The 167,612-nt window shown below is 62.0% G+C and carries 149 protein-coding genes, 1 tRNA gene and 2 pseudogenes (1 of these 152 only partly in view); 74 read left to right on the forward strand and 78 right to left on the reverse strand.

The genetic code is table 11. The annotated features are described in order from the left end of the window. On the forward strand, window positions 1-338 hold the final stretch of the coding sequence (locus A3AI_RS0126925; protein WP_024518569.1) for a thermonuclease family protein. The gene continues 448 nt to the left of window position 1, outside the view; 338 of the gene's 786 nt are visible here — the last part of the coding sequence; its start codon lies beyond the left edge, outside the window; it ends in the stop codon at window positions 336-338. Here the strand turns inward: A3AI_RS0126925 and cyoD are convergent, their stop codons facing one another. The 5 genes from cyoD to A3AI_RS0126950 form a co-directional block, all read right to left on the reverse strand. Then, window positions 339-725 carry a cytochrome o ubiquinol oxidase subunit IV gene (gene cyoD, locus A3AI_RS0126930; protein ID WP_024518570.1) on the reverse strand — a complete coding sequence of 129 codons (387 nt, stop codon included), beginning with the start codon at window positions 723-725 and terminating at the stop codon, window positions 339-341. Beyond that, window positions 722-1,360 carry a cytochrome (ubi)quinol oxidase subunit III gene (locus A3AI_RS0126935; RefSeq protein WP_024518571.1) on the reverse strand — a complete coding sequence of 213 codons (639 nt, stop codon included), beginning with the start codon at window positions 1,358-1,360 and terminating at the stop codon, window positions 722-724. The genes cyoD and A3AI_RS0126935 overlap by 4 nt, the downstream gene beginning before the upstream one ends. Then, window positions 1,357-3,360 carry a cytochrome o ubiquinol oxidase subunit I gene (gene cyoB / locus A3AI_RS0126940; RefSeq protein ID WP_024518572.1) on the reverse strand — a complete coding sequence of 668 codons (2,004 nt, stop codon included), beginning with the start codon at window positions 3,358-3,360 and terminating at the stop codon, window positions 1,357-1,359. Before cyoB ends, A3AI_RS0126935 begins: the two co-directional genes overlap by 4 nt. Further along, entirely contained in the window at window positions 3,350-4,180 is an 831-nt protein-coding gene (locus tag A3AI_RS0126945) for a cytochrome ubiquinol oxidase subunit II (protein WP_024518573.1), read from the reverse strand. The genes cyoB and A3AI_RS0126945 overlap by 11 nt, the downstream gene beginning before the upstream one ends. Before the next feature lie 204 nt (window positions 4,181-4,384). Continuing rightward, the gene (locus tag A3AI_RS0126950; RefSeq protein ID WP_156927959.1) at window positions 4,385-4,744 is read right to left on the reverse strand and encodes a hypothetical protein; all 360 of its coding nucleotides are present in this window, start codon (window positions 4,742-4,744) and stop codon (window positions 4,385-4,387) included. A gap of 145 nt (window positions 4,745-4,889) precedes the next feature. Between A3AI_RS0126950 and A3AI_RS0126955 the strand changes: the two genes are divergently transcribed. From A3AI_RS0126955 to A3AI_RS0126985, 7 genes are all read left to right on the forward strand, one after another. Next, window positions 4,890-5,702, forward strand: coding sequence for an SDR family NAD(P)-dependent oxidoreductase (locus A3AI_RS0126955; protein WP_024518575.1), 813 nt, complete (start codon window positions 4,890-4,892; stop codon window positions 5,700-5,702). Between the two features lie 22 nt (window positions 5,703-5,724). Continuing rightward, window positions 5,725-6,279, forward strand: a complete 555-nt coding sequence (locus A3AI_RS0126960) for a carboxymuconolactone decarboxylase family protein (RefSeq protein WP_024518576.1) — start codon at window positions 5,725-5,727, stop codon at window positions 6,277-6,279. Between the two features lies 1 nt (window position 6,280). Then, window positions 6,281-7,081 (forward strand): SDR family NAD(P)-dependent oxidoreductase, encoded by an 801-nt coding sequence (locus A3AI_RS0126965; protein WP_024518577.1) that lies wholly within the window; start codon window positions 6,281-6,283, stop codon window positions 7,079-7,081. Between the two features lie 251 nt (window positions 7,082-7,332). Then, window positions 7,333-7,779, forward strand: a complete 447-nt coding sequence (locus A3AI_RS0126970) for a DUF305 domain-containing protein (RefSeq protein WP_024518578.1) — start codon at window positions 7,333-7,335, stop codon at window positions 7,777-7,779. 9 nt (window positions 7,780-7,788) lie between these two features. Beyond that, window positions 7,789-9,243 carry a YncE family protein gene (locus A3AI_RS0126975; protein ID WP_024518579.1) on the forward strand — a complete coding sequence of 485 codons (1,455 nt, stop codon included), beginning with the start codon at window positions 7,789-7,791 and terminating at the stop codon, window positions 9,241-9,243. A 39-nt stretch (window positions 9,244-9,282) separates the two neighbouring features. Further along, on the forward strand, window positions 9,283-9,807 hold the full coding sequence (locus tag A3AI_RS0126980) for a sigma-70 family RNA polymerase sigma factor (protein WP_024518580.1): 525 nt from the start codon (window positions 9,283-9,285) through the stop codon (window positions 9,805-9,807). Next, the gene (locus A3AI_RS0126985; protein WP_024518581.1) at window positions 9,804-10,577 is read left to right on the forward strand and encodes an anti-sigma factor family protein; all 774 of its coding nucleotides are present in this window, start codon (window positions 9,804-9,806) and stop codon (window positions 10,575-10,577) included. Before A3AI_RS0126980 ends, A3AI_RS0126985 begins: the two co-directional genes overlap by 4 nt. Window positions 10,578-10,639: 62 nt before the next feature. Here A3AI_RS0126985 and A3AI_RS0126995 read toward each other — a convergent pair whose 3' ends face one another. Continuing rightward, window positions 10,640-12,121 carry an amino acid permease gene (locus tag A3AI_RS0126995; protein ID WP_024518582.1) on the reverse strand — a complete coding sequence of 494 codons (1,482 nt, stop codon included), beginning with the start codon at window positions 12,119-12,121 and terminating at the stop codon, window positions 10,640-10,642. A 70-nt stretch (window positions 12,122-12,191) separates the two neighbouring features. Continuing rightward, window positions 12,192-13,532 (reverse strand): PQQ-dependent sugar dehydrogenase, encoded by a 1,341-nt coding sequence (locus A3AI_RS0127000; RefSeq protein ID WP_024518583.1) that lies wholly within the window; start codon window positions 13,530-13,532, stop codon window positions 12,192-12,194. Window positions 13,533-13,898: 366 nt separating this feature from the next. On the opposite strand from A3AI_RS0127000, the gene A3AI_RS0127005 reads away from it, so the two are divergent. Next, window positions 13,899-15,092, forward strand: coding sequence for a urate hydroxylase PuuD (locus tag A3AI_RS0127005; RefSeq protein WP_024518584.1), 1,194 nt, complete (start codon window positions 13,899-13,901; stop codon window positions 15,090-15,092). Between the two features lie 133 nt (window positions 15,093-15,225). Here A3AI_RS0127005 and A3AI_RS0127010 read toward each other — a convergent pair whose 3' ends face one another. From A3AI_RS0127010 to A3AI_RS0127025, 4 genes are all read right to left on the reverse strand, one after another. After that, window positions 15,226-15,543 (reverse strand): hypothetical protein, encoded by a 318-nt coding sequence (locus A3AI_RS0127010; RefSeq protein WP_156927960.1) that lies wholly within the window; start codon window positions 15,541-15,543, stop codon window positions 15,226-15,228. 111 nt (window positions 15,544-15,654) lie between these two features. Next, a complete protein-coding gene (locus tag A3AI_RS0127015; RefSeq protein ID WP_156927975.1) occupies window positions 15,655-17,424 on the reverse strand; it encodes a chloride channel protein in 1,770 nt (589 codons plus the stop codon). A gap of 273 nt (window positions 17,425-17,697) precedes the next feature. Continuing rightward, complete coding sequence (locus A3AI_RS0127020) at window positions 17,698-18,774, reverse strand: amino acid ABC transporter permease (protein ID WP_502685769.1); 1,077 nt, start codon at window positions 18,772-18,774, stop codon at window positions 17,698-17,700. A gap of 49 nt (window positions 18,775-18,823) precedes the next feature. Next, window positions 18,824-19,945 carry an amino acid ABC transporter permease gene (locus A3AI_RS0127025; RefSeq protein WP_198030215.1) on the reverse strand — a complete coding sequence of 374 codons (1,122 nt, stop codon included), beginning with the start codon at window positions 19,943-19,945 and terminating at the stop codon, window positions 18,824-18,826. Window positions 19,946-20,116: 171 nt separating this feature from the next. On the opposite strand from A3AI_RS0127025, the gene A3AI_RS0127030 reads away from it, so the two are divergent. From A3AI_RS0127030 to A3AI_RS0127045, 4 genes are read left to right on the forward strand one after another with little or no spacing between them, the layout of a single operon-like run. After that, entirely contained in the window at window positions 20,117-21,010 is an 894-nt protein-coding gene (locus A3AI_RS0127030; RefSeq protein WP_024518589.1) for a MurR/RpiR family transcriptional regulator, read from the forward strand. Between the two features lie 4 nt (window positions 21,011-21,014). Beyond that, window positions 21,015-22,364, forward strand: a complete 1,350-nt coding sequence (locus A3AI_RS0127035) for an aspartate aminotransferase family protein (protein ID WP_024518590.1) — start codon at window positions 21,015-21,017, stop codon at window positions 22,362-22,364. A 15-nt stretch (window positions 22,365-22,379) separates the two neighbouring features. After that, complete coding sequence (locus A3AI_RS0127040; protein ID WP_024518591.1) at window positions 22,380-23,405, forward strand: amino acid ABC transporter substrate-binding protein; 1,026 nt, start codon at window positions 22,380-22,382, stop codon at window positions 23,403-23,405. Window positions 23,406-23,458: 53 nt separating this feature from the next. Then, complete coding sequence (locus A3AI_RS0127045; protein WP_024518592.1) at window positions 23,459-24,091, forward strand: aspartate/glutamate racemase family protein; 633 nt, start codon at window positions 23,459-23,461, stop codon at window positions 24,089-24,091. Window positions 24,092-24,169: 78 nt separating this feature from the next. Here A3AI_RS0127045 and A3AI_RS0127050 read toward each other — a convergent pair whose 3' ends face one another. Next, a complete protein-coding gene (locus A3AI_RS0127050) occupies window positions 24,170-24,871 on the reverse strand; it encodes a TetR/AcrR family transcriptional regulator (RefSeq protein WP_024518593.1) in 702 nt (233 codons plus the stop codon). A 154-nt stretch (window positions 24,872-25,025) separates the two neighbouring features. Between A3AI_RS0127050 and A3AI_RS0127055 the strand changes: the two genes are divergently transcribed. Together A3AI_RS0127055 and A3AI_RS0127060 are read left to right on the forward strand one after the other, a co-directional pair. Then, complete coding sequence (locus tag A3AI_RS0127055; protein ID WP_024518594.1) at window positions 25,026-26,243, forward strand: HlyD family secretion protein; 1,218 nt, start codon at window positions 25,026-25,028, stop codon at window positions 26,241-26,243. A gap of 42 nt (window positions 26,244-26,285) precedes the next feature. Further along, window positions 26,286-27,911, forward strand: coding sequence for a DHA2 family efflux MFS transporter permease subunit (locus tag A3AI_RS0127060; RefSeq protein ID WP_024518595.1), 1,626 nt, complete (start codon window positions 26,286-26,288; stop codon window positions 27,909-27,911). A 77-nt stretch (window positions 27,912-27,988) separates the two neighbouring features. Here A3AI_RS0127060 and A3AI_RS48860 read toward each other — a convergent pair whose 3' ends face one another. Both A3AI_RS48860 and A3AI_RS49415 read right to left on the reverse strand, forming a co-directional pair. Continuing rightward, on the reverse strand, window positions 27,989-28,129 hold the full coding sequence (locus tag A3AI_RS48860; RefSeq protein ID WP_198030217.1) for a hypothetical protein: 141 nt from the start codon (window positions 28,127-28,129) through the stop codon (window positions 27,989-27,991). Between the two features lie 5 nt (window positions 28,130-28,134). Further along, window positions 28,135-28,317: a hypothetical protein gene (locus A3AI_RS49415; protein ID WP_024518596.1), complete on the reverse strand. Its 183-nt coding sequence runs from the start codon at window positions 28,315-28,317 to the stop codon at window positions 28,135-28,137. 393 nt (window positions 28,318-28,710) lie between these two features. On the opposite strand from A3AI_RS49415, the gene A3AI_RS0127070 reads away from it, so the two are divergent. From A3AI_RS0127070 to A3AI_RS45450, 3 genes are all read left to right on the forward strand, one after another. Further along, window positions 28,711-28,986, forward strand: a complete 276-nt coding sequence (locus tag A3AI_RS0127070; RefSeq protein ID WP_024518597.1) for a lipase chaperone — start codon at window positions 28,711-28,713, stop codon at window positions 28,984-28,986. Between the two features lie 199 nt (window positions 28,987-29,185). Next, complete coding sequence (locus tag A3AI_RS0127075; protein WP_024518598.1) at window positions 29,186-29,596, forward strand: hypothetical protein; 411 nt, start codon at window positions 29,186-29,188, stop codon at window positions 29,594-29,596. Window positions 29,597-29,864: 268 nt separating this feature from the next. Further along, window positions 29,865-31,553, forward strand: a complete 1,689-nt coding sequence (locus A3AI_RS45450) for a Spy/CpxP family protein refolding chaperone (RefSeq protein WP_024518599.1) — start codon at window positions 29,865-29,867, stop codon at window positions 31,551-31,553. A gap of 83 nt (window positions 31,554-31,636) precedes the next feature. Here A3AI_RS45450 and A3AI_RS0127090 read toward each other — a convergent pair whose 3' ends face one another. Then, window positions 31,637-32,110 carry a cupin domain-containing protein gene (locus A3AI_RS0127090; protein WP_024518600.1) on the reverse strand — a complete coding sequence of 158 codons (474 nt, stop codon included), beginning with the start codon at window positions 32,108-32,110 and terminating at the stop codon, window positions 31,637-31,639. A 261-nt stretch (window positions 32,111-32,371) separates the two neighbouring features. Between A3AI_RS0127090 and A3AI_RS0127100 the strand changes: the two genes are divergently transcribed. Next, entirely contained in the window at window positions 32,372-35,704 is a 3,333-nt protein-coding gene (locus A3AI_RS0127100; RefSeq protein WP_024518601.1) for an adenylate/guanylate cyclase domain-containing protein, read from the forward strand. A 20-nt stretch (window positions 35,705-35,724) separates the two neighbouring features. On the opposite strand, the gene A3AI_RS0127105 is transcribed toward A3AI_RS0127100, so the two are convergent. The 4 genes from A3AI_RS0127105 to A3AI_RS0127120 all read right to left on the reverse strand — a co-directional run bounded on the left by A3AI_RS0127105 (window position 35,725) and on the right by A3AI_RS0127120 (window position 39,649). Continuing rightward, on the reverse strand, window positions 35,725-36,702 hold the full coding sequence (locus tag A3AI_RS0127105) for a HEAT repeat domain-containing protein (protein ID WP_024518602.1): 978 nt from the start codon (window positions 36,700-36,702) through the stop codon (window positions 35,725-35,727). A 2-nt stretch (window positions 36,703-36,704) separates the two neighbouring features. Next, window positions 36,705-36,938, reverse strand: a complete 234-nt coding sequence (locus A3AI_RS0127110; RefSeq protein WP_022724287.1) for a 4Fe-4S dicluster domain-containing protein — start codon at window positions 36,936-36,938, stop codon at window positions 36,705-36,707. 34 nt (window positions 36,939-36,972) lie between these two features. Beyond that, complete coding sequence (locus A3AI_RS0127115; protein WP_024518603.1) at window positions 36,973-38,715, reverse strand: fumarate reductase/succinate dehydrogenase flavoprotein subunit; 1,743 nt, start codon at window positions 38,713-38,715, stop codon at window positions 36,973-36,975. Window positions 38,716-38,875: 160 nt separating this feature from the next. Continuing rightward, entirely contained in the window at window positions 38,876-39,649 is a 774-nt protein-coding gene (locus A3AI_RS0127120) for a ferredoxin--NADP reductase (RefSeq protein ID WP_024518604.1), read from the reverse strand. Window positions 39,650-39,838: 189 nt separating this feature from the next. Here A3AI_RS0127120 and A3AI_RS0127125 point away from each other — a divergent pair, with 189 nt between their 5' ends. From A3AI_RS0127125 to A3AI_RS0127145, 5 genes are all read left to right on the forward strand, one after another. Continuing rightward, window positions 39,839-40,162, forward strand: a complete 324-nt coding sequence (locus tag A3AI_RS0127125) for a DUF971 domain-containing protein (protein ID WP_024518605.1) — start codon at window positions 39,839-39,841, stop codon at window positions 40,160-40,162. A 100-nt stretch (window positions 40,163-40,262) separates the two neighbouring features. Beyond that, entirely contained in the window at window positions 40,263-41,048 is a 786-nt protein-coding gene (locus A3AI_RS0127130; protein WP_024518606.1) for a Crp/Fnr family transcriptional regulator, read from the forward strand. A gap of 164 nt (window positions 41,049-41,212) precedes the next feature. Further along, window positions 41,213-42,628 carry an ABC transporter substrate-binding protein gene (locus A3AI_RS0127135; protein ID WP_024518607.1) on the forward strand — a complete coding sequence of 472 codons (1,416 nt, stop codon included), beginning with the start codon at window positions 41,213-41,215 and terminating at the stop codon, window positions 42,626-42,628. Continuing rightward, a complete protein-coding gene (locus A3AI_RS0127140; RefSeq protein ID WP_024518608.1) occupies window positions 42,625-43,533 on the forward strand; it encodes an ABC transporter permease in 909 nt (302 codons plus the stop codon). The genes A3AI_RS0127135 and A3AI_RS0127140 overlap by 4 nt, the downstream gene beginning before the upstream one ends. Next, window positions 43,530-44,402 carry an ABC transporter ATP-binding protein gene (locus A3AI_RS0127145; protein WP_024518609.1) on the forward strand — a complete coding sequence of 291 codons (873 nt, stop codon included), beginning with the start codon at window positions 43,530-43,532 and terminating at the stop codon, window positions 44,400-44,402. Before A3AI_RS0127140 ends, A3AI_RS0127145 begins: the two co-directional genes overlap by 4 nt. A 32-nt stretch (window positions 44,403-44,434) precedes the next feature. Here A3AI_RS0127145 and A3AI_RS0127150 read toward each other — a convergent pair whose 3' ends face one another. After that, window positions 44,435-45,208 carry a ferredoxin--NADP reductase gene (locus tag A3AI_RS0127150; protein ID WP_024518610.1) on the reverse strand — a complete coding sequence of 258 codons (774 nt, stop codon included), beginning with the start codon at window positions 45,206-45,208 and terminating at the stop codon, window positions 44,435-44,437. Window positions 45,209-45,362: 154 nt separating this feature from the next. Here A3AI_RS0127150 and A3AI_RS0127155 point away from each other — a divergent pair, with 154 nt between their 5' ends. Continuing rightward, window positions 45,363-46,559, forward strand: a complete 1,197-nt coding sequence (locus A3AI_RS0127155) for an amidohydrolase family protein (protein WP_024518611.1) — start codon at window positions 45,363-45,365, stop codon at window positions 46,557-46,559. A gap of 104 nt (window positions 46,560-46,663) precedes the next feature. Here the strand turns inward: A3AI_RS0127155 and A3AI_RS0127160 are convergent, their stop codons facing one another. The 8 genes from A3AI_RS0127160 to A3AI_RS0127195 form a co-directional block, all read right to left on the reverse strand. Next, entirely contained in the window at window positions 46,664-47,119 is a 456-nt protein-coding gene (locus tag A3AI_RS0127160) for a MarR family winged helix-turn-helix transcriptional regulator (protein ID WP_024518612.1), read from the reverse strand. Window positions 47,120-47,144: 25 nt separating this feature from the next. Then, complete coding sequence (locus A3AI_RS0127165) at window positions 47,145-47,849, reverse strand: ABC transporter ATP-binding protein (protein ID WP_024518613.1); 705 nt, start codon at window positions 47,847-47,849, stop codon at window positions 47,145-47,147. Continuing rightward, a complete protein-coding gene (locus tag A3AI_RS0127170; RefSeq protein WP_024518614.1) occupies window positions 47,846-48,637 on the reverse strand; it encodes an ABC transporter ATP-binding protein in 792 nt (263 codons plus the stop codon). Before A3AI_RS0127170 ends, A3AI_RS0127165 begins: the two co-directional genes overlap by 4 nt. Then, window positions 48,634-50,532, reverse strand: a complete 1,899-nt coding sequence (locus A3AI_RS0127175) for an ABC transporter permease (protein WP_024518615.1) — start codon at window positions 50,530-50,532, stop codon at window positions 48,634-48,636. The genes A3AI_RS0127170 and A3AI_RS0127175 overlap by 4 nt, the downstream gene beginning before the upstream one ends. A 142-nt stretch (window positions 50,533-50,674) precedes the next feature. Further along, window positions 50,675-51,880, reverse strand: coding sequence for an ABC transporter substrate-binding protein (locus tag A3AI_RS0127180; protein ID WP_024518616.1), 1,206 nt, complete (start codon window positions 51,878-51,880; stop codon window positions 50,675-50,677). A gap of 26 nt (window positions 51,881-51,906) precedes the next feature. After that, entirely contained in the window at window positions 51,907-52,491 is a 585-nt protein-coding gene (locus A3AI_RS0127185) for an amino acid synthesis family protein (RefSeq protein ID WP_024518617.1), read from the reverse strand. A 34-nt stretch (window positions 52,492-52,525) separates the two neighbouring features. After that, window positions 52,526-53,416 carry a UPF0280 family protein gene (locus A3AI_RS0127190; protein ID WP_024518618.1) on the reverse strand — a complete coding sequence of 297 codons (891 nt, stop codon included), beginning with the start codon at window positions 53,414-53,416 and terminating at the stop codon, window positions 52,526-52,528. Then, on the reverse strand, window positions 53,413-54,855 hold the full coding sequence (locus A3AI_RS0127195; protein WP_024518619.1) for a 6-hydroxynicotinate reductase: 1,443 nt from the start codon (window positions 54,853-54,855) through the stop codon (window positions 53,413-53,415). The genes A3AI_RS0127190 and A3AI_RS0127195 overlap by 4 nt, the downstream gene beginning before the upstream one ends. A 269-nt stretch (window positions 54,856-55,124) precedes the next feature. Here A3AI_RS0127195 and A3AI_RS0127200 point away from each other — a divergent pair, with 269 nt between their 5' ends. From A3AI_RS0127200 to A3AI_RS43475, 5 genes are all read left to right on the forward strand, one after another. Continuing rightward, on the forward strand, window positions 55,125-55,607 hold the full coding sequence (locus tag A3AI_RS0127200) for a (2Fe-2S)-binding protein (protein ID WP_024518620.1): 483 nt from the start codon (window positions 55,125-55,127) through the stop codon (window positions 55,605-55,607). Next, complete coding sequence (locus tag A3AI_RS0127205) at window positions 55,604-59,143, forward strand: molybdopterin cofactor-binding domain-containing protein (protein WP_024518621.1); 3,540 nt, start codon at window positions 55,604-55,606, stop codon at window positions 59,141-59,143. The genes A3AI_RS0127200 and A3AI_RS0127205 overlap by 4 nt, the downstream gene beginning before the upstream one ends. Before the next feature lie 171 nt (window positions 59,144-59,314). Next, entirely contained in the window at window positions 59,315-60,622 is a 1,308-nt protein-coding gene (gene pncB / locus A3AI_RS0127210) for a nicotinate phosphoribosyltransferase (RefSeq protein ID WP_024518622.1), read from the forward strand. Window positions 60,623-60,804: 182 nt separating this feature from the next. Beyond that, window positions 60,805-61,695 (forward strand): TauD/TfdA dioxygenase family protein, encoded by an 891-nt coding sequence (locus tag A3AI_RS0127215; RefSeq protein WP_024518623.1) that lies wholly within the window; start codon window positions 60,805-60,807, stop codon window positions 61,693-61,695. Next, a complete protein-coding gene (locus A3AI_RS43475) occupies window positions 61,695-62,957 on the forward strand; it encodes an MFS transporter (RefSeq protein ID WP_036049689.1) in 1,263 nt (420 codons plus the stop codon). The genes A3AI_RS0127215 and A3AI_RS43475 overlap by 1 nt, the downstream gene beginning before the upstream one ends. 79 nt (window positions 62,958-63,036) lie before the next feature. Here A3AI_RS43475 and A3AI_RS0127225 read toward each other — a convergent pair whose 3' ends face one another. Then, window positions 63,037-63,774, reverse strand: a complete 738-nt coding sequence (locus tag A3AI_RS0127225) for an SDR family oxidoreductase (protein WP_024518624.1) — start codon at window positions 63,772-63,774, stop codon at window positions 63,037-63,039. A gap of 163 nt (window positions 63,775-63,937) precedes the next feature. Further along, window positions 63,938-64,582 carry a 2-hydroxychromene-2-carboxylate isomerase gene (locus A3AI_RS0127230; RefSeq protein ID WP_051382502.1) on the reverse strand — a complete coding sequence of 215 codons (645 nt, stop codon included), beginning with the start codon at window positions 64,580-64,582 and terminating at the stop codon, window positions 63,938-63,940. 299 nt (window positions 64,583-64,881) lie between these two features. On the opposite strand from A3AI_RS0127230, the gene A3AI_RS0127235 reads away from it, so the two are divergent. Next, window positions 64,882-67,758, forward strand: coding sequence for a PAS-domain containing protein (locus tag A3AI_RS0127235; protein ID WP_024518626.1), 2,877 nt, complete (start codon window positions 64,882-64,884; stop codon window positions 67,756-67,758). A 99-nt stretch (window positions 67,759-67,857) separates the two neighbouring features. On the opposite strand, the gene A3AI_RS0127240 is transcribed toward A3AI_RS0127235, so the two are convergent. The 7 genes and pseudogenes from A3AI_RS0127240 to A3AI_RS0127270 all read right to left on the reverse strand — a co-directional run bounded on the left by A3AI_RS0127240 (window position 67,858) and on the right by A3AI_RS0127270 (window position 73,652). Continuing rightward, window positions 67,858-68,778, reverse strand: coding sequence for a DUF1932 domain-containing protein (locus A3AI_RS0127240; RefSeq protein WP_198030230.1), 921 nt, complete (start codon window positions 68,776-68,778; stop codon window positions 67,858-67,860). A gap of 5 nt (window positions 68,779-68,783) precedes the next feature. Beyond that, window positions 68,784-69,653, reverse strand: a complete 870-nt coding sequence (locus tag A3AI_RS0127245) for a substrate-binding domain-containing protein (protein WP_024518628.1) — start codon at window positions 69,651-69,653, stop codon at window positions 68,784-68,786. Window positions 69,654-69,686: 33 nt separating this feature from the next. Beyond that, window positions 69,687-69,836: pseudogene (locus tag A3AI_RS0127250) on the reverse strand (4-carboxy-4-hydroxy-2-oxoadipate aldolase/oxaloacetate decarboxylase); the annotation flags it as partial. A 32-nt stretch (window positions 69,837-69,868) separates the two neighbouring features. Continuing rightward, entirely contained in the window at window positions 69,869-70,582 is a 714-nt protein-coding gene (locus tag A3AI_RS0127255) for a PIG-L deacetylase family protein (RefSeq protein WP_024518630.1), read from the reverse strand. 46 nt (window positions 70,583-70,628) lie between these two features. Continuing rightward, window positions 70,629-71,927, reverse strand: a complete 1,299-nt coding sequence (gene dctA, locus A3AI_RS0127260; RefSeq protein ID WP_024518631.1) for a C4-dicarboxylate transporter DctA — start codon at window positions 71,925-71,927, stop codon at window positions 70,629-70,631. A 26-nt stretch (window positions 71,928-71,953) separates the two neighbouring features. Further along, window positions 71,954-72,826: an amidohydrolase family protein gene (locus tag A3AI_RS0127265; protein ID WP_036049692.1), complete on the reverse strand. Its 873-nt coding sequence runs from the start codon at window positions 72,824-72,826 to the stop codon at window positions 71,954-71,956. Window positions 72,827-72,938: 112 nt separating this feature from the next. Next, a complete protein-coding gene (locus A3AI_RS0127270) occupies window positions 72,939-73,652 on the reverse strand; it encodes a TetR/AcrR family transcriptional regulator (protein WP_024518633.1) in 714 nt (237 codons plus the stop codon). A 190-nt stretch (window positions 73,653-73,842) separates the two neighbouring features. Here A3AI_RS0127270 and A3AI_RS0127275 point away from each other — a divergent pair, with 190 nt between their 5' ends. After that, window positions 73,843-74,763 (forward strand): tripartite tricarboxylate transporter substrate binding protein, encoded by a 921-nt coding sequence (locus tag A3AI_RS0127275; protein WP_051382512.1) that lies wholly within the window; start codon window positions 73,843-73,845, stop codon window positions 74,761-74,763. Continuing rightward, window positions 74,721-75,539, forward strand: a complete 819-nt coding sequence (locus A3AI_RS0127280; RefSeq protein ID WP_036049695.1) for a transporter substrate-binding domain-containing protein — start codon at window positions 74,721-74,723, stop codon at window positions 75,537-75,539. The genes A3AI_RS0127275 and A3AI_RS0127280 overlap by 43 nt, the downstream gene beginning before the upstream one ends. A 12-nt stretch (window positions 75,540-75,551) precedes the next feature. Here the strand turns inward: A3AI_RS0127280 and A3AI_RS0127285 are convergent, their stop codons facing one another. The 6 genes and pseudogenes from A3AI_RS0127285 to A3AI_RS0127310 all read right to left on the reverse strand — a co-directional run bounded on the left by A3AI_RS0127285 (window position 75,552) and on the right by A3AI_RS0127310 (window position 80,659). Then, on the reverse strand, window positions 75,552-76,517 hold the full coding sequence (locus A3AI_RS0127285) for a catechol 2,3-dioxygenase (protein ID WP_024518636.1): 966 nt from the start codon (window positions 76,515-76,517) through the stop codon (window positions 75,552-75,554). Between the two features lie 56 nt (window positions 76,518-76,573). After that, window positions 76,574-76,732 (reverse strand): annotated as a pseudogene (locus tag A3AI_RS0127290) (FAD-binding protein); the annotation flags it as partial. 51 nt (window positions 76,733-76,783) lie between these two features. Then, a complete protein-coding gene (locus tag A3AI_RS0127295; RefSeq protein ID WP_024518638.1) occupies window positions 76,784-77,668 on the reverse strand; it encodes an IclR family transcriptional regulator in 885 nt (294 codons plus the stop codon). A 25-nt stretch (window positions 77,669-77,693) separates the two neighbouring features. Then, entirely contained in the window at window positions 77,694-78,077 is a 384-nt protein-coding gene (locus A3AI_RS0127300) for a cupin domain-containing protein (protein ID WP_024518639.1), read from the reverse strand. 25 nt (window positions 78,078-78,102) lie between these two features. Then, window positions 78,103-78,825 (reverse strand): SDR family oxidoreductase, encoded by a 723-nt coding sequence (locus A3AI_RS0127305; RefSeq protein ID WP_349509702.1) that lies wholly within the window; start codon window positions 78,823-78,825, stop codon window positions 78,103-78,105. Between the two features lie 31 nt (window positions 78,826-78,856). Then, the gene (locus A3AI_RS0127310) at window positions 78,857-80,659 is read right to left on the reverse strand and encodes a thiamine pyrophosphate-binding protein (protein ID WP_024518641.1); all 1,803 of its coding nucleotides are present in this window, start codon (window positions 80,657-80,659) and stop codon (window positions 78,857-78,859) included. Between the two features lie 353 nt (window positions 80,660-81,012). On the opposite strand from A3AI_RS0127310, the gene A3AI_RS0127320 reads away from it, so the two are divergent. The 3 genes from A3AI_RS0127320 to A3AI_RS0127330 all read left to right on the forward strand — a co-directional run bounded on the left by A3AI_RS0127320 (window position 81,013) and on the right by A3AI_RS0127330 (window position 85,756). Further along, a complete protein-coding gene (locus A3AI_RS0127320) occupies window positions 81,013-82,257 on the forward strand; it encodes an ABC transporter substrate-binding protein (RefSeq protein WP_024518643.1) in 1,245 nt (414 codons plus the stop codon). An 89-nt stretch (window positions 82,258-82,346) separates the two neighbouring features. Continuing rightward, on the forward strand, window positions 82,347-83,222 hold the full coding sequence (locus tag A3AI_RS0127325; RefSeq protein WP_024518644.1) for a branched-chain amino acid ABC transporter permease: 876 nt from the start codon (window positions 82,347-82,349) through the stop codon (window positions 83,220-83,222). Window positions 83,223-83,230: 8 nt separating this feature from the next. Beyond that, the gene (locus A3AI_RS0127330; protein ID WP_245286957.1) at window positions 83,231-85,756 is read left to right on the forward strand and encodes a branched-chain amino acid ABC transporter ATP-binding protein/permease; all 2,526 of its coding nucleotides are present in this window, start codon (window positions 83,231-83,233) and stop codon (window positions 85,754-85,756) included. 22 nt (window positions 85,757-85,778) lie between these two features. On the opposite strand, the gene A3AI_RS0127335 is transcribed toward A3AI_RS0127330, so the two are convergent. Then, complete coding sequence (locus A3AI_RS0127335) at window positions 85,779-86,426, reverse strand: TetR/AcrR family transcriptional regulator (protein WP_245286958.1); 648 nt, start codon at window positions 86,424-86,426, stop codon at window positions 85,779-85,781. A gap of 338 nt (window positions 86,427-86,764) precedes the next feature. Here A3AI_RS0127335 and A3AI_RS0127340 point away from each other — a divergent pair, with 338 nt between their 5' ends. Beyond that, the gene (locus tag A3AI_RS0127340; protein ID WP_198030219.1) at window positions 86,765-87,910 is read left to right on the forward strand and encodes an efflux RND transporter periplasmic adaptor subunit; all 1,146 of its coding nucleotides are present in this window, start codon (window positions 86,765-86,767) and stop codon (window positions 87,908-87,910) included. A 45-nt stretch (window positions 87,911-87,955) separates the two neighbouring features. Then, on the forward strand, window positions 87,956-91,135 hold the full coding sequence (locus A3AI_RS0127345; protein ID WP_024518648.1) for an efflux RND transporter permease subunit: 3,180 nt from the start codon (window positions 87,956-87,958) through the stop codon (window positions 91,133-91,135). A gap of 194 nt (window positions 91,136-91,329) precedes the next feature. On the opposite strand, the gene A3AI_RS0127350 is transcribed toward A3AI_RS0127345, so the two are convergent. The 3 genes from A3AI_RS0127350 to A3AI_RS0127360 form a co-directional block, all read right to left on the reverse strand. Beyond that, window positions 91,330-92,607, reverse strand: a complete 1,278-nt coding sequence (locus A3AI_RS0127350) for an adenylate/guanylate cyclase domain-containing protein (protein ID WP_349509703.1) — start codon at window positions 92,605-92,607, stop codon at window positions 91,330-91,332. A gap of 329 nt (window positions 92,608-92,936) precedes the next feature. Then, window positions 92,937-93,695 (reverse strand): sulfite exporter TauE/SafE family protein, encoded by a 759-nt coding sequence (locus tag A3AI_RS0127355; protein WP_024518650.1) that lies wholly within the window; start codon window positions 93,693-93,695, stop codon window positions 92,937-92,939. Beyond that, window positions 93,695-93,940 (reverse strand): DUF1127 domain-containing protein, encoded by a 246-nt coding sequence (locus A3AI_RS0127360; protein WP_024518651.1) that lies wholly within the window; start codon window positions 93,938-93,940, stop codon window positions 93,695-93,697. Before A3AI_RS0127360 ends, A3AI_RS0127355 begins: the two co-directional genes overlap by 1 nt. 176 nt (window positions 93,941-94,116) lie before the next feature. Between A3AI_RS0127360 and A3AI_RS0127365 the strand changes: the two genes are divergently transcribed. Together A3AI_RS0127365 and A3AI_RS50005 are read left to right on the forward strand one after the other, a co-directional pair. Continuing rightward, the gene (locus tag A3AI_RS0127365; protein ID WP_024518652.1) at window positions 94,117-95,460 is read left to right on the forward strand and encodes an aminotransferase-like domain-containing protein; all 1,344 of its coding nucleotides are present in this window, start codon (window positions 94,117-94,119) and stop codon (window positions 95,458-95,460) included. Window positions 95,461-97,107: 1,647 nt separating this feature from the next. Next, window positions 97,108-97,230 (forward strand): hypothetical protein, encoded by a 123-nt coding sequence (locus A3AI_RS50005; protein ID WP_283807274.1) that lies wholly within the window; start codon window positions 97,108-97,110, stop codon window positions 97,228-97,230. Window positions 97,231-97,612: 382 nt separating this feature from the next. Here the strand turns inward: A3AI_RS50005 and A3AI_RS0127390 are convergent, their stop codons facing one another. Further along, complete coding sequence (locus A3AI_RS0127390; RefSeq protein WP_024518653.1) at window positions 97,613-97,885, reverse strand: hypothetical protein; 273 nt, start codon at window positions 97,883-97,885, stop codon at window positions 97,613-97,615. 570 nt (window positions 97,886-98,455) lie between these two features. Continuing rightward, on the reverse strand, window positions 98,456-98,959 hold the full coding sequence (locus tag A3AI_RS0127395) for a winged helix-turn-helix transcriptional regulator (RefSeq protein WP_024518654.1): 504 nt from the start codon (window positions 98,957-98,959) through the stop codon (window positions 98,456-98,458). Window positions 98,960-99,117: 158 nt separating this feature from the next. Between A3AI_RS0127395 and A3AI_RS0127400 the strand changes: the two genes are divergently transcribed. From A3AI_RS0127400 to A3AI_RS0127410, 3 genes are read left to right on the forward strand one after another with little or no spacing between them, the layout of a single operon-like run. Further along, window positions 99,118-99,600, forward strand: coding sequence for a (2Fe-2S)-binding protein (locus A3AI_RS0127400; RefSeq protein WP_024518655.1), 483 nt, complete (start codon window positions 99,118-99,120; stop codon window positions 99,598-99,600). A gap of 5 nt (window positions 99,601-99,605) precedes the next feature. Continuing rightward, window positions 99,606-101,975, forward strand: a complete 2,370-nt coding sequence (locus A3AI_RS0127405) for a xanthine dehydrogenase family protein molybdopterin-binding subunit (protein WP_024518656.1) — start codon at window positions 99,606-99,608, stop codon at window positions 101,973-101,975. Further along, window positions 101,972-102,826 (forward strand): FAD binding domain-containing protein, encoded by an 855-nt coding sequence (locus A3AI_RS0127410; RefSeq protein WP_024518657.1) that lies wholly within the window; start codon window positions 101,972-101,974, stop codon window positions 102,824-102,826. Before A3AI_RS0127405 ends, A3AI_RS0127410 begins: the two co-directional genes overlap by 4 nt. Before the next feature lie 17 nt (window positions 102,827-102,843). Here A3AI_RS0127410 and A3AI_RS0127415 read toward each other — a convergent pair whose 3' ends face one another. Beyond that, complete coding sequence (locus A3AI_RS0127415) at window positions 102,844-103,785, reverse strand: D-2-hydroxyacid dehydrogenase family protein (protein ID WP_024518658.1); 942 nt, start codon at window positions 103,783-103,785, stop codon at window positions 102,844-102,846. A 507-nt stretch (window positions 103,786-104,292) separates the two neighbouring features. Between A3AI_RS0127415 and A3AI_RS0127420 the strand changes: the two genes are divergently transcribed. Continuing rightward, entirely contained in the window at window positions 104,293-104,712 is a 420-nt protein-coding gene (locus A3AI_RS0127420) for a ribbon-helix-helix domain-containing protein (protein WP_024518659.1), read from the forward strand. Window positions 104,713-104,718: 6 nt separating this feature from the next. Next, on the forward strand, window positions 104,719-105,936 hold the full coding sequence (locus A3AI_RS0127425) for an extracellular catalytic domain type 1 short-chain-length polyhydroxyalkanoate depolymerase (RefSeq protein WP_024518660.1): 1,218 nt from the start codon (window positions 104,719-104,721) through the stop codon (window positions 105,934-105,936). 1,133 nt (window positions 105,937-107,069) lie between these two features. Here the strand turns inward: A3AI_RS0127425 and A3AI_RS0127435 are convergent. The 3 genes from A3AI_RS0127435 to A3AI_RS0127450 all read right to left on the reverse strand — a co-directional run bounded on the left by A3AI_RS0127435 (window position 107,070) and on the right by A3AI_RS0127450 (window position 109,723). Then, window positions 107,070-107,450: a hypothetical protein gene (locus tag A3AI_RS0127435; protein ID WP_024518662.1), complete on the reverse strand. Its 381-nt coding sequence runs from the start codon at window positions 107,448-107,450 to the stop codon at window positions 107,070-107,072. Window positions 107,451-108,165: 715 nt separating this feature from the next. After that, window positions 108,166-108,294, reverse strand: coding sequence for a hypothetical protein (locus A3AI_RS49420; protein WP_349509704.1), 129 nt, complete (start codon window positions 108,292-108,294; stop codon window positions 108,166-108,168). Between the two features lie 160 nt (window positions 108,295-108,454). Next, entirely contained in the window at window positions 108,455-109,723 is a 1,269-nt protein-coding gene (locus A3AI_RS0127450; RefSeq protein ID WP_051382505.1) for an MFS transporter, read from the reverse strand. A gap of 97 nt (window positions 109,724-109,820) precedes the next feature. Here A3AI_RS0127450 and A3AI_RS50010 point away from each other — a divergent pair, with 97 nt between their 5' ends. Both A3AI_RS50010 and A3AI_RS0127460 read left to right on the forward strand, forming a co-directional pair. Continuing rightward, window positions 109,821-110,411: a LysR family transcriptional regulator gene (locus A3AI_RS50010; RefSeq protein WP_024518665.1), complete on the forward strand. Its 591-nt coding sequence runs from the start codon at window positions 109,821-109,823 to the stop codon at window positions 110,409-110,411. Window positions 110,412-110,890: 479 nt separating this feature from the next. Then, the gene (locus tag A3AI_RS0127460; RefSeq protein WP_024518666.1) at window positions 110,891-111,652 is read left to right on the forward strand and encodes an alpha/beta fold hydrolase; all 762 of its coding nucleotides are present in this window, start codon (window positions 110,891-110,893) and stop codon (window positions 111,650-111,652) included. Between the two features lie 109 nt (window positions 111,653-111,761). On the opposite strand, the gene A3AI_RS0127465 is transcribed toward A3AI_RS0127460, so the two are convergent. From A3AI_RS0127465 to A3AI_RS0127480, 4 genes are all read right to left on the reverse strand, one after another. Further along, window positions 111,762-112,394, reverse strand: coding sequence for a hypothetical protein (locus A3AI_RS0127465; protein WP_024518667.1), 633 nt, complete (start codon window positions 112,392-112,394; stop codon window positions 111,762-111,764). Between the two features lie 16 nt (window positions 112,395-112,410). Next, complete coding sequence (locus A3AI_RS0127470; protein WP_024518668.1) at window positions 112,411-114,666, reverse strand: xanthine dehydrogenase family protein molybdopterin-binding subunit; 2,256 nt, start codon at window positions 114,664-114,666, stop codon at window positions 112,411-112,413. A 1-nt stretch (window position 114,667) separates the two neighbouring features. Beyond that, window positions 114,668-115,132, reverse strand: a complete 465-nt coding sequence (locus A3AI_RS0127475) for a (2Fe-2S)-binding protein (protein WP_198030220.1) — start codon at window positions 115,130-115,132, stop codon at window positions 114,668-114,670. 947 nt (window positions 115,133-116,079) lie between these two features. Then, the gene (locus A3AI_RS0127480) at window positions 116,080-116,715 is read right to left on the reverse strand and encodes a hypothetical protein (RefSeq protein ID WP_036049703.1); all 636 of its coding nucleotides are present in this window, start codon (window positions 116,713-116,715) and stop codon (window positions 116,080-116,082) included. A gap of 137 nt (window positions 116,716-116,852) precedes the next feature. Here A3AI_RS0127480 and A3AI_RS0127485 point away from each other — a divergent pair, with 137 nt between their 5' ends. Together A3AI_RS0127485 and A3AI_RS45455 are read left to right on the forward strand one after the other, a co-directional pair. Beyond that, complete coding sequence (locus tag A3AI_RS0127485) at window positions 116,853-117,122, forward strand: hypothetical protein (protein ID WP_024518671.1); 270 nt, start codon at window positions 116,853-116,855, stop codon at window positions 117,120-117,122. Window positions 117,123-117,309: 187 nt separating this feature from the next. Next, entirely contained in the window at window positions 117,310-118,128 is an 819-nt protein-coding gene (locus A3AI_RS45455) for a lytic transglycosylase domain-containing protein (protein ID WP_156927962.1), read from the forward strand. Window positions 118,129-118,632: 504 nt separating this feature from the next. Here A3AI_RS45455 and A3AI_RS0127495 read toward each other — a convergent pair. Both A3AI_RS0127495 and A3AI_RS0127500 read right to left on the reverse strand, forming a co-directional pair. Further along, window positions 118,633-118,911: a hypothetical protein gene (locus A3AI_RS0127495; protein ID WP_024518673.1), complete on the reverse strand. Its 279-nt coding sequence runs from the start codon at window positions 118,909-118,911 to the stop codon at window positions 118,633-118,635. A gap of 1,460 nt (window positions 118,912-120,371) precedes the next feature. Then, on the reverse strand, window positions 120,372-120,764 hold the full coding sequence (locus A3AI_RS0127500; protein WP_156927963.1) for a hypothetical protein: 393 nt from the start codon (window positions 120,762-120,764) through the stop codon (window positions 120,372-120,374). 119 nt (window positions 120,765-120,883) lie between these two features. Between A3AI_RS0127500 and A3AI_RS43490 the strand changes: the two genes are divergently transcribed. Next, entirely contained in the window at window positions 120,884-121,555 is a 672-nt protein-coding gene (locus A3AI_RS43490; RefSeq protein ID WP_156927964.1) for a hypothetical protein, read from the forward strand. 903 nt (window positions 121,556-122,458) lie between these two features. Next, complete coding sequence (locus A3AI_RS0127515) at window positions 122,459-123,022, forward strand: tetratricopeptide repeat protein (protein WP_024518675.1); 564 nt, start codon at window positions 122,459-122,461, stop codon at window positions 123,020-123,022. Window positions 123,023-123,573: 551 nt separating this feature from the next. On the opposite strand, the gene A3AI_RS0127525 is transcribed toward A3AI_RS0127515, so the two are convergent. From A3AI_RS0127525 to A3AI_RS0127555, 5 genes are all read right to left on the reverse strand, one after another. Continuing rightward, entirely contained in the window at window positions 123,574-124,278 is a 705-nt protein-coding gene (locus A3AI_RS0127525; protein WP_024518676.1) for a hypothetical protein, read from the reverse strand. 408 nt (window positions 124,279-124,686) lie between these two features. Further along, a complete protein-coding gene (locus A3AI_RS43495; protein WP_036049711.1) occupies window positions 124,687-125,364 on the reverse strand; it encodes a hypothetical protein in 678 nt (225 codons plus the stop codon). Continuing rightward, entirely contained in the window at window positions 125,361-126,770 is a 1,410-nt protein-coding gene (locus tag A3AI_RS0127540; RefSeq protein WP_198030221.1) for a type II and III secretion system protein family protein, read from the reverse strand. The genes A3AI_RS43495 and A3AI_RS0127540 overlap by 4 nt, the downstream gene beginning before the upstream one ends. A 306-nt stretch (window positions 126,771-127,076) precedes the next feature. Further along, window positions 127,077-129,779, reverse strand: a complete 2,703-nt coding sequence (locus A3AI_RS45460; protein ID WP_024518679.1) for a type III effector HrpK domain-containing protein — start codon at window positions 129,777-129,779, stop codon at window positions 127,077-127,079. Between the two features lie 175 nt (window positions 129,780-129,954). After that, window positions 129,955-131,457: a hypothetical protein gene (locus A3AI_RS0127555; RefSeq protein WP_024518680.1), complete on the reverse strand. Its 1,503-nt coding sequence runs from the start codon at window positions 131,455-131,457 to the stop codon at window positions 129,955-129,957. Between the two features lie 186 nt (window positions 131,458-131,643). Here A3AI_RS0127555 and A3AI_RS47965 point away from each other — a divergent pair, with 186 nt between their 5' ends. Beyond that, window positions 131,644-131,865 (forward strand): hypothetical protein, encoded by a 222-nt coding sequence (locus A3AI_RS47965; protein ID WP_156927966.1) that lies wholly within the window; start codon window positions 131,644-131,646, stop codon window positions 131,863-131,865. A 166-nt stretch (window positions 131,866-132,031) separates the two neighbouring features. On the opposite strand, the gene sctV is transcribed toward A3AI_RS47965, so the two are convergent. From sctV to A3AI_RS0127585, 4 genes are all read right to left on the reverse strand, one after another. Continuing rightward, window positions 132,032-134,113, reverse strand: a complete 2,082-nt coding sequence (gene sctV / locus A3AI_RS0127565; protein ID WP_024518682.1) for a type III secretion system export apparatus subunit SctV — start codon at window positions 134,111-134,113, stop codon at window positions 132,032-132,034. Window positions 134,114-134,149: 36 nt separating this feature from the next. Further along, window positions 134,150-134,620, reverse strand: a complete 471-nt coding sequence (locus tag A3AI_RS47970) for a SctD/MshK family protein (protein WP_502685770.1) — start codon at window positions 134,618-134,620, stop codon at window positions 134,150-134,152. 516 nt (window positions 134,621-135,136) lie between these two features. After that, window positions 135,137-135,328 (reverse strand): hypothetical protein, encoded by a 192-nt coding sequence (locus tag A3AI_RS47975; RefSeq protein ID WP_156927968.1) that lies wholly within the window; start codon window positions 135,326-135,328, stop codon window positions 135,137-135,139. Between the two features lie 174 nt (window positions 135,329-135,502). Continuing rightward, complete coding sequence (locus A3AI_RS0127585; RefSeq protein WP_156927969.1) at window positions 135,503-135,976, reverse strand: hypothetical protein; 474 nt, start codon at window positions 135,974-135,976, stop codon at window positions 135,503-135,505. A gap of 555 nt (window positions 135,977-136,531) precedes the next feature. Here A3AI_RS0127585 and A3AI_RS0127590 point away from each other — a divergent pair. From A3AI_RS0127590 to A3AI_RS0127640, 11 genes are all read left to right on the forward strand, one after another. Then, on the forward strand, window positions 136,532-136,990 hold the full coding sequence (locus A3AI_RS0127590) for a hypothetical protein (protein WP_036049720.1): 459 nt from the start codon (window positions 136,532-136,534) through the stop codon (window positions 136,988-136,990). 4 nt (window positions 136,991-136,994) lie between these two features. Next, window positions 136,995-137,786 (forward strand): type III secretion system inner membrane ring lipoprotein SctJ, encoded by a 792-nt coding sequence (gene sctJ / locus A3AI_RS43505; protein ID WP_024518687.1) that lies wholly within the window; start codon window positions 136,995-136,997, stop codon window positions 137,784-137,786. A gap of 83 nt (window positions 137,787-137,869) precedes the next feature. Next, the gene (locus A3AI_RS50300; protein WP_198030223.1) at window positions 137,870-138,349 is read left to right on the forward strand and encodes a SctK family type III secretion system sorting platform protein; all 480 of its coding nucleotides are present in this window, start codon (window positions 137,870-137,872) and stop codon (window positions 138,347-138,349) included. After that, window positions 138,346-138,936, forward strand: coding sequence for a type III secretion system stator protein SctL (sctL, locus tag A3AI_RS0127605; RefSeq protein WP_036049723.1), 591 nt, complete (start codon window positions 138,346-138,348; stop codon window positions 138,934-138,936). Before A3AI_RS50300 ends, sctL begins: the two co-directional genes overlap by 4 nt. Then, the gene (locus A3AI_RS0127610) at window positions 138,933-140,333 is read left to right on the forward strand and encodes a FliI/YscN family ATPase (protein ID WP_024518689.1); all 1,401 of its coding nucleotides are present in this window, start codon (window positions 138,933-138,935) and stop codon (window positions 140,331-140,333) included. The genes sctL and A3AI_RS0127610 overlap by 4 nt, the downstream gene beginning before the upstream one ends. Window positions 140,334-140,384: 51 nt before the next feature. Next, entirely contained in the window at window positions 140,385-140,855 is a 471-nt protein-coding gene (locus A3AI_RS0127615; RefSeq protein ID WP_024518690.1) for a hypothetical protein, read from the forward strand. After that, the gene (locus A3AI_RS0127620) at window positions 140,852-141,994 is read left to right on the forward strand and encodes a FliM/FliN family flagellar motor switch protein (RefSeq protein WP_036049727.1); all 1,143 of its coding nucleotides are present in this window, start codon (window positions 140,852-140,854) and stop codon (window positions 141,992-141,994) included. Before A3AI_RS0127615 ends, A3AI_RS0127620 begins: the two co-directional genes overlap by 4 nt. Beyond that, window positions 141,991-142,647: a type III secretion system export apparatus subunit SctR gene (gene sctR, locus A3AI_RS0127625; protein ID WP_024518692.1), complete on the forward strand. Its 657-nt coding sequence runs from the start codon at window positions 141,991-141,993 to the stop codon at window positions 142,645-142,647. The genes A3AI_RS0127620 and sctR overlap by 4 nt, the downstream gene beginning before the upstream one ends. A 14-nt stretch (window positions 142,648-142,661) precedes the next feature. Further along, entirely contained in the window at window positions 142,662-142,931 is a 270-nt protein-coding gene (locus A3AI_RS0127630) for an EscS/YscS/HrcS family type III secretion system export apparatus protein (protein WP_024518693.1), read from the forward strand. Then, window positions 142,928-143,773, forward strand: coding sequence for a type III secretion system export apparatus subunit SctT (gene sctT, locus A3AI_RS0127635; RefSeq protein WP_024518694.1), 846 nt, complete (start codon window positions 142,928-142,930; stop codon window positions 143,771-143,773). Before A3AI_RS0127630 ends, sctT begins: the two co-directional genes overlap by 4 nt. Window positions 143,774-143,775: 2 nt before the next feature. Further along, on the forward strand, window positions 143,776-144,819 hold the full coding sequence (locus A3AI_RS0127640; RefSeq protein WP_084801034.1) for an EscU/YscU/HrcU family type III secretion system export apparatus switch protein: 1,044 nt from the start codon (window positions 143,776-143,778) through the stop codon (window positions 144,817-144,819). Between the two features lie 539 nt (window positions 144,820-145,358). On the opposite strand, the gene A3AI_RS0127645 is transcribed toward A3AI_RS0127640, so the two are convergent. Then, complete coding sequence (locus tag A3AI_RS0127645; RefSeq protein WP_024518696.1) at window positions 145,359-147,149, reverse strand: adenylate/guanylate cyclase domain-containing protein; 1,791 nt, start codon at window positions 147,147-147,149, stop codon at window positions 145,359-145,361. A 593-nt stretch (window positions 147,150-147,742) separates the two neighbouring features. On the opposite strand from A3AI_RS0127645, the gene A3AI_RS47985 reads away from it, so the two are divergent. Beyond that, window positions 147,743-147,898, forward strand: a complete 156-nt coding sequence (locus A3AI_RS47985; protein ID WP_156927971.1) for a hypothetical protein — start codon at window positions 147,743-147,745, stop codon at window positions 147,896-147,898. 185 nt (window positions 147,899-148,083) lie between these two features. Continuing rightward, entirely contained in the window at window positions 148,084-148,239 is a 156-nt protein-coding gene (locus tag A3AI_RS48865) for a hypothetical protein (protein WP_198030225.1), read from the forward strand. 572 nt (window positions 148,240-148,811) lie between these two features. Here A3AI_RS48865 and A3AI_RS0127660 read toward each other — a convergent pair. The 4 genes from A3AI_RS0127660 to A3AI_RS0127680 all read right to left on the reverse strand — a co-directional run bounded on the left by A3AI_RS0127660 (window position 148,812) and on the right by A3AI_RS0127680 (window position 154,187). Further along, window positions 148,812-151,388 (reverse strand): ATP-binding protein, encoded by a 2,577-nt coding sequence (locus A3AI_RS0127660; protein WP_024518697.1) that lies wholly within the window; start codon window positions 151,386-151,388, stop codon window positions 148,812-148,814. A gap of 411 nt (window positions 151,389-151,799) precedes the next feature. Beyond that, a complete protein-coding gene (locus A3AI_RS0127665) occupies window positions 151,800-152,615 on the reverse strand; it encodes a 2-keto-4-pentenoate hydratase (protein WP_024518698.1) in 816 nt (271 codons plus the stop codon). 738 nt (window positions 152,616-153,353) lie between these two features. Continuing rightward, on the reverse strand, window positions 153,354-153,692 hold the full coding sequence (locus A3AI_RS50305) for a glutathione S-transferase N-terminal domain-containing protein (protein ID WP_198030227.1): 339 nt from the start codon (window positions 153,690-153,692) through the stop codon (window positions 153,354-153,356). 9 nt (window positions 153,693-153,701) lie between these two features. Beyond that, complete coding sequence (locus tag A3AI_RS0127680) at window positions 153,702-154,187, reverse strand: MarR family winged helix-turn-helix transcriptional regulator (RefSeq protein WP_024518700.1); 486 nt, start codon at window positions 154,185-154,187, stop codon at window positions 153,702-153,704. A gap of 113 nt (window positions 154,188-154,300) precedes the next feature. On the opposite strand from A3AI_RS0127680, the gene A3AI_RS0127685 reads away from it, so the two are divergent. Then, window positions 154,301-154,681, forward strand: coding sequence for a tautomerase family protein (locus tag A3AI_RS0127685; protein ID WP_024518701.1), 381 nt, complete (start codon window positions 154,301-154,303; stop codon window positions 154,679-154,681). Between the two features lie 193 nt (window positions 154,682-154,874). Then, complete coding sequence (locus A3AI_RS47995) at window positions 154,875-155,543, forward strand: aldo/keto reductase (protein ID WP_198030228.1); 669 nt, start codon at window positions 154,875-154,877, stop codon at window positions 155,541-155,543. A 172-nt stretch (window positions 155,544-155,715) separates the two neighbouring features. On the opposite strand, the gene A3AI_RS0127695 is transcribed toward A3AI_RS47995, so the two are convergent. Further along, entirely contained in the window at window positions 155,716-156,675 is a 960-nt protein-coding gene (locus A3AI_RS0127695; protein ID WP_024518712.1) for an AraC family transcriptional regulator, read from the reverse strand. 214 nt (window positions 156,676-156,889) lie between these two features. On the opposite strand from A3AI_RS0127695, the gene A3AI_RS0127700 reads away from it, so the two are divergent. The 3 genes from A3AI_RS0127700 to A3AI_RS0127710 all read left to right on the forward strand — a co-directional run bounded on the left by A3AI_RS0127700 (window position 156,890) and on the right by A3AI_RS0127710 (window position 159,274). Next, window positions 156,890-157,660, forward strand: coding sequence for an alpha/beta fold hydrolase (locus A3AI_RS0127700; RefSeq protein ID WP_024518702.1), 771 nt, complete (start codon window positions 156,890-156,892; stop codon window positions 157,658-157,660). Between the two features lie 189 nt (window positions 157,661-157,849). Further along, the gene (locus A3AI_RS0127705) at window positions 157,850-158,725 is read left to right on the forward strand and encodes an alpha/beta fold hydrolase (protein ID WP_024518703.1); all 876 of its coding nucleotides are present in this window, start codon (window positions 157,850-157,852) and stop codon (window positions 158,723-158,725) included. A 54-nt stretch (window positions 158,726-158,779) separates the two neighbouring features. Then, window positions 158,780-159,274 (forward strand): DUF302 domain-containing protein, encoded by a 495-nt coding sequence (locus A3AI_RS0127710; RefSeq protein WP_024518704.1) that lies wholly within the window; start codon window positions 158,780-158,782, stop codon window positions 159,272-159,274. Window positions 159,275-159,550: 276 nt separating this feature from the next. Here A3AI_RS0127710 and A3AI_RS0127715 read toward each other — a convergent pair whose 3' ends face one another. Further along, window positions 159,551-161,365: a B12-binding domain-containing radical SAM protein gene (locus A3AI_RS0127715; protein WP_024518705.1), complete on the reverse strand. Its 1,815-nt coding sequence runs from the start codon at window positions 161,363-161,365 to the stop codon at window positions 159,551-159,553. A gap of 97 nt (window positions 161,366-161,462) precedes the next feature. Here A3AI_RS0127715 and A3AI_RS0127720 point away from each other — a divergent pair, with 97 nt between their 5' ends. Continuing rightward, the gene (locus A3AI_RS0127720) at window positions 161,463-161,642 is read left to right on the forward strand and encodes a hypothetical protein (RefSeq protein ID WP_024518706.1); all 180 of its coding nucleotides are present in this window, start codon (window positions 161,463-161,465) and stop codon (window positions 161,640-161,642) included. Window positions 161,643-162,025: 383 nt separating this feature from the next. On the opposite strand, the gene A3AI_RS0127725 is transcribed toward A3AI_RS0127720, so the two are convergent. Further along, window positions 162,026-162,100 (reverse strand) — tRNA-Gln (locus A3AI_RS0127725). A gap of 337 nt (window positions 162,101-162,437) precedes the next feature. Between A3AI_RS0127725 and A3AI_RS0127730 the strand changes: the two genes are divergently transcribed. The 3 genes from A3AI_RS0127730 (at window position 162,438) to A3AI_RS0127740 (ending at window position 166,596) form a co-directional block, all read left to right on the forward strand. Then, window positions 162,438-164,216: an acyl-CoA dehydrogenase family protein gene (locus A3AI_RS0127730; protein WP_024518707.1), complete on the forward strand. Its 1,779-nt coding sequence runs from the start codon at window positions 162,438-162,440 to the stop codon at window positions 164,214-164,216. 386 nt (window positions 164,217-164,602) lie between these two features. Next, window positions 164,603-165,265 carry a TetR/AcrR family transcriptional regulator gene (locus A3AI_RS0127735; protein WP_024518708.1) on the forward strand — a complete coding sequence of 221 codons (663 nt, stop codon included), beginning with the start codon at window positions 164,603-164,605 and terminating at the stop codon, window positions 165,263-165,265. Between the two features lie 107 nt (window positions 165,266-165,372). Continuing rightward, window positions 165,373-166,596: an NAD(P)/FAD-dependent oxidoreductase gene (locus A3AI_RS0127740; RefSeq protein ID WP_024518709.1), complete on the forward strand. Its 1,224-nt coding sequence runs from the start codon at window positions 165,373-165,375 to the stop codon at window positions 166,594-166,596. 33 nt (window positions 166,597-166,629) lie between these two features. On the opposite strand, the gene A3AI_RS45465 is transcribed toward A3AI_RS0127740, so the two are convergent. Then, window positions 166,630-167,127, reverse strand: coding sequence for a Crp/Fnr family transcriptional regulator (locus tag A3AI_RS45465; protein WP_024518710.1), 498 nt, complete (start codon window positions 167,125-167,127; stop codon window positions 166,630-166,632). A 229-nt stretch (window positions 167,128-167,356) separates the two neighbouring features. Continuing rightward, a partial coding sequence (locus A3AI_RS0127750) for an IS30 family transposase (protein WP_024518711.1) occupies window positions 167,357-167,612 on the reverse strand: 256 nt, incomplete at its 5' end.

A 167,612-nucleotide genomic window follows, 5' to 3' on the forward strand; every position in this document is an offset into this window, starting at 1 on the left:
ATCGCGGCCTGTGGAAAGGCTGCTTTGCCGCGCCGCAGGATTTCCGCACCGGCAGGAAGGACGGCGCGCTGATGGGCGCATCCTGCCGGGCCGACCGCGACGCGGAAATTCGCGCAGCGTTGTTTCCGGCGGATCTTTCGATGCCGCCGAAGTGCAGCATCAAGGGCAAGTTCGCGGTTCGCGCCCGCTTTACCGGCAATACCGGAATCTATTTCCTGCAGGGCTGCAGCAGCTATGCCGGGCTGACGCAGCCGGACCGCTGGTTCTGCTCCGAGGACGACGCCCGCGCAGCCGGCTTCCGCCGCGCGTTCAACTGCCGGGCCGGCAAGAGCAAGTGATCACCGCTGCATTTGCATGATCTGATCCATCGGCAGCATGTTCTGGTTCAGATTGCTCATGATCCATAGCGAGCCGCCGACCACCAGGAATACGATCAGCAAGCCGAAGGCGAGCGCCATCACGTTGTTGGTGTTGTCAGGATCTGTGGTGATATGGACGAAGAACACCAGGTGCACGCCCATTTGCGCGATCGCCAGCACGACCAGCGCCACCGGGATCGAGGGCTGCCAGACGAGGTCGGTGCCGGCGATGAAGAACGAGGTTACGGTCAGGAGGACCGCGAGCCCGAGGCCGACGACATAACCGAGCACGCGCGGGCCGATGCGGACTTCCTCTTCATCGCCCGGCGCGAGGCCGGCCGGACCGTGCAGGTCAGACTCGCTCATGCGGCACTCCCGATCAGATAGACGACGGAGAAGATCGCGACCCAGATGATATCGAGCACATGCCAGAACAGCGCAAAGCACAACAGGCGGCGCATGATGTCGGCACGAAAGCCCTTGGCAAACACCTGCGCCATCATGGTCAGCAGCCAAAGAACGCCCACCGAAACATGCGCGCCATGACATCCAACGAGCGTAAAAAATGCCGAGAGAAAGGCACTGCGGGTAGGGCCTGCATCGCGCCCGACGAGACCGGCGAATTCGCGGTATTCCAGCGCAAGAAAGCCGAGCCCGAGCAGGCCGGTCACCGCCATGCCGATCTGGAACCAGCGCTGATTGCGCACATCGGCGGCAATCATGGCTAGTCCGCAGACGAAGCTCGATATCAGGAGAAGCGCGGTTTCCGCCGCGACGCTTCTGAGATCGAAGATCTCGGAGCCCCTCGGCCCTCCCGCAGTCTGCCCCAGCAGCACCGCGTAGGCCGCGAAGAAGCAGGAGAACAGCACGATGTCGCTGAGCAAGAAGATCCAGAAGCCGTAGCCGGTCACGATCCGCTTCGACGCCGGACCCTCATGCGGCCGCCCGCCATGCAACTGATAGGGATCGCCACGTCCATAAGCGAGCGTCGCGTCGGTCATGACGGGCTCCTCGCATGGCTGATGGCGGCGAGGCGCACCTCGCGGTTGGCACGATCAATGCGTGCAACCTCGGCGGCAGGAATGATGTATTCGTCATGATCGCGCCAGGCGAACACGATGAAGGTGACAAACGCGCCGAAGCCGCCGAGGGCGACCAACCACCAGATATGCCAGATCAGCGCAAAGCCCATGATCGTCGCAAAAAAGGCGCAGACGAAGCCGGTCGGCGAGTTGCGCGGCATTTCAATATCCTTGTACTCGGGCTCGCTCCTCAAGAGGCCCTGCTCCCTGGCACGCGACTTGATCGCCCAATAGGCATCCTCGCCCTCGACATCGGGCAACACCGCGAAATTGAATGCCGGCGGCGGCGAGGCCGTGGCCCATTCCAGCGAGCGTCCGTCCCAGGGATCGCCGGTGACGTCACGCAGCTCCTCGCGATGGCGGATGCTGACGACGAGCTGCCAAATCTGACAAAGCACTCCTATCACGAGCAAAATCATTCCGACCCCCGCTGCCATGATCCAGGGCCGCCATTCCGCGACGTCGTAGTGCTGCAAGCGTCGAGTCATGCCGAGCATGCCCGCCGCATATAGTGGAACGAAGGTGACGTAAAATCCGATGAGAGAGAACCAGAACCCTGCCTTGCCCCACCCCTCGTGCAGGCGGAAGCCGAAGGCTTTCGGAAACCAATAGCTGTAGCCGGCGAAGGCCCCGAACAACACGCCGCCGATGATGACGTTGTGGAAGTGCGCCACCAGAAACAGGCTGTTGTGCAGGAGGAAGTCCGCCGGAGGCACGGCGACGAGGACACCGGTCAGGCCGCCGATGATAAAGGTCACCATGAAGCCAATCGACCACATCATCGGCGTCGCAAAGCGCACGCGGCCGCCATACATGGTGAACAGCCAATTGTAGATCTTCACGCCGGTCGGTACTGCAATGATCATGCTGGCAATGCCAAAGATGGCGTTGACGTTGGGCCCCGCCCCCATAGTGAAGAAGTGATGCAGCCAAACGCAGAAGGAGATGATGCAGATCGCCATGGTCGCCATCACCATGGAGCGGTAACCGAACAGCGGCTTGCCGGAGAATGTTGGAACGATTTCCGAATAGATGCCGAAAGCGGGCAGCACCAGGATGTAGACCTCGGGATGCCCCCAGGCCCAGATCAGATTCATGAACATCATGACATTGCCGCCACCTTCATTGGTGAAGAAGTGGAAGCCAAAATAGCGGTCGAGAATCAGCATGGCCAAGGTGGCGGTCAAAATCGGAAATGCCGCGATGATCAGCAGACTTGAAGCAAGGGTGGTCCAGCAGAAAATCGGCATGCGCAAATAGGTCATGCCCTTGGTGCGCAGCTTCAGCACGGTGGTGACGAGATTGATCCCCGCAACCAGGGTGCCGACCCCGGATATTTGCAGAGCCCACAGAAAATAGTCGACGCCGACGTCGGGCGAATAGGTCAGTTCCGACAGCGGCGGATAGGGTAACCAGCCGGTGCGAGCAAAGTTGCCGACCACGAGCGAGACGTTGACGAGCAGTGCGCCGGTCGCGGTGAGCCAGAAGCCGACGGAGTTGAGCGTCGGGAATGCCACGTCGCGCACCCCGAGTTGCAGCGGCACCACGAGATTCATCAACCCGATCATGAACGCCATCCCGACAAAGAAGATCATGATGGTGCCGTGTGCGGAAAAGATCTGATTGTAGTGCTCCGGCGGCAGGTAACCCTCCGAATGGAAGGCGACCGCCTGCTGCGAACGCATCATGATGGCATCGGTGCCGCCTCGCAGCAGCATCACCATCGCGAGCAGCGAGTACATCACCCCGATCCGCTTGTGGTCGACGCTCGTGATCCACTCGCGCCAGAGATACGGCAGATGGCCGGCGATCACGACCCAGGCCAACACTGCAAGGATCGCGACGATCACAAAAGACCCCGCAACCAGCGGGATCGGCTGGTGGAGGGGGATGGCGTCCAAGGTCAGCTTACCGAACATTGAGTGCTCCGCCCTTCTTCGCCAGGTTGTCGGTCAGTTGGGGCCCGGGCCCCGGCGGAATGCGCAGGGTTACAATGTCATTGAACAGCGTGGGATCGTCCAGCCGATAAGTCGGCCTGCCCGTCTCGATCGATTGCTGCGACAGTTGCTTGTAGCTATCCGCGTTCAGCACATTGTCGCTTTTCGCAGTCGCCTCAACCCATTTGGGAAAGTCGAGCGGCGAAATCACGTGGACGTCGAACATCATCTCGGGAAAGCCGGCTCCGGAAAAATGCGCCGACAAGCCCTGCAGGCTCCCCTCCTGGTCCGCGCGCAGGTTGAGGCGCGTGACCATGCCGTTCATGGTGTAGATCATGCTGCCGAGCTGCGGGATGAAGAACACATTCAGCACGCTCGCCGAGGTCAGGTCGAATTGCAGCGGCGCTCCGACCGGCACGGTCAGCGCATTGACGGTCGCAACCCGTTGGTCCGGATAGATGAAGAGCCATTTCCAGTCGAGCGAGACGACCTGGATTCGGACCGGGCTTCCCGTGCCTGCGACGGGTACACGCGGATCGAGCTCGTGCGAGCCGATCCAGGCGACGCCGCCGAGCAGGATGATGGTGAGCGTCGGGATCGACCACACCACGAGTTCGAGTCGCCCGGAGTGAGCGAAATTGGGAAGATGGAAAGCGCGGGTGTTGGAGGCGCGGAAGTAATAGGCGAAGGCAAAGATCGCGACAATGGTCGGCACCACGATCGCCAGCATGATCGCGACGGAATCGATCAATATGGTCTTGTTGGCGGCCGCGATCGGGCCGTGCGGGTCGAGGATGTTCATCCAGCGCTCCCCATTCGCCGAAACCCGGAACGCGCTGGAGGACGAGCGGTTCCAAACTGACGATCGGTATCGACTATAGCGGAACTGCGTGACGCGAGCATTCCAAATTTGCCCGACGGCGTCAGCCGCCAGACCGGCAACGAGGATTCCATTGCAAGCTGAGTGACTTACGCATCCTGCACGACCGCGCGCGGCAGATCTGCGTTACCGCATCGTCGAAGCACGGCTCAAGCCTTCCCAGGTCGGATCGGGCTGTGCCGAGAAGCGCGGATTGGCGTGCAGGAAGAACACATTGGCGCCAGATGTCTTGAGCGCGATGATCTGCGAGCCGATGGTGGGATCGCCGCGTTCGTAGGACGTCTCCGCAACGATCTGCTGCCTGACGCCGCGCCAAGCCGCGGCCTTGGCGCTTGCCCGCACCTGGCGCGCAACGCCGGCGATCAGCACGTTGACCTGGGATCTGGACCAGCTCGGCCGCGTCGGTGCGCCAGAGCCAAATCCTGCTGGAAACGATCCGCGCGCCAGAACAAGTCCGGGACATCCGCCCGCTCCTGCTGCCGACACGGTTCATCCAGCGACACTTCTGCGCGCCGCCGCCGCGCCGTTCGTAAAGACTGTCCTGCGCTGCGCTCAGGCCGCCACGCCACGACCGGCCTTCTCGCGCTTGAGCGGCGTTGCTATCGTACCGCAAATAAAAAGGACAAGAGCAATGCAGGGACCCGAGGAGGATGCCGGCCTGGCCGGCAAGGTCGCGCTGATCAGTGGCGGTGGCGCGGCCGGCGACGGAATCGGCAATGGCCGGGCCGCGGCCATTCTGCTCGCGCGCGCCGGCACAAAGGTGCTGGTGGCCGATCGCGAGCTGGCGCTGGCACAGCGCACCGTCGAGATGATCGTGGCCGAGGGCGGGACGGCCATCGCCGCAAGCGGCGACGTCACCAATGAGGGCGACTGCAAAGCGCTGGTCGACACCTGCGTCGAGCGCTTCGGCCGGCTGGACTTTCTCGACAACAATGTCGGCATCGGCAGCCGCGGCAGCGTGGTTGCGGAGAAGGCCGAGCAGTATCGCCGCGTCATGCAGGTCAATGTCGAGAGCATGTTCCTGCTCTCAAAATATGTCATTCCAGCCATGATCAAGACCGCCGGCGGCGGTGCAATCGTCAACATCTCCTCGATCTCGGCGCTGCGGCCGCGCGGGCTTACCACCTACAGCACCTCCAAGGCCGCCGTGATCGGGCTGACCCGTGCGATGGCCGTCGATCACGGGCGAGACAATATCCGCGTCAACTGCATCTGCCCGGGACCGATGTACACGCCGATGGTCTACGCCCGCGGCATGAGCGAGGCAGCGCGCAGCCAACGGGCGAAAGCCTCGGTGCTCAAGCGCGAAGGCACCGGCTGGGATGTCGGCCACGCGGTGCGCTTCCTGCTCTCCGACCATGCCCGCTATATCACGGGCCAGGTGCTGGTGGTCGATGGCGGCGTCACGTTGCAGGCGCCGGAGCGGGAATCACAAGAACACTGATCCAACCCAGAGAGGAAACTGCATGGCCCGCCTGCCCTATCTCGAGGCCGACCAGGTCGCGCCCGAATATCGCGACATGCTCAGGCGCAACACCAATCTGCACAAGCTGCTGGTCAACTCGCCCGACATGGCGCGCGCCTTCAACGGCGTTGGCGGCTATATCCGCTTCAAGAGCAAGCTCAACCCGCGCCTGCGCGAGCTTGCGATCCTGCAGGTCGGCTGGCTGGAGCAGTCCGAATACGAATTCACCCATCATGTGAAGATCGGCAGGGAATTCGGCGTCACCGACGAAGACATCGCGGGCTTGATCGCGGAGACCGAGGACAAGACCTCGAATCTCGAGCCGCTGGCAAAGACCATCCTGAAAGGCGCGCGCGAAATGGCGCGCGAGCTTGCGATGTCGGACGCAACCTTTGCCGAGATCAAGAGCCATCTCTCCGACGAGGAGATGGTCGACCTCGTGCTCACCATCGCCTTCTACTGCGCCGTGGTGCGCGTGCTCGCCACCATGAAAATGGACAACGAACCCTATTACAAAGAGGTGCTGGAACAGTACCCGATGCCGGGAGTGAAATGACATGCGCCTGAAGGATCGGACGGCAATCGTGGTCGGCGCCGGACAAAGCCCCGGCGAAGGCATGGGCAACGGCCGCGCCACCGCGCTCACATTTGCGCGCGAGGGCGCCAAGGTTCTCTGCGTCGATCACAACCTCGCCTCCGCCCAGGAAACCGTCGAGATGATCGCGGCGAAGGGCGGCACCGCCGCGCCCTTCAAGGCCGACGTCACCAAGACAGGCGAGCTCAAGGCGATGGCGGCGGATGCGGTCGCGCGCTGGGGCCGCATCGATATCCTGCACAACAATGTCGGCGTCAGCCTGTCCGGCGGCGATGCCGAACTGCTTCAGATCAGCGAAGAGGCATTCGACCGCTGCGTCGCGATCAATCTGCGGAGCTGCATTTTCGCGGCCAAGCATGTGATCCCGATCATGCGACAGCAGAGGAGCGGCGCCATCATCAACATCTCGTCGATGGCCGCGATCACGACCTACCCTTACGTCGCCTACAAGGCGACCAAGACCGCGATGATCGCCTTCACCGAGCAGCTCGCCTACCAGAACGCCGACTACGGCATCCGCGCCAATGTCATCCTCCCCGGCCTGATGGACACGCCAATGGCGGTCGATACCCGCGCCCGCGAATTCGGCAAGAGCCGCGCCGAGGTCGCCGCCGAGCGCGACAGCAAGGTGCCGCTACGGAAGAAAATGGGCACGGCCTGGGACGTCGCCAATGCCGCGCTGTTTCTGGCGTCCGACGAGGCCGATTTCATCACCGGTGTGACACTGCCGGTCGATGGCGGGGCCAGCGTGCGGCGGGGTTAGGACCGGCGCTAACGCTTATGTGATCGGCTCCCTCTGGGGGCCTTTTGCCTTGTTTTTCCTGCACTTTTTGGCGCCAGCCCGTCCATTACCCAAAGAGCGCGTGGCTGCAGCGGAATAGAAGACGCACCTATGCGTCACACCCTCGCAATCGCCCGCAGGAGAAGTTCGACATGAGCCGACAGTGCGTTCGAAACGTCGTGGTCGCGGCGCGGCACAGAATTCGTCTCCTCAAACCTGGCGTCGGTGCGGCCATGATCGGCCTGCGCTTTCTTTTTGCTTTGGCCATACCGCCACTTGCGTTCGCGCAAGAGCCGCACCCGCCTGCGATGACGGCCGAAGAGAGCGCCTTCATGAAGGAGAACGACGCGGCGATGACCAAGATGATGAACGACATGGCGGCCAAGCCGTCCGGTGACGTCGATCGCGATTTCGTGGCCATGATGACCCCGCATCACCAGGGCGCGATCGACATGGCGGTGATCGAGCTGCGCTACGGCAAGAACGAGCAGCTGCGCCGCATCGCGCAGGAGATCATTGTCGACCAGATGCAGGAGATCGCGACGATGAAGCTTGCAATCGGCGAGAAGGCCGACAGCACCACGCCCGCCCCGACCCAACCGGCGCCGGCGGCCCCAGCCGCAAGCGAACATCATCATGAGGGCATGCAGATGAACATGCCGATGGATATGAAGAAGTAGGAGCCACACATGACGATCTGGAAGAACGCCCTGCTTGCGGGCACCATGCTTGCGGCCGGCTTGCCTGCGTGGGCGGGCCAGGCGCCCGGCGCCTTGTCGGCAGCCGATATCCCCGTGAGCCATCACGACCGGGTCTATGCCGCCGAGCAATTCTCCAACACCGTTTCTGTGAGCGATCCCGTCGACAACAAGCTGCTCGGCGTGATCAGGCTTGGCGATCCGACGCCTGCCAATCTCAGCCCGCTCTACAAGGGCCAGGTGCTCGTCCACGGCATGGGCTATTCGCCCGATCATCACACGCTGGCCGTGGTCTCGATCGGGTCGAACTCCGTCACCTTCATCGATACCGCAACCAATGCGGTCAAGCACGTGACCTATGTCGGCCGTTCGCCGCACGAGGCATTCTATACGCAGAACGGCAAGGAGGTCTGGGTCACCGTGCGCGGCGAGAACTATATCGCGGTGCTTGATGCCAAAACATTCGAGGAGAAGACCCGCATCACCACGCCCGCCGGTCCCGGCATGCAGATCTTCTCTCCAGACGGCAAATACGGGTATGTCTGCTCCTCCTTCAATCCGGAGACCGATGTCGTCGAGGTCGACAATCACAAGATCGTCGCCAAGGTGAAGCAGGAAAGCCCGTTCTGTCCGAATATCGCGGCGACGCCGGACGGGAGCCAGGTGTGGTTCACGCTGAAGGACACCGGCAAGACGCAGGTCTTCAATGCCAAGCCGCCGTTCAACGCGATCAAGACGCTGGACACCGGGCCGATCACCAACCACGTCAACTTCGCGCACACGCCGAAAGGCACCTTCGCCTATGTCACCATCGGTGGCCTGAACCAGGTCAAGGTGTTCCGCACCGACGATTTCTCGCAGGTGGCGACCATTGCGGTCGGCGCGCTGCCGCACGGCGTGTGGCCATCGGGCGACGGCACGCGCATCTATGTCGGGCTGGAGAATGCGGATGCGCTGGCCGCCATTGACACCGCGACCAACACGGTGATCGGCAATATCCCGATCGGCCAGGCACCGCAGGCGATCGCCTACGTCCCGAACGCCGCGCCCAATCCGGACGATCGCCAGAATCTGCAGCCGCTCGGCCTCGCCGGCCAGGTCGCCCACCTTTCGCTCGCGGCCAAGGACGGTGCAAAGGACACTCAAGCCCCGACCAGCGTTTCGCTGTTCGACCAGGGCCTGATCCAGGTGCTGGAAGCCTCCGTCACAGGGCTTACGCCCAAGGAAAAATACGTGCTGGCGTTATCAGAGCATGCGGACGGAAGCGGACAGCTGCAGCCGCTGGCCGCCTTCATGGCCAATCCGGCGGGTTCGGCGATCGTGAATGCCGTCGGACAAATCCGGCAGCTTGTCGATTCATCGGCGAAGACGGAGCAGCGTTATCTCGTCATCGCCCCCGGCGACATGACGACGCAAGGCCCACCCGTTCAAGTCGAAACGCAATGAAGTCTGAGCGGGTCGAATGAAAGGCGAGCGGAGCACACCATGAAGGACATGCTGCACCAGGTCGAGCCGCTGATCCCTTCGCTCCGCCGCTATGCCCGTGCGCTGATGCGCGATCGTGCGAGCGCCGACGACCTGGTGCAGGATTGCCTCGAGCGCGCCGTCAGCCGCTGGTATCAGCGGCGCGACGGTGATGTCCGCGCCTGGCTGTTCACCATTCTGCACAACCTTGCGGTCAATCAATTCCGCCGCACGGCATCGCGCGGCCGCCATATCCCAATCGACGAGACCAACAAAGACAGTTTCGGCGAAGCGGCTTCACAAGAGCACAAGCTCATCTATCAGGACGTTCTCACCAGGCTCGCGCGGCTGCCCGAGGATCAGCGGGCCGTGCTGCTGCTTATTGCGGTCGAGGATCTTTCCTACGCGGAGGCTGCAAACGTGCTCGGCATCCCGGTCGGCACGGTGATGTCGCGGCTGTCGCGGGCGCGCGAAAGGTTGCAACAGGAGATCGAAGGCGCTGCGACGGCGCCGGCCAACGTGGTGCCAATGCGGAGCGTGAAATGAACCACCGGCCGATCACGGAAGATGATCTCCACGCCTATGTGGACCAGGCACTCGAGCCGGAGCGGCGCAGAGAGGTCGCCACCTATCTGGACGATCATCCCGACGTAGCGAAACGCATCGGTGCGTTCTCCGGCCAGCGCGATCTGTTGCGCACGGTGCTGGCGCCGATCGCCGAGGAGCCGCTTCCGGCGGCGCTCAACCTGGCACGCATCATCGAAAGCCGCAGGCAACGTCCGTTCCGCCTCGGCTGGGCGGTTGCGGCGATGCTTCTTTTGGGTATTGGCGGCGCGGGCGGCTGGATAATGCGCAGTGAAATTCAGGCGTCGCCGAATGGATTGGTCGCGCTCGCGCAAGAAGCGACCAGTTCCTACTCCGTCTATGCGCCGGACCACGAGCGGCCGGTCGAGATGCGCGCATCCGATACAGCCCAACTGGTGCAATGGGTCTCCAGCCGGCTGCATCACCCGGTCAAGGTGCCGAACCTGTCGCCTTCGGGCTATCGGCTGATGGGCGGGCGGCTGGTGGCGACCGCGCACGGCCCGGCGGCGATGTTCATGTTTGACGACGACCACGGCAGCCGCATTGTCGTGCTGACGCGTCCCATGAACGGCACGGATGAAAATGCCCCGATGACACCGCATGCGAAGGGCGATGTCGCGGGCTTTGCCTGGGCCGACGGCGGCATCGGCTACAGCCTGGTCGGCCAAGCCCCGCCGGACTCGCTGCGGCCGCTTGCGAACGAGGTGCGCAAGCAGGCCCGCACGATCTGAATGCCGAATTTTTCGGGCATGATCTTCTCGGAAAACCGCCGCACACTTTTCCGCATTATGCTCTATGCCGCCAAGGCAACGCGGCTGTGACGTGCGCCGTAGCAGAAATAGATCGCAAGGCCGATCAGGAGCCAGACGGCGAGCCGCACCCAGGTATCGATCGGAAGGCCGAACATCAGGAAGACCGAGGTCAACGCCCCCATCGGGGCCACGAACCAGATCGCCGGCGCCCTGAACGGGCGGTGCAGGCCCGGGTTGACGATGCGCAGCACCAGCGTGCCGATCGAGACCACCGTGAAGGCAAACAACGTCCCGATCGAGACGAGCTCTCCGACTAGCCCGATCGGCAACAACCCCGCCAGCACGGCGACCGCCGCGCCGGACACGATGGTCGAGACATATGGGGTGCGGAAGCGCGGATGGATTTTCGCCGCGACTGGCGGCAACAAGCCGTCATGGGCCATGGCGCGGAAGATGCGGGGCTGCGCCAGCAGCATCACCAGGATGACCGAGGTGAGCCCAAACACGATGCCGAGCTTGATCAGCGGCGACAGCCAGCCGACGCCTGCGGCATCTATGCCGATGGCGATCGGGTCCGGCACGTTCAACCGGTCGAACGGCACAATCCCGGTCAGCACGAAGCCGACCGCGACATAGAGGACGGTGCAGATCACGAGCGAGCCGAGAATGCCGATCGGCATGTCGCGGCTCGGCACCTTGGCCTCCTGGGCCGCGGTCGAGACTGCGTCAAAGCCGATATAGGCGAAGAACACCACCGCGGCGCCGCGGATCACGCCCGACCAGCCATAGACGCCCTCGCCCGCGTTCGGCGGAATGAAATGGCCTTGCGGATTGGCATGGGTGACCCAGTTGGCGCTCGAGACGTGCGGCGCGGCAAACAGGATGAAGAGGAAGATCACCACCAGCTTCACCGCCACGATGATGTTGTTGAAGCGCGCGGACTCCCTGATGCCGATCACCAGCAGCCAGGCGATGACGGCGACGATTGCGATCGCCGGCAGGTTGATGATGGCACCGGTCGAGGACCAGCTATGGCTGGTGGAATCATAGGCAAGCGGAGATGAGGCGAACTCGGGCGGGATGCTGATCCCGAGGTCGCGCACAAAACTGACGACGTAACCCGACCAGCCGATCGCGACCGCAATGGCGCCGACCGCATATTCCAGGATCAGGTCCCAGCCGATGATCCAGGCGACGAGTTCGCCGAGCGTTGCATAGGCGTAGGTATAGGCGCTGCCGCTGATCGGCACGGTCGAAGCCATTTCGGCATAGCAGAGGCCGGCAAAGGCGCAGGCGACTGCGCCGAACAGAAAGGACAGCGTGACCGCAGGGCCGGCATTGGCGGCGGCCGCATGTCCCGTCAGAACGAAAATCCCGGCGCCGACGATGCCGCCGATCCCGAGCGCAACAAGGTGCAGCGCCGACAGGGTCCGCCGCAGGGGCCTGACCTCGCCACCGGCCTCGCCATGCGCGGCCTCCGCCGCCAAGGCATCGGTCGATTTCCGTACCCAAATGTTTGCCAACCGGCATAACCTCCGAAGAGCCACCCCGACCTGCAAAAAGTGCCGGCGCGAGCTCCCTGCCGCAAGGTTACTAGTGGGTTATCCGCCAAATCGTTCCGTTGCCATCCTCGGAAATCAACAGCGCCCCGTCATGCGCCACGGCAACGCCGACCGGACGGCCCCAGACCTCGCTGTCATTGACGACAAAGCCGGTAACAAAATCCTCGTATTCGCCGGTCGGCAAACCATCCTTCATCCTGATACGGATGATCTTGTAGCCGGTGCGCTTCGACCTGTTCCACGAACCATGCTCCGCGGCAAAGGCATCACCGCGATAGTCCGCGGGAAAGTTGCTGCCCTCGTAGAACGCGAGCCCGAGCGAAGCCGAATGCGCCTCGATCAGCACGTCGGGGGGCGTGACCTTGTCCTTCAGGTCGGGCCGCTGCCGGGCATGATGCGGGTCCTCATGGCTACCGATGTAATACCAGGGCCAGCCGTAAGTGGCGCCCTCGCTCACGCGCGTGACGTAATCCGGTACGAGATCGTCGCCCAGCCCGTCGCGCTCGTTGGTAGAGCACCAGGCCACGCCTGTCGCCGGCTGGATGGCCAGCCCAACACAGTTGCGGATTCCAGTGGCGAACAGCTTCTTGTTCTTGCCCTGGGGATCGAACGCCAGCACGGCGGCGCGGTCGGTCTCCTCGCCCCAGATCGCGCCGAGCGGATGGCCGGCGATCCATTTCTCCAGCCCGCCGGGCGGATCGCCCATCCCCTCGGCATCATTGCTGGCCGAGCCGACCGAGACCAGCATGCGCGCATCATCGGGGGTGAAGACGATGTCGCGGGTCGAATGCCCGGTGCCGCGCGGCAGGCTCGGCACCACGATCTCGGATGCACCCGCCGCCTTGAGGTCTCCCGAATGATAGGGAAAGCGCACGACGCTGTCGGCGTTGGCGATATAGATCCAGCGCGGATCAGTGCCGTTGGGATAAAACGCAATGCCGAAGGGCCGGTTGAGACCGCTGGCAAAAACCACGTTTTCGACCGGCTGTGTGGCGCCGTCGGCGGCGCGCAGGACGCGGATGCGGTTCGCATGGGTTTCCGCGACAAAGATGTCGCCGTTCGGCGCGACGCGGATGATGCGCGGCCCGCTCAGGCCCGTCGCGAACGGACTGATAGTGAAGCCCGGCGGGACCTGCGGCGCTGCGCCGGCCGGCTTGGCGACGACGCGCGAAAAATTCGCCACCGAGTGCGTGGCGCCGGGAGCAGGCAGATCCTGCGGCCTGATCAGCCTGATGGTGCCGGGCTTGTCGACCTCCCAGCTGCCGAAGGCATCCTTGCCCGCGAGTCTGGCAGGTTCGGCCCAGGCTGTGGCGAGAACGATCGTCGACGTAAGGGACGCAAGCATCGCGATCACAAGTGAGGGCTTCGCCATGTCAGGGCCTTCTCCATCGGCATTTCAGCTTGGCTCGACCATAATATCAGCGCGGCGCAATAGTTCGGCGTGCGGCGATCAATTTGCCTCTGCTGATGCGTGAACAAGCTCCCGCGTTGTCGCAGCGACCGTCATTCCTGGACAGTGCGAAGAACCCGGCATCTCGAGATTCCGGGTTCAATGCTGACGCCCCCCGGAATGACGGAGGAAGATAGGGCGTCAATTGCCTCAAAGCTGGGCACGGCTTGCTTCTCGGAAATGCTGGAAAATCAAAACGATCGGTGCAACAGATGCAGTTGAATCGAAGGTTGAGCCGCCCGCGTGGGCATTATGGGGTGAGAGCCGCCATCATCGACGGAAGCGATAATGTGGGGATCGATTGTTTCGGAATGGCTGGGGCTGATCTTCCGCTGGCTGCACGTGGTGGCCGCGATCGGCTGGATCGGAAGCTCGTTTTATTTCATTCACCTCGACCTCAGCCTTAAACCTTCGGCCGACCTGCCCGAGGGCGTGCAAGGCGAGGCCTGGCAGGTGCATGGCGGCGGCTTCTACCGCATCGTGAAGTACCTGGTCGCGCCGGCGAAACTGCCGGACGACCTGACCTGGTTCAAATGGGAGGCCTACACCACCTGGCTGTCCGGCTTCGCGCTGATGGTCGTGGTCTACTATCTCGACGCCGAGCTGTTTCTGGTCGACAAGTCGGTTCTCGACCTGACGCCGCTGCAGGCGGGCCTGTTCAGCTTCGTGAGCCTGCTGGTTGCTTGGCTGCTCTATGAGGCCGCCTGCCGTTCCGGACTGGCGCAGCACGAGCTGCCGTTCGCAATCGGCGGCTATCTGTTCCTGGTCCTCTTGACCTATGCCTTCACCCATGTCCTGAGCGGCCGCGGCGCCTTCAACCAGATCGGCGCCTTGATCGGTACGATCATGGTCGCCAATGTGTTTTTGACCATCATCCCGAACCAGAAAAAGATCGTGGCGGCGCTGCTCAGGGGCGAGACGCCCGATCCCAGGCTCGGCAAGGCCGGCAAGGAGCGCAGCGTTCATAACAACTACCTGACGCTGCCGGTGCTGGTCCTGATGATCAGCAACCACTATCCGCTGTTGTTCGCCACCCGCCTCAACTGGCTGATCGTTGCGATCGTGCTGGCGCTTGGGCCCATCATCCGCCACTTCTTCAACGAGCGCCATGCCGGTCGCGCTTCGCCCTGGTGGGTCTGGGGCGTTGCCGCCCTGGGCATGATCGCGATCGGCTTGCTGTCCGCCGCCGGTCCCCGCGGCGGCCAGGCGGGTGCACTCTCGACCGCGCCGACCTATGCCGCTGCCGAGGAGATCATCCTGTCGCGTTGCAGCATGTGCCATGCCGCGGAGCCGGTCTGGGAAGGGATCACCACGGCGCCGAAAGGCATCCGGCTCGACGACGCCGAGCACATCCACCGCAATGCGCGGCTGATCGGCCGCAACGCCGCCTGGGCCAGCGCGATGCCGCCGGGCAATGTCACGGAGATGACCGCAGAGGAGCGCGCGGTGATCGCAGCCTGGGTCGAAACCGAAGTGCGCTAGACCAGAGCGTTTTCGAGCGAAGTGGACACCGGTTCGCGTGAAGAAAACGCGTCAAAACAAGAATCCAGAGCTTCGGTTCTGATTCAATCAGAACCGGAAATGCTCCTGGATGGTTTGAGCCGAAGCCGCCCGGTTACTTCTGGGCTTTTGGCGCCGGCTCGCTTGGTGCCTCTTGGGCGCTTCGTGTATCCCGCGCCATCTCGAGGCAAGTCAGGAACTCGGCATAGCTGGTGGCGCCGCCCATCGCGGCCTCCTGTCCGCATTGGCGCCGGTCGGTGGCATTAAAGGTCGACCATTCCTGCTCGAGCTGTTGTCGCCAGCGGTTTTCCTCCTCGATGCAGCTCTTGACCGCTTCCGCGTTGCTGACCTCGGCCCGGCACTCGTGCGCAACGTCCAGCTGCGGGATGTTTTCGGCTACAGGTGAAGCGTTCAGAGCAACCGCAATCACCATCGGAAGGTATATCGGCATAGTTGAACTCCTTGCAGCGGCGCCGGCGGCCAGGGTGGCCGCACGGCTCAAAGCCACGCCGGGTCGATCGGTTCCCAGCTATATCAGGCAGCTTTACGATAGCGCACCAAGCACACCCCTCGTCGCCTGGTCGATCTCCTCGACATAGCGACGGCGGGCATGGGATTCGGTCAGGAATCCGATCACTTTTCGACTGCTCTCCGATTCCAGCACGGCCAGCACCTCGGCCTCCGCATCGTCGAAGATTTTCATCGCGGTCTTGACGTTCATCTCCGGCAAGAGACTCACATCGGTGTAACGCGCGAGCTCGATCACCTGGATCTCATCGGCGATGGAGTCGAGCTCGCCGGAAAACAGCTCCGGCAGCAGCACCAGCCCCAGGTAATCGTCGGAATTGTTGACGACGATGACTGCCGGGCGCGATCCCAGCACGAATTCGCGCCGGACCGCGGCGATGGTGGTGGTGGCCGGAACCTTGCCGACGTCGGAGCGCATCATGCGCTCGACCGTGAGGTTGCGCAGCCAGCCGACATCGTTGGCACTGCGGATGGTCTCGCCGCGCAGGTGAAGCCGCCAGGTGGAGAAGGAATGGCCGAACATGAAGCGGACGAAGATGCTGGTGACGATGCAGGCGGCGAGCACGACCGCGGTCACATCGACGCTGCGGGTCATTTCCAGCACCAGGAACGACATGGTCAGCGGACCGCCGACGATCGCAACCCCAAGGGTCGCCATGCCTGTCAGCATGCTGGCCAGGGGATCGACCGCCAGACCCAATCCCGAAAGCGCGAGCACGGCCGCAAAGAACTTGCCCAGAAGGCTGCCGACGAACAGCGAGGCGAAGAAGAGACCGCCGCGGAAGCCCGACGCCAGCGAGATCAGGCAGGCGATCACCTTCAAGGCGATCACGAGCGCAATGAAGCTGATCGCCATGTCGCGGTGCAGGTCGAGCACCATGGCGCCGTGCCCGGCCGCCAGCACCTGCGGCGTGACGATCGCAAGCCCGCCGACGCAAAGGCCCCCGATGACGGGCCGGAGCCAGACCGGCACCCGCCGATTGGCAAAGACGCGCTCAAACACCACGGAGCTGCGCATCACCGCGATGCCGATCGCAGCCGCGATCAAAGCGAGCCCGATCAGCGCCAGATATTGCTCGAGCCCGACATTGTTGACATGGGGCACTTCCAGTGAATAGGGCGCGCCGCCGAGATATTGCGCGGTCAGGGCCCCGGCGAGCGAGGCCGCGAGAATGGGCGCGGCGCTGCCGACCGAATAGACCCCGACGATCAGCTCGCAGGCATAGAAAGCTCCCGTGATCGGGGCGCCGAAGGCAGCGGCGATCGCGGCCGCCGAGCCACAGCCAACGACGAGGCGAAGGTCGTTGCGCCTGAGGTTCAGGACCTGCCCGAGCAGCGACGCCGCGCCGGAGCCGATCTGGGTGTAACCGGCCTCCAGCCCCACCGAGGCGCCGGCACCGTTGGAGACCAGCGTCTGCGTGCTCACCACCATGCTGTCGCGCAGCGACAGCCGGCCGCCGCGCAGCGCATTGGCCTCGATCGGGTCGACTGCGCTCGCAATCTTCCAGCGCCGGCGCAGCCATTCCATGACACCGAGCAAGAGCCCGCCGCTGGCCGGCGCGATCAGCGCCGTCAGCGGATTGACAAAGGCGTTGGCGCTCAGGCGCACGTCGATTGGAATGCCATAGATCAGGACATGCGCGATCTGCGCGATCTGACTCATCAAGGTCACGATTGCGCCGGCGACGACGCCGACCACGAGCGCCAGCGGGATCAGATAGAACTCGTTGCTGCGCAGCAGCGCGCGCAGCCGCGTCAGCATCCGGTTCGAGCTCTTCCGATCCATGATCTGGGCGATCTGTGAGAGCACCGAGTGGGGTCCTGTTCTTGCCGATTCTTGCCGATACTTGCCAAGTCTGACTGCGCGTGTGCGCGGTCGCCATAATCCGCCCGGCGCGTGCGGTCGCCTCGCTCGGCAGGGCTGATGTCAGCAGATAATGGTGCAACGCCGCGCGGGTCAAGCCGCATCGGACCTTGAGGAATTCAAATCCTGAAACGTTACAGCGGCGGGCAGATCGGCCGCGGATTTCGCCCGCAAAATTAACGGCTGTTCAGCCTGTCAAGCCTTCGGATTGCCCTCCGCCTCAAGCCTGCGGCTATAGCGCGACATGGCAAAGCAGAAGGCGAAATAGATGACCGCCACGAAGGCATAAACCTCGACGCTGAACGACTGCCAGGCCGGATCGATGATCGCGGTCTTGGCAGTGGTGAGGAGGTCGAAAATGCCGATGATCAGAACCAGGCTCGTATCCTTGAAGAAGGCTATGAAGGTGTTGACCAGGGGCGGGATCACATGCCGGATCGCCTGGGGCAGGATGATGAGCCGCTGCTTTCGCCAATAAGAGAGGCCGAGCGCATCCGCAGCCTCGTGCTGGCCGCGCGGCACCGCCTGCAGGCCGCCGCGGATGACCTCGGCAAGATAGGCCCCAGCATAGAGCACGATCGCGATCTGCGCCCGTAACAGCTTGTCGATGTTGACGCCGTCGGGCATGAACAGCGGAAACATCACGCTGGCCATGAACAGCAGGCTGATCAGCGGAACGCCGCGGATCAGTTCGACATAGAGCACGCAAAGCGAGCGGATGGCAGGCAGCTTCGAACGCCGGCCGAGCGCGACGAGGATGCCGAGCGGAAAGCCGAAAGCCAGGCCAAAGGTCGCAAGTATCAAGGTCACCGGCAGCCCGCCCCAGCGGTCCTGCACGACGAACGGCATTCCGAATACGCCGCCCCACATCAGTACGGCGATCAGGACCAGTGCTATCGCCCACAGATAGACCAGCTTGCGCCCCCAGAGGCTGCGCCGGGTCGAGAGAAAAAACAGCGCGATGAAGATCAGCGTTGCCACCGCCGGCCGCCATTGCTGGTCGAACGGATAGGTGCCGAACAGGATGAAGCGGTATTTTTCGGGGATGACGGCCCAGCAGGCTCCAACCCCGCGCACGGCGCGGCAGGCGCTGGTATCGTTGCCGGGAACGGTGAACACGGCATCCCGGAGGCCCCATTGCGCAAGGCCTGCCAGCATTTTCGCCAGCAATGCGATCAGGAGCAGCGTGATCAGGCAGGAGGAGATCGACGAGAACAAATTGGCGCGTAGCCAGCGCAATGCGCGGCGCGCGGCGCTTGACGCCGGCTGCATTTGGCTCAGCGAATGCGGGTTTTGAACATCGGCGGCCGAGCTCATGATGCTAGCGCTCCACCAGCGCAATGCGCGCATTGTACCAGTTCATGAACAGGCTGATGCCGAGGCTGATGGTGAGGAACACCGCCATGATCAGCGCAATCGCCTCGATCGCCTGCCCGGTCTGGTTCAGCGTCGTGTTCGCGATCGAGACGACGTCCTGGTAGCCGATCGCAACCGCAAGCGAGGAGTTCTTGGTCAGGTTGAGATATTGGCTGGTCATCGGCGGGATGACGACGCGCAGCGCCTGCGGCAGGATGATCTGCTTCAGGACGAAGCTGCGGCGCAGCCCCAGCGCGAGCGCCGCATCCCATTGTCCTTTTGGGACCGCCTGGATGCCGCTGCGGACGATCTCGGCAATGAAGGCGGACGTGTAGGTCACGAGCGCGATCAGGAGCGCGAAATATTCGGGCGCAAGCGCCAGGCCGCCGACAAAGTTGAAGCCGCGCAGCTCGGGCATGGTGACGGTCCAGGATACGCCGAGTACCCACGACAGGGCCGCCGGCAGCGCAACGATGAGCAGCAGACCATAGGGCCAGGCGCGTCGCGGCCTGCCGTCCAGCATCTGCCGCGCGACCAAGTGTCGGCGGATCAGATAGAACACGACCGCCCCAAGCGCGGCCGCAGCGAGCACCCGGAGCTGGCCCTCGCCGAGCGGTATCGCAGGCAAGATCAGGCCGCGATTGGAGAGATAGACGCCTTCGATCGGGCGATAGGCCATGCGCGCAGCCGGAAGCCCCTGCATCAGCACGTACCAGAACAACAGCTGCAGCAGCAGCGGCACGTCGCGCAGCACCTCGACATAGACGGCCGCGAGCCGCGACAACAGCCAGTTGGCCGACAATCGCGCAATGCCGATCATCGTTCCCACTGCCGTCGCGAGCACGATGCCGATCACAGCGACGCGCAGCGTGTTGACGATGCCGACCAGGAAGGCGCGGAGATAGGTGTCCTTGGGGCTGTAAGGCAACCAGGTGTCGGCGATCGGCATGCCCGCCTCGCGGCCGAGGAAGGCAAAGCCCGTCGAGATGCGGCGGACCGAGAGATTATGGACGGCGTTGGACCAGAGCCAGGCAACGATTGCGACCGCGATCGCAACCACCACGATCTGCCAGATGAGGCCGCTCAACGCCGGCCCTTGCAGCGGCGCGCGCCAGCGCTTGCGTGATCGGGAGCTGGGGGATGCGATCGTCACAGCACAGGAGCCCCTCGATAGCGGAAGCGGCGGTTTCCGGGTGACCGCGCCTGCGGGCGCGCTTCATATGTTGCACCAACTTCCAAGATATGCAACAAATGTTTCATGGCCGCCGCCGAACCCGCAAGCTCGCAGACGACGAGAGCTTCGCCCTTGAGCGAGCTCTGCAGCGCACTGCCGTTCCTGCCGACACGGCTTCAGCAAGTTGGCCGCTTCGTCGCCGCCAATGACTATGACGCCACCACCCGCTCGATGCGCGACCTCGCGGCCGAAGCCGGCGCCGATCCCGCCGCCTTCACCCGGCTTGCCAAGGCCCTGGGCTATTCCGGCTGGGAGGAGTTACGCGCGGCGCTGACCGAGGCGCGGCGGCCGTCGCAAGCCTCGCCTTTCTCCGGCCGCGCCAGGGGACGCCGCCACGGCCCCGATTCCGATGTGGCGCTGATTGCCGAGAAGCTCGAGGCCGAGGCCGCGGGGTTCACGCGCATCTCGGCATCATCGATCGCAGGCGCGGCGAAAGCTCTGCACGGCGCGCGGCGCATCTGGATCGCCGGCTTTCGCAGCTGCCGCAGCGTCGCGGAGCTGCTTAACTATGAGTTGCGGCTGTTCCGGCCCGACGAGGTGCAACTGGTCGGCGGCTCCGGCCCTGAAGATCTCGACCTCGGCGCGTTTCGCGCCGGCGAGGCGGTCGTGGTGGTCGGCTTTGCACCCTATTCCCGCGCGAGCGTGCTGTCCGCCCGTGCGGCGCATCGCGCGCGGGCGAAGCTCATTGCGATAGCGGACTCGGCTTCGGCGCCGATGGCGGAAGGCGCGGACCAGGTGCTGCTGTACGAGGCGGCGGCATCGCCCGGCTTCTTTCCGAGCCTGACGGGCGCGATCGCGATTGCGCAATCGCTCGCCGCCGTCACGTTCTCGCTCGGCGGCGCTGCCGCCAGAAGGCGGCTTCAGGACACCGAGGCGCGGCTCGCCGCGGCCTCTCAATACGTTGCGGAGAAAGGTTGAAACCATGACCGCTCGCAAGACCCGCGTGCTGCATCGAAGCCTGCGTGAGACGCCGCCGCTCGCCATCGGCGGCGATGGCGTCTGGCTGATCGCCGAAGACGGCCGCCGCGTGCTCGATGCGTCCGGCGGCGCGGCGGTGTCGTGTCTCGGGCACCAGCATCCGCGCGTGCTGGAGGCGATGAAAAAGCAGGCCTCGGAGCTCGCTTATGCGCACACCGCCTTCTTCTCTTCGGAGCCTGCGGAAGCGCTCGCCGATCGCCTCGTCGGCCACGAGCCGGGCGGACTCGCCTATGCCTATTTCATCAGCGGCGGATCGGAGGCGATCGAGGCCGCCATCAAGCTGGCGCGGCAGTATTTCGTCGAACGCGGCGAGCGGCAGCGCACCCATTTCATCGCGCGCCGGCAGAGCTATCACGGCAACACGCTGGGCGCGCTCGCCGCCGGCGGCAATGCCTGGCGGCGCGAGCCCTATGCACCGCTGCTGTCCTCCGCATTCAGCCATGTGACGCCGGCCTTTGCCTATCACGAGAAGCGCGACCACGAGACCGATGCCGATTTCGTCGCGCGTCTTGCGGACGAGCTCGAGACCGAGTTCCTTAAGCTCGGTCCGCACTCGGTCGCCGCTTTCATCGCCGAGCCCGTGGTCGGCGCCACCGCCGGATGCGTGCCAGCGCCGGAAGGCTATTTCCGCAAGGTGCGCGAGATCTGCGATCGCCATGGCGCGCTGTTGATCCTCGACGAGGTCATGTGCGGCATGGGTCGCACCGGCACGCTCAATGCCTGGGAACAGGAAGGCATCGCACCCGACATCCAGGCCATCGCCAAAGGACTTGGCGGCGGTTACCAGCCGATCGGCGCCATGCTCGCGCGCGGCGAGATCGTCGAGACCATTCGCACCGGCTCCGGCGCGTTCCAGCACGGGCACACCTATCTCGCCCATCCGCTCGCCTGCGCCGCCGCGCTCGAGGTTCAGAACATCATCCGCGACGACAATTTGCTCGACCAAGTCAAGACACGCGGACGCCAGCTTGAGCAGCGCCTCACCGAGCGCTTCGGCAATCACCGCCATGTCGGAGATATCCGCGGCCGCGGCCTGTTTCAGGCCATCGAGCTGGTGGCCGATCGCGCCACCAAGCGTCCGTTCGATCCTTCGCTCAGGCTGAACCAGAAGATCAAGGCAGCGGCCTTTGCCAACGGTCTCGCCTGCTATCCCGCCGGCGGAACGGTCGACGGCCGCAGCGGCGACCACGTGCTGCTGGCGCCGCCCTATATCGCGACGCCCGACAATATCGACATGATCGTGGAAAGACTCGGCGCCGCCGTCGACGGCGCGTTGAAATCAATTAATCACTGAGGGGAGACTCCAGGCATGAAAAGGACGGTGATTACCGCTGCGGGCTTGTTCGCGGCATTGACTTTCACTGGGATTTGCACGGCATCCGCCGCGACGCTGGACTCCGTGAAACAGCGGGGCACGCTGGTCTGCGGCGTCTCGACCGGCTTTGCCGGCTTCTCGGCGCCGGACTCGCAAGGCAACTTCAAGGGCCTCGACGTAGATTATTGTCGCGCGCTCGCCGCCGGCGTGCTTGGCGATCCGAACAAGGTGCGCTATGTCGCGCTCACCGCGCAGAACCGCTTCACCGCGTTGCAGTCGGGCGAGATCGACGTGCTCTACCGCAACTCGACCGAGACCTTTCTACGCGGCACCACGTTGGGCCTGCGGCAAGGGCCGATCAATTTCTACGACGGCCAGGGTTTTGTGGTGCGCAAGGATGCCGGCGTGAAGGACCTGAAAGGCCTCAATGGCGCAACCGTCTGCGTCGCGCAGGGCACGACGCATGAGGTGACGCTCGGCGATTATGGCCGCGCCAACAATATCGACTGGAAGCCGCTGGTGTTCGATCGGGTCGACACCATGTACCAGACTTTCTTCGGCGGCCGCTGCGATGCCATGACCCAGGATGCCTCGGCGCTGGCCGGCGCGGTCGCGACCGCGGCGCCCAATGCGGCCGACTATGTCGTGCTGCCAATCACCATCAGCAAGGAGCCGCTGGGGCCGTTCACGCGCAATGGCGACGAGGTTTGGAGCGATATCATCACCTGGCTGCACTATGGCCTGATCGAGGCCGAAGAGCTCGGCGTAACCCAGGCGAATACAGATGAGATGGCGAAGTCCCCGACTCCCGCGGTACAGCGGCTGCTCGGCGCCTCCGGCGATCTCGGCGCACGGCTCGGCCTCGACAACAAATGGCTGTTGCAGGCGATCAAGGCCGGCGGCAATTACGGCGAGATCTTCGAGCGCAACGTCGGCCAGGCGAGCCCCCTGAAGCTCGAGCGCGGCCTCAACGCGCTCTGGACCAAGGGCGGCCTGATGTACGCGGTACCCTTCAAGTAACAACAGCGGGCGGTGCGCATCCCCGGCCACCGCTTCGCTCCGAGACCGACGACATGCGCATTGCCCTGATCCACGCCCTGAAACATTCGCCGGCACCGATCGCCGCCTCCTTCGCTGCGCTCTGGCCGGAGCCTGCGCTGATGAATCTGCTCGACGACAGCCTCTCCGCCGATCTCGCGCGCGACGGCCGGCTGACCGATGCGATGACCGAGCGCTTCCTCGCCCTCGGCCGCTATGCCGCCGGGACCGGCGCTGACGGCATTCTCTTCACCTGCTCGGCCTTCGGCCCCTGCATTGAGGCGGTGGCGCGCGCGCATGCGCCGATGCCGGTGCTCAAGCCCAATGAAGCCATGATCGAACAGGCGGTGGCGCGCGGCCGCCGCATCGGCCTGCTCTCGACCTTCGGGCCAACGCTTGCCTCGATGCCGCGCGAGTTTCCATCGTCGGTCGAGATCGTGCCAAAACTCGCCGGGGGCGCGCTGTCCGCACTCGACCGCGGCGACCGCACGACACATGACCGGCTGGTCGCGGAAGCGTCAAAGGACCTCTGCGACTGCGACGTCATCGCGCTCGCGCAGTACAGCATGGCGCCGGCGGCAACACTGGTCGCAGAAGCCACGGGAAAGCCGGTGCTGACGACTCCGGACAGCGCGGTGGAAAAGTTGAAGCGACTGCTCGCCGGCTAGAGAGTTTTCGAGCGAAGTGGGAACCGGTTCGCGTGAAGAAAACGACTCAAAACAAGAATCTAGAGCTCCGGTTCTGATTCAATCAGAACCGGAAATGCCCGAGCGCGGCTTGCCGCATCCCTGCAAGAACAACTTCGCGCAGGCCGCGACGCGCTGCTCGAGCTGCTCGCGGGCCGGCGCGGGCGCGTGGCCGAACATCACGGCGCGCTGCGGCTGCATCGCGAGCATGCCGAGCAACATGCCGGCGGCAGCATCGGCATCGTCGACCGCCAGGAGCCCGCGCTTGTGCTGCGTGCGCAGCCATGACGCCAGCGTGTGCTGGGTCGGCGTGATCGCCTTGTAAAAGAAGGTCTCGGCGATATCGGGAAACTTGTCGCTGTCGGACAAGATCATCCGCTGCAAGGCGATCACGTCGGGGGCGAGGATCAGTTCGCCGCAGACCATGAGCGCGTCGCGCAGCGCGGCCTCGATGTCCCTGCCCTCGCAGGCGCGCAGGCGCACCACCGAGGCGAAGCGGTCGATCCGCTCCGTGATCATCGCCTCGAACAGCGCGGCCTTGTTCGGGACCAGGCGATAAAGCGTCTTGGTGGAGATACCGGCGGCGCGCGCCACGCTCTCCATATTCGTCGCAGCATAGCCGCTCGCCGCGAACTCGCGCCGCGCAGTGTCAAAGATGATGGCGCGCGTCTCCTCGTCGGAGCGCGCCTGCGGCCGCCCGCGGCCACGCCGCTCTCCTCCGGCCGCGTCCTCGGGGTGTGCTTTGGTCTTGCTGATCGTCATAACGAGCCATGCTTTTAGATGATGACTGTCATTCTATTGACAGTCCAAATATGCGGTCTATTTTGGAAAACGTCAAGTTTCCTAATTCGATTGCCGCCAGAAAAATCAAAATTCCGCTTTTCCGGCAATGAGTTGAGCCAAAAGAGGACCGCCCATGAGCCGCCATTCAACGTCTTTCGAGGCCGAGCAGAAGGTTCCGGCCGAGATTATCCAGAAGCTGGTGACTGACGCGCCTGCCGCAAGTGAGGCTGCGACGGTTGCGCCGAAGGTTTCAAAAAGGGACCGAATCCGGCGGCTGTTGATGGCAGGAGCCGCCGTCGCCGTGCTTGCCGGAGCATCCTGGTACGGCTGGGAGTACTGGACCGTCGGCCGCTTCCAGGTCTCCACCGATGACGCGTATGTGAAGGCCGACAACACCACCATTGCGCCGAAAGTCTCCGGCTATCTCCATGAAGTGCTGGTCGGCGATAACGAACAGGTGAAGGCCGGCCAGGTACTGGCGCGGATCGACGATCGGGATTACGCGGTCGCGCTCGAGCAGGCTCGGGCCGACGTCGCCGCGGCCGAGGCCGCGGTTACCAGCAAGCGCGCCCAGCTCGACGTGCAACAGTCGGTAATCGACGCCGCCAGGGCGACACTCGACGTCGATACCGCCTCGGCCACCTTCACCAAGCAGGAAAACAAGCGCTACACCGACCTTGCCGCCACCGGCTATGGTAGTGTGCAGAACGCGCAGGCCGCGCAATCGCGCGATGCCGGCGCGCTCGCCGCGATCGCGCGCGACAAGGCGAACATCGCCTCAGCCACCAGTCAAGTCGAACTGCTGAAGGCCGAGATCAACCAGACGATCGCTGCGGTGGCGCGGTCCAAGGCGCTGCAGCAGCAGGCTGAGCTCAACCTCTCCTATACGACCATCGTCGCGCCGATCGACGGCGTGGTCGGCAACCGCACGCTGCGCGCCGGCCAATATGTGCAGGCCGGCACGCAATTGATGTCGCTGGTGCCGGCGAGCGGCGCCTATGTGATCGCGAACTACAAGGAGACGCAGCTCACCGACGTGCAGGCCGGCCAGGCCGTCGACATCGAGGTCGACATGTTCCCTGGCAAGGTCGTGCACGGCCATGTCGATAGCCTCGCTCCCGCAAGCGGCCAGGAATTCGCGCTGCTGCCGCCGGACAACGCCACCGGCAATTTCACCAAGGTGGTGCAGCGCATTCCCGTCAAGATCGCGCTGGATGCGTCCAGTGCGGAGCTTCGTCCGGGCATGTCGGTGATCCCGACCATCCAGACGCAGAAGCAGCAGCCGGCTTCGGCAAGCGCGCCACATCACGTCGCGCAAACCAGCGTCGCGCTGCTCGCTTCCAAGAAGTGACCTGAAAATCAGAACTGAAAAGTATGAGACAAAGGTGATGCCATGTCAGACCTTGCGCTCTCGACCTCTCCCGCGACCTCCCCTCGGCGTCCCGTGGCCGTCGCTGTAGCCCCCACTCCGGACCGCGCAAGTGCCGCAGTCTGGATCGCGGTCATGGCCGCCATGATCGGCGCGTTCATGGCCATCCTGAACATCCAGATCACCAATGCCTCGCTGCTCAATATCGAGGGCGGCATCGGCACCGGCGTCGACAACGGCTCCTGGATCTCGACTTCGTATCTAATCGGCGAGATCGTGGTGATCCCGCTGACCGACTATCTCAGCCGGATGTTCTCTTTCCGCAACGTGATCCTCTCGTTTGCAACGCTGTTTGCCGCCTTCTCCGTCGCCTGTGCCTTCACCCATGACCTGCCCTCGATGATCGCGATGCGCGGTTTCCAGGGCTTTTTCGGCGGCGTCCTGATCCCGATGGCGTTTACGATGGTTTTCACCAAGCTGCCGAAGGCGCAGCAGCCGATCGGCCTGGCGATGTTCGCGCTCGCGGTGACCTTTGCGCCTGCGATCGGCCCGACCATCGGCGGCTATCTCACGGAAAATTACGGTTGGCAGACCATCTTCTTCGTCAATGTCATTCCGACCATCGTGATGGTCACGATTCTTTACCTCACGCTGGACCGCCAGCCGATGCAGCTTGGCCTCCTCGCCGAGGGCGACTGGTTCGGCATCGTAACCATGGCAGTCGGCCTTGCCTCGCTGCAGGCCGTGCTGGAGGAAGGCAACAAGGACGACTGGTTCGGCTCGCCCTTCATCGTCAAGCTCGCGATTGTCGCAGTCGTCAGCCTCACGCTGTTCGTCATCAACGAGCTGCTGGTCGAGAAACCGCTGGTGCGCCTGCGCCTGCTGACCCGCCGCAGCTTCGGGCTCGGCACCGTCTCGGCCGTGTTCCTCGGCTTTGCGCTGTTCGGCTCGGTCTATCTGCTGCCGGCCTATCTCGGCCAGGTGCAGCGCTACAATGCCGAGCAGATCGGCGCCGTGCTGGCCTGGACCGGCCTGCCGCAGCTCATCCTCATCCCGCTGGTGCCGAAGCTCATGCAGCGGTTCGATATCCGCTACATCGCTTTTGCAGGCCTCAGTCTGTTCGCGCTGAGCTCATTCATGAACATCGAGATGTCGCTCGACTATTCCGGCGACCAGCTGTTCCTGCCGAACATCGTGCGCGCCATCGGCCAGGCACTGACGCTCGCACCCCTAAGCGCCATCTCGCTTGGCAGCGTGGCACCGCAGGATGCGGCGGCGGCCTCCGGCATCTCCAACATGATGCGCAATCTCGGCGGCGCCATTGGCACGGCGCTGCTCTCGACCATCGTCACCAAGCGCGAGCAGTTTCACTCCAATATCATCGGGCAATCGGTCCACCTCGGCCGCGAGGAGGTGCGCAGCCGGATCGCCGATTTGACCAATTACTTCACCGCCCATGGCGTGACCGACCCGACGGCCGCGCAGCACCAGGCCATCGTCGCGCTCGGCAACATAGTCAAACGCCAGGCACTGGTGATGGGCTTCAGCGACGCCTTTGCGGTGATCGGTATCGTGCTCATCATCGCAGGCATCGCCATCCTGCTGACGGGCAAGCCCCAGGGGACTGCAGCGGGCGGCGGTGGTCATTGACCTGCTGTCGCCGGTTGCGCCCGGTTAGCGCAACGGCCCTTCCTCCAAAGGGCTGCGGCGCTAACCGGCTGCCTCGACTAGATGCGCGTGATCGGGTGCGCGACCGATGAAGCCGCGATGTGCACTTGCCTGATCGTCGTCACCGCCGCGATGCTTGCAGTAATTCCAAAAGCGACGATGAGAGCGATCAGAACACGTTGGGCTCTTCTGACTCTCATGATATCTATCCCTTTCGGTACAGAGCCAGCGGGGACACCTCCCCGTCCAGCCAATCTTGCTCGTTGGCCAACGCCCTCCATGCGTTTGCCATTCGCATGTAGCGCCTGAACGCCGGCTGGCCTTCGGCTCCCTCGGCGAGCTGCAGACAATTGTCGGCGTTCTCTCGCAATAAGTCTGACTGCTTCATGCCAAAAACGTAGTGACGAAGCGCACAGAGCTCAACCATTCATTAAATGATCTTAAGGTGGCACCGGCGCACCGTTTCACTCGACATTTGTTGGAACCATCGGCTTCGACACGCGTATGCCCCATGCTTCCGGCGCCGATCCCCCCTGTCACGCCGGGAGCACTCCGTGTGGAAGGGCGGTCCTGGCGTCCGATGCCCCCTCGATGCCGGGGCCGCTCCACATGGAGGCCAGCAAAAGAACGCAGATTGACGATGCCGGCGCAGCAAGCAACGTTCCTCCTTCACAAGCCCTCGATTTCGCGATCTCGAACGATCAGACGTTCGTATTGAGTCTGGAACTGCGGCCGGCGACAACAGTTGGCCCCCGTGTGATCCAACGAGGAGTTCCACCTCATGATGAAGAGCAGACTGACGATCGCGGCGCTTGTGATTGCGGGTCTCGCAGGTTCGCCCTTTGCTGCGTCCGCGAAGATGCATAAGCAGACCAAGCATCCAACTTCGTCCTCGACGAATTCGTCGACAACCACCGGCGCCAACATGAAGTCTTCGACCGGCATGAAGTCTTCGACCGGCGCGACGAGCCCGAGCATGCGCGGCAACGCATCGAGCGAAGGCAATGTCGGCCCCGGCACCACCAACAACAACGGGCCGGCCGCCGGCGGACGTTAACACCCGGCACGACGTTTTTGCCGACAAGCAAAAGCCCCGCAACCGCGGGGCTTTTCCTTTTTCGGAAAGTCGCGCTTGCCTCCGGCAGTCCGAGCTCAGCGATCTCGCGCTTTTCAACGCCGTGCGACGGGCCAAATGGAACAAGAATGTTCGTCCGCCGTTGCGGCCATGGTGCCGATCACACAATGAGGAGTAAGTCATGTGCGACTATAGCCTTCATGCCGTGGCCTTCCGGCCGGCAGAAGCATCCGAGGTCCTCGTGTCCAGCAGGTTCCCGGGAACCAATACCCGCGGGTTCGCCTCGCCCACCGATCCCACGGTCGCGGTTTGCCTGCGTCCCGGGACCGAGATTGCCTTCGAGCAGAATGCCGTGACGCAGGGCGTGATTTTCCGTCGGAAGGTCGGCGCGACGCTGGCGCGCTTCCGGCAGATCGACCTCGACAAGCCGGCGCAGCATCACGATGCGCTGGAGTTTTCCAACGGCAAGATCGTCAAGCTGACCGACCTCATCCCGGGCCAGCGCGCGCGTGTCGTGCAGCTCCCGGCCGATCGCGCCCTCAAGCGCACGGCGACCGAGCGGCCGGCCGTGCTCGACATTCCGCTGACCTGAACCTATCGGACTTCCGAGTTTTTTCGCGAAGCTGTGAGCCGCCATCAATTGGCGGCTCATCGCGTTTCGCCGGCGCGAATTCATCTGGCGCACCGCCTCACAATGCGGCGCTCGCGCAATGATTTCATCGACGAAGACCAGCTTCCGCGCATCTGCTGAAGCCGCGTTCACATGGCGCGGTGCGAGATGCGTATTCAGGCGCGCTCTGTCGCAGGAACAATGAAGCCTCGGCCGCGTTCGAAATTCGACGTAATGCGGAGTCTTCACCATGTCGCGCCAGCTCAATCCGATTGCCGTATCAGCGCTCGTGTTCGTCGCAGCCAGCTTGGGTGGCGAGGCCTTTGCGCAGCAAGGGCGCCCCGGTGGGGCACCGCATCCCGCGATGGCAGCCCCGCATTTTGCTGCTCCCGCTCCGCACATCGCCGCACCCGCTCCCCACTTCGCCGCACCCGCTCCGCACTTCGCCGCACCGCATATGGCTGCACCTGCGCCTCATGTCGCGGCGCCCGCGCGGAGCTTCGCCGCCCATGCCGCGCCGCCACAACCGCACCATGCGGCACCAAGCGGTGCGCCGCATGGCAATTTCGCCCGCATCGAGCGTGGACATGGCGTGCCGCAGTCAGGACGGATTGCATCGCAAGCGTTGCGGCACAACGGCGCGGCGCCGGCGGCGCGCGAGGCGCAAAGGCACGCCCCGCTGCCATCACCGCAAGCTTCAAAGCCCGCACTTGCGAATTCGAGGCCTGGTCCAGCCGAAACCAGGATCGGGCGCCAGGCGCCCGGCACCACCGTCGGCCAGACGGTCGGATCGACCGCGCATCGGACCATCGGCCGGAGCGAGACCGCGGCCAACCAGGCGCGTGCCGAGCGGCCGCGCACACCGCCGATCCTCCAAAATCCCGCTTTCGCCAATCAGCGTATCACAGCCGCGTCGCGCATGACGCCGTCGCAACAGACCTTCCGCGGCCAGTTCGCTCAGGCCGGCTGGGCGCGCGACTGGCGGCGCCATCATCATGCCGGAATCGTGCTTGGCTTCGTCGGCCCGGTGTTCTGGCCCTACGCCTATGATGATTTCGTCGATTACACCTTTGCGCCCTACGCCTATGACACGTTCTGGCCCTACGCCTTTGACGATGTCTATGCCGGCATCTATGGCGGCTATGCGCCTGAATATTACGGACCGGAAGACGCGTATGCTTATGCGGGCTCTGCGGCGTCGCAGCGCTCCTACGCCAGAACCGCGGCCACCGACACAACGGCAGGGCCCGCCGCGGCGGGCGGCAGCGACCGCATCTGTTCGAGCCAGGCCGCCGGTGTCACCGACTTTTCGATCCAGAGGATTGCCCAACAGGTCAACCCCGATGAAAAGCAGCAAGCGCTGCTCGATGATTTGAAATCCGCCTCAACGGCGGCGGTGAAGTCACTGCAGGCGGCCTGCCCGACCGAGCTTCCGAGCACGCCGACCGGCCGGCTTGCCGCGATGCGCGTCCGGGTCGAGGCGATGCTGAAGGCGGTACAGACCGTGCGCCCGGCACTCGAGAAATTCTACGCTTCCCTGAGCGACGAGCAGCGCGAGCGCTTCAACGCGCTTGATCAGAGCCAGCAGACGGCGAGCAGCCGGCCTGCCGAGATTGATCACCTGTGCAAGCGGCATGAGGCAACGAACCATGCGCTGCCGATCGACCGCATCGAGCGTAGCCTGCATCTCAACGCTGATCAGGATGCCGCGTTGAAGGAGCTCGACCAGACCACCGCGAAGGCCGCGCAGCTGATGCAGACCAATTGCCAGCCCGCGCAGACGCTAACTCCGACCGGACGCCTCGCCGCGATGGAAAGTCGCTTGAGCGCGATGTCGCAGGCGCTGCAGATGACCGAGACCGCGCTGAACAGGTTCTATGGCGTCCTCAGCGACGAGCAGAAGGCACAGTTCAACCGGATGAGTGTCCGCGCGGCTTAACGAGACGACGATGGCCGGAGGACACGGCTCAGGACGCGACGGTCGTCGGCCTTCGCGTCCTGTCTGGCTTCATGGTGCGCCGACTACTTCGATGCCTGCGACTTGATCCGCGGATCATCCGCCGGGTCGACATAGGTGATCGCAAACGGCCCCTGACCGTGGACTTGCACAATCGTCGGACTGCTCGCCCAAGCAAAGTGGTTCATCTTGGCAGGCGCCTCCGCATAGCCACCGGCGGTGAGCAGCGTGGTCTTCTGTTCATCGAGCTTGTCGCCCATTCCGATGTGGAAATCGCCTGATATCACGGTGACCATTTCTGTGGTCGGGTGGTTGTGCGCCGCGATCTTGTATCCGGCAGGCAACTTCAGCCGGACCACGTACAGGCCATCCTTGGACGGATCGCCGGACAGCACGGCGATCTGGGCACCTTCAGGCACGAAATTCGGCGCCGGCCCCCATTCGACCTGAGAGGCATTGACCGGCATCTTCATGTCATCGGCAAGAGCACCAGTTGCGCCGACGAGGAGTAGCACAAGACTTAGCGTACTTGTTTGCATGATCGGTCTCCATTATGCCCGCCTATTATCTGTCGATCACGCCGGCCGCTGGTTCAGAAGTGTTCGCGGTGCACCATCCTTCGGAGGTCGCGCTTGCCTGTTCGACACCACCTCCCCCTACCCGGATGCCGATCACCGGCGTGATCTGACCAAAGGCCAGCCACGGCACCACGAATCGCGTGCCATGAGCCGAACGCCGCAATAGAATGCGGCGACTGGCTGCAAACTTCGCGTCAGGTATCTCGCGACCGGCGGTGAGCCATGCAACCGATTGCCGACTGGCTGGAAAAGCTCGGCATGTCCGAATACGCGGAGCGTTTCGAAGCTCACCACATTGATGTCAGCATACTTCCGGACCTGACCGACCAGGACCTCGAGAAACTCGGAGTCCTGCTTGGAGATCGTCGAAAGATGCTCCGCGCCATCCGGGAGCTTGCGCAGCCCCTGCGCACTTCGCCTCAGGATAGCGCTCTCACCGGGCCGACGCACGACGAAGCGGAACGCCGCCAGCTCACGGTCATGTTCTGCGACCTCGTCGGCTCAACTGCCCTTTCGACGAAGCTCGACCCTGAGGACCTCAGGGAAATCGTTCGGGCCTATCACCGCTGCTGTACCGTGATTGTCGAGCGCAATGGCGGGTATGTCGCGAAGTATATGGGAGACGGTGTTCTGGCCTATTTCGGATATCCGCAGGCCCACGAGCATGATCCGGAACGCGCTGTGCACGCCGGACTTGCTCTCGTCCAGGCCGTGCCAAACCTCAGGACCGCAATCAGCTCACCGCTCCAGGTGCGTATCGGGATCGCGACCGGGCTCGTGGTCGTTGGCGATCTCATCGGCAAGGGTGCGGCCCAGGAGCAGGCCGTCGTGGGCGAGACACCCAATCTTGCCGCCCGCCTGCAGGCAATTGCCGACGCCGGTTGCGTCGTCGTGGCGGAGAACACGCGAACACTTCTCGGCAATCTCTTCGAATTCCAGGATCTGGGTTCCAGAGAGCTTAAAGGCATTTCCACACCGGTGCGCGCCTGGGCCGCATTGCGACCGAGCACCACGGAAAGCCGATTTGATGCGCTCCACACAACCGGCTTGACCCGACTCGTCGGACGCAAGGAGGAAATCGAACTGCTCCAACGTCGCTGGTCCAGCGCCAGAATGGGCGAAGGGCAAGTCGTATTGCTTTCGGGCGAGGCCGGCATCGGGAAATCCCGCATTGCGGTGGCAATCATGGAGCACATCGCAACCGAACCGCACACACGCTTGCGTTATTTCTGTTCACCCCAACACACCGACAGCGCGCTCCATCCCGTTGCCGGCCAGATGGAACGCGCCGCCGGACTGCTGCAGAGCGACAAACCGCAAGCGAGACTCGACAAGCTCGATGCTCTTCTTGGGCAGACCTCAACCTCGGCTCAGGACGCAGCGCTCTTTGCTGGGATGCTGTTGCTCCCGAACGATGGACGATATCCGAGTGTCGAGCTCGCGCCCGAACTGCGCAAACACAAGACGCTCGAAGCCTTGTTGTCACAGGTCGTCAGATTGGCGTCCCGGAATCCGGTCCTGATGATCTTCGAGGACGTGCATTGGATCGATCCGACCAGCCTTGAGGTGCTGGACCTCGTTGCCCGCCGTATAGCAAGCCAGCGCGTGCTGCTTCTCATAACCTTCCGTCCAGAGTTTCGGGCGCCCTGGGAAGGACAAGCCCATGTCACAAGCCTGACGCTGAACCGGCTTCCGTCACGCGACGCGGCAGCGATCATTGCGGGTCTGGTCGGGAGCGGAGAGCTGGCGGCGGACGTGAGTGCCGAGATCGTGGAGCGCACTGACGGCATTCCCTTGTTCGTCGAGGAAATGACGAAGGCGGTGTTGGAGGCCGAGAACGAAGGCGCGGCCCGGCGGGCCGCGTCGATGATTCCGTCCCATGCGCAGGCGATTCCAGCCAGCCTGCACGCGTCGTTACTGGCGCGCCTCGATCGCCTAGGCCAGGCCAAGGAGGTGGCGCAGATCGGTGCGGCAATCGGTCGGGAGTTTTCGCATGATCTGCTGGCAGCCGTAGCGCAGAGAGCCGAGGCCGAACTGGCGCCGGCGCTCAATCGTCTCGTCGAGGCCGGTTTGCTGTTTCGGCAGGGCGTGCCTCCGGACGCGCATTACCTGTTCAAACATGCCCTCGTGCAGGACGTTGCCTACGACACCCTGCTGCGCGAAAAGCGACAGCAGCTGCACGCTCGCATAGCAACCGTTCTGGATCGGCAGTTCGATGTCGGCGACAGCCAGCCCGAGCTGCTGGCGCGGCACTATACCCTGGCTGCGATGCCGCGAGAGGCCATCAACCACTGGCAACGCGCCGGAGACCGCGCGACAAAGGGATCGGCGAACAAGGAGGCAATCACTCATTTTCGAAATGCGCTGCAGCTGCTTGAAATGCTCCCGGAGAGAGCCGGCTGCGCCGATCAGGAGTTGCAGCTCCTGATCGCCCTGGGACCTGCGTTGATGACGACCAGGTCTTCGGTGGCACCGGAGATCGGTCAGGTGTATGCGAGAGCGCGGGAGCTGGCGAGTGAAGGAGAGCGGGTCGCGGATCTTTTTCCGACCGTATGGGGGGCCTGGCTCATCGCTTTTTCGCGCGGTGACTTTGCGACCGCTGCCCGCCTGGTGGAGGAGCTCTTCGGGATGGCAAACACCAGCGCGAATTCTGAACTCGCCTTGCAGGCGCATCACGCGGCGTGGCCGTCATTCATGGTGGCAGGTGCCCTGGCAACGGCGCGTCATCATATCGAAAAGGGAGTTGGTCTCTATCGACGCGAAGCACATGGCCAGCAAGCCCTGCAATACGGGGGCCATGATCCCGGTGTTTGCGGCTACGGGTCCAACGCTATTATCGTTGCGACAATGGGATATCCGGATCAGGCGCTCGAAGAAATGCAGAAAGGCCTGGCGCTCGCGCGCGATCTTGATCATCCCCCCACTCTCGCACTGGCACTTTGGTTTGCAACGGAGCTGCACCAGATTCGCCGTGAGCCCGCGAAGGTAGAGGACTATGTGACCGAAGCCCTCCCGCTGCTCGCCATGCATGGATCGGCCGTTGGCGTGGCGAACGCCACAATGCTGTGCGGTTGGGCGCGGGTCATGCAGGGCGAGCATGACCACGGCATCGCCCTGATGCAGGAGGGACTGGCCAATTGGCGAAAAACGGGCTCCAAATTTCACGTGATTTATCGGCTCGTGCGCGCCGCGGAAGCCCATCTGATCGCGGGCAAGACGGACGATGGATTGCGGCTCATCGATGAGGCGGACGGCGACAGCGGCGACGTCTGGTTCGCACCCGAGCTGGACCGGCTGAGGGGTGAGCTGCTTTTCAAAGCAAGTGACGGCGAAGAAGCGGAAAGCTGTCTACGCCGGGCGCTTGACGCGGCGCATGCACAGGAGGCTCGTCTGCTGGAATTGCGCGCGGCAACGAGCCTTGCGAAACTCCTGGAAGCCCGAGGTCGGCGCACGGAGGCCGAGGGGCTACTTGCGCCGATCTATTCCCAATTCGATCAGGGTCTCGAGACCACTGATCTCAGGAATGCCAGGGACTGGTTGGACAAGGCGGTTTGAAAGGAAGTCCCTAATTGCCGTCAGGCACCCGCCTTTGCTTTCTTCGCGGCGATCTGGTGCTGCGCCCAGCGGGCGTTCTTGCGGACATCGGGATCGGGATCGTTGGCGATCATCACGAGGAACGGCTCGCCGTCGGCGCCGGCGATCTCGCCGAGCGCTGCAGCTGCTTCTTTCCGCAAATTCGCCTGCTCATGGGTGACGCAGTTGCCGATCGGGCGCACGGCGCGCTCGATCTTCATCTTGCCGAGGCTTCTGACCGCCTTCAGCCGCACCTGCCAGAACGCGTCGTCGAGCGAGGCGATCAGCTGGTCGGCGGCAACCGCTCCATTGACATTGAGGCCTAGTGTCTCCGCCGCCATCTCACGCACCATCCAATCCTCGTCCTTCAGCGCACGCGTGATCGTCTCCGCCGCCGGCTTCATGTGCGAGAAAGCCAGCGCGCTGACGGCCGCGCGCCGCACATGCGCATCCGGATCGTTGATCAGGGAGGTCAGCGCAGGGATGGACTCCTCCAGCTTGAGGAAACCAATGACGCCGATCGCCTGCACGCGGACGGCAGCGTCACCATCCTGCAGTGCTTCCAGCGCCGGTTTCAGCGTATCCTTGCGCCTGAGTTCCTTCAGCGCGCGCAGCGCGCCCATGCGGACAAAGGCGTGGCTGTGCTTGACCAGCGGGAGGATCACGTCGGCGGAGGCCGGATCCTTGAACTCGGCGAGGCTATCGGCCGCCGCCGCCGCAACGATCCTTTCAGGATCGACAAGAAGCTTGACGAGCGCCGCCGCCGCCTCCGGCCCATCGAACTCGCCAAGCGCCATCGCCACCTGCTGGCGCACCCCGGCATCGGGATCGTCGACCATGCGGGCAAGATGCCCGATCGCGGCGGGATCGCCGGAATGGCCGAGCGCGATGATGGCGACGCGGCGCTCCGCGGGATCGGCGGCCTGCAGCCGCTCGTCGGCGTCCTCGAGATCGTCGTAAGACTCGAACGGGCTTGCCATGGCTACCTCAAGAGATAGGGAATGTTGACCGTGACCGCGCCGGTCGGGCAATCGGCCTCGCAAGGCATGCAGTACCAGCACTCGTCATAGGCCATGTAGGCCTTGCCGGTCATGTCGCTGATGCGCAGGACATCGAGCGGGCAGACATCGACGCAGACGGTGCAGCCCTTGTCGGCGATGCATTTGGCGTCGTCGACCACGACCGGAACAGAGGTCTGGTAAGTCGCGAGAGGCATGTCAAATCTCCTGTTGTTCGATAGGTCGGGCCGCTTATGCGCCCACCGCGATGCGCTGCTTGTCGTAGAGGTCCTTCTCCTCCTCGGCGATCGGCACGATGTAGGGCTCGACCTCGCGCTTCTCGCTCACCATCTTGCCGTCCTGCTTGCCGAGCAGCGTGTGACAGAACCAGTTCTCGTTGTCCTTTTCGGGAAAGTCGGTGCGCAGGTGATAGAGACCCCAGCGGCTCTCCTCCCGGAACAGCGAAGCGTGGACGGCCATGTCGGCGCAATCGAGGATCGACTGCGCTTCCAGCGCGCGCAGCAACTCATGCGCATTGCGCGCGATCATGCGCTCCTTTGCATCCTGCCGCACTTCAGCCAAACGGCGTGCTCCGAGCTCGTATTTGCGCGTAACTTTCGGCGGTTGCAGGTAGTCGTTGACCAGGCGCCGTGTCTTGTACTCGATCTGGTTCGGTGGGATGCCGTCCTCGCGTTTGGTCGGCGCCATCACACGGTCGCGTTCGGCGGCGACATCGGCGGCATCGAACTGCGCAAAATCGTGGTTGTCGGCGAACTCCATGGCATCGATGCCGGCGACCGAGCCGTTTGTGAAGGCACCCAACATGTAGTTGTGGGGCACACTCGCCATGTCGCCCGCGGCATAGAGGCCGGGCACGGTGGTGCGGGCGAAATCGTCGACGAACACGCCGGACGCGCTGTGGCCCGAACAGAAACCGATCTCCGAAATATGCATCTCGATCGATTCGTGGCGGTAGTCCACGCCCCGCCCTTGCTGGAACAAGCCGCGGGTCGGCCGCTCCACCTTGTGCAAGGTCGATTCGATCTCCTCGATCGTCTTCTCATGCAGATGCTTGAGCTGCAGGAACACCGGTCCCTTGCCGGACGACAGCTCGTTGTAGAACTCGAGCATCATCTGGCCCGACCAGTAGTCGCATTCGATGAAGCGCTTTCCCTCATTGTTGGCGGTATAGGCGCCGAAGGGACCCGCAACATAGGCGCAGGCGGGCCCGTTATAATCCTTGATCAGCGGGTTGATCTGGAAGCATTCGAGGTTCGCGAGCTTGGCGCCCGCATGATAGGCCATGGCATAGCCGTCGCCGGAATTGGCGGCGTTCTCGTAGGTGCCGAACATGTAGCCGGAGGTCGGCAGGCCGAGCCGGCCCGCGGCGCCCATGCAGAGGATGACGGCCTTGGCCTTGATCACCAGCATCTCGGCGGTGCGCGTATTGACGCTGATCGCACCGGCAACGCGGCCGTCGGATGCGGTCAACAGGCGCGTGGCCATATAGCGGTTGGAGATCAGGATGCGGGCGCGACGAAGCTGGCGATACAACGCCTTCTTCACGGTCTCGCCGTTCGGCATCGGCAGAACATAGGTGCCGATGTGGTGCACCTTCTTCACCGCATAGTCGCCGTTCTCGTTCTTGAGAAAGCGGATGCCGAAACCGTCGAGTTCCTCGATGATCTTGTAGCAATTTTCAGCGTATTTGTAGACGGCCCTCTGATCGACGATGCCGTCATTCGCGATGGTGATTTCCTTGGTGTACTGCTCGGGCGTGGCGTAGCCGGGGATGACCGCGTTGTTCAGCCCGTCCATGCCCATGGAGATGGCGCCGGAGCGTTTGACATTCGCTTTCTCCAGCAGGACGACGTTCGCCTTGGGATTCTTCAGCTTCGCCTTCAGTGCGGCCATGGGGCCGGCGGTGCCGCCGCCGATGACGAGCACGTCGCAGGATACCTCCGACAGTCCATCGACAATCTCATCTATCGCCATCGTTCACTCCAGGGATCGCGGGCAGTGATGCCGCCGTTGGACGCTAGCTTCGTTCAGGTGAAGGGGTTGCGAATAGCAATTAGTTGTCGCCGATGTGCGAAAGAGCGATCTGCCCAGGGCCATGTGCAACTCTGGGCAAAAACCGGGCACGCGGCGCGCGTCATCGCTCGACAAAGGCCTTCTCGACGACAAAATGCCCGGGCGTGCTGTGATTGCCTTCGACAAAGCCGCGCGCGGTCAGCATCGCCTGAAGCTCCCCCAGCATGCCGGGACTGCCGCAGAGCATCACGCGGTCGGTCTCGCGGTCAAGCCCGCTGAGGCCGACGTCTGAAAACAGCTGACCTTGCGCGATGAGATCGGTGATGCGGCCGCGATTACGAAACGGCTCCCGCGTCACCGTCGGATAGTAGATCAATCTGTTTTCGATCAGGGGACCGAAAAATTCATCCTCGCGCAGCTTCGCAACGACGCACTCGCCATAGGCAAGCTCGGAGACCTGGCGACAGCCATGCGCCAGGATGATGGTCTCGTAACTTTCGTAGACATCCGGGTCCTTGATCAGGCTCGCGAATGGCGCAAGGCCCGTGCCGGTCGAGAGCAGGAGAAGCCTTTTTCCCGGAATCAGGTTACCTGAAATCAGTGTGCCCGTCGCCTTGCGTCCGACGAGAATGATGTCCCCTTCCCTGATCTTCTGCAGGCGCGATGTCAGCGGCCCGTCCGGGACCTTGATCGAAAAGAACTCCAGCGCATTCTCATGATTGGCGCTGGCCATGCTGTAGGCGCGCATCAAGGGCCGGCCGTCGACCTCGAGCCCGATCATCGCGAATTGCCCGTTCTGGAAGCGAAAGCCGGGATCGCGGGTGGCGGTAAAGCTGAACAGGGAGTCGGTCCAATGTTCGACGGAGAGGACCGTCTCCCTCTGAAAGGCGCTCATGGTCGTTCCTTCGCGCAAGGGTGATGCGGAAGGTCTTTTCGCGAGAAGCCGAAGGCGTGCAACGATGCCGCGCGATTCCCGGTCGATTAGTTGCAAATTTTCTTATCTGTTGCCGCGATTGGCATCGCTCTTGCAAAGCATCCGGCTGATGCGGCAATTAGTTGCTGTTCCACGCGTGCAGCCGCGCTTATGCTCGAGACAGGAGCGACAGAGGTGAACGTGTGGGTAGCACCGACCATCGTTGACTGTGAAGTCAGTCCCGATCTTGCCTCGCTGTCCATGACCGCGCCGGACGGACGGCAGATCGTGCTTGGCGCGGAACAGCTGCGTCTTGCCTGCAAATGCGCGCATTGCCGGCGAGCCCAATTCGACAACCGCTTCGCGTCAAGCTTTCCGGGAATTGCGATCGTTGGCGTTGCCGATCTCGGCTATGGCGTGAACATCTCGTTCTCCGACGGACATAACCGCGGGATCTATCCCAAGGCCTATCTGGCCGAGCTTGCCGCGCTTTGAAGCGCTTCATACGTTCGTTGCGGCGGCCGAATAACTGCATCCCGCTCTGGCACGAAGCTTGCTGCTTCCGGGTCAGGTCTGACTGATCCGGAGGCAATTCATGCTGCTGCAGGTGGCCAATGCTGAACGCGGCAACGCGCCTTCAACGACGGCGGGTTCCAGGAATACCGGCAGCTCTTCACTGCTGCTCACGGAAAGCCAGCAGGCAATCGGCGGGCCGCCGCCGCTGATGGAAAAGCTCAGCCCGCGCGAGCGCGAGCTGGTGCTCAAGCAAGGGCGCCGCAAGGTGCTCAATCGCGGCCAGACCCTGTTCTCGCAAGGCGCCAAGCACGACGGAATCTATCTTATCGAGAGTGGTCGTATCAGGGTATTTTATACATCGCCACAGGGCCGCGAGATCACATTGGCCTATTGGCATGTCGGCAATTTCGTCGGTGGGCCCGAAGTGTTCGGCACCGGCATTCACCAATGGTCGGGCGTTGCCTCCTCCAATGCTGCCGTCGTGCAGCTGCCTGGCAGGGAACTGCGCGGACTCGCCGCCGAAATTCCCAACCTCGCGATCGGCCTGATCGAGGGTCTGACCTTCAAGGGCAAGTGCTATTCTGCACTCGCGCAGATGCTCGGCACCCGCTCGATCACCCAGCGGCTCGCGCACCTGCTGCTTCATCTGACTGAACTCTACGGCATCAAGGAAGCCGACGGGACGCTGATCGCGGCGGCCTTCACCCATGCCGACCTCGCCCACATGGTCGGCGCTACCCGGCAATGGGTGACCATCAGCCTCAAGCGGATGCAGGACAAGGGAACCGTTCGCAACCGGCGCTCGCAGATCGTCATCTGCCGGCCTGATGTCCTGGAGGAGATGCGGGGCCATGGCGGGGATTGACGCCACTGCACATGCAAACGGCTTCCAGATGCAGAATTGCCCAACCACTATGCAACGGGCCTTTGGCGGCAACTAATCGACCGGGACAGCCACTCCGCGTTTGCCCGAAGCGCCGCCGCCCCCAATCATGGCAGCCGAAGCATCCAACCGAGACGAGGATGAGAATGGTTCGCCAGGCTTTGCCACTTTCGATCCTGCTATCGGCGGCCGCGCTTGCGCTGGCCCAGCCCGCGCTTGCGGAAACCGTCACTATCGGCATCGGCACACAAGATACCACCACCAATACGGTGACCGCGGGCACGGTGATCCGGCAGCTGCATCTGCTTGAGAAATACCTGCCAACATCGGGCAAATATGCCGACATCAAGTTCGAGCTGGAATGGCAGAATTTCACCTCCGGTCCGCCCGTCACCAATGCGATGATGGCCGACAAGCTGCAGTTCGGCATGATGGGCGATTATCCGCTGATCGTGAATGGTTTCACCTTCGAGAACAATCCCGACAGCAAGAGCCGGCTGATCGCGGTCGCCGCCTACAGCCTCTCCGGCTCGGGCAACGGCATTGTCGTCCATAAGGATTCTCCGTACTACGAACTCTCGGATCTCAAGGGCAAACTGGTCAGCGTGCCCTTCGGCTCGGCTGCGCATGGCATGGTCTTGAAGGCGATGCAGGACCGCGGGCTGCCGCCGGACTTCTTCCAGCTGGTCAGCCAGACGCCGGAAGTCGGCTCGACCAACCTGCAGGAGAAGAAGATCGACGCGCATGCGGACTTCGTCCCCTTCGCCGAGTTGCTTCCCTTCCGTGGCTTTGCGCGAAAGATCTTCGACGGCGTCGAGACCAACCTGCCGACCTTCCATGGCGTCGTGGTCCGCACCGATTTCGCCGAAAAGTATCCCGAGGTCGTCGTCGCCTATATCAAGGCGATCATCGCCGCCAACCAGTGGTTCCGCGCCGACCCGAAGGCAGCTTCTGAAAAGATCCAGGAATGGACCGGGATCAACAAGGAAGTCGTCTACATTTTCCTGGGTCCCGGCGGCAATATGACGCTCGATCCGACGATCAAGCCGCCATTGATCGACGCGGCGGCGCAAGATGTGAAAGTGCTGCAGAATCTCGGTCGCATGAAGGAATTCGATCCGAAGAAATGGGTCGACGATTCCTATCTCCGCAAGGCCTATGCCGAGATGAAACTCGACTATGACGCCGAGCTTGCCAGCACCAGGAATTACGAAGTCTCGGGCGAGGACAGGTTCTGCAAGAAGCAGATCGCCGATCCGCGCAAGGCGGGCGAGGTCTGGGTTGACGACGAGGGGATTCTCCCCTTCTCCAGCGCCGCCTGCACGCTCGGCGCCTATGCCGACTTCAAGGCCAAGGGCAAGAAAATCGACGTCACCTACGTCTTTGACACCGCGCGCGGGATAAAGCTGTTCGCCGACCAGGCCTTCTTCGCGGTCAACGGCGGCGACATCGCGCCGTTCCTTCTGAAGAAGGATGCAGAGACCTATGCCGCGAAGTCAGGTGGCAAGGTGCTCGGCTTCGAGGATGCGGTGAAAGCAGCACAGAGCGGAGGCAAGACGTGACGAGCTCCGCCTTGTTGCGACGGGAAGCCGAGCCGGCTGCGATCGCCGCCGACACGGCCGAGCCAACGCGAGCCATGCCAACTCCGGCTCTCCCAGCCCGCAGCGCAAGCGCGATGGCCGCGCGCTGGATCAAACTGAACAAGGAGCGGATACGCGCCCTGCTGCTTGGCACGATCTCGCTCCTGCTCTTCCTCGTGGCCTGGCATTTCCTGACCAAGTACCGCGTGGTGTTCTTCGTCCGCTTCACCAACGTACCCTCGCCGCTCGCGGTCCATGCGAGCTTTGTCAAGGCGATCCACGATCCGCACTTCCTGATGCATATCGCGCTGAGTTGCCGCCGTATCTTCTTGGGGTTCTCGCTCGCCGCCCTCATCGGCGTGCCGCTTGGGCTCGTCATGGGGCGCTTCAAGCTTGTGCATGAGACGATCTTTCCGGTTGCGGAAGTGCTGCGCCCGATCCCGGCGATTGCGTGGGTGCCGATGGCGATCATGCTGTGGCCGACCAACGAGCAGAGCATCGTCTTCATCACGTTTCTCGGCTCGTTCTTCCCGATCCTGGTCAACACGCTGCACGGCATGTCGCTGGTCGACCCCGTCCTGGTGCGCGCCGCGCAGTGTCTGGGCGCCCAGGAACGGGCGATCTTCCGCGAGGTCTATTTCCCGGCGTCGCTGCCGCACATCTTCACCGGCCTCACCGTCGGCATGGGCGTCGCCTGGGTCTCGCTGATCGCAGCCGAGATGATCTCTGGCCAATACGGCATCGGCTATTTCACCTGGGAGGCCTATTCGCTCGTGCAATACGCCGACATCGCGCTTGGCATGATCACGATCGGCGTCCTCGGATTGGCCTCGAGCCTTCTGGTTCGCGCAATCGGAAAACTGGTGATGCCCTGGGGGCGCACATGAGCAATGCTGACGCCAGGCCCGCGCAGGGCCATATCGAGGTCAAAGACTTCGCCCTGAGCTATGAGACCATCGATGGCGCGGTTGCCGCCGTCACCGAGACCAACATCCATGTCAAGCCGGGCGAATTCGTCTCCATCGTCGGGCCCTCCGGCTGCGGCAAGTCGACGCTGCTCAACGCCGTCGCGGGTTTTCTCAAGCCCACCGCGGGCGTGGTCACGGTCGACGGCGAAAAAGTCAACGGGCCGAGCGCCGAGCGCGGCATGGTGTTCCAGCAATATTCGCTGTTTCCCTGGAAGACGGTGCGCGAGAATGTCGAGTTCGGTCTCAAGATGCGCGGCATGGATCGCTCGCAGCGCGAGCGCGCGGCGCGCACGCTTCTGGGGCTCGCCGGGCTCGAGGCCTTCGAGAAGCACTATCCCGACCGCCTTTCCGGCGGCATGAAACAGCGCGTCGGTATCGTCCGCGCGCTCGCCACGGGCCCGAAGGTGCTGCTGCTCGACGAGCCGTTCGGCGCACTGGACGCACAGACCCGGGTCATCATGCAGCAGATCCTCACCAACATGTGGCAGCGGCTGAAGATCTCGGTGTTGTTCGTCACCCACGACATCGACGAGGCGATCTTCCTCTCCGATCGCGTCTACTGCATGACCGCGCGCCCCGGTTCGATCAAGGCCGAGATTCCGATTCCGCTGGAGCGACCGCGCCAGCAATCGATGATGATGTCATCGGAATTTCTGGCACTGCGTCGCGGGCTGATGTCGCTGATCCGCGAGGAGAGCCTGAAAGCCATGGGCGGCGAGATCAACGATCTCGCCATGCAGGGCCTCACCATCGACCTGCACGGCCATTCGCTCGCCGATGTGCTGTAGCTGTTCCTCGTCGAGCGGTTCGCGGCCCGAGCTCACCGTTCCGCGAACGCCTTCTCCACCACGAATTGCGCGGGCTCGCCGTGATTGCCCTCGGCAAAGCCCCTCGCAACGAGCAGCTCGCGCGAGTCCTTCACCAGCGCCGGACTGCCGCAGATCATGACCCGGTCGTGCGCGGCCTCGAGCGGCGGCAGACCGGTATCGGCAAACAGCTTGCCCGAGGTGATGAGGTCGGTGATGCGGCCGCGGTTGCGGAAGGGATCGCGCGTCACGGTGGGATAATAGATCAGCTGGTTGCGCACGAGCTCGCCGAGCAGCTCGTCGTTCGGCAGCTTTTCATGGATCGTCTCGCCATAGGCGAGCTCGGCGACGCGGCGGCAGCCGTGCAGCAGCACGACCTTTTCGAAGCGGTCGTAGACTTCGGGATCCTTGATCACACTCAGGAACGGCGCAAGCCCGGTGCCGGTGCCGATCAGATAGAGATTGCGGCCGTCCTCGAGATTGTCGATCACGAGCGTGCCGGTCGCCTTGCGGCTGACGATGATCTCGTCGCCCTCCTGCAGGTGCTGCAGGCGCGAGGTCAGAGGGCCGTCCGGCACCTTGATGGAGAAGAACTCCAGTGTGTCTTCGTAGTGCGCGCTCGCGACACTGTAGGCGCGCAGCAGCGGCCGGTCGTCGACCTTGAGCCCGATCATGGTGAACTCGCCGCTGCGGAAGCGGAACGAGGGGTTCCGCGTGGTCGTGAAGCTGAAGAGATTGTCGGTCCAGTGACGGACGCTCAGCACGCTTTCCTGGTTGAAATTGCTCACCGTACCACTCCTGCGGAGGATTTGAGAGGCGATTGACCCGGCAGTTTATTCGTATACGATCGTTCGTATACGAATGAATAATCCAGCTTGATCCAGCCGTCAAGCCGGGGGCAAAATCACAAAATTCGAGACGCAGCCGAAGGGAATAGCCGCCATGGCACACGACGCGCCGCAAGCCACCGGTCCGAGCAAGCTGGTGATCCGCAACATCGGGCTGATGCTGTCAGGCGCGCTGGAAAAGCCGATCCTGGATGCCGACACCATCGTCGCCGAGAACGGCAAGATCACCGCCATCGGCCGGCTCAAGGACGTCGACACCGCAGGCGCCACCACCATTGTCGATGCAAATGGCACGACGGTCGCGCCCGGCCTGATCGACAGCCATGTGCACCCGGTGGCCGGTGACTGGACGCCGCGGCAGAACCAGATCAACTGGATCGACAGCTATCTTCATGGTGGCGTCACCACCATGATCTCGGCGGGCGAGGTGCACACGCCTGGCCGTCCGCGTGATGTGGTGGGCCTGAAGGCGATGGCGATATTCGCACAGCGCGCGTTCTGGACGCTGCGGCCGGGCGGCGTGAAGGTGCATGCCGGCGCGCCCGTGATCGAATGCGAGATGGTCGAGGAGGATTTCAAGGAGATGGCCGCCGCGGGCGTCAAGCTACTCGGCGAAGTCGGCCTCGGCGGCGTCAAGGACGGCCCGACCGCGCGGAAGATGGTCGGCTGGGCGCGCAAATACGGCATCCAGAGCACCATTCACACCGGCGGACCGTCGATCCCCGGCTCGGGCCTGATCGACAAGGACGTGGTGCTGGAGGCCGACACTGATGTGGTCGGTCATATCAATGGCGGGCACACGGCGCTGCCCGACGACCAGATCCGCTGCATTTGCGAGGGCTGCAAACGCGGGCTCGAGCTCGTTCACAACGGCAATGAGCGCTCGGCGCTGTTCACGCTGCGCACCGCGCGCGAGATGGGCGATCTCGCCCGTGTCATCCTCGGCACCGATGCGCCCGCCGGCTCCGGCGTGCAGCCGCTCGGCATCTTGCGGATGGTTGCGATGCTGTCCTCGCTCGGCGAACTGCCGGCCGAGATTGCCTTCTGCCTTGCGACCGGCAACACTGCCCGCATGCGTGAGCTCGATTGCGGCCTGATCGAGCTGGGCCGCGCCGCGGATTTCGTTCTGATGGACAAGGCCCAGCATTCACCCGGCAAGAACATTCTAGAGAGCGTGCAACTCGGCGACCTCCCCGGCATCGGCATGACCATCATCGACGGTATCGTCCGCACCCAGCGCAGCCGCAACACCCCGCCGGCGACCAAGGTGCCGGAGGTGGTGGGCAAGTAAGGCCGACCACGGCTCGGCCGTCATTGCGAGCGAAGCGAAGCAATCCAGAGCCGCGCGTGAGGCTCTGGATTGCTTCGTCGCTTTGCTCCTCGCAATGACGGGGCCTACCGCAGCTTGTTCAGCAGCGCGAACAGCGTCTCGCGCTCCCTGGCATCGAGCGGCGCCAGCGTCTCCTTTGAGACCGCGAGCGCATTCGGCGCGATTTTTTCGGCGAGCTGCTGGCCGGCGCGGGAGAGGCTGACGAGCAGCCGGCGGCCATCGTCGGGATCGGGGCTGGTCTCTGTGAGGCCGCGCGCTGTCAGGCGGTCGATCACGCCCTTGATCGTCGCGACATCCATCGCAGTGAGCCGGCCGAGCTGGTTCTGCGAGCACGGCCCGGTCTCGGCCAGCTTCGACAGCGCGGCCCATTGCGTCGGCGTCAGGTTGGTGCCGATGTCACGGGCAAAGATCGCCGCATGGCGCTGCGAGACCATGCGCAGGATGAAGCCGATCTGCTCGTCGAGAATGTAACTCGCCCGTACGGGCTTCGAGTTCTTCTTCGCAGTTGCACTCCTTGCCATATGCGTCCCCGCCCTCTTCCGCAGATCACAAGGAAAGATGCGCGTCGCGGATATCCGGACGCGCGTCGAGCTCGGCCATGGTGCCGCCGAAGCAGATGCGGCCACGCTCGATGATGTAGGCGCGGTCGGAGATCAGCCGGGCAAAATGCAAATTCTGCTCGGACACGATCATGCTGACGCCTTCCCGCTTCATGGTCTGGATCGCCGCTACCATCTGCTCGACGATCTTGGGCGAAAGGCCTTCGGACGGCTCATCCAGCAACACGAGCGACGGGTTGCCCATCAGCGTGCGCGCAATGGTGAGCATCTGCTGCTCGCCGCCGCTCATTCGTCCGCCGGCGCGATGGCGCATCTCGCCGAGATTGGGAAACAGCGTAAACAGCTTTTCGCAGGTCCAGTAGGGCGCGTTCGGCCGCTGCGGCTGCCGGCCGACCTCGAGATTCTCCTCGACGGAGAGGTCAGTGAAGATGCGCCGCTCCTCCGGCACATAGCCGAGCCCGCTGCGCACGATTTCATGGGTCGGCCTGTCGGAGACGTCCCTGCCCCCGAACACGATACGCCCGGAACGCTGCGCGACGAGACCAACGATGGAGCGGAAGGTCGTGGATTTGCCGGCACCGTTGCGACCAAGCAACGCGACCACCTCGCCCTCGCCGACCTCGAGCGCGACGTCGAACAGGATATGCGCCGGGCCATAATGGCTGTTGAGTCCCTGCACGGAGAGCTTCATGCGCCGGCTCCTTCGCGGTGACGGGCATCATAGACCAGGCCCTCGCCGAGATAGATCGCCTGCACCTCGCGATTGGCGCGCACCTCGGCCGGCGAGCCCTGCGCGATCAGCGTGCCGCGGTTGAGCACCAGGATGCGGTCGGCATGCTCGAACACCACGTCCATGTCATGCTCGGTGAAGAGCACGCCGATCGACTGCTCGCGCGCAATGCGTGCGGTGAGCCGCATCAGCTCGACGCGTTCGCGCGGCGCCATGCCGGCGGTCGGCTCATCCATCAGGAGCAGTTTCGGCTCGTTGGCGAGCGCGATCGCAAGCTCGAGCCGCTTGAGATCGCCATAGGCAAGCTCGCCGCAAGGACGGTCGGCATAGCCGCCCATCCCGACCAGATCGAGCAGCCGTCCCGCCTGTTCTCGTGCAAAATTCTGCGTCGCGGTGAAGAAATTGAACACGCGGCGGCCATGCGAAACCAGCGCGACCTGCACATTCTCTCGCACGGTCATGGTCGGGAACGTCGCGGTGATCTGGAATGTGCGCCCCACCCCGAGCCGCCAGATCGCGCGCGGCGGCCTGCCGGTGGTGTCCTCACCGCGCAGGAGGATGCGCCCGGCGTCGGGTGTGTTCTGGCCGTTGAGCATGTCGAAGCAGGTGCTCTTCCCGGCACCGTTCGGTCCAATCAGCGCCAGGATTTCGCCGGCCGCAAGCTCGAAGGAGACGCCGCGCACGGCGTGCACGCCGCCGTAGGATTTGGTCAGGCCTTCGACCGACAGCAATGGAGGAAGCGCGCTCATTCGGCGGTCTCGATCCGTGATCCCATGAGTCTTGTTTCAGAACTTGCCTCGGATGAACCACCGCCATGGCGATGCCGGATCATCTCCAGCGTCCCGACGATGCCCTTCGGGAAGGCGACGACGATCAGCACGATAAAGCCGCCGAGGACGAGTTTTGACAGATCGGTCTGGCTCACCAGCCAGATGTTCAGCGCCTTGTAGACGATGGCGCCGACGATCCCGCCCGACACCGTCTCGACGCCGCCGAGCAGCACCATGACCAGCGCATCGACCGAGAGCGGGATGCCGAGATTGTCGGGGAACACGCTGCCCTTGAGATAGGCGAACAGCGCGCCGGCCACGCCGGCAACGGTGCCCGAAATCACGAAAGCGGTCCACTGGACGCGCTTGCCGTTGATGCCGACGGCTTCACTGCGCAGGGGCGAGTCGCGCATCGCCCGCAGCGCGAAGCCGAAGGGCGAGAACACCAGAATGCGCAAGCCTGCGGCCGCGAGCGCAGCAATGCCGAGCGAAAGCCAATAGAAATGTGACGGAGACGACGCCCAGCGCTCCGGCCAGACGCCCAAAATGCCATTGTCGCCGCCGGTGACCTCGACCCACTGGAACGCGACCGACCAGACGATCTGCGCAAAGGCCAGCGTCAGCATCGCAAAATAGACACCGGAAAGCTGCACGGCGAAGAAGCCGAACACAGCAGCCCCGAGGCAACCGAGCAGCGGGCCAAGCAACAGGCACGCGATCATCGGCAGTCCCGCCATCTTGGCAAGGAACGCAACGCCATAAGCACCAAGCCCGAAATAAGCGGCGTGACCGAACGACGCCAGCCCACCGACCGCCATCAGGAAGTGCAGGCTGATGGCAAAGATCACGAAGATCGCGATCTCCGAGCCGACGGTCACGGCATAGTTGCCGCCGATCACGGGCAGCGCGGCCGCGGCGAGAAGCGCGATGCAGACGGCGAGCCGCTCTGCCGATGTCAGCGGACGCCAGGGATTGACCGTGAGACCGGGCGTGCGGCGCGCCGGGGCCTCGCGCTTTCCGAACAGGCCCCAGGGACGGACAATGAGAACCACCGCCATTACCAGGAAAACCAGAATGATCGAAATCTTTGGAAAGATCAGGATGCCGAACGCATTGAGCTCCGACACCAGCACGGCTGCGACAAAGGCGCCGAAGATGCTGCCAAGGCCGCCGATCACGACGACCACGAACACATCGACAATGATCCGCAGGTCCATGGCATGATTGACGGCATCGCGCGGGATCTGCAGCGCACCACCGAGGGCTGCCAGGAAGACGCCGACGGCGAACACGCTGGTGAACAGCCATTTCTGGTTGACACCGAGCGCGGCCACCATGTCGCGGTCCTGCGTTGCTGCGCGCACCAGAACTCCCCAGCGGGTGCGCTGGAACAACAGCCAGAGGATGCCGAGCACAGCGGGCCCGAGCACGATGAGAAAGAGGTCATAGCTCGGCAGGCTCTGGCCGAAGAAATCCACCGCGCCCTTGAAGCCGGGCGCCCTGCGGCCGAGCAGGTCACTCGGGCCCCAGATCAGGACCACGAGATCCTCGACCATCAGCGTGAGGCCGAAGGTCGCAAGCAGCTGGAACAGTTCGGGCGCGTGATAGATCCGCCGCAGCAGCACGATCTCGACAAGGACGCCAAGCGTTGCAACCGCCAGCGCCGCCGCGACAATGCCGCCCCAGAAGCCGAAGGCACCGGAAAAATACTCGGTGAGGGTGAAAGCAACATAAGCGCCGAGCATATAGAACGCGCCATGTGCGAAGTTCACGATGCGCGTCACGCCGAAGATGATGGACAGGCCCGAGGCCACCAGGAACAGCGAGGCTGCGCTGGCAAGACCGGTCAGGAACTGGGCGACATAAAAGGCCATGGGCGGTCCGGGTATCCTGCTTCAGGTCAGTGCGCAGAGCGCGCCGGATGAGGGGGAATCTCAGCGAGCTCAGTGCACGGATAGAGCCCCTCACCCCGACCCTCTCTCCCGCGAAGGCCGGGGAGAGGGAGGGAGATTTGCATCACTCCTTCGGGCGCATCTTCTCGACTTCGGCGTCACCAGGCAGATAGTCGGCCCCACTGCGATAGACCGAATCGACCATCACGCCTTTGCCGTCCTTCAGCGCGGTCTTGCCGACGAAGGCGCCGAGGGTGGACTGATGATCGATCTTGCGGAAGGTGATGTCGCCGAACGGCGACGGCACTTTCAGCCCTTCCGCCGCGGCAATCAATTTGTCCGGATCGGTCGAGCCGGCCTTGGCGAGAATCGCGGCGGCGGATTTGATGGTCTGATAGCCGACGATGGAGCCAAGACGCGGATAGTCGTTGTACTTGGCCTGGTAGGCTTTCAAGAACGCATCATGCTCCGGCGTCTTGATCGAGTACCAGGGATAGCCGGTAACGATCCAGCCCTCCGGCGTCTCGTCCTTCAGGGGATCGAGATATTCGGGCTCGCCAGTGAGAAAGGACACCACCGCGCGATCCTTGAACAGGCCACGGGTATTGCCTTCGCGCACGAGCTTCACGAGGTCGGCGCCGAACGTGACGTTGAGAATGGCTTCGGGATTGGCGGCAGCGACCGCCTGCACCACGGGACCCGCATCGATCTTGCCCTGCGGCGGCCACTGTTCGTCGACCCACTGAATGTCGGGTCGCTTCTCCGACATCAGCTTCTTGAACACGGCAACTGCGGACTGGCCATATTCATAATTCGGCGCGATCGTCGCCCAGCGCTTCGCGGGCAGTTTCGCGGCCTCCTCCACCAGCATCGCCGCCTGCATGTAATTTGAGGGACGCAGGCGGAAGGTGTAGCGGTTACCCTTGCTCCAGGTGATGGCGTCGGTCAAAGGCTCCGCAGCGAGGAAGAAGACCTTTTTCTGGTTGGCGAAGTCGCTGACCGCAAGACCGATGTTGGAGAGGAATGTGCCCGCGAGCATCGCGACATTCTCGCTGGAAACCAGTTCGTTCGCCGCAGTCTGCGCGTCCGCGGGCTTGCCGCCGTCGTCCTTGGAAATGACGACGAGCTTCTTGCCGTTGATGCCGCCGGCGGCGTTGATCTCCTCAACGGCAAGCTGCCAGCCCTTGCGGTAAGGCTCGGTGAACGCAGGCAGCAGCGAATAGCTGTTGATCTCGCCGATCTTGATTTCAGCCTGCGCCATGGCGCTCGTCGCCATGCCGGCCAAGACCACTGCGAGCCCCGCGCCCAGGAAATAATTGCTACGTCGCATCCCTTGCCTCCACTTTTGAAAAAAAATTAACGCAAGCCATCCTCGCCCTTGATCTCCGCGACCGTCAGTCCGCCGACCCGCGGCAAAGGCCTGCCCGAATCGGTGACGGCAAGCGCGACCATGATCTCATTGGCGCGCGGGGCATCGTTGATCTGGACCTCCATGCCGTCGAAATGGCTGCGCACGAAGGCAGCATCCTTGTGTCCGAGCGGAATGTCGAGCGTCGTGCCCGGCCCGCTGCGCTTCTTGGACGACGGGATGAGAGCGGCCCCCTTGCCCAGAACCTTGCGCACAGGCGCGCCCATCTTGGGATGCAAGATTGCTGCCGCATGCTCGAGTTCACCGTTTTCGCCGACCGCCGCAGCCTTGCCATAGCTGTGCGCCTTCGGCCCGTCGATGCCGAGCGCCGCGACCGCCCGTTTCGCCAGCAACTCGCCGAGTTCCTCGCCAATCGCGATCAGCGGCGACAGGTCCTCGACATAGTGCCCGGCGAAGGGATTTTCGATCACCGCAATGGCAGCGGCACGGCGGGTCGGCGGCGTCACGGCCCTGCCCATCTCAGAATAGGTCTCCTCCACGACGGTGACGATCTTGCGAATGTTGGCGCCCATTTCTTCCGCCTCTCTTCCTCTGCCTCTTTTGCGATCAAGCCAACGCGCGTTCGGCAAGCGCATTCGAATGGCGCTGCACGCCTTTCATTCCGACAATCACGGTCTCGCCGGAGAGGCGGAGCGCCGCGGCTTCGATCAATCCGGCCCCGAGCCATTGTCGCGCGCAAACGACGGCCGCGTCGAGCGCCGTGGCGATCTCGGAAGGCAACAGCGCGCCGACCTCGCGAGTGACAAGGCGCGGGCCGAGATCGCTGTCGGGCTGCAGGCTGTTGGCCGGACGGCGCAGGATTGCGGGATGTCCGGGCAGATCGACCGCATTGGCGATGATGGTGGCGGCGGCATCGGCCTGGGACGCGGTGCGAGCGAACACGGTCACCGCGTCGGCAATGCCGAGCGAAAAGCTGCGGCCATGGCGACCGCTGGTCGCGATACCGCGCGCGCGGTCGCGCGCGTCAATCAGCATCGTCTGCATCACCCCATCGCGGTCCGGCCGATCCATCAGGCCGACGCTGAATTGCTCGCCTTGCGCAAGATGCAGTGCGATGTCGCCGCCATTGTTGACATAGGCGCGATCGAGCCGAGCCGCCGCAAGCATCGCCCCGAGGATTTCCTCGGCGACGCTGCCCGCAACCGCCGCCATCGGCGTGATGAAGCATTCCGCGGCGAAAGGCGCCACCGCCGCATGCATGCGGCGCGCGACCACACCTTGCAGCGGGCAGTGTACGGGATGAGCGGCCTTGCGCAGATCGAACAATTCGGAGCAGAGCTCGTCGAGCAGGCCGGTGAAACGGCGCGCGGCCGCGTCATAGGCTGCGCGAACAGCGCCTCCGCGGCCCTTGGCCTCGATGATCAGATCGATCGGACCGTCCTGCAGATGCAGGCGCCGGCAATCGGCAAGCAGTGCGATCTGCGGCAGCCGTGTCATGCGCGCTGTCCGAGCCACGGGATAGGTCGAATATCCGCACTGTCCTTCAGCGAGCTCAGCGGACGCACATAGTCCATGTGGCCGCCAAGCGCCGCATAATCCGACAGTTTAAGCGTGAACTCGATCGGCGCGACCAGCGCCGGTGTCGGCACATAGCCGAAGGCGCCCGCCGGCATCTGTGTCACGTCGACCATGAAGGTGATGCCGCCGCCCGGCCAGACATAAACGGGCGCCCCACCACTGGTCACGCGCGTCAGCGCATCCTTCACCGAGCGTGTCAGCCGCACCGGATTGTCAGTGACTCCTGCGCGAAGCGAGCCGCCGGCGCCGGCCATGAACAGCACCGTGCACAGCGCGGGCTCGCAATTCTCCTGGATACGCTCCACCGATTGCCGGAGCGCCGCCGGCATCTCCGTCTCGACAGGTTGCAGTGCCTCATTGAGCACGTAGTAGGACGCATGCTCGCCCGTGGTCGAGACCATCAGCATGGTCAGCCCCGGACGCGCCTCCTTGCGATCGAACGGCCCGAGGATCGCGAGCGGATCGGATATGTTGGTGCCGCCCCAGCCGGTGCCGGGATCGGCAACCTGGAAATAGCGGCCCGGCGTCGAGCGGCGGCCCTTCATCTTGATGCCGGTGTCGGCGATATCGAGCAGCTTGCCAGCCTGATGCTCGCTGAGCACGCCGGTGATGTGGTCGTCAACCACGACGACCTCATCGACCTTGCCATGCCATTGCTTGGCGAACATGCCGATGGTCGCCGAGCCGCAGCCGACCCGCATGCGCTCCTCGCGCATATTATTGACCACGGGCGGCTGCCCGGCCTGCACCACCACGGTCGCGCCGCCGTCGATGGTGAGCTCGACCGGCTTGCAGTTGCTCAGGTCCATCAGCGTGTCGCAGGTGACGCGGCCCTCTTTCTTAGAGCCGCCGGTCAGATGATGCACACCGCCAAGCGACAGCATCTGCGAGCCGTATTCGCTGGTCGTGACGTGGCCGACCGCCTCGCCCTGTGCGCGGACCGCCGCCTGCTCGGGACCGAGATAGCGATCGGTGTCGATCTTCACCTTGACGCCGCAATAGCTGAAGATGCCCTCGGTCACGACCGTGACCATATCGACGCCATCGACCTCTGACGACACGATGAAGGGCGCAGGCTTGTAGTCGGGATAGGTGGTGCCCGCGCCGATCGCCGTCACGAAGGTTTCCGGCTGGTGCACGATCTTGCCATCCCAGTCACCCGTGGCCTGGAATGGAACCAGCCGGCCGCCATGCTCGACGGTACGCTCAAGGATGATGTGCGGATCGACGCGGACGAGCTGGCCGTCGTGATTGGCGTAGCGGTCGCAGGCTCCAGCTGCACCGGGCTTGATGTAGCACATCACCGGGCAGGCATCGCAGCGGATCTTGTCGGTGGTGGCGGCGGTCTCAGTCACCATCTCAAAGCCTGCAAAGCGGTTGCGCAACGAACGACAGCTAAACGATGGGCTTATCGTTCGTGTACGAATGATCTTGCGCGCGGTCCGCAACTCTGTCAAGCGGCGCCGCGCGCGGAATCTTGCCCTGCCGAATAATAGCCCAATTGCCTGGCACCGCTGTCCATAAAGCGAGCAAACGCGTGCAGTGCGGGATGCGGGTCTTGCACGTTTGTGTACAAACGATAGTCTCGGAACACGCCTGGCAGGCGCCGGGGTTCGAGTACGATAGGATGATGCCGACGAAGGTCCGCCTGAATGTGAACGGCACGGTGCGCGAAATCGACGCGGCGCCCGACACGCCGCTGCTTTATGTGCTGCGCAACGATCTCGGTCTGAACGGACCCAAGTACGGCTGCGGGCTTGGCGAATGCGGCACCTGCACCGTGCTGATCGACGGCATCGCGGCACGCTCCTGCGTCATTCCGATCGAAGGCTGCGTCGGACGCGACATCGTGACGCTGGAAGGGCTCGGCTCGCGCGAGCATCCCGATGCCGTGCAGCAGGCCTTCATCACCGAGCAGGCCGCGCAATGCGGCTATTGCCTGAACGGCATGATCATGACGACAAAGGCGCTGCTCAACATCAATCCGAATCCGTCGGAGGCGGAGATCGCGCAGGCACTGCAATATAATCTGTGCCGCTGTGGCGCCCATATCGAGATCATGCGCGCGGCCTTGCGTGCCGCCGGCCAGATCGCCGAGGTCGGCGATTGACCTCCACAGCTGACAACGCGGCGGATCGCGCGGAGCGACAGGGATCGCTGTCCGTCGTCCGTCCGGCGGACGCGGATCAAAGCGGCTTCGAGACCTTCATCAAGATCACGGCCGACGGCTCCGTCAGCGCCTATAACGGCCACGTCGATCTCGGCACCGGCATCCGCACCGCGCTCGGCCAGATCGTCGCCGAAGAGCTCGACGTCTCCTTTGCGCGCGTCGTGATCGTGCTCGGCGATACCTCGCGCGTGCCGAACCAGGGCGCGACGATTGCGAGCGAAACGATCCAGATCATCGCCGTTCCCTTGCGCAAGGCCGCGGCGCAGGCGCGGCAGTTCCTGATCTCGCGCGCGGCAGAGCGGCTGGAGCTTCCGATTGCCGATCTGACAATCGAAGACGGCTTGATCCGCGGGCACGACAACCGCAGCGTCAGCTATGGCGAACTGATCGGCGACGAAACCATCCGGCTCGGGCTCGCTGACGACATGCCGGTGAAAGCCGTCGGCAGCTACAGCATTGTCGGGCAATCGGTCCCCCGCGTCGATCTCCCGGCGAAGGCGACCGGCGAACTGGTCTATGTCCATGATGTCCGCGTGCCGGGCATGCTGCATGGCCGGGTGGTGCGCCCGCCCTATGCCGGGGTCGATGCCGGGCCGTTTGTCGGCACCAGCCTCATTGCCGTCGATGAGGCGTCGGTGCGCGATATTCCCGGCCTCATTGCCGTCGTCACATCAGGCGATTTCATCGGCGTGGTCGCCGAGCGCGAGGAAAATGCCATCAAGGCGGCGGCGCGGCTCAAGGTGGAATGGAAGCCCGTTCCCACCCTGCCCGACCTCGACGATCTCGAGACCGCGCTGCGTGCCAATCCGTCGACGCCGCGGACGCTGCTCGACAAGGGCGATGTCGACACGGCAATCGCCGGTGCGGCTAGGCCGATGCGGCGTACCTATACCTGGCCCTATCAGATGCACGCCTCGATGGGGCCGTCCTGCGCGGTGGCGGATTACAGCGAAGGCTGCATCAGGGTGTGGTCGGGCACGCAGAACCCACATGTGCTGCGTAGCGATCTCGCGCAGCTGATGGATCGGCCGGAATCCGCGGTCGAAATCATCCGGCTGGAAGCCGCGGGCTGCTATGGCCGCAATTGCGCCGACGACGTCAGCGCGGACGCGCTGCTGCTATCGCGTGCAGTCGGCCGTCCCGTCCGCGTGCAGCTCACGCGTGAGCAGGAGCACGCCTGGGAGCCCAAGGGCACCGCGCAACTGATCGATGTAAATGGCGGGTTGAACGCCGACGACAGCGTCGCGGCCTACGACTTTGCCACGCGCTATCCGTCGAACGGTGCGCCGACGCTGGCGCTGCTCTTGACCGGCAAGGTTGCGCCGATCCCGGCCGTATTCGAGATGGGCGATCGCACCGCGATCCCGCCCTATGATTACGACAACATGCGCGTCGTGGCGCATGACATGCCGCCGATCGTCCGCGCGTCATGGTTTCGCGGCGTCTCGGCGCTGCCCAACAGCTTCGCACATGAGTCCTATATCGATGAGCTCGCCACGGAGGCCGGTGTCGATCCGATCGAATATCGTCTGCGCTATCTGAAGGACGAGCGCGCGATCGATCTCGTCAATGCCGTCGCCGAACGCGCCGGCTGGACGCCGCGGCCGGTCCGGGAGGAGAAAGAGGGTGACATCGTGCATGGGCGCGGCTTCGCCTATGCGCTCTATGTCCACAGCAAATTCCCGGGCTATGGCGCGGCATGGTCGGCCTGGATCGCCGATGTCGCAGTGAACAAGACAACCGGCGACGTCAGCGTCACGCGGGTGGTGGCGGGGCAGGATTCAGGCTTGATGATCAACCCTGATGGCGTGCGCCACCAGATCCAGGGCAATGTGATCCAGTCGACCAGCCGCGCTCTGATGGAAGAGGTGTCGTTCGAGCGCGGCAAGGTGGCGACCCGGGAATGGGGCGCCTACCCCATCATCAAATTCCCCGAGCTTCCCAGGATCGATGTCCTGATGCTGCCGCGGCAGGATCAACCGCCGCTCGGCGTCGGCGAATCCGCGTCTGTCCCCAGCGCGGCGGCAATCGCAAACGCGATCTTCGACGCGACCGGTGTGCGCTTCCGCGAACCGCCGTTTACGCCGGAACGGATTCTTGAAGGCTTGCGCGGCCAGGCGCCGGCCCGGCAAAAGGCGTTGGCAACGCCGCCGATGCCGAAGCCTTCCAGCATATGGAAAAACCCGTTTGTAAGAAGTCGCGGGGTGTTTGCGACAGTCGGGGCTCTCTGTGCGGCGGTGGTCGGGATCGGTGCCGCGATGCTGCCAGGCCGCGCCATCGCGCCGATCGCGCAGCCGGATGCGTCGGTCTACTCCACCGCGACGATTGCGCGCGGCGCAGAGCTGGCAGCGCTCGGCAATTGCGCGGTGTGCCATACGGCCGCCGACGGCGCGCTGAACGCAGGCGGCCGCGCACTGGAAACGCCGTTCGGCATCATCTACAGCACCAACATCACGCCCGATGTTGCAACCGGCATCGGCGCCTGGTCCCTTCCCGCGTTCGAGCGCGCCATGCGCGAGGGCATCCATCGCGACGGCCGACATCTCTACCCAGCCTTCCCGTACACGCATTTCGCCAAGACCAGTGAAGCCGACCTGCTGGCGCTCTACGCCTATCTGATGGCGCAGGCGCCGGTAAGGGCGACGGCGCCGGAGAATACGCTCGCGTTTCCGTTCAGCGTCCGCCCGCTGCTTGCAGCATGGAATGCACTCTTTCATCAGGCGGAGCCATTCAAACCCAATCCGGCGAAGTCGGAGGCATGGAATCGCGGTGCCTATCTGGTCGAGGCGCTCGGCCATTGCAGCGCCTGCCACTCGCCGCGCAACACGCTCGGTGCTGAGAAGGTCGGTGCCTATCTCGCCGGCGGTCTCGCCGAAGGCTGGGAAGCGCCGCCGCTGACATCGCTCTCGCACGCGCCGATCCCGTGGAGCGAGGACGAGCTCTACGCCTATTTGCGCACCGGTGAATCGCGCTTTCACGGCGTCGCCGCAGGACCGATGGCGCCGATCGTGAAGGATCTTGCGGCACTACCCGATCAGGACATCCGCGCCATGGCCGTCTATCTCGCGTCGTTCGGCGACAAACCGCCCGACACGGTCGCGCAAGATGCGCTCGCAACCAGGCTTGAGCGAGAGACCCGCGTCACGCTCGCCGCTTCCGCCGGCGCACGCCTCTATCAGGGCGCCTGCGCGGTGTGCCACGAAGTCGCTGGGTTGCCGCTGTTCGGCAGCCGGCCATCGCTGGCACTGAACAGCAACCTGCACAGCGCGATACCCGACAATCTGATCCAGGTGATCCTCCACGGCATCGCAAAGCCCGCCTTCGGCGATCTCGGCTATATGCCGGCCTTCAAGGACAGCATGAGCGACGCGCAGGTCGCTGAGCTCGTCTCCTTCCTGCGCCAACAGTTCGCCCCGGACAAGCCGGAATGGGGCGACCTTGCCGGCGCCGTCGGCCGGGTCAGGGCCTCTCGCTGACAAAACAAGCGATGTTCCCCGCCCGTACCCCTTCGGCCGGGGCCGCCGAGCCCTGGCCAGCCTCGGCGAACCAGAAAAAACGAAATATTCAGGAGGCAGGCCGGCAAAATCGCAAGGCCTCTCACCCCTCGCCTACTGGTGACTATCGTCCGGGCACGATAAGTTGACCGGATGACGACGTTTACCGATATTGCGACCCGAACCTACAACCATGGCTGGCGGCTCGACCCGATCGTGCGCAGCCTGCTGGACACCGATTTCTACAAGCTGTTGATGCAACAGATGATCCGGGAATCGTACCCGGAGACAGACACCACCTTCTCGGTGATCAACCGTTCGACCCATGTGAGGCTTGCGGAGGTGATCGACGAGGGCGAACTGCGGGCCCAGCTCGATCATGCCCGCACCATGCGCTTTGCCAAGAAGGAGCTGATCTGGCTTGCCGGCAACACCTTCTACGGCAAGACCCAGATGTTCTCGCCCGATTTCATCAATTGGCTCTCCGCCTTCCAGCTTCCGGAATATGAGCTGCGCAAGGTCGAGGGGCAGTATGAACTGCACTTCCACGGCAAGTGGACCCACACCACCATGTGGGAGATCCCGGCGCTCGCGATCATGAACGAGCTGCGCTCGCGCGCGGCGATGAAGGGGCTCGGCCGGTTTGCGCTCGACGTGCTCTACGCCCGCGCCAAGGCGAAACTGTGGGCCAAGGTGGAGCGGCTGAAGAAGCTCGACAATCTGCGGCTGTCCGATTTCGGCACCCGGCGGCGCCATGGCTTTCTCTGGCAACGCTGGTGTGTCGAGGCCGTCAAGGAAGGCCTCGGCCCCTCCTTCACCGGCACATCCAACGTGCTGCTTGCGATGGACAACGACCTCGAGGCAATCGGAACCAACGCCCATGAGCTGCCGATGGTGGCAGCCGCGCTTGCCGACGACGACACCGAACTGCGCTGGGCGCCCTACCGCATCCTCGATCAGTGGCGACACACCTATGGTGGCAACCTCCTGATCGCACTGCCCGACGCGTTCGGCACCCGCTCCTTCCTGCGCGACGCACCGGAATGGGTCGCCGACTGGACCGGCTTCCGTCCCGACAGCGCACCGCCAATCCAGGCCGGCGAGGAAATCATCAAATGGTGGAAGGAGAAAGGCCGCGATCCCAAGGAGAAGCTGCTGGTGTTCTCCGACGCCATGGATGTCGACTCGATCGAGGAGACGTCCCGCCACTTCAGAGGCCGGGTCAGGCTCAGCTTCGGTTGGGGCACCAACCTCACCAATGATTTTGTTGGCTGCTCGCCGGATCCGTCGGTCAATCTCGACCCGATCTCGATCGTCTGCAAGGTGTCGTCGGTCGACGGACGGCCGGCCGTCAAATTGTCGGACAATCCGGAAAAGGCGACGGGTATTGCGTCCGAGGTCGAGCGTTACTTGCGCGTGTTCGGCAGCGCAGGACGCGTGCGCACGCCGGTGCATGTCTGATCATGCGCTGGTTCACCAAAATACTATAATATTTCCCCCTTTATTTTCTGCTCCCGACCGTTCAAAATTTGAGTTCGACTTGACCGACGCTGCCGTCAAATCTGGTGCGGCTCGAAATGAGCGTCGATCAAAAACAACAATGTTGGTCTTGCCGTCGATCGACAAGGCTCTGGAGGCCGGTGATGAATCTCGAAGGCACGATTGCGCATGGCGCGGCCCAGGACCTCCTCAACGTTGTCCCCACGAGCGCTGTGCTCGGCGCCGAGATACGGGGCATCGACCTGAAATCGCTCGACAATGCGCAGTTTGAAGCTTTCAGACGCGCCTGGCACCAGCATGAAGTGCTGCTGGTGCGCGGCCAGACGCTCAGCGACCAGGACCTCGTTGCCTTCAGCCGCCGCTTCGGCGACCTCGACTGGGCACCAGTGCAGGAGACCGGCCGCCGCTTTGTCGAGGGTCTCCCGGAAATCTACATCGTGTCGAATGTGAAGGTGAATGGCGAGCCGATCGGGAGCCTCGGCTCCGGTGAAGCCGTCTGGCACACCGACATGTCCTATCTCGACGTGCCGCCGATGGCGAGCATGCTTTATGCGCTCGAAATTCCGCCGGCTGGCGGCAACACGTCGTTCTGCAGCATGTATGCGGTTTACGACGCGCTGCCCGCGGAGCTCAGACAGCGCATCGCGACGCTGAAGATCAAGCATGACGGGACCTACAACAGCGGCGGCTACCTGCGCCAGGGCGTCACCGCGACCAACGATCCCCGGACATCGCCCGGCGCCGTGCATCCGCTCGTGTGCACCCATCCCGACACCGGACGCCAAATGCTCTATCTCGGCCGGCGCCGCAACGCCTATCTGCTCGGGCTCGAGCTTTCGGAATCGGAGGCCTTGCTCAACGAACTCTGGCAATATGCCGAGCGGCCGGAATTTTCCTGGGAGCACGTCTGGCAGGTCGGCGATCTCGTGATGTGGGACAACCGCTGCACCATGCACCGGCGCGATCCCTTCGACGACACCGCTCGGCGCATCATGCATCGCACCCAGATCAAGGGCAGCGCGAGGCCGGTGTAATGCGCAAGTTCGGAGCGTCCAACCGGATCCTGCTCCTGCTGTGCTTGATGTACATGATCCTGTACGTCGACAGGGTCAACATCTCCACGGCCGCGCCGCTCATTAGGGCGAACCTTGGCCTGAGCAACACCCAGCTTGGCCTCGCCTTTTCGGCGTTCGCCTATCCTTACGCGCTGTTCCAACTCATCGGCGGCTATTTCGGCGACAAGTTCGGCGCGCGCCGAACGCTCTGCATCAGCGGCGTCATTGTTTGCGTATCGACCGCCGGCACCGGCCTCGTCAACAGCCTCTTGAGCCTGGTCATCGCGCGCGTGGCACTCGGTATCGGCGAAGGCGCCACCTTTCCGACCGCGACCCGTGCCATGTCAACATGGATACCGGAGCGGAATTGGGCTTTTGCCCAGGGCATCACCCATTCCTTTGCGCGGATCGGCAACGCCATGACGCCTCCGCTGATCGCTCTCCTCATTCAGTTCGTATCCTGGCGCGGCTCCTTTGTCGTGCTGGCCTTGGCAAGCCTCTCCTGGGTCGTGGCGTGGACCTGGATTTTTCGCGATGTCCCGACCAGCCCGCCACTGAGCGCGGAGGAATTTGCAACGCTCCCTGCTCGCGGCCGCGGCGGTGCCAAGGAGCCAGTACCCTGGCTCAAGCTGTTCCGGCGCATGCTGCCCGTGACCGCAGTCGACTTTTGCTACGGCTGGACATTGTGGCTGTTCGTCAGCTGGATCCCATCCTTCTTCTACCAAAACTATCATCAGGACCTGCTGCAGACGGCGTTCTATTCCGCCGCCGTTTTCCTCGGCGGCGTGATCGGCGACACGCTGGGCGGCGTGGTGAGCGATCGCATCCTCGTGCGAACGGGCAACCGGGTCACGGCACGGCGCAACGTGATCGTGACGGGGATGCTCGGCGGCTTTGTGTTCCTGCTGCCGGTGATGCTGGTCCACGACATCAACGTGGCTGCGCTATCGCTCGCGGCCGCATTCTTCTCCGTCGAACTCGTGGTCGGGCCGATCTGGGCCGTGCCGATGGACATTGCTCCGAAATATTCGGGCTCCGCGAGCGGCATGATGAATTTCGGCTTTGGCACCGCGGGCATCATCTCGCCGGTCGTGTTCGGCTATCTGGTCGACCGCACCGGAAGCTGGACCTTGCCATTCGCGGGCTCGGTTGGCCTGCTGCTGCTCGGCGCCGCACTCGCTTTCCGCATGCACCCCGACAAGCCGTTCGAGCCGGCACAGCTTGCGTCCGCGCCGGCTTGACCTGCCGATCCGCTATCGTCCCCGTCGCGTATCGCTTCGGCTCGCGGTTGTTCATCGGCCATGGCGGAAGATCTTCGTCTTACCATTTCTCGCCAAAGGGACGGATTTCCATCTCGAACGTCCAGGCGCTCTTGGGCTGCCGGTAGAGTTGCCAATAGGCATCGGCAACCGACGACGGCGGCATCAGCAGATCGGGATCGCCGAGCGCGCTTGGCCCCAAGGCATCGAGCCGCCGCTGCCGCACCCATTCGGTATCGACGCCGGAGTCAATGATCAGGTGGGCGACGTGGATGTTCCTTGGCCCAAGTTCGCGCGCCATCGATTGCGCCACCGCGCGCAGGCCGAACTTGGCGCTGGCAAAGGCGGCATAGCCGATGCCGCCACGCAAGGAGGCGGTCGCGCCGGTGAAGAAGATGTTGCCGTTGCCCCGCGGCAGCATCAGCCGCGCCGCCTCGCGTCCGGCAAGAAAGCCCGAATAGCAGGCCATCTCCCAGACCTTGCGAAATACGCGCTCGGTGGTATCGAGGATCGGGAAATTTACATTGGCGCCGATGTTGAAGACGCAGACCTCCAGCGGCGCTTGCTTATCGGCGTCACCGAGGAACGCGATAATCTCCTCCTCCTTGCGCGCATCAAGCGAGCGCGCATGGATCTCTCCGCCTGTGCCTTCGATCGCCTTGACCAGCGGCTCGAGCTTGGCGCCATTGCGGCGGCCGGCGAAGATCGAGAACCCCTCGGCGGCGAACTTCCTGGCGATCTCGGCGCCGATATAGTCACCGGCTCCGATCACGGCTGCGCTTGCGTTTCGCTTCTGCACGGCGCTCCTCCCGAGATTGGACGAAGCCTCTTCTTTGTCGGAGGCTCAGTGGTTCGGATTGTCTAAAGCATGATCCGGAAAAGTGTGTAGCGGTTTTCCGAAAAGATCATGCTCAATCAAAGACCTAAAGCGCGATGACGATTCAACCAAATCCCATCGCGCCTTAGGCACCCTTGGTCTGCTCAACGATGGATTCCTCGACGTCGCGGAGCTGGTCCTTGCCGAAGAACATCTCCTTGCCGACAAAGAAGGTCGGCGAGCCGAACGCGCCGCGGTTGACTGCATCGCTCGTCAGCTCCAGAAGCCGCTTCTTCACGTCGTCCTGCTGCGCGCGGGTGATCAGCAAGTCGGCGTCGAGGCCCGACGCCTGGAACGCCGCGCGGAACACGTCGGGATCGTCCATCTTCTTCGGCTCCTCCCACATGTGATGGAAGCCTGCGCGGACATAGGGTTCGAAGACCCCCTCGAACTGCGCCGCGACCGCGCCACGCATCAGCATCAACGTGTTGACTGGAAAGAACGGGTTCTGCCTGAAGGACGTGACATTGTGGCGGCGGATGAAGCGGGCCATCTCGACCATCATGTACTCGCGCTTGTTCTTGATCCCGCGCAGCGACTCCGCCGGCGACACATTGCCGGTGGCCTTGAAGATGCCGCCAAGCAGCACTGGCACATAGTCGAACTTCACAGCCGTCCGACGCTCGATCTGCGGGATGACGAGATCCGAAAGATAAGCGTTGGGACTACCGAAATCGAACAGAAATTCCACTTTGACGGGCTTTGCCACCGGCGTCTCCTTGCGATCCATCCCATAACCGTTTGTACGTCGTATCGCGACCTGACGCACTTACCAAAAGCCTTCTGCTTTCTTTAAAGTTCTGAATTTGAACTGTCAATTTGCTCACCGTCATTCCCGGAGCGGCGCGGTCGCGATCTCCGTTCGGTCAAGGATTGGCGCGCCCGTGGCGTTTTGGGAATTGGCAGACAATCGATCGATCTGGTCACGCTCCGTAAACTACCCTCCTTAAGACAATCTTCCCGCCTGCGCATTAGCTTGCAGGCTCCACTTGCACGATCCATTTTGATTTTCGAATTTCGGAACGGCCGATGGCTGCGCGTCGCACACAAGAAACTCGCCAGCGCAAGACGCGGGGAACGGCGGCCCTGCTGTCCCTGAGCCAGAGCGCGCTCGATGGCATGTCCGAGGGCGTTTGCATCTATGACGCCGAAAACCGTATCGTGCTGCTCAATCGGCGCTATCTTGAACTGTTCAACATGTCGCCTGACGTGATCAGGCCCGGCATCAGCTATGCGGAGGTACTGACGCACAGTGCTTCGCTTGGCAACTTGCCGCCCGAAAGCCTCGACGGCCTGATCTGCCAGCGCCACGCGTTGCTCGCCTCACGCGAACCTTTCCGCGTGGAGCAGATACTGCCGAGCGGCGTGGTGATGACGCTCGACATCCGCCCGCTGCCGGATGGCGGCTGGATCACCGTTTGCGACGACGTCACCCACCGTGCCAGGCTCGAGAAGGCGCTGCGCGACCAGACCGAGCGCATCGAGCATGCGTTCGCCCACATGTCGCACGGGATCACCATGTTCGACGCCAATGAGCGCCTGATCTTCTGCAACCGCCAGTATCTCGATGTCTATGGGCTCGATGCCGATCTCGTTAGGCCCGGCGTCACGCATCGGCAGGTGATCGCGCACTGGGTTGCCTGCGGTAATGCGCCTGGCACGTCCGCGCTCGATCTCTACGAAAGGCGCATGAGAGAGATCCGCAGCGGCGGCACCCGCCCGGCCTTTCTCACCCGCGCCGACGGCCGTGTGATCCAGGCGATCTCCAAGCTGACGGCCGACGGCGGTTGGGTCAGCGCCTGCGAAGACGTGACCGAGCGGTTGCGCGCGGAGGAGGCGCTGAAACAGCAGAACCTCCTGTTCGATGCGGCACTCGAGAACATGTCGCACGGACTGTGCGTCTACGACAAGGACATGCGGCTTCTGGTCTGTAACAACAACTACCTGAAGATCTATCGGCTGACGCCTGAGCAGGCAACGCCGGGTACGCATCTCCGCGATCTTCTCCGCGCCGTGACGCGCAACGGTGTCTATCCAGCGGATTTCGCCATCGACGACCTGTTGGAGGATCTGCGCCGCTGTCTTTCGGAGATGAACGAACTCGCGTTGCATCGACGCATGGTCGACGGGCGGCTGCTCGCGGTGCGCTACCGCCCGCTGCGCGACGGCAGTTTCGTCTGCACCTATGACGACATTACCGAGCGCGAGCGCGCGCATGATGAGCTGAGCGAGCAGTATCGCCGCTTCGATGCAGCGCTCAACAACATGACGCAAGGCCTTGTCATGCTTGACCGCCAGCTGCGCATCATCGTCTGCAACCAGCGCTATATCGAGATGTACCGCTTGTCCCCGGAGATCGTGAAACCCGGGGTGGCGATGCGCGACGTCATGAAGCATAGCTGTGCGCTCGGCAATCATCCCGCGACCACGGCCGAGCATCTCTACAACGACTATTTCGAGCGGCTCAGCAAGGGCGGGCAGCAGCATACGCTGCACCGCCACCTCGGCGACGGGCGTATCATCAAGCTTACGCATCGTCCGATGGAGCAAGGCGGCTGGGTCATCACTTACGAGGACGTGACCGAGCGTCGCAAGGCCGAGGCGCGTGTCGCACATATGGCGCAACACGATGCGCTGACCGACCTGTCGAACCGCGTCCTGTTCCGCGACAAGATGGCCGATGGCCTGTCCGAGGTTGCAGCCCACGGCGGCGAGATGGCGGTGCTGTGCCTCGACCTCGACAATTTCAAGACGGTCAATGACCGGCTCGGCCACGCAGTCGGCGACAAATTGCTGCGCTGGGTGGCTGCGCGCCTGCGCGAATGCGCCGACCCCGGCGACACCGTAGCCCGCCTCGGCGGCGACGAGTTCGCGATCCTGCAGCGCGGACCGCAGCCGCAGTCCGCCGAGCGGCTCGCCAGCCGCCTTGTCGAGATCATCGGCCACCCACCGCCGATGGAAAACCACATCATCCACACCGGTGTCAGCGTCGGCATCGCGATCGCGCCCGATCATGGCCTTGATCCCGACGAGCTGATGAAGTGCGCCGACCTTGCGCTCTATCAGGCCAAGGCGCGGGGACGCGGCGTCTATCAGCTGTTTCATCCCGAAATGGAAGCGCACGCGCGCTCGCGCCATACGCTGGAGATGGAGCTGCGCCAAGCGCTGGAGGCCGGCGAGTTTCATCTCGTGTTCCAGCCACAGATACGCCTGGGCACCAGCGAGCTGACCGGCTTCGAGGCGCTGTTACGCTGGAACAGCGCTACGCGTGGTCCGATATCACCGGCCGATTTCATCCCGATCGCAGAAGAGACCGGGCTGATTGTGCCGATCGGGGAATGGGTGCTGCGAACGGCCTGCGCGACTGCGGCCAAATGGCCGAGCCATGTCAGGATCGCGGTCAACCTGTCGCCGGTGCAATTCCGCGCTCGCGGTCTTGTCGCCATGGTCACCAGCGCAATGGCGGCCGCCGGCATTGACCCAAGGCGGCTGGAGCTCGAGGTCACCGAGACCGCGCTGCTCGAGGACGACGAGGCAAACGTCGCCATCCTGCACCAGCTGCGCAAGCTCGGTGTTCGGGTCAGTCTGGACGATTTCGGCGTCGGCTACTCCGCGCTCGGCTATTTGCGGAAATTCCCCTTCGACATGATCAAGATCGACCGCTCCTTTGTCGGGACGCTCGGCTTTTCCCATGAAAGCGCCGCGATCGTTCGCACCATTGCGAGCCTGGGAGCCAATCTCGGTGTCGAGACCACGGCGGAGGGTGTCGAGACCGCCGAGCAGCTCGAGCTCGTCCGCGAGGCCGGCTGCACCGCCGTGCAGGGCTTCTATTTCAGCAGGCCGTGCTCAGCCGCGGATGTCGGCCGCCTGATCGAGCAGTTGAACCCAATGCATCGGGTGGCGTAAGCGGGGCCCTTCGCGTTCGGTGGGTAGATCGGAGCAATGCCCATCAAACAGTACCGCAAGCAGGATGGGTTTCGCTGCGTTCTACCCATCCTGCGACGCTTACGACCTCTTCAAGTTCGCCAAAATCCGGTCGGCCTCGGTACGCCAATCGGCGCTGCGCGCGAACTCCTTCGTTCCGCGCTCGCCGAACAGCCCGCCATCCGCGAGATCGGCGACCCACGCTTGCCGCTCGGCCGTGCCCTGCGCCGACCATGGCGTGAGGCCCGCCTCGCGCACGGTCTCGGCCACCTCGCGGACCTCCTCAGCCCGGCGCCTGCCGTGCTCGATCACGCGCTGGAAGAAATAGGCGCCCTGCTTCTCCCAATTGATGCCAGGAAATGTCTCGGCCAGTGACGCAAGCACCGCATCCTCTACACCATAGGCGCGCGCCGTGGTGAAGCATTCGATCACCATCGCTTCCATGCCCTTGATCATGATGCTGCGGCACATCTTCACGGCGGAGGCAACGCCGAGCCTATCACTTGCGACCTTGGCATCGAAACCGAGTGTAACCAACAGCGGCGCCAGCTCCCGCGCACCGCCGCCGCCAAGCAGAAGCGGCACCTTGATGCGGTAAGGCGGCACCGAAGTCATGACCGCGCCTTCGACATAACGGCCGCTGGCGCCGTCGATCAGCTCCGCCGCGCGCTGCTTCGCGCCTGGCGAGGCCGAGTTGAAATCAAGGAACCAGGAACCCTGCCTGATTGCGGGCGCGCAGGCCTCTGCAACCGGCACGGCCTGGCTCGCGGTGACCGCGGAGATGATGAAGTCAACACTCCCCGCGAGTTCGGCGTGCGAACTGGCCAGCGCGACGCCAAACTTGGCGGCATGCTCACGCAACGCGGTCTGCTGCTCGCCGCCGAGCTTGATATCGTAGGCGGCGACCTTGACATCCTGCTTGCGCAAATCCTCGGCAAGGATACGACCGACCTCGCCATAGCCGACGAGGCCGATTTGCCATCTCTTTGGGTCGGGATATATCGCCATCAGTTCAAACCATGTGTTGTCGGATCGAACAGCTCGTCCACCGAGAAGCGTCGGGGGATCAGCGACTGCTGGGCCGCATAATCCGTGATGAGATCCAGCGATCTCCTGTTGGCCTCGACGCCGAACGGAATGGGATCCGGTGACGCCGCCGGCCCCGCCGCGGCCTTGCTTCTTTTCAGAAGCTCATAGAGCTCGCGCACGATGTCAGGCCGTTCGCGCGCGAGCTTTGCGGTCACCACCACGAGATGATTGACCGGGATGGCACCGTGTCTCGCAAACCAGCGCGATGCTTCGATAGCCGGATCAGGAAACAGCGGCTTGAGCGGGGCTTCGCTTGCGGTCTCGCCCAGCACCGCGTCAAGCTCGGCATCCAGAAGCATCGGGACGATCTTCCTGCCAGCGGGTGCACGCTCGGTGGTGTCGCGGTATTCGGCGACATGCGGATCCTCGAACGTCACCCAGTGAACTCTGTCGAGATTGACGCCGTAATCATTGGCGAGGATGCCGCGGATCCAGGCACCTGTGGTCGTGGTGAAGGAGCGGATGCCGACGCGCTTGCCTTCGAGGTCACCGGGCCCGAGGACCTCGCGCTCGCCATTGTAGATCGCATAGGCGAGCTGATGGCGGCCCAGCATCGCCGCCGGCAATAGCACGAGCGGCTTGTGGTAGGCCTTGGCCATCAGGAAGGTGACGATCGCCATCTCGCAGACGTCGAAGGCCTGCTCGCGCACCATCGGCTTGAATGCGGTGTTGGTCGGCGTGTACTCGATGAATTCGAGCTCGAAGAGGTTTGAGCGAACCTCGCCGCGCTTCAGCGGCATCACATGCGGGTGGTTGCCGAGGACAATGCGTAAGCGCGGAACATCCATGTCAGCCAACTCCAGGTCGCAACGCGTGACGTCTCAAGCCTGCTCGGGATGATCGACATAGACAAGGCCTGCTTTGGCAAGGGCCTCACGCATCTCGTACATGTCGAGCCCGAGTTCGCCTGAAGCCAGCCGCTTTCGCTTGCCCTCTTCGTCCTGCGTCCGCATCTTTGCCTTTTGCGCGACGGCGCGATTGAGGGTCCTGACGACGACCGGTTTCATTGCAGGATCTCCTCGACGGTCGGAAACAGCCGCTGATAGGCCTCGCCATAGGTCATGGGAACGCCAGTGTTGCGGCTGCCCTGGATGCCGCGGTTGAGCGCGACGCGTTCGTAATAGCCCCAGAGATGCTTTTGCGCTGCCAGGATCTGGAACGCCTCGTATTTCTGGTTCCAGACTTCGTCGATCTTGAGGATCAGGTTGGGCTTGAAGTTGCACATTTCCGGCTGGTGCGGCTCGAACAGGAACACCGGCGGTGCCGAGTATTTATATTTGGCGTCCGGCTTGTGCCCCATCGCCTGCGCCACCACGCGGGTCTGCTGGGCGAAATGCGCGGCGTCCGGATGATCGAAATTATAGGGGTCCTCCAGCGCATGAGTCAGCACGAAGCTCGGATTGAGCTCGCGATAGATGTCGACCATGCGATCGAAATGCGCCTCATTGAGCTTGAGCGGATAGTCGCCGCAATCGAAGAACTCGATTTCGGCGCCCAATAGCTTGGCGGCTCGCTCGGCCTCGTCCTTGCGGCCGGCCTTGACGGATTCCAGCGTCGCACCGGCCTCCTTCCAGGCAAACTGGCTTTCGCCGCGCTCGCCATAGGACAGGCAGACGATCTTCACGCGATAGCCCTTCTTGGCATGGAGCGCGATGGCGCCACCCGCGCGCCAGACGAAGTCGCCGGGATGAGCCGTAATGACAAGACCGGTTTTCATGATTTCAATAACTCCGTTTGGTCAGATCTCTCAGCGTGGCCAGCTCTCACGGCGTGGCCAGCCGCGCATCGCCGTCAAGCACGCGCTTGAGGCGGTTTTCGTCAACCGCGTTCTCCCATTTGGCGACGACGATGGTCGCGACCGCATTGCCGACGAGATTGGTCGGCGTCAGCGCCTGCGACATCAGGCGATGGATTCCGAGCACCAGCGCCACGCTCGCGACCGGTATCGTTCCCGTCGCCGCAAGCGTCGCCGCCAGCACGACAAAGGCCGCTCCGGCGATGCCGGCAGCCCCCTTCGAGGTGACAAGCAGGATAATGAGAAGCGCAATCTGCTGCCCCAGATCGAGCGGCGTGTTGGTCGCCTGGGCCAGGAAGACGCTCGTCGTGGCGAGATAGAGGCAGGTGCCGTCGAGATTGAAGGAATAGCCGGTCGGGATCACGAGCCCGACCACACTCTCCTCACAGCCAAGGTTTTCGAGCTTGGAGATCATCCGCGGCAGCACCGTCTCCGACGAGGTCGTTGCGATGCAGATCAGGAGCTCGGCCCGGATGTAGCGGATCAGCTTCAACAAGCTGAAGCCGCAGAGCCGGGCCACCGGGCCGAGCGCAACAATGATGAAGACCACGCAAGTGAGGTAGAAGCAGACCAGGAGCTTGCCGAGCGAGGCCAGCGAGCCGACGCCGAATTTGCCGACGGTGAAGGCAATCGCACCGAACGCGCCGATCGGCGCGGCCCACATCACGATGCCGACAACGGCAAAGATCATCTTTGCCGCGATGTCGATGATATCGACCAGCGGCTTGGCACGCTCACCGAGCTGCACCAGGGCGAAGCCGCAGACGACGGCGATGAAAAGCACCTGCAGGATATTGCCTTCGGCGAAGGCGCCGACGAACGTGCCCGGGATGATATTCATCAAAAACGGCACGAAGCCGACAGCGGCGGTCTGCTTGACATAGGGCTCGATCGCAGCGGCATTGATGCTGGCCGGATCGATGTTCATCCCGGCGCCGGGCTTCAGGACATTGACCGCGATCAATCCAATGATCAGCGCAATCGTGGTCATGATCTCGAAATAGACGATCGCCTTCAACGCGACGCGGCCGACCCGGGCCATGTCGGCCATATGCGCGATGCCGTGCACGACGGTACAGAAGATGATTGGCGCGATCAGCATCCGGATCACCTTGATGAAGGCATCGCCCAGCGGCTGCATCTGGGCGCCAAGGCCGGGGCTGACAGCGCCGAGCAGGACGCCGGCCGCCATCGCGATCAGCACCTGCACCCAGAGCTCCTTCCACCAGGATCCGGTCCGCTGCTTCTCGATGATCAGAGTTGTCATCTCAGCCCCAATTTTTGCTTGCCGGATCAGTCAAACTCGAACAGCCGCGCGGGGTTGCTCACCAGGATCTTCCACTGCAGCTCCGTTTCCGGCGCGAACAGCGGCACCAGATCGACCAGGTCGCCGTCATTCGGCATCACCTTCACATTGGGATGCGGCCAATCCGTGCCCCAGATCACCCGATCCGGCGCCGTCTCGACGATTTTCCGCGCAAAAGGCACGGCATCAGTGAACGGAGGTCCCGCGGAAGACACCCGCTCGCAGCCGCAGACCTTGACCCAGCATTTTTCGTCGCGATGCATCAGCTCGATCAGGGTGCGGAAGGGAAGCTGGTCGAGCCCATCGGCAGCCTTGACGCGGCCCATATGATCGATGGTGTAGCGCACCGGCAGGCGCGCCAGCATGTCGGCATATTCGGGAAGATCGATGGCATCGAAGTGCAGATCGACATGCCAGCCGAGCGGCGCGATCATCGCAATCACCCGCTCGAATACGCCGATATCGGGAACGCCGCCGAGATGGCGGACGAAGTTGAAGCGACAGCCGCGAAAGCCGCCGTCATGCAGCTCGCGCAATCCGCGCTCGGTGATGGTGTCGTCGATATTGGCGACCGCCCGGTAGGCGCCGTTGCTCTCCGCGATTGCGTCCAGCGCAACGCGGTTGTCGGTGCCGTGGACGCTGGCATTGACGATGACAGCGCGGCCGACGCCGAGCCTGGCATGCAGCGCCCGGAAATCCTCCAGCCCCGCGTCAGGCGGCGTATAGGGCCGGTCCGCCGCATAAGGATATTTCGAGCCTGGCCCGAAGATGTGGCAATGCGCGTCACAGGCGAGCGGCGGCAGCTTGAATTTCGGGATCCTGGTGTGGGGATCGGGTCCCGGAATGGTCGGCGTGTACATGATCAGCCTTGGGTGAACTTGAACAGACGAGCAGGATTTTCGACGAGGAGCTTCTGTTGGGTGGCGGGATCCGGCGCATAGGCTGCAGAACAGAGCAGCGGTGACTTTGTTCTTATGACTTGCTGTGTGACGCGGCCCGGCGGCGCGTCCGTACTGGCTGGTCGAGCGGCGGCGCCTGCATCGAGGCGACGGTCGCGCGCACCAGCTCCTCGATGGCATGGCCAGCGTCCGCACCATCGGCCTCGCCGCGCGACAGGCGCGAGACACGCTCCGGCGTCACCAGCGAGTAATACAGCGCGCCGAGCAGAAAATGGCTGCGCCAGACGATCTCGGTGCGCGGAATATGCGGCAGGCTTTCGTTGATCGCATCGATGAAGGCGTGGCTGGTGTCGTCGAAGGTCTGCGCAATGATGCGCCGCGCGACCTCGTTGCCTTCGGCCGACATCACGGCGCGCAGCCGCGTGAAGCGCGCGCCGCCGCCTGCGAGGTCGCTGCCGGAGGAGAAAGCGGGCAAGACATAGGCGCGCACGATCGCCTCGAGCCGGTCCTGCAGGTCGCGCACGCGCTTCGCAGCAGAGAGGAGCTCGGAGCGGCGCAGGTTCATCGGCCCGCAATGCCGGCGGTAGATCTCCAGCAGCAGCCCGTCCTTGGTCTTGAAGTGATAGGTGACGCTGCCGGGATTGGCGCCGGCTGCCAGCGCGATGTCGCGCACCGAGACCGCGTTGAATCCGTTGGTCGAGAACAGCTCCTCCGCAGCGCACAGGATCGCCTCGCGCATATTGGGCTTGCGCGCCGCAGTCGGCTTGCTCTGGAGCTTTCGGACCATGCCATTTGTACTAATGTACAAAAGAACAGGTCTGGTCAACAATAAACATGGGCGCTAGTACTGCACCCGAAACAACGCTGCCGCGCGGGGTTTGACCCGAGGCGGCGAGATGCGAAAACAACCGGGGAGTACGCCAGGCATGCCGGCTTCGATCAAACGACTATTGTGTCTTGCATCCCTTGCGCTTGCCATGACGAGCCCAGCCGGGGCTGAAAGCTTTCCTACCAAGCCGGTCCATATTCTGGTGCCCTACGCGGCAGGCGGTGCCGTCGATGTGTTGGCGCGCACGCTCGGCCAATCGCTCGCAAAGATCTGGGGCCAGCAGCCCGTCATCGACAACCGCCCCGGCGCCGGCGGCATTGTCGCCTCGCAGGCGCTGACGCAATCAGCTCCCGACGGATACACGCTGATCCTGGTCGCGAGCGGTCATCCGCTCAACCAGTTCATCTATCCGAGCCTGCCCTACGACACCTTCAAGGATTTTACCGCCATCAGCGAGGTCGCCTCCTCGCCGCTCGCAATCATGGCGGCCAAGCAAGGTCCGTTCAAGACTCTGCAGGACGTGCTGGCGGCCTCGCGCAAGCAGCCGGATTCGCTGTCCTACGGCATGTCGGGCAACGGCACCTCGGCGCATCTGGCCGGCGAGCTCCTGAAATACATGGCGGACGTCAAGATCGTCGCCATTCCCTACAAGGGCGGTGCGCCGGCGATCACCGCCGTGATCGCGGGCGAGATTCCGCTCAGCTTCAATCCGCTCGCGGAGGTGGTCGGCCAGCTCGACGGCGGCGCGGTGCGTGCGCTTGCCGTGACATCGGCGGAGCGTTCCAAGGCACTTCCAGATGTTCCGACGGTGGCGGAGTCGGGCGTGCCCGGCTACGACGTCTCGGTGTGGTGGGGCTTCCTCGGGCCTGCCAAAATGCCGCCTGAACTCGCAGCGAAGATACAAACCGACCTGAAGGCAGCGCTGCAGGATCCTGTCGTCGAGAAGACGCTGGTGCAGATCGGCGCAACACCGGCGGGCAGCACGCCAGCCGAGTTTGATGCGTTCATGCACGCGGAGGTGAAAAAATGGGAGCCGGTGTTGAAGGCAGCCAACATTCGCGCGCAGTGAGACTGGCTGGCAGTGCACTGGTCGCTTGCGCGCTTCTCAACGCGACTGCTTTGCACGCCGGCGACGAAGCACAGCTTCTCGCACCGACCGGCCATTTGCGCGTAGGTGTTTATGTCGGCAGCCCGACCTCGATGGTGACTGATCCCGTCAGCCATGAAACCCATGGCGTGACCTATGAGCTGGGCAAGGAATTCGCCGACCGGCTGCACGTCCCGGTCGACTACGTTCCCTTCCTGCGGATTGCAGAGGTCGTCGGCGCAATTAAAGATGGCAAGGTCGATTTCACCGTTACCAACGCGACGCCGGTGCGCGCGAAAGACGTTGACTTCAGCCAGACGCTGCTAGCCGTCGAACTCGGCTATCTTGTGCCGGCCAATTCACCAATTACGAGCGCCAAAGCGCTGGAGCGTCCGGGCATCCGCATCGGCGTGACCAAGGGTGGCACCTCAGAGCGGGTACTGTCTGAAACGTTAGGGAATGCCACCATCATCTCCAAGGAAAGTGTCGCACGTGGCATCGAGGCGATCCGCAAGGGCGAGCTCGATGTCTATGCCACCAACAAGGCGATCCTGTTCCAGATGGCGGAACAGCTGCCGGGCGCGCGCGTGCTGGACGGCAATTGGGGACAGGAGCACATGGCCATCGCCGTTCCCAAGGGACGCGACAGCGCAAAGCCGTTTCTCGATGCCTTTGTCCGGGATGTCCAGTCGAACGGACGGCTCGAGCAGGTCGAGGCGCAAGCGGGGCTGAAGGGCGCGGTCAAGCCGAAGGATTGACCGCGCGCCACGTCAGGAGTGCTTGGCCTCAACCGGCGGCGTGCCGTGGGTGTGGAAGGACTCAATCGTCTTCAAGCCCCAGGCCTGGCCCTTCTTGCGTTCGGCCTCGGTCCAGACGATCGGCTTCCAGTCCGGCGCCAGCACCAGCCGCGCGCCGGCATTCGCAACCTCGACGCGGTTGCCACCGGGCTCATAGACATAGAGGAAGAAGGTCTGCTGCACAGCATGCTTGTGCGGGCCCGTCTCGATATAGACGCCGTTCTCCAGGAAGATATCCGCAGCGCGCAGGATTTCCTCGCGGCTGTCGAGCGCATAGGTCACGTGGTGAAAGCGGCCCTTGGTGCCGGTGTGATCGCGCGTATAGGCGAAGTCATAGCTCTTGTTGGTGAAGGTCAGCCACATGCCGGCCTCGGTGCCGTCGTCGAGCACGATCTGCTCGGTGGTGCGCGCACCGAGATATTTTTCGAAGAACAGCCGGTTTGCCTTGATATCGGCCGCGAGCCCGTTGAAATGGTCAAGCCGGCGCACATTGACGCCGCGTGCGGGAAAGCGCTGCGCCTGGTTCTTCAGTGACGGCGTTTGCTCGGGCGACGGCTTGAACCACTCCGTCTCGTAATAGAGTTCGAGCAGATGGCCGTCAGGATCGCGGAACTGGTAGGCCGGCCCGTGCCCGATGTCGCCGTCTATCCAGCCCACCTCGAAGCCGGAGCCTTTCAACGCGGCAACCCGCCGCTCCAGCGCCTGCGGGCTGCGGGCACGGAACGCCGCATGCCCGAGGCCCGAGGTCTTCGATCCCGTCAGCTTCAGCGAGTAGCGCTCATAATCGTCCCAGCCCCGCAGATAGACGGAATCGCCCTTGGTGCCGCTTACGGTCATGCCGAGCACATCGACAAAGAAGGACAGGCTCTTGTCCGGCACCGGCGAGAAGATTTCGAGATGGGCAAGATGGGCCACATCCATGATCGGTTCGTTTTGCATCGTGTCGACCTGCTGTTTCATTTCAATTTATGAAAACGGACGCAGCGCAGAGCGGCTCATGCGCCGCGTGCCAAATGCTTCCCGGCGATGTAGCCGAATGTCAGCGCCGGTCCAAGCGTAATTCCCGGGCCCGGATAGTTTCCGTTCATGATCGAGGTCATGTCGTTGCCGCAAGCGCAGAGCCCAGCGATGACAGAGCCGTCATCGTGCAGTACAATGACGTCATAGGCTTCCGAGCGAGGACGTGTAGCCGCAGGCATCTTCCGCTAGTCCCGACAGCCGAACTCCGCCGACAGCCGCCGTGCCGCAGCCTGCACGGCCCGCGCGCGACCTTGCAGGGCCTGGATATTGAGGCGCCAGATCGGTCCGGAAATGCCGACTGCCCCCATGATCTGGCCGGTGAAATCCTTCACGGGCACGGCGATGCAACGCACCTCGGGATTGAACTCGCCGTCATCGAAAGCAATTCCACTTTGCCGGACGTCCTCGATGTTCTTCCGAAGGGCGGCGGCATCGGTGATGGAGTTCTGCGTCACCGGCGCAAGCTCCACGCGCTTTAAAAAGCCGTCGAGCAGCTCCGGTTTCAGCGCCGCGAGGATGACCTTGCCCAGCGCCGTGCAATGCGCGGGGCGAACGACGCCGACCCGCTCCGTCAACTGGAACGCGCCGGTGCCGGCCGTGCGCGCAATCACCACGACGGAATCGCCCATGGGCACGGCAAAATGGCCGCTCTCGCCGGTCTCGCGCGACAGGTCTTCCAGCACAGGCGTAGCGAGACTGACCATCTCGATCTCGTCGAGCGCGTTCGCGGCAAGCGCGAACAGCGGCCGGCCGATCCGATAGCGCTTGTCGTCCTTGATCTGGCGGATGTAACCGAGCGAAACCATGGTCTTGACCAGGTGAAAGGTCGTGCTGTTGTGCAAGCCAACCTTCCGACTCAGTTCGGCGAGATTGATGCCGTCGCGGCTGCGCGCGACTTCTTCCAGAATGCTGAAGGCACGCGCGAGCGACTGCACGCCGCCGGCGCGCTTGTCGTCCGGCGCCTCGATTGCGGCCGGTGGCTGCGGCGCCGCCGCGGCCTCGCCGTTGCTTGCGCTCTCGGCCACACCCTTGCCGCGGCTCTTGGCTCCGCTCTGTGTCCTCACATTCATCGGTTCTGCTCGCTTTCCGTTTTCGTCAGACCGGTCCCTCGTCATCCGTCACCGGCGAAGTGACGACCAGAAAAACCAGATCGACCAGGCCCGAATTGGCGATCGAGTGCTCGACACCCGGTGGCAGGAAGATGACATCGTGCTTGCGCACCACTTGGCGGGTGTTGCCGATCTCCATCAATCCCTCGCCTTTGAGCACATGATAGACCTGCTCCTGGACCGCATGCTTGTGCTTTGCGACATGGGCCATCGGCTGATACATCGAAATCCGGTAATCGATATGCTTTGAGCCTGCCGTCTCCGGCATCACCAGCGGTTTTGACAGCGCGCCGCCAAAATGATTGGGAAACTCCCGCCACGGCACTTCGGCGATGTTGCGGATGATTGCGCCGCCTTGTTCAGAAGCCATCGAGCGTCTCCTTTAATCGCCTACATCAGGACACTAGCGCGCCGCCATCGAGATAGACCACCGATCCCGTGGCAAATCCGATGGTCATGAAGGCCAGGATCTGGCGTGCGATATCCTCGCCGACCCCGACCCGTCCCACCGGGAGCGAGGCCGCAGTTTTCGCCAGCATCTCCTGCCGCGTGGCTTCCGGCATCGCCGCGCGGATCGGGGTATCGATCACGCCGGGCGACACCGCGTTGACGCGCACCGGCGCGAGTTCGAGCGCCAGGCTTCGCGCCAGCGATTCGATCGCACCGTTCGCCGCCCCCACGATCGCGGAGGCCGGCCGCGGCCTGATGCTGAGAAAGCCCGAGACCAGTGTCAGGGAGCCGCCCTTGCGGATCTCTGCCGAACGCGCTACGCGCCAGGCACCCCAGAACTTGCCTTCCATGGTGGCGCGCACATCCTCCATGGGCACCGTCTTGAACGGTCCTGAGCGCAACTGGGCGGCCGTGACGACGACGTGATCGACGACGCCGACCGACTTGAACAGCGCCGCCACGCTGTCGTCGCTGGTGACGTCGGCGACCATGGCCGTGGCACCGATCTTTTCGGCAGCAGGCGTGAGCCGATCCTTGTTGCGCGAGGCGATCACGACCTCGGCACCTTCTTTTTTCGCAAGCTCCGCCGTCGCAAGCCCAATGCCGGACGAACCGCCGACCACAACCACTTTTTGTCCTGCAAGCAACATCGCGTTCCCTCTGCTCACCTCAAGCTTTGTTTCCTTGATATCCGGCCATTTACGTCGGCTGAAACTGCACACCAATGCCCGGCCTGCTGCGGCCGAGCCCCGGCAGTTCCCAAACGCCGGCACCGGCGGGATTGATGTCCGCGGCAATATCGACATCGATCAGATAGGGTTTGTTGGCGGCAATGCCTTTGCGGATCGCCTCGCCGATATCGCCGGCGCGATCGACGCGCACGCCCTCGACGCCACAGGAGCGCGCCATCGCCGCGAAATCCGGATTGTAGCGCTGGCCGGTCATGGGATCGTGGAAGTCGGTCGCAAGCTCACGGCCCTCGAGATAACCCCGCTGCAAGCCGCGGATCGAGGCATAGGCGTAATTGTTCCAGACCACCCAGACCACAGGCAGATTGTATTCGACTGCGGTGCCGAGCACGTTGGCGTGCATGAAGAAGGCGCCGTCGCCGCAGACGGAGACGCAGGGACGGTCGGGGGCTGCGAATTTTGCACCCATCACGCCAGCGACACCGAAGCCCATCGGGCCAAAGCCCATCGAGCCGATCAGCGAATCCGGACGCTTGGGCTTGCAGAAGCCGAGCAGCCAGTTGTGATGCACACCGATGTCGCTGACCAGGATCGCGTCTTCCGGCAGCGCCTTGTCGATCTCATGCGCCGCACGCTGCGGATTGACCGGCGTGGTGTCGTCGGAAAAGCCGGGCGCGACGAACTTGTCCCATTCCTTGCGATAGACATCGATCTGCGCCAGCCACTCTTTGCGCGCGTCTTCCTTCTTCCTGAGGTCGCTGCGGCGATCTAGCTCGTCGTTGATCTGGCGCAGGAAGGTGCGGACATCGGCCATCAGGCCGAGCGCGACCGGATAGTTGCGCCCGATCTCCTCGGGATCGATGTCGACATGAATGAGCCGCGTCGGCGGAATGGTAAAGGAGTAGCCGGGAATCCATGAGCTCGATGTCCGGTCGTCGAAGCGGACACCGAGTGCCATCAGCACGTCGGCCTGGCGCGTGGCGTGATTGGCCTGGTAGTGCCCAGCGCGCGCGACAAGCCCAAGCGCCAGCGGGTGGTTGACGTCGAGCGCGCCCAATCCGCTTGCGGAAGCCGCCACCGGAATCTGCAAGCGCTCGGCGAGACGCTTCAACTCCTCGCTCGCGCCGCCGTAACGCACGCCTTGGCCAACCAGCATCACCGGCCGCTCGGCGCTCAACAACATATCGACGGCTTTCACGACGCCTTCGGGATCGGCGCCGCAGCGGCTGGAAATGTTGGCGTTCCAGCTCTGCGCGTTGGGCGCCTCCTCCGCCGCCGACTCCATGAATACGTCGAACGGAACGTCGAGCACCACCGGTCCCGGCCGCCCGGTCACCATGGTCTTCCAAGCCTGCCGCACGGCAAGCGGCACCATCTCGCCGCGCGTCGGCTGGAACACCTTCTTGCACATGGTGCGCACGGTGGAGGGGAAGTCGGCCTGATAATGCCGGTACATCTCCTGGAACGCGCCGCGATTGAACTGGCTGGTCGGCACGTTGCCGGTCACCGCCATGAACGGGACGGAGTCGAGGAAGGCGTTGGCGAGCGAGATCGGCAGGTTTGCGGAGCCAGGGCCACAGGATGTGAAGCTCGCGGTCGGCTTGCCGGAGACGCGGTAATACACGTCGGCCATGAAGCCGGCGACGCTCTCATGATGCACCGAGATGGTCTTGATTTCGGAGGAGCGCTCATAGAGCGCGTCGATGAACTGGATGTTGCCGTGGCCGCACAGGCCGAACACCTGCGGTACCTTCTCCTGAATCAGGTAATCGACAATGACCTGGGCACCGTTGAGTGCATTGCGCGACGGCATGAGCTCGCTTCCTCCTGGACTTTCGGCTCGGATCGTCCACGACCGACTTCGTGTCCGCCCAAGGCGAGGCACGGTATTTATCATATTGTTGCACGTCAATTAATATTGTCGCATCACCTAGGCGAGGCCGACCGAGACCATAGCGGCCTGGTGTTTCGCTCGAGACCGCCAAGTGCGCGGCGATGGAGCATGATTTTCCTTCTCTGTAGGGCTCAGCGCGACCATATCGAACCGCGCCGCACCAATACTCTGGTCTTTCGACCAGTTGACATCGTCAGCCTGCTCCGGGAATATCTGTTCAACAATAAAAGAATACATTTCATAATGTCGCAAATATTGGGAGGGAAATCACCATGCTGCGGGTCTCGAGACGGCGGCTTCTCACGACCGGCGCGGCGCTGGCAGGCGTCTCTGCGCTCGGCTTTCCGGCCATCAGCTATGGCCAGAGCGACAAGATCAAGATCGGTCATCTCACGCCGCTCACCGGCTTTCTCGGCGCAATCGGCAGCTACGCGCAGCTTGGCGTGAAGCTGGCCGCGGAAGAACTCAACCAGAGCGGCGGCATTCTGGGCAGGCAAATCGACCTGATCTCGGAAGACTCGGTCAACCCGGCGACGGCCTCGACCAAGGCGCAGCGCATGATCGAGCAGGATGGTGCCGTCGTGCTGCTCGGCGAAATTTCCTCGGCGTCGTCGCTGACGATCATGCAGGTCGCCCAACGCAACAAGAAGGTATTTTTCTCGACCGGCGCCCGCTCGGATGCGCTGCGCGGCAAGGACTGCAACCGCTATGCCTTCCACTGCGACATTCCGAACACCGTGATGGTCAACGCCGTCGGCACCGCGCTCAAGGAGAAGGGCATGGTGAAGGGCAAGAAGTTCTTCACGCTGACCGCGGATTACATTTTCGGTCATGACCTGCTCAAGGCGGCAAAACTCTTCTTCGCCGCCAATGACGCCAACCTGATCGGCGATGAATTGATCGCAACCGACGTCACCGATTTCAGCCCCTACCTGCTGAAAGTCCGCCAGGCCAAGCCCGACGTGGTCTGCTGCAACCTCGCCGGCAACCAGGTGACCAACCTGGTCAAGCAATATGCGGAGTTCGGCTTCCCCTATCCTCTGGTCGGCTTCAACCTCAACACAGGCGACGCCTGGGCGGCTGGCGCGGGCAATCTCAGCGGCACCTGGCCGACCGTCTGGTATCACACTCTCGACAATCCCCAGTCGAAGGCCTTCGTCGCCGCCTTCACCAAGAAATATGGCAAGCCGCCGGAGAACCACGCCTGGATCGACTACGTCACGTTGAAACTTCTGGCGCAGGCGGTCAACGAGACCAAGTCGACGGACAGCGAAGCGCTGATCACCTATTTCGAGAAGCAGTCGCAGTTCGACATCATGAAGGCGCGCAAGGCCTATTTCCGCAGCTGGGACCATCAGCTGGTGCAGGAAGCCTATCCCTTCACGGTGAAGCCGAAGGAGGAGATGAAGGATCAGTGGGACATGCTGGTGCTGGGCGACGCGGTGCCGGCGGGCGGCGCGCCGCTGGAATCGATCTATCCGACCAAAGAGCAGAATCCCTGTGAAATGAAGACCTGACGGCCGCCTCGCGCAGTCAAGCGGTTGGCGTCAACGGCGCCGGCACTGATGAGCCGGCGCCGCTTTCGTCGAAGACAAGCGGAACACAGATGCAGTTCGAGTTCTTGCTGGAACAGGTGGTCAATGGCCTCGTGCTCGGAGGTTATTACCTGTTGATCGCGCTTGGGCTGTCGCTGATCTTCAGCGTCGGTGGCATCGTCAACCTCGCCCATGGCGCGTTCTACGCGCTCGGCGCCTACGCTTCCGTCGAACTCACCAAATATCTCGGCTTCGGCCCCGCGGTGGTGATCTCGCCGATTGCGGTCGCGTTGCTTGGCATTCTCTTTGAGCGCTTCATCCTGCGACGTTTCTACACGGCCGATCCCATTCTCGGCCTGCTCGTCACCTTTGGGCTCGCGATGGTGACGGAACAGGCGATCCGGATCATCTGGGGCGCTGCGCCCCTGTCGGCCTCGATCCCGCCGGCTTTTCGCGGCTCGGTCTTTCTCGGCGACTTCCTGTTCTCGCGCTACCGCCTCCTGATCCTTGCCGTGGTCGCGGCGGTGCTGCTCGGCGTATGGCTGCTCTTGCACAAGACCTCGTTTGGGCGGGTGGTGCGCGCCGGCATGCAGCGGCCCGACATGGTGGCTGCACTCGGCATCCGGTTGCAGCCCTACATGACCGCGATCGTGATGCTTGGCGTCGGCATGGCCGCGCTCGGCGGCGCTTTCTTCGCGCCGATCACTGTCGTGCATCCCGCGATGGGCGCCGAGATCATCACCGTTGCCTTTGTCGTCGTCGTGATCGGCGGTCTCGGCAGCTTCTGGGGCGTCGTGCTCGCAGCACTTCTGGTCGGCGTGGTGCGCGGCACCACCATCCACTTCGCGCCCGCAGCGGGCGAAGCCTCGATCTACATCCTGATGTTTGCGGTCTTGCTGGTGCGCCCGCGCGGGCTGCTCGGCGAGCGTATCGAGAAATTCGAATGACGATATCAATGCGAGCTCGGGTCCGGCCGCTGCTGCTGGCGGCGCTTGCGCTTGTGGCGTTGCCCTTTTTGCTGCGAGCGCTTGGGCTTTCGCTCAACACCGGTATCTGGGCGGTCGCGCTTGGGATTGCCACCATGGGTCTCAACCTCTGCATCGGCTATACCGGGCTCGTCTCTTTCGGCCATTCGACCTGGTTCGGCATCGGCGCCTATGCGGCCGGGCTGATCCAGCTGCTTTACTTTCCCGACCAGATCTGGTTGCCGCTCCTGCTTGCGATGCTCGTCACCGCCGCGTCGTCCTTCCTCATCGGCATCGTCATCCTCCGGCGGCGCGGCGTCTATTTCTCGCTGCTGACGCTCGCGCTCGCGGCGCTGACCTACACCACCGCATTCCGCTGGACTGCCGTCACCGGCGGCGAGGACGGGCTCGGCGGCTTGAAGCGCGGTGGCATCGCCGGCATCTCGCTCGACAACGCCCTTGCCTATTATGTCGTCGTCGCTGCGATCGCGCTTGGCGTGCTCTATGTCCTGTTGCGCCTGGTGCGCTCGCCGTTCGGCCATGTGCTGGTGGCGATCCGCGAGAACCAGCAGCGCGCCTCGTTCCAGGGTTACCCTGTCGAGCGCTACAAGCTCGCCGTGTTCGTGATCTCGGCGGTCGTCACCGGTCTCGCCGGCGCGCTGGTCGCTTTCCAGAATTACCTGGTCTCGGCGGAAGCCGTCTCGGTGCCGTTTGCCGGCGAATTGCTGGCGATGGTGGTGATCGGCGGCATGCGCAGCATGCTGGGTCCCGCGCTCGGCGCGATCTTCTTCATCCTGTTCCGCGAGCTGTTCTCGATCTGGACGTCGGACTGGCTGCTTTGGTTTGGGCTGACCTTTGTTGGCTTCGTGATGTACTCGCCCGACGGTCTCGTCGGCATCGCCGGGAAAGTGCTGCGCCGCTACCGGCCCGCGCCTGAGGAATCGGCCGCCATGAGCAAGCGCAGGATCTATGACGGCCTGCCACTGCCGGCGTTTCTTCGCCCGGAGGCACTCAAAGGCACCGTGCTGGAGGTCGCCGGCATCTCCAAACATTTTGGCGGCATTCGTGCCGTCAACGACGCAAGCATTGCCGTGAATGCCGGCGAGATCCATGCCCTGATCGGTCCGAACGGCGCAGGCAAGACCACGCTGTTCAATCTCGTCTCCGGCCTCTATCGGCCCGACCGGGGTACCGTGCGCCTGCAAGGCCGCGACATTCAGGGCATCGGGTCCGACCTGATCTGCCATCAGGGCCTCGCGCGCTCCTTCCAGATCACCAATCTGTTTCGCGGCCTCTCCATCTATGAGAACCTCCGGCTGTCGCTGCAGGCGCGCCGACCGATGCGCTTCAACATCTGGCGCGACATCGATCACTTTGCCGAAATCCATGCCGAGACCGCCGAGCTGATGAAGTTTCTCGGGCTCGAAGGCATCGAGCATATCGAGGCCAGCGAGCTCTCCTATGGCGGCCAGCGCCTGGTCGATCTCGGCATCGCGCTCGGCTCCAAGCCGCAAGTGCTGCTGCTGGACGAACCGCTCGCAGGCCTTGCCGCGGCCGAGCGCGAGCGCGTTTCCAACCTCGTCAGGAATATTGCCGCCAACATCCCCGTCCTGATCGTCGAGCACGATATCGACCGCGTGCTAGACTTCTCCAAGACCGTCACCGTGATGAACCAGGGCGAGGTGCTGATGAGCGCGTGCCCTGCTGCTGTGCGCGCGGATTTGCGGGTGCAGGAGATCTACACCGGCACCGGCATTCCCGCGGTCGAGCGCCAGCGCATCGACGGGGCCGCGACGACCGCACCAACCTTGCTGCGCTTTGAGCGTATCAACACCTTCTATGGCAAGAGCCACATTCTCAATGACGCCACACTCGAGGTCCGCGAGGGCGAGATCGTCGCCCTGCTCGGCCGCAACGGCGCCGGCAAGTCGACGCTGGTCAAGACCATTGCGGGCCTGGTGCCGGCCGCCTCGGGTCGTATCGAATTCGAGGGCGAGGACATCGCGCGCTGGCCCGCGACCGAGATCGCGCGGCGCGGCATAGGCTATGTGCCGCAGGGCCGCGGCCTGTTCGCCGGCATGACGGTGCGGGACAATCTCGCGCTCGGCCGGCTTGCCCGCAAGACCGACGGCTCGACCGGGGTCGTCTGGGACGAGGCGCGCATCCTGCAATATTTCCCGCAGCTCAAGGAGCGGTTGGATGTCGCTGCGGATTATCTCTCCGGCGGCGAGCAGCAGATGGTCGCGGTCGCCCGCGCCATGTCAGGCAACGTCAAGCTGCTTTTGCTCGACGAGCCCTTCGAAGGACTCGCCCCGGCGGTGACCCTCGAGCTGTTCAAGGTGTTCGACCAGCTCCGCCGGCACCTCTCCATCGTGATCGTCGAGCACAATCTCGATCTCGTGCTCGCGCTCGCCGACCGCGTCTTCGCGCTCGAACGCGGCGCGGTGTTCCACGAAGGCCCGGCCGAGCCGCTGCTGACCGACCTCACCTATCGCAAGCAAATCCTCTGGCTCTGACGGCATCATCGACGGCTGCGGCCTACCGCCGCGCGTCCCTCGCCTTTCCCGGCGGCCAGGCGCGCATGGCCACCTTTGCGATTTCCGAGAGCTTCTCGCGCGATGCGCCGTCACGCGCCTGCACTGCAAGGCCACGCGCAACGGCGCTGTAGTAAGCGGCCAGCATGCCGCAATCGGTATCGGCCGGCACGTCGCCGTCGGCGATGCCCTTTCGAATTCGCGCCGCCATCGCACTTTCCGAAAAAGCGCGATGCTCGCTCATCATGTCGCGGATGTTCCTCATGCCGGGCGAACAATGCGTACCGGCAAGCGAAATCATGCAGCCCGGGGGATGATCGCCGCGGGTGAATTCTTCCGCGGTCGCCTCCAACAGAAGCGCGAAGGCCGTCCTCGCATCCGTCGAAGGCTCGTTGAGAATGGCGAAGAACCATTGGCCGGCCCAATCCAGATAGGCTCGGGTGGCTTCGCAATAGAGCGCTTCCTTGCTGCCAAACGAATTGTAGAAGCTCGACGCGCTGATTCCCATTGCGCCTATCAGGTCGTCGAAGGACGTTCCCTCATAGCCACGCTCCCAGAACAGCTTCATCGCCTCGAACAGCGCCTTGCTGCGGTCAAAGACCGCTGGCCGTCCCCGGCCGCGCTTACTCCCTTGAATTATTTTTGGTGTCATCGCTCCAAAAATCCTTGAAAGGCGCCTCCCCAAGTCTATATCCGACCCAGCATATTGGAGTTCCCGCTCCAAATATCAACACCCAACGCAGCTTTATTCCAATTCAAATGACAAGTGCTCGGCATCACGACCTCGACACGTTGGAACGACCGGCGCTTGCGGTTCAGGACGCCGCCGCGGCCGTCACCGACGTTCGCGCGGCCTGGCAAGGACTTATGGGCAGCCTCATGGATCAGATCAGCGACCCTTCGAAGCTCGAAAGAGAACCGCTCCGCGAACCCGCATCTGCACCCAGACCGCGCCGGCGGTTGGTGCGCGCATTCGCGATAGGCGCAGTTGTGATAGCCGGCGGCCTTTTCGCCTGGCTCGACTACGGACCTAAACGCGGCGGCCAGGCGGTCGCAGCGCCGACGCCAGCCCCGGTCGTGACCGTAAGCCAGCCCCTGCAGCGGGAGGTCGATACGACAGCCGGCTTTCTCGGTCAGTTCTCGGCGGTGAACCGCGTCGAACTGCGCGCCCAGGTTGGCGGCACGTTGACCGAGATCCACTTCCAGGACGGCCAGATCGTTCATAAGGGCGACCTCCTTTTCGTGATCGATCCGAGGCCCTACGAGATCAAGCTCGCGCAGGCGAATGCGGCGGTGCAGACCGCGGAGGCTCGCGTCGCGCTTGCCAACAACCAGCTGACGCGCGCGCAATCGCTCAAGCGCAACGAGTTTGCCACCCAGGAGACGGTCGACCAGCGCACCTCCGACCAGGATTCGTCGCAGGCCGCGGTCGAGGATGCAAAAGCGCGCGTGCGTGACGCCGAGCTCGATCTCGAATATTGCCGCGTGCGGGCCCCTTTCACGGGTCGCATTGGCGCGCGCCAGGTCTCGATCGGCGGCCTGATCGCGGGCAGCCGCGCCGCCACCAGCCCGACCACCCTGCTGACGACGCTGGTCTCGCTCGATCCGCTCTATCTCGACTTCGACATGAGCGAGTCCGATTTTCTCACCTTCTCGCGCGAGCGCGCGCGCGTCGGCGGTCCGCTCGCCAGTAATGTTCTGATCAGCCTTTCCGACGAGAACGGCTTCGCTCGCGAGGGGACGCTCGACTTCATCGACAATGCGCTCGATCGCTCCAGCGGCACCATTCATGCCCGTGCTACCGTTCCCAATGCAGACCTCTTCCTGGCGCCGGGCCAGTTCGCCCGTCTGCGCGTCGCGATCGCACCGCCCGCGCCCGTCTTCCTGCTGCCTGACGCGGCGGTCGTGCCCGATCAGTCCCAGCATCTGGTGATGACGGTCGGCCCCGACTCCGTCGTCAAGCCCAAGATCGTGACAACGGGCGACCTCCGCGGCGGATTGCGGGTGATCCGCTCCGGCCTCGACGTAAACGATCGCGTGGTCATCGACGGTGTCGTGCATGCCATGCCCGGCGCCAAGGTCGCGCCGCAGGACGGCACCATCCACTACGACGCATCGGCCGACGGCCGAGGTTGAAAGCACAAGAGCTGAGACAGCAAGGCCGAGACAGGAACTCCTCCCGTGACACACAGCTTCATCGACCGGCCGATCTTCGCGACCGTGCTGAGCGTCTTCGTGACGCTGATCGGCCTTGGCGCGCTCGCCATCCTGCCGGTCGCGCAATATCCGGAGATCGTGCCGCCCACGGTCCAGATCACGACCGTCTATCCCGGTGCATCCGCGGAGACCGTTTCGCGGACGGTCTCGACGCCCCTCGAGCAGCAGATCAATGGCGTCGAGAACATGCTTTACATGAGCAGCCAGTCCACCGGCGACGGCAAGCTCACCCTCACCGTGACGTTCCGGATCGGCACCGACCTCAACGTCGCGCAGATGCTGACGCAGAACCGCGTGCAGGATGCGCTGCCCCGCTTGCCCGAAGACGTGCAGCGGCTCGGCGTGCAGGTCCGGAAGGCAACGCCCAACATCCTGCTCGCGGTGCATCTCTATTCGCCCGACAGCTCCCGCGACACGCTTTATATCTCCAACTACGCAACGCTGCATGTGAAGGACGTGCTGGCGCGCCTGCCCGGCGTCGGCGATGTGCAGATCTTTGCCGGTCGCGAATATGCCATGCGCATCTGGCTCGACCCTGACAAGGTCGCAGCCCATAACCTGAATGCGAGCGAGGTGCTCGCTGCATTGCAGGCCCAGAACGTCCAGGTTTCGGCTGGTGTGCTGAACCAGCCGCCAGTCGCGTCGAAGCAGGCCTATCAGCTCAACGTGCAGACGCTCGGCCGGCTGTCCACGCCCGAGCAATTCGCCTCCGTCGTGCTGAAGTCGGATGGCGAAGGCCGCGTGACGCGGCTGCGCGACGTCGGGCGGGTCGAGATCGGCGCCGCCGATTACGGCTCGACCGCGTTCATGGACCGCGGCCCCGGCATGCCGCTTCTGATCTTTGCCCAGCCGGGCGCGAATTCGCTCGCCGTCGAGCACGAGGTGCTCGACACCATGCAGACACTGCAAAAAGACTTTCCCCCCGGCCTCGACTACAAGGTCATCTATGATCCGACCATCTTTGTCGGCAAATCGGTCGACGAGGTGATCAAGACGATCTTCGTCGCGATCCTGCTGGTGGTCGGCGTCGTGTTCCTGTTCCTGCAGAGCTGGCGCGCGGCGATCATTCCTGTCATCGCGATCCCGGTCTCGCTGCTCGGTACCTTCACGTTTCTCTATGTGCTCGGTATCTCGCTGAACAATCTGTCGCTGTTCGGCCTTGTGCTGGCAGTCGGCATCGTGGTCGACGACGCCATCGTCGTCGTAGAGAATGTCGAGCGCAATCTCGAGCGCGGCATGACGCCGGTCGAGGCCGCCCATGTCACGATGAACGAGGTCGGCGGCGCGCTGATCTCGATCGCGCTGACGCTCTGTGCGGTGTTTGTGCCGTCGGCGTTCCTGTCCGGCATCACCGGGCAGTTCTTCCGGCAATTCGCCATCACCATCGCCGCCTCGACCTTGATCTCCTGCTTCGTCTCGCTGACCCTGAGCCCTGCCCTCTGTGCGGTGCTGTTCAAGGCTCACGTGCCGGGGCACAAGAAGCAGGCGTCGTGGATCGCACGCATGGTGGAGGTGGGTTTTGACCGCTTCAATTTCGGCTTCAACTGGCTGTCGACCAGCTATGGACGGCTGACGCGGCGGCTGGTCCAGGTGACCGGCGTCGTCCTCGTCGCCTATGCAATGCTGATTGGCGTCGCCGGATTCCAGTTCGCCCGTGCCCCCACCGGCTTCATTCCGGAGCAGGACCAGGGCTATCTGATCACGGTCGTGCAATTGCCACCGGGTGCGACGCTTGAGCGTACGGAGGCAGTGGTCAAGAAGGCGATCGACATCATCATGTCGACGCCAGGCGTCGAGCACGTCGCGCCGTTCGCGGGACTGGATGCGACCACCTTCACCATCGCGTCCAATGCCGGAACGATCTTTTCCGGCCTGCCCTCGCTGTACAATCACGAGGTCAAGGGGCTGACGGCCAACAGCGTGCTGGCCGACCTGCGCAAGCGCCTGTCGGTGATCCAGGAAGCCTATGTGCTGACCATCCCGCCGCCGCCGGTCCAAGGCATCGGCAATGCCGGCGGCTTCAAGATGATGCTGCAGGACCGCGCCGGTCTTGGATCGGAGGCGCTGTCGAAGGCGGCGCAGGCGCTGGTCGCGGCCGCCAACAAGGATCGGAGCTTTGCCGGCGTCTTTACCCTGTTCGGCACGCGCTCGCCATCTGTCTACGCCGACATCGACCGCGAGAAGGCCGAGAAGGTTGGGCTTACGCCGACGGATGTCTTCAACACGCTGCAGGTTTATCTCGGCTCGCAATATGTCAACGACTTCAACTATCTCGGCCGTACTTATGAAGTGATTGCGCAGGCCGACGGCAGCTTCCGTCAGGATCCGCAGGACATCGCGCGGCTCAAAGCGCGCAATACGTCGGGCGAGATGGTGCCGATCGGCACGGTGGCGCAGCTGAGATCGGAGAATGCGCCCTATCGCGTGCCACGCTACGATCTGTTTCCCGCGGCCGAAGTGATGGGAGTAGCTGCGCCGGGCGTTGCGACCGGCACCGCACTGCACCGGATGGAGGAGCTTGCCCGTGAAGTGCTGCCGCAGGGCATCGGCTTCGAGTGGACCGAACTCGCCTTCCAGCAGCAACAGCCGGGAACCTCGTCCCTGCTGGTGTTCGGCGCGGCGGCCTTGTTCGTGTTCCTCGTGCTCGCGGCACAATATGAGAGCTGGAATCTGCCGCTCGCGGTCGTGATGATCGTCCCGATGTGCCTTCTGGCCTCCGTGACGGGATTGTTGATGCGCGGCATGCCCATCGACGTGCTGGCCCAGATCGGCTTCGTCGTGCTGGTGGGCCTTGCCGCCAAGAACGCGATCCTGATCGTGGAGTTCGCGCGGCAGACCGAGGAAAGCGGTGCCACCCCTGTCGAGGCTGCCGTGACTGCGGCACGCACCCGGTTGCGGCCGATCCTGATGACGTCGCTCGCCTTCGTCTTTGGCGTCGCGCCGCTCGTGGTCGCAACCGGCGCCGGCTCGGAGATGCGGCAATCGCTGGGCACGGCGGTCTTCGCCGGCATGCTGGGTGTGACCGGGTTCGGCCTGTTGTTCACGCCGGCCTTCTATACCTTTGTGCGCAGCTTCAGTGGCAAGAAGCCACGGCGGGAGGCAGCCGACGCCGCGCATGCCAAGGTGCCGGAGGTCACCACGTGAGGAGGACAAGGTGCGCATGGCGCTTGGATTGGCGGCTATGCGTTGGTGCTGGGCACGGCGACGCGGGCCCCACTATCGAGCCAATTGATTAGCCGGACGAGGAGATAGGAGACGGTCAAAAGACTGGAAGCTAACTCCCGTCGACCAATAACCCAGGTGCAGGCTGCCACTCAGAATCGCGCGTTGTTGGACAGTCACCGTTCGACTGCAAATATGCGCCATTCGCCGGGAACGCCCTTAAGCGATCGGGTGCCACGGTCGCCGAAGCGCAACGCAGAACCCGCCACCAAATCTTTTACGGTAGAAGATACAAGAACTTCGCTCGCGCCCGCGAGTGCTGCAACGCGCGCACCAATGTGGACCGCGATACCGCCAACATCGTCTTGGCTCATTTCGCATTCGCCGGTGTGCAGTCCCGCCCGGATTTCGATACCGAGCGGCCTGACCTCATCGGCAATTGCGCACGCGCAACGCACCCCGCGGGCTGGTCCATCGAAGGTGGCCAGAATACCATCGCCCGTTGTCTTGATCTCATGCCCGCGAAAGCGATCGAGGTTGCGTCGAATCGCGGCGTGATGAGCGTCAAATAGATCGCGCCAACGGCGGTCGCCGAGTGCAGCCGCTTTCTCGGTCGATCCAACAATGTCGGTAAAGAGAACCGTAGCGAGCACCCGGTCAACGAGGATTGGCGCCCGTGCGCCGGTCAAAAATTCCTCGATCGCATCTGCTATGAGATCGGCGTTGTCGCCAAAAAAGGGAGGGTGGTCGATTCCAGGAAGCTCGACGTAACGAGCGCCGGGGATGTGTTCGGCAAGATAACGCCCCCCTTCTACATTGATAGCTTTGTCCCCGGTCCGGTGGACGACAAGCGTCGGCACCCGGATCGCCGGCAGGACATTGCTGATATCGATTTGACTATTCATGCGCATGAGTTCGGTCGCCGCGGCCGGGCTCGCGCCAAGACGCTCGAACCGGCCCATCCATTGTTTGGCGGCGGGATCGTTAGCAAGGGAAGGAAAAAAGACGGCAATGCTCGCGCCAGAACCCCAGGACTGATCAATGTAGGCAAGGAAGTCTGCCAGCGCCTCCTCTGTCGGCAACCATGATGAAAATTGCGCAAAGCCGCCGTAGAGTATCAGCGCACGGGACCGTGCGGGGTATGTTGCAGCGAACAACGCCGCTAGGGAAGCGCCTTCCGAGGCACCAAGCAGCGCGGCCTGTTCCATATCTGCGGCGTCCATTACTGCCCGCAGGTCGTCCATACGTTGCTCAAGGCCTGGAAGCTCGGGGACCCGATCCGACATACCCGTCCCGCGCTTGTCAAACATTGCCACCCGGGCAAAGGATGCCAGGCGCAACAACCATCGCGTAACTTCGGGATGCTCCCAGTACACCTCGATGTTCGATACAAAATATGGAGCAAGAACCAAATTGATCGGTCCGTCGCCAAACACTTGGTAGGCGATATGCACGTCACCACTCTTTGCGTAGCGAGTGACCGGCTGCATGGTCTCGGTTGCCACATGAACGCAAGCACGTTGTGTCTAGCACAAATTCGCAATTTTCGTGAATGGCCCTCGCGTGCTGATCGATGTGAGTGCATCGATCAGCACGGCTGAAAACGCAAGATATTGACGAGACCCATCGGTTACCCACGAACCGCCGACGCGTGGTCAAAACGACGCCAATGCCAACCTGAGCATTCGGGGCCTCTTCCGAGCGAGCACCCAAGAAACATGAAGCTTTAGTCAGCCATCTTGACCGACCTGCCAGTTCGCGCCCTGACATCTGCGCTCCAAATTCACGCGAGGTAGCCGGACACGCCGTCCCACAACAGCTTCAACGCCGTCACGACCAGCAACCCATAGCAGGCCCGATAAATTTGACGCTGGTCGAGCGCGCCGTGCAGCCGCCAACCCAGCCACACGCCGCCGGGAATGGCGAGCACGCAGACGGCCATCAATTCCCAGACGCCAGCAGTCGGTCTCACCAGCAAGAGCCACGGCACCGCCTTGGTCGCATTCCCCACCGTGAAGAACAGGCTTGTCGTTCCCGCATAGATGTCCTTGCTGAGGCCGAGCGGCAGCAGATACATCGCGAGCGGCGGTCCGCCCGAATGCGCCACCATGGTCGTGATTCCCGAGGCGAGACCGGCACCAATCGCCTTCGGCGTCGAACGCGGCTGGATCGCAACCTCCGCACCTGCGGCAAGCCATAGGCCGACAAAGATCAGGGTGATCATCGCCATCAGGATCGCAATGGCGCGATGGTCGAGGAAGCGGAACACCAGATAGCCGAAGCCGATGCCGATCACGAGCCCCGGCAGGAGCAGCACGAGGTCCGGCTTCGACCATGTCGAGGGCTTCCAGTAGCGCAGCGCGAACAGGTCCATCGCGATAAACAACGGTGCCAGCAGACCGCCGGCGGTGACCGGGTCCATGACGATCGACAACAACGGAATGCCGACGATGGAGAACCCGCCGCCGAACGCTCCCTTCATGAAGCAGATCAGGAAAACGCCGGCAAAGGCGACCAGGATGGTAGCGACCGTCAGCTCCATCACATCCTCCCGCGATTGCGAAGGGTGACGAACCCGTAGACCGCCGCCTTAATCCGGGACCGCTCGAGGCCGATATCCCGCAATGCGCGGTCGTCGAGTTCGCCGAGATTTGCGATGGCAGACCGACGGAAGAAATAGCCCGCAATCCCGTCGCGACCGGCATTGAGCAGTCGGGAAAATCCGCCGGGCTTCTTCGTGATCGCAAATCGGGTGATGGTTGAAAGCGTTAAAAGCCTTACGAACATGACTGGTCTCCAAGGGTTGACCCGAGGCAAAGCGAGGCCGCCGGCGCAAACGCTCGTCGAGCGGGCCGCATGCCGATGACCGCAGAAACCCGCGGTCCCGGTACAATCGGGTTGATACAGACATGATGATCCGGTACATACATCGGTGCAATTAAAACATTGCCCTCGGTGCAATAATGCCGAAGTCCGAATATCTGAAGCTCGCCGACGCGATCGCCGCGGAGATCTCCGACGGTACGCTCAAGCCGGGCCACCGCCTGCCGCCCCAGCGCAACTTTGCCTATGAGCGCAAGATTGCCGTCTCGACGGCGGGTCGCGTCTACGCCGAGCTGTTGCGTCGTGGCCTTGTCGTCGGCGAAGTCGGCCGCGGCACCTTCATTTCCGGCGATGCCAAGCGCGGAGCCGGGGCGCCAAGCGAGCCGCGCGGCATCCGGATCGACCTCGAGTTCAATTACCCGATGCGTCCCGACCAGACCGCGCTGATCGCAAAAAGCCTGGACGGATTGGAAAAACCCGCGGCGCTCGATACCGCATTGAGATGGGCGACCAGCACTGGAACGCCCACGCTCCGAAGCACTGCGGCCGCGCATCTGTCGCTCGGGGCATGGTCGCCCACCCCGGAGCAGCTGGTGTTTGCAGGCAACGGACGGCAGAGCATTGCCGCCGCGCTCGCCGCAGTCGTGCCGACCGGCGGCCGCTGCGGCGTCGAGGCTTTGACCTATCCCTTCATCAAGGGCATCGCCGCCAGGCTTGGCATTTCGCTGGTGCCGCTGGCGATGGACGAGGACGGCGTGAGGCCTGACTTCGTGCAAAAGGCGCACCGTGAAGCCCATCTCTCGGCGATCTACATTCAGCCGGCGATTCAAAATCCTTTGGGTATGACGATGTCCCCGGCGCGGCGGGCCGACATCCTGCGCGTCGTCGAAAAGCTCAACCTTCTGATCATCGAGGACAATGTCTATGGCTTCTTCGACGATCAGCCGCCGCTTGCCGCGCTTGCGCCTGATGCCTGCATCGTCATCGACAGCCTCTCCAAGAGAGTCGCGCCGGGGCTTTCGCTGGGCTTCATCGTGCCTCCGCAGCGGCTGCGTGAAAGTGTGATGGCCTCGGTGCGATCAGGCGGATGGACCGCATTAGGCTATGCTTTTGCGGCCGCGCAGCGGATGATGAGCGACGGCACTGTTGCCGAGCTTACGGCACTAAGACGCAAGGATGCGCGCGCTCGTCAGAAGCTGGCGGTCGGCCGTCTTTCGGGTTTAGAAATCCAGACCAACGAAAAATGCTATCATCTGTGGTTGACGCTGCCGGCGCACTGGCGCTCACAGAGTTTCGTGGCGGCAGCGGCCAGGCGCGACATCGCATTGACGCCCTCAACGGCCTTCGCCGTCACACCTGGCCATGCTCCGAACGCCGTCAGGCTGGCGCTGGCGGCTCCGACCATGGACCAGCTCGATAGCGGCCTTATCACACTGGCGGCGATGCTGAATACCCGGGAGGACGATGTCGATTCAACGGAATGAGCAATGCGCAAACCTTGATTGCAGGATGGAACCGGGCAACTTCTGCCCTTGGCCCTTCCGACATGGAGTTTTGGAGGCCGCTGTTTGCAAAATTCGGCGGCAGCCAACCTGCTCGTCGTGTTCGTAGGCCTGCTATCGGTTCCACGCACGAAGGGACGACCATGCCTTCACACCTTCAGTTGAGATATCTGCGCAACTTCTTGATTATCTCCTGCAGGCCTTTCGCGTATTCCTCGATTACCCGCAGAGCCTCCTCTGAGCGCGAAGCAATGGGCGCTGACGCTTCCTTCTCCGGGTACGCTTGATTGGGCGAGTTCATGGCTAACGGTCCCCGGAGAACCAGAAGGGGGCGTTGAGATAGATCAAACCAATTGCGAGTTCGGCACGAGGAGTGGACTAAGCTGCCTATCCAGGTGCACCCTCTCACTGCCCGAGCGGGCCTAGGGATTTCTGCCCTTGGCAGTAACGTTGGCCCAGCCTCAAGAGCGCTCAGTGAAGACCTCGGCGAGCCCCGAATGGCGCTGATGCGTTAAAGTTTGGATTTGTCCTGTCGGGTCACAGGACGCCACTCGTCAGCCTGAAAACCGTTCTTACGATCCGCCCAATATTTCGCAGGCGGCACGGTGAGCCGGAGTGCGACTTCGCTAGAGCCATCGAAAAGCTCAAGCACATGGCCGCAAATGCGACAGCGAAACACGCCCTGCGTTCCTGGTCGCGTCGTTAGTTCGATGCGACGGTATGCAGCATTGCACTTGGGACAAATGACGTCTGACTTGCGCATAAGCCGCAGGCTAGCATCACTTTCCCCGTAATTCTACGGACAACGCTGCTCCAGCATCGGATTGTCATAGGTCAGAATATTTCGATTGCTAAGCTCGTCCTGCCAACTGCCGGCCGCTGTCGCTGGGCAGGGCAATTGCAAGTGGTTGGCAGGGGCCGCCCAATTTCAGCGCATCCGGCGGCCCCAACTTTCCGTCAGGTACTTCCAAGCGAGACCATATGGCGTGCCTCTCATAAAACACCGTTTGCTACTGCGACGAAATCGTCCTGAAGTACACAGGCGCTTACTTCGCTGCACCAGCGCATAGTGAGCATTGGCGCGCCTCCGTAGGCCCAGCCCAGATGCACTCATTGCTACTGAGAGGCTTTCACGGCTGCCTCCTGGCGAGCGCGCACGGCGATCAATTCGTTCTTGATCTTCGACTGTTCGTCGGTCGTCATCAGCATTTGATGACTTTGGGGCAGATCTTCGACCGGCAAATAAGGCCTTATTTTCGAAGACGTCGACATCTCATCCCGCGCGGACATCAATGATGAGCCGGTGATCGAGGTTGCACAGCCGGCGAGCGAGATTGTCAACAAGAGTGCCACTGTCGCCGCGGCCGCCCTTATCCAAGTGGACCTCATTCATGCGGTATTTCGCGTGCATGAGGGTCAATTGTGACCGTCGGTCACGGAACCAGGGGGATGGTTTAGTTGGAGTAAACAGCCTGCCTTACGCGTTTAACGCCGGAGCCGGCAGGCATGTGTCGCCAGCCGCTGGCGGGCGCTGTTTGCGGGACCGAAGGGCGCGCGCCCTCCGCATTTAGGCCGTGATGTACCGGCTAAAATTGCGGGTTGTTCCCGATTCGACCGGGAGGCCGTTTGATGAAAGCTTTTACTGCCGCATTGATCGCCGTGGCCATCCTTTATCTTGCCGACTCCCAGTACAATGATGGCCGCTACACTCAGGTCTTACAGCAGGCAGTGACGAGCCTGTTGCCTGGCTAGTGGGAGGCGGCGCGCGACCGAAGTCCCGTGCACTCTGTTCTTGCGATGGAGTTTTGAACCGCTTGTCCGCAGGTTTTCCACAAGCATCGGCGGCTCGGCACATAGCCCCCGCCGAAGGTGTGCCGAGCCTAGCCATGCCAGCGCGCTGGCCGATACCGGCCGGCCAACGTCAATCATGTCAGCAATGTGGCCCAGGCCGCTATAGTGTGGTGGCAACAGTGCTCGCGGAAAGATAAGCCGCGGTCCTGTTGCAATCGACGGTGCCGCTTTCCCGCATATCGCCCGTGGCACTTCCGCTCGCCACTCGCCCTAGCGGCGGCGTCGCCGTTGCAATATTAGCAAGTTTCCGAACTCTCTATTCTCGCGCAATGCTCGCCAGTACCTAAGCAGTGATCTTCTCGGCCGACTCTTCCAACAACGCCCCAAGCATTGTGTTGCAGGCTCCCGCGGCGTCCTGGAAAGTGTTGAACGGTGAGCCGATGACCTCGACTGCGCCCGTGCGCGAATAGAGCGGCCGCCACGATGCAAGAAAGCCATGGCACCCGTGGAAGCCGGGACCGCTCGGACTGGCAAACGTGATAACGAATGAAATGTCGGCGCTGCTCGCGCTCCATACGTCCATGTCCGAAACGGCCTGGTGGAATTGCAGAGACATACGCGTCAACTCTACTGATCTTCAACGATAGCCCGCGGAAACGAGTTCCCCCTGGACCTGCACAGGACCCGCAATTTCGGTCCGAGCTTTCGGTTCACGCCTGCCAGCGGCGTCGGATTAAGGCTGTCATCCGCTTCTGAAAACTTCCGATTTCTCGGAGCGCATTGTCCCGCTCCGCGCCAGCAGGAAGGTGTTGCGCCGTGTGCCATAGGCTCGCCTGCAATCGGACAATCTCTTTCAGTCCTTCGACATCGGGTAGTCGTACCGTGCAATCGCTCAATAGTCCGTCCTTCAGAATTGGATCAAAAGCACCAGATTACCGCTCTGGAGCACGAGCAATTAAGCCATATGCAAGTGACAGTTGCACGACAACAGCGCGGGATTGATATGGCCCTATTGCCCCGCACTGATCACGAAACCAGGCGGTAGTGCACAGGGCCGGCGCGGCCTTCTTTCATTCCTGAGCGAATTTGGAGCTTTCAAAAGTATTCGCAATTGGAATCGCGCCTTCGACGACGGTAACCACCGCTGCGAACGTGCCGGACGAGATAATAGTCAGCCGCTCCACTTTTACTTGGACATCTTGCTTTCGAATTTCGCAAGCCGCCAGCGAACGAAATCGTCGGCCCCCGGACCGGCTTGCGGACGAACATCCCGCCGGCGAACAACCTCTCCCGATTTTTCGTCGACAAGGGCAAGCCTGACCGGCCGGCCGCTGTTTCGATTGATAAATCTTAGCGGCGGTCCCTCGTCTCCAGCGATCTGCCACTTGTCACCGACTTGGGCCAATGCCTGGATCACGAGAATCATATCCGCCCCCTTGCCGGTGAGCGCATATTCGTAGCGATCTGGCTTCGTCTGATACAGCCGGCGCTCGATCAGCTCGTTTTCCTCGAGGTGCTTGAGGCGATCGGACAGCGTCGCGTGCGTAACGCCGGTCGATTTCTGCAAGTCATCGTAGCGGCAAAGCCCAAGGCCGAGATCGCGCAAGATCAGCATCGCCCAGCGGTCGCCAACGGCGTCCAGAACGCCGGCAATCGAGCACACCATCCCGTCAAAACTTTTTGATCGCACCGATTCCGTCCTCGCAAACAGCTCTAATCCTTGGAGCAATTTAATTGCTCCGGGGGCCGCACAAAACCATTGTCTATCTTAACTCTTATTATTAGAGTTACAATGGCGAAATCGAAGATGGACGGCACGGCGCAGTCTACGAACTACGAGGAGGAAGCATGAGTGAGGTGGAGAAACGTCACGTCGTGACGCTCGAGATCAACGGCGTGCGCCGCAACGCCGAAGTCGAGCCACGCAAGCTCCTGGTGCACCTGATCCGCGAGGATTTTGGCCTGACCGGCACGCATGTCGGCTGTGACACCTCGCAATGCGGCGCGTGCACGGTAGAACTCGACGGACAGGCGATAAAATCATGCACGGTACTGGCAGTGATGGCTGACGGCGCCTCGATCACGACGATCGAGGGAGTGTCGCCGGTGGCATCGAGGTTAGATGCGGTACAGACCGCGTTTCATGAGCATCACGCACTGCAATGCGGTTTCTGCACGCCGGGCATGGTCATGAGCGTGCGCCAGCTGCTGCGTGATCATCCTGATGCCAATGAGGACGACATCCGCCACGGCATTGCCGGCAATATCTGCCGCTGCACCGGCTATCACAACATCGTCCGTGCGGTCGAATCCCTCGTCGCGAAAGACTGATCGCCATGAACGCTCCGCTGCCTCCTTACGTCGGCCAGCCCGTCAAGCGACGGGAGGATTTCAAATTCCTCACGGGAAAGGGCCGCTATGTCGACGACATCAAGCTCCCCGGCATGCTCTACATGGCCATCGCACGATCGCCCCATGCGCATGCCATCATCAAAAACGTCGACCTCGGCCCGGCCAGAGCCTCGCCAGGCGTTCGCCTTGTGCTCGCGGGCAAAGATCTTGACGGCAGGATCGGCCCGATCGTTCCGAACTGGATCATCCCAGGCTCAAGGGTGCCCTTCCGTCCGGTGATCGCGATCGATCGCGTGCGCTTTGTCGGAGAGTGCGTGGCGCTGGTCGTCGCAGAAACGCTGGCGCAGGCTTACGACGCCGTTGACCTGATTGATGTCGAATATGGGGTGCTGCCCGCAGTCACGGACGAGACGGCCGCCATCCGCGACGACGCACCGCAGCTGCACGAGAACGTGGCCGGCAATGTCACGACCATCTACAGGGTGCGCGGAGGCGACTATGCCAAGGCAGCGCAGGAGGCCGATCAGGTCATTCAACTGCGCATCGCTAACAATCGCCTGATCCCGACCTGCATGGAAACGCGCAGTGTGATCGCCGCGCCAGATCCGGATGATACGTTGACCGTCTACATGCCAAGCCAGGTACCGCACATGCACCGGCGGTGGATCGCCGAGACGGTTGGCATCCCTGAACACCGGCTGCGCGTGGTCGCGCCCGACATTGGCGGCGGCTTCGGGGCCAAGATGCATCTCTATCCGGAGGAGCTGCTTTGTCCTTATCTTGCACGCGAGCTTGGCGTTCCCGTGAAGTGGTGGGAAAGCCGCTCCGAAAGCCACCAATCGACCAGCCACGGCCGCGCGCATACCGAGACGATCGAAGTCGCCATCAGGAATGACGGGACGATCCTCGGCATGAAAGTGGACACGCTCGGCAATGTAGGCGCCTACCTCTCCAACATGGCGACAGGCGGGCCGACCGTGAATACGGTCAATTTCGGCACGGGCAACTACAAAATCGCAAACTACGAGGCGACGTCGCGCATCGTCGTCACCAACACAGTGCCGGTCGATGCCTATCGCGGCTACGGCAGGCCCGAGGGCGCTTACATCGCCGAACGCGCCATCGACGCGGTCGCACGGCATCTGAACATCGACCAGGTCGAGATCAGGCGGAAGAATTTCATTCAGCGCACCGATTTCCCCTACCGCCCATATGGCAGCATGGGAACGATCTATGACACTGGGAACTATGACGGCCTGCTCGAGAAGGCGCTTGCCGCCTTCGACTATGAAGCGCGCTGCACTGAGCGCGAGGCCTTGCGGCGCCATGGCATCTATCGCGGCATCGGCGTCGCCGCCTACACTCACATGTGTGGCATGGCGCCGTCGCGCAGGCTTGCCATGAGCGGCTTTGATCGCGGTGGTTGGGAGAGCGCTCGCGTTGCGATCGATTCCAGCGGCCGCGCCACGGTCTATTCGGGCTCCATGAGCCAGGGCCATGGCCACGTCACCTCGCTGTCGCAGATCGCGGCCGACGTCCTGCAGATCCCGATCGAGAATATCGACGTCATCCAGGGTGACACGCGACAGGTGCAGGCCGGCCACGGCACCTTCAACTCACGCTCGATGGCGGTTGGCGGCTCGAGCCTGCATGTCTGCTCGCAGCAGATCGTCGCGAAAGCGAAGAAGATCGCCGCAGGCATGCTGGAGGTCGACGAGAAGGACGTCGCCTATTCCGCCGGCCAATTCAGCGTGCCCGGCACAGACATCACGCCTCTCTCCTTCGCCAAGGTAGCGCGCATGGCCTATGTCGGCCACAAACTTCCGGATGGAGTCGCTCCCGGCCTCGACGAAACCGTGTTCTACGATCCGACCGGAATGAGCGCGCCGTCCGGTGTGCATCTTGCGTATGTCGAGGTCGACCCCGAGACCGGCATCGTGACCATTCTCGACTATGTCGCGGTCGACGACGTCGGCACGCTGATCAATCCGATGCTGGCGCAGGGCCAGATCCATGGCGGCGTGGTGCAGGGCATCGCGCAGGCGCTTTATGAAGAGGTCAGCTACGATCCCGACAGCGGCCAGCTCCTGACCGGTTCTCTCTTGGACTACGCCGTGCCGCGTGCCGAGCATGTACCGAACATCACGTCCCTGTTCCAGGAAACGCCGTCGCCGACGAATCCGATCGGCGTCAAGGGCATTGGCGAAAGCGGCTCGATCGCGGCTCCGCCGTGCATGGTCCATGCCGTGCTGGATGCGCTTGCGCCATTCGGCATCACCCATCTCGACATGCCACTGACGCCGCCTCGCATCTGGGCGGCGGTGCAACGCGCGCGTAACGGAGCAAACCAATGATCCCCTCCGCTTTCGGCTACGTCCGTGCCAGTTCGCTCGCGAACGCCATTGATCTTCTGCGGCAGGACCCCGAGGGAACAAGGCTCGTTGCCGGTGGCCATACGCTGATCCCGACTCTCAAGCTTCGGCTTGCTTCGCCCGCCCTGCTGGTCGACATCCGCGGTATCGCGGACATGAGGGGGATATCGATCGACGACAAGGCCATCCGGATCGGCGCACTGACTACGCACGCAGAGCTGCTCGCATCCCAGCAACTCAATGACGTGTTTCCGATCTTTCGTCAGACCGCGACGCGGATCGCCGATCCGCAGGTACGCAATCGCGGCACGATCGGAGGCTCGATCGCTAACGCTGATCCCGCGGCCGATTGGCCGGCGGTCGTGATCGCGTTGAATGCCGAGCTCGAAATTGTCGGACCGACCGGCTCTCGACGCGTACCGGCAAAGGACTTCTTCGTGGACATATTTACGACTGTGCTCGAGCCGGCCGAAGTGCTCGCGGCGATCCATCTCCGGCGGCCGACATTGGGCGCGCGATTCATCTACCGGAAGATCCGCCATCCTGCCAGTGGCTATGCGGTGGTCGGCGTCGCGGTCGGGCTGCGCATGGAAGATGGCCTCGTTGCGGAGATGTCAATCGGTGTCACTGGCGCCGCGAGCCATGCCTTTTCAGGGGATGCCGCGACCAGGTTTCTCATGGCCAAGCCACTATCCCACGAGTCGATCGAGGAAGCCGCCAAACTCGTCAGCGAAGCGACAGAATGCCTATCGGATCGCTACGCCTCAGCGGAGTACCGCGCGAGCCTTGTAAGGACGGAAACAAAGCGCGCGTTACTTTCGCTCGCGGCGTGAGGCCACGGTGATGGTGACTAAGCGGACGTTACGTTGGCCTCGAGCCATTTGGTGATGGTGGCTGCGGCATCTCCATAAAAAGTCCGATAAAGATCTTCGGTTACGTAGCCGATGTGAGGCGTCGCCAGGACGTTCTCGAGCTTCCGGAAGGGGTGATCGGGCCGCAGCGGTTCAACGTCGAATACATCAACCGCGGCCCCCGCGATCCGATGCGCCTGCAGCGACTCGATCAGGGCCGTTTCATCGACGATCGGCCCCCGTGATGTATTCACGAACCTCGCCGTCGGCTTCATCAGGGCAAACTCGGGCGCTCCGATCAGGCCTCTAGTGCGACCGCTCAGAACAAGATGGACCGTGACAACATCTGCCTCGCGGAACAGCATCTGCTTGTCGACAAGTGTTGCGCCGGCGGCGCTGGCCTTATCCTCGGTCAGGTTTTGGCTCCAGGCGATTACCTTCATCCCGAACGCCACACCGATGCGCGCAACCTCTCTCCCGATGTTGCCTAACCCAATGACCCCAAGATTTTTGCCCCGCAGGTTTGAACCTAGCCCCATCTGCCAGCCGCCCGCTTTCAGGGAAGCGGCCTCACGGTCGATTCCTCGCATGCTCGCCAGGATCAGCGACCACGTGCACTCGATGGTCGGCGTGGAATCGTAGCCCGTCGCGCTGACGGCGATGCCGAGATCGGTCGCGGCCTGGCTGTCGATGGACGCATTTCGTGGTCCTGTCGAAGCAACCAGCCTCAGGTTCGGTAACTGACGCAGGATTTCCCTTGGAAGCGGCGTGCGCTCACGCATGACGCATACCACATCGAACGGCCGCAGCCGTTCGATCACGGCCGAGTGGTCGGCCACGTGGTCGTTGAACACGGTGATCTCGGCGTGCCGACGGACGCCAGACCAGTCGGCGAGCCGTAGCGCTACGTTCTGGTAATCGTCGAGGATCGCGACCTTCATTGCATCCCTCCGTCAGGTTCGTGGCCAGCCACCATGACCAGTGACCCACTCCAGCATCGAGAGATGCCCTGTGCCCGACACAACTTGCAAGACGGCTTGCGGAATGCGCGTCAGCGGCTCTTCCTGAGCGTATCGACTGTGTGGGCTTTGTCGAGTTCGCCCGCCATGACCGCCGTGGGTACGGTGGGCGATTATGTACTTTAAAGCACGTAATCGCCAAGTCCTCGGGTGAAAGTACATCACCCCATGTTCCAATCGCGCCACCAACCGAAAGTGAAAAGACGCCGCCTCAATTGGCGGCCTCTTTCATTTCGCGAATGTCACCAGCTGGCCCGCGGCGGCTACTGGACTTGGTGCCGACGGCAGCTTTGCGCCGGAAACCGCCCTCCCCGCGAAGTCGCGTTCGACCCCAACGATCATTGGCGACTTCGGCCCTCGACACTCTTGACAGGCGAAGCGAGACATCCATATACCATCCATATGGATGGTGGAAGGATGGTCGAGATCATGACAGGCAATGTGCACGAGCTTCGGCCAAAGACCCCCGAGAGCGAGAAGATTACGATCAATCTTGGTTTCGTCGACCTTGGTCACATCGATTTAATGGTGCAGGAGGGATTTTACTCGAACCGCACCGATTTCATCCGAACCGCAATCCGCAACCAACTCGAACGTCATTCCGAGGTAGTCAGGCAATCCACGGCCCGAAAAAGTCTTGACCTCGGTCTGCGGAATTACAGCCGCGAAGATCTCGAAGCGGCACGACGGGCTGGCGAGATGCTGCACATCAACGTGTTGGGCCTTGCGACCATCGCCCAGGACGTCACGCCCGCGCTTGCTCGCGCGACCATTGCCTCGGTCTCCGTGTTGGGAGCTTTACATGCCAGCCCGGCTGTCAAGGCCGCTCTGGCCGACAGGATGCGGTGACAGATGATGTTGGAACAGGACATTATTCGCGAAGCCACGCGCCTCACCCGTGCGGGCCGGCTCATCGAAGCAACCGCACTCCTTCAGCGCATGCTTCGCGGTGCGACCGCGCCGGGCACGACATTTGGCACTGCCAGTGACACCACGCTTGCCAGGCGCGAGCCACCAATCATTGATGCGAAAGCCAGCCACATCGAGGAGACAGATCGTCCGCACTCCCGAGCCACTCCCTTGCACTTGCTCAGCGAGGAGTTGCCCGGTCGTACCAAGAAGCGCGGGCCCGGATTGCGGGTTGGAATTAAGCGCGCCCCGCCTTCCGCGCCAGACATCAAGCCCGAGGGCACAAAGTTCATCGAAGGCATCTACAGCAATCCAGCGGGAAGCCGTACTTACAAGCTCTTCATTCCCAGCCGTTATCGGGGGCAACCGCTTCCTTTGATCGTCATGCTACACGGCTGCACCCAATCGCCTGATGATTTTGCCGCCGGCACGAGGATGAACTTTGTCGCAGAAGAACAAACCTGCTTTGTGGTCTATCCGGCGCAGCCCAGTGAGGCAAACCATGCGAAATGCTGGAACTGGTTTCGCACAGCCGACCAGCAGCGGGGCAGAGGTGAACCTTCGCTGATCGCGGGCATCACGCGCCGGATTGTGCGCGACTATTCGGTTGACCTGAAGCGCGTCTACATTGGCGGATTGTCGGCAGGAGCGGCAGCGGCCGCTATCATGGGAGCAACATACTCCGATCTGTACGCGGCAATCGGCATACACTCTGGCCTCGCCTGTGGGGCCGCCATTGACCTTCCCTCTGCGTTTGTCGCTATGCGACAAGGTGGTTCAGTCGCTTCCTCCGGGTCTGGCGACAGTGCAATTCCAACTGGCGGCCCGACTGTCCCGACCATTGTTTTTCATGGCGATCGCGACATAACGGTGCATCCAAGCAACGCCGATCATATTCTTGAACAGTCGGCGAGAACAACGAGCACGCGGAAGACAATGTATCGCGGCCGGGTACCTGGAGGACATGCCTATACCCGCACTGTCCATACCGACGCGAGTGGGCGCGGAATCCTTGAGCACTGGAACATCCATGGCGCCGGACACGCGTGGTCGGGAGGCAGCTCTGCCGGCTCCTACACTGATCCGCGAGGACCGGACGCTACTAGGGAAATGCTGCGGTTCTTCCTCGAGCACTCGCTACCTCAACAGCCAGGTTGGAGTTAGTTCGTCGCGGCACTTTTGAGCATCCTCGTGGATACGGTGAACCAAACTCTTCATCGCCTCCATTACGATGATCTCGCCGGCCTCCTGTACGAAATGGCCCGCTTCCGGAAGTTCGAGCGGGGGCGGAAGCCCAAGCCTTCAGCGGAAGTCTGGTGGCGGATCACCTGGCGCGCAGCTTTTCGATGCGACAATTTGACGTTGAACCCGGTGCCGAGCGTAGAGTCAAAACTAGTACTCCCGGACTTCACCCTCCCTAAGCTGGTCCGGGAGACAACCCCCAAGGTTGGCGGCCCCGCCGCATCGCCATGCTCGGGGCCGTTCTAGCGTATCCACGGGAGCGATCGAGGAACTACAAAAAAGACCCGCCATTCGCGGCGGCCCAGGCTAGCGAGGAAAACAAGGATAGCCGATCTGGCGGTCACGCTACGCGACGCTGCTCATACATGTGAAGGGCGCTCGCCGGCCGAGTACAAGGCCGAGCTCAATCTCGTCACCGGGCTGGCTTGAGATGTACGACGTTGTCCGGCTGATCGAGGCCGGCGCCGCGCTAATCGCCTGCCTCCGCGCCGCTACTCACCTGTGCTCGAGGATGACGTCCCTGACCTTTGCATTGAAACCTTGTTTCTCAAGCTCATCATTGATTGAATCGACGTGTCGCTGAAGGTCCAGATGGGACGTGCCAGGCGCCCAGCCCGGGGGATCGTCGGCCCACTGCCCTGGCGAATCCGGCGGATTCGCAGGAAGACGTGCGGGCGAAACAAGTCTGCAAGCGTCAGCACAAGGCATCTTGGGAAGACAAATGAAGAAAACCGATTGAGCGCCTCCCAACGACACATGCTCCTCATACTGACAACATGGGCAGGCGGATGCCGCATAGGGCATTCCGAATGTAACCAGTGTTATTGCGACTGCCGCTAGAGACCGACGTTTCATGGACGCCTCCTAGTGACTTGGCATTCTGCCCAGTGACACTACAGCTCGCGCGCGCCATCAAATGTGAACCAGTTCACAGATGTTCATTGAGTTCGCGCGATACCTTTTTTCGCCGTCGATCGTACCGTCCAGCGACGACCACGACATCTATCTGTACTTGATGATCTTGGCTGCCGGCTTGGCAGGATCTGGCGACCCACCTATACGCCGGAAGCATCCGGCGATGAGCCGGGCCACGGATCTAGAGGCCGAGAGGTAGCGGCCGGTCCCGCGGTCGACCGGAGTGGATAGCGATCGAGGAAGTCCTGCAACGAGGCTGGGGTATCGCCCGCGATGCGGGCGCGCAGCTCGTCGGCAATTTCTTGTGTTGCGTCCCTCGACCATCCCTCCCCGGCGTTGAAGGCAACGATCCAGGCGGGGCTCTGATACTGCCCGTCGAGGAGATCGCGGATCAAGGTATCGCGATCGGTGTCGTCCTCGTCAGTCGCTCGCCAGGTCCGTCCCAGTCTTCCGCCGAGATCGTCCAGGACCAGGTAAACGACGTCAGCGTTTTCTGGTGCAATCGACGGCGAGGCACGCATTACACAGCTCCTCTTCCCAAGGCAGCTCATGGGCCGAAGATAGGCGGTGGCGCGGCAGGAGTCGAATCGGAATCGCTGGGATGAAACTCCAAACAGTGATTGCCCAGCTAGAATGGCGCTCAACACACTGTTAGTTGACACCCGGATAAGCCACCAGCCACCGTCAGTCTCCGGTCGTCAGTCAGAAAATCGAAAGCCCGGGTCATAGTGCCCACCGGCGCTTGCTGATCGAGGAGCACTTGCGCCGAAGGCGACGCCGTCCATTGCGAGAGACACCATCAGCATCTTGCTGCGCTGCCCAACTCAAGCTTCGATGTCCGCCTTCGCCAATTCCAAGCCGTGTCTGCGGCCCTCGGCGATGCCCTCTGCAATCGCCCTCACGACAACCTCAACATCAGCGGGATGGAGGTGGTCGAGGGGCTTCCAGGAGCGTGCGATTTGGCGGGCACGCTCCAAGTCCCCGTATAACGGTATCGGAGGAGGCGGTCTGATTGGCACCTTTTGGAACTCCGCAATCAGAGCCTACCTCATTCAGAGCGGCCCAGTTATGCTTTTGATCGGCCACTCGGGCGTTTTGTTTTGGCCAATTGCATTGCTGGAAGTGACGCGCGCATGCGCTCGACCAAGTCCGGAGGAGGAGCGGCTTCGACCCGCATACCGGCAGCGATGGCGATTACCGCCACTTCGGCGATATCCACTGCCCGCTCGCACATGTTCATCGCGCATCAAAGAACGGGTTTAACTTGCACTTCGTGATGGTGTTGCGGCGCAGGAAGCGCTCGGTTTCGAGCGTGATGCGTTCGGGCTTGTTCTTGATGCTGCGCGGGAAGTGGATGTTTGGCAACCAGAACTCTTCCTGTTCCTCCCGGCCAACCGACGTTCGGCGACCTGCTTGCTTGGCGAACGTTAATGGGCGTAGGTGGAGATGCCAATCCGATTGCCAGCTCCTTGATTGCGAGCTTTCTTGACCGTGTATTCACCGCCGGTCAGGTAGCAGGTCTGGTCTAGGCCGCAGCGAGGGCGCCGACAGCACGCCGGCGCATGCGGTGGAGCAGCCAGAATGCGATCGCCATGTTCACGATGTTCCAGGCGATGCCACTGACCAGCGCCGCTGCGTAGGAACCGGTCCAGTCGTAGATCGCGCCAGCCAGCCAGCCGCCCAGCGCCATGCCAGCGAGCGTGGTTGAGATGGCGACGCTGACACGAAGACCGGCCTCCTGCGCCGGGAACAGCTCACGGATGATCACCGCATAGCTCGGCACGATGCCACCTTGCGTCAGGCCGAAAACGGCGGAAATGACATAGAGTGAAACCAGCCCGTCGAACGGCAGATAGAGCGCGAGTGCAATAGCCTGCATGGTCGAGCCCAGCAGCAAGCTTGGCAGGCCGCCGATGCGGTCCAACACCCAGCCGAAGATCAGACGGCTCGCCACACCAAAGCCGAGCATTAGCGCCAGCATCTCGGCGCCGCGCGCAGGGCCATATCCTAAATCGGCACAGTAGGCGACCAGGTGGACCTGCGGCATCGACATGGCAACGCAGCAGCACAGACCAGCGAAGGCCAGCAAACCTTGGGCGACATTCGGCGCCAAGCCAATAGCTCGGCTGACATTGGCGGTGTTTGCGGCTTCGACGGAAGTCTTGCGGAATATCGGCCGCCGCCGCAGAACCAGGGCGAGCGGCAGCATGGTCGCCAGGCAGAATATGCCGATGCCGATATGGGTCTGGCGCCAGCCGACCTCAGCGATGAAATGTTGGACGATTGGTGGCCAGACCACGCCGGCAAGAGAGCTGCCGGCGGTAGCTAAGGAGATGGCGAGGCCGCGGTGCCTATCGAACCACAGCGAGGCGTCGGCCACCAACGGCGCGAAGCTCGCCGCCGCGCCGAGGCCGATGGTGACGCCGGAGACAACCGCGAAAACGGGCAGGCTCGGAGCGGAGGCAGTGAGGACGTAACCGAGGCTCATTAGGATCGTGCCCCCGGCTAGTGGTGGCAAGATGCCGAAGCGATCCGCCAATCGGCCGACAATGATGCCGCCGATCATGAAGCCGACGGTGGTGAGCGTGTAGGGCAGAGTCGCGTCGGCGCGAGGCACGTTGAAATCGGTTTGCACTGCCGGCAGCGCAACCACTAGAGACCACATGCCCACGCAGCCCAGTGTGCTGAGGGTGATGGAGACGGCGAGGCGGATCCAGGAATACGAAGTCTCGTTCGACGGCAGTTCAGGCGGCACTTGGTGGGCTTCCAGAGGTTTGTTGTGTAAGTCAGCCATACGGCCCGCCTTCACCAGCGACAAAGCAGGATTTCTCTTTTGTCGAGCGAGCAAAACTCATGCACCCTGCGGCCCACCGCATATCTCGGAGCCGGCCATGACCTATCTGCTGCCGCCACTCAATGCCCTGCGCGCCTTTGAGGCCGCCGCCCGCCATCTCAGCTTCAAGCAGGCCGCCCATGAGCTGCACGTCACTGCCGGTGCCGTCAGCCAGCAAGTCCGCCTGCTGGAGGAGCGGCTTGGGGTGCAGCTGTTCGAGCGGCTGACGCGGCAAGTAATCCTGACTGCTGCAGGGGAAACCTATCTAGTGCGGGTACGTCAGGCGTTTCGTTGTCTTGCCGACGCCACCGTCGAGCTCAGGCCTGAGGGCGTCACGAGTCTGCTGCATATCGGCCTGCATGCCAGTTTCGACGTTGATGGGCTGCGCACGCGCCTGGCGCAGTTCCGCCAGGCCCAGCCACAGGTAGCCATTCGCCTCAGCCAGCCGGCTGGCCTGCACGAACTCATCGAGGGCAAGGTCGATGTGGTGATAGCGGAAAGGTTGCGGCGGTATCCGGGTTACAGGTGCGAGCCTCTAGAGAATGGCTTTCTGATAGGCCCGCTCGGTACCGCGGATTGTCCCGAGATCGAAACCCTGCGTTGCTGCCTGCTTGGCCACGTCGAACTCGAACCCACTACCACAACCTAGGCACCACCGGTCGTCGACACGGCAAGCACAGCAGCCAGACCATCTAGGCCTTTCTTTTCTGCTCGAACACAGCGCTTGTGTCCATTCTTGGTCGGGCGCAGATCAGCATGGCGTCCAATGCGCCGAGAGGACCGCTACTGGGCCCCAAGCAACGGCTTGGGGACGCCTGCTTCCCTAATCGGCCGTTTGAGGTCAAGCGCTCTCAGAGACGCCCACGGTACCACAGTCAGTTGATGGGTCAGCATCGCTGAGCATGTGCGACGCACAGCTGCTAGGAACGATGTCGCCTTCTGGTCCTTTGCCATGTCATTGGAGTCGCACGTCCGCTTTGCGCGTGGTTGGATAGAAGCGCTGCGGGAACTCGCCTCGCTGCGCTCCATGTTGTAAACAGGTGCTTTCTCGTTCGTAGCGTTCGATTGCTTCGTGCTGATCACGATGACGGCAACACCAAGATCTCCACCAGATGAAGGAACGGAGCTATGAAATCGTACAAAGGCGTTGTGGGCTTGAGCCTCCTCCTGATCGCGATGGCCGCGATCGGCCCGCCAGCTTCGGCTGCCCAACTGAAAGCCAAGACCGCAGTCCTTGTCCATGGTGCTTTTGCGGACGGGTCGTGCTGGCAGAAAGTCATTCCGTATCTCGAAAAGGCCGGACTCAAGGTCATTGCAGTCCAGAACCCGCTCGACTCGCTGGACAACGACGTCGCCGCCACCAAGCGGGCGATCCGGAACGCGGAAGGTCCTGTCGTCCTGGTCGGCCATTCATGGGCCGGCGCCGTCATCACGGAAGCGGGAAACGACGAAAAGGTCAAATCGCTCGTGTATGTCGCGGCTTACGCGCCGGACAAAGGCGAGTCGGTGCATAGTGCCTCTTCGAAATATCCGGATCCGGAAAGCCTGAAAACGTTCGTCAAGGACCCGGACGGCTACCTCACGATCAGCGAAGAGGGCATCAAGAGATATTTCGCGGCCGACCTTTCGCCCGAAGAACAGGCAGTCGTAGCGGCGACGCAGGGACCGTTCCACATCAGGACCCTTACCGCTCCAGTGAGCCAGGCCGCGTGGCGCGAGAAGCCGACCTTCATGGTCGTTGCGACGAAGGATGCGATCATTCCGCCGCAAATGGAAAGCGACCAAGTGAAGGCGGCCAAGGCTACGGCGATCGAGGTGCCGTCGAGCCACGTCGCGATGCTGTCGTTCCCGAAGGAAGTCGCCGAGCTGATCATCAAGGCAGCGGAGTAATGGAACGCCGTTTTCGAGAACAATAAGCATTCCGCCAAATGGACGAACTCTTCGAGCCGCGATCGCCTGCAACGTCACCGGAGCCCCACTGACGGCGACAACGAAGGCGTCAATTCGGACAGGGTTGCCCGGCAGCTCCCCACAGAGCCACGTCTTTGACATGATCCTCGAAAGTACCCGGCGGCGTCGAGCGGCCTGCTCCAGGTGCCCAGCCCCGAGGGATGAAGCCGCTTAACGATTCATCGTGCCGCAAGTGTTGAAGGAGACCGACGGCGTCGCGGCCGCCATTGCGCGCGGGGTCCTTCAGTTGCGCACAGATCTCGGCGCCGCTCTTGCCGAACCAGATGAAAGCCACCGGGGCGAGCTGCCAGGGGATGCCGGCGCGTGGCGGCGACGGAGCCGGATCGTTGGCCTGGGTCGAGGTCATGTGGCAGGTCGAGCAGGCGAGCAGCTCCGCCCCGATGCGGCTCTCTCCGCCGTGGATGTTCATGCCATGCACCCGGGGCTTGGTCTCGCCCGCCGGCGTCCAGATCGGAATCGCTCTGGCGTCGACATGGCAGTTGGCGCAACGCGGATGCGTCACCACCGCTTCGATCCTCTTCCAGGCCTCCAGCCCTTCGGCGCGGCTGACGCTGCCCGGTGGCAACGCGTCCTTGCTGGTCTCGTCCTTGGCCGCGACGATGCCGGTGAGGGCCGCGATCGACGAAGCGGCGATCACGACGGCGATCAGAGATCCCTTCATGGCCTGCCCCTTCCCCTCACACGAAATCGATGAACTTGTTGAAAGGCATTTCGCGGATGCGCTTTCCGGTCGCCGCAAATATCGCGTTGGCGAGCGCGGGCGCCGCGGGAGGAACGGGCGGCTCTCCGACGCCCCTCACCTTCGGATCGTTCTCGAGCCCGCGAACCTCGATGACCGGACACTGGTAGATCCGCATCGCCTCGTGGTGGTTGTAGTTGGTCTGCTGCACCGCACCGTTCGCGTAGGTGAGTTCGCAGTTGATCGCGTGGCCGAGGCCCCAGACGACGCCGCCCTGCACCTGGTTCTCGAAGTTGACGGGATCGACCACCTTGCCGACGTCGGCCGCGACCCAGACCCTGTCGATCCTGATGCCCTGGTCCGTCGCCGTCACTTCGACGACTTCGGCCACCGGCGTCCCGAAGGCCTCGACGAACGCCACGCCGCGCCCCTTGCCGCTACCGAGCGGCCCCTTCCAGTCCGACATCTCCGCGACCGTTTCCAGCACCTTGCGGTAGGTCGGAACCGTGCACATTGCGATGCGCGCCTTCATGGGATCGAGACCGGCCGCATGGATCAGCTCGTCGATGAAGCTTTCGGTGAAGAAGCCGGCCGAGGAGGCACCGACCGACCGCCAAGTTGTGCACGGCGACAACCCCTTCGCCTCGTAGCTCGTGCCCCGGAAATTCGGGATGTCGTAGTAGACGTTCCACAGGCCGGCGGCCAATTGGCCGTCGGGCCCTTTCGAGGGGATGAGCGAACGTTCGAGCAGCCCCTTCAGCGGGGCCGTCGACGCCACTTGCAGGTCGGCCGCGACGATCTTCCCCTTGTCGACGCTTCCCTTGTGTCGGGCGATCGCGATCTGGCGCGGAATGTCCTGGAGAAAATCCTCCTCGCGCGAAAAGACGATCTTGATCGGCGTTCCGCGCATTTGATTGGCGATCTCGGCCAGGACACGGACGTTCTCGAATTCGAGGCGGTGCCCGAAGCTTCCGCCGGTCCATTGATTGTGGAAGGTCACCTGTTCCGGTTTGAGGCCGATGGCCGCGGCCGCGACGGCCTGTACGGACTGAGGGCTCTGATGGCCGACCCAGATTTCCATCCCCGCGTCGGTGACGATGGCCATGCCGTTGAGCGGCTCCAGAGGCTGATGCGCCACGTAGGGCGCGCGATACTCGGCCTCGACCGGCGTGCCGACCTTCAAGCCGGCTTCGACGTCGCCGACCTTCCGCCACTCCTTGCCCAGGAATTCGGGTTTGAACGACGCTTCCAGAATCTTCCAATGGTCGGCCTGCTCCGCGGGATACACCGAGGGCGCCCACTGGCAATCGATGGCTTCGACCGCCTTCATGGCGTACCAGCTGTTCGTCGCGATCACGGCGACGCCGTTCTTGATTTCGAGGACCTTCTCGACCCCCGGCATCAACCGAGCCTTGCTCGCGTCGTACGACTTCAGCGGCTGGCCCTTGTTGGGGTTCAGCTTGACGGAGGCGTACCTCATGCCGTCCATTTTCAGGTCAATGCCGAACTTCAGCTCGCCCATGACCTTTGGCGGCACATCGAGGCGCATCATCGGCTTGCCGAGCAGTCGCCATTGCGATGGGTCGCGCGGCTTCGCGTCGAGCACCGGCGGGATCTTCGCCGCTTCCGCCGCGAGTTGGACATAGGGAATTGCGGTGCCGTCGGGCAGGACCACATGGCCGGACTTGGTGCGGATGTCGGCGACAGGAACGCCCGAACGCTTCGCCGCGGCGGCCTTCAACGTCTCGCGCGCGACGGCGCCGGCGACACGCAACTTTCCGTAGGTGTCCGGGACCGTGCTCGAGCCGCCCGTCATCTGCAGGCCGGACTTCCTGAGGTTTTCGAGCGCGGCGGCGCGGGCAGCTTCCGCGGCCGGGCTCTGGTCCGCCGCCACGAACGGCGCGAATTCGTCGGCGAATCCGGTATTGAAGTAGGCGGGGCTGGGTCCCGCGAACCGGACTTCGAACTGGCCGGGATCGAGGTCCATCTCCTCGGCGATCATCATCGGCTGCACCGAGCCGACACCCTGGCCGATGTCGGCGTGTTGGGCGATCAGCGTTATTTTTTCCGGGCTTACCTCGACCCAAGGATTGAAGGTAACGGAGTTCGGCCCGAGGCCGGCGGTCAACGGATTGCCAGCGGCGGCCGGAGCCGCCGGTTCGGCTTCGGCGTAGGAACCGAAAGCGATGCCGCCGGCGAAGGCGGCGGAGCCGAATACGAAAGCCCGACGAGAGACGCTCTGCAGCTCGCTCATTTCACTTCTCCGCCATCTTCTTTGCCGAAGCCGCGTGGATCGCGGCGCGAATGCGCGGATAGGTTCCGCAGCGGCATAGATTGCCGGACATCACCTCGTTGATCTGTTCGTCCGTTGGCCTCGGGATCAGTTCAAGAAGCGAAATGGCCTGCATGATCTGGCCGGTCTGGCAATAGCCGCATTGCGGAACCTGGTGTTCGATCCAGGCCTGCAGAACCGGATGCTGGTCCTTGTTTCCCAACCCTTCGAGCGTGACGACCGACTTGCCCGAGAGGTCGCCGACGTGCGACTGGCAGGACCGAACAGCCGCTCCGTCGATCTGGACAGTGCAGGCGCCGCATTGCGCTACTCCGCAGCCGTATTTGGGACTCGTGATGCCGAGCTCGTCGCGCAACACCCACAGCAAAGGCATGTCGGGAACGACGTCGACCTGGCGCTTGATCCCATTGACCGTGAGCTCGATCATGTCGATATCTCCCTTAGCGGATGTTGTTGTCCTCACTTCCAGAGCAGCTCTACCCCGAGCAACGTAACTTAGGCTTCTTTGGCTGCCAAGTGACGAAGCGCTCGCTCGCATGACATCGTAGACGTCGGCTTCTCGGACGAAGCGACCATTGTCCACTAATTGTGCAAAGACCCCACGCGTTGGTTCGCGATCAGACCTAACACGTTGATGCATTCATGCCGGCTTCTGGCGCTTCTCCGCCATACGACTGCAGCTGCCCGGTCGAGTTGTCAGTGCTCGCACGCATCGAGCGACAGTCTGCTAGTCCCTCGCTGCTAGTCCCTCGGCGGTAGCCGCGCTGCTCAGGATGGACAACGAGATCGATGCGCGGCACATTTTACTGATGATCCGTACGCCCGCGCTCGTTCTGCACCGATCTGGAGATACCCGGGTCCCGATCGATGCGGGACGGTATTGCGCGAGTGCGCATCGGACTAAATACGGGCGAAGTCGAATTGAAGGATGACGACATCGGCGGAATAGCGCTGAATATTGCCGCGCGCATCGCCGGAATTGCAGGACCGGGTTCAACTCTCGTGTCAAGCACAGTTAGGGATCTCTACCTCTCCCACTATTGAAGAGTCCTCGCGACGCTCAGATTGGCGGCGAACGATGTAGAATGCCATTTTCGAGCGACGCCGGTGCAGCAGCGAGCCGGTGCAGCAGCGATGCGTCGCAGAGCTGCGCAGCAGCTCCCCGTCGGGCTGGTTTCGTCAGCAATTTCAGGGTGAGCGGACCGTCTGGCTGGCGACGCGGTGCAGATCGCACCGGTCTCCCGCCAAATTCCCTGCAGGACGACTGTGCGCTACATTGGGTCGCAGCGGCAACCGATCAAACCGGCTGCCGCTGCGGCCGGCACCTGTCAAGCACACGATCCTGCCCGAGCTCTGGCCAGCACCGGGTTTCGATTAGCCTTCCTCGTTCCAGGCTTTGTTTATCAAGTCTTGGGCTATTTTCGGATCGAGAGTGCCGCCCTCCGCGCTCGTTTCAATGTACTCCGCGGCTTCCTCGAAGGCCGGTTTTCCCGCCTCATGCGCCTCATCTTTTTCAGCCCTGGCATTATTGATTAATTGGCTCGTTGGCGCGCCGCCAGATACCTCGTCCTGGAGAATATTCATATTGGCGCCCACAGATCCTAATTTCGTTTCCTTGTCGCTACCGCCATCGTAGTAGCCGTTATTCTGGCTATATAGGTAAGCCGTGCCAGCGATGACGGGCATATTCGTTAAGCCCGGCATCGCGTCCCTTATCGCGGCCCCCTCCAGGGCGCCCTGAGTCCCTTGCTGGCTATAAGTTCCGTCATCAAGACTCCTGACCATGTTATCTACAGCTATATTGGTATTCTTATATTGCGGATCGTCTTTGATCAGAGCCTTTAACTCCCGGGCATCTTCCTCCAGCGTCTGCTTGCTGGTGCCATTCGCGGAAACATCGTCCATTGTCTTCTTGAATATTGCCGGGGCCGTTTCATCGCCATAACTCCTCGGCGAGTTCTCAAAACTCGCATAAGGTGTCTGCGTAATACTCGTAAAAGCATGGACCATGACGATTCCTTCTCCATCCGACGTCATCAAGCGTCCAATCGTTTTAGACTCGCAGATCGCATCGGCAATTCAATATTCGTTGATACCCGCCAGCAGCAGTTTGGCAAACGCCATACTGCTGAAGAGTCGGATCTACTGTGCCATCGAAATTTTCGGGCTTCTACATCCTGCTCCTCGTCGCAGCCATCGCCTGCAAGAGCCTCGGCGAGTCTGGCGACGACTATGGTGCCGCCGGAAAAGATAGAATGGTCGTCGCATTGCATTTCGCATGCAATTGCTTGTCCGCCTCAAAGCAAAGCATAGAGCGCGACGACTTTCTTGAATCGTCATCCCGCCGCAACATGGAGCATGATCTCCGCAAAGGCTTCGCGTTTATAATCACGTCCCTGGAGCATTTGCGGTTCTGATTGAATCAGAACCGGAGCTCTGGATTCTTGCTTTGACGCGTTTTCTTCACGCGAACCGGTCCCCACTTCGCTCGAAAACACTCTGGCATGCGTGCCAGGACCGCGGCAACAAACTGGACCTGCCCGCCATGAGACGCCCCCTTGTGTTCGTGCGTGTCGCCGTCTCCGTTACATCGGTAGGCGAATTGTGCTTGATGGGGACTCAAAGCCCGTCCAGTGTCGCGCTATTCACCCGGAGCAGCGAAGCAGCATGAACAGCACGTTAGACGCGCGTAGCTATCTTCAGAGCTATCACGATCAGATCGAGGCGTTGGAGCGTGCTGCCAAGATCAACGACCCCGCTGGAGCACGCGCGTATGACGCCGCCCTGGAGCAGCAGTTCGATGCCGTCAAGGCGCAGGTGCTCGGGCCCGGACATGACGCTTGTCACCATTACGGCGGCGCTTCGACGGACGCCTCGGCTGGCCCAAACACCTTCGCGCGGAATACCGCGCAGAGTTCATCCAGCGACAATGCAGCCGCACCAGGCGGCTACTCGGTCTCTGGCGGCGGAGCGCAGTCGCTCAATCTGCCGGCTGGCGTACGGCCATACGCAGCGATGATTGATGCGGCCTCGCGTGCCACGGGTGTACCTGCAGTCATCATCGCAGCTCAGATCATGCAAGAGTCGGGCGGCGATAAGTTTGCGAACTCGACAAACCCCGGAAATGGCAAGACCGACGTCGGCCTGTTGCAGGTGAATCCTGATACGTTTGCGGATCTGCAGCGCAAACATCCGGAGCTGCAAGGAGGATCGCTGAGCGATCCGGCCACGAATATTTCGGCGGGGGCCTATCTGATGAGCGATCTCCTGAACCAATACAACGGGAATGTGGATGACGCGTTGCGCGCTTACAATTCAGGAAGCGTTGACCTGTCCGATCCGAATATCGCGCCCGGCGGAATTGGCGATCCCAACTACGTTCGCTCCGTCAACGCTATCATCTCCAGTATGGAGACGGGATAGCCTCTCCAGGCTTGATTGGGTTTGGCTCGTCGGGTCTCTGTTGCTTGACCACCGTTGATTGAGCTGGCACGCAAAGCCGCCGACCCCGGTGGTCCAATTGAGAACGCGACAGACAAGGTCTTGACATCGACCGCGCAGCAGCGCACCTCGATTCGGATCTGTTCGCGATGTAAGCGACTTTTCGCGATGTAAGCGGCTTTTGTGAGGGCATGATAGGGACAGCCCGCCGTGAATACGTGGCGCCCCCAAAAGTAAATAATACGTGGCGCCCTCCAAAAGTAAATTCTCCACCCTTATCTGCTGGGTCAGCGCGCGCAATTTCCGCCTCGATCGGCGGTCCGGCCTCCCCCGTCAATGCAGTTGGCAAGGCGCTAGAGAGCATTTCCGGTTCTGATTGAATCAGAACCGGGGCTCTGGATTCTTGTAATGACGGGCGTCATATTGCATCGCGCGTCGCGGCCCGTCCGTCAGGGAGGCGTTCAAATCGAAGACGTGCCTGAATTTTCACTCCTGCTCGAGCAAGACCTCTTTGACCAGTCTGGTTGCGGTGTCGCGATCGACGTGTGCTAAGTCCGACAACCAGTAGCTTATATCGGACAACGAGCGCCCCTCATGATACTGTCCTAGCACCCATCTCACTCCGCGTGGCCCCAATACTGTTTCTACCGCTTCCTCTTTTTTATTGATGTCTTCAACAGCGTCGGATGGGAAATCGTCGGGGGCGGCGGGTCCGGCGGCGCGCTTCTTACCTGGGTTTCCAGTCTCCGGCTCGATGAACTCCATGCTCTCCTGCGGCTCAGGCGGGCCGGGAACGGGCGCGGTACTTGAGCCGGGAACGGGCGCGGTATCTGTGCCAATCCGAATCCGACGTTCCTTGGGTATAATTTCAGGTGGCGTTGGCGTAACTCTCAGTTCTGGCGAGTTGCTCCGAGGCGCACCCGCCGACCCGCCCTCCTCCAACGGTTTTGACCGAGCCGTTGTGGCCGACGACGCGCGCGGACGCGTACCTGCAGGCTGTCCCATCACAGGTGGACTGCCCGGTACCCTTGACGGTGCAGTGTAGGCTCTATCGCGATTGGGGGTATTCTGGGGTAAGCTCCCGGGGACAGCTAACCTGTCAGCTGACTTCATCTGCTCAGGCGATTCGACGAACGCGCCCTTAGTAAACGCGCCATTAGTAGGTGTCGCTGGCGTGACTATCAGTTTTGGCGACTTGCTCGGAGGCCCCTCCGACGGAGGAGGCTCCGTGCCCACCTCTAACGGCTTTAGCTTTAACTGTTGGCGCCCACCTACAGGCCGTCTCATTCCCGGTGACTTAGGCGAGCCTGCGCTCGCCGGTTTGATCTGCGACGGAGACTCGGCTGCCCGTATCTCAGGCGGCGAGCCGGGAACGGGCTTTGGTGTGGCCGGCGACTCCTCCGGCGCGGTGTCCGCGCGCTTCGGGCTTGGTGACGGACTCCGAGCTCCCAAAGGTACAGGTGCGCTGTTGCTTCTATTGACGACGAACTGTTGGTGGGGCGCACTTAACCTGCCCCCTTGGGGAATTAGGACCCCATGCCGGCGAGCTCGCTTTTCGGCGTTCGATGAGATTGACGGAGTCGGCAGACTCAAAGCCCTGGTCTCCGCAGATGCATTCCCCAATACCATTGGGGGTGTGGCAACATGCTCTTCTTGCGATTCATCGAAGACCACCTTCTGAGACGTAGCTGACCCTGGCGGCGTGAGTGTCAGTTCTGGCGCATTCTGCAGAGACGATGCGGATTGGCCCTGCGACGGAGACTCGGTTGCCCGTATCTCAGGCGGCGAGCCGGGAACGGGCTTTGGTGTGGCCCGCGACTCCTCCGGCGCGGTGTCCGCGCGCCTCGGGCTTGATGGCGGACTCCGAGGTCCCACAGGTGCAGGTGCGCTGTTGCGTCTATTGGGGACGAACTGTTGGTGGGGCACACTTAACCTGCCCCCTTCGGGAATTCGGACCCCATGCCGGCGAGCTCGCTTTTCGGCGTCCGATGAGATTGACGGAGGCGGCAGACTCAAAGCCCTGGTCTCCGCAGATGCGGCCCCCGGAAGCCCAAGCTGGTGGCTCCGTTCAAGCTCAGTCCCGAACTCATCTTCGCCTTCGCGGGGCGCACTCGTCATCGAGGCATCAGCCTCATGGACTCCGTCACCTGACGCTGCTCGACCGATTGCAGGCATGTTGTCATCTTCTTCCTGGTAATTCGACGAAGGACATCAGTCTTCCGCCGTCAACGCATTGCTTGAATGCCGAAGAGGACTGACACGGCCATCGCCGCAGCCTGAGCCCAATCCGCCAACTCAACGCGCAACGACAATCTCCTGTGTTGCTGTTTGCTGTCAAAGCAAAAGGGATTGCGTTTGTAACCCTTGAACCGCGCCACGGCGGTCGCCACCCGCGTATTGATCCGGCGGATGAACGTCGAATGCGCGCGCCACGCATCCGCGGCCAACTGCTCACGCCCGGGCGAGATCGCGCAGTCAAGGCGACACGCGGTGGTTGGATCGAAGGCTTCGGCCATTTTCACGATGTCCGCAGCAGCGCGGTCACGATGCCCGTCGAGGCGGGCCAGCACGCCCCAGAAATCCGGTCGTTCACAAGAGCCGCTTCGTTTCAGATGCAACGGCAATTTCGTTGATTGGCGCAAATTGAGAGCTTAGCGTATGCAAACGAGCCTAACGCGGCGACGAGGCTTGCTTTATGCTCAATACGGATCGAGCCGCTTGTCTGGAGGGTGCGAAAATGCCTGTCGAATTTGAGTCAGTAACTAACTCAGCAACTCATTTTGGTTCAACAGCTGGTCATGAGTTCGGGGCGGCGTCAGGCAACGCGGCGGGAGGCCATGTGGGCCTCGAGGAGGACTTCCAGACAAACCTCAAGAACATTCGCGAGCCGAATGCGGCGCAGAAGCAAGAGGGGCACGTCCACCCCCAAGTATTAATTAACCTTTACTTGCGTGGCAAAACGTCGGCGCATGTCTTCGCTAGCAGCACGCCGACGCATCCCTTTGATGGCAACACGCCGATGCAAACCCCTGGTGGCGGCGCGGCGACGCGTCCCTCTGCTGACGGATCACCGACGCGTTTCCCTGCTGGCAACACGTCGACGCATACCCTTGTTGGTGGCGGATCACCGACGCCGACGCATTTCCCTGCTGACGGCCCTTCGACGCATTCGCCTGGAGCTGATGATGGCTCGCTAGCCGATGGCGCGACCGGATCGCCCCAGACCAGCACCGGGAAGAAATTCGTCACATTGGCGAAATCGGCTGCGGAATCGACGGCGGACGTTGCGAAAAAGACGGCGAAGTTTATCGGAAAACATAAAAAGGAAGCGCTTATCGGCGCGGGTGGCGCAGTGGCCGGGGGCATGGCCGGAGCCGGAATCGCCGCAGGCAGCGCAAACAAGGCATGACGGCGATCATTCGTTTTCCACGAAGCTAACGGCGGCACGAGCCGAGCACGATCCTCAGTTGCAGCCAATCAGCGGCCCGAGCGACGCCTTGCTTTGCGTCGCCGGCGATGCTGCCTCCCGTGCCGAAATTCATGTCCCGGACGCCGCTCCTTACAGCGCGGATCGCCACCCACTTCGCCAATCTGTCGGACTTCCCTGCCTCTCCCTCCCTGCCCCTGCGGGGAGCCGCGCTGGCTGCAACAGATGGAGCAGCCCGTCCAGCATCGCTGAACACGAAACGCGTCTTGTGAACGCCAGAGCTCCGGTTCTGATTGAATCAGAACCGCAGCTCTGGATTCTTGTTTTGACGCGTTTTCTTCACGCGAACCGGTCCCCACTTCGCTCGAAAACGCTCTTAGAGCATGTCCGGTTCTGATTGAATCAGAACCGCAGCTCTGGATTCTTGTTTTGACGCGTTTTCTTCACGCGAACCGGTGTCCACTTCGCTCGAAAACACTCTGGGAGCATGTCCGGTTCTGATTGAATCAGAACCGCAGCTCTGGATTCTTGTTTTGACGCGTTTTCTTCACGCGAACCGGTCCCCACTTCGCTCGAAAACACTCTGGGAGAGCGGCCTTCCTGGCCAGCGTCGCCGTAGTTGGGGGTCGCCTCACCGTCTGGGCGATTCCTTACGGCCTCGATTTTTTCTTGGAATTGGAACTGTCCCGCCCGCAGAATTGCTTCTTTTCGAAGCATTCCCTTGCGAAGCTATTTCGGTGGATCAGAACGTCGCCTGTCGCGGCGCGCAGAACGGCACTCACTGAGCGAAAGCGACTTGCTCAGCATCGGCGGACATCAGCGGAGAAAATGACGCTTCTGCATCGATACCGAAGGATTCTGTTGCGGTTTGCACCAGGAGCGGTCTTGTCGCTCGCGCTATCGGCGTGCGCCGGCATCCATAGTCCGGATGCGGGGCCGGCGGAGCAGGCCATCCAGGATCCTGCCGCCATGATGCGTATCGCCAGCGCCGCCGAGCAGTCCGGCGATCCGGCCGGTGCGGCTGCATTCTATCATCGCGCAGCCGAGCTTCAGCCGGATTCGGAAGCGGCACAGATCGGCGTCGCGCGGACATTGGTGGAACAGGGGCGCCTCGATGAGGCGATAGACAGTCTTCGGTCCGCGCACGCCCGATCACCGTCGGACACGGACGTCAGCCTGACGCTGGGACGGTTGCTGGTAGCAGCAGGCCGGGCCGCGGAAGCGCTGGATACGCTTCGTGACGGACTGCGGCACGCGCCCCGATCGGCGCCCCTGCTCGTCGCCCAGGGAGTTGCCCTCGATACGATGGGCCGGCACACCGAAGCACAGTCCTCCTACAAGGAGGCGTTGACGATTAGTCCGGACAGCGCCGCGGCGAACAAGGATCTCTCGCTTTCGTTGGCCCAGAGCCGGCGCGATCCTCAGTCCAGCCCGAATAAAATTCGTTGATGGCAGCCAGGCGCGGGCGCGGCTGAGGCGCGCTTCAAACGCCGCAGCCAGGCGTGATCGGCATTTTCAACGTCGTCATGGAACGCAAGACTTTCAAGGACGAAGGTTTCCCATCAACGTGCTTCAGTCTCGAACCTCGGTTCGTCTCCACCACCTTGGCCGCGCATCACCACAACTCATCGACGAGCCTATGAGCTGTGGACCCGATCCATCCGCAACTTGCCAACGATGCTGTACCGCGACTGGCCGGCCTCAGCCCGCGCGCGCAACCGCGGGGCTCTAGATTCTTGTTTTGACGCGTTTTCTTCACGCGAACCGGTGTCCACTTCGCTCGAAAACGCTCTAGAAGCACGGCGACGTTGCGGGAGGAGATAAGGAATTCCCTGGATCACCAGCTCATAGCGAGAACGAACGACCAAGAGCAAAATTCACCGCAAAATGCGAAAATTCGGCATGATGGCGGGCTGGGTCCATTTCGGCTGCTCGTGCCGCGGATCGAATTGCAGGCACAACGTGCGACGGAAACGTCCGAAATCCGTCTTACCGGAAATTCAACCCTGATCCTCCACCCGTGGTAGGCTCCCGTCACTTCCGCTACTGTCCTTTTCTAGACGCTTCTGGAGTTTTAGACGCTCCTGGAGCTGCGACGTTCGAAGCGCTTCGTCATCACTGATTCTTTTGTCAGCGAGCGACGGACCTTCCGCGAGGCTCCTTCGGCGTGCTGCCTGCGCTTGGTCGAAAGTAGCCTCCACCACACCCTCCTTGGTAATTCTACGGGCTTTGACATGGCTGATGAACTGTTTGAACCTTCCCTTGACCCCCTTCCGGCTGCCTGTAATTTGGTCATACCTTGCCGGAATGTTTTCGGTGCTGTCACCAGGTTTTACGTCTACTACGTTTTTCGTCGAGCTTTTGGCGCTTCCGGGAGAGTCAATTAGCTCATCGACATCTGCCCATGCATCGCCACCGGTTGCTCTCCTTCCTTCTATAAACTTAACGCCGGGTAGTTTATCTGTTACAATATACGCTTGTTTTTTGGGTGGGAATTCGCCGCGGGCTAAGGGATGATTTTCTTGGATTAGAAAATTATCAGCAACAAACTTAGTCTCGCTCGATGATGCACTCGGAGCCCCGAGATGAGCGCCCCGGGTCCCAGATTGGGCAGCGGACTCGAACGCCGTGGCATCGGGATCGGCCGTGCGCGCTTGCTCGCCGACATTAGGTTCAAACCCTGTTTTGGGGCCGATTGCGGACATACTAATCTCCGTTGAAACTTCAGGTAGACGCTACCACTTTTTGCCCGCGACTAAGGCGACAAGACGGCTGCGGTCCATGAGTCTCGTTACGCTTGTAAGGGACGATATATCGTGGGGCCCAAACGGGCCACACATGGGATGCAAGCGCGGTCCGCTTTGGAGGCGTTGATACGCCGCAGCGAACAAGAACCTCGCGCTATCGTTGCCCGGAGCCGGCGCGACCCTCAGGCCAACACGGATAAAATCCGTTGCTGCAAATCGCTAGACTTCTCGCATGCGAACAAGCTCGCCGCCAGCTTCACCGCCAGCGTCCCCGTTCGATTCACAAACAGTGCGCACTGATCGCTCATGGGTGACGCGAAGACGAATCCTGTCGAACGATCGACGAGACAAGCGCGAACAAAGTCATTACGGCGTGGTCCTGGTGCTCCCGCCGGTCGTTCCGACGGATTGCGAAGCAGTGCTTGAGGCATTGTTTCCGTCCGGAGATGCCGTCGCGCCGGGTTCACTTCCATGCGTGCGCCAGGCGCGAATGCCATTGGCCAGATAGGCTCCATCGCCACGGCCCAGTTTCGGTGGGACGACCAGGTCCGCGGGATCGACAAGCATGGCGGCGAGATCCCTGGTTTGCAAGCAATGCGCAAGACTCATCAGACTGGGCGACGGGTCATCCGGAAAGGCGAAATCGATCGATGCGCGGCAATCGGTCGGCGCGGCGATGGTTCGCGTGAAGATGATGAACGGTTTACGCCGCGGATTGGGCGCCCGAGGCAGCACTGCAAAAGACGACACTGTAATCCGCGCGGGATCAATTCCCGCCCCGATCAAAACGTGTCGCAAAACTTCGGCTTCTCCTGGGGGCGCCGCTACGATGTCTGCACGAACGGCCTGCATGTCCCCCTCGGCTATGAAGGCGGCCTGTCGCCTCAGCCGCCTCGCCTTGTTCGAATACGAGCCGGAAGGCGCCTCCACCTCCCGATGAAGTGTAACGAGCCCTGTCGGGACCGGCCGGCCGAGATCGGCGGCTTCATTGGCGCAGCCAGCAAGAACCAGAGCGCAGGCGATGAACAGCAAAGACCGGTTCATTCAAATGTATATCCTGCGATATTTTCCGCCGGGCTTACAGGAGGAGTTGCGAACTTTTTGCCAGGCGCGGCGACGCGGCCATAGACGACCTCTTCGGCGTCCGAGGGCACCCGCACATAAGCGGAGGGGTCGGAAGGCGCCCTATCCGGCGGTGTCGGCCGGACAACGTATGGAGTCACAACGATGATCAGCTCCGACTGGTTGCGTTGAAACTGGGTCGATCGAAACAAAGCGCCCAAGACTGGAATATCTCCCAGCCACGGCACCTTCTGTACGTTGTTATTGTTGTCGTTCTGAATGAGACCCGCGATGGCGAAGCTTTGTCCGCTGGCAAGCTCCAGCGTCGTTTCGGCGCGTCTGGTCATGAGAGCCGGAATCTGATCGTAATTGAGCTGAACGGCGTTTGCCGCATCGAGCGAGCTGACCTCGGCGCGGACATTGACGCTGATTTGCCCACTGGACAACACCGTCGGCGTGAACTTCACGCTTACTCCGAATTGTTTGTAGTCGATGGACACGGTGCCGAGAGCCTGCGGAACGGGAAGCGGAATCTCGCCGCCCGCCAAAAAAGTCGCGGTGCTTCCGGAAAGCGCGGTCAGATTCGGCTCAGCCAAAATAGTAGCGAGACCCTCGGTTGCCATGGCGTCAAGCACCGCCGTGCCGTTGACATTGCTCGAGGCGCCGCCTCCAAAAATGCCGTTCAGGCCGCTCGCAATCGGGTTGCCGCCTACGCTACCAGCCAATCGCCCCGTTTGCATACCGATCGAGAAGCCCCCGGTAGAAAGCACGGCCGACCAGCTAAACCCGAGCTCCCGCGAAATCGAACGGCTCACCTCGGCGACGCGTACTCTGAGATTAACCTGCGCGGAGTTCGCGACCTGAAGCTGGTTGGACAAGGGAACGCTAGGTCCGAGCGTGAGTTTGGCCGTTTGCTCGAGCCGTTCCGCCGTTTTGGCGTCCGGCACCGTGCCCGTCAACAAAGCGCCGTTGGCCGTGTATCTCAGCCGCACTCCGGAAGCTCCCGCGTCGGAATGAATCTGAGCGTCGAGTTCGGCTTGCGGAAAGCGCACGTCGACCTTATAGGCCACAAGCGGCGCCCCGTCCCGCGTCAGCACGAACAGGGTCGTGCGGCCGGGCTTCTTACCGAAAATAAATATGTTCGATGGTTTGGGGGCCTGGATATCGGCGATGTTCGGATCGGCGATGAATTCGGTGCCTGCACCTTCCGGCAAGCGCACCAGCGTCCCGCCGGAGACTTCGATCTGGATCGACCGCGCGGCGGTTACGGTGGTCGGCTCGGCAGCCCCGGCAGGCGTTTGCCCCGGCGAGATACAGCACAAACCTATCATCACAGACATGCACGAACGTTGGGCCAGCCATATCGATACGCGATCACTCACCGTCACGAATACATTTCTTCCGTAGCACGTCATACATGCAGGTTATCGTCCGACCATCTTCGTTCGACGTGCCAACCGCCGTTCGCGTTGGCTTTCATCGACTTGAGCTTCTTTCAGGGCATTATTTCATATCCCATGCATGAAACTCCGCGTTCGTGCAGATCACGGTTGGCTCGATTCGCGTCGAACGCAGCCATGCGAAAATCGCCGCCGGCTGCGTCACTGCGTCCCGCGCAACATCCCAAGCGGCTCGAGAACGAACCATAAGGTCCCTGCCCTGAAGTGAACGAAACCACCAACCAGATCGCTTCCTCAGTGCGGCTTGGGAATGCCATACTGGTCAAGTGTCGGGTCTACCGTCTTGTCGAAAGCCTTTTTGTCATGTGCTTTCTGCACCGCCTCCGCAATGGCGGTGAAGATGAATGCTACGGTGAGGACTCCGTCGATCACCCACCCAACGGGGCCCAGGGCCGATCCGATCGTTTCGGCAGCGGCCAAGCCGGTTCCTTCGCCGCCTATCATGCCCGCGAAGCGACCAATACCGCTTGCCAACGCCCGGCTTATTCCAGCTGATCGATAGGTTCCGGTCGCGGCAAATCTCGCCAAATCGTATGCGGTTGTGGCTCCGGCAATGGCGCCTCGCGTGCCGGCAGCGAGTGCCAGAGTCGCGTCCCAGCCTTTGCCTGCGTTGACCAGGTTTTTGAACTCGGGCAGCAGAAAGGCTGCGGAAATTATGCCGCCTACCCCGCCCAAAACATCACGTGCCAAGCCCAATCTGGTCGCCATCGCGGCCCCCGCCGCGCCTTTTGTTCCGAAATAGATGGCGCCGGCTGCCGCCGCCAACTCTCCACCCATGAGTCCGTAGCTCGACTTGACCAATCCCTCTTCGCTGGACGCGCCCCCCGACGCCTCGCCGGTCGCACCACCGCCGGCCTGTGATTTCATCACCAAGGCACTCGCCGCCAGGCTTTCGAGCAGCTTATGGGCTTTTGCCGCGGAACTTGGGTCTGCCTGCAAGTCAACTGAGAAGCCCGGACCAGCGGCACTGGGATCGAACGATTTAGCTGTCGAGTCATACTTCGCCAACGCGTCTTGCAGTGATGTGCCTCCATCCAGATCCCGCAAGAATGAGCGTACGAGAGTCTCCGTGTCACTCTGGCTGAACGGTGACTGACCTTGTCCTGAAAGAGACTCCGCCACGCTCGCCGCAATGTCGTCGAGACCAGCGGGGCCGTTAGCCAGCCCCGCGAGAACATCCTTGCCCGATCCGGATTTGACCAACTCCGGATCAAGCAACGAAGCGGCCGTCGAGCTATATTGATCGATCTGACTTTGAATGAAATTGGGATCGAGGACTTGCTCGAAAGTCTGCTCGTCCGCCTGCATGGCCGCCAGCGCGTCGGTCGGCTTCACGCCCTTTTGTGCCAGGAGCTGCTTGAGGTCGCCTCCGTTGCTGAAATCATCCTTATAGGCGGACTCCAGTTCAGTCGTCAGCGAGCTGCTGCTGGCCACGATTTGCGCCTCGCTTGGAACATCACCACCATGGAGATCGCCCTGAAGCGCCAGCTCCGCCGAAAAGTCATTCAGCGCCGCCGCGTCGCTCTCCTTGCGATTCTTGGGGTTGGCATTGTTCCGTTCGATCGCATCAAGATCATTCTGAAGCCCGGCTCCAGTCACGACGTCAGTGTAGCGCTTTTCCACCACAGCGGCGAGCGAGGGATTGCTGCTTGTGATCGCCGATTCGTTTTCGGCAACGGACTGCTGCAGATAAGTCGTCACGTCGGGATCCGCCTGAAGCTGTGCGATGCGCTGCTGCAGTGCTGCATCCGTGTCGCTGATCTTGCGGAGCGAGTCTCCCGCCTCGACCTGCCCTTGAGTCGTCTGCAGTTGCACGAGCACTGCCGCTTTCTGTGCGCCGGTGTAATTCTGCGGATTTGCGAACACATCCGCATTGAGCTTTGATGTATCGACGCCAGCAACCGCGTTTCGGGTCGCGGCGTCTCTAATCAGGGAAGCAAAGCTTCCGCCGGTGGTCGGCGCCTGGGTTTTCACCCACTTGGTGATGTTCTTCTCATCATATAAGCCGTCGGCATTATGCGTGGCGAGATCAACACCGCTTTTGCCGCCTTGATCGAGGACAGCGAACATTCCCGGCTGAGAGAACGTGTTCGCCGCGCCTTGCAAAGCCACGGACAAACCTGGATTTGCGTTCGCGATCGCCTTTAGTCCGGCCTGTGACGTGAACTTGCTCGCCGTGGCGCCGGCGCCCTGATTGGCCGGATCCGCAGCATTGGTCAGAGGCAGGTTCGCCTGCAACAGGGCGGCCTCACGCACGAGCTCCAGCGATTGTCCGTCCGCATCCGGATTATCCTTCTGGTAATTGCTGAGGGTCTTATTGGCGGCCCCAAGCTGCTTTTCCATCTTTGAGATGAACGCTGAAATATCGTTCCTGGAAATATCGCCATCCGCCTTCCCGCCATGCGCGGCCGTATCGAGTGCGGCTTTCATGGCGGGATTTGCATCGAGATAGGCCTGCGCCGCCTTCGCATCGTCGCCGCCGGCAGCCAGCATCTTGGCGACTGCTATCGGGCGGTTCAGCGCCTTCTCGGCGGCCTCCTGCTGGTCGGGCGGCAGTCCTGCGACCAGCGGCGCCCACTTTTCCAGATCATCTGGTGAGGAGTATTGCGAATCGTCGATCGCGGAATTCACGCTGTCCTCGGGCTGCGAGGCGTCCGAAATCGGGCCGGCGCTCGCGTCAGGCGCGGTGTCTGACGTCGCCGTGGTGCTTGCTGTTGTCGCACCGAACGCACTCGGCCCTGGGCCGCCCGCCTCAGTCAGCACCGTGGTATCCGTCGTCGAGGTATCCGTCGTCGAGGTTGGAGACCACTGGCCCGCGAGCGCCGAGTCAAAGCTGTCCTCGTCGTCGCCCCCAACGTCGTCGCCCCCAACGTTTGAAAATTGCGGCACGCTTGCCGCCGTGCTGCTCACGACTTGCACCGTCTTCTTCCTCTTCAAGGGTGCTCGCAGGTATGTCGAGCAACGAAACATCCTAAAGCCGCGCTCATCCAGTGCTTAGCGCAGCGCTACATCGCAGACCATGCAAGCGTGTCTCATGCTCGTTATGAGTGCTCTTTATGCGCGCCAGCCGAACCGGGCTGGCGCCAACGCGGGCATGAGCTCATGCCAACTACTAAAAGCTCCACGCCACAACACCTTCGTCGAAGTCCTTTTTGGCGGATGCATAGTCTGGCGAGCCCATCTCACCGTCATCGACCTTTTTCTTCATCGTATCAAAGTCGGATGCCAAACTGCTTGCTCTTTCCGTTATGTCCGGATTCCCCGCGAGAGCGGGATCATTGGCAATTGCATTGTATGCGTCATGAGCCTCTGTCATAAGGTCGTCAAATGCGCTTTTTGGAGTCGGATCGCCCTTAACGGCGATTGGGCCGGTCGCAAGTAGCTCAGCGGACCTCCCAGCGTTTGAGCCCTCCACCGAAAGCGCAAATAATTTTTCTTGCTCATTCGTGGCCTCTGAAGCCGCATTTCTAGCGGCAGCTGCCGCCGCTGCGTAGTCCTTCTGCGCCGCCGCGTTGTCCATCGCGGCGTGCTTTGGGTCTTCGTTTTGAGCCTTGGCCTTTTCGCCGTCCGCCTTCTTCTCCAAATCTTGCGCCGACTGTATGTTGGCCTTGAACGCCGTCTCGTCCCCCCCCGGGAAGCTCGTGTTGCCATTACCCGGGACACCCGTGTTCCCGCTTCCACCGGTCGTGTTCCCGCTTTCGCCGGTCGGTGAGTCCGACTGCCAGTCATTATAAGCGTTCTTATAGTCCGACGAGTTGAAGCGGCCGGCATCGACTTCGCTTTTTAGTACATTGAAGTCGGTATCAGCCGCTGCCGCACCGTCAGCCGCCGAACCTCCATCTGCGACGACCTCGGCTTTAATCGCGATGGCCTTGTTCATGAGAAGATCGTACTGATCATGCTGTGCGCCGCCCGGGCCCGCCTTGCCGGAGTTGGCCATGAGCGTTGCCTCGTAGACGAGATCGTTTGCCTGACGCGACAGAGCGTTATCCTTTTCGTCAATGCTTGTGGCGTCTCCCGCTGCCTTTCCGCGAAGATCGGCAAGGTCAGCATAACCCTGCTCTGCTTTCTTGATGAGGGCGGGGTCGTTACTGTCCAGGGCGCTGTCGAATTGAGTCGATAGCGTATTCCCCTGATTCATGTCGGCCTGGTAGTTCGATTCGTTGCCGTTCGGGAAGCTCGTATTGCCATTATCCGGCACACTCGTGAGGCTGATTCTGGCGGTCGCCGTACCCGGAACACTCGTGCTGTCGTCGGGACTCGTCGTGCCTGATGTTCCCATCGGATAGCTCATGTTGCCATTCGGGAAACTCGTGTTGCCATCCTCCGGGACATCCGTGTAGCTGCTTCCGGCGGTCGGTGTACCCGGAAAACTCGTGCTGTCGCCGGGACTCGTCGTGCCTGATGTTCCCATCGGATAGCTCATGTTGCCATTCTGGAAACTCGTGGCCGGTGTCGAGCCATCAGTGCCCGCGCTGCTGTTCGCGATGGCAACCGCGATTGTAGCATCCCCAACGTCGCCATCTTCCGCAGCCTCTCCAGCGACGGCTAACGCGAACCGGTGCAACGGAGCTCCATTCTTGCCGTCGCTCTCCATCTGCAGGAGGGTTCGCATGTCCAGACCAATGTTTCCAGTCAACTGTGGCGGCGTCCCGCCTGGGCCTGCCAGCGAGCCGTTAAGCACATTGCCCTGGGCGGCGTGCCTGTGATGATGATGGAGCCTTTGCTCGCTCGACCCCCACGAAGACGGCGACGACATACCCCAACCCGCGCCTGACGAACCCGGCCACGCTTCACCGCCATGACCGCCATGATCGCCCGAAGCCCGGTGGGCGTTGTTTCCGTGATCACGGAAATGCCCGCCTGCATCCCAATGGCCGCCGCCGCCATTGGCGCGCCCGCCAGGTCCACAATCTCCGCAATTATCCGCTTTGGGCTGGTGAGCGTCGTGTGGCTCGCATCCGTCATGATGCGCCCGCGCCGCCTTATGAAATTCATGGTCGTCGCCACTCGACGACCATGACTCCTGGGGCCCGTAGTCACCGCAGTTGCAAGCATGGGAGTTTACACCATCCAACATAGTAGCCGTCCTTTCTTAGAGAACCCATTATCGTTGGGTCCCAACGCACTCTGCGCATCAGCCTCAAGAGACTGCTGGCTATCCGGGCAGAAACTGGAAACGCGCGCGGTCATTTCACTCCAGCGATCTGGGAAGGCGCCGCTGCACCATCAACCTTAACACTCTTCTGAGCACTTCCATCAGCGCGTTTCCAATGATCTGGTATGCCCACCGTTCCTACCACATCAATGTGAAAGCCGGGCGCGAGCTCCTGATGCGACATCACGCAAACATCGATGCCATATCGAAGAAGAAATTCACGCAAGTGGCGCCGCAATTCCATTACTGTCACCACCACAAGCGGCTGTCGACCTGAGTTCACCGCGCGCAATTTGCGGCGCACATGATCGATGATTCCTTCGCCATCCTCAGGCTGCAGCACATCACCGGAAATTGTTTGCCGTACCGACGACAGTAGAGCTGCCACGAACTCGTCCTCGATAAACACGACCCGCAACGTCATGCTGGCTCCCGCAACGGCGTGACATATCTGCTGTCGCAGCGCGATGCGAACGTACTCGCTCAACAAGGCGGGCGAACTCTCGCGGGGCGCCCACTCGGCGACAGCCTCGAGAACCTGGCGCATGTCACGCAGTGAGATGCCTTCGGCAACGAGACGACGGAACACCTCGGCGAGCCGCGGCAACGGCGCGGAGCGCGTGGCTTCCCGTACGAGGTCGCCGTAGGACGCTTCGGCGCGGCTGATCAGAACTTGAGTTTCCTGGATGCCGACGAGCTGCCCCGCGGCCCGCAACATCGTCTGCCGGGCGAACAATGTAATTACAGCCACCGCATCCAGCATGTTGGATTGGTCAGCATCCGGTTTGTTTTCGACAACGGCCCATTCGCGCCCTCCCGGCCCCATCCTCATCGGGACGCCCTCCACGGGGACATCGCTCCATGTTTCGTCGGCACGCATAGGTACCGACAAAAGTGGAATGCGATTCATTTCCAGGCACAGACCGGACACGTCGGTGTCGTTCGCCTCCGCCACTTCAATGCGCGGGAGCGTGATGCCAAGTTCTTCGGTCATTTCGCTGCGCAGGGTCCTGAGAGCCTGATCGATCGAAGCCCGGGCAGAGATCAACTCATGGCCGAGCCGCACCTGCATGGAAGCCGCGCCGCGTGCGTTGTCGCTAATGGCCACTTTCATCGCGGCCTCGTCCGCCTCCGCTCGCCGCTTGCGATGCCGTCCCACCATCCAGCCACCGCCACCGGCGGCCGCCGCGAGCACGGCAAAAACGAGCGTCGGGAAGCCCGGGATAAGGCCCAAGGCCAAGAGAATTGCAGCAGCAACGATCAGTACGCGGGAATCCGAACCAACTTGTCTGATGATATCGGCACCAAGATTTGACGCGCTATCCGGGCCTACCCGGGTTACGACCAGGCCGGCCGTCAGCGAGATAAGCAGGGCCGGGATCTGTGCGATGAGCCCGTCGCCGATGGCCAACAGCGAGTAGGTTTCGCCGGCTTCGCCAAGCGACATTCCTCTCTGCACACATCCTATCGCGATGCCACCGAGCAGATTCACCGCAATGATCAGAAGGCTCGCAATTGCATCGCCTTTCACGAACTTCATCGCGCCGTCCATTGCTCCGAAGAGCTGGCTCTCGCGCTCGAGCGCCTGGCGGCGCCGCTTGGCCTCATCGGCCTTGATCGCACCGTTTCGCGCATCGTTGTCGATGCTCATCTGCTTTCCCGGCAGCGCATCAAGCGCAAAGCGGGCGGCAACCTCCGCGACCCGTTCCGCGCCCTTCGTAATCACGACGAACTGGACAACGGAGATGATCAAGAACACGACCAGTCCGACGACAACGTTTCCCGATATGACGAATTCACCGAACGTGCGAATGATGTCGCCCGCGTCGGCCTGCGTCAGCACGAGACGACTGGTCGTTATGGAAATCGACAATCGAAAAATTGTTGTCAGCAGGATGACTGTGGGCAGCGTCGAAAAGTCCGCCGGCGATACAAGATAGACGGCTGCCATCAGAAGCAGCACGGAAATGCCGATACTTACGGCAATCAAGATATCGGCAGCCTCCGTCGGCATGGGCAATACCATCATTGCCAATGTCGCCATGATGAGCATCACCAGGCCGATATCCTGCCGGATAGGCAACCGGCTCAGCACCGCTACCGCGCCTTTCATGACCTTTCTCGCGGCATAAATGACCCGATCATCGCTTTAATACCTCAACGCAACAGTGCGAGGCCCTTGCCGGACGGTGACATTTTGGCTGTCGATGCTTTGGATCGACCAGCCATCGCCCAGACTCGCGCCGGGCCGCAGACGATTGCCATGATCGTCAACCATGTAGGGATTTGCACCGGACCAAACCGCCGCCACGTGCACCGAAGGAATGAAAGCCGCCGCATCAAACTGCTCGACCAGAACGCGCTCGGTCCCAAACCGCTGGTCAAATTTCTGCCGGACCGCGGACCAGTCCCGCTGCTGAGCTTGCCCAAGTACCCCGCCGATCATAACCGCGCCATCCGTCCGGGGCGTCACGACGAGCTCAGTCAGCCCTGCCTCTCCGGCCTGTTGCCGCAAGAAAGCGGCAGCAAGGTCGGCGGGTGGCGCGTCCGAGAGCGTTTGGTGGCTCGACAACGTCGCGGCGAACGAGCGCTCCTCCGCTCCGTTATAGAGGGCGAGCACGCCGATCAATGCGGCACTCGCGATTATCACGGTGCCGACGGGAAGCGGTAGCAGTGACCTCCAACGCCTGGCCTGTATCGCCTTGGTTGGGACCGGCTCCTTTCGCGGCAACTCCAGCCTGAACGTCGTGCTGCCTGCGGTGAAGCTGCAGGCGCTTGCGACTTCGAACACGTCACCCGGTTCAACGATTGCGCCATCGGACAGCACAATGCGGCAATCGGCTCGAATCTGTACAGCATCGGCCACCGCGATCCGGAGATGTCTACCGTCCAAGGCCTCATCGGCGACGACAACGGCGCAGGCTGGATCACTGCCAACGAGACTCTCGCCGTGGGGAAGACGTATCGTCGCGCCGCTTTGGACGCCGCTGGTGACAACGAGAAGCGCTTCGTCAGACATTGGAGCACGCGATTCCTGCTTTCATCCCACATGTTTGGTAGCTCGAAGCTCGCCGCGGGAGGCGACGCTCTTGAGTAACAGGGCGCGGGAGCGCCTGCGCCCGCGCCCCGCTATCGATCACTGCGAGGGATTTGCTTTCGCTATGGTATTTCCAAGCGACGCTTCCGCCTGCATCTGCGAGAATTCCGCTTCCTTTTGCATGTTGGCTGCAGCGTTCTGCTGATACTGGCCCATTATTTGGTCCTGAGCATCCAGGACGGGGTTACCCCCTCCAGCTCCTCCAGTTCCTCCAGATCCATCGACTGCCATTGTCTATTTCCTTCTTCATTGTGGGTGGCGCGAAAGCACCATTTACATGGAGAGCAGCCTCTCCACATGCTGGACGTCGAGCGGCTGAATTGCCGCCGCTCGACGAGCCTCGCACTCCGCCAATCCCACTATCGGGAAGACGATCTTGAGCGCGACGCTTTTATAAGGTTTTGGCTATGGGAAATTCACGCTCGCGGACTGCGAACCTCGGTAGACGGTAATGGAACTGCCGTTACCTGATGTCTCAGCCTCAACAGCCTGCTTGATCACGGAAACATAGCTTGGCGGCCCCGACACGACGGCAACATCCGCCGACTTACTACCGGAGAACGTGTAACGCTCGTCGACCAATCCGGAGCGGACAAGAGACGTCCTTATCGTTTCCAGAGAAACGCCATGCAGCGGAACGGTCACCGTCTGCTGATCGGACGCGGGACTAATATACATGACCGATCCGTCATAATACCAATCCAACGCGTTTGATTTCGTCACCGCATCGAGAAACGACCCGGCCGTATCCGCCTTAACTCTTCCGCGGACAACGCCAGCGACGCCCGGAGCAATCGCCATGCGAAGACCCGTGTTGTACCCGAAATTCACCAGAACATCGACCACACCCTGATTCACGACCGCGTAGTCGTAGGCCATGCCTCGCCACTCGACTGGGGCGGCCCCTGCCATCTCCGGCGCCACACCCTTAACAAGCAGCAAGCCCGCAACACCGACAACTTTCCATGTACACTTCAACATGACGCGCCTTGAACTTCAGAGTTTGAACTTTCAGAGTTTGCTCTCTGTGCAATTTGAACTTTCAGAGTTTGCTCTCTGTGCAACATGTACAGTTGCGTCACTGGCGACAGCAAGCCGAATCCAGTTACGTCAGTAACGTGATTCTGCTTCGCTTCACTGATCGAGTATCGTAAATCCAAGAGCGGCGATTCTACGCAAATAACGCCAGTCGTTTCATTCGTAGCAGTCCGAAAATGCTTGCTGAACGTGCAATCAACCGAGCCGGTCGCGAAATGAATGCGTTGCCGTCAACGACATGCGCGCTAGTTTTGGACCACCTAACCTTCCGCTCATGCGCACTCCCCATTTTATTTTATCGTGGGCTGCAACGATTGCGGATTACCGATTCGATCGGCACCGTTTGAGTCTCTGCCTTTATAGAGATCACGACTTCACCGTTGCGAGGATGTGCAAATGCTGAATTCCGTCACACCTCCGCAGGCGGCACTTGAGTCTCCCGCTTCCGGATCTGGCGGATTGGATGGCGCAGATCAGTTGCGGCATGAACAGGAATTCGCGGCGCTCCAACGAGCTTTTGCAACAGAACAGCTTGACGCGCAGCCAGCGTCGCCGGGTAACGGGATGATGTCGGCGGTGGAGAAACGTCTAGACGACATTTCGAGCAGCTTTCGTGTCGACCCGACGAAGGAAAGTGAGGCTGCGGGGCGCGGCCCTTTGGTCGCAGGCGACCCCGCAGCCATTCCTTCGTCCGATGCCGCCGCGTCCTCGAAGGATGTGAGTTTCTCCGTCGTGATAGCCCAAGCTATCAAAGATTTCCGTGTAACGGCCGCGTTCGAGATCCAAGCGCATGTCGTCGCGACGAGCACGAATACCAGCACCAAGACATTCAGCCAGCTCTTGAAGGGCAGTTGAGTTCATGAGCCTTCAATTGCACCATCTTCTGCGACTCGCTGTTGCGTTTGTGTCATTGGCGCTCGCGGGATGCAAAACCGAACTCTACTCCAGGCTGCCCGAGGCTGATGCCAATGAGATGCTCGCGGTGCTCATGCAACGCGGCATTGCCGCCAGTAAGAACTCTACAAAAGACGGCGGCGTTACGATCATCATCGACGAAGCCCGATTCACCGAGGCAATGGCCGCACTGAATGCGGCAGGCTATCCGCGCAAAAAGTTCGAGAGCATGGGCGACGTATTCAAGTCGGGTGGCCTGGTGCCTTCGCCGACGGAGGAGCGAGCCCGTTTCTTGTACGCGATTGACCAAGAGCTTTCGGCGACAATATCGCAAATCGACGGGGTGCTCTCGGCCCGAGTTGAGGTTGTGCTTCCAGACAACGACATATTGTCCCGAACACCGACGCCCTCATCGGCATCGGTGTTCGTACGCTACGAGGAGCATTCGGGGGCCGATCGCCTCGTTCCGCAGATCAAAATGCTTGTCGCCAGCAGCGTACAAGGCTTGACTTATGATCGGGTCTCAGTCGTCCTCGTTGCTGCGGCACCTCGAGTCTTGCCGCCTATCGCGCGGCCCAATCCGGTCGCCTTGTGGCCGATGGCTCTCGCAGCATTGGCGGGAGGTCTTGCGGCGAGCGGCGCCGGCGCTCTCCTTTTCCGGCTGCGTTTGCGCCCGTTCCGCGAGCTGTTGGTGGGCCGTCGCCAAGGCGGCAACGACGAATCGCCGGTCAATAAACTGACCGGGCCGGTATCATGACAACGCCGGTTACAGAATGGGTCGATCCGCAGCGTTTCGCTGAGTGGATCGGCCATGGAGTTTCCTCCGGCCTTGCAGGTCGCATGCTCGCCAACCGGCGTCTGAAGCTTCGGTGTGCCGAACTTCTCGAAAGGCGGCTCGGATCCGTTGCGCCCTCAGTCATCCAGGCTACAGCATTGTCGCTGGATGGCCGCGGCCTGACGAGGCTTGCCCGGCAAGCCGGCGCGACCTGGCACGCAGCAAGCATTGTTCGGCTGATTGACGGGACTGCAGTCCGTAACCTTATCGCCGCGATCGATCAGGAACTGCGACTATTCGCTATCCGGAACATTGCCCTTGCGCCGCCGATATCCGACGAAGTGCCCAATGACGCATTGCCTCAAGAAATTGCTCGCGCTGGCCTGCGCTGCCTCAGTGCTTGGTGCGGCGAGCAGCCAGCCGCGGTCGGGATGCGCATAGCTCTGCGCCTCGCAGACCATGTACCGCCGGAAGAGCCGCATCGGACGTTTGGTCCGGCACTGGTCGACTCCCTGCTGAGATGCAACCAAGAGCCGACGCCATGAATGGGGCCATCGTCGCCGACCTGCCCATCTCGCCCTGGATCGTGCGTAGCGAGACGATCGAGGCGCAGAAGCAAGCGTATGACGTATTGTCTGCAGCACAGGCATCTGCAGCCCGCCTCCATGCGGAAGCAGCCGCGCAGGCGGACGAGCTGAGAAAATCGGCGCGGCAGGATGGACTTCGCGACGGCGCGACGGCGGCGGCGGCACTCGTTGCGGAGTTTTCCTCCAGTTTGGAGATCTACCGCGCCGCGCGGGAGGCCGAACTTAGCACGCTGGCTTTTGCGATCGCACATCGCATTCTAGGCGCGTTCTCCGAGGAAGATCGCCTAATCCGGGCCGTCAGAACCGCCTTGGACGAGCATCGAAACACAACAGGATTGCGGCTGCGTGCCAGCCCGGAGATGGCGTCGGCGCTGCGAACGGCTCTTGATGGGGCCCGCGCCGCGCCGTCCATAACAATTGAACCGGACGAAACGGCATCACCTGGCAGCTGTACGCTGATCCACCCGCGGGGCAGGATCGCAGTGGGCCCGGTCGACCAGTTATTAGCTCTGTTTGCAGCGGTGGTACCAGGAGCAACTCCGTGAGCACATCGTTCGAACAGCGCACGCCGATCGCTTCTGAGGTCGATGGCTTATCCGACAGTGTGGCCATGGCAACGCCGAGCGACGGCCTGGACGCTCTGGCGCAAGCGGTTTTGCACACGGGCCATCCGCGACCAATTCGGGGGCGTCTGGTACGTGCGGTCGGTACCGTGCTCCGCGCGGCCATGACCGAAGCACGGGTTGGTGATTTGTGCCGGCTGGATGATCGCGGCTTAGCGCAGCCGCTGATGGCGGAGGTCGTCGGGCTTGATGGCGACGAAGCAATTCTTGCCCCGATCGGCGACGTGCGTGGCGTGTCGGCCGGCGCGGCGGTGACCGCGACGCGCGACGTCCTGCGCGTGCCCGTGGGACAGGCGGTGCTCGGTCGCGTGTTGGACGGGCTTGGACGTCCGCTTGATGCGGTATCGCGCGGCCCGCTTGACGACAACTGCACTATGCGGCCTTGCGATGCCCAGCCACCGGCGGCGCTCGACCGAGCCCTCGTAGATCGTCCGTTGCAACTGGGCTTACGTGCGGTTGACGGGCTTTTGACTTGCGGCGAGGGACAACGGATAGGCATCTACGGCGAGCCCGGCGGCGGCAAGTCTACGCTGTTGGCACAACTTGTTCGCGGCGCGGCCGTCGATGTCGTGGTAGTCGGCCTGATTGGCGAGCGCGGCCGTGAAGTGCGCGATTTTATCGAGCACCAGATCTCGGCGGAGACGCGGCGCCGCACGGTCCTTGTCGTTGCGACCTCCGATCGGCCTGCCGTCGAGCGAATGAAGGCGGCGATGACCGCGACGGCTATCGCGGAAGGCTTCCGTGACGAGGGACTGCGTGTACTTCTCTTGATGGATAGCGTCACTCGCTACGCCAGAGCGTTGCGCGAGATCGGCCTCGCCGCTGGCGAGCCGCCGACCCGGCGCGGCTTTCCACCTTCCGTGATGGCTGAGTTGCCGCGGCTGATGGAACGCGCCGGACCGGCCGCACGCGGTTCGATTACGGCCTTCTATACTGTTCTGTTCGAAGGCGATGGAGCCGGCGACCCGATAGCAGAGGAAACACGCGGTATACTCGACGGGCACATCATGCTCTCACCCAAACTCGCGGCGAGCGGCCATTACCCGGCCATAGACGTTTTGACCAGCCGCTCACGCGTCATGGATGCGGTCGTGAGCCGCGAACATCGCGCGCACTCGCGTCGGCTCCGCGACCTGTTGAGCCGGCATGCGGAGATCGAATTTCTTGTGCAGGTCGGAGAGTATCGCCAGGGGGTCGATCCGATGAACGATCTGGCGCTTCAGCGCATCGAGCCGATACGTCGCTTTCTTCGGCAGGCTTCCGACGAATACACGCCGTTTCCCGAGATGCTGAATCACCTCGCGCAGTTGGCAGCCTGAACATGCCGCGTCAAGTGATGCTTGCAAATCATGCTTAGCAGAGCCTACCGCATGGCATTGCTTGTCCGGGTCGAGGTCGCACGTGAGCAACGGCGGCGGGCTGAGTTGCTCGTTGCAGAAAGGAGGCTAGCGGAAGCGGCAGTCGCCGCGGCGGACGCGGCCCGCGAGCATCTGGAGGCGCAGGTGCAACGGCAGACCCTTTTGTGGCAGCATTATAGGGCCATCCTGGGCCTGCGATCCGTCACGGACATTCAGAAATTGCGGACGACCGAGCAGATGCTGACCGCCAGGCTGGAGTCGGCCGGACAGGCGCAACACGCCGCTGAAGCAGCGGAGGTAGAGGCCATCGCTGCCCGTGACCGGGCCCGGCAAACTCTTCAGACAGTTTCTCTTCGTCGCCTTCGGCGCAGCCGGATGGCCGACATGCTGCAGCAGCAAGAAAAGCAAGCAGCAATGCTCGCCGAAGAGGAGAGCGTGTCCGACGAACTGATGGACCGCATCAGGGGAACGGTGAACGAATGAATGCGGCGACCGTCGTTCCGTTGCAAGTGCCGAGCTTTTCTCGCTTCGAAGCGGAACAACTAAACCGAATCGCGGCTTGGCGGATGCCGCTGCAAATTCCCGGGTACGAGACGTTTACGCTCCTCCGCATCGAACGCAGCGAAGCGCAGTCCAATTTGGGAGTGGACCGTCTCGTCATCGATTGGGAATTCGGAACCGACAAGCTCATTGCAACCATGCCACGGGGGCTTGCGTTTGATCTCCTCGGCGCGCTCGAGCCGGACCTGAATTTCGATCCATTCCCGTCACCGGATATCGCGGCGCTTGTGCTCGAAGCTGTTCTGGCGCCCCTGTTGGAGCGCCTCGAACGAGGAACTCGTCGCGCCATCAAGATCACGGGTGTCAGCCCCGCAGTGAACTCAGATATTCGCTCTCTCGGTTTCTCGATTTTGATCGATCGCGCAGCCGCCGTCCCAGCGCCGATGCTGAGAATACCGGTTTATCTTTCATTGCGCGCTCCTCGGCTCCGCCAGACCTTGACGCTCGGCGGCTCGGCCAGCGCGCTTGATTCCTTGTTCAGTTCCTGGCCTGTGGGATTCAGGCCTTTGGACTCGTTGCGGCTCTCCGTGTCTTTTCGAGCGGGAGTGACGCTTTTGTCCTCGCGCCTGGTTGCATCGCTGCGAATTGGCGACGCCGTGCTGCTGCAGGACGTCTTCGTGCCAAGTCCACGGAATGAACTGTCCGCCTCAGTTCTTCGGATGGTCGTCGCAGAGACTTTGACAACGATCGTTCGCGCGACCGAAGACGGATGGCGGCTCGACACCGTACCACAGCGAGAATGGAAAGCAGGTCAAACCGTGGCTGATGAGGCAGAGAACAATCCGAGTGGAGCAACGTCAGCGCCCAGCGACCTTCATGTTCTTCCTGTCCGGCTCGTATTCGAAGCCGCACGGCTCGAACTTCCACTTGGCGAACTGCGTCGGCTCGGCGAAGGCTCGTTACTGCAGATCGACGCGACGCCTGGGATAGTTCGTATCCTCGCCAATGGACACCTGATAGGTACCGGCGAGTTGGTCAGCATCGAGGGGCGCGCCGGCGTCCGCATCACCGCGTTTTCCGAAGGCACAAGTACCTTACCCCGCCAGAGTTCGTTCGAATGAACAGCATCATGCCGGATTTCACCGGCCTCCTCGTGGGCATGACGGCACTTGGCTTGCTTTCCTTCGTCGCCGTGACAATGACGTCGTTCACCAAGATTTCGGTGGTCTTGTTTCTGTTGCGCAACGCTCTTGGCATCCAGCAAACACCACCCAACCTCGTGCTTTATGGGATCGCGCTGCTGCTGAGCAGTTATGTCATGGCGCCCGTGGCCAAAGGCGCTTACGAGGCAGCCCTCGCCACGGATCAGGCGATGACAAGCGCCGCCGATTATTTTGCGGCCGCAGGTCGGGCCGAGGTACCAGTGAAGACTTTTCTGCTTCGGTTCACAAACGAGGCCGAACGGCAGTTCTTTGCAAACGAAACCAAGGTTATCTGGGGTCCGGACTCCCATATGGAGGTCGCCTCGGACGATATGATTGTCGTGATTCCATCGTTCGTTCTGTCCGAGTTGCGCCGATCTTTCGAAATCGGGTTCCTGCTCTACCTTCCGTTCATTGCGGTGGACCTGGTGATTACTGCTGTTCTGATGGCGATGGGTATGTCGGCCGTCTCACCGACGACGATTTCGGTCCCCTTCAAGCTGTTCCTTTTTGTGGCGACCGAGGGCTGGACGCGGTTGATCCATGGCCTAGTTCTCGGGTACGCGACCTAGTCGGTGGCGTCGTCATGGTTCAGAACCCTCTCGTCAACCAGCTGCACTCTATCTTGGGTATAGTGTTGTACATGACGCTGCCGCCGCTCGTCGGGGCTGTGGCCGTCGGCCTATTCATCGGCGTCGTGCAAGCCGCCACCCAGATCCAGGACCAGTCGCTACCATTGACGTTCAAGCTGATCATCGTTTTGGCCATCCTGACCTTTGCCGGTCCGTTGCTTACCGCCCCGCTGGTCCGTGAAACAATTTATCTGCTTGATAATTTTTCGCTGATGACTCGATGAACGTTTCGCCACACGACATCCTTACGCAGGTCAACCCGTTGCTCTACGTCGCCCAGCAATGGTTGATTGCCTACGCCATCCTGCTTGCACGGCCAATGGCAATGCTTGCCGTCAATCCCATATTCACGCGAATGGAAATTTCCAACCTGCTCAAGGGTGCTATCGCGACCGGATTAATTTTTCCAATGTGGCCGATGACGGTGTCGGCCCTCTCGTCAAATCCTCCGGGCACACTGGCGTTCGCGCTCATCGCGATCAAGGAGTCGTTGGTGGGCACTGCGCTCGGACTTCCGCTCGGTCTCCCTTTCTGGGCGCTGCTCGCGGCTGGCGACATCATCGACCAGCAACGCGGCGCCACGCAGGGCCGGCTGAACGACCCTGCCGGGTTCGGCGACATGTCCGTTACCGGAATGCTGTTCCTATTCTGCGGCATCACCATTCTTATCACGACTGGACGGCTCGATATGATTGCAGACGCCCTCTACTCGTCGTGGAGGATATGGCGCCCCCTGGAAATGATGCCAGCACCGAATCCGCAGGCTGCCAGCCTGGCTCTGCATCTCCTCGACGACCTTCAAGCACAAGGTTTGATCCTAGCGGTACCCATTCTCCTCGGCATGCTGCTGAGCGATGTAATGATGATGCTGTTGACGCGGATGGCGTCGCAGCTTCGCGTCGACTCTTTATCCCTGGGCGTCCGCAACATTGTTTTTTTCTTCTTCCTGCCGCTGTACGCGAGTTTTTTGCTGATTTACGCGGCTAACGTCGAGGGCCAATTGGAGCACAGCCTTCAGGTTCTGAGTACAGCCTTGCTTCCTTCCTCCAGTGGCCCGACTCCCTGATCATGGCCGGAGAGAGTGAAGACAAACCCCTTCCTCCGTCCGCAAAGAAATTGCGGGACGCCCGGAAGAAAGGTCAGGTGCCTCACAGCAGGGATTTCGTGAGTGCCATAGTGACGTTGGCGGTAATCGGCTTCATCGCCGGGCGCGTGAGCACCACTTTTGCTCTCTTCGCCGGCCTGATCGATTCAGCGGGCGATCTCTGGGATCAGCCGTTGTCGGCAGCGTTGCCGGCGCTCTCCACACAGGCTGTCGTCGCTGCCGCAAACATCCTCGGACCTTTGCTCGTGCTGCTGGTTCTTTTAGCCATCACGGCAAGCGTGATTGCGACACGCGGTCCGGCGCTTTCGATCGATCCGATGATTCCGAAGCCGGAAAAGCTGAATCCGGTCCAAGGGTTCAAGAAGCTTTTTTCAGTTCGCGGCCTGCTTGAGGTATTCAAGAGCATTTTGAAACTGGGAGTCATTGTCGTGATAGCTGCCGTCGTCATTCGCGATTCGCTCGGCGCACTGGTGGAATTGCCGTCGTGCGGCTTAGCGTGTTCAGCGGCTTTCCTGCGAGGGTCCCTGCTTCCGCTCGTTGGCGGCAGCGTGATCGTTTTCCTGGTATTCGGGGGAGCTGACCTTGGCTTGCAGCACTGGCTATTCATTCGCGGTCTGCGCATGAGCCGGACCGAGATGAAGAACGAGCGCAAGAACACGGACGGCAACCCGCTCATCCGCAGCGCTCACAAGCGCGAGCGACGGGAAGCATCGCACCTCCGCGCCGGAATGAAGCAGGCCACTTTTGTGGTCACCAGCGCACAGATTTCCGTCGCAATGCGCTATTCTGCCGAAGACACCCGGGTGCCGATATCCGTCGCCCGTGCCGAAGCTGACAATGTACCGAGCTTTATTCAAGACGCACGGCGACTCAAACTGCCGATTGTCCATGATCCGCATACGGCACGTGCTCTTTTTGAAAAGGTGCAGATCGGCCAAACGATCCCGCGAGAGCTGTTCCAGGCGGTGATCACGTGCATGAAACAGGCCGACGCGATGAGCACATGACGTTGGACCAAGGACGGCTCCTACGCTGGCACGTCCAAAACTCAATCGCCCATCGACGAATTCAGTTGAACTTGCGACCACGCATCTCATTCATCAACGATCAGGATGCGGTGACGTCGTTCGCTATGCCCGTTTGTGAGCTTTCTGTGTGGAGCGTCGGCAACACCATCATTGGCTCGAAGCGTCATTCTTGTAGCCCGCACGGCTACCTATCCCTGCGGCGATGAGCGGGGAAAGGCGGTCAAGGGGCGCTGCTTCCGCGCCGTTTAACGCGGAAGGCATGTCGCCTGTTGGCCGCCTCGGACTTCCCGTCACGCAAGTTCTTAGTCTGGTCTTCAAGGGATTGTTTCGCTATGCGGCCCCTGTGTTCCCCAATGAACCTGTCTAGGATTGCGCGCCGTTCGGTCAGCCTTTGAGGGTGCCGACCTCGTCAGCGCCCATGAGGCGGCTGTAGCCCTCAACATCTGCTGCGAAGACTGCGATGAGGCGTCGGCCGACTGCCGTAGGGTCTGACATTGGCTTTCCTCGTCGCTAAGCCCTCACCCTTCCGGCACCCCCGCCATCTGCAGGCCTGTATAGACGCGCTCGCGTCCTGCGAGATACATCGGGTTGTCGCTCGATAGGTTGCGCTGAAACCGGCGGATGGTGAATGCTGGGTCAAGCGCAAGTCCCGCCTTCGCGGCAGCCCGCGCCTCATCCAACCGTCTCAGTAGCGCCAAGGCAGCGGCAAGGTTGAAATGTGTGTAAGGCATGTTGCGGTTCGCATCGATGCTCCGACGAAGCCACACGACCGCTTCCTCGTAAGCACCGACCTGCGATTTGGCGATACCGACGAACATCATCCATCGGAAGGCGCCGATATCGCGGGGCGAGAGGCGGAGCGCCTCGTGAATATGGGCTTCGGTTTCCACACCGCGACCGAGAAGATACTTGGCCCAACCAATACAAGCGTGGGCGTCGGCCAGATTTCGATCCAGAGCCAGCGCCTGCTCGCATTCGGATATGCCTTGGGCTGCGCGGTTTGAAAGGATGTGGACGATGCCCAAAACCATGTGAGCCACGGCATTGTCTGGGGCAAGCGACAGAGCTTTGGTCGAGACTGCTTCGGCCGCAGCAAATCCCGCAGCCCGGTTGTCATCGGTGAGATAACCGCCACCAATCGAAAGATCAAATAGCGCCGAGCCGAGTAGCGCTTCGATATTTCCGGGATCAAGCGCCAAGGCACGCTCGAAAAAGCCGCGTGCTTGCGTCAAGTTTTCGAGGGTCTGCCCCTTGTTGAAGCTGGCCCTGCCCAGGAAATACAAGTCCATCGCATCGGGATGAAGCATGTTTTCCGCTCGCCGTGCCTCAGCGGCCACGAGCTGGGCATTTAGCGCGTTAGCGAGCCTGGAGACGATTTCATCCTGCATTTCGAACAGGTCGGCGATCGGCTTGTCGAAGCGTTCGGCCCAGAGGTGATTGCCGGTCTCGGCGCCGATCAGTTGCACGTTGACCCGAAGCTGGTTGCCGCCCCGCTGCACCGAGCCTTCGAGCACATAGCGGACGTTCAACTCGCGGCCGATCTGCTTGAGGTCAACGGCCTTGCCCTTGTAGGTAAATGCGGTGTGCCGGCCAATGACGAATGAGCCACGGATGCGTGACAGGTCTGTGGTCAGGTTCTCGGTTACGCCATCGACGAAATAGTCCTGCTCAGGACCACCACTCAGGTTGGTGAATGGCAGCACAACAATGGAAAGACGAGGCGGTGAAAGCCCGCCCGGCCTCGCGCGCTCAGCCCGTATCGCCGCGCTACGTCCACTCCCGACGATGGCATAGGCCCGAACAGGGCGGTCGATGTTTTTGAGGCTCTGCTCGCCCAGATCGACGAACTCGACCGCGACCTTGCCGCGAACCTGTTCGTAGGCAGAAGATGATATGCAGATGCCACCCGGCTCGGCGATCCCCTCAAGCCGCGCGGCGACGTTGACACCATCGCCAAGAATGTCCTCGCCCTCTATCAGGATGTCGCCGAGATTGATCCCGATCCTGAAGAGCATACGCCCGTCCTCAGAGACACCTTCGTTCCGCTCACCCATCACCGCCTGCACCGCGACAGCGCATTCGACCGCGTCGACCACCGAGGGAAACTCAAGCAACACGCCATCCCCCGTGGTCTTCACGAGGCGACCCCCGTGTTTCGCCACGAGGGCGTCGATAATATTGCGGTGTTCGCGGAGGGTGCGTGCGGTACCAACCTCGTCGAGGCCCATGAGCCGCGAGTAGCCTGCCACGTCGGCTGCGACTATGGCTGCCAACCTGCGTCCGACCCTGCCTGGATGCGCCTTGGCCATGGCACGCGATCCCGTTCGCAGGGCCATTATGTACGATGGAACCGTCTCTTGCCACAGGGCGCCACGAGACTCCCCCGCGAAAACCGATGCTCATGCCTTCAGATGACTTGCGGACTCCACTGGTGGGTGTTGGGCGGCCCGCTGTCTGCCGATCACAAGGGGCGCGCCACCCGCAGAATCGTCCGGGCATATCGCGCTTTGATGAGACTGTCGTCTTGCATGCGGCAGTCAGCGGATCATTGAGTCGTCAAACAGGGTAAGGGCGAACTACGTTGTCCCCCAAATCGCCAGCGCAAGGGCAATAACAAACGCGATCGATATGAGGGCCCGCCGCCCCATGCCTGCGATATGGCCTTCCTATAATGTCATTTCCCCGCCCCGGGAAAGGCTCAGGAATATTGCGCGGCACCAAGGGAGCCACGCGGACGCCGGATTGAGCCCTTGGGTACCCCGAGTTATCCACAGAGATACCGAAGCAGGAGCATTTGTTAACTATCAGAAAATGCGTATGATTTGGTCGTTGTCATGGGAACTATCCACAGACGTAAGGCGCGTTCCAAGCCTGACGCGTCTTTGCAGTTGGCAGGTGATTGATGGGCCAAGTCATCCAGTTTCGCCGCCGCGTCTCAAACCCTGTCACCTTGGACATGGCGCATGCCGCCCTGCAGATCTACGTCGCAGTCCTTTTACTCGCCGTGGAGATGCAGCGGGTTCAGTTGACGCTGCTGTCGGAAGCATTGGAAGGATAATTGACGGCGCTCTGCGCGTGTTGCCTCGCCTTCTCCGCAAAGACCGCCCCCCGGCTCTAGGTGCGCTTCAGGCGTCTGGGGCGCGACTGGCGTGTGACCGGGATCACTGCTCCGCGGAGTGAATCGTAAGACTGTCGCGAAAGCAGCTATTTGCTGGAACGCAGGTCTTCGAGGAACGCACTCAAATGAATGTCATCATTCGGAAGCTCAATGGCCTGTGGCACCTCATCGTCGGGTCGTGTCAGATCCGAACTCCGTTCCTGGAGACTCAGGACCGGGCGCTGGTCGTGACCTACGCCCGGCGCGTCTACCCGGGAGCCAGGATCTTCGAGCGCGACTGACGTGAGCGTTGCGCCCCACGTACGATCCTTTGAGTGGAAGCGCTGCACGGTCCACGCATCGATATGACAAATGAGTTCACCGGAAAGCACCGATCAGTGTCGTCGTCGTAGCGCAGACCCACCTTGGATATGTTGTCGCCACTCGACCCGACAAAGACTTGGCCGCCTAGGGGAAGCCCGTTCGGCGCGAGCGTCGCCGCGCACGGAGAGCGGCTCGCGACCGCACGAATTCAGCTCGAGGAACACATCACCGATCCGTCGAAGGTCTTCAATCGCCCAACGGTGATGCGCCGCGATCAACCAGCAGAGCACGCTCTTTACCTTAGCCAGCCGCTGCACTGCCGATTCCTAACGGCTCAGCAATACGGAGAGGGACGGTCCCCTGTTGGCGGTCTCAAGGAGCTGAAGACGGCAGCACGTAGTGGTACTCGATGGTCACCAACCGCGCTTGCATCGAGCCCTGGAGCGACAGGGCATGACCCGATCCTCTCGCTTCGACCCCGACCCGACCGAGAGCGTCTCGCCGTCCTAACGCGTACCGCGGAGGGCGCCCCTGTTTTTCGCGTGCCTGCTTAGTCGCGACCTTTTTGTAACACCGAACGCAGACGTTGAGCTAGTTCGGATAAACGGAACGGCTTGTGAATAATTGGAAACTCATCGACCGCCGCGTGATGAGTGAGCAAGTCTCCCGCGTAGCCCGACGTAAGCAGTACCTTGATCGTGCCGCTCCGTCGCTTCGCTTCGCGGGCAAGCTCGACACCATTGGGTCCATTCGGCATGACGACATCGCTGAACAGGAGGTCAAATTGCCCGCCGCTATCGAGAATCCGGATGGCTTCGGTACCATTGCGGGCGGAGCGAACCTGATAGCCGGAGCCGGTCAGCATTTCTGATGTGACCTCCAGCAGATCCTCGTTGTCCTCGACTAGAAGAATTCGCTCGGAGCCTCCGAGCATGGTCCGTATTTCGTCGGCTTCCGCCTCGCCGTAGGTCTCCTGCGCTGCTTTCGGCAAGTGCAGGGCGATCGTGGTGCCCGCGTTGGGCGCACTTTCGACTGCAATATACCCACCGGATTGCCGGACAAAGCCATAGACCATGCTGAGACCGAGACCGGTGCCCTTGCCGACCTCCTTGGTGGTGAAGAAGGGCTCAAAAATCCGCTCCCGTACCTCCGGAGACATCCCCTCGCCAGTGTCGGCGACGGACAGCCTTACATATGATCCAGGCGGACACCCAGCGACTGCTCCCTCATCCAGGACGACGTTCCGCGTCTCGATCTCGAGCACGCCGCCGCGCCGCATCGCATCGCGACCGTTGAGCGCGAGATTGAGGAGGGCTGTCTCCAGCAGGGACGGGTCGACCTGGCACAGCCACAGTCGCTCATCGGTTTTTAGCTTGACCTCGCATCCTGACCCGACGGCCTGACGGACGAGCCCCAGGAAATCGGAGATCAGCTCGTTGACGTTGATTAGTTTGGGGTTCAGGTCTTGTTGTCGGGAGAAGGCGAGGAGCTGTGCGGTGAGCTTTGCGCCCCGATCGGCGGCGCGCCGAGCGCTTACGGCGAAACGCCGAACCTTGCCGTTGTCCGCAGCATGCTCGATTAGATCTAGGTTCGCGGAAACGACGGCAAGCAGGTTGTTGAAGTCATGGGCAACACCGCCCGTAAGCTGACCGACGGATTCCATCTTTTGGCTCTGATGAAGCTGCTCCTCAACCAAGCGCCGCGCTTCGAGTGCACGCTTGTGTTCAGTGATATCTCGAAACAAGACTGCGATGCCTTCGCCGGATGAAAATGCATGGACGTCGTACCAGACATCGCGGTAGAACGTCTCGAAGGAAGCCACACGTTGTTCGGCTATCGCCTCGTGAAATTGACTTCCGATTTTTGGATCAATCGCATCCGGAAAAGTCTCGCAGAGGTTCTTCCCGATGAGGTCGTCTTCTCCGGACAGTCTCGCCCTCGCCCTCTCGTTAAGATAAGTGATACGCCAACTTGGATCGACGATGACGACACAGTCCGTCATACACTCAAATATCGTCGTGATCCGAGCCGCCGCCTGCTCGGCTTTTTCTTTGGCGGCTTCGGCCTTTTCCTTGGCGTCGTGGAGTTCGTATTCACGATCCGCGAGCGCATCGGCCATCCCGTTGAATGCTTCGCCGACCCTGGTAATTTCCGACCGTTTGTCCCGGATATCCGCCCGACAGGCGTAATCACCGAGCCGCCATTGGTTGGCAGCTTCGACCAACTGGCGAAGTGGGTGTTGGATGAACCGACGGGCGCCAAGCCACGTTAGCGCCAACACCACGGACGTGCTTAGGACGATCAGGAGGATGCCCGACCGCGTACGACGTCGGATCGCACCGAAAGCCTCCGACTTGTCGAGACCGATCGTGACAATAAGCCCACCGTCGCCAGCTTTCAAAACAGAGTAACCAACAATCCGCTGCACACCATCAACGTCGAGCGTGTCAATTGTGCCCGAATGATCCGGGTCGAAGGAACGGTCACCGGGTATCTTCCGCCCGACGAACCGACCGTTATCTGGGTGACGTACGAGGTAAGTTCCCTTGCGGTCTCTAATCGCGATTGCCGCGCCCGACGGGATACCCATGTGCACCGCGAACTCGGCGAGCCAATCCAAGTTGAGTCCGGTTATGATGGCGCCAGCCATACGGCCTTCATCATCATAAAATGGCAAGGCAAATGGAATGAGTTGCCTGCCGGTTAATACACCCGTCGAGAACTGTCCGACCGCGAAATGACCGCTCCTCGTGGCGTTAACGAAGTCGGCCCGGCCAGCAACGCTCCCGCTTTCGCCACTGGTGCTACAAACGGATTTGCCACTCATGTCCACGACGATAAAATGGAACGCCGGATAGCGCTGCTTGGTAGCAAGAAGATATTTGCTGCATGTTTGGGAATCCCTCGCCTTGATCGCCGGCAGCTCCGAGAGCGCGATCAGTACCTGATGAATTGCCTCAACAATTTCTAGCTGCTGGGCGGCGGCGAGCTTGGCGAGGTTGAGTGCATGCTCCTCCACTTCGCTTTGCTGCAAGCGATGAAGGTCAAACTGATTGTAAGATTCAATGGCGATTGCGGGCAGAAGCGCGACCGCCACCAATAGAAACAGGCGCAACAGTAGGGTCACAGGCGATTTCCAAGATCAAACTTCCTGGAGCTGCTTGGCGCCGGATGTCGCGTGCAGCACTTCGAAAGCACCTCCTCCAAAAAAGCTCGCTGCGCAAACGAGTGGTCGGCGTATGTTAATTGCATATATGACATTCGGCGCAACGTCAGTTAATGAGAATCGTGTTACAGTTGTAATCGTCGGAGAAAAGGCAGGATCTCCCGGTTGCATCTGATGCCGTTTAGCAGTTCAACGCCGGGCTCGCTGGGTTCGACAGAAGACATCGTTCGTTGAGGCGCTCGGCCAATCTGGCGACCGTTTCTTCAGGCCATTTCGCGACGATAGCGTCCGCCAGCGCGCCGTAGACCGGACGGCCGAAGGTCCGGGACCGGCATTTTGCACCAGCGTACCTCTGGTCGTGAGGCCGCGATCTTATGCGCAGGCGATCGAAATGTCCTCGAGCGGGATGCCGGAAACTTTGGTGGTCCAGCGTTCGCCCGGTGCGACGGGCATCGCGAGCGTCAACGTCCCGGTCGAGATGATCTCTCCGGAGCGCAGCGCCGGATTAAGCGGATCCTTTTCCAGCAACTCAACCAGGTGACGCAGCGCGTTCAGCGGGCTATCTAGCACCAGCGCCCCGCCCCCGCGCTGCACGAGTTTGCCGTCGCAATAGAGTTCGGCCTGGAACGTCGATAGCTCGCGAAGCCACTCCGCCTTGCGCGGGGTTATCGCGTGACGCTTTCCGACCAGCAATGCGCCGTGAACGCCGTTGGCGGCGACCGTGTCCGACGCTGAGAACTTCCAGTCGGGATAGATCGATTGCACGATTTCGTAGCCGAGAGCGACCCAATCCAGGCAATCGAGCAACGCGTCGTCGCTTGTAGCGCAGGCCGGTGTCGTTTTGATACCGAACATGATCTCCGGCTCGATGCGGGGCTCCAGGAAATCGGCCAGCGCAAAGGAATGCTTGTCCGCGAGATCGTAGGTGGCGCGACTGGTCGCGTAACCCCAGACCGGAGAGTCGACGCCGAACGGCTTCCACATCTGGCGGTTCGTAAAGCCGATTTTTCTGCCCGTGATAGTTTCGCCGCGGCTCTCGAAAGCGGCGCGAAGCAGCGGCGTGACTTGGTACGCTTGAGCCAGATTTAGTCCACCGGGTCGCGATGAGAATGTCGGGATCTGCGCGCGGTCGGCCAGCGAGATGAGGACTTCCTCGGCGATTTTTGCGATGTCGGGGTGTGCGACCATATTTGAACTTTATACTGGAGCGATAGCGATCGTCCATCGCTGGTGCGCCGGCGACTCAAGCCTTCCCGGCGCGGCCTTGGTCACATCTTTTCAAGGCGCTCGCGCAGTAGCCAGAGCCTATCGGTGCCCCAGAACAGCTCGCCGGTCTTGTCGACGACGAACGTGGGCACGTCGAAGACGCCGCGTTGTATTCTTGGAGGTTCTGGAAGTGGCGGAGCCCGGCGACGTCCTTATATCCGGGCCTCACCCGACGTGAACTATTTTGAAATGGGATCCGACATGCGTGCTGGCGGCAGCGGCTTTAAGAGTCACATGCAATTTTCTCGCGCGTTCGGCAGTCCCACGCAGCATGCGGTTTGTTTAGGCAACCCCACTGTTTCAGCGTCTCAAATGCATATCTCAAGCCCCTCCGCTATGGTAGATTAGCCTTGGGCGCGATTGGAGAATTGCGGAAATGCTGCTCAAGATGCCTTTTTGTGAAAGAGACTTAGCACGCGCTCGTCAAATCCTAAATTCATGGACGAAGGAATCGGGCAGGAAGAGGCTCTCAAGCGATGAAGCGGACACTATCGTAAGGATGATCGCACAGGGCATCGCGGGGGGCCGAAGAGAAGGTCTCGAGATGGCAGCGGCCCTGAATGCAAACCAAGGCGGCCTCCGAGGCACGGGAACGGGTGCGTTCGGCGCTGATTGCCTCGATGAGCGGAAGAACGATCTCGGCGCCAAGTTGTAAGTTGGTCACCATGTTTTCGACGAACCGGCTCTGATCGGGCGTCTGCTTGCGCTCGCTTCATTGCGGTGGAGACCTTCTCCTTTCAAATATATTGGACCCCTAAGCTGGGGTCGATTGGGCAGGCGTGGCTGCCCGTCTCGATCTCGGCGGACGATAGTGGGGACTCGGCCCATCGGATTACGCGCTAAATGCTCGGGAAGGCGCTGATCGCCGTGGCCTAGGTCCATAAGCTTTACAACGTAGGGAATGCCTGCCTCTTCAAGTGCGATGGACACACGCAGGCAGTTTCCAGTGTTGGCGCCATAAAGCTCGATTGGGATCATATCTGCGCGGTCCTGGCTCATCTGCAAAGCTCAGCGACTGCGCGACAGGGTTTTGTCAAACGCTGCAGAGAAGCCGTCCGACGTCAGAAATCGCAGCGCCTCGCGCAAGGATTTGGAATCGGTGCGGCCGAAGGCGGCCTCAAATCCTTTCTGGGCTTTCTCCCACAGGGCGTCGGTTTCGGCGAGCTTTGCGTGGCCGCGCCGGGTAAGGGTTATCAGCCGACTACGTCGATCAGCTGGATCGATGGCGATATCAACAAGACCCTCGCGCTCCAACGGTTTCAATGTGTGGGCGAGTGCGCCAGAGTCCATTATCAGGGCCTCCGCCAGTTCGCCGACCGTGGCGGATTCTGACCGTCCGACCTCAGCTAGAATCGCGCGCTGCGTCGTCTTGATGCCGCCGGGGGCCAAAGCTGCGTCGTAAAGCTGCGAGATACGGCGTGAGGCTTTGCGCAGCGCCGTGCAGTTGCACGCGCTGCTCTTCGAGTCTGCGTCCTGCTTCCGTCTGCTTTCCATCACTTCACCTGGTTCAGGCCTTGCATCGGATTAGAAGCATATACAGATATTCAACCTCAAATGCAAGCATATGCAGGTAATGTCGCCTGCCTCGGACAATCAGGAGACCCACCATGCCCCTCGTTCGTATCGATATCCGCAAAGGCAAGGATGCCGACTACCGGGATGCCATAGGCCGTGCGGTCTATAACGCACTCGTGAGCGTCGGCGTACCGGAGAACGATCGCTTCCAGGTGGTTGGCGAACACACTGACGAAAATTTCCTGTTTGACCCGGACTACCTCGGGATTCATCGGAGCGACGATCTGGTGATGATCCAGATCACCTGGAACGAGGGTCGCACGGTCGAGCAGAAGAAGTCTCTCTTCAAGACCATCGTCGACGGCCTGGCGGCGAAGCCCGGCATCCGGCCGGAAGACGTCTTGATCAACCTGGTCGACGTCAAGAAGGAGAACTGGTCGTTCGGCAACGGCGTCGCACAATACGCGCCGTGAGTGCGCCGCCGGCGCGTCGGGACACAGCGCGGGCGACGAAGTTCCGTACCACGAGCGACTTTTCGCCGCGCCGGCAGGCGAGCGCTGGTGGTGCCGTCGCGTTGTGCCCGGCGGTCTCCCGATAACAACGACATGCCAGACGAATCGGCAAGCGCTTGGCAGGAACGTCGGAGGGTCTTGCAATGCCGGCGACGTGATCGCGCGCATTGACGATCGTGACTACCGTATTGCGCTCGATCGGGCACGGGCGCAGGTGGCGAATGGTGCGGCCAGCATCCAGAACATCGATGCGCAGATCAGCGTCCAGAAGGCGCAGATCAGTGCCAACCAAGCCCAACTGGACCAGGCGCAAGCGGCGCTGGTTTTTGCACAGCAGCAGGACGCGCGCATGTATCCCCCCGGCGCGGAGGTCGGCACGTCGGAAGTCATCACTGGGCGCTGGCTCAGCCGCAAGCGAAGCCGATTTATCCTCGCGACAAAAGGCGGCGGCAAAATGGGTCCGGCCGCCTGGGATGCAGGCAATTCGCGCAAGCATCTTCTGGATGCTATTGACGCCTCACTGCGCCGTCTCAAGGTCGATTACATCGACCTTTACCAGTTGCATCTGGACGATCCCGCCACGCCGCTCGACGAAATGGTTGAGGCGATGGACACGATCGTCCGCTCGGGCAAGGCGCGTTATATCGGCGTATCAAATTTCCTCGCCTACCGTCTGGCAAGGGCGCTCGGACGGCAGGACGCACTAACGCTGACGCGCTTCGTTTCGGCCCAACCGCGTTACAACCTTCTGTTCCGGGAGTGCGAGCGCGAACTTCTCCCGTTGGCCACCTCGGGGCTCGTGCCTGGCGCCCGGGCTCCGTAATGGAGCTTACAACCGACGCAGCTGCGGGCAGGTCTTAAGATCTGCTTTTGCGAGATTTTTATGGTTGTTCGATTTTCGACTTTTGCAACAAAATCGGCCAGAAGCAGAAGTCGAATATCGCCAAAGGCGACCAGACATGAATGACGGCGCACGAATTTCAACTGGTCCAAGGTCAATCGGCAGCTTTTCCCGCAATGTCCGCTTGCCTCTCACCGCTATTAGATTGTCTAGCTGCTCGGTACCGACCAGGCGACAGGCCGTGATATCGATGGAACAGCTTGGAAAATGCCGCCGCTGTCTCGTAACCGACGCGGCTGGCGATCCGTGCAATGGGCTCATCGCTGGTTTCCAGCAGGAACGCCGCTTCCGCCATCCGACGCTCGATCACATAGCGGTGCATGGACTGGCCAACGAGCTTGGTAAAGCGCGCCGAAAATACCGAGCGGCCGAGCCCCACGCGGTGGCCAAGATCGCTCAGTGTCCAGGGCTGCTCCGGGTTTTCGTGAATCAGCTTCAGCGCGGGTCCGATATGAGGGTCGGATATGGCCCCAATCCAGCCGCCTTGTCCGGGACTGAGAGACGCGATCCAACTTCGGAGCGCCTCGACAAAGAGCACTTCGGTCAGTCGTGAAAGCGCGACGCTCTGGCCAGGACGCTCGTGCGCGGACTCGCTGACCATGCGGTGCAAGATTGCTTCCAGCCAACCACCGTCCGCCGTCGGCTTCAGCAGGAGCACGGGCGGAAGCAGCTCCAGCACACTGCCAAACAGCGGACGTGAAACAGTGAAATTGCCGCAAATCAGGGTCGAGAGCGGCTTTGCGCCTCTGCCGTGACGGATGACGCCAAGACGCGGCGACGATCGGTCGATATCCATAATCCGCAAAGGTTTGGCCCGGCGATCCGAATAGAACATATGGGGCTCTCCGCGCGTGATGACGACAAAATCGCCCTCGGTCATATGGATTTCCTGTCCCTGTCCAACCGCGAGGGTCGCCGAGCCTTGGCTGAGATAGTGAAACAGTGCGTAGGGGCGCGCCGGCAACTCAAGATGCCAGGGGTGGCCGAGTTCGAAGTGAAAGAGCAGCGTCCCGCCGAGACGAACGCGATCGAGCACTTGAGCGAGTATATCCATGCCGCCGAGATTAGACCGGGTGGACGATAGGACACAACAACTGGACGATCGATCCCTATCGTCCGAAGGGGCCGCGGAATAGGTGATGTCGCGGCGGGCCGCCGTTAAGTGCGGCAACCATTTCGCCAACGGCAGATGGAAGAACCGCGACCGTGCTGGAAACGCCCTGTCATTCCACCGGACTGTTCGTCCGACATGCCAACAGGAACATTCGATGCTAAATATCCTCCTTTTTGCTGCCACCGTACTCCTGGCCGGAACGACATTGGTCAGCTCCGTTCATTCCGCCGAACCACCCAAGGGAGCAGACCTCAACATCGTGCTCGTGCACGGCGCTTTCGTAGATCAGACGAGTTGGCAACCCGTTGCCGACATTCTCGCGAAGAAGGGATACAACGTCACGCTCGTCGAAAATCCGCTCACCTCCCTAGCGGCTGATGTCGATGCCACCAAACAGGCGCTTGCGAAGCAAAACGGCAAGACCGTCCTCGTCGGCCACTCCTGGGGTGGCGTGGTCATTACGCAAGCCGGTAACGATCCGAAGGTGTCGGCGCTCGTTTACGTCTCCGCTTTCGCGCCTGACGTGGGACAATCTCTGGCGACCCTCGCCAAGAGCGGTCCGGCAACCGAAGGCACCGCGGCGATTCATCCTGACGACAAGGGTAACCTCTACATTGATCCGAAGGTGTTTCCTTCCGCGGTCGCGGCTGACCTTCCGCCGCAGATCGCCGAATCCCTTGCGAACCATCAGCTTCCATTGAATCACGTAGCGTTCGAGGCGCCCGTCGACATTGCCGCCTGGCATGACAAGCCGACGTTCTACGTGATCAGCACCAAGGACAAGGTGATCGCACCCGAAGCGCAGAAGCTTTTCGCCGCCAGGATGAAGGCGCAGACGACGGAAGTCGCCGGCAGTCATGCTTCGCTCGTCGTCCATGCCAAGGAAGTCGCCGCGGTGATTGAAAAGGCCGCACTCGCGAAGTGACGGTAACGCTCCCGGCGCTAGTGCGCCGGGAGCGCGCACGATCGCTCAGAGAAATGCGGAACGCACCGGAAGGCGGCGCAAACCAGCCAAAACTGTCAAGCGCCAGCGACATCCTGGAGAAGATCCTCGATCGCTACGCCTCACCCGTCCCTTACTCGATCATTTTGTGCCAGGTATCCGGAGATTGATATGACTCAACTCGACATCACGGGGCAGAACGCAGCCACGCTCGAAACCGCGCCGACCCGCTACATCGAAGGCTACGGGATACGCTTCGCCTATCGTCGGCTCGGCCCCGCTACCGGAACGCCCCTGGTTCTCCTGCAGCACTTCTCGGGCAACATCGATGGATGGGATCCTGCCGTCGTCAACGCTCTCGCCACCGATCGCCCTGTAATCGCATTTGACAACGCCGGGGTCGGTCTCTCGACAGGCCAAACGCCTGACAATATCGCAGCGATGGCGAGAGATGCAGTCGCCTTCATCAATCGGCTCAGCCTTTCTGAGGTCGACCTGCTGGGCTTTTCTCTCGGCGGCTGCGTCGCCCAACAGATCGCCGCCGAGCACGGACAGCTGGTCCGGAAGCTCATTCTTGTCGGCACCGCGCCGAAAGGCGGAGAGGAACATCTGTTGGCGGTCCTGCAGCAGGCGTTTTCTCAAACCGATGCGCCGGACCCCCGCCTGCCGCTGTTCTTCACAAACTCGTCCGCCAGCAAGTCGTCAGGCTTGGCTTTCCTCAAGCGCTTGAAGGTGCGTAAGGACGATCGGGACACCGATAACGGCAGCGCGGTCACCGACCCGCAGGCCAAGGCGCTGATCACCTGGTGCGCCACCCCTGATCCTGAGCACGCCATTCTGCGCACCATCCGCCAGCCCGCTCTTGTGGTCAGCGGCAGCCACGACACCATGCTGCCCGCGAATAACGCTTGCGCAATGTTCAGGGAACTCAGCAACGCTCAATTGGTCCTCTATCCCGATTCAGGGCACGGCGCCCTGTTTCAGCACCACGAGATGTTCGTCAGCCACGTCCGGACCTTCCTGGATTCACAACCCGCGGCCGCATGACCCGTTCGACGCGATCAGACGCACTTTATCCATGAGAGTTGTTACGGAGAACAAATGACAATCGCTAAAGTCGAGGTAGAACGTTTCACCCTCACGAGCTCAAAATCATTCGACGCTGTTGTGGCCGCGCTCAAGTCGGCGGTCGGACAACCCAACATGGTCGACTTTTTCAAGGAGACAAAGGCGACAAATTCCTTCCGGGATTTGGAGCGCGTTGTACGAAGCGGCCTCGGCCGAACGGATCTTATGCTCTTCGCAGAGTTCGACTTGGGCGACATTCTGCGTCGCGAAACCGGATCCAAGGCGCCCAAAATCATGCGGTTCGTGGTCGGCAATCCACTCATCATGAAAGAAATGGTCAAGCACGTGCCCGATGCTGGATCTTACGCTCCAGTCACAGTGCTCATTGATGAGCGTCCCGACGGCGTGCACGTCGCTTATGACAAAATGGAAAGTTATCTCCGGCACTACGGCAGCTCGGAAGCCCTTGCCGTCGCGCAAGATCTCGATGCGAAAATCACAACCTTGCTACGCGAATGTGCAAGTTAAAAAGCCCTGATGACGTCTTCGGCCGATGGAAGCGGGTAACTCGTTAATGGCGGAATCAAGATCAGCTTGATCATCCAGCAACTACAAGGCGCATTGTATCGCGTCGTATCGTGACGCAATCGCCCGTCCCGTCTCAGACGATCCACTGGGCGCGCGTGCGGCCAAGCAAATGGCTCTACCGGCATGCGGCCTCGCGGCAATGGTCGGAATAACTATCAGCCATATGACCGCGGAACGCGTATCCGAACCCTTCGATCCCCATGCAACATCCCGGACTCAGATCAATCGTTCCGAGTGACCGCCTCCCACCGCGCCTTTTGCGCCGAAAGCGTGAGTCAACTCGTCGACCCGCTTGATGTGCGCCACTGCGGCGCGCGCGCCGCCGGTTTTGTTCATCAAATCGAGCGTCACGTCATCATCGTCGCGAACCGGCGTCAGCGCCTGATCCGTATAGCGATAGCGTTCGGGATCACGTAAGGCCTTAACTGCGTCCGCTGTCAGCGTCGTCAGAGCAGACAGAATCCTGAACGTCTTCCGAATAGTGTCCCAGGCAAGACGCGGCCAGAACACCCAGGCCGGCTCGGGCGGCAAACCTGGTCGCCGTTCTGTCGGATGTCGGAGCCGGACAACGCCGCCCTGGAGCGGATGCAAACCCTCCAACCCGACGGCCAACGAGAAGTTCAGGAGCAACTTGACCATGCTGGATACTCTCCCTGGAGTTGCAGCGGTCCGGCGCAGCAATCTCTGCATATGCTCCCTGGAATAATAGAGGCGCCATGCTTCCTGATAGATCGCGGCCCACTCCTCGCGGGTCATGTTCGGATGATCGCAGCAGACGTGCTCCAGATCATATTTGTTTAGATCGGGATCCATATCGATTCTTTTTGACCAAAGCGTCCGGTGATCCTCTGAGCCGGGTAACGGCGTGAGACAGAAGAACTCTATAATGTCGAGCGGCAGCTCGCGCTGAATGATTTCGATGTCGCGACGGATCGAGGTCGGCGTGTCGGCGGGGAAACCCAGGATATATCCGGCCAGCGTAAAAATCCCCTGTGCTTTCCACGCCAGCATCATCTTGCGATATTCGGTGATCTTGTTCTGGCGTTTTTTGGCGGCAGAAAGGTTGTCCGGGTTGATGTTTTCGAGGCCGATGAAAACCCGCGTGACGCCGGCGCGCCTACATTTCTCGATAAAATTCGGCAACTTGTGACACAAGGTGTCGACCTGGATCATCAAGCCGAGCGGAATCCCGTCGACCTCTCGAAGCTTGATGAGACGATCCAGGATGAGCTCCCACTCCTTGTTTCGCGCGAAGTTGTCATCGGTGATGAAATACTTGGAAACGCCCTGAGCCCAATTGGCGCGGACCAGCTTTTCGACGTCATCGGGTGAACGGTAGCGCGACTTGCGGCCCTGGACGTTGATGATCGTGCAGAACGAGCACTGATACGGACACCCCCGTCCAGCATCGAAGCTTGAGCCCAACCCGAGCGTGCGGCGAATGTTGGCAATGGGCAGGAATGGCACCGGAGCACCTTGGATGCCCGGCAGATCTTTCAGGAAATCGTAGACTGGCTGCAGCTGCCCTGCTGCTGCATCGCGCAGCAAAATCTCCAAGCGCCCCTCTGCTTCGCCAGCGAAAATCGATACGCCCATGTCCCGGCAGGCATCGAGTCCGACGGCGTTACCGTCGAGCATTGACAGACAGCCGGAGACATGGAAGCCCCCAATCGCAACCGGAACGCCGGCCGAGCGCAACGGGCGCGCCAAGTCAAGAGCTCGAGGATACTGATTGGATTGCACACCAACCAGGGCCACCAAACCAAAATTGTTGTGACGTCGAAACCGCTGCACCAGTTTGCGGATCTCAATGCGCTGGCTGAACTCGTCGACCGCTTCAAGATCAATGTTGACGCCGGGTCCGAGCACCTGACGGTCGATGCAGTCAAGCGCCGCGCCATAGACCGCAGCCAGGGAATTCGACGGTATTATCGCGCGCCACCAGCGGATCACATAGCCGTCGTCGCCATAATGCGACGGTTTGATCAAAGCAAGCTGAAATCTACGCGGCGCCGAATTTGGTGTCTGCATTACCGTACCCCCAAATACCAGTTCGGATGATGAAAAAAGCGTCTAACTCAAAACCACTCTGATCAGCCGGTCGCTTCTGCAAGCGCGTCTCCGATGCATGCACGACAAATTCGGGAAGCCCATCGCGCCGGATGGTGACAAGGACGGTCTGCCGGTGCAGGGCCACGCCAGCCGGCAGGCGGGTCTGAACGGCCCCAGCAGCGCGCTCAATGAGCGTGCCGCATTACCGCGCAATTACCACCGGCGGAAAAATCGTTGCATGCGTAACGCTGACTGATCAAAACGCCAATTGAGCCGGTCGCATCTCGATCGCGTTGCGACGGCGGCCCAAGTTCCTGCTCGTACGAGCGAGAGTGCGCTATGGGCACACGAGGATGGCGGCCGGAGCGCGCAAAATTGACGGCCTCCGAATGGATTCGGGGCTTTGACTTGATTGCCAGCGCGTTTCACCGCCAGAGTTCGTCCGCTTCGCGTCTGCGTCATGCAGGCAACCCGGTCGAATGGCACGACGTTCGGGAGGGCTGTCCCGATAGTTCAGCTCTGAAAGGTTCTTTGTCGTCACGGTGCACACGCCGCCCTCTGGCGGGCTCCCAACCATCGAAAGGCAGCGGAATTCGCCATTCCAAATGAAGCGATACGATTTAAATCAGTAATATCAAGTGGCTGGGGCGGGAGGGATCGAACCTCCGAATGGCGGAATCAAAATCCGCTGCCTTACCGCTTGGCTACGCCCCAACTGGCCGGGAACGCAGGCGACGGCATGATGCCGCCGCGCTGCTTCGCACACCGCCGGTCTATAGGGGGAGACAAGCCATTTCAACAGGCTAGACAAAATTTCGCACGCGGTATTTCCGCTGGTTCGCCCTTGATATGAGCAAATTCTCCGCCGCTCTCCCGCCTCGCGACGCGCCCGCCCCTGCATTCCCTCCCGTGTCCCTGTCCCGGCCGTCTTGCCGCAGCCCGCTTTCCTGGCTCCGCAGGCATTGCCTGCGGCTTCCCGGGCAGTTGAGATCACCCCGGTTTCGTGGGAAGACGGCACCGTATCAGGGATCAAGGAAACGAGGCTTCGGTCATGACCTATCAGGCGCCGATCAAGGACATCCTGCTTGCGCTCAACCATGGCGCGGGCCTGAAGGCTGCGGTGGAGGCCGGCCACTACGGCGATTTCGACGGCGACATTACTGAAGCCGTGCTGGAGGAAGCCGGCAAGTTCGCCTCCGACGTGCTTGCCCCGCTCAACCGCGTTGGCGACGAGCATGGCATCAAGCTCGATGCCGGCACGGTGACCACCGCCCCCGGCTGGCCCGATGCCTACAAGCGCTGGACCGAGGCGGGCTGGAACGCGGTCTCGGGTCCGGAGAATTTCGGCGGCCAGGGCCTGCCGCTTGCGATCAACGCCGCCTGCACCGAGATCTGGAGCGCCTCCAACATCGCCTTCGGCCTCTGCCCGTTGCTTACGCTGTCCGCGATCGAGGCGCTGGATGCGCATGGCAGCGCCGAGCTGAAGCAGATCTATCTCTCCAAGCTGATCTCCGGCGAATGGACCGGCACGATGCAGCTCACCGAGCCGCAGGCCGGTTCCGATGTCGGCGCGCTGCGCACTCGCGCCGACCGCGCGCCCGACGGCACCTATCGCCTGAAGGGCACCAAGATCTTCATCACCTATGGCGAGCACGACATGACCGACAACATCGTGCATTTCGTGCTGGCCCGCCTGCCCGATGCGCCCGCGGGCACCAAGGGCATCTCGCTGTTCCTCGTTCCCAAATTCATGGTCAATGCCGATGGCTCGCTCGGCACGCGCAACGACATCTACGCAAGCGGCGTCGAGCACAAGCTCGGCATGCATGCCTCGCCCACCTGCACCATGACCATGGGCGATCATGGCGGCGCGATCGGCTACCTCGTCGGCGAGGAAAACCAGGGCATGCGCTGCATGTTCACCATGATGAACCAGGCCCGCCTCGGTGTCGGGCTCGAGGGCGTCGGCATCGCCGACCGCGCCTATCAGCAGGCGCTCGGCTATGCGCAGGAGCGCCGCCAGGGCCGCGCGGTCGGCTCGAGCGGCAACGGCTCGGACGTCATCATCGCGCACCCCGACGTGAAGCGCATGCTGATCCAGATGCGCGCCATGACCGCGGCCGCCCGCACCATCTGCTACGCCACAGCCGTTGCGCTCGACGTCGCGGTGCGCGCCAAGGATGCCAAGGTGCGCAGCGAGGCTGCCGCCCGTGGCGCGCTGCTGACCCCGATCGCAAAGGCCTTCTCCACCGACATCGGCAACGAGGTCGCCTATCTCGGCGTGCAGGTGCATGGCGGCATGGGTTTCATCGAGGAGACCGGCGCCGCCCAGCATTCCCGCGACGCCCGCATCACCGCGATCTATGAGGGCACCAACGGCATCCAGTCGATCGACCTTGTCACGCGCAAGCTCGCCGCCAATGGCGGGGCGTCGGTGTGGGCACTGCTCGCCGAGCTCGACCGGATCGTGAAGCAGGTCGAGGGCTCGAACGATCCCGCCTTCGGCACCACAGGGCAAAAGCTGCGCGATGCGCTGCTCTCGCTCGAACGCGCCAGCCGCTGGCTGCTCGAGCGGGTTGGCACAGCGCCGAACGATGCACTGGCCGGCGCCACGCCTTATCTGCGGCTGTTCGGCGCCACGCTCGGCGGCTGCTACCTGGCGTCCGAAGCGCTCGCCGCGCGCGCCGAGCACCTCGGCGATCCCCAGCGCTACGTGGCGCTGGCGCGCTTCTTTGCCGAAAACGTCACAGTGCAGGCGCCGTCTTTGGAGAAGAGTGTGACCGATGGCGCGGAGACGGTGAACGGCGCGGATGCGGTGTTGCTGGGGTAGCGCTTTCCGCACGGTCGTCCCGGCGAAGGCCGGGACCAATACCGCGGAATCGCGACGTGGTGCTTGGCGGCATACAATCATCGCACTAACGACAGCCTGTGATCCACTAACGACAGCCTGTGATCATGGGCCGCCTTGCCGGCTCGGAACGAGGCACACAGTACTCTCGATTCTAGATTTCGAAAAACAGAATTATATTCGGCTCGGAGGATTGACAGGAATTCGCGCTCGGCGCCCGGGCGGGCAAATCGCTTGTTCCAACCGGCGCAAATTACAACCGCAATAAAACTCCTCCGTTCAGTTAATTGAACAATCGGCCGTGCTGTGCCAATACTGTCGGCGAGAACCCATTGCATTGATTCATTTTTGGCGCGCGGGCTGAACCCATGATTGCTTTGAAACGGGCCCACAGCAAGGGCGGCAGGCCGCCGCTTGAGCGGGCGGGCGAGGTCGAGGAGCGCATTCTCGACGCGGCGCAAGAGGTTTTCGTCAGGCGCGGCTTCGAGGGCGCAAGCGTGGACGAGATCGCGCAGACGGCGCGCGCCGGTAAGCCCACCATCTATGCCCGCTACGCGAACAAGGAATCGCTGTTCGAGGCCGTGATGGCGCGTCAGGTGGCGCGAAACACGCAGTTCGAGAATCTGGTGCCGCAGGGGCGCAGCCTTCAGGCCAGGCTCGTCAATCTCGGCATTGCACTGATCGAGCGAACCCTCGACGGCGAGACCATCGGCCTGATGCGCTCCGGGATAGCGGAAGCCGAGCGCTTTCCGGACCTCACCCGCCGCATCAACGAGATGGCGCGCAAGCGCGCGGCGGCCAACCTCGCAAAACTGCTCGGCGAGCTCGCGCGCGAGGAAGGCATCGCAGCCCGGGGCGCCTTTTCGCCCGACAGGATCACCGACACGGCGCGGATATTTCTCGACCTCGTGCTGTTTGCCATGCTGTTCAGCCGCCTGCTCGGCGAAGACGTAAAGGCGCTGAAGAAGGAGCTGCCGGCTTACGTCCGCCAGCGCGTCGAATTTTTCCTGGAGGCTTGCGGCCGGGGGTAGAACACCCAGGGCAGCCCCATACGCCGCATGGACTCGGCAACGGCGACCTTGCTATCATCCTGCGCGCAGGCCGAGAACCATTTCACCAGGCAACCGGGAGACGGGACATGGCGCGGATCCTTGTCCTTGGCGCGGGATTTGCCGGCCTGTGGGCCGCGATCGGCGCGGCGCGCCAGCGCGACGAACTTGGCAAGTCGCGCCACGATGCCGAAATTCTCGTCATCGACCGCAATCCCTATCACAACATCCGGGTGCGCAACTACGAGGTCGACCTGAGCGAGGCCGCCATTCCGCTCGCCGAGCTGCTCGATCCCATCGATGTCGACCACAGGGTTGCCGAGGTCAGCTCGATCGAGCCGGCAACGCAAGAGGTCATCATTGCAACGAGCCACGGCCAGGAGACTTTGCATTATGACCGGCTGGTGCTGACGCTTGGCAGCGAGCTGGTACGCCCCGCAATTCCGGGGCTTGCCGCCAACAGCTTTGACGTCGACACCTATGAAGCCGCAGCGCGGCTCAACAACCATCTGGCGGCCCTCGGCAGGCAGGTGCCGTCACCGCAGCGCGCAACGATCGTGGTGGTGGGCGCGGGCTTTACCGGCATCGAAGTCGCGACGGAGATGCCGGCCAAATGCGCAAATGCCGGCGTCAGCGATCCCCGCATCATCCTGGTCGACCCCAACCCGGTCGTCGGTGCGACGATCGGCGACCACGGGCGTCCCGTGATCAGCGAGGCGCTGGCCTCGCTTGCCGTCGAGACGCGGCTGGGCGTGAGGATCAGCGCGGTCGATGCGCGTGGCGTCACGCTCAACTCGGGCGAGTTCATCCCTGCGCAAACGGTGGTGTGGTGCGCGGGCATGGCCGCCAATCCGCTCGCCGCGACGCTCGCTGGCGAGCACGACCGGCTCGGCCGCATCGACGTCGATTCCTTCATGCGGGCCAAGGGCCTCTCGAACGTCTTCGCCGCCGGCGATATCGCATCCTGCGTCGTCGATGGCACACATGCGACAGTCATGTCGTGCCAGTTCGCCCGTCCAATGGGCCGCTTCGCCGGCCATAACGTAGTGGCCGATTTGTTCGGACAACCGATGCTTCCGCTTGTCATCGACTGGTATGTCACCGTGCTCGATCTCGGCGGCTGGGGCGCGCTGTACACGGTCGGCTGGGATCGACAGGTGCACGCGACCGGCGCCGCCGCCAAGGTGACCAAACAAACCATCAACCACAAGCGTATCTATCCGCCGCGCAACGGCAGCCAGCGGGCCCTGTTCGACGCCGCAGCACCGACCATCCAGGCGCCGCCGGTGACGCGGACTACGTCGAAGAGTTGACTGGGCCTGGCGATTGCACGGGCGCGCCTAAAATTAGGCGTAAGGATCGGTTGGATATCCTGAATAGACCAAGCTGGAACTGGCGATTAGAAGTCCTTCCATCTTGCTGACAGTCTGGACGATCGCGCTCTGCGGCTCGCCGGTCAAAAGTTGCTGCTTTAGCTCAACGAGAGCCTGGTTCGCGCCATTAAGTCGGCGGGCCAGCGTCGTCGCGACATAAAGCATCGCGATCGGATTTTGCGTGAGCAGCGTGGTTCCGTCGGCTACGTGAAACAGGGAGGTTTCTAACGTGCGCACGTCCGCGGCGTGCGGCTGGTCTAGCAAGACCGAGAGTTCACCGAACACCGCGCCGGGCTCCGCCACCCGCGCAATCTCGTGCCCTTCTTTGATAATTGCGACATTTCCCTTTTTGAGGATTAGCAGCCGACCCGTCCTGGAACCATCAGCGATCACCGTTTCGCCGACTTGGTAGGACGCTAGCGGAAGTGTGGAGAGACTATTTTGGAATGCATTGTCAGGAATAAGAGACATGTCACGGTCTCCAATCGTTTAGGCTTTGCCTGCTGAACCAGCAGCGAAGAAGTGACAGCAAAATTGACCAGCCGTAAAGCGGCGGGGCTCCGGTCTGACTGTATCAAAGGCATCAGCCCGCCGCCGCAAATATCGGGTCGGCGGCGCTCAATGCGGCGCTGAGGCTGTCGCCTTTTGGCCCTTCGCCACCTATTGCGCCGCCGCGCGAGCTTGGTGGCTGACGGGGGGTTTAACTGATCGCCGCAACACATTCTGCGAACTTCTCAGCTGGGGTTTGAAAGAGCAAGGTCTTTCGTGGCCTTTCATTGAGCTGCTTGGCGATCGCGCTGAGCTTGGCCTGGCTGTACAATGACAGATCGATGCCACGCGGAAGATACTGGCGCAGCAATCTGTTGGTATTTTCGTTTGACCCGCGCTGCCAGGGACAGCGAGGGTCGCAGAAATAGACATCGATCTTGGTAGCTAATGTCAGACGCTGATGATCA

This window comes from Bradyrhizobium sp. Tv2a-2, from assembly GCF_000472425.1.
Taxonomy (GTDB): domain Bacteria; phylum Pseudomonadota; class Alphaproteobacteria; order Rhizobiales; family Xanthobacteraceae; genus Bradyrhizobium.

What these genes read in the sequence shown, in the direction of transcription:
- cyoD (WP_024518570.1), bottom strand. Translation starts at nt 725, where the DNA reads ATGAGCGAGTCTGACCTGCACGGTCCGGCCGGCCTCGCGCCGGGCGAT.
- A3AI_RS0126935 (WP_024518571.1), bottom strand. Translation starts at nt 1,360, where the DNA reads ATGACCGACGCGACGCTCGCTTATGGACGTGGCGATCCCTATCAGTTG.
- cyoB (WP_024518572.1), bottom strand. Translation starts at nt 3,360, where the DNA reads ATGTTCGGTAAGCTGACCTTGGACGCCATCCCCCTCCACCAGCCGATC.
- A3AI_RS0126945 (WP_024518573.1), bottom strand. Translation starts at nt 4,180, where the DNA reads ATGAACATCCTCGACCCGCACGGCCCGATCGCGGCCGCCAACAAGACC.
- A3AI_RS0126955 (WP_024518575.1), top strand. Translation starts at nt 4,890, where the DNA reads ATGCAGGGACCCGAGGAGGATGCCGGCCTGGCCGGCAAGGTCGCGCTG.
- A3AI_RS0126960 (WP_024518576.1), top strand. Translation starts at nt 5,725, where the DNA reads ATGGCCCGCCTGCCCTATCTCGAGGCCGACCAGGTCGCGCCCGAATAT.
- A3AI_RS0126965 (WP_024518577.1), top strand. Translation starts at nt 6,281, where the DNA reads ATGCGCCTGAAGGATCGGACGGCAATCGTGGTCGGCGCCGGACAAAGC.
- A3AI_RS0126970 (WP_024518578.1), top strand. Translation starts at nt 7,333, where the DNA reads ATGATCGGCCTGCGCTTTCTTTTTGCTTTGGCCATACCGCCACTTGCG.
- A3AI_RS0126975 (WP_024518579.1), top strand. Translation starts at nt 7,789, where the DNA reads ATGACGATCTGGAAGAACGCCCTGCTTGCGGGCACCATGCTTGCGGCC.
- A3AI_RS0126980 (WP_024518580.1), top strand. Translation starts at nt 9,283, where the DNA reads ATGAAGGACATGCTGCACCAGGTCGAGCCGCTGATCCCTTCGCTCCGC.
- A3AI_RS0126985 (WP_024518581.1), top strand. Translation starts at nt 9,804, where the DNA reads ATGAACCACCGGCCGATCACGGAAGATGATCTCCACGCCTATGTGGAC.
- A3AI_RS0127000 (WP_024518583.1), bottom strand. Translation starts at nt 13,532, where the DNA reads ATGGCGAAGCCCTCACTTGTGATCGCGATGCTTGCGTCCCTTACGTCG.
- A3AI_RS0127005 (WP_024518584.1), top strand. Translation starts at nt 13,899, where the DNA reads ATGTGGGGATCGATTGTTTCGGAATGGCTGGGGCTGATCTTCCGCTGG.
- A3AI_RS0127010 (WP_156927960.1), bottom strand. Translation starts at nt 15,543, where the DNA reads ATGGTGATTGCGGTTGCTCTGAACGCTTCACCTGTAGCCGAAAACATC.
- A3AI_RS0127015 (WP_156927975.1), bottom strand. Translation starts at nt 17,424, where the DNA reads ATGGATCGGAAGAGCTCGAACCGGATGCTGACGCGGCTGCGCGCGCTG.
- A3AI_RS0127020 (WP_502685769.1), bottom strand. Translation starts at nt 18,774, where the DNA reads ATGCAGCCGGCGTCAAGCGCCGCGCGCCGCGCATTGCGCTGGCTACGC.
- A3AI_RS0127030 (WP_024518589.1), top strand. Translation starts at nt 20,117, where the DNA reads ATGGCCGCCGCCGAACCCGCAAGCTCGCAGACGACGAGAGCTTCGCCC.
- A3AI_RS0127035 (WP_024518590.1), top strand. Translation starts at nt 21,015, where the DNA reads ATGACCGCTCGCAAGACCCGCGTGCTGCATCGAAGCCTGCGTGAGACG.
- A3AI_RS0127040 (WP_024518591.1), top strand. Translation starts at nt 22,380, where the DNA reads ATGAAAAGGACGGTGATTACCGCTGCGGGCTTGTTCGCGGCATTGACT.
- A3AI_RS0127045 (WP_024518592.1), top strand. Translation starts at nt 23,459, where the DNA reads ATGCGCATTGCCCTGATCCACGCCCTGAAACATTCGCCGGCACCGATC.
- A3AI_RS0127050 (WP_024518593.1), bottom strand. Translation starts at nt 24,871, where the DNA reads ATGACGATCAGCAAGACCAAAGCACACCCCGAGGACGCGGCCGGAGGA.
- A3AI_RS0127055 (WP_024518594.1), top strand. Translation starts at nt 25,026, where the DNA reads ATGAGCCGCCATTCAACGTCTTTCGAGGCCGAGCAGAAGGTTCCGGCC.
- A3AI_RS0127060 (WP_024518595.1), top strand. Translation starts at nt 26,286, where the DNA reads ATGTCAGACCTTGCGCTCTCGACCTCTCCCGCGACCTCCCCTCGGCGT.
- A3AI_RS48860 (WP_198030217.1), bottom strand. Translation starts at nt 28,129, where the DNA reads ATGAGAGTCAGAAGAGCCCAACGTGTTCTGATCGCTCTCATCGTCGCT.
- A3AI_RS49415 (WP_024518596.1), bottom strand. Translation starts at nt 28,317, where the DNA reads ATGAAGCAGTCAGACTTATTGCGAGAGAACGCCGACAATTGTCTGCAG.
- A3AI_RS0127070 (WP_024518597.1), top strand. Translation starts at nt 28,711, where the DNA reads ATGATGAAGAGCAGACTGACGATCGCGGCGCTTGTGATTGCGGGTCTC.
- A3AI_RS0127075 (WP_024518598.1), top strand. Translation starts at nt 29,186, where the DNA reads ATGTGCGACTATAGCCTTCATGCCGTGGCCTTCCGGCCGGCAGAAGCA.
- A3AI_RS45450 (WP_024518599.1), top strand. Translation starts at nt 29,865, where the DNA reads ATGTCGCGCCAGCTCAATCCGATTGCCGTATCAGCGCTCGTGTTCGTC.
- A3AI_RS0127090 (WP_024518600.1), bottom strand. Translation starts at nt 32,110, where the DNA reads ATGCAAACAAGTACGCTAAGTCTTGTGCTACTCCTCGTCGGCGCAACT.
- A3AI_RS0127100 (WP_024518601.1), top strand. Translation starts at nt 32,372, where the DNA reads ATGCAACCGATTGCCGACTGGCTGGAAAAGCTCGGCATGTCCGAATAC.
- A3AI_RS0127105 (WP_024518602.1), bottom strand. Translation starts at nt 36,702, where the DNA reads ATGGCAAGCCCGTTCGAGTCTTACGACGATCTCGAGGACGCCGACGAG.
- A3AI_RS0127110 (WP_022724287.1), bottom strand. Translation starts at nt 36,938, where the DNA reads ATGCCTCTCGCGACTTACCAGACCTCTGTTCCGGTCGTGGTCGACGAC.
- A3AI_RS0127115 (WP_024518603.1), bottom strand. Translation starts at nt 38,715, where the DNA reads ATGGCGATAGATGAGATTGTCGATGGACTGTCGGAGGTATCCTGCGAC.
- A3AI_RS0127120 (WP_024518604.1), bottom strand. Translation starts at nt 39,649, where the DNA reads ATGAGCGCCTTTCAGAGGGAGACGGTCCTCTCCGTCGAACATTGGACC.
- A3AI_RS0127125 (WP_024518605.1), top strand. Translation starts at nt 39,839, where the DNA reads ATGCTCGAGACAGGAGCGACAGAGGTGAACGTGTGGGTAGCACCGACC.
- A3AI_RS0127130 (WP_024518606.1), top strand. Translation starts at nt 40,263, where the DNA reads ATGCTGCTGCAGGTGGCCAATGCTGAACGCGGCAACGCGCCTTCAACG.
- A3AI_RS0127135 (WP_024518607.1), top strand. Translation starts at nt 41,213, where the DNA reads ATGGTTCGCCAGGCTTTGCCACTTTCGATCCTGCTATCGGCGGCCGCG.
- A3AI_RS0127145 (WP_024518609.1), top strand. Translation starts at nt 43,530, where the DNA reads ATGAGCAATGCTGACGCCAGGCCCGCGCAGGGCCATATCGAGGTCAAA.
- A3AI_RS0127155 (WP_024518611.1), top strand. Translation starts at nt 45,363, where the DNA reads ATGGCACACGACGCGCCGCAAGCCACCGGTCCGAGCAAGCTGGTGATC.
- A3AI_RS0127160 (WP_024518612.1), bottom strand. Translation starts at nt 47,119, where the DNA reads ATGGCAAGGAGTGCAACTGCGAAGAAGAACTCGAAGCCCGTACGGGCG.
- A3AI_RS0127165 (WP_024518613.1), bottom strand. Translation starts at nt 47,849, where the DNA reads ATGAAGCTCTCCGTGCAGGGACTCAACAGCCATTATGGCCCGGCGCAT.
- A3AI_RS0127170 (WP_024518614.1), bottom strand. Translation starts at nt 48,637, where the DNA reads ATGAGCGCGCTTCCTCCATTGCTGTCGGTCGAAGGCCTGACCAAATCC.
- A3AI_RS0127175 (WP_024518615.1), bottom strand. Translation starts at nt 50,532, where the DNA reads ATGGCCTTTTATGTCGCCCAGTTCCTGACCGGTCTTGCCAGCGCAGCC.
- A3AI_RS0127180 (WP_024518616.1), bottom strand. Translation starts at nt 51,880, where the DNA reads ATGCGACGTAGCAATTATTTCCTGGGCGCGGGGCTCGCAGTGGTCTTG.
- A3AI_RS0127185 (WP_024518617.1), bottom strand. Translation starts at nt 52,491, where the DNA reads ATGGGCGCCAACATTCGCAAGATCGTCACCGTCGTGGAGGAGACCTAT.
- A3AI_RS0127190 (WP_024518618.1), bottom strand. Translation starts at nt 53,416, where the DNA reads ATGACACGGCTGCCGCAGATCGCACTGCTTGCCGATTGCCGGCGCCTG.
- A3AI_RS0127195 (WP_024518619.1), bottom strand. Translation starts at nt 54,855, where the DNA reads ATGGTGACTGAGACCGCCGCCACCACCGACAAGATCCGCTGCGATGCC.
- A3AI_RS0127200 (WP_024518620.1), top strand. Translation starts at nt 55,125, where the DNA reads ATGATGCCGACGAAGGTCCGCCTGAATGTGAACGGCACGGTGCGCGAA.
- pncB (WP_024518622.1), top strand. Translation starts at nt 59,315, where the DNA reads ATGACGACGTTTACCGATATTGCGACCCGAACCTACAACCATGGCTGG.
- A3AI_RS0127215 (WP_024518623.1), top strand. Translation starts at nt 60,805, where the DNA reads ATGAATCTCGAAGGCACGATTGCGCATGGCGCGGCCCAGGACCTCCTC.
- A3AI_RS43475 (WP_036049689.1), top strand. Translation starts at nt 61,695, where the DNA reads ATGCGCAAGTTCGGAGCGTCCAACCGGATCCTGCTCCTGCTGTGCTTG.
- A3AI_RS0127230 (WP_051382502.1), bottom strand. Translation starts at nt 64,582, where the DNA reads ATGGATCGCAAGGAGACGCCGGTGGCAAAGCCCGTCAAAGTGGAATTT.
- A3AI_RS0127235 (WP_024518626.1), top strand. Translation starts at nt 64,882, where the DNA reads ATGGCTGCGCGTCGCACACAAGAAACTCGCCAGCGCAAGACGCGGGGA.
- A3AI_RS0127245 (WP_024518628.1), bottom strand. Translation starts at nt 69,653, where the DNA reads ATGGATGTTCCGCGCTTACGCATTGTCCTCGGCAACCACCCGCATGTG.
- A3AI_RS0127255 (WP_024518630.1), bottom strand. Translation starts at nt 70,582, where the DNA reads ATGAAAACCGGTCTTGTCATTACGGCTCATCCCGGCGACTTCGTCTGG.
- dctA (WP_024518631.1), bottom strand. Translation starts at nt 71,927, where the DNA reads ATGACAACTCTGATCATCGAGAAGCAGCGGACCGGATCCTGGTGGAAG.
- A3AI_RS0127265 (WP_036049692.1), bottom strand. Translation starts at nt 72,826, where the DNA reads ATGTACACGCCGACCATTCCGGGACCCGATCCCCACACCAGGATCCCG.
- A3AI_RS0127270 (WP_024518633.1), bottom strand. Translation starts at nt 73,652, where the DNA reads ATGGTCCGAAAGCTCCAGAGCAAGCCGACTGCGGCGCGCAAGCCCAAT.
- A3AI_RS0127275 (WP_051382512.1), top strand. Translation starts at nt 73,843, where the DNA reads ATGACGAGCCCAGCCGGGGCTGAAAGCTTTCCTACCAAGCCGGTCCAT.
- A3AI_RS0127280 (WP_036049695.1), top strand. Translation starts at nt 74,721, where the DNA reads ATGGGAGCCGGTGTTGAAGGCAGCCAACATTCGCGCGCAGTGAGACTG.
- A3AI_RS0127285 (WP_024518636.1), bottom strand. Translation starts at nt 76,517, where the DNA reads ATGCAAAACGAACCGATCATGGATGTGGCCCATCTTGCCCATCTCGAA.
- A3AI_RS0127295 (WP_024518638.1), bottom strand. Translation starts at nt 77,668, where the DNA reads ATGAATGTGAGGACACAGAGCGGAGCCAAGAGCCGCGGCAAGGGTGTG.
- A3AI_RS0127300 (WP_024518639.1), bottom strand. Translation starts at nt 78,077, where the DNA reads ATGGCTTCTGAACAAGGCGGCGCAATCATCCGCAACATCGCCGAAGTG.
- A3AI_RS0127310 (WP_024518641.1), bottom strand. Translation starts at nt 80,659, where the DNA reads ATGCCGTCGCGCAATGCACTCAACGGTGCCCAGGTCATTGTCGATTAC.
- A3AI_RS0127320 (WP_024518643.1), top strand. Translation starts at nt 81,013, where the DNA reads ATGCTGCGGGTCTCGAGACGGCGGCTTCTCACGACCGGCGCGGCGCTG.
- A3AI_RS0127325 (WP_024518644.1), top strand. Translation starts at nt 82,347, where the DNA reads ATGCAGTTCGAGTTCTTGCTGGAACAGGTGGTCAATGGCCTCGTGCTC.
- A3AI_RS0127330 (WP_245286957.1), top strand. Translation starts at nt 83,231, where the DNA reads ATGCGAGCTCGGGTCCGGCCGCTGCTGCTGGCGGCGCTTGCGCTTGTG.
- A3AI_RS0127335 (WP_245286958.1), bottom strand. Translation starts at nt 86,426, where the DNA reads ATGACACCAAAAATAATTCAAGGGAGTAAGCGCGGCCGGGGACGGCCA.
- A3AI_RS0127355 (WP_024518650.1), bottom strand. Translation starts at nt 93,695, where the DNA reads ATGGAGCTGACGGTCGCTACCATCCTGGTCGCCTTTGCCGGCGTTTTC.
- A3AI_RS0127360 (WP_024518651.1), bottom strand. Translation starts at nt 93,940, where the DNA reads ATGTTCGTAAGGCTTTTAACGCTTTCAACCATCACCCGATTTGCGATC.
- A3AI_RS0127365 (WP_024518652.1), top strand. Translation starts at nt 94,117, where the DNA reads ATGCCGAAGTCCGAATATCTGAAGCTCGCCGACGCGATCGCCGCGGAG.
- A3AI_RS50005 (WP_283807274.1), top strand. Translation starts at nt 97,108, where the DNA reads ATGAAAGCTTTTACTGCCGCATTGATCGCCGTGGCCATCCTTTATCTT.
- A3AI_RS0127390 (WP_024518653.1), bottom strand. Translation starts at nt 97,885, where the DNA reads ATGTCTCTGCAATTCCACCAGGCCGTTTCGGACATGGACGTATGGAGC.
- A3AI_RS0127400 (WP_024518655.1), top strand. Translation starts at nt 99,118, where the DNA reads ATGAGTGAGGTGGAGAAACGTCACGTCGTGACGCTCGAGATCAACGGC.
- A3AI_RS0127405 (WP_024518656.1), top strand. Translation starts at nt 99,606, where the DNA reads ATGAACGCTCCGCTGCCTCCTTACGTCGGCCAGCCCGTCAAGCGACGG.
- A3AI_RS0127410 (WP_024518657.1), top strand. Translation starts at nt 101,972, where the DNA reads ATGATCCCCTCCGCTTTCGGCTACGTCCGTGCCAGTTCGCTCGCGAAC.
- A3AI_RS0127415 (WP_024518658.1), bottom strand. Translation starts at nt 103,785, where the DNA reads ATGAAGGTCGCGATCCTCGACGATTACCAGAACGTAGCGCTACGGCTC.
- A3AI_RS0127420 (WP_024518659.1), top strand. Translation starts at nt 104,293, where the DNA reads ATGACAGGCAATGTGCACGAGCTTCGGCCAAAGACCCCCGAGAGCGAG.
- A3AI_RS0127425 (WP_024518660.1), top strand. Translation starts at nt 104,719, where the DNA reads ATGTTGGAACAGGACATTATTCGCGAAGCCACGCGCCTCACCCGTGCG.
- A3AI_RS0127435 (WP_024518662.1), bottom strand. Translation starts at nt 107,450, where the DNA reads ATGCGTGCCTCGCCGTCGATTGCACCAGAAAACGCTGACGTCGTTTAC.
- A3AI_RS0127450 (WP_051382505.1), bottom strand. Translation starts at nt 109,723, where the DNA reads ATGGCTGACTTACACAACAAACCTCTGGAAGCCCACCAAGTGCCGCCT.
- A3AI_RS50010 (WP_024518665.1), top strand. Translation starts at nt 109,821, where the DNA reads ATGACCTATCTGCTGCCGCCACTCAATGCCCTGCGCGCCTTTGAGGCC.
- A3AI_RS0127460 (WP_024518666.1), top strand. Translation starts at nt 110,891, where the DNA reads ATGAAATCGTACAAAGGCGTTGTGGGCTTGAGCCTCCTCCTGATCGCG.
- A3AI_RS0127465 (WP_024518667.1), bottom strand. Translation starts at nt 112,394, where the DNA reads ATGAAGGGATCTCTGATCGCCGTCGTGATCGCCGCTTCGTCGATCGCG.
- A3AI_RS0127470 (WP_024518668.1), bottom strand. Translation starts at nt 114,666, where the DNA reads ATGAGCGAGCTGCAGAGCGTCTCTCGTCGGGCTTTCGTATTCGGCTCC.
- A3AI_RS0127475 (WP_198030220.1), bottom strand. Translation starts at nt 115,132, where the DNA reads ATGATCGAGCTCACGGTCAATGGGATCAAGCGCCAGGTCGACGTCGTT.
- A3AI_RS0127480 (WP_036049703.1), bottom strand. Translation starts at nt 116,715, where the DNA reads ATGGTCCATGCTTTTACGAGTATTACGCAGACACCTTATGCGAGTTTT.
- A3AI_RS0127495 (WP_024518673.1), bottom strand. Translation starts at nt 118,911, where the DNA reads ATGGAGTTCATCGAGCCGGAGACTGGAAACCCAGGTAAGAAGCGCGCC.
- A3AI_RS43490 (WP_156927964.1), top strand. Translation starts at nt 120,884, where the DNA reads ATGCCTGTCGAATTTGAGTCAGTAACTAACTCAGCAACTCATTTTGGT.
- A3AI_RS0127525 (WP_024518676.1), bottom strand. Translation starts at nt 124,278, where the DNA reads ATGTCCGCAATCGGCCCCAAAACAGGGTTTGAACCTAATGTCGGCGAG.
- A3AI_RS43495 (WP_036049711.1), bottom strand. Translation starts at nt 125,364, where the DNA reads ATGAACCGGTCTTTGCTGTTCATCGCCTGCGCTCTGGTTCTTGCTGGC.
- A3AI_RS0127555 (WP_024518680.1), bottom strand. Translation starts at nt 131,457, where the DNA reads ATGCGAACCCTCCTGCAGATGGAGAGCGACGGCAAGAATGGAGCTCCG.
- A3AI_RS47965 (WP_156927966.1), top strand. Translation starts at nt 131,644, where the DNA reads ATGACCGCCATGATCGCCCGAAGCCCGGTGGGCGTTGTTTCCGTGATC.
- sctV (WP_024518682.1), bottom strand. Translation starts at nt 134,113, where the DNA reads ATGAAAGGCGCGGTAGCGGTGCTGAGCCGGTTGCCTATCCGGCAGGAT.
- A3AI_RS47975 (WP_156927968.1), bottom strand. Translation starts at nt 135,328, where the DNA reads ATGGCAGTCGATGGATCTGGAGGAACTGGAGGAGCTGGAGGGGGTAAC.
- A3AI_RS0127585 (WP_156927969.1), bottom strand. Translation starts at nt 135,976, where the DNA reads ATGGCCTACGACTACGCGGTCGTGAATCAGGGTGTGGTCGATGTTCTG.
- A3AI_RS0127590 (WP_036049720.1), top strand. Translation starts at nt 136,532, where the DNA reads ATGCTGAATTCCGTCACACCTCCGCAGGCGGCACTTGAGTCTCCCGCT.
- sctJ (WP_024518687.1), top strand. Translation starts at nt 136,995, where the DNA reads ATGAGCCTTCAATTGCACCATCTTCTGCGACTCGCTGTTGCGTTTGTG.
- A3AI_RS50300 (WP_198030223.1), top strand. Translation starts at nt 137,870, where the DNA reads ATGCTCGCCAACCGGCGTCTGAAGCTTCGGTGTGCCGAACTTCTCGAA.
- sctL (WP_036049723.1), top strand. Translation starts at nt 138,346, where the DNA reads ATGAATGGGGCCATCGTCGCCGACCTGCCCATCTCGCCCTGGATCGTG.
- A3AI_RS0127615 (WP_024518690.1), top strand. Translation starts at nt 140,385, where the DNA reads ATGGCATTGCTTGTCCGGGTCGAGGTCGCACGTGAGCAACGGCGGCGG.
- A3AI_RS0127620 (WP_036049727.1), top strand. Translation starts at nt 140,852, where the DNA reads ATGAATGCGGCGACCGTCGTTCCGTTGCAAGTGCCGAGCTTTTCTCGC.
- sctR (WP_024518692.1), top strand. Translation starts at nt 141,991, where the DNA reads ATGAACAGCATCATGCCGGATTTCACCGGCCTCCTCGTGGGCATGACG.
- A3AI_RS0127630 (WP_024518693.1), top strand. Translation starts at nt 142,662, where the DNA reads ATGGTTCAGAACCCTCTCGTCAACCAGCTGCACTCTATCTTGGGTATA.
- sctT (WP_024518694.1), top strand. Translation starts at nt 142,928, where the DNA reads ATGAACGTTTCGCCACACGACATCCTTACGCAGGTCAACCCGTTGCTC.
- A3AI_RS0127640 (WP_084801034.1), top strand. Translation starts at nt 143,776, where the DNA reads ATGGCCGGAGAGAGTGAAGACAAACCCCTTCCTCCGTCCGCAAAGAAA.
- A3AI_RS0127645 (WP_024518696.1), bottom strand. Translation starts at nt 147,149, where the DNA reads ATGGCCAAGGCGCATCCAGGCAGGGTCGGACGCAGGTTGGCAGCCATA.
- A3AI_RS47985 (WP_156927971.1), top strand. Translation starts at nt 147,743, where the DNA reads ATGGGCCAAGTCATCCAGTTTCGCCGCCGCGTCTCAAACCCTGTCACC.
- A3AI_RS48865 (WP_198030225.1), top strand. Translation starts at nt 148,084, where the DNA reads ATGAATGTCATCATTCGGAAGCTCAATGGCCTGTGGCACCTCATCGTC.
- A3AI_RS0127665 (WP_024518698.1), bottom strand. Translation starts at nt 152,615, where the DNA reads ATGGTCGCACACCCCGACATCGCAAAAATCGCCGAGGAAGTCCTCATC.
- A3AI_RS50305 (WP_198030227.1), bottom strand. Translation starts at nt 153,692, where the DNA reads ATGAGCCAGGACCGCGCAGATATGATCCCAATCGAGCTTTATGGCGCC.
- A3AI_RS0127680 (WP_024518700.1), bottom strand. Translation starts at nt 154,187, where the DNA reads ATGGAAAGCAGACGGAAGCAGGACGCAGACTCGAAGAGCAGCGCGTGC.
- A3AI_RS0127685 (WP_024518701.1), top strand. Translation starts at nt 154,301, where the DNA reads ATGCCCCTCGTTCGTATCGATATCCGCAAAGGCAAGGATGCCGACTAC.
- A3AI_RS0127695 (WP_024518712.1), bottom strand. Translation starts at nt 156,675, where the DNA reads ATGGATATACTCGCTCAAGTGCTCGATCGCGTTCGTCTCGGCGGGACG.
- A3AI_RS0127700 (WP_024518702.1), top strand. Translation starts at nt 156,890, where the DNA reads ATGCTAAATATCCTCCTTTTTGCTGCCACCGTACTCCTGGCCGGAACG.
- A3AI_RS0127705 (WP_024518703.1), top strand. Translation starts at nt 157,850, where the DNA reads ATGACTCAACTCGACATCACGGGGCAGAACGCAGCCACGCTCGAAACC.
- A3AI_RS0127710 (WP_024518704.1), top strand. Translation starts at nt 158,780, where the DNA reads ATGACAATCGCTAAAGTCGAGGTAGAACGTTTCACCCTCACGAGCTCA.
- A3AI_RS0127715 (WP_024518705.1), bottom strand. Translation starts at nt 161,365, where the DNA reads ATGCAGACACCAAATTCGGCGCCGCGTAGATTTCAGCTTGCTTTGATC.
- A3AI_RS0127720 (WP_024518706.1), top strand. Translation starts at nt 161,463, where the DNA reads ATGCACGACAAATTCGGGAAGCCCATCGCGCCGGATGGTGACAAGGAC.
- A3AI_RS0127730 (WP_024518707.1), top strand. Translation starts at nt 162,438, where the DNA reads ATGACCTATCAGGCGCCGATCAAGGACATCCTGCTTGCGCTCAACCAT.
- A3AI_RS0127735 (WP_024518708.1), top strand. Translation starts at nt 164,603, where the DNA reads ATGATTGCTTTGAAACGGGCCCACAGCAAGGGCGGCAGGCCGCCGCTT.
- A3AI_RS0127740 (WP_024518709.1), top strand. Translation starts at nt 165,373, where the DNA reads ATGGCGCGGATCCTTGTCCTTGGCGCGGGATTTGCCGGCCTGTGGGCC.
- A3AI_RS45465 (WP_024518710.1), bottom strand. Translation starts at nt 167,127, where the DNA reads ATGTCTCTTATTCCTGACAATGCATTCCAAAATAGTCTCTCCACACTT.